201 protein-coding genes, 3 tRNA genes, 1 other RNA gene and 3 pseudogenes (1 of these 208 only partly in view) are annotated in these 209,658 nt (G+C 67.2%); 128 read left to right on the plus strand and 80 right to left on the minus strand.

The window, feature by feature from the left end; translation table 11 throughout:
- The 3 genes in view from lpxB to DID99_RS07115 are tightly spaced (each overlapping or abutting the next) and all read left to right on the plus strand, a layout consistent with a single transcriptional unit that may run on beyond the window.
- Positions 1–683, plus strand: the 3' portion of a protein-coding gene (gene lpxB / locus DID99_RS07105) for a lipid-A-disaccharide synthase (protein WP_124486191.1). Its footprint begins 487 nt before the window's first position; the window shows 683 of its 1,170 coding nt (coding positions 488–1,170); its start codon lies off the left edge, out of view; the stop codon is at positions 681–683.
- On the plus strand, positions 680–1,324 hold the full coding sequence (gene rnhB, locus DID99_RS07110) for a ribonuclease HII (protein WP_044843766.1): 645 nt from the start codon (positions 680–682) through the stop codon (positions 1,322–1,324). Before lpxB ends, rnhB begins: the two co-directional genes overlap by 4 nt.
- Positions 1,321–2,103 carry an RNA methyltransferase gene (locus DID99_RS07115; protein WP_124486192.1) on the plus strand — a complete coding sequence of 261 codons (783 nt, stop codon included), beginning with the start codon at positions 1,321–1,323 and terminating at the stop codon, positions 2,101–2,103. The genes rnhB and DID99_RS07115 overlap by 4 nt, the downstream gene beginning before the upstream one ends.
- Before the next feature lie 121 nt (positions 2,104–2,224).
- Here DID99_RS07115 and DID99_RS07120 read toward each other — a convergent pair whose 3' ends face one another.
- Positions 2,225–3,040, minus strand: a complete 816-nt coding sequence (locus DID99_RS07120; protein WP_044843764.1) for a pyruvate, water dikinase regulatory protein — start codon at positions 3,038–3,040, stop codon at positions 2,225–2,227.
- Between the two features lie 373 nt (positions 3,041–3,413).
- On the opposite strand from DID99_RS07120, the gene ppsA reads away from it, so the two are divergent.
- From ppsA to DID99_RS07140, 3 genes are all read left to right on the plus strand, one after another.
- A complete protein-coding gene (gene ppsA / locus DID99_RS07130) occupies positions 3,414–5,813 on the plus strand; it encodes a phosphoenolpyruvate synthase (protein WP_124486193.1) in 2,400 nt (799 codons plus the stop codon).
- Between the two features lie 210 nt (positions 5,814–6,023).
- A complete protein-coding gene (locus tag DID99_RS07135) occupies positions 6,024–6,458 on the plus strand; it encodes an NfeD family protein (RefSeq protein WP_044843762.1) in 435 nt (144 codons plus the stop codon).
- A 33-nt stretch (positions 6,459–6,491) separates the two neighbouring features.
- Entirely contained in the window at positions 6,492–7,427 is a 936-nt protein-coding gene (locus DID99_RS07140) for an SPFH domain-containing protein (protein ID WP_044843761.1), read from the plus strand.
- 281 nt (positions 7,428–7,708) lie between these two features.
- Here the strand turns inward: DID99_RS07140 and smpB are convergent, their stop codons facing one another.
- Positions 7,709–8,155 carry an SsrA-binding protein SmpB gene (gene smpB / locus DID99_RS07145; RefSeq protein WP_050012888.1) on the minus strand — a complete coding sequence of 149 codons (447 nt, stop codon included), beginning with the start codon at positions 8,153–8,155 and terminating at the stop codon, positions 7,709–7,711.
- Positions 8,156–8,253: 98 nt separating this feature from the next.
- Here smpB and DID99_RS07150 point away from each other — a divergent pair, with 98 nt between their 5' ends.
- Both DID99_RS07150 and DID99_RS07155 read left to right on the plus strand, forming a co-directional pair.
- A complete protein-coding gene (locus tag DID99_RS07150) occupies positions 8,254–8,691 on the plus strand; it encodes a type II toxin-antitoxin system RatA family toxin (RefSeq protein WP_044843759.1) in 438 nt (145 codons plus the stop codon).
- A gap of 4 nt (positions 8,692–8,695) precedes the next feature.
- Positions 8,696–9,019 carry an RnfH family protein gene (locus tag DID99_RS07155; RefSeq protein ID WP_124520012.1) on the plus strand — a complete coding sequence of 108 codons (324 nt, stop codon included), beginning with the start codon at positions 8,696–8,698 and terminating at the stop codon, positions 9,017–9,019.
- A gap of 63 nt (positions 9,020–9,082) precedes the next feature.
- Here DID99_RS07155 and DID99_RS07160 read toward each other — a convergent pair whose 3' ends face one another.
- The 3 genes from DID99_RS07160 to DID99_RS07170 form a co-directional block, all read right to left on the minus strand.
- The gene (locus tag DID99_RS07160) at positions 9,083–10,066 is read right to left on the minus strand and encodes a DMT family transporter (protein WP_124570232.1); all 984 of its coding nucleotides are present in this window, start codon (positions 10,064–10,066) and stop codon (positions 9,083–9,085) included.
- Positions 10,067–10,247: 181 nt separating this feature from the next.
- Positions 10,248–10,931, minus strand: a complete 684-nt coding sequence (locus tag DID99_RS07165; RefSeq protein WP_124570231.1) for a glutamine cyclotransferase — start codon at positions 10,929–10,931, stop codon at positions 10,248–10,250.
- Between the two features lie 30 nt (positions 10,932–10,961).
- Complete coding sequence (locus tag DID99_RS07170; RefSeq protein ID WP_124520213.1) at positions 10,962–12,182, minus strand: helix-turn-helix domain-containing protein; 1,221 nt, start codon at positions 12,180–12,182, stop codon at positions 10,962–10,964.
- Positions 12,183–12,295: 113 nt separating this feature from the next.
- Here DID99_RS07170 and DID99_RS07175 point away from each other — a divergent pair, with 113 nt between their 5' ends.
- The 22 genes from DID99_RS07175 to DID99_RS07275 all read left to right on the plus strand — a co-directional run bounded on the left by DID99_RS07175 (position 12,296) and on the right by DID99_RS07275 (position 27,761).
- Positions 12,296–13,060, plus strand: coding sequence for a DUF899 domain-containing protein (locus tag DID99_RS07175; protein ID WP_124570230.1), 765 nt, complete (start codon positions 12,296–12,298; stop codon positions 13,058–13,060).
- A gap of 30 nt (positions 13,061–13,090) precedes the next feature.
- Positions 13,091–13,918, plus strand: a complete 828-nt coding sequence (locus DID99_RS07180) for a DUF2182 domain-containing protein (protein WP_124570229.1) — start codon at positions 13,091–13,093, stop codon at positions 13,916–13,918.
- A gap of 276 nt (positions 13,919–14,194) precedes the next feature.
- Complete coding sequence (gene guaB, locus DID99_RS07185; protein ID WP_059464274.1) at positions 14,195–15,655, plus strand: IMP dehydrogenase; 1,461 nt, start codon at positions 14,195–14,197, stop codon at positions 15,653–15,655.
- Between the two features lie 6 nt (positions 15,656–15,661).
- On the plus strand, positions 15,662–16,279 hold the full coding sequence (locus tag DID99_RS07190) for a hypothetical protein (RefSeq protein ID WP_044843751.1): 618 nt from the start codon (positions 15,662–15,664) through the stop codon (positions 16,277–16,279).
- Between the two features lie 107 nt (positions 16,280–16,386).
- Positions 16,387–18,006: a glutamine-hydrolyzing GMP synthase gene (gene guaA / locus DID99_RS07195; RefSeq protein WP_044843750.1), complete on the plus strand. Its 1,620-nt coding sequence runs from the start codon at positions 16,387–16,389 to the stop codon at positions 18,004–18,006.
- Positions 18,007–18,146: 140 nt separating this feature from the next.
- Complete coding sequence (locus DID99_RS07200; protein ID WP_124666411.1) at positions 18,147–19,571, plus strand: site-specific integrase; 1,425 nt, start codon at positions 18,147–18,149, stop codon at positions 19,569–19,571.
- A 143-nt stretch (positions 19,572–19,714) separates the two neighbouring features.
- Complete coding sequence (locus DID99_RS07205; RefSeq protein ID WP_260444558.1) at positions 19,715–19,960, plus strand: AlpA family transcriptional regulator; 246 nt, start codon at positions 19,715–19,717, stop codon at positions 19,958–19,960.
- Between the two features lie 19 nt (positions 19,961–19,979).
- Complete coding sequence (locus DID99_RS07210) at positions 19,980–20,291, plus strand: hypothetical protein (protein ID WP_124666412.1); 312 nt, start codon at positions 19,980–19,982, stop codon at positions 20,289–20,291.
- A complete protein-coding gene (locus tag DID99_RS07215) occupies positions 20,288–21,664 on the plus strand; it encodes a VapE domain-containing protein (protein WP_124666413.1) in 1,377 nt (458 codons plus the stop codon). The genes DID99_RS07210 and DID99_RS07215 overlap by 4 nt, the downstream gene beginning before the upstream one ends.
- A 282-nt stretch (positions 21,665–21,946) precedes the next feature.
- Positions 21,947–22,213: a helix-turn-helix domain-containing protein gene (locus DID99_RS07220; protein WP_185733742.1), complete on the plus strand. Its 267-nt coding sequence runs from the start codon at positions 21,947–21,949 to the stop codon at positions 22,211–22,213.
- A gap of 233 nt (positions 22,214–22,446) precedes the next feature.
- Positions 22,447–23,487 (plus strand): hypothetical protein, encoded by a 1,041-nt coding sequence (locus DID99_RS07225; protein WP_124666415.1) that lies wholly within the window; start codon positions 22,447–22,449, stop codon positions 23,485–23,487.
- Positions 23,487–23,846, plus strand: coding sequence for a hypothetical protein (locus DID99_RS07230; RefSeq protein WP_124666416.1), 360 nt, complete (start codon positions 23,487–23,489; stop codon positions 23,844–23,846). The genes DID99_RS07225 and DID99_RS07230 overlap by 1 nt, the downstream gene beginning before the upstream one ends.
- 2 nt (positions 23,847–23,848) lie before the next feature.
- On the plus strand, positions 23,849–24,028 hold the full coding sequence (locus tag DID99_RS07235; RefSeq protein ID WP_111939897.1) for a hypothetical protein: 180 nt from the start codon (positions 23,849–23,851) through the stop codon (positions 24,026–24,028).
- Between the two features lie 144 nt (positions 24,029–24,172).
- Positions 24,173–24,385, plus strand: a complete 213-nt coding sequence (locus DID99_RS07240; RefSeq protein WP_124666417.1) for a hypothetical protein — start codon at positions 24,173–24,175, stop codon at positions 24,383–24,385.
- Positions 24,382–24,606 carry a hypothetical protein gene (locus DID99_RS07245; RefSeq protein ID WP_124666418.1) on the plus strand — a complete coding sequence of 75 codons (225 nt, stop codon included), beginning with the start codon at positions 24,382–24,384 and terminating at the stop codon, positions 24,604–24,606. The genes DID99_RS07240 and DID99_RS07245 overlap by 4 nt, the downstream gene beginning before the upstream one ends.
- A complete protein-coding gene (locus tag DID99_RS07250) occupies positions 24,603–24,824 on the plus strand; it encodes a hypothetical protein (protein ID WP_124666419.1) in 222 nt (73 codons plus the stop codon). Before DID99_RS07245 ends, DID99_RS07250 begins: the two co-directional genes overlap by 4 nt.
- On the plus strand, positions 24,821–25,165 hold the full coding sequence (locus tag DID99_RS07255) for a hypothetical protein (protein WP_260444559.1): 345 nt from the start codon (positions 24,821–24,823) through the stop codon (positions 25,163–25,165). Before DID99_RS07250 ends, DID99_RS07255 begins: the two co-directional genes overlap by 4 nt.
- Positions 25,162–25,353, plus strand: coding sequence for a hypothetical protein (locus tag DID99_RS07260; RefSeq protein WP_124666420.1), 192 nt, complete (start codon positions 25,162–25,164; stop codon positions 25,351–25,353). The genes DID99_RS07255 and DID99_RS07260 overlap by 4 nt, the downstream gene beginning before the upstream one ends.
- A gap of 22 nt (positions 25,354–25,375) precedes the next feature.
- Positions 25,376–25,549 (plus strand): hypothetical protein, encoded by a 174-nt coding sequence (locus tag DID99_RS37155; protein ID WP_185733743.1) that lies wholly within the window; start codon positions 25,376–25,378, stop codon positions 25,547–25,549.
- A gap of 223 nt (positions 25,550–25,772) precedes the next feature.
- Positions 25,773–26,591 carry a ComEC/Rec2 family competence protein gene (locus tag DID99_RS07265; RefSeq protein ID WP_260444560.1) on the plus strand — a complete coding sequence of 273 codons (819 nt, stop codon included), beginning with the start codon at positions 25,773–25,775 and terminating at the stop codon, positions 26,589–26,591.
- Entirely contained in the window at positions 26,588–27,238 is a 651-nt protein-coding gene (locus DID99_RS07270; protein WP_124666422.1) for a hypothetical protein, read from the plus strand. The genes DID99_RS07265 and DID99_RS07270 overlap by 4 nt, the downstream gene beginning before the upstream one ends.
- A 121-nt stretch (positions 27,239–27,359) precedes the next feature.
- Positions 27,360–27,761: a hypothetical protein gene (locus tag DID99_RS07275; protein ID WP_124666423.1), complete on the plus strand. Its 402-nt coding sequence runs from the start codon at positions 27,360–27,362 to the stop codon at positions 27,759–27,761.
- Between the two features lie 67 nt (positions 27,762–27,828).
- On the opposite strand, the gene DID99_RS37160 is transcribed toward DID99_RS07275, so the two are convergent.
- Positions 27,829–28,002, minus strand: coding sequence for a hypothetical protein (locus DID99_RS37160; protein ID WP_185733744.1), 174 nt, complete (start codon positions 28,000–28,002; stop codon positions 27,829–27,831).
- A 67-nt stretch (positions 28,003–28,069) separates the two neighbouring features.
- Positions 28,070–28,723 carry a DJ-1/PfpI family protein gene (locus DID99_RS07280; RefSeq protein ID WP_124486201.1) on the minus strand — a complete coding sequence of 218 codons (654 nt, stop codon included), beginning with the start codon at positions 28,721–28,723 and terminating at the stop codon, positions 28,070–28,072.
- Positions 28,724–28,831: 108 nt separating this feature from the next.
- Here DID99_RS07280 and DID99_RS07285 point away from each other — a divergent pair, with 108 nt between their 5' ends.
- Positions 28,832–29,386, plus strand: coding sequence for a TetR/AcrR family transcriptional regulator (locus DID99_RS07285; RefSeq protein WP_124486202.1), 555 nt, complete (start codon positions 28,832–28,834; stop codon positions 29,384–29,386).
- A 137-nt stretch (positions 29,387–29,523) separates the two neighbouring features.
- Here the strand turns inward: DID99_RS07285 and DID99_RS07290 are convergent.
- The 6 genes and pseudogenes from DID99_RS07290 to DID99_RS07315 all read right to left on the minus strand — a co-directional run.
- Positions 29,524–29,836 (minus strand): annotated as a pseudogene (locus DID99_RS07290) (acetyltransferase); the annotation flags it as partial.
- On the minus strand, positions 29,837–30,178 hold the full coding sequence (locus DID99_RS07295; protein WP_124666424.1) for a gamma-butyrobetaine hydroxylase-like domain-containing protein: 342 nt from the start codon (positions 30,176–30,178) through the stop codon (positions 29,837–29,839).
- Positions 30,175–31,137 carry a HEAT repeat domain-containing protein gene (locus tag DID99_RS07300; protein WP_124666425.1) on the minus strand — a complete coding sequence of 321 codons (963 nt, stop codon included), beginning with the start codon at positions 31,135–31,137 and terminating at the stop codon, positions 30,175–30,177. Before DID99_RS07300 ends, DID99_RS07295 begins: the two co-directional genes overlap by 4 nt.
- Before the next feature lie 38 nt (positions 31,138–31,175).
- Positions 31,176–31,421: a ferredoxin family protein gene (locus tag DID99_RS07305; protein WP_124666426.1), complete on the minus strand. Its 246-nt coding sequence runs from the start codon at positions 31,419–31,421 to the stop codon at positions 31,176–31,178.
- Between the two features lie 17 nt (positions 31,422–31,438).
- A complete protein-coding gene (locus DID99_RS07310) occupies positions 31,439–33,178 on the minus strand; it encodes a fumarate reductase/succinate dehydrogenase flavoprotein subunit (RefSeq protein ID WP_124666427.1) in 1,740 nt (579 codons plus the stop codon).
- Complete coding sequence (locus tag DID99_RS07315; protein ID WP_124666428.1) at positions 33,175–33,945, minus strand: GntR family transcriptional regulator; 771 nt, start codon at positions 33,943–33,945, stop codon at positions 33,175–33,177. Before DID99_RS07315 ends, DID99_RS07310 begins: the two co-directional genes overlap by 4 nt.
- A 335-nt stretch (positions 33,946–34,280) precedes the next feature.
- On the opposite strand from DID99_RS07315, the gene DID99_RS07320 reads away from it, so the two are divergent.
- The 11 genes from DID99_RS07320 to DID99_RS07370 all read left to right on the plus strand — a co-directional run bounded on the left by DID99_RS07320 (position 34,281) and on the right by DID99_RS07370 (position 43,717).
- Entirely contained in the window at positions 34,281–34,682 is a 402-nt protein-coding gene (locus DID99_RS07320; protein WP_044843744.1) for a DnaJ family domain-containing protein, read from the plus strand.
- A complete protein-coding gene (tadA, locus tag DID99_RS07325; protein ID WP_052664610.1) occupies positions 34,679–35,260 on the plus strand; it encodes a tRNA adenosine(34) deaminase TadA in 582 nt (193 codons plus the stop codon). Before DID99_RS07320 ends, tadA begins: the two co-directional genes overlap by 4 nt.
- A 106-nt stretch (positions 35,261–35,366) precedes the next feature.
- Entirely contained in the window at positions 35,367–36,305 is a 939-nt protein-coding gene (ldcA, locus tag DID99_RS07330) for a muramoyltetrapeptide carboxypeptidase (protein WP_124486208.1), read from the plus strand.
- A 308-nt stretch (positions 36,306–36,613) separates the two neighbouring features.
- A complete protein-coding gene (locus tag DID99_RS07335) occupies positions 36,614–37,318 on the plus strand; it encodes a GntR family transcriptional regulator (RefSeq protein ID WP_044843742.1) in 705 nt (234 codons plus the stop codon).
- Between the two features lie 149 nt (positions 37,319–37,467).
- Entirely contained in the window at positions 37,468–38,952 is a 1,485-nt protein-coding gene (locus tag DID99_RS07340; protein ID WP_124486209.1) for an NCS1 family nucleobase:cation symporter-1, read from the plus strand.
- Between the two features lie 10 nt (positions 38,953–38,962).
- Positions 38,963–39,787 (plus strand): aspartate/glutamate racemase family protein, encoded by an 825-nt coding sequence (locus DID99_RS07345; RefSeq protein WP_124666429.1) that lies wholly within the window; start codon positions 38,963–38,965, stop codon positions 39,785–39,787.
- Between the two features lie 150 nt (positions 39,788–39,937).
- Complete coding sequence (gene puuE / locus DID99_RS07350; RefSeq protein WP_044843739.1) at positions 39,938–40,891, plus strand: allantoinase PuuE; 954 nt, start codon at positions 39,938–39,940, stop codon at positions 40,889–40,891.
- Positions 40,888–41,409: a 2-oxo-4-hydroxy-4-carboxy-5-ureidoimidazoline decarboxylase gene (uraD, locus tag DID99_RS07355; RefSeq protein ID WP_044843738.1), complete on the plus strand. Its 522-nt coding sequence runs from the start codon at positions 40,888–40,890 to the stop codon at positions 41,407–41,409. Before puuE ends, uraD begins: the two co-directional genes overlap by 4 nt.
- 62 nt (positions 41,410–41,471) lie before the next feature.
- The gene (gene alc / locus DID99_RS07360; RefSeq protein WP_124486212.1) at positions 41,472–42,485 is read left to right on the plus strand and encodes an allantoicase; all 1,014 of its coding nucleotides are present in this window, start codon (positions 41,472–41,474) and stop codon (positions 42,483–42,485) included.
- Positions 42,482–42,994 (plus strand): ureidoglycolate lyase, encoded by a 513-nt coding sequence (locus DID99_RS07365; protein ID WP_124570220.1) that lies wholly within the window; start codon positions 42,482–42,484, stop codon positions 42,992–42,994. Before alc ends, DID99_RS07365 begins: the two co-directional genes overlap by 4 nt.
- A 312-nt stretch (positions 42,995–43,306) precedes the next feature.
- A complete protein-coding gene (locus DID99_RS07370; RefSeq protein ID WP_124666430.1) occupies positions 43,307–43,717 on the plus strand; it encodes an ACT domain-containing protein in 411 nt (136 codons plus the stop codon).
- A 99-nt stretch (positions 43,718–43,816) separates the two neighbouring features.
- On the opposite strand, the gene DID99_RS07375 is transcribed toward DID99_RS07370, so the two are convergent.
- The gene (locus DID99_RS07375) at positions 43,817–45,010 is read right to left on the minus strand and encodes a urate hydroxylase PuuD (RefSeq protein ID WP_124570218.1); all 1,194 of its coding nucleotides are present in this window, start codon (positions 45,008–45,010) and stop codon (positions 43,817–43,819) included.
- Between the two features lie 53 nt (positions 45,011–45,063).
- Positions 45,064–45,417: a hydroxyisourate hydrolase gene (uraH, locus tag DID99_RS07380; RefSeq protein WP_124666431.1), complete on the minus strand. Its 354-nt coding sequence runs from the start codon at positions 45,415–45,417 to the stop codon at positions 45,064–45,066.
- Between the two features lie 494 nt (positions 45,418–45,911).
- On the opposite strand from uraH, the gene DID99_RS07390 reads away from it, so the two are divergent.
- Positions 45,912–47,330 (plus strand): 8-oxoguanine deaminase, encoded by a 1,419-nt coding sequence (locus tag DID99_RS07390; RefSeq protein ID WP_124666433.1) that lies wholly within the window; start codon positions 45,912–45,914, stop codon positions 47,328–47,330.
- Positions 47,331–47,489: 159 nt separating this feature from the next.
- Here the strand turns inward: DID99_RS07390 and DID99_RS07395 are convergent, their stop codons facing one another.
- The gene (locus tag DID99_RS07395; RefSeq protein WP_006762467.1) at positions 47,490–48,419 is read right to left on the minus strand and encodes a LysR substrate-binding domain-containing protein; all 930 of its coding nucleotides are present in this window, start codon (positions 48,417–48,419) and stop codon (positions 47,490–47,492) included.
- Between the two features lie 245 nt (positions 48,420–48,664).
- Positions 48,665–48,874 (minus strand): dodecin, encoded by a 210-nt coding sequence (locus DID99_RS07400; RefSeq protein WP_006755984.1) that lies wholly within the window; start codon positions 48,872–48,874, stop codon positions 48,665–48,667.
- 137 nt (positions 48,875–49,011) lie between these two features.
- Here DID99_RS07400 and DID99_RS07405 point away from each other — a divergent pair, with 137 nt between their 5' ends.
- Positions 49,012–49,905 carry an NAD(P)-dependent oxidoreductase gene (locus tag DID99_RS07405; RefSeq protein WP_124570284.1) on the plus strand — a complete coding sequence of 298 codons (894 nt, stop codon included), beginning with the start codon at positions 49,012–49,014 and terminating at the stop codon, positions 49,903–49,905.
- Positions 49,906–49,982: 77 nt separating this feature from the next.
- Here DID99_RS07405 and DID99_RS07410 read toward each other — a convergent pair whose 3' ends face one another.
- The 4 genes from DID99_RS07410 to DID99_RS07425 form a co-directional block, all read right to left on the minus strand.
- The gene (locus DID99_RS07410; protein ID WP_185500383.1) at positions 49,983–50,429 is read right to left on the minus strand and encodes a hypothetical protein; all 447 of its coding nucleotides are present in this window, start codon (positions 50,427–50,429) and stop codon (positions 49,983–49,985) included.
- Between the two features lie 349 nt (positions 50,430–50,778).
- On the minus strand, positions 50,779–51,210 hold the full coding sequence (mscL, locus tag DID99_RS07415) for a large conductance mechanosensitive channel protein MscL (RefSeq protein WP_006760677.1): 432 nt from the start codon (positions 51,208–51,210) through the stop codon (positions 50,779–50,781).
- A 232-nt stretch (positions 51,211–51,442) separates the two neighbouring features.
- A complete protein-coding gene (locus DID99_RS07420; RefSeq protein ID WP_124666434.1) occupies positions 51,443–52,642 on the minus strand; it encodes a tetratricopeptide repeat protein in 1,200 nt (399 codons plus the stop codon).
- 82 nt (positions 52,643–52,724) lie between these two features.
- Entirely contained in the window at positions 52,725–53,405 is a 681-nt protein-coding gene (locus tag DID99_RS07425) for a PspA/IM30 family protein (protein WP_044843730.1), read from the minus strand.
- Positions 53,406–53,842: 437 nt separating this feature from the next.
- Here DID99_RS07425 and DID99_RS07430 point away from each other — a divergent pair, with 437 nt between their 5' ends.
- Positions 53,843–56,362: a penicillin-binding protein 1A gene (locus DID99_RS07430; RefSeq protein ID WP_124486218.1), complete on the plus strand. Its 2,520-nt coding sequence runs from the start codon at positions 53,843–53,845 to the stop codon at positions 56,360–56,362.
- Between the two features lie 92 nt (positions 56,363–56,454).
- Here DID99_RS07430 and DID99_RS07435 read toward each other — a convergent pair whose 3' ends face one another.
- The 4 genes from DID99_RS07435 to mfd form a co-directional block, all read right to left on the minus strand.
- Entirely contained in the window at positions 56,455–56,925 is a 471-nt protein-coding gene (locus tag DID99_RS07435; protein ID WP_260444561.1) for a DUF3574 domain-containing protein, read from the minus strand.
- 133 nt (positions 56,926–57,058) lie between these two features.
- A complete protein-coding gene (locus tag DID99_RS07440; protein ID WP_044843727.1) occupies positions 57,059–58,078 on the minus strand; it encodes a threonine/serine dehydratase in 1,020 nt (339 codons plus the stop codon).
- A 60-nt stretch (positions 58,079–58,138) separates the two neighbouring features.
- Positions 58,139–59,359 carry an acetylornithine deacetylase gene (argE, locus tag DID99_RS07445; protein ID WP_124570214.1) on the minus strand — a complete coding sequence of 407 codons (1,221 nt, stop codon included), beginning with the start codon at positions 59,357–59,359 and terminating at the stop codon, positions 58,139–58,141.
- A 96-nt stretch (positions 59,360–59,455) separates the two neighbouring features.
- Positions 59,456–62,926: a transcription-repair coupling factor gene (gene mfd / locus DID99_RS07450; RefSeq protein ID WP_124486220.1), complete on the minus strand. Its 3,471-nt coding sequence runs from the start codon at positions 62,924–62,926 to the stop codon at positions 59,456–59,458.
- 108 nt (positions 62,927–63,034) lie between these two features.
- On the opposite strand from mfd, the gene ispD reads away from it, so the two are divergent.
- Together ispD and ispF are read left to right on the plus strand one after the other, a co-directional pair.
- Positions 63,035–63,745, plus strand: coding sequence for a 2-C-methyl-D-erythritol 4-phosphate cytidylyltransferase (gene ispD / locus DID99_RS07455; RefSeq protein WP_124486221.1), 711 nt, complete (start codon positions 63,035–63,037; stop codon positions 63,743–63,745).
- Positions 63,746–63,774: 29 nt separating this feature from the next.
- On the plus strand, positions 63,775–64,260 hold the full coding sequence (ispF, locus tag DID99_RS07460) for a 2-C-methyl-D-erythritol 2,4-cyclodiphosphate synthase (RefSeq protein WP_044843723.1): 486 nt from the start codon (positions 63,775–63,777) through the stop codon (positions 64,258–64,260).
- Positions 64,261–64,398: 138 nt separating this feature from the next.
- Here ispF and DID99_RS07465 read toward each other — a convergent pair whose 3' ends face one another.
- From DID99_RS07465 to ompR, 4 genes are all read right to left on the minus strand, one after another.
- Entirely contained in the window at positions 64,399–64,926 is a 528-nt protein-coding gene (locus DID99_RS07465; protein ID WP_044843722.1) for a carboxymuconolactone decarboxylase family protein, read from the minus strand.
- A 76-nt stretch (positions 64,927–65,002) separates the two neighbouring features.
- On the minus strand, positions 65,003–65,551 hold the full coding sequence (locus DID99_RS07470) for a peroxiredoxin (RefSeq protein ID WP_006478563.1): 549 nt from the start codon (positions 65,549–65,551) through the stop codon (positions 65,003–65,005).
- A 189-nt stretch (positions 65,552–65,740) separates the two neighbouring features.
- Positions 65,741–67,102: an ATP-binding protein gene (locus tag DID99_RS07475; protein WP_044843721.1), complete on the minus strand. Its 1,362-nt coding sequence runs from the start codon at positions 67,100–67,102 to the stop codon at positions 65,741–65,743.
- Positions 67,103–67,142: 40 nt separating this feature from the next.
- On the minus strand, positions 67,143–67,877 hold the full coding sequence (gene ompR / locus DID99_RS07480; RefSeq protein WP_004192636.1) for a two-component system response regulator OmpR: 735 nt from the start codon (positions 67,875–67,877) through the stop codon (positions 67,143–67,145).
- A gap of 258 nt (positions 67,878–68,135) precedes the next feature.
- Between ompR and DID99_RS07485 the strand changes: the two genes are divergently transcribed.
- The 3 genes from DID99_RS07485 (at position 68,136) to DID99_RS07495 (ending at position 71,337) form a co-directional block, all read left to right on the plus strand.
- Positions 68,136–68,414, plus strand: a complete 279-nt coding sequence (locus tag DID99_RS07485; RefSeq protein WP_124666474.1) for a hypothetical protein — start codon at positions 68,136–68,138, stop codon at positions 68,412–68,414.
- A gap of 120 nt (positions 68,415–68,534) precedes the next feature.
- Entirely contained in the window at positions 68,535–70,040 is a 1,506-nt protein-coding gene (locus tag DID99_RS07490; protein WP_124666435.1) for a DUF1800 family protein, read from the plus strand.
- A 76-nt stretch (positions 70,041–70,116) separates the two neighbouring features.
- Positions 70,117–71,337: a DUF1501 domain-containing protein gene (locus DID99_RS07495; RefSeq protein WP_124486224.1), complete on the plus strand. Its 1,221-nt coding sequence runs from the start codon at positions 70,117–70,119 to the stop codon at positions 71,335–71,337.
- A gap of 24 nt (positions 71,338–71,361) precedes the next feature.
- Here the strand turns inward: DID99_RS07495 and hpnD are convergent, their stop codons facing one another.
- On the minus strand, positions 71,362–72,195 hold the full coding sequence (gene hpnD, locus DID99_RS07500; protein WP_124666436.1) for a presqualene diphosphate synthase HpnD: 834 nt from the start codon (positions 72,193–72,195) through the stop codon (positions 71,362–71,364).
- A 244-nt stretch (positions 72,196–72,439) separates the two neighbouring features.
- On the opposite strand from hpnD, the gene DID99_RS07505 reads away from it, so the two are divergent.
- Both DID99_RS07505 and DID99_RS07510 read left to right on the plus strand, forming a co-directional pair.
- A tRNA-Leu gene (locus DID99_RS07505) sits at positions 72,440–72,526 on the plus strand.
- A 194-nt stretch (positions 72,527–72,720) separates the two neighbouring features.
- Positions 72,721–73,014, plus strand: coding sequence for a hypothetical protein (locus DID99_RS07510; RefSeq protein WP_124486226.1), 294 nt, complete (start codon positions 72,721–72,723; stop codon positions 73,012–73,014).
- 92 nt (positions 73,015–73,106) lie between these two features.
- On the opposite strand, the gene DID99_RS07515 is transcribed toward DID99_RS07510, so the two are convergent.
- The 4 genes from DID99_RS07515 to DID99_RS07530 form a co-directional block, all read right to left on the minus strand.
- Positions 73,107–73,337 carry a hypothetical protein gene (locus tag DID99_RS07515; RefSeq protein WP_044843684.1) on the minus strand — a complete coding sequence of 77 codons (231 nt, stop codon included), beginning with the start codon at positions 73,335–73,337 and terminating at the stop codon, positions 73,107–73,109.
- Between the two features lie 97 nt (positions 73,338–73,434).
- A complete protein-coding gene (locus tag DID99_RS07520) occupies positions 73,435–74,544 on the minus strand; it encodes a class II histone deacetylase (protein ID WP_124666437.1) in 1,110 nt (369 codons plus the stop codon).
- A 16-nt stretch (positions 74,545–74,560) separates the two neighbouring features.
- Entirely contained in the window at positions 74,561–75,781 is a 1,221-nt protein-coding gene (locus tag DID99_RS07525) for an MFS transporter (protein ID WP_124666438.1), read from the minus strand.
- Positions 75,782–75,803: 22 nt separating this feature from the next.
- A complete protein-coding gene (locus DID99_RS07530; protein ID WP_124666439.1) occupies positions 75,804–76,850 on the minus strand; it encodes a porin in 1,047 nt (348 codons plus the stop codon).
- 302 nt (positions 76,851–77,152) lie between these two features.
- On the opposite strand from DID99_RS07530, the gene DID99_RS07535 reads away from it, so the two are divergent.
- Both DID99_RS07535 and DID99_RS07540 read left to right on the plus strand, forming a co-directional pair.
- Positions 77,153–78,307 carry a helix-turn-helix transcriptional regulator gene (locus tag DID99_RS07535; RefSeq protein ID WP_124666440.1) on the plus strand — a complete coding sequence of 385 codons (1,155 nt, stop codon included), beginning with the start codon at positions 77,153–77,155 and terminating at the stop codon, positions 78,305–78,307.
- A 101-nt stretch (positions 78,308–78,408) separates the two neighbouring features.
- Complete coding sequence (locus DID99_RS07540) at positions 78,409–79,407, plus strand: 2-dehydropantoate 2-reductase (protein WP_124666441.1); 999 nt, start codon at positions 78,409–78,411, stop codon at positions 79,405–79,407.
- Between the two features lie 239 nt (positions 79,408–79,646).
- Here DID99_RS07540 and DID99_RS07545 read toward each other — a convergent pair whose 3' ends face one another.
- A complete protein-coding gene (locus DID99_RS07545; protein ID WP_124666442.1) occupies positions 79,647–80,096 on the minus strand; it encodes a MarR family winged helix-turn-helix transcriptional regulator in 450 nt (149 codons plus the stop codon).
- 62 nt (positions 80,097–80,158) lie between these two features.
- Entirely contained in the window at positions 80,159–81,304 is a 1,146-nt protein-coding gene (locus DID99_RS07550; protein WP_124666443.1) for a glycerate kinase, read from the minus strand.
- 387 nt (positions 81,305–81,691) lie between these two features.
- On the opposite strand from DID99_RS07550, the gene tig reads away from it, so the two are divergent.
- The 7 genes from tig to DID99_RS07590 all read left to right on the plus strand — a co-directional run bounded on the left by tig (position 81,692) and on the right by DID99_RS07590 (position 90,525).
- On the plus strand, positions 81,692–83,038 hold the full coding sequence (gene tig, locus DID99_RS07555) for a trigger factor (protein WP_124570164.1): 1,347 nt from the start codon (positions 81,692–81,694) through the stop codon (positions 83,036–83,038).
- Positions 83,039–83,178: 140 nt separating this feature from the next.
- Positions 83,179–83,832, plus strand: a complete 654-nt coding sequence (clpP, locus tag DID99_RS07560; RefSeq protein ID WP_006496351.1) for an ATP-dependent Clp endopeptidase proteolytic subunit ClpP — start codon at positions 83,179–83,181, stop codon at positions 83,830–83,832.
- Between the two features lie 164 nt (positions 83,833–83,996).
- Positions 83,997–85,268: an ATP-dependent Clp protease ATP-binding subunit ClpX gene (gene clpX / locus DID99_RS07565; protein WP_006754177.1), complete on the plus strand. Its 1,272-nt coding sequence runs from the start codon at positions 83,997–83,999 to the stop codon at positions 85,266–85,268.
- Positions 85,269–85,465: 197 nt separating this feature from the next.
- Complete coding sequence (gene lon / locus DID99_RS07570) at positions 85,466–87,889, plus strand: endopeptidase La (protein ID WP_044843675.1); 2,424 nt, start codon at positions 85,466–85,468, stop codon at positions 87,887–87,889.
- A 205-nt stretch (positions 87,890–88,094) separates the two neighbouring features.
- Positions 88,095–88,170: transfer RNA gene (locus DID99_RS07575), tRNA-Val, on the plus strand.
- Between the two features lie 23 nt (positions 88,171–88,193).
- Positions 88,194–88,270, plus strand: a tRNA-Asp gene (locus tag DID99_RS07580).
- Positions 88,271–88,590: 320 nt separating this feature from the next.
- Entirely contained in the window at positions 88,591–90,525 is a 1,935-nt protein-coding gene (locus tag DID99_RS07590; RefSeq protein ID WP_124666444.1) for a SurA N-terminal domain-containing protein, read from the plus strand.
- 112 nt (positions 90,526–90,637) lie between these two features.
- Here DID99_RS07590 and DID99_RS07595 read toward each other — a convergent pair whose 3' ends face one another.
- Complete coding sequence (locus tag DID99_RS07595; protein WP_124666445.1) at positions 90,638–91,312, minus strand: arylesterase; 675 nt, start codon at positions 91,310–91,312, stop codon at positions 90,638–90,640.
- Here DID99_RS07595 and DID99_RS07600 point away from each other — a divergent pair.
- On the plus strand, positions 91,311–92,012 hold the full coding sequence (locus tag DID99_RS07600) for an ABC transporter ATP-binding protein (protein WP_044843672.1): 702 nt from the start codon (positions 91,311–91,313) through the stop codon (positions 92,010–92,012). The two genes, DID99_RS07595 and DID99_RS07600, sit on opposite strands and share 2 nt — an antisense overlap.
- Positions 92,013–92,093: 81 nt before the next feature.
- On the opposite strand, the gene pgi is transcribed toward DID99_RS07600, so the two are convergent.
- The 3 genes from pgi to DID99_RS07615 all read right to left on the minus strand — a co-directional run bounded on the left by pgi (position 92,094) and on the right by DID99_RS07615 (position 96,725).
- The gene (pgi, locus tag DID99_RS07605; protein ID WP_124520066.1) at positions 92,094–93,716 is read right to left on the minus strand and encodes a glucose-6-phosphate isomerase; all 1,623 of its coding nucleotides are present in this window, start codon (positions 93,714–93,716) and stop codon (positions 92,094–92,096) included.
- A 112-nt stretch (positions 93,717–93,828) separates the two neighbouring features.
- Positions 93,829–95,373 carry an NAD(P)H-hydrate dehydratase gene (locus DID99_RS07610; protein WP_124666446.1) on the minus strand — a complete coding sequence of 515 codons (1,545 nt, stop codon included), beginning with the start codon at positions 95,371–95,373 and terminating at the stop codon, positions 93,829–93,831.
- Between the two features lie 50 nt (positions 95,374–95,423).
- Positions 95,424–96,725 (minus strand): FAD-dependent oxidoreductase, encoded by a 1,302-nt coding sequence (locus tag DID99_RS07615; protein WP_044843669.1) that lies wholly within the window; start codon positions 96,723–96,725, stop codon positions 95,424–95,426.
- Positions 96,726–98,091: 1,366 nt separating this feature from the next.
- Between DID99_RS07615 and ltrA the strand changes: the two genes are divergently transcribed.
- From ltrA to DID99_RS07635, 4 genes are all read left to right on the plus strand, one after another.
- Positions 98,092–99,792 (plus strand): group II intron reverse transcriptase/maturase, encoded by a 1,701-nt coding sequence (gene ltrA, locus DID99_RS07620; RefSeq protein ID WP_124666447.1) that lies wholly within the window; start codon positions 98,092–98,094, stop codon positions 99,790–99,792.
- 150 nt (positions 99,793–99,942) lie between these two features.
- On the plus strand, positions 99,943–104,007 hold the full coding sequence (purL, locus tag DID99_RS07625) for a phosphoribosylformylglycinamidine synthase (RefSeq protein ID WP_124520072.1): 4,065 nt from the start codon (positions 99,943–99,945) through the stop codon (positions 104,005–104,007).
- Positions 104,007–104,549, plus strand: a complete 543-nt coding sequence (locus DID99_RS07630; RefSeq protein WP_124666448.1) for a GNAT family N-acetyltransferase — start codon at positions 104,007–104,009, stop codon at positions 104,547–104,549. The genes purL and DID99_RS07630 overlap by 1 nt, the downstream gene beginning before the upstream one ends.
- A gap of 227 nt (positions 104,550–104,776) precedes the next feature.
- Complete coding sequence (locus DID99_RS07635) at positions 104,777–105,946, plus strand: acyltransferase (protein WP_124666449.1); 1,170 nt, start codon at positions 104,777–104,779, stop codon at positions 105,944–105,946.
- A 182-nt stretch (positions 105,947–106,128) separates the two neighbouring features.
- On the opposite strand, the gene DID99_RS07640 is transcribed toward DID99_RS07635, so the two are convergent.
- The 5 genes from DID99_RS07640 to DID99_RS07660 form a co-directional block, all read right to left on the minus strand.
- The gene (locus tag DID99_RS07640; protein WP_044843666.1) at positions 106,129–106,911 is read right to left on the minus strand and encodes a peptidylprolyl isomerase; all 783 of its coding nucleotides are present in this window, start codon (positions 106,909–106,911) and stop codon (positions 106,129–106,131) included.
- A gap of 18 nt (positions 106,912–106,929) precedes the next feature.
- Positions 106,930–107,238: a BolA family transcriptional regulator gene (locus DID99_RS07645; RefSeq protein ID WP_124486242.1), complete on the minus strand. Its 309-nt coding sequence runs from the start codon at positions 107,236–107,238 to the stop codon at positions 106,930–106,932.
- Position 107,239: 1 nt separating this feature from the next.
- The gene (locus DID99_RS07650) at positions 107,240–107,770 is read right to left on the minus strand and encodes a septation protein A (RefSeq protein WP_006753406.1); all 531 of its coding nucleotides are present in this window, start codon (positions 107,768–107,770) and stop codon (positions 107,240–107,242) included.
- 124 nt (positions 107,771–107,894) lie between these two features.
- On the minus strand, positions 107,895–108,326 hold the full coding sequence (gene msrB / locus DID99_RS07655; RefSeq protein WP_059529717.1) for a peptide-methionine (R)-S-oxide reductase MsrB: 432 nt from the start codon (positions 108,324–108,326) through the stop codon (positions 107,895–107,897).
- A gap of 38 nt (positions 108,327–108,364) precedes the next feature.
- On the minus strand, positions 108,365–109,933 hold the full coding sequence (locus DID99_RS07660; protein WP_124520078.1) for a YdiU family protein: 1,569 nt from the start codon (positions 109,931–109,933) through the stop codon (positions 108,365–108,367).
- 164 nt (positions 109,934–110,097) lie between these two features.
- On the opposite strand from DID99_RS07660, the gene DID99_RS07665 reads away from it, so the two are divergent.
- The 5 genes from DID99_RS07665 to DID99_RS07685 all read left to right on the plus strand — a co-directional run bounded on the left by DID99_RS07665 (position 110,098) and on the right by DID99_RS07685 (position 117,632).
- Entirely contained in the window at positions 110,098–111,741 is a 1,644-nt protein-coding gene (locus DID99_RS07665; protein ID WP_124570156.1) for a 3-(methylthio)propionyl-CoA ligase, read from the plus strand.
- Positions 111,742–111,924: 183 nt separating this feature from the next.
- Positions 111,925–114,009 (plus strand): 3-hydroxyacyl-CoA dehydrogenase NAD-binding domain-containing protein, encoded by a 2,085-nt coding sequence (locus DID99_RS07670; RefSeq protein WP_124666450.1) that lies wholly within the window; start codon positions 111,925–111,927, stop codon positions 114,007–114,009.
- Positions 114,010–114,052: 43 nt separating this feature from the next.
- Positions 114,053–114,685, plus strand: coding sequence for a bifunctional nicotinamidase/pyrazinamidase (gene pncA / locus DID99_RS07675; RefSeq protein WP_124666451.1), 633 nt, complete (start codon positions 114,053–114,055; stop codon positions 114,683–114,685).
- Between the two features lie 49 nt (positions 114,686–114,734).
- Positions 114,735–115,913 carry an acetyl-CoA C-acyltransferase gene (locus DID99_RS07680; RefSeq protein WP_124570154.1) on the plus strand — a complete coding sequence of 393 codons (1,179 nt, stop codon included), beginning with the start codon at positions 114,735–114,737 and terminating at the stop codon, positions 115,911–115,913.
- Between the two features lie 318 nt (positions 115,914–116,231).
- Positions 116,232–117,632 (plus strand): sensor domain-containing diguanylate cyclase, encoded by a 1,401-nt coding sequence (locus DID99_RS07685; protein WP_124570153.1) that lies wholly within the window; start codon positions 116,232–116,234, stop codon positions 117,630–117,632.
- A gap of 133 nt (positions 117,633–117,765) precedes the next feature.
- Here the strand turns inward: DID99_RS07685 and DID99_RS07690 are convergent, their stop codons facing one another.
- Positions 117,766–119,925 (minus strand): hypothetical protein, encoded by a 2,160-nt coding sequence (locus tag DID99_RS07690; protein WP_124666475.1) that lies wholly within the window; start codon positions 119,923–119,925, stop codon positions 117,766–117,768.
- Between the two features lie 859 nt (positions 119,926–120,784).
- Here DID99_RS07690 and DID99_RS07695 point away from each other — a divergent pair.
- The 5 genes from DID99_RS07695 (at position 120,785) to DID99_RS07715 (ending at position 124,659) form a co-directional block, all read left to right on the plus strand.
- The gene (locus tag DID99_RS07695; protein ID WP_124570152.1) at positions 120,785–121,906 is read left to right on the plus strand and encodes a sensor histidine kinase; all 1,122 of its coding nucleotides are present in this window, start codon (positions 120,785–120,787) and stop codon (positions 121,904–121,906) included.
- A gap of 402 nt (positions 121,907–122,308) precedes the next feature.
- Positions 122,309–122,623 carry a Dabb family protein gene (locus DID99_RS07700; protein ID WP_121858954.1) on the plus strand — a complete coding sequence of 105 codons (315 nt, stop codon included), beginning with the start codon at positions 122,309–122,311 and terminating at the stop codon, positions 122,621–122,623.
- Positions 122,620–123,099 (plus strand): PaaI family thioesterase, encoded by a 480-nt coding sequence (locus DID99_RS07705; protein ID WP_124570151.1) that lies wholly within the window; start codon positions 122,620–122,622, stop codon positions 123,097–123,099. Before DID99_RS07700 ends, DID99_RS07705 begins: the two co-directional genes overlap by 4 nt.
- A 125-nt stretch (positions 123,100–123,224) precedes the next feature.
- Positions 123,225–124,184 carry an alpha/beta hydrolase gene (locus tag DID99_RS07710; protein ID WP_044843656.1) on the plus strand — a complete coding sequence of 320 codons (960 nt, stop codon included), beginning with the start codon at positions 123,225–123,227 and terminating at the stop codon, positions 124,182–124,184.
- 34 nt (positions 124,185–124,218) lie between these two features.
- Positions 124,219–124,659 (plus strand): GNAT family N-acetyltransferase, encoded by a 441-nt coding sequence (locus DID99_RS07715; protein ID WP_124520187.1) that lies wholly within the window; start codon positions 124,219–124,221, stop codon positions 124,657–124,659.
- Between the two features lie 28 nt (positions 124,660–124,687).
- Here DID99_RS07715 and DID99_RS07720 read toward each other — a convergent pair whose 3' ends face one another.
- Complete coding sequence (locus tag DID99_RS07720) at positions 124,688–125,533, minus strand: NRDE family protein (protein ID WP_124486259.1); 846 nt, start codon at positions 125,531–125,533, stop codon at positions 124,688–124,690.
- Between the two features lie 76 nt (positions 125,534–125,609).
- Positions 125,610–126,644 (minus strand): folate-binding protein YgfZ, encoded by a 1,035-nt coding sequence (locus DID99_RS07725; protein ID WP_124570150.1) that lies wholly within the window; start codon positions 126,642–126,644, stop codon positions 125,610–125,612.
- A 77-nt stretch (positions 126,645–126,721) separates the two neighbouring features.
- Here DID99_RS07725 and mltG point away from each other — a divergent pair, with 77 nt between their 5' ends.
- From mltG to DID99_RS07770, 9 genes are all read left to right on the plus strand, one after another.
- The gene (gene mltG, locus DID99_RS07730; RefSeq protein WP_044843652.1) at positions 126,722–127,741 is read left to right on the plus strand and encodes an endolytic transglycosylase MltG; all 1,020 of its coding nucleotides are present in this window, start codon (positions 126,722–126,724) and stop codon (positions 127,739–127,741) included.
- Positions 127,741–128,361 (plus strand): dTMP kinase, encoded by a 621-nt coding sequence (gene tmk, locus DID99_RS07735; protein ID WP_044843651.1) that lies wholly within the window; start codon positions 127,741–127,743, stop codon positions 128,359–128,361. The genes mltG and tmk overlap by 1 nt, the downstream gene beginning before the upstream one ends.
- An 18-nt stretch (positions 128,362–128,379) precedes the next feature.
- Positions 128,380–129,408, plus strand: coding sequence for a DNA polymerase III subunit delta' (locus tag DID99_RS07740; RefSeq protein ID WP_044843650.1), 1,029 nt, complete (start codon positions 128,380–128,382; stop codon positions 129,406–129,408).
- 79 nt (positions 129,409–129,487) lie between these two features.
- Positions 129,488–130,267: a TatD family hydrolase gene (locus tag DID99_RS07745; RefSeq protein WP_124486262.1), complete on the plus strand. Its 780-nt coding sequence runs from the start codon at positions 129,488–129,490 to the stop codon at positions 130,265–130,267.
- A 43-nt stretch (positions 130,268–130,310) separates the two neighbouring features.
- On the plus strand, positions 130,311–131,021 hold the full coding sequence (locus DID99_RS07750) for an ankyrin repeat domain-containing protein (protein ID WP_124666452.1): 711 nt from the start codon (positions 130,311–130,313) through the stop codon (positions 131,019–131,021).
- 119 nt (positions 131,022–131,140) lie between these two features.
- Positions 131,141–131,497, plus strand: a complete 357-nt coding sequence (locus DID99_RS07755) for a Rap1a/Tai family immunity protein (protein WP_044843647.1) — start codon at positions 131,141–131,143, stop codon at positions 131,495–131,497.
- 94 nt (positions 131,498–131,591) lie between these two features.
- Positions 131,592–132,764, plus strand: coding sequence for a mechanosensitive ion channel family protein (locus tag DID99_RS07760; protein WP_124486264.1), 1,173 nt, complete (start codon positions 131,592–131,594; stop codon positions 132,762–132,764).
- Between the two features lie 30 nt (positions 132,765–132,794).
- On the plus strand, positions 132,795–133,961 hold the full coding sequence (locus DID99_RS07765; protein ID WP_124666453.1) for an AAA family ATPase: 1,167 nt from the start codon (positions 132,795–132,797) through the stop codon (positions 133,959–133,961).
- A gap of 287 nt (positions 133,962–134,248) precedes the next feature.
- Positions 134,249–135,313 (plus strand): glycosyltransferase family 4 protein, encoded by a 1,065-nt coding sequence (locus DID99_RS07770; RefSeq protein ID WP_044843644.1) that lies wholly within the window; start codon positions 134,249–134,251, stop codon positions 135,311–135,313.
- 99 nt (positions 135,314–135,412) lie between these two features.
- On the opposite strand, the gene DID99_RS07775 is transcribed toward DID99_RS07770, so the two are convergent.
- From DID99_RS07775 to DID99_RS07785, 3 genes are all read right to left on the minus strand, one after another.
- Complete coding sequence (locus tag DID99_RS07775; protein ID WP_124570148.1) at positions 135,413–136,000, minus strand: YSC84-related protein; 588 nt, start codon at positions 135,998–136,000, stop codon at positions 135,413–135,415.
- A 231-nt stretch (positions 136,001–136,231) separates the two neighbouring features.
- A complete protein-coding gene (locus DID99_RS07780; protein WP_044843642.1) occupies positions 136,232–136,690 on the minus strand; it encodes a membrane protein in 459 nt (152 codons plus the stop codon).
- Between the two features lie 320 nt (positions 136,691–137,010).
- Complete coding sequence (locus DID99_RS07785; protein WP_044843641.1) at positions 137,011–137,301, minus strand: PsiF family protein; 291 nt, start codon at positions 137,299–137,301, stop codon at positions 137,011–137,013.
- A 263-nt stretch (positions 137,302–137,564) separates the two neighbouring features.
- On the opposite strand from DID99_RS07785, the gene DID99_RS07790 reads away from it, so the two are divergent.
- On the plus strand, positions 137,565–138,587 hold the full coding sequence (locus DID99_RS07790; RefSeq protein ID WP_124666454.1) for an asparaginase: 1,023 nt from the start codon (positions 137,565–137,567) through the stop codon (positions 138,585–138,587).
- A gap of 210 nt (positions 138,588–138,797) precedes the next feature.
- On the opposite strand, the gene lysM is transcribed toward DID99_RS07790, so the two are convergent.
- The 4 genes from lysM to gcl form a co-directional block, all read right to left on the minus strand.
- Positions 138,798–139,268 carry a peptidoglycan-binding protein LysM gene (lysM, locus tag DID99_RS07795; RefSeq protein WP_124570146.1) on the minus strand — a complete coding sequence of 157 codons (471 nt, stop codon included), beginning with the start codon at positions 139,266–139,268 and terminating at the stop codon, positions 138,798–138,800.
- Between the two features lie 460 nt (positions 139,269–139,728).
- Positions 139,729–140,622: a 2-hydroxy-3-oxopropionate reductase gene (locus tag DID99_RS07800; RefSeq protein ID WP_124666455.1), complete on the minus strand. Its 894-nt coding sequence runs from the start codon at positions 140,620–140,622 to the stop codon at positions 139,729–139,731.
- Between the two features lie 39 nt (positions 140,623–140,661).
- Positions 140,662–141,471 (minus strand): hydroxypyruvate isomerase, encoded by an 810-nt coding sequence (hyi, locus tag DID99_RS07805; RefSeq protein ID WP_124520198.1) that lies wholly within the window; start codon positions 141,469–141,471, stop codon positions 140,662–140,664.
- Between the two features lie 44 nt (positions 141,472–141,515).
- Complete coding sequence (gene gcl / locus DID99_RS07810) at positions 141,516–143,291, minus strand: glyoxylate carboligase (RefSeq protein ID WP_044843636.1); 1,776 nt, start codon at positions 143,289–143,291, stop codon at positions 141,516–141,518.
- Positions 143,292–143,462: 171 nt separating this feature from the next.
- Here gcl and DID99_RS07815 point away from each other — a divergent pair, with 171 nt between their 5' ends.
- The 10 genes from DID99_RS07815 (at position 143,463) to DID99_RS07860 (ending at position 151,104) form a co-directional block, all read left to right on the plus strand.
- A complete protein-coding gene (locus DID99_RS07815) occupies positions 143,463–144,374 on the plus strand; it encodes a LysR family transcriptional regulator (protein WP_044843635.1) in 912 nt (303 codons plus the stop codon).
- Between the two features lie 162 nt (positions 144,375–144,536).
- Entirely contained in the window at positions 144,537–145,178 is a 642-nt protein-coding gene (locus DID99_RS07820; RefSeq protein ID WP_124666456.1) for an RNA polymerase sigma factor, read from the plus strand.
- Entirely contained in the window at positions 145,168–146,076 is a 909-nt protein-coding gene (locus tag DID99_RS07825; protein ID WP_124666457.1) for a zf-HC2 domain-containing protein, read from the plus strand. Before DID99_RS07820 ends, DID99_RS07825 begins: the two co-directional genes overlap by 11 nt.
- A gap of 241 nt (positions 146,077–146,317) precedes the next feature.
- Complete coding sequence (gene rpsF, locus DID99_RS07830) at positions 146,318–146,692, plus strand: 30S ribosomal protein S6 (protein ID WP_006755436.1); 375 nt, start codon at positions 146,318–146,320, stop codon at positions 146,690–146,692.
- Between the two features lie 40 nt (positions 146,693–146,732).
- Positions 146,733–147,032, plus strand: coding sequence for a primosomal replication protein N (gene priB, locus DID99_RS07835; RefSeq protein ID WP_031399239.1), 300 nt, complete (start codon positions 146,733–146,735; stop codon positions 147,030–147,032).
- Positions 147,033–147,036: 4 nt separating this feature from the next.
- Positions 147,037–147,312, plus strand: coding sequence for a 30S ribosomal protein S18 (gene rpsR / locus DID99_RS07840; protein WP_004193360.1), 276 nt, complete (start codon positions 147,037–147,039; stop codon positions 147,310–147,312).
- A 27-nt stretch (positions 147,313–147,339) separates the two neighbouring features.
- Positions 147,340–147,792, plus strand: coding sequence for a 50S ribosomal protein L9 (rplI, locus tag DID99_RS07845; RefSeq protein ID WP_059449913.1), 453 nt, complete (start codon positions 147,340–147,342; stop codon positions 147,790–147,792).
- A gap of 135 nt (positions 147,793–147,927) precedes the next feature.
- A complete protein-coding gene (locus DID99_RS07850; protein WP_044847233.1) occupies positions 147,928–149,310 on the plus strand; it encodes a replicative DNA helicase in 1,383 nt (460 codons plus the stop codon).
- A 146-nt stretch (positions 149,311–149,456) separates the two neighbouring features.
- Entirely contained in the window at positions 149,457–150,083 is a 627-nt protein-coding gene (locus tag DID99_RS07855) for a DUF47 domain-containing protein (RefSeq protein ID WP_044847234.1), read from the plus strand.
- Between the two features lie 10 nt (positions 150,084–150,093).
- A complete protein-coding gene (locus DID99_RS07860; RefSeq protein ID WP_044847235.1) occupies positions 150,094–151,104 on the plus strand; it encodes an inorganic phosphate transporter in 1,011 nt (336 codons plus the stop codon).
- Between the two features lie 120 nt (positions 151,105–151,224).
- Here DID99_RS07860 and DID99_RS07865 read toward each other — a convergent pair whose 3' ends face one another.
- Together DID99_RS07865 and DID99_RS07870 are read right to left on the minus strand one after the other, a co-directional pair.
- On the minus strand, positions 151,225–152,298 hold the full coding sequence (locus DID99_RS07865; RefSeq protein WP_124570143.1) for a C40 family peptidase: 1,074 nt from the start codon (positions 152,296–152,298) through the stop codon (positions 151,225–151,227).
- 239 nt (positions 152,299–152,537) lie between these two features.
- Positions 152,538–154,358, minus strand: coding sequence for a PhoH family protein (locus DID99_RS07870; RefSeq protein WP_124570142.1), 1,821 nt, complete (start codon positions 154,356–154,358; stop codon positions 152,538–152,540).
- Between DID99_RS07870 and DID99_RS38340 the strand changes: the two are divergent.
- Positions 154,308–154,501, plus strand: a pseudogene (locus DID99_RS38340) (hypothetical protein). The gene DID99_RS07870 and the pseudogene DID99_RS38340 overlap by 51 nt on opposite strands.
- Positions 154,502–154,694: 193 nt before the next feature.
- On the opposite strand, the gene DID99_RS07880 reads toward DID99_RS38340, so the two are convergent.
- From DID99_RS07880 to DID99_RS07920, 9 genes are all read right to left on the minus strand, one after another.
- Positions 154,695–155,156 carry a peroxiredoxin gene (locus tag DID99_RS07880; RefSeq protein WP_006756046.1) on the minus strand — a complete coding sequence of 154 codons (462 nt, stop codon included), beginning with the start codon at positions 155,154–155,156 and terminating at the stop codon, positions 154,695–154,697.
- Between the two features lie 108 nt (positions 155,157–155,264).
- Positions 155,265–156,161 carry a polysaccharide deacetylase family protein gene (locus tag DID99_RS07885; protein ID WP_059529808.1) on the minus strand — a complete coding sequence of 299 codons (897 nt, stop codon included), beginning with the start codon at positions 156,159–156,161 and terminating at the stop codon, positions 155,265–155,267.
- Positions 156,162–156,173: 12 nt separating this feature from the next.
- Positions 156,174–157,229: a bifunctional UDP-4-keto-pentose/UDP-xylose synthase gene (locus tag DID99_RS07890; RefSeq protein WP_124666458.1), complete on the minus strand. Its 1,056-nt coding sequence runs from the start codon at positions 157,227–157,229 to the stop codon at positions 156,174–156,176.
- A complete protein-coding gene (locus tag DID99_RS07895) occupies positions 157,226–158,173 on the minus strand; it encodes a formyltransferase (protein WP_124570141.1) in 948 nt (315 codons plus the stop codon). Before DID99_RS07895 ends, DID99_RS07890 begins: the two co-directional genes overlap by 4 nt.
- Positions 158,170–159,192, minus strand: coding sequence for a glycosyltransferase (locus DID99_RS07900; protein WP_044847240.1), 1,023 nt, complete (start codon positions 159,190–159,192; stop codon positions 158,170–158,172). Before DID99_RS07900 ends, DID99_RS07895 begins: the two co-directional genes overlap by 4 nt.
- A gap of 6 nt (positions 159,193–159,198) precedes the next feature.
- Positions 159,199–160,350 (minus strand): DegT/DnrJ/EryC1/StrS aminotransferase family protein, encoded by a 1,152-nt coding sequence (locus tag DID99_RS07905; RefSeq protein WP_044847241.1) that lies wholly within the window; start codon positions 160,348–160,350, stop codon positions 159,199–159,201.
- Between the two features lie 139 nt (positions 160,351–160,489).
- Positions 160,490–160,861 carry an EamA family transporter gene (locus tag DID99_RS07910; RefSeq protein WP_044847242.1) on the minus strand — a complete coding sequence of 124 codons (372 nt, stop codon included), beginning with the start codon at positions 160,859–160,861 and terminating at the stop codon, positions 160,490–160,492.
- A 13-nt stretch (positions 160,862–160,874) separates the two neighbouring features.
- Positions 160,875–162,551, minus strand: a complete 1,677-nt coding sequence (locus tag DID99_RS07915) for a glycosyltransferase family 39 protein (RefSeq protein ID WP_124520207.1) — start codon at positions 162,549–162,551, stop codon at positions 160,875–160,877.
- 135 nt (positions 162,552–162,686) lie between these two features.
- Complete coding sequence (locus tag DID99_RS07920; protein WP_006754746.1) at positions 162,687–163,061, minus strand: Mth938-like domain-containing protein; 375 nt, start codon at positions 163,059–163,061, stop codon at positions 162,687–162,689.
- A 314-nt stretch (positions 163,062–163,375) separates the two neighbouring features.
- On the opposite strand from DID99_RS07920, the gene DID99_RS07925 reads away from it, so the two are divergent.
- The 6 genes from DID99_RS07925 (at position 163,376) to DID99_RS07955 (ending at position 169,914) form a co-directional block, all read left to right on the plus strand.
- A complete protein-coding gene (locus DID99_RS07925; protein WP_124486277.1) occupies positions 163,376–164,614 on the plus strand; it encodes a pyridoxal phosphate-dependent aminotransferase in 1,239 nt (412 codons plus the stop codon).
- Positions 164,615–164,668: 54 nt separating this feature from the next.
- Entirely contained in the window at positions 164,669–165,997 is a 1,329-nt protein-coding gene (locus tag DID99_RS07930; RefSeq protein WP_124666459.1) for a homoserine dehydrogenase, read from the plus strand.
- 14 nt (positions 165,998–166,011) lie between these two features.
- On the plus strand, positions 166,012–167,463 hold the full coding sequence (gene thrC, locus DID99_RS07935; RefSeq protein ID WP_044847246.1) for a threonine synthase: 1,452 nt from the start codon (positions 166,012–166,014) through the stop codon (positions 167,461–167,463).
- 292 nt (positions 167,464–167,755) lie between these two features.
- Complete coding sequence (glp, locus tag DID99_RS07940; RefSeq protein WP_124486279.1) at positions 167,756–169,003, plus strand: gephyrin-like molybdotransferase Glp; 1,248 nt, start codon at positions 167,756–167,758, stop codon at positions 169,001–169,003.
- 19 nt (positions 169,004–169,022) lie between these two features.
- On the plus strand, positions 169,023–169,280 hold the full coding sequence (gene moaD / locus DID99_RS07945; protein WP_006758354.1) for a molybdopterin converting factor subunit 1: 258 nt from the start codon (positions 169,023–169,025) through the stop codon (positions 169,278–169,280).
- A 157-nt stretch (positions 169,281–169,437) separates the two neighbouring features.
- Entirely contained in the window at positions 169,438–169,914 is a 477-nt protein-coding gene (locus tag DID99_RS07955; RefSeq protein ID WP_124666460.1) for a molybdenum cofactor biosynthesis protein MoaE, read from the plus strand.
- Positions 169,915–169,983: 69 nt separating this feature from the next.
- On the opposite strand, the gene DID99_RS07960 is transcribed toward DID99_RS07955, so the two are convergent.
- Positions 169,984–170,544 (minus strand): group III truncated hemoglobin, encoded by a 561-nt coding sequence (locus DID99_RS07960; protein WP_124666461.1) that lies wholly within the window; start codon positions 170,542–170,544, stop codon positions 169,984–169,986.
- Positions 170,545–170,809: 265 nt separating this feature from the next.
- On the opposite strand from DID99_RS07960, the gene DID99_RS07965 reads away from it, so the two are divergent.
- Positions 170,810–171,328: an Rrf2 family transcriptional regulator gene (locus DID99_RS07965; RefSeq protein WP_124486281.1), complete on the plus strand. Its 519-nt coding sequence runs from the start codon at positions 170,810–170,812 to the stop codon at positions 171,326–171,328.
- Between the two features lie 156 nt (positions 171,329–171,484).
- Positions 171,485–174,082 carry an ATP-dependent chaperone ClpB gene (clpB, locus tag DID99_RS07970; protein ID WP_044847251.1) on the plus strand — a complete coding sequence of 866 codons (2,598 nt, stop codon included), beginning with the start codon at positions 171,485–171,487 and terminating at the stop codon, positions 174,080–174,082.
- 122 nt (positions 174,083–174,204) lie between these two features.
- Here clpB and DID99_RS07975 read toward each other — a convergent pair whose 3' ends face one another.
- Positions 174,205–174,636: a YidB family protein gene (locus tag DID99_RS07975; protein WP_124486282.1), complete on the minus strand. Its 432-nt coding sequence runs from the start codon at positions 174,634–174,636 to the stop codon at positions 174,205–174,207.
- Between the two features lie 88 nt (positions 174,637–174,724).
- The gene (locus DID99_RS07980; RefSeq protein ID WP_124666462.1) at positions 174,725–175,342 is read right to left on the minus strand and encodes a helix-hairpin-helix domain-containing protein; all 618 of its coding nucleotides are present in this window, start codon (positions 175,340–175,342) and stop codon (positions 174,725–174,727) included.
- Between the two features lie 286 nt (positions 175,343–175,628).
- On the opposite strand from DID99_RS07980, the gene DID99_RS07985 reads away from it, so the two are divergent.
- Complete coding sequence (locus DID99_RS07985; RefSeq protein WP_124520211.1) at positions 175,629–176,090, plus strand: MerR family transcriptional regulator; 462 nt, start codon at positions 175,629–175,631, stop codon at positions 176,088–176,090.
- Positions 176,074–176,508: a carboxymuconolactone decarboxylase family protein gene (locus tag DID99_RS07990; protein WP_124486285.1), complete on the plus strand. Its 435-nt coding sequence runs from the start codon at positions 176,074–176,076 to the stop codon at positions 176,506–176,508. The genes DID99_RS07985 and DID99_RS07990 overlap by 17 nt, the downstream gene beginning before the upstream one ends.
- A gap of 37 nt (positions 176,509–176,545) precedes the next feature.
- On the opposite strand, the gene DID99_RS07995 is transcribed toward DID99_RS07990, so the two are convergent.
- The gene (locus DID99_RS07995) at positions 176,546–178,477 is read right to left on the minus strand and encodes a sigma-54-dependent Fis family transcriptional regulator (protein WP_124570130.1); all 1,932 of its coding nucleotides are present in this window, start codon (positions 178,475–178,477) and stop codon (positions 176,546–176,548) included.
- 523 nt (positions 178,478–179,000) lie between these two features.
- On the opposite strand from DID99_RS07995, the gene DID99_RS08000 reads away from it, so the two are divergent.
- The 6 genes from DID99_RS08000 (at position 179,001) to lipA (ending at position 184,427) form a co-directional block, all read left to right on the plus strand.
- Positions 179,001–180,059, plus strand: coding sequence for an ATP-NAD kinase family protein (locus DID99_RS08000; RefSeq protein ID WP_124570128.1), 1,059 nt, complete (start codon positions 179,001–179,003; stop codon positions 180,057–180,059).
- Complete coding sequence (locus DID99_RS37165) at positions 180,047–180,199, plus strand: hypothetical protein (protein WP_185733746.1); 153 nt, start codon at positions 180,047–180,049, stop codon at positions 180,197–180,199. Before DID99_RS08000 ends, DID99_RS37165 begins: the two co-directional genes overlap by 13 nt.
- Before the next feature lie 81 nt (positions 180,200–180,280).
- On the plus strand, positions 180,281–181,264 hold the full coding sequence (locus DID99_RS08005; RefSeq protein ID WP_044847260.1) for a thiamine pyrophosphate-dependent dehydrogenase E1 component subunit alpha: 984 nt from the start codon (positions 180,281–180,283) through the stop codon (positions 181,262–181,264).
- A 70-nt stretch (positions 181,265–181,334) separates the two neighbouring features.
- Positions 181,335–182,339 carry an alpha-ketoacid dehydrogenase subunit beta gene (locus tag DID99_RS08010; RefSeq protein WP_044847261.1) on the plus strand — a complete coding sequence of 335 codons (1,005 nt, stop codon included), beginning with the start codon at positions 181,335–181,337 and terminating at the stop codon, positions 182,337–182,339.
- A 4-nt stretch (positions 182,340–182,343) separates the two neighbouring features.
- Positions 182,344–183,459, plus strand: a complete 1,116-nt coding sequence (locus DID99_RS08015) for an acetoin dehydrogenase dihydrolipoyllysine-residue acetyltransferase subunit (RefSeq protein WP_124570126.1) — start codon at positions 182,344–182,346, stop codon at positions 183,457–183,459.
- Between the two features lie 2 nt (positions 183,460–183,461).
- Complete coding sequence (gene lipA / locus DID99_RS08020; protein ID WP_124666463.1) at positions 183,462–184,427, plus strand: lipoyl synthase; 966 nt, start codon at positions 183,462–183,464, stop codon at positions 184,425–184,427.
- 15 nt (positions 184,428–184,442) lie between these two features.
- On the opposite strand, the gene DID99_RS08025 is transcribed toward lipA, so the two are convergent.
- The 8 genes from DID99_RS08025 to trxA form a co-directional block, all read right to left on the minus strand.
- Positions 184,443–185,807: an MATE family efflux transporter gene (locus DID99_RS08025; RefSeq protein ID WP_124666464.1), complete on the minus strand. Its 1,365-nt coding sequence runs from the start codon at positions 185,805–185,807 to the stop codon at positions 184,443–184,445.
- 2 nt (positions 185,808–185,809) lie between these two features.
- Complete coding sequence (locus DID99_RS08030) at positions 185,810–187,567, minus strand: glycosyltransferase family 39 protein (RefSeq protein WP_124486291.1); 1,758 nt, start codon at positions 187,565–187,567, stop codon at positions 185,810–185,812.
- Between the two features lie 223 nt (positions 187,568–187,790).
- Entirely contained in the window at positions 187,791–188,051 is a 261-nt protein-coding gene (locus DID99_RS08040; protein ID WP_044847266.1) for a type B 50S ribosomal protein L31, read from the minus strand.
- Between the two features lie 161 nt (positions 188,052–188,212).
- On the minus strand, positions 188,213–189,043 hold the full coding sequence (locus tag DID99_RS08045) for a zinc-dependent peptidase (RefSeq protein ID WP_124486293.1): 831 nt from the start codon (positions 189,041–189,043) through the stop codon (positions 188,213–188,215).
- 38 nt (positions 189,044–189,081) lie between these two features.
- On the minus strand, positions 189,082–190,638 hold the full coding sequence (locus DID99_RS08050; protein ID WP_124573281.1) for an MFS transporter: 1,557 nt from the start codon (positions 190,636–190,638) through the stop codon (positions 189,082–189,084).
- Positions 190,635–191,135: a MerR family transcriptional regulator gene (locus DID99_RS08055; protein WP_124486295.1), complete on the minus strand. Its 501-nt coding sequence runs from the start codon at positions 191,133–191,135 to the stop codon at positions 190,635–190,637. The genes DID99_RS08050 and DID99_RS08055 overlap by 4 nt, the downstream gene beginning before the upstream one ends.
- 133 nt (positions 191,136–191,268) lie before the next feature.
- Positions 191,269–192,531, minus strand: coding sequence for a transcription termination factor Rho (gene rho / locus DID99_RS08060; RefSeq protein WP_006478662.1), 1,263 nt, complete (start codon positions 192,529–192,531; stop codon positions 191,269–191,271).
- 195 nt (positions 192,532–192,726) lie between these two features.
- A complete protein-coding gene (gene trxA, locus DID99_RS08065; protein ID WP_006402348.1) occupies positions 192,727–193,053 on the minus strand; it encodes a thioredoxin TrxA in 327 nt (108 codons plus the stop codon).
- Between the two features lie 415 nt (positions 193,054–193,468).
- On the opposite strand from trxA, the gene ffs reads away from it, so the two are divergent.
- The 10 genes from ffs (at position 193,469) to DID99_RS08115 (ending at position 203,042) form a co-directional block, all read left to right on the plus strand.
- An RNA gene (gene ffs / locus DID99_RS08070) (signal recognition particle sRNA small type) lies at positions 193,469–193,567 on the plus strand.
- Positions 193,568–193,694: 127 nt separating this feature from the next.
- The gene (locus DID99_RS08075) at positions 193,695–196,070 is read left to right on the plus strand and encodes a DNA polymerase III subunit gamma/tau (protein WP_124666465.1); all 2,376 of its coding nucleotides are present in this window, start codon (positions 193,695–193,697) and stop codon (positions 196,068–196,070) included.
- Between the two features lie 94 nt (positions 196,071–196,164).
- Positions 196,165–196,491: a YbaB/EbfC family nucleoid-associated protein gene (locus tag DID99_RS08080; protein WP_006755698.1), complete on the plus strand. Its 327-nt coding sequence runs from the start codon at positions 196,165–196,167 to the stop codon at positions 196,489–196,491.
- Positions 196,492–196,522: 31 nt separating this feature from the next.
- Positions 196,523–197,119: a recombination mediator RecR gene (recR, locus tag DID99_RS08085; protein ID WP_044847271.1), complete on the plus strand. Its 597-nt coding sequence runs from the start codon at positions 196,523–196,525 to the stop codon at positions 197,117–197,119.
- Positions 197,120–197,167: 48 nt separating this feature from the next.
- Positions 197,168–198,373, plus strand: coding sequence for a CaiB/BaiF CoA-transferase family protein (locus DID99_RS08090; RefSeq protein WP_124666466.1), 1,206 nt, complete (start codon positions 197,168–197,170; stop codon positions 198,371–198,373).
- A gap of 217 nt (positions 198,374–198,590) precedes the next feature.
- Entirely contained in the window at positions 198,591–199,352 is a 762-nt protein-coding gene (surE, locus tag DID99_RS08095; protein WP_124486298.1) for a 5'/3'-nucleotidase SurE, read from the plus strand.
- Entirely contained in the window at positions 199,349–200,278 is a 930-nt protein-coding gene (locus tag DID99_RS08100) for a protein-L-isoaspartate(D-aspartate) O-methyltransferase (protein WP_044848975.1), read from the plus strand. The genes surE and DID99_RS08100 overlap by 4 nt, the downstream gene beginning before the upstream one ends.
- A 5-nt stretch (positions 200,279–200,283) precedes the next feature.
- Positions 200,284–201,165: a peptidoglycan DD-metalloendopeptidase family protein gene (locus DID99_RS08105; protein ID WP_044848976.1), complete on the plus strand. Its 882-nt coding sequence runs from the start codon at positions 200,284–200,286 to the stop codon at positions 201,163–201,165.
- An 11-nt stretch (positions 201,166–201,176) separates the two neighbouring features.
- A complete protein-coding gene (gene rpoS, locus DID99_RS08110; protein WP_040144287.1) occupies positions 201,177–202,262 on the plus strand; it encodes an RNA polymerase sigma factor RpoS in 1,086 nt (361 codons plus the stop codon).
- Positions 202,263–202,265: 3 nt separating this feature from the next.
- On the plus strand, positions 202,266–203,042 hold the full coding sequence (locus DID99_RS08115) for a 3'-5' exonuclease (RefSeq protein ID WP_044848977.1): 777 nt from the start codon (positions 202,266–202,268) through the stop codon (positions 203,040–203,042).
- A 27-nt stretch (positions 203,043–203,069) separates the two neighbouring features.
- On the opposite strand, the gene DID99_RS08120 is transcribed toward DID99_RS08115, so the two are convergent.
- The gene (locus tag DID99_RS08120) at positions 203,070–203,930 is read right to left on the minus strand and encodes an endonuclease/exonuclease/phosphatase family protein (protein WP_124666467.1); all 861 of its coding nucleotides are present in this window, start codon (positions 203,928–203,930) and stop codon (positions 203,070–203,072) included.
- 228 nt (positions 203,931–204,158) lie between these two features.
- Between DID99_RS08120 and rlmD the strand changes: the two genes are divergently transcribed.
- The gene (rlmD, locus tag DID99_RS08125) at positions 204,159–205,556 is read left to right on the plus strand and encodes a 23S rRNA (uracil(1939)-C(5))-methyltransferase RlmD (RefSeq protein WP_124666468.1); all 1,398 of its coding nucleotides are present in this window, start codon (positions 204,159–204,161) and stop codon (positions 205,554–205,556) included.
- Positions 205,557–205,617: 61 nt separating this feature from the next.
- On the opposite strand, the gene DID99_RS08130 is transcribed toward rlmD, so the two are convergent.
- Positions 205,618–206,316, minus strand: coding sequence for a Bax inhibitor-1/YccA family protein (locus tag DID99_RS08130; RefSeq protein WP_124666469.1), 699 nt, complete (start codon positions 206,314–206,316; stop codon positions 205,618–205,620).
- Positions 206,317–206,566: 250 nt separating this feature from the next.
- Here DID99_RS08130 and ndk point away from each other — a divergent pair, with 250 nt between their 5' ends.
- From ndk to ispG, 4 genes and pseudogenes are all read left to right on the plus strand, one after another.
- Positions 206,567–206,992: a nucleoside-diphosphate kinase gene (ndk, locus tag DID99_RS08135; protein WP_006478674.1), complete on the plus strand. Its 426-nt coding sequence runs from the start codon at positions 206,567–206,569 to the stop codon at positions 206,990–206,992.
- A gap of 55 nt (positions 206,993–207,047) precedes the next feature.
- Positions 207,048–208,187, plus strand: coding sequence for a 23S rRNA (adenine(2503)-C(2))-methyltransferase RlmN (rlmN, locus tag DID99_RS08140; protein WP_044848980.1), 1,140 nt, complete (start codon positions 207,048–207,050; stop codon positions 208,185–208,187).
- Between the two features lie 163 nt (positions 208,188–208,350).
- A complete protein-coding gene (locus DID99_RS08145) occupies positions 208,351–209,370 on the plus strand; it encodes a helix-turn-helix domain-containing protein (RefSeq protein ID WP_124666470.1) in 1,020 nt (339 codons plus the stop codon).
- Between the two features lie 106 nt (positions 209,371–209,476).
- Positions 209,477–209,658 (plus strand): annotated as a pseudogene (ispG, locus tag DID99_RS08150) (4-hydroxy-3-methylbut-2-en-1-yl diphosphate synthase); the annotation flags it as partial.

A 209,658-nucleotide genomic window follows, 5' to 3' on the forward strand; every position in this document is an offset into this window, starting at 1 on the left:
CGACGTATGTCGGCCACCCGCTGGCCGACGAGATTCCGCTCGAGCCCGACACGCACGGCGCGCGCATCGCGCTCGGCCTGCCGGCCGAGGGCCCCGTGATCGCGGTGCTGCCGGGCAGCCGGCGCTCGGAGATCGGGCTGATCGGCCCGACGTTCTTCGCCGCGATGGCGCTGATGCAGCAGCGCGAGCCCGGCGTGCGGTTCGTGATGCCGGCGGCGACGCCCGCGCTGCGCGAACTGCTGCAGCCGCTCGTCGACGCCCATCCGCAACTCGCGCTGACGATCACCGACGGCCGCTCGCAGGTTGCGATGACGGCCGCCGACGCGATCCTCGTGAAGAGCGGCACCGTCACGCTGGAAGCCGCGCTGCTGAAAAAGCCGATGGTGATCTCGTACAAGGTGCCCTGGCTGACCGGACAGATCATGCGCCGGCAGGGCTATCTGCCGTACGTCGGCTTGCCGAACATCCTGGCGGGGCGCTTCGTCGTGCCCGAGCTGCTGCAGCATTTCGCGACGCCCGAGGCGCTCGCCGATGCGACGCTCACGCAGCTGCGCGACGACGCGAACCGCCGCACGCTGACCGAAGTGTTTACCGAAATGCATCTCTCGCTGCGGCAGAACACGGCCGCGAAGGCGGCCGAAGCGGTCGTGCGCGTACTCGAGCAACGCAAGGGGCGCGCATGACGGCAGCTCGTGCACCACGCCGCCGCGCGTCGACCGACGTGCAGGGCGGCTTCGACTTCAGCCGGCCCGACGAGATCGTCTGCGGCGTCGACGAAGCGGGCCGCGGCCCGCTCGCGGGGCCGGTGGTCGCCGCCGCGGTGATCCTCGATCCCGCGCAGCCGATCGACGGGCTCGACGATTCGAAGGCGCTGTCCGCGAAAAAGCGCGACGCGCTGTACGACCTGATCGTCGCGCGCTCGCGTGCGTATTGCGTCGCGTCGGCCAGCGTCGACGAGATCGACACGCTCAACATCCTGCACGCGACGATGCTCGCGATGAAGCGGGCCGTCGAAGGCCTGTCGGTGCTGCCGACGCTCGCGCAGATCGACGGCAACCGCTGCCCGACGCTGATGGTGCGTGCCGAGGCGATCGTCAGCGGAGACGCGCTCGTGCCGAGCATCTCGGCCGCGTCGATCCTCGCGAAGGTCGCGCGTGACCGCATGCTCGTCGAGCTGCACGAACGCTTCCCGGTGTACGGGTTCAACGTGCATGCGGGCTACGGCACCGAGAAACATCTCGCCGCGCTGCGCGAGCACGGCCCGTGCGAAGCGCATCGGCGCTCGTTCGCACCCGTGCGCGCGGCACTCGACCTGATTCGATGAAAAGCATTACTTCCCGCGACAACCCGCTGTACAAGCGCCTGAAGGCGCTTGCGGGTTCGACGTCCCAGCAGCGCCGCGGCGGCCAGGCGCTGCTCGAAGGTTTTCACCTCGCCAGCGCGTATCTCGATACGGGCGCGATACCCGAGCTGTGCGTCGCCACCGAAGGCGCGCTCGCGCACGACGAAGCGCAGGCGATCATCGCGCGCGTCGACGTGCAGCGGGTCGTCACGCTGCCCGATGCGCTGTTCGGACAACTGTCGAACGTGGTGAGCGGCGTCGGTTTCCTGCTGCTCGTCGATCGTCCCGCGCAGCCGCTGCCGGAGCGTGTCACGCACACGTCGGTCGTGCTCGACGGCGTGCAGGACGCCGGCAACGTCGGCTCGATCCTGCGCAGCGCGGCCGCGGCCGGTGTGCGGCACGTGTTCTGCGCGCCGGGCACCGCCTATGCGTGGTCGTCGAAGGTGCTGCGCTCGGGAATGGGCGCGCACTTCCTGCTGTCGATCCACGAGGATGTCGAGGCCGGCGCGCTCGCCGAACGCCTCGACGTGCCGGTCGCGCTGACCGATTCGCACGGCGCGCAGGCGATCTACGACTGCGACCTGGCCGGTCCCGTCGCATGGGTGTTCGGCAACGAGGGCGCCGGCGTGTCGGCGTTCTGGCGCGACGTGGCCACGCATCGCGTGACGATCCCGCAGCCGGGCGGCATGGAGTCGCTGAATGTGGCGGCTGCGGCGGCGGTGTGCCTGTTCGAGCAGGTGCGGCAGCAGCGTCGCGCATGACTTGATGACGTGACGCGCGGCGTTGGCCGCGCGGTATCCCGCACCACGAAACAAGGCCGCGTTCGACGCGGCCTTGTTGCTTCTGGCGACGGCGGCCCGGCGGCCGCCCGTGCGCCGGTCGTCAGTACGACTGCCGGTCGAGGCGGATTTCCTGCAGGATCGTCGTCGCGATCTCCTCGATCGACTTGTGCGTCGACGACAGCCACTTGATCCCTTCGCGGCGCATCATCGCCTCGGCCTCGTTGATCTCGTAGCGGCAATTCTCGGGCGCCGCGTACTTGCTGCCGGGGCGGCGCTCGTTGCGGATCTCCGACAGGCGCTGCGGATCGATCGACAGCCCGAACAGCTTGTCGCGATGCGGCGACAGCGCCGACGGCAGCTTGCCGCGCTCGAAGTCTTCCGGAATCAGCGGATAGTTGGCGGCCTTCACGCCGTACTGCATCGCGAGATACAGGCTCGTCGGCGTCTTGCCGCTGCGCGACACGCCGACCAGGATCACGTCGGCTTCCGACAGGTTGCGGTTCGACTGGCCGTCGTCGTGCGCGAGCGAGAAGTTGATCGCCTCGATCCGCGTCTTGTATTCCTCGGTGTCGGCGTTCTGGTGGCCGCGGCCCATCGCGTGGCTCGACTTCAGCTCCAGTTCCTGCTCGAGCGGCTCGACGAAGCGCTGGAACATGTCCAGCACGAGCGCGTTCGAGCGCTTGACGATGTCGTTCGACTCGCTGTCGACGAGCGTCGTGAACACGATCGCGCGGCGGCCGTCGTGCACCGCGGCTTCGTTGATCTTCTCGACGGTCGAAAAGGCCTTGTCGAGCGAGTCGACGAACGGCACGCGCACGAGCCGGAATTTCTGGTCGAACTGGGAGAGGATCGAGTGCGCGAAGGTTTCGGCAGTGATCCCGGTGCCGTCGGAGACGATGAAAACGGTAGGCAGCATGAATCTGGGCGTCGAGCGTGAAGGGCGGTTGCGCGGGCGGCTGGAGGTCCGCCTCCAGGCACAGTGACAAGGTCGCGCCACATCCGGCAGCCGGCACGGTAGAATAGCGGCAACCTGTTGGATAAGCAATTGCGGGGGCGGGGTGCGAACGGCACGCCAGACTTGCCGCGAACGTTCCAGAACTCCCGGCAAGTTCGGCGATTCGTCTGAATATATCGCCCTTCTGCCGGGATTTTTGCAAATCGGGTCGGAAGATTTCCGCCTGCGATTGTTTCTCCAACAGGTTGCGCAAGACGCGCCGCGCCTTTTTGCAAGCGCCCGCGTCCGAGCCCACTTGCGCAATCGAGCATTTTTTTCACACTTAGGGGCTTGTATGACTAACGCAGCAAACGTCGCAAAGGACCAGGCGTATGTAATCCCGTTCGAGCAGTTGCGGATGACCGATGTGGAGATCGTGGGCGGCAAGAATGCGTCGCTCGGCGAGATGATCAGCCAGCTTTCCGAAGCAGGCGTTCGCGTACCCACCGGTTTCGCCACGACCGCGCTCGCATTCCGCGATTTCCTCAAGCACAACGATCTGACCGATCGCATCGCCAAGCGTCTCGAGTCGCTCGACATCGACGACGTGAAGGCGCTCGCCGAAGCCGGTGCCGAAATCCGCAAGTGGATCGTCGACGCGCCGCTGCAGGCACGTCTCGAGGAGGAAATCCGCGCACAGTTCGAAATCCTGAAGAACGGCTCGCCGGGCGAGCTGTCGTTCGCCGTGCGTTCGTCCGCGACCGCGGAAGACCTGCCCGACGCCTCGTTCGCCGGCCAGCAGGAGTCGTACCTGAACGTCGTCGGCATCGACGACGTGCTCGACCGCATGAAGCACGTGTTCGCGTCGCTGTACAACGACCGCGCGATCTCGTACCGCGTGCACAAGGGCTTCACGCACGCTGAAGTCGCGCTGTCGGCCGGTGTGCAGCGCATGGTCCGCTCGGACGTCGGCGCGGCCGGCGTGATGTTCACGATCGACACCGAATCGGGCTTCAAGGACGCCGTGTTCATCACGTCGAGCTACGGCCTGGGCGAAACCGTCGTGCAGGGTGCCGTGAACCCGGACGAGTTCTACGTGTTCAAGACGACGCTCGCACAGGACAAGTACCCGATCATCCGCCGCTCGATCGGCTCGAAGCTGATCAAGATGGAATTCACGCAGCCGGGCGAGCCGGGCCGCGTGAAGACGGTCGACGTGCCGCACGAGCAGCGCAACCGCTACTCGATCACCGACGAAGACGTGATCGAGCTCGCGAAGTACGCGGTCATCATCGAGAAGCACTACCAGCGTCCGATGGACATCGAGTGGGGCAAGGACGGCCGCGACGGCAAGATCTTCATCCTGCAGGCGCGTCCGGAAACGGTGAAGAGCCAGGCGAGCGGCAAGGCCGAGCAGCGCTTCAAGCTGAAGGGCCAGTCGCAGGTGCTGGCAACGGGCCGCGCGATCGGCCAGAAGATCGGCGCGGGCCCCGTGCGCGTGATCCAGGACCCGTCGGAAATGGAACGCGTGCAGCCGGGCGACGTGCTGGTGGCGGACATGACCGACCCGAACTGGGAGCCGGTGATGAAGCGTGCGGCGGCGATCGTCACGAACCGTGGCGGCCGCACCTGCCACGCGGCGATCATCGCGCGTGAGCTCGGCGTGCCGGCAGTCGTCGGCTGCGGCGACGCGACCGACGTGCTGAAGGACGGCGCGCTCGTCACGGTGTCGTGCGCGGAAGGCGACGAAGGCAAGATCTACGACGGGCTGCTCGAGACGGAAGTCACGGAAGTGCAGCGCGGCGAACTGCCGGAAATCCCGGTCAAGATCATGATGAACGTCGGCAACCCGCAGCTCGCGTTCGACTTCTCGCAACTGCCGAACGGTGGTGTTGGCCTCGCGCGTCTCGAGTTCATCATCAACAACAACATCGGCGTGCACCCGAAGGCGATCCTCGAGTACCCGAACATCGACCAGGACCTGAAGAAGGCGGTCGAGAGCGTCGCGCGCGGTCACGCGTCGCCGCGCCAGTTCTACGTCGACAAGCTGACGGAAGGCGTCGCGACGATCGCCGCGGCGTTCTATCCGAAGCCCGTGATCGTGCGTCTGTCCGACTTCAAGTCGAACGAGTACAAGAAGCTGATCGGCGGTTCGCGCTACGAGCCGGACGAGGAAAACCCGATGCTGGGCTTCCGCGGCGCGTCGCGTTACATCGCCGAAGACTTCGCGCAGGCGTTCGAGATGGAATGCCGTGCACTGAAGCGCGTGCGCGACGAGATGGGCCTGACCAACGTCGAGATCATGGTGCCGTTCGTGCGTACCGTGAAGCAGGCGGAGCGTGTCGTCGGCCTGCTCGAGAAGTTCGGCCTGAAGCGCGGCGAGAACGGCCTGCGCCTCGTGATGATGTGCGAAGTCCCGACTAACGCGATCCTCGCCGAAGAGTTCCTCGAGCACTTCGACGGTTTCTCGATCGGTTCGAACGACCTCACGCAGCTCACGCTCGGCCTCGACCGTGACTCGGGCATGGAACTGCTGGCCGTCGACTTCGACGAACGCGACCCGGCCGTCAAGTTCCTGCTCAAGCGCGCGATCGATACCTGCCGCAAGATGGGCAAGTACGTCGGTATCTGCGGCCAGGGCCCGTCCGATCACCCGGACTTCGCGCAATGGCTGACCGACGAAGGCATCGTGTCGATCTCGCTGAACCCGGACACGATCATCGATACGTGGCAGGCGCTCGCCAACCGGAAGTAACGGTCGGTAACGCTTATTCGGCGCAAGCGCGGTACGCCGCGCTTGCGTTGAAGGCAAAATGCAAGGTTCGTGTTATAAACACCCCGGTAAGCGCCGGGGTGTTTTTTTTCGTCGGTACGCGCCGCGTTGCGTCATGCGTGTCGACCGCGACCCACGGGCGGGCGCGCAGCGAATATAGTGAGCAGCGGGGACGTTTTTCGGGAGGCCACAATGATGTCGGGGCATCTGTTCTGGTGGGTCGGAGTCGGCGTGCTGGTCGTCGCCGAATTGCTGACCGGCACGTTCTATCTGCTGATGATCGCGCTCGGCTTTCTCGCGGGCGCGCTGCTGCAGCTCGCCGGTTTCGCGCCGCACGTGCAGTTCGGTGCGGCCGCCGTGGTCGCGATCGTCGCGATGATCGTGCTGCGCCGCTCGGGGCTCGGGCGCAAGCAGAAGCGCGACACGTCGACGAATCCGGACGTCAATCTCGATATCGGCGCGACCGTCACGGTCGACGCGTGGCACGACCGCCGCGCGCGTGTGCAGTATCGCGGCGCCGACTGGGACGTCGAACTCGCGGCCGGCGAGCGCGACGATGCACGCGTGTATCAGGTGCGTGCCGTGCGCGGCAACAGTCTCGTCGTCATCGCGAAACCCGCGGGCTGATCGTCCACTGATACAACAAGGAGGGAATATTTCATGGATTCGCTGATCATCTGGGTCGTCCTGCTCGTCATCGCCATCGTGATCGTGTCGAAGACGGTGAAGATCGTGCCGCAGCAGCATGCGTGGGTGCTCGAACGCTTCGGGCGCTATCACGCGACGCTGTCGCCCGGTCTCAATATCGTGCTGCCGTTCGTCGACCGCATCGCCTACCGGCACGTGCTGAAGGAAATTCCGCTCGACGTGCCGAGCCAGGTCTGCATCACGCGCGACAACACGCAGCTGCAGGTCGACGGCGTGCTGTACTTCCAGGTGACCGATCCGATGAAGGCGTCGTACGGGTCGAGCAACTTCGTGCTCGCGATCACGCAGCTCGCGCAGACGACGCTGCGCTCGGTGGTCGGCAAGCTCGAACTCGACAAGACCTTCGAGGAGCGCGACTTCATCAACCACAACATCGTGTCGGCGCTCGACCAGGCCGCCGCGAACTGGGGGGTGAAGGTGCTGCGCTACGAGATCAAGGACCTGACGCCGCCGAAGGAGATCCTCCATGCGATGCAGGCGCAGATCACCGCGGAGCGGGAAAAGCGCGCGCTGATCGCTGCTTCCGAAGGCCGCAAGCAGGAGCAGATCAACCTCGCGTCGGGCGCGCGCGAAGCGGCGATCCAGAAGTCGGAAGGCGAGCGGCAGGCCGCGATCAACCAGGCGCAGGGCGAGGCGGCCGCGATTCTCGCGGTGGCCGAGGCGAACGCGCAGGCGATCCAGAAGATCGCGAACGCGATCCAGTCGCAGGGCGGGATGGATGCCGTGAACCTGAAGGTCGCCGAGCAGTACGTCGGCGCGTTCTCGAACCTCGCGAAACAGGGCAATACGCTGATCGTGCCGGCGAACTTGTCGGATCTCGGCACCGCGATCGCGTCGGCGCTGACGATCGTCAAGAACGCGGCACCGGCGGCGAGCGGGCGGGGCTGAGCGGCACGCGCGGGTTACGCGTGCCGGCGATCGCCGCGAGCGTCGCCGGGTGTGCGCCGCTCGTGTGCCCGGTATGTGCCGGTCATGCGCCCGGCATGCGGCGAATCGTCGCGCGACCTCGGGCGCGATCGCGCCCGCATGTCAGCAGTACAGGCTGCGCAGCGGTTCGTCCCGGAAGGCGAGCGGCGGTCCGGCCGGCGCTCATGCGCTTCGCACCGCACACAGCAACACGGCCCGCTTCGAGCGGGCCGTGTCGTTTGTGAGGCTGGCTTTCCCGAGCGTCAGGTGCCGGCGCGCATGATGCGCGCCTTTTCGCGTTCCCAGTCGCGCTTCTTCTCGGTTTCGCGCTTGTCGTGCAGCTTCTTGCCCTTCGCGAGCGCGATGTCGCATTTCACGCGACCGCCCTTGTAGTGGAAGTTCAGCGGCACGAGCGTGTAGCCACGCTGCTCGACCTTGCCGATCAGTTTCTTGATTTCGTCACGGTGCAGCAGCAGCTTGCGCGTGCGGACCGGATCGGGCTTGATGTGCGTCGAGGCTTCGGGCAGCGGGCTGATGTGGGTGCCGATCAGGAAGATCTCGGCGTTCTTCACCACGACGTAGCCTTCCTTGATCTGGCCGCGCCCGGCGCGCAGCGCCTTGACTTCCCAGCCCTCGAGCACGAGCCCCGCCTCGTAGCGTTCCTCGATGTGATAATCGAAGTGCGCTTTCCTGTTGTCGATGATGCTCATGAAAGGATCGGGCCAACTCGTTTAAAATCACGATTTTAGCAAAGCAGGGCGGGAATCGCCCGGCTTGCGTTCTCACCTCGAGCGATGCCGCGCGATTTATGGCAGATGTCCAGAAAACCGTATTGATCCGTCATTCGGCGGAACAGATGTTCGACCTCGTCACCGACGTGGCCGATTACCCCAATTTCCTGCCCTGGTGCGGTGGCGTCGAGATTCGCCGTCAGGACGACAGCGGGATGGAAGCGCGCATCGACATCAACTTCAAGGGCATCAAGCAGCATTTCGCGACGCGCAACACGCAGCAGCGCCCGACGCGGATCGACATGGAGTTCGCGGACGGCCCGTTCCGGAAGTTCACGGGCTCGTGGCGCTTCATCCCGCTGCGCGCCGATGCATGCAAGATCGAATTCGCGCTGCACTACGAGTTCTCGAGCATCCTGCTCGAGAAGATCATCGGGCCGGTGTTCAGCCATATCGCGAACACGTTCGTCGATTCGTTCGTCAAGCGCGCCGACCAGCGCTACGGGAAGGGGTGACGCGATGCTGTCGATCGAAGTCTGCTACGCGCTGCCGGATCGCCAGACGCTGATTCCGGTGTCGCTGCCCGAAGGCGCGACCGTGCGCGCGGCGATCGACGCGAGCGGCGTGCTCGCGCTGCACCCGGAAATCGACCTCGCGCACACGAAAACCGGCATATTCGGCAAGCTCGCGCCGCTCGACGCGCCGCTCGCCGACCACGACCGCGTCGAGATCTACCGCCCGTTGATCGTCGATCCGAAGCTCGCGCGTCAGCGGCGCGTCGACAAGACCCGCCGCGAGGGCTCCGTCGAGGGCCGCAAGTGGATGCACAAGGACGCGCGCTGACGCGTCGCGTCGGCGTTGCTGCATCTTCTCCGTTCCGATTCGTCAGACCAGGCGCGGCGGCGCTCAGTGCGCCGTGACGTTCGCGTTCACGGCCGCGCTGCCGGGCATGTTGCCGCCCGCATGCGTGTCGTTGTGCCGGCGCACCGACCCGTAGACGCCCGCCAGCAGCAGGGCGAGCGCCACGATCTCGAGTACGCGCGGCATCCGCTGATCGTAGACGAACGCATAGAGCATCGCGAACACGGTTTCGAACACGATCAGCTGGCCGGACAGCGTGAGCGGCAGCCGCTTCGACGCCGCGTTCCACAGTCCGTTGCCGAGCCACGACGCGCCGATCGCAAGCACGAGGTTCAGCAGCCAGAACAGGTGCCAGCGCGATGCCGGAACGGCGGCCTGCACCGTGCCGGCCGGCAGCGCGAGGATCGCGAGCCAGCAGAGGCCGCCGATCAGCCCCGTCACGACACCCCACAGCACCGACCACTCGTTGCCGCCGAAATGAGGGTGGCGCTGCAGGTAGCGCGTGTTCGCGACCGCGTACCAGGTCCAGCTCGCGAGCGCGCCGCTTGCGCACGCGATGCCCGCGAGCTTCTGGCCGAGCGTCGTCGCCTGCGCGGCTTCCGACGTGAAGAGGTCGACGTTGATGCAGACGATGCCGGCGATCACCAGCGCGAGCGGGGCGGCGAGGCGCCGCAGCGGCATCGCGCCGTGGTCGCCGACGCCCGCGAGCGTGACGGTCACGGGCAGCACGCCGACGATCAGCGAGCTGGGTGCGATGCCGATCAGGTGCACGGCACCGGACAGCAGCATGTAGTACGCAACGTTGCCGATCAGCGCGAGCTTCGCGAGCGCGACGAGGTCCTCGCGGGTCAGCCGGGCGAGCAGCGAGCGGGCGGCCGGCAGGGCCGCCGCCAGCGACACGAGGCCGTACATCGCATAGCGGCCCGCGCTCAGCAGCAGCGGCGAGAAGTCGGTCATCAGCCGCGGCACGAGAAAGACCATGCCCCACAACGCGCCCGCGAGGACGCCATACACCACACCGCGCTGCATCGACTGCTCCGAACGAAAGACTGACGAGCGCGCATCTTAACGACGGCGGCGCGACCGCGTCTTGTTCATTCCTGCACTCGGGAGCGGGACGTGGGAAGGATCGGCTGCAAGCGCCGCCGCGACCCGGTCCTGTTTGACCGGGGGCTGCGGTGGGTCGCGTTGCCCTTCGACGATCAACCGATCAGCGCTCGACCGGCTCGGCCGCCGCAGCACTGTCGCCCGCCGCGGCTGCACGCGCGGGGCGGCGCACGGTGCGCAGCTTGCCGCTGTTGCCGCCGCCGCAGTAGAAGAGGTCGCGGCCGTCGGACTCCAGCCCCGACACGCCGACGCCGGGCGGCATGTCGACCTGTTCGAGCACTTGCCCGGTGCGCGGGTCGATCCGCCGCAACGCGCTCTCGTCCGCTTCCCAGGTGCCGTGCCACAGCTCGCCGTCGACCCACGTCACGCCGGTGACGAAGCGGTTCGATTCGATCGTGCGCAGCACGGCGCCCGATTGCGGATCCACCTGATGAATCTTGCGTTCGCGGTACTGGCCGACCCACAGCGTGCCTTCCGCCCAGGCCAGCCCCGAATCGGCGCCGCCGCCGGGCGCGGGGATCGTCGCGAGCACGCGGCCGGAGTCGGGATCGATCTTCTCGATACGGTCCTCGACGATCTGGAACAGGTGGCGCCCGTCGAACGCGGTGCCTGCGTGCGCGGCGACGTCGAGTGCGCGCACGGTCGTGCCGCGTTCCGGGTCGAGCGCGTTCAGCTTGTCGCCGGACGCGAACCACACGTGCCGCCCGTCGAACGTGACGCCGTGTACGCCGTCGACGCCCGGAAACGGGCCGTATTCGCGGAGGATGTCTGCGGTGGAGCGTTTCATGTTTGTCACCTCGTCGTTGGTATCCCCATCCTAGTCGCCCGGCAGCGGCGCGGGGAGTAACAAGGTCGTCGCGAATCCGGGCAGCGGCGGCGTCATCCAGCGGCGCGCGCGACCGCGGCCGACCGCCTGCACCTTGTCCGCTTCGGCGAGCGCATCGAGCGCGCGCTGCACGGTGCGCGGGTTCACGCCGAGTGCGAGCGCCAGCGCGGAGCTCGACCACGCCTCGCCGTCCGCGAGCAGCGCGAGCACGGCCGCGTGGCGGTCGTCGACCGGACGCGCGAGCACGACGGCCTCGTGCGGGCCGAGCGGTTCGAGCGCGAAGCCGCTCGGCGTCGCAGTGATGTTCGCGAGCGGCCGCAGCACCGCGCGCAAGCGGCCGATCTCGACGCGCAGGCGGGCGCGATGCGATTCGTCCGCATGTCTCGCGCGAAACGCCGCGGCGACGAGCGTGTTTCTCGACACGTCGCCGGGCCACGCCTCGCCCAGTGCGCGGGCGAGCACGAACAGCACCGGGCGGCGTGCGAGCGACACGGTCGTGCGCGCGTCGCGCACCGCGTGGCGGCATGCATCGACGACCAGCGCGTTCGATGCCAGCAGCGCCTCGACCTCGTCGAGCAGCACGAGCCGCGACGCACCGCGCGCGATGAGTCGCGCGGCCGGCGTATCGAGCATGCGGGCGGCCGTGTCGACTTCGGCCGTCAGCGCGGCGATGCCGGCGTCCCGTGCGGCCGCGCGCGCACGGGCGAGCGCCAGGCGCGCCGCGTGCGGGCGGATGCGGCGCATCGCGATGCCGGCCGCGATCAGTTCATGAGCTGCGCGCGATGCGGCGGGCAGCGGTGCGGGATCGAGGCTCGCGAGCCGCTGTTCGGCATCCCCGACGTGCCCGATCAGCAGCAGCCGGCGCACGCCGAGATAGCGCGCATGCGCGGCGTTCGTGCGGTCGCCGTGTGCGTCGAGCGTCGCGCAGGCGGCGTCGAGGGCGCGCGACGGCCAGCCGAGGTCGCGTGACGCCAGCGCGATCTCGGCCTCCGCGACGACGCAGCGCGCCCGCGCGACGGCTTCCTTCGCGCCGAACGCGCGAGCCGCGCTGCGCACGAGCGCGCGTGCGCGCTCGAAATCGCCGAGCTGGGCCATCGCGATTCCGCGCAACGCGAGCGCCGGTGCGTCGTCGCGCAACGCGACGCGGTTCAGCGCGCCGAGCGGGTCGCCCGCCGCGAGCGCCCGCGCGGCGGCCGTGATCAGCGAATCCATCCGAATCCCGACACAGTTGTCACTCCCTCCGGTTCGACGCCCGGTCCTAATCTAGCACCACGCACACGGCAGATGTGCCGTGCCCGGATATCCATCGAAAGGAGGAACCCGTAATGACGAACCATCTCACCGGAACGCGCGACGAATGGCTGGCTGCGCGCCGCGCGCTGCTCGATGCGGAAAAGGCGCTGACCCGGCAGGGCGACGAACTCGCGCGGCGGCGCCAGGCGCTGCCGTGGGTGCGCGTCGACAAGGCCTACCGGTTCGACACCGAACGCGGCCCGGCGACGCTCGACGATCTGTTCGGCGGCCGCTCGCAACTGCTCGTCTATCACTTCATGTTCGGCCCCGACTACAAGGCCGGCTGCCCGTCGTGCTCGGCGCTCGCCGACGGCTTCGACGGTTTCGCGGTCCACCTCGCGAACCACGACGTGACGCTCGCGGCGGTGTCGCGCGCGCCGCTTGCGAAGCTGCTGGCATACCGGCAGCGGATGGGCTGGCACTTTCCGTGGGCGTCGTCGGACGGCGGCGAGTTCAACTTTGACTTCAACGTGTCGTTCACCGAAGCGCAGCAGCGCGCCGGCGACGTCGAATACAACTATGCGCGCGCCGCCCACGCGATGGACATGGACCCGCCGCCCGCCGCGCTCGCCCAGTTCGCGGCGACGTGCGGCACCGACGCCGCGACGTACGCGCGCGACCGGCCGGGGATGAGCGCGTTCGTACGCGAGGACGGCATCGTCTATCACACGTATTCGACGTACGCGCGCGGGCTCGACGGGCTGTGGGGGATGTACCAGTGGCTCGATCGCGCGCCGCTCGGGCGCAACGAGACGGGCGTGTGGTGGCGCCGTCATGACGAGTACGCACGCGGTTGAGCGCGGCCCGGCGAGCCGCGGGAGCGGGCGATGAGCACGGCGACGAAACGGGCTGTTGCTGCTGCCGCGGGCGGCGGCCGGCGGGTGTTCGGCGCCGCGCTCGTCGCGGTATGGGCCGCCGCGATCTGGGCGACGCTCGCGCAGCACGCATCGATGGACGCGATGGGCGGCATGCCGATGGCCGGCGGCTGGACGCTGTCGGCCGGGTGGCTCAGGCCGTGCGGATGGCAGGCTGGGCGCGCGTTCGCCGCATTCGCCGGGATGTGGGGCGCGATGACGGTGACGATGATGCTGCCGGTGCTGGCGCCGGTGCTCTGGCGATGTCGGCAACGTCTCGGCGCGGCGGACGACGCGCGTGCGGCATGGTTCGTCGCGGTCGCGGGCACCGCGTATTTCTCCGTGTGGATGGCGCTCGGCGCGCTGGTGTTTCCGGTCGGCACTGCATGGGCGGCGGCCGCCGCGCGGCTGCCCGCGCTCGCCGCCACGGTGCCGTTCGCGGCTGGCGCGATCGTGCTCGGCGCGGGCGTGCTGCAGTTTTCCGGCTGGAAGGCGCGCCGGCTCGCTTGCTGCCGGCATGCGCCGGACGACGCATGCGCGCCGCGGGCGGCAGCCCGGGCTGCGGTCGCGTGGCGGTACGGCGTGCGTACCGCGCTACGGTGCGGTGCCTGCTGCGGGAACCTGATGGCCGTCGCACTGGCGGCCGGCATGATGGACCTGCGCGTGATGGCCGTCGTGACCGTGGCGGTCGCCGCCGAGCGGCTGGCGCCGGCCGGCGTTCGCGTCGCGCGGATCGTCGGCGGGGTCGCGATCGGCGCCGGCGCGGCGATGATCGCGTGGGCCGCGGCCGGGCTGGCCTAGCGGCGCCCGGGGCTGCCGGCGCGCGTCGAACGGGGCCGGCGCAGGCGCCGTCGGCAGGTCCGGCGTCGTGCGGCAACGGCGGGCGATCGGCCCGATTCCGGCCGGCTGCGCGAATGGGCCGATGCGGGGGTGAAACGAAAGGCGATCGAAAACGAACCGAACGGCGATCCGAACGATTCGGCCCCCGGGCGCCTGAAGGCGGCTAACCCGTTGTTCGTGTTGTGAAAATTCGCAGCGCTTCGCGTATAATTCGCTTTTGCGCCCATAGGATTTGCCATGCGTCTGATCCAAAAAGCACTCACTTTCGATGATGTGCTCCTCGTTCCCGCCTTTTCCGACGTTCTCCCGCGCGACACCAGCCTGAAGACCAAGCTGACCCGCAACATCTCCCTGAACATGCCGCTCGTGTCCGCCGCGATGGACACGGTCACCGAAGGTCGCCTCGCGATCGCGATGGCGCAGCAGGGTGGTGTGGGCATCGTCCACAAGAACCTCACGCCGGCCGAGCAGGCTCGCGAAGTCGCGAAGGTCAAGCGTTTCGAATCGGGCGTCGTGCGCGACCCGATCACGGTTCCGCCGCAGATGAAGGTGCGCGACGTGATCGCGCTGTCGCGTCAGCATGGCATCTCGGGCTTCCCGGTCGTCGAAGGCCCGCAGCTCGTCGGCATCGTCACGAACCGCGACCTGCGTTTCGAATCGCGCCTCGACGAACCGGTCAAGTCGATCATGACGCCGCGCGAGCGTCTCGTCACCGTCAAGGAAGGCACGCCGCTCGCCGAAGCGAAGGCGCTGATGCACAGCCACCGCCTCGAGCGCGTGCTGGTCGTCAACGACGCGTTCGAACTGCGCGGCCTGATGACCGTGAAGGACATCACGAAGCAGACCGAACACCCGGATGCGTGCAAGGACGAACACGGCAAGCTGCGCGCAGGCGCGGCGGTCGGCGTCGGCCCGGACAACGAAGAGCGCGTCGAGCTGCTGGTGCAGGCCGGCGTCGACGTGATCGTCGTCGATACCGCGCACGGCCACAGCAAGGGCGTGCTCGAGCGCGTGCGCTGGGTCAAGCAGAACTTCCCGCACGTCGAGGTGATCGGCGGCAACATCGCGACGGCCGCCGCCGCGAAGGCGCTCGTCGAATACGGCGCGGACGCGGTCAAGGTCGGTATCGGCCCGGGCTCGATCTGCACGACGCGGATCGTCGCGGGCGTCGGCGTGCCGCAGATCAGCGCGATCGCGAACGTCGCGGAAGCGCTGAAGGGCACCGGCGTGCCGTGCATCGCCGACGGCGGCGTGCGTTTCTCGGGCGACGTGTCGAAGGCCCTCGCGGCCGGCGCGAACGCGGTGATGATGGGCAGCATGTTCGCGGGTACCGAAGAGGCGCCGGGCGACGTGTTCCTCTACCAGGGCCGCCAGTACAAGTCGTACCGCGGCATGGGTTCGGTCGGCGCGATGAAGGACGGCGCGGCGGACCGCTACTTCCAGGACAACTCGGCGAACATCGACAAGCTCGTGCCGGAAGGCATCGAGGGCCGCGTCGCGTACAAGGGTTCGGTCAACGCGATCCTGTTCCAGCTGGTCGGCGGCGTGCGCGCGAGCATGGGCTACTGCGGTTGCCGCACGATCGACGAACTGCACGACAAGGCCGAATTCGTCCAGATCACCGCGGCGGGCATGCGCGAGTCGCACGTGCACGACGTGCAGATCACGAAGGAAGCACCGAACTACCACGTGGACTGATCGCCGATGAAACCGCTGCTGCGAGCCGTGCTGATCGTCGATGCCGTGCTGCTGCTGGCGTTCGGCGTGCTGTTCGTGCTGACGCCCTGGCAGGCGCTGTTCAACGCGCTGCAGCTGGCGAACATCCAGCCGGCGATGCTCGGCCAGGCGTTCGGCATCGCGCTGCTCGGCCTCGCGTGGCTCGCGTTTCATGCGGCGCTCAACGGTGATCTCACGGCGCCCGTCGCACGTGCGGTCGGCCATGTGAACTGGCTGATCGGCGTGCTGGCGGTCGTGTGGTCGTTCGGCACCGGCAACGGTCCCGCGCTCGCGGCCGCCGGCCGCGTGCTGTCGGCGATGGCCGGGGTCGCGCTGATCTTGCTGGGCCTCGGCGGCGTGCGGCTGGCATCGACCGTGCGGCGGCGCGAGAAGGCGGAAAGGGTGGAACGGGCGCAGGCGCCCGACGCTCGGGACGCGAAGCGCCCGGCCGAACCAGCGGTGGCCTCCGCGCCGCGGCAGCGGGTCGAACCGGTCGTCAGCCGTCCGGCGGCGCCCTCGGCGCCGGCCGCGGCCACCACGTCGGCCGCATCCGACCGCGCGTCAGGCAGCGTCGCATTCGACGCCCGCCCGCCGTTGCAGGATTGACCGGCGATGCGTCGCGCGAGCCGCCTGCCGCCCGACGCCGCTGTCCATGCTTTTGACGCAGCGCTTCGTGCGCTGCTTTTCTTATTCTCTTCATCCCGTCCGCAGCCATGCACGACAAAATCCTGATTCTCGACTTCGGTTCGCAAGTCACCCAACTGATCGCGCGCCGCGTGCGCGAAGCGCACGTCTACTGCGAAATCCACCCGAACGACGTGTCCGACGACTTCGTCCGCGAGTTCGCGCCGAAGGCGGTGATCCTGTCGGGCAGCCACGCGAGCACGTACGAAGACCACCAGCTGCGCGCGCCGCAGGCCGTGTGGGATCTCGGCGTGCCGGTGCTCGGCATTTGCTACGGCATGCAGACGATGGCCGTGCAGCTCGGCGGCAAGGTCGAGTGGAGCGACCATCGCGAATTCGGCTATGCGGAAATGCGCGCGCACGGCCATACGCGCCTGCTCGACGGCATCGAGGATTTCAAGACGGATGAAGGCCACGGGATGCTGAAGGTCTGGATGAGCCACGGCGACAAGGTTGCCGAGCTGCCGCCGGGCTTCGCGCTGATGGCGTCGACGCCGAGCTGCCCGATCGCCGGCATGGCCGACGAGGCGCGCGGCTACTACGCGGTGCAGTTCCACCCGGAAGTCACGCACACGGTGAAGGGCCGCCAGATCATCGAACGCTTCGTGCTGCAGATCGCCGGCGCGAAGCCCGACTGGATCATGAAGAACCACATCGAGGAAGCCGTCGCGAAGATTCGCGAGCAGGTCGGTGACGAGGAAGTGATTCTCGGCCTGTCGGGCGGCGTCGATTCGAGCGTCGCGGCCGCGCTGATCCACCGCGCGATCGGCGACCAGCTGACCTGCGTGTTCGTCGACCACGGTCTGCTGCGCCTGAACGAAGGCCAGATGGTGCTCGACATGTTCGAGGGCCGCTTGCATGCGAAGGTCGTGCACGTCGACGCATCCGAGCAGTTCCTCGGCCACCTGGCCGGCGTGACCGATCCGGAAGCGAAGCGCAAGATCATCGGCCGCGAGTTCGTCGAGGTGTTCCAGGCCGAGGCGAAGAAGCTGTCGAAGGCGAAGTGGCTCGCACAGGGCACGATCTACCCTGACGTGGTCGAATCGGGCGGCACGAAGACCAAGAAGGCGACGACGATCAAGAGCCACCACAACGTCGGCGGCCTGCCGGAAACGCTCGGCCTGAAGCTGCTCGAGCCGCTGCGCGACCTGTTCAAGGACGAAGTGCGCGAACTCGGCGTCGCGCTCGGCCTGCCGCCGGAGATGGTGTACCGCCATCCGTTCCCGGGCCCGGGCCTCGGCGTGCGGATTCTCGGCGAAGTGAAGCGCGAATACGCGGACCTGCTGCGTCGCGCGGATGCGATCTTCATCGAGGAGTTGCGCGGCACGACCGCCACCGCGCAGGACGCGGCAGCGGGCCTGTGCGGCGAGGCCGACGTCGGCAAGACCTGGTACGACCTGACGAGCCAGGCGTTCGCGGTGTTCCTGCCGGTGAAGTCGGTCGGCGTGATGGGCGATGGCCGCACGTACGACTACGTGACGTCGCTGCGCGCGGTGCAGACCACCGACTTCATGACCGCGCACTGGGCGCACCTGCCGTACGCGCTGCTCGGCCGTGCGTCGAACCGGATCATCAACGAGGTGCGCGGGATCAACCGCGTGGTGTACGACATCTCGGGCAAGCCGCCGGCGACGATCGAGTGGGAGTGATTCAAAATCGGCTCACGTCGTCTCAAGCAGTATCAAAAATCGATCGTTAGCCTTTTGCGTCAAGGGTTTGAGTGATTCAGGGGGTGTCATCCTGTATCACTCAATCCCGGTCATTCGGGCGGTACGAATGACGGTACGGCATGAGACGGCTGGAAAAGCCACACGAAGTACCGTCAGACGGTCTGACGGTATCGTGCGGCAAACCAGACCGGAGGCCGATTTTGCTGACAGACCGAGAACTGGGCGCCATCAAGCCCAGGGAAAAAACCTTCAAGGTGACCGACCGCGACGGCATGTATGCCGCCGTCCTGCCCACGGGCACCATTTCCTTCCGCTACGACTACCGTTTAAACGGGCGGCGCGAGACGCTGGCCATTGGCCGATACGACGCCGACCTGGCCCGCGCTCCGACTCGCGAACTGGATGCGCTCGAATACGGCATGGACATGTCACTGCGAGAGGCGCGTTCGCTGCTGGATCGCGCCAGGCGCGACGTGGAGCGGGGCGCATCGCCATCACGCGCCAAAGTCGAGAAGCGCACCGCTGCAGCCGAAGCGCTGACATTCGGCGGATGGGCCGAAAGCTATTTCGCCCACAAGGCAGACCCAAAGAGCGGCGCCGAGCAGCTGGCGGACAGCACCCTGGCGTTTCGCCGTTCCACGTATCGTCGCGTCATCGAACCGGAGTTCGGCAAACTTCGCCTGGACGAAGTGACGCCGCAGCGGCTGAAGCGCCTGTGCGACACCACGAAAGACAAGCGCGGGCCTGCCGTAGCGGTGCACGTGCGGGAAGTCGTGCAGGCGGTGTTTCGACATGCGCAGGGCAGCGGCCAGGCGGTAAGCAATCCGGCAGAAGCCATCCGCGCCAGCACAATCGCCTCATTTGAACCGCGCGACCGCGCATTGTCGCCGGCCGAAATTCGCACGTTCCTGACGGCGCTGGAGCAGGTTGCCACGACGCCAACACTGCGGCTGGCGCTGAAATTCGTTTTGCTGACTGGCGTGCGGAAAGGCGAGTTCATCGACGCCGTGTGGGCCGAAGTCGATTTCGACGCCGAACGCTGGACCATCCCGCCCGAACGCATGAAAGCCGGAAAGGCGCACGTCATCCCGCTGAGTGAACAGGCGCTGGATATCCTGGTGGCGCTACGGTCCTGCTTTGGCGCGAGCAAATACCTGCATCCAGGCCGCTATGACCACGATTTACCCATCAGCAACGCGACGCTGAACCGCGTGATTGACGCAGCGGTGGAGCGTATTCGAAAGGACGATCCGGAATTCCAGACGTTCGGCGTGCACGACCTTCGGCGCACGTTCTCCACCGGCCTGAACCGCGCGAAGTTTGATGAGCGGTGGATTGAAATGTCGCTGGCGCACGCGCCGCGCAACCGGATTGCCGCTGTCTACAACGTGAACCGCTACCTGTCAGAGCGGAAGATCATGCTGCAGTGCTGGGCCGACATGATCGACGCCTGGATGCGCGGCGAGTCTGCGCGCGAGCTGATTGCCGATGCCAAGCGGCGCGCGGCCGAAATCCACGAAGATGACCTGGACGACGACCTGTAAGCGCGCACCGTCTCAGCAGAACCCGGCTTCGGCCGGGTTTTTTTATGCGGCGCTGTCTCAGTGGTGAACGCGCGTGATGGTGGATGATGGTTCGGCAAATCCCACCGGGGGAATTGAGCGGCACGGATCAAGAGAATGGTTCCATGCAATCTCACTTGGAGCCGCACAAAATGCTCAATGCAAAAAAGCTTGGCCTTGAGGTCTTTCTTCGTGAATCGCAACTGCTTGGCGAGCGGTTCGTTCCCTTCACGAAGGCCACACTCTGGCGGAAGGTTCGGGACAAAAGCTTTCCGCAGCCGGTGAAGCTTTCCGCTGGCGTGACCGCCTGGAAGCTGAGTGACATTCAGGAATGGCAGCGCGCGCAATTGGACGCCGCGAGCGCGCAATAAAAATGGAGGACCGCCAAAAATGACAGCCCTCCATCAAAACGAAAAAAATCTGCGTACTGCTAATTATAGCACCAAGAAAATGCTGACCGTCGAAGATTTCAAGTCGTGGCAACGAGTGACAGAAGTTGCGCGCGCAGAACTGGAAGATGATATTCGCAGCCAAGCGGTGGATTCCCTGGTGCGTTACGTGACACGCGAAATGTCGAAGGGCGGCAGCTTGCAACAGGCGGGGGATGCGTTCCTTTCCATCAGCAAGGAATTGTGCTTCCCGTACTCGCACATCGACGCTGCACGTTCCGCCCTGATCGAAATGGGGTGGAAGCACGAATGACCATCCCGACGATTGACGATGTGGTGTCTGGCCTGCGCGGTGAGGCGCCGCGAGCGTTGCCGCCAGCGCGTGGCGGGCAGCCTGGGGGCATCGCGATTGCGAAGCCAGGGCCGGCAAAGCCTGCTACCCATGCGCCCGCGCCGGCCACCAGGGCGCTGACTGATCCCGTAAATCAGTACGGATTCCCTGACCAATCGGACAAGGGCCTGCCGATGAATACGCGCGAAAATCTCGAATACGTGTTGGAGTGCTACGGTATCACCGCCCGGTACAACGTGATCCGCAAGAAAATCGAGGTCCTGATTCCGGGCCATGCCACGTCCGTTGACAACAAGCAAAAGGCGACGCTGGCTGAAATCACTTCCATCTGCGCGCGCAACCGCATGCCAAAAACCGATATCGACCAGTACCTGGTCGCCATCGCGGATCGCAATCAGCACAACCCCGTCAAGAAGTGGATCGAATCGAAGCCGTGGGATGGCGTGAGCCGCTTCGATGCCCTGGCGGCGACTATCGAGCTGGCGGAATGCTACCCCGCTGCCATGCGCGACGCGCTGCTGCGCCGCTGGCTGATTTCGGCCGTGGCTGCCGCATTCATGCCGGAAGGCTTCGAAGCGCACGGCGCGCTAGTGTTCACTGGCCCCCAGGGTGCCGGTAAGACGCGCTGGTTTAAGCGTCTGGCGCCGGCAGAAAGCAACCTGGTGTTGACTGGCGCCATGCTGGACCCGGCGAACAAAGACACGATCATCACGGCCGTGTCGCATTGGATTGTCGAGCTGGGCGAAGTCGATGCGACGTTCAAGAAAGCCGACATTGCACGCCTGAAAGCGTTCATCACGCAGAGCACGGACAAATTCCGGCGCCCGTATGAGCGTGAGGACGACGAACGCGACCGCCGCACTGTTTTCTGCGCGTCAGTGAATGATGCGAACTATCTGGTGGACGACAGCGGGAACCGCCGCTGGTGGACCGTGGCCGTTGATCGGATCGACTATCAGCACACCATCGACATGCAGCAGCTTTGGGCCGAAGTGCTGACGTGGTTCAAGGCCGGCGAACAGTGGCACCTGACGGCCGACGAGAACACGCGCCTGAAGGCGATCAACGACGGGCATGAGCAGAGCGACCCTATCGCTGAATTGATCCTGGCTGCGTTTGACCCATCGGCGCCGGAAGTGAAGCACATGCAGGCTTCGGAAGTGCTGCGCGTTATCGGGTATAGCCAGCCGACCAGCGTTCAGGCTTCCAAGGCTGGAAAAGCCTTGGCGAAGCTGGGATTCCGCAAGTCCAAGAACGAAGGCCGGCAAGGATTCTGGATGCCGCGCAGCCGCAATGAGCGATGGCAGCCAGACGACGACGGACGCCCGTTCTAGCCGACGTGCCAGCAGCCCCGCCATCGAGCGGGGTTTTTTGTTGCCCGCTGCAGCGAGGGTACCCCGCCGGACGCGAATTTTCGCGCCTACCCCGCCGCGAAACCCTTGCCGCATAAGGCTCTGGGCAGGCGGGGTATGACGGGGTACCCAATATAAAGAAAAGGAACGACCTATGTAATGTTGCTTACATAGGTCGATGTACTCTTAGAAAATGCCCACCCCGCCATACCCCGTACCCCGCTGATGCCCCGACGAACGCCATTGCACCATGTCCTAGATGACATGCGCCAGCTATCCATCGCGCTGCTGAGAGAGCGCAGGTTTGCGTCGCGTGCTGGTGATGTGCTGCTGCTGGTTGGTGTGGCCATCGGCGACCTGGAGGCCAGGCCAATGACAGCGTTCAAGCTGGCCCAGTACATCGGCATGCCGCGTCCTACGGTCGTGCGCAAGCTGGCGAGAATGGCGCGTGCTGGGCTGGTGAAGCGTGATGGCAGAGGCAGATACGGCCTGACCGACGAAGGCCGCAGACGAGCTGCCGGCGTGGCCTGATGCGCGCCTGGATGCACCGCGCTGGGGCATCGCGGGTCCTTCCCCCGGCCGCCAGGGTACGGGGGCAAGGCTTCCGCACCTTTCGATATCTGCGTGGCCCCAAACGTCCCATTTCCGTTTCCCATTGTGAAATGCGGTGAACGTTCGTTCGCAAACAGTGGAAATTCCACAGGAGGAATTGCGCATCGAAAAGCGGAACAATGCGGGAAAACTCACCACAAGGATTCCCGAACATGATCGAAAACGAACAACGCCCGCTGTCGCACTTCAGCGACGCAGAGATTAACGCCGCCTTTGAGCGCACCTTCGCCGGCACGCGTGGCCACGTTGAAGGCCGCGCGGTGCGCACGAACCCGCTGCATGGCGCATTCGGTGAAGCCGGCCGCGCTATGCCGCCCGTCTATCAGCAAGGCAGCGGTGAGAGCGCAAGATTCATCCCGGTGGGTGGCGAGGCCGCGACGATGGTGCGGCTCAACCTGGCCGACTTCATCAGCAACACGATCCAGGCCGACAACGTCCACGTAGTGAACGAGAAGCCGGCCGGCGAAACGCATGTTATCGATCCGGTCGCAGAGATTTCGGCCCGCAGCGCGGCCGTGCAAGCAGGCGTGCGCCTGGTGCTGGCGCATCCCCGCGATCAAGCGATCGGCATCAACGGCGAACAGACCAGCGGGTTGTTTGGCCTGTACCGCGACAGCGCGCTGGTGCGCCGTACCCTGCCGGCGAATTTCACGGACGTGGCAGACGGCACCGCAGCAGCAGCGCAGGCGCTGCCGTTCAAGGACAAGGAATATGGCTGGCCCGACGCGCCCAGCGCGGCGTTCTCCACAAACGTGACGCGCAAGATGGACAAGGCAGTCGGCGGCGGCGAAACCCTGTGGTCCTGCATGCTGGACGCCATCCTGGGCGGCCTGGCGCAGTACGTTGACCGCGTTTTCTTCGCGGCCCTGGCGGCGACGAACCCGACCGCGTTCAGCTTCAACAAGGTGGCCGCGCAGTTCCTGCAGGAAAGCGACATTCGAGCCGTCACGAACGGCACGGGCGCGGGCTATCGCGGCGATGGCGTGTTCAGCGTGCAGGGCGTGCCGGCGATGCTGTCGGCGCAGGCTGGTGCCCCGTACATCTTCGCACCGGGCACCTGCGTGGCCGCGCTGTGGCATGACGTTGATATCAAAATTAACCGCCTGAACACGCAAGGCGACGCGCAGGTTACGTGCTTCGCATCTGCACAAGGCATCGTGCCGGATGCGAACGTGGTGTGGACGGCCGCGTAATGCTTGCCCGCCTTCGCGCCATGGTGGGCGGGCGAAAGCCCACCGCAGCGCCAGCCAGCGACGAGCTGCCAGTCGAAGCCGCAACCGTGATCGCTGGCGCTTCCTTTGTGGATCGCGGCGCGGACGACGAAGGAAACCCGCGCCTGCTGGTGATGACAGTGCACGGCACGTTTCGCTACTCGTTCGACGGCGCGCGCGACTGGCTGCGACAAGCATTCCCGGCGCTGAACGAAGCGCAGACTGCCCGCGCCGTGAAGCTGCTGGCCAGCCGCGTCACCGAGTTTAAACACACAGTCAACGCTAGCGCGGCGCACACGCAACGCAGTGCCTGGCGCGACTGGAAGCCATTGGAGTTCTGACGATGGAACAGCAAAAGGTTTCCCTCACACTCCCGCGCGATGTACGCGAGCAAATCGAAGCGCAGCGCCGTGCCATGTCGCAACGTGTCGGAGCAGAACTGAGTTTCAACCAGACGGCCACGGCATTGCTGCGGCGCGCGCTGGGCAACGCGAACGATTTCCAACCGAGCCGCGCGGGTTAATACGCGGACGCGAGCTCACGAGCGCGGTCCATCAGCGTGGGCACGGCCTGACCCCCTCCGTGTTGAGCCTGGGGGTTACCCCTTCGCGCTGGCTACCGACGCCGGAAGTATCGGAAGCAATCCTAAACATATGAGTACAACCACATGAGCACACGAAACACACTCACCGAAGCCGCCAACGCATGCGGCGAAGCGTCCGCGACGCTCGCGCGGTTCCGCGCGTTGCTGGCCGGCGCCGCGAACCTGGATGCTCCTGCTGTCGCACATGCGACGGTCGAGCTTCGGCGCCTAGCGACCCAGCTGGAAGTCACCGCAATTGCACTCGCAAATGCGACGCGCCAGGGGACGGCCGCATGAAAGCGCTGCTGACGAAGCTGTTTAAGCGACACGCCGAGCCTGCGGCGACCCACGAAGTCGCCCCGGCACCGGCGCCATCGCCGACCACGCGCAAGCCTGGCGGCAAGCGGCGATACAGCCAGCGCAAACCGCGCCATCCCGCACCGCATGGTGCGACGAGCATTGATCCGGCCGGCCCGCTGATCGAGCAGGCCCGCCAGGCCAGGGGCATCAAGCAATGAATGGTGTCGATCCGAACAACGTTTTCGCCCTGATTGCCGCAGCCATGGCAACGGCCGACGCGATCAGCCAGGACACGCGCCAGTCGCTGGATAGACGCGACGGTGCCGGCCGATTGCGTGACGCGCTACGCAGCTGGAAAGGCCTGGCATTCGAATATCGCGACTGGACGCCCGCAGCGTCGCGCGTACCCGCAACGACCGGAGCAAACGCACCATGAAAACATACCTGATGACCGCCACCGAACTGGCCGCGATCTTCGAAGTAACGCCGCGCCGTATCGGCCAGTATCGCGACGACCGAATGCTGCCGGCCATCGAGCGCGGCAAGTTCGACGTTTCCTGGCTGCTTTACCTGCGCAAGGGCGAAGAACGCGCCGAAGGACTGCGCAACCGTCCGAACCGCGACACGCTGGTGGCACTGGGCTGGCTCGCTGGCACCAATGACAAGCCGTCCGACGACGACTTGGCCGCGTTCGGCAAGCTGTTCGAACGCAACGGCCTGACGCGCGACGCTGCCCTGCTGGCAGTTGGCCGCGCCCAGCAACTGGTGGCGCGATGAGCGCGGTACGCCTTCCGTTTGCCGCAGAGGATGCCGGCCGCGCAGTTTTCCGCCGCGACAAGGATGCGCCCGACTGGGCAGCCCTGGTGGATCGCATTTTGGGTCCCGTCGTAACCGAAGCGGACCGCGAACGGCGGCGCGCTGATGCACTGGCGTTGTCGGCAGCCGCCATGAAAGCTGCCGAATAAATAAATCACTCGCAAATCGTAGATGAGCATTTCCGTACTCGTATCAAACCTTGCCCGCGCGCACGCCGCGTTCATTCATAACGGCCTGCAGCCGCTGGCGCTTCGCCCCGATGAGCCGGACGACGACCTGGCGCGCGACATTGAGCAGGCCGTCCAGCGGCATGCCGAGCGCCTGGGTGTGCGGCTGCCTTACTAATCCGCTGCAGCGGCGGCGTGCGGACGCGCTGCCGCTTCTTTGCGTGCCGATGGCGAAGGCGGCCGTACCATAGCTGTTGGGAAGTTGCGGGTAGGGGCTGCCGCAACTAGCGGAAGCGCATCCTAAGCATTACATTCCTCCATGTCTTGAAGCCTTGGGGGCGAGGAAAATGCCGGGGGTAATGCGTCTTCGCGTTTGGGACGTGGAGCACGGGGCGTGCGCCATGATTCAGCACGTCACACCGACGCTCGCTGGTGATGTGGGGGCGAGGCTGGCTATGATTGACGCCGGCAACTCCAAAGCGTGGTCACCCAGCACGTTCATTCGCTACGTCCTTGGCAGGACGATGCTCGACTACCTGTTCATTACCAACGCCGACCAGGACCACATGAGCGACCTGCGCGGGCTCGGCCTGGCTGGCGTGACCGTTGACACGCTGATTCGGAACACCTCGTACACCGGCACTACCATGAGGGCCATCAAGCTGGGCGGCGGCCCACTAACCGGCGATGCCGAATGGTATGTCGGGGCCTGCGACAGCTTCAATGTGCCCACAACGAGCCCATTCAATCAGTGCATGAACGGGATAACCTGCGCCACGTTCAGCAATGCGTTCCCGCGATTCATCGACACCAACAATCTCAGCCTGGTGGTGTTCATTCGCTATGGCGGCGTGACGTTTCTGTTTCCCGGAGACATTGAACGCGATGGGTGGCTTGCTTTGCTTGAGCGGCCAGATTTTCGGGCGTGGCTTGGTACGGTGGATGTGCTGATGGCTTCTCACCACGGGCGAGAAAATGGCTTCTGCAAAGAGGTATTCGAAATCTGCAGGCCGCAGGCGGTCGTCATATCCGACAAGGGAATCGTTCACGATACGCAACTGACCGTGCCGGACTATCGGGCCGTGGTGAGGGACGAAGGCGTGATCGTTCGGACCACCATGAAGCGTCGCCATGTGCTGACGACTCGCCGGGATGGCACGATCCAATTCGAAACTGACGACAGCGGGCGATTCTTTATCGATACGGAGTGTCAGGGATGAAAAACCGCTCCCCAGTCCTGAAGGCCGCAAACATGAAGTGGCTGGTATCGCTGGCGGCATTCGATGCGGCCGTGGTGCTGTTGTTCGTGGCGCCAGGCCTGATAGACGCCAGCACGCTGGCGATTCTCCGTGCGGGTTCGACCACGGCCCTTCCGGTGCTTGTTCTGCTGTTGACGGGGCTGCTGTCGCATGCAGCCAAGGCCAGGCTTGTCTACTGGAGGTTCACCAATCCGTTGCCTGGCAGCCAGGCATTCACGAAACACGCGCCAGCCGACGCCCGCATCGACATGAAGGCGTTGGCGAAGAACGTTGGTGCCTTGCCGACTGACCCAGGCGAGCAAAATGCGAAGTGGTACAAGCTATACCGCCAGGTGGGCGACGATCCTGCAGTAAGCGAAGCGCACAAGCTGTACCTGATGTACCGGGACATGGCGGCGATGTCGCTGCTGTTGATTCCATTGGTGCCTGCCGCGCTCTGGTACGCCGGGGCACCGCTGGGCAGCCGATGGCTCGCTGGCGCCTTGTTCGCCGCGCAATACGTGGTGTGCGCTATCGGCGCACGTCATAGCGGCGCGCGGTTCGTGTGCAACGTGCTGGCTGTCCACTCCACCACGAAGGTGAAGGCCGCGCCGGCTGCAAAGGTGTGATGTTCTCGCAAGTGGAAAGTATTCATGAACGTGAATAAGTAGCTGATTTTTAAGGGTTTTTGTTGCTTGTGGGGGAGCTAAGCGGTATCATGCCGTCTCATTAGGACAGTGTGAATCGACCATGCAACTACCGGAAAGCGTGCAAGAGATAGCCGACGTGATCGGGCGTGAACGCGCGTTGTATCTCATTGGGCAACTGCCGCGTTACGTTGGCGGTGTGAGTGGCAAGCAATCGTCGCGGGTCATCCTGTACGTTCCGACGCCGCAGCGCCTGCGTGACGATCATGACCTGGTGCGCGTCCTGGGGCGTGACGACGCTATGAAGCTATGCAATGCGTTTCCCGGCGAGAACCTGAACCCACCGAACTGCAGCCAGATTTACAAGCGATACCGCGACACGCAAATCGCGCGTATGGTGGGTGAGATGGTGGGCGAGGGATTGCCGAACGGGTACGCCGTGGGGCAAGTTGCCGACCTGTTCGGCGTCTCTGGGCGCACTGTGCGGAATGCCTGCGCATTCTGACGGTATCTGCGACGGTATGGCAAAGACGCGACGGGCTAGAAGCCAGTACCCATAAGGGTTTGCGCGTTCAATTGACAATCGAGTGGGAGTGAGCGTCGGCGTCGAGGCGTGCCTCGATGACCGATAGCGGCATCGGATGATGCGCAACGCCCGGCAGGGGAACCTGCCGGGCGTTGTCGTTTGTGCGGTTGGCGGCCGTGATTCGATGGCCGCCGGCGCGCAGTGTTTTCCTTGCCTGCATGCCGGGTCCGGGCACCGAGGTGCGGGACAGCCCGGCCACTACAAGCGACGCGTCTGCATGTCGCGCACTAGGGCAGCCGACGACCGCCGGCATCGATCATCCTGATCGAGCCCGAAGTCTGCCCCTGTCCTTGTCGAATGCTGAATTCGATGATGTCCTCGTAGAGTTCCCGTTGTCCGGCGGGCAGGACCGGCAGCAACGTCTCGCGCCGCTTGTCCGCATCGAACATCGATTCCACGAGCCATCCCGTCAGATAGAGCGCCGCCACGCAGCCGCCCGCCGTCGCAACATTGCCGTGGCACACGAGCGGCTGGTCCGGCACATGCAGCCCGCGATCCGTCAGCCCGTGTCGCGCGTCGGGGTGCGTCGTTGCGCGACGGTCCGGCAAAAGCCCGAGCCGCTCCAGGACGAAGGCGCCCGCGCAGATCGATCCGATGTATTGGCGCGCCGGATCGAGATCGAACGACGGCAGGAAATCCGGGCTCGCGAGCGCGGCCGGGATGCCCAGCCTGCCGCTCGAGAACAGCACGGCGTCGGCGCGATTGGCTTCCTCGAGCGGGCCGTGCACGGGGATGGCCAGACCATGCGCGGAACGCAACAGCGGCTGCGCGCCGAGAATCCGGACACGCCAGTCCGTGGTATTGCGGCCGAGGATGTCCCACATCAGGAACAGGTCGATGTCGGTGAACTGGTCGAATGCGACGAGAGCGATGTCTTTCAACGTGAACTCCGTGAGTCGTGGCGCCTTGCAGGAAGCGGTGGCGGCCGTGATAGAGTTCGCAGCCTATCTGCCCATGCCGCGCCATACACAGCCTGTATGGCGATACCGATGCGCACACTGACTCGAAACGACTGGATCGCCGCGGGCTTCGACGCCCTCGACGGGGAAGGGTATGCGGGGATTTCGGCCGAGCGTCTCGCACGACGGCTGAACGTGACCCGCGGCTCGTTCCATCACCACTTCCGGAATCGGGAGGACTTCGTCAGGACGTTGCTGACCGCGTGGGAGGACGATTACACCGCACGCATGCTCGCCTACGCGGCGGACGGCCGCGGCGCGGCCGACACGCTGACGCGCTACCTGCGCATCGCGGCAGAGAAGCGACCGGGGCGCGAAGTGGCGATCCGCGCGTGGGCATTGCAGGACGCGCTGGTCGCGGAATTCCAGCAGCGCGTCGATGCCACGCGTCTCGCATTCGCGCTCGAGATGTCCCGTCGGTGGGTTCGCATGCCGGGCGAAGCCGAGATCGTCGGGCAGATCGCGCACCTGTGTCTGATCGGCGGCCAGCAGGCCGGACTGCGGCGCGATGCCGAGCGGTTCAACCACTTCATGCAGCGTGCGTTCGCGGTCGCCGAGCGCATCCTGCCACGCCGACGCGCGTAGCGGTGCGATGCCCGTGCTGCACGGATGGCTCGCGTATCGCAGAGTAGAAGGCGGGCGGGTGCTCCGTTGTAGCGTCGGTGGAAAGCGCGGCTTTCGATGCAGCGCAAAGGCGATGTCACGCGCTGTCCCGATCCTGCTCAGTCTTGCCCGCCACTACGATAACGAAGGTGAATCAGCGGATAAGGGCGCCCTTGTCCATCGCGCGCCGATCGTCCGCAGCGCTCGAATCCGAGCCGTTCGTAGAATCCCGCCGCCGCTTCGTTCTGCTCGTTGACGTCTGTCGACAGGTCGGGATGGCGTCGGAGGGCCGCTTCGACCAGCCGCCGCCCGACACCCCGCGCCGTGGTGCGCGGGATCGACGAACAGCGCTTCCATGTGACTGCCGTCGAGCAGCATGAAGCCGACCGGACGATCGTGCTCGTCGACGGCCAGATCGAGCTTCGCCGACGGTCAGTTCGCGGGATGGCCGGATGCGGGCACGTCGGGCGCTGCGACGCCCGCATCCGTCTCGTCTGCGCCGAGTTCCGCCAGAAACGGCCACGGATAGATGCCGCGCGCGTGACCGTCGCCGAACAGCAGGCGGATGCCGTAACCGGCCGCTTCCACGCCGTCCAGCGTCAGGTCGGGTGGCGCGTCGACCTGCCCGCCATCGAGTCGGATCTTCCGGCATGCGGCGCATGGGCAAGCGCTGCGCAAGCGCGCATAGCCGATGTGCTGCGTGTCGGCGTTCGGCCAGCACAGCGTCAATGCGCGGGCCGCATGATCGAGCAGGATCTCGGTCGGCGGCGTCATCGTGCATCTTCCCCGATCTGCGCGATCGCGATCCGCACGGCCTTGCGTACTTCGGGATCGCGATCGTCGAGCGCGTCGTGCAGCGCGGGCAGCGTCGCGGGATCGCGCAGTTCGCCGAGCGCGAGCGCGGCCTCCTTGCGCAGGTTGCTGATCGCGTGCGACAGCAGCGCGGCGACGGCCTGCGCCGCGGCGGCGTCGCGCAATTGCCCGAGTGCGCGCACCGCACGCAAGCGCACTTGCCAGTAATCGTCGTCGAGCGCGGCGACGAGCGGTGCGCGCGCGGCCGCGACACGCAGCTTGCCGAGCGTCGCGGCCGCTTCCTCGCGTACCTGCCATTCGGCGTCGCGCAGCGCCGCCAGCAAGGCGGTGACGACGGCCGTGTCGGCGGACGCCGCGAATCCGACCGCGCCGACCGCGATACGTCGTACGTCCGCATGCGTGTCGGTCGTGGCGATGCGTGCGAGCGGCGCCAGCGCGCGGGCGTCCTTGAGCCAGCCGAGCACGGCGACGGCCTCGGCGCGCACGGCCGACGCCGGCGCGTCGAGTGCGCGCAGCGCCGGCGCGAACGCGTCGGGGTCGCGCAGTTCACGCAGCGCGCGCAGCACGGCGCCGCGCACGAACGGTTCGGCGTGCTCGACCCAGCGGCACAGCGCGGCGCCGGATGCGACGTCCTTCAGTTCGGACAGGCTGTGTGCGGCGGTCGCGCGCACGTCGTCGTCCGGATCGAGCAGCGCGCGGCACAGCGCGTCGACAACGTCGGGCTGCTCCCAGGCGGCGAGCACACGCGCGGCTTCGCCGCGCACGTCGGCGGACGGATCGTCGCGCAGCGCGGCTACGAAGATCGGCACGAGATCGGGATCCTCGAGATCGGCGAGTTCGAGCAGCGCGATCCGGCGCACCGATGCATCGGGTGCGGCAACGCGCGCGACGAGCGCGGCATGGTCGGAAGCAGGTTTCATGTGTCGTGAGTCCGGTAGTGGGGAAGCGGCGCGCCAGGTCAGCGCAGCAGGTACGGGATGTCGACCTTGACCGCACCGGTGGGGCAGTCGCGTTCGCACGGCATGCAGTACCAGCATTCGTCAAACTGCATGTAGGCTTTGTCCTTGGTCACGTCGATTGCGAGCAGGTCGAGCGGGCACACGTCGACGCAGACGGTGCAGCCCTTGTCGGCGATGCAGCGGTCCTCGTCGATCGTCACGGGCGCGCTGCTGCGCAGGAAGATGTCGTGCGGGGTATGGGGCACGGTAAGGCTCCTCGGAGTCAGAGGGCGGCCGCGTGTGCGGCCGGTTCGCGGATGCGCAGGTGCGCGTAGGCGCTGCGTTCGTCGTCGGCGAGCGGCACGACGTAGGGTTCGACCGGTCGTTTCTCGCTGCGCATCGTGCCGTCGGCACCCTTGCGCAGCCACGTGTGGCAGAACCACTCGGCATCGTTGCGATGCGGAAAGTCGACGCGATGGTGGTACAGCCCCCAGCGGCTCTCGGTGCGGAACAGCGACGCGCGCGCGGCCATTTCGGCGCAGTCGCGGATCGCGCGCACTTCGGCCGCGCGCATCAGTTCATGCGGGTGGCCCGCCTTGATTTCTTCGATATCCTCAGTAATGCCGTCAAAACGTTGCAGCCCGATTTCCATCTTGCGCGTCACCTTCGGCGGTTGCAGGTAATCGTTCACCATGCGGCGCAGCTTGTATTCGACCTGCGCCGGCGCGAGGCCGCGCTCGCGCGTGAGCGGCGCAAGCACGCGGGCGCGTTCGGCGGCGACCTGTTCGTCGTCCACCGGCGCGTGAGCGCGGCCGGCCACGTAGTCGGCCGCGTTCTGTCCGGCGAACCAGCCGTAGGTGAATGCGCCGAGCATGTAGTTGTGCGGGACCGCCGCCATGTCGCCGGCCGCGTAGAGCCCCGGCACGGTCGTTTCCGCGCGGGCGTTCACGTAGACGCCGGATGCGCTGTGGCCGCTGCAGAAGCCGATCTCGGAGATGTGCATCTCGACCATCTGGCGCCGGTAGTCGGTGCCGCGCCCCGCGTGAAAGCGGCCGCGGCTCGGCCGCTCGTTGGTGTGCAGGATCTGCTCGATGGTCTGGATCGTTTCCTCCGCGAGATGGTCGAGCTTCAGGAACACCGGGCCGTTGCCGCTTTGCAGTTCCTGGTAGAACTCCCACATCATCTGGCCGCTCCAGTAGTCGCACTCGATGAAGCGCTCGCCCTTGCCGTTCGCGGTGAAGCCGCCGAGCGGGCCCGTCACGTATGCGCAGGCCGGGCCGTTGTAGTCCTTGATCAGCGGATTGATCTGGAAGCACTCGAGGTTCGCGAGCGCCGCGCCCGCGTGGTACGCCATCGCGTAGCCGTCACCCGCATTGGTCGGGTTCTCGTAGGTGCCCATCAGGTAGCCGGACGCCGGCAGGCCGAGCCGGCCGGCCGCGCCGCAGCACAGGATCACGGCCTTCGCGCGGATCACGTGGAACTCGGCCGTGCGGCAGTCGAAGCCGAGCACGCCGCTCGCGCGGCCCTGCGCGTCGGTCAGCACGCGCGTCGCGACGATCCGGTTCGTGATCGCGATGCGTGCGCGCTTCAGCTGCCGGTACAGCACCTTCTTGATGTCGTGGCCTTCCGGCATCGGCAGCACGTACGAACCCATGTGGTGGACCTTCTTCACCGCGTAGTCACCGGTGCCGTCCTTCTCGAACTTCACGCCCCAGCGGTCGAGCTGCTCGATCGTCGCAAAGCTGTGCGTCGCATACGCGTACACGGCTTCCTGATCGACGATCCCGTCGTTGGCGATCGTGATCTCGCGCGTGTACTGCTCGGGTGTCGCGTGGCCCGGGATCACCGCGTTGTTCAGCCCGTCCATCCCCATCGAGATTGCGCCGCTGCGCTTCACGTTGGCCTTCTCCAGCAGCAGCACGCGCAGCGACGGGGCGCGCTCCTTCGCCTTGATCGCCGCCATCGGGCCGGCCGTGCCGCCGCCGACCACGACGATGTCGTATTCGAGTACATGGGTATTCATTGAGGATTCCTTGCAGGTTGGCGGGTCTTCTGCCGGTCGATGCGCAGCCGGTACTGGAAGGCGTCGCCGCGGAAGTACAGGTGTTCGTAGTCGATCGGCGTGCCCGACGCGTCGTGCGTCAGGCGCTCGATCCGCAGCACGGGGCTGCTTTCCTCGACGCGCAGCGCGTCGACGATTTCATCGTCGGCGAGGATCGCGTCGATCGATACGTCGGCGTGGCCGAGCGGCACGCCGCAGTCGTTCTCGAGGATCAGGAAGATGTCGCGGGTCGCGAGATCGGCGCCGGCGAGCCGCTTGCCGAGCGCCTCGGGCACCCACGTCTGCTCGAGCGACACCGGCTCGCGGTTCAGCAGCCGCACGCGGTGAATCTCGACGAGCGGCGCGCCTTCCGGCACGTTCAGCTTCGTCGCGAGGTGCCGATCGGCCTTCACGGTGCGAAAGCTGCGCAGCTGGTTGACGATCTCGTAGCCCATCGACGACATCGCCTCGGCGAAGCCCTGAAGCGACGTCACGTTCTGGAACGCCTTCGGCTTCGACACGAACGTGCCCTTGCCGTGCAGCTTGAACAGCAGGCCTTCCTTCTGCAGGTCGCCGAGTGCCTGGCGCACCGTGATGCGACTTACGTCGAACATCGCGCAGAGTTCGTGCTCGGACGGCATCCGGCTGTGTGGTGCATAGGTGCCGTCGAGGATGCGCGTGCGCAGCGTGTCCTTGATCTGCACGTAGAGCGGCGCCGCCGACAGCGGCACGACGTTGGGTGGGGTCATCGGTCAACTTGTTATGACAAGATGGCTCGAGTGTAGTGAGCGCGCTCGCGCGCCCCAACCAACTATTTCTGATTTCGACTTTCCGATTCCGGAAAAGCGGGGCGGCGGCGACCCGCGCGAAAATAAAAAAACTGGGCGCGACACGGCCCGCGCAAACGGCGCCGAATCCGCGCGGAGCCTGCTGCGGCGCAGCACAGCGGCAAGTCGCGGCGATCGGCACGCATGCGCGCCGATTCGGCCCCTAAAAAACACAATATCGAGCATGCGTTCGAAGGGCCTGTCATACGCACGTCACCCTGCTAGAATTCGGCTGCCGCATTTGTTCCGATTGACTGATGAGATTGCTTGACGCACTGGTCGAACAACGCATTGCCGCCGCCGCCGCGCGGGGCGAGTTCGACGATTTGCCGGGTACCGGCGCGCCGCAGGCGCTGGATGACGACCTGCTCGTACCCGAGGAGGTGCGGGTGGCCAACCGTATCCTGAAGAATGCGGGCTTCGTGCCGCCGGCCGTCGAGCAACTGCGCGCGCTGCGCAACCTGCAGGACGAACTGCAGGCGGTCAGCGACCGCGCCGCGCGCTGCCGGCTGCAGGCGAAGATCCTCGCCCTCGACATGGCGCTCGAATCGCTGCGCGGCGGCCCGATGGTGATGCCGCGCGACTATTGCCGGCGCATCGCGGAACGTCTGTGCGAGCGCGGGCTCGACGACGCGCCCGCCGAAGCGGGGCCGATGTGAGCGCCGACGCGCTGCCCGACGCGGCAGCCGGACCGGCTGTCGTTCCCGATGCTCCCGTTCCCGAAGCCGCGCCGGTGTCGGCGCGCGACCTGCATTTCATGCGGCTCGCGCAGGCTGCCGCCGAAGAGGCGCGCGCGGCCGGCGAAGTGCCGGTCGGCGCGGTGCTCGTGCGCGGCGACGAAGTGATCGCACGCGGCTTCAACCATCCGATCGGCGGGCACGATCCGTCGGCCCACGCGGAAATGGCCGCGCTGCGCATGGCCGCGCAGCATCTGCAGAATTACCGAATGCCCGGCTGCGAGCTGTACGTGACGCTCGAGCCGTGCCTGATGTGCGCGGGCGCGATCATGCACGCGCGCATCGCGCGGGTCGTCTACGGCGCCGCCGACCCGAAGACGGGCGCGTGCGGCAGCGTGATCGACGCGTTCGCGAATCCGCAGCTCAATCACCATACCGACGTGACCGGCGGCGTGCTCGCCGACGAGTGCGGCGCCGCGCTGAAATCGTTCTTCGCGGAGCGCCGTCGCGCGCTGCGGGAAGCACGGCTCGCCCGCGACGCCGCATCCGGCGCGTCATAGCGCGCCCGCCGTGCCTGTCGCGCGGAGCGGGCGGGCCGCGCAGTTCCGTGAACCGGAGACGGTTCGGACCCTCTAAGCAGGTTTGACGATCCCGATATCTTTCGCCATGTCCTTCCAGCCCGCCGCGTCCTACACCATCCGCCTGCTGGCGCCGTCCGGTTATCCGCACGACCCCGATGCGATCAACCGCGCGCTCGAGCGCTTGAGCGGCGCGCAGCAGCGCATCGAGAACATCGAGGCGACGCAGCGTCGCTTTCAGCGCTTCGGCGGCACCGACGGCGAGCGGGCCGGCGACCTGAACCGTCTCGCGGATCCGGAGCGCGCGCTGCCGGATATCGCGCTCGCGGTGCGCGGCGGCTACGGCGCCGCGCGCATCCTGCACGGGCTCGACTATCGCGGGCTCGAGCGTCGGCTGCGCGACCAGCCGATCGCGCTCGTCGGCCACAGCGACTTCACCGCGATCCAGCTCGCGCTGTACGCGAAGGCGCGCATCAAGACCTTCGGCGGCCCGATGCTGTCGGCCGACTTCGGTGCGGAAACGCCGAGCGATTTCACGATGCAGCACTTCTGGCGGACGCTGTCGCAGCCGACCACGACGATCGTCACCGAGGCGCCGCAAGTGCAGACCGTGAACGTGACGGGCACGCTGTGGGGCGGCAACCTCGCGATCCTCACGTCGCTCGTCGGCACGCCGTACATGCCCGACATCGAGGGCGGCATCCTGTTCATCGAGGACGTGAACGAGCAGCCGTTCCGGATCGAACGGATGATCTACCAGCTGCATCTGTCGGGGCTGCTCGCGCGCCAGCAGGCGCTCGTGCTCGGCCAGTTCACGGGCGCGCGGCCGTTCGAGTACGACAACGGCTACGACATGCAGGCGATGATCGACCAGATGCGCGCGGTGATCGGCATTCCGGTCGTCACTGGGCTGCAGTTCGGTCACGTGCCCGACCTGCTGACGCTGCCGTTCGGCGCGCAGGCGCAGCTCGTCGCGAATGCGCACGGTTTCCGGCTCACGCTGTCGGACTATCCGCATCTCGGCTGAGGCCGGCAGGGACCATCGAAAGGCGGGGTTTCCCGCCTTTTTCTTTAAGTAAATGTGCAACTAACGGTCGGAAATTTTCATCGCCGCCGATCGGGTTGGTGTCGTGGCGCGCACCATTTTTGTCAACAAAATGGCCGGGAGGGTATACACCGTGAGCCGCCATGGGCAAACGCGAGAGGCTTGTCGTGCCTGGATATCGGGCACAGCGCATCGCTCTGGCACAGGCCGATGCACACCGATTGTGCGCATTCTCCGAAAAGAATTGTTGACAATCTTTATGTCCGTCCTAGGATGAGGACCATCACACGATGCAGAACATGAACGACTCCGCTACCCATCCGTCCGGCGCCGCCGGTCCCGAAGCGATCGCCGAGCGGATCCGCACCGCGATCCTCGAGCATCGGCTCGCGCCCGGCGCGAAGCTGACGGAGGCGCAGCTCTGCGACGTGTTCGGCGTGAAGCGTGGGACGATCCGCCAGGCACTTTCGCAGCTCGCCGCCGACAAGCTGGTCGATCTCGAGCCGAACCGCGGTGCGTTCGTCGCGAGCCCGACGCTGCAGGATGTGCACGAGGTGTTCGAGATGCGCCGGATCATCGAGCTGGCCGTCGTCGAGCGGCTCGCGACGGGGCCGGGCGCGAAGCGGTTGAAGGGCGTCGCCGCGCTGATCGACAAGGAACGCAAGGCGTTCGAGCGGCACGACTTCGCGGCGTGGATCCGCCTGTCGGGCGAATTCCATACGGCGCTCGCGGCGCTGACGGGCAACGCGACGCTCTGCGAGTGCCTCGACGGGCTCGTCGCACGCTCGACGCTGATGTCGGCGCTGTACGAATCGCACGGGCGCAGCCCGTGCTCGTGCGACGACCATGACGAGATCCTGACCGCGCTGGAAGCGGGCGATTCGAAGCGGGCGGTGACGCTGATGGCGCACCACCTGCAGCATGTCGAACTGAAGATGCTGGACCGGCCCGCGCAAGGGCAGGTCGATTTGCGCGAAGTGTTCGGCGGCGCCTGAGCGGCGACGCGAACCCGGCCGCGCGCCACACGACGAGAGCAATGCAGGCCGGCGGTTCGCGCCGCCGGCCGCCAGTCCGACTCCGGACGACGATCCGGAGCGATATCGATGACGGTGGAGCGGCTGCCAGGCCGCGTCAAGGAGAAGTCATGGCTCAGTTCAGTGTGGCGCACGACAGTGCGTATCCGGCGGAAGAAGGCGGCGAGGGCGGCGGCCCCGTGTTGCCGGACGGTTACAGCGAACGTTTGTACAACGAAGATTTGGCACCACTAAAGAATCAGACGTGGGGCTCATATAACATCTTCGCGTTCTGGATGTCGGACGTGCACAGCGTCGGCGGCTACGTGTTCGCGGGCAGCCTGTTCGCGCTCGGGCTGACGAGCTGGCAGGTGCTGATCGCGCTGATCGTCGGCATCACGATCGTGAACCGGCTGTGCAACCTGATCGCGCGGCCGAGCCAGCAGATCGGCGTGCCGTATCCGGTCGCGTGCCGCGCGACCTTCGGCGTGCTCGGCGCGAACGTGCCGGCCGTGATCCGCGGGCTGATCGCGATCGCGTGGTACGGCATCCAGACCTATCTCGCGTCCAGCGCACTGGTGATCGTCGTGCTGAAGTTCTTTCCGCAATGGCTGCCGTACGCGGACGTCCATCGCTACGGCTTCCTCGGGCTGTCGGCGGTCGGCTGGGCCGGCTTCATGCTGCTGTGGGTGCTGCAGGCGCTCGTGTTCTGGAACGGGATGGAGACGATCAAGAAGTTCATCGACTTCGCGGGCCCGGCCGTCTACGTCGTGATGTTCATCCTGGCCGGCTACATGGTGTGGCGCGCGGGCTGGCGCAACATCGGCCTCAACCTCGGCGGCGTCAAGTATCACGGCGCGGAAGTGATTCCGGTGATGATCACGGCCGTGTCGCTCGTCGTGTCGTACTTCTCCGGGCCGATGCTCAATTTCGGCGACTTCTCGCGCTATTGCCGCTCGTTCGGCGACGTGAAGCGCGGCAACTTCTGGGGGCTGCCGGTCAACTTCCTCGCGTTCTCGCTCGTCACGGTGATCACCACCGCCGCGACGCTGCCGGTGTTCGGCGAACTGATCACCGATCCCGTCGAGACGGTCGGCCGCATCGACCATCCGACCGCGGTGATCCTCGGCGCGCTGACCTTCACGATCGCGACGATCGGCATCAACATCGTCGCGAACTTCGTGTCGCCCGCGTTCGACTTCTCGAACGTCGCGCCGCGGCTGATCAGCTGGCGCGCGGGCGGGATGCTCGCGGCCGTCGCGTCGATCTTCATCACGCCGTGGAACCTGTTCAACAACCCGGCCGTGATCCACTACACGCTCGACGTGCTCGGCGCGTTCATCGGCCCGCTGTACGGCGTGCTGATCGCCGACTTCTACCTCGTCAAGCGCGGCCGGCTCGTGCGCGACGACCTGTACACGATGTCGGAGCGCGGCACCTACTGGTACACCGGCGGCGTGAACCGCCGCGCGCTCGCCGCGCTGCTGCCGGCCGCGGTGATCGCCGTCGTCTGCGTGATGGTGCCGGGCTGGCAGGCCGCCGCGAACTTCTCGTGGTTCATCGGCGCGGGGCTCGGCTTCGTGTTCTACCGGCTGCTCGCGAGCACGAAGGCCTGAGGAGCGCGCGATGAAGATCAAGCTGATCAATCCGAACACGACGCAGCGGATGACCGACGCGATGGGCCGCTGCGCGCGCGAAGTCGCGGCGGCAGGCACCGAGATCGTCGCGGTGAGCCCGCCGATGGGGCCGCCGTCGATCGAAGGCTATTACGACGAAGCGCTCGCGACGCCCGGGCTGCTCGCCGAGATCGCGCAGGGCGAGCGTGACGGCTGCGATGCGTACGTGATCGCGTGTTTCGGCGACCCGGGCCTGTATGCGGCGCGCGAACTCGCGCGCGGGCCGGTGATCGGGATCGCCGAGGCGGCGATGCACGCGGCGAGCGTGCTCGCGCCGGGCTTCTCGGTCGTCACGACGCTCGCGCGCACTTGCGGGATGGCATGGCATCTCGCCGAGCGCTACGGGATGAAGCGGTTCTGCCGCAACGTGCGGGCGACCGACGTCGCGGTGCTCGAGCTCGACCGGCCCGGTTCGGCCGCGCGGCGGATCATCGTCGACGAATGCCGGCGCGCGCTCGACGAGGACGGTGCCGACGCGATCGTCCTCGGCTGTGCCGGGATGGCCGAATTCGCGCACGAGATCGAGCAGCAGATCGGCGCGCCGGTCGTGGAAGGTGTCACGGCAGCCGTCAAGTGGGCCGAGGCGCTCGTCGCGCTGCGCCTCGCGACCGCGAAGCGCGGCGACTATGCGCGGCCGCTGCCGAAGCGCTACGACGGCGAATTCGCCCATTTCAGCCCGCCGGAGGGCGTGCCGGCCGCCGCCACGGCGCGCAGCGGGAGCGCCGCACCGGAACCGGTCCCGGCTTTGCCGCAACCGCACATACACGCCGTCTGACCTGCACTATCTGCGCCGCTGTATGGGCGCGTATTAACCTTTTCGCTACACTGGGCCGTCATCGCATCGGCCCGTGCGGCCGGCCTCCGGCACCCGCGCGGGTCGATGCGAACCCATTATTTCAGCACGCTTTCGCGGCACTTCGAACCCATGTCACTCGATCCCAACTATCCTCGCGACCTGATCGGCTACGGCCGCCATCCCGTGCAGGCGAACTGGCCCGGGCGCGCCCGCGTCGCCGTGCAATTCGTCCTGAACTACGAGGAGGGCGGCGAGAATTGCGTGCTGCACGGCGATCCGGGCTCCGAGCAGTTCCTGTCCGAAATCGTCGGCGCGGCCGCCTATCCGGACCGCCACATGAGCATGGAGTCGATCTACGAGTACGGTTCGCGTGCGGGCGTGTGGCGCATCCTGCGCGAATTCGAGAAGCGCGGGCTGCCGCTGACGGTGTTCGGCGTCGGCATGGCGATCGAGCGTCATCCGGAACTCGCGCGTGCCTTCGTCGAGCTCGGCCATGAGATCGCGTGCCACGGCTGGCGCTGGATCCACTACCAGAGCATGACGCCCGAGCTCGAGGCCGAGCACATGCGCCTCGGGATGGAAGCGATCGAGCGCGTGACGGGCGAGCGTCCGCTCGGCTGGTACACCGGCCGCGACAGCCCGAACACGCACCGCCTCGTCGCGGAATACGGCGGGTTCCTGTACGACTCCGACAACTACGGCGACGACCTGCCGTTCTGGATGGATGTCGAGGTGTCGGGCGGCAGCACGTCGCCGCAGCTGATCGTTCCGTACACGCTCGATACGAACGACATGCGCTTCGCGACGCCGCAGGGCTTCAACACCGGCGACCACTTCTTCGAGTACCTGCGCGACGCGTTCGACGTGCTGTACGCGGAGGGCGACGAGGCGCCGAAGATGCTGTCGATCGGCATGCACTGCCGGCTGCTCGGCCGGCCGGGGCGTTTCCGCGGGCTGCAGCGTTTCCTCGATCACATCGAGAAGCACGATCGCGTATGGGTGACGCGGCGTGTCGATATCGCGCGTCATTGGCGCGAACATCATCCGTACCAGCCCAGTCATCGAAACGAAGGGAAAGCATGAAGGCGATGCGTTACACGTTGGAGCAACTGAACACGATGGCGCCGAGCGCATTCGTCGCGGCGCTGTCGGGGATCTTCGAACATTCGCCGTGGGTGGCCGAGGTCGCGGCGGGCAAGCGGCCGTTCGCGAGCATCGACGCGCTGCACGAGACGATGTCGAACGCGGTGGAGACGGGCGGCGAAGTCCGCCAGCTCGCACTGATCAATGCCCACCCGGAGCTGGCCGGCAAGGCTGCCGTGCGCGGCGAGCTGACGGCCGAGTCGACGCGCGAGCAGAGCGGCGCGGGTCTCGACCAGTGCACGCAGGAAGAGTTCGACAAGCTGCTGACGCTGAACCGCACGTATCGCGAGAAGTTCGGTTTCCCGTTCATCCTCGCGGTGCGCGGCTATGACCGGCACGGCATCATCGCGAACTTCGAGTCGCGCGTGAATCATTCGCGCACCGAGGAACTGCGCGCGAGCCTCGACCAGATCTACCGGATCGCGCGCTTCCGCCTCGACGACCTGATCGACGCCTGACACCTCACGACGGCCTGCTGCGTCGCAGCGGCCTGATCGCATCACTGAAACAAGGAAACATCATGGCTGTTCCGCTTCTCGATCCCGACGCACCCGACTTCACGCGGCGCTACGTGAACCTCGCCGACCCGCGTCTCGGTGCGCAGGCGCTCGAGGCCAGCGACGACTTCTTCGCGCCGAAGGAGCGGATGCTGAACCCCGAGCCGGCCGTTTTCATTCCCGGCAAGTACGACGACCACGGCAAGTGGATGGACGGCTGGGAGACGCGCCGCAAGCGCACGACGGGCTACGACTGGTGCATCGTCAAGCTCGCGCGTCCGGGCGTGATCAAGGGCTTCGACATCGACACGAGCCACTTCACCGGCAACTTCCCGCCGGCCGCGTCGATCGAGGCCGCGTACGTGGCCGACGGCGCGCCGACGCACGCGACCGAATGGGTCGAGATCGTGCCGTCGACGACGCTGCAAGGCAACAGCCACCACTACGTCGCGGCGAGCGACGCGCGCGCGTTCACGCACCTGCGCGTGAACATCTATCCGGACGGCGGCATCGCGCGCCTGCGCGTGTACGGCCAGCCGCAGCTCGACTGGGCCGGCGCCAGCGCGACCGAGCAGTTCGACCTCGCGGCGATGGAGAACGGCGGCTACGTGGTGGCGGCGAACAACCAGCACTTCGGCGTCGCGTCGAACCTGCTGCTGCCGGGCCGCGGCGTGAACATGGGCGACGGCTGGGAAACCCGCCGTCGCCGCGAGCCGGGCAACGACTGGGCGATCATCGCGCTCGCGCAGCCGGGCGTGATCCGCAAGATCGAAGTCGACACCGCGTTCTTCAAGGGCAACTATCCGGATCGCTGCTCGATCCAGGCCGCATACGTGTCGGGCGGCACCGACAGCTCGCTGATCACGCAGTCGATGTTCTGGCCGGTGCTGCTCGGCGAACAGAAGCTGCAGATGGACAAGCAGCACTATTTCGAACCCGAGATCGCATCGCTGGGCCCGGTGACCCACGTGCGCCTGAACATCATTCCGGACGGCGGCGTATCGCGCCTGCGTCTGTGGGGGACGCTCGACAAATGAAGACGCTCGCAATCGAACCGCTGACCAAGGAAGCCTTCGCGGCGTTCGGCGACGTGATCGAAACCGAAGGCGCGAAGCAGATTCCGATCAATCTCGGCACGACGATCCGCTTTCACGATCTTGCGAAGGTCGACGTGAGCGACGAAGAAGGCCGCACGCTCGTCAACCTGTTCCGCGGCCAGCCGCGCACGCTGCCGTTCGAGGTGAAGATGCTCGAGCGCCATCCGCTCGGCAGCCAGGCGTTCGTGCCGTTGAACGACCAGCCGTATCTCGTCGTCGTCGCGCCGGCCGGCGATCTCGATCCGGCGAAGATCCGCGCGTTCGTGACGAGCGGCTGGCAGGGCGTCAATTATGCGAAGGGCGTGTGGCATCACCCGCTGATCGCGCTGGGCGGCGTCAGCGACTTCATCGTCGTCGATCGCGGCGGCGACGGGCTGAACCTGAACGAGCAGGACCTGCTGGAATCGCTGTGGCTCACCGAGGACGCGCTGGACGCAGTGACGGCCTGAGCGGCAGTTCGGCCCCGCCTGTCGAAGCAACCCGCGCGACCTGCGCGGGTTTTTTTATGCGCGCCGCGCGCGTCATGGCGCGACGAGCCGTGCGTGCTCGTACGCACGATGCGGCAGCGCGACGAACGGCGTCGCATCGGGGCGTGTCGCCGAGCCGTGCCGTGCCGTGCATCGTCGCGTCGCGCGGCCCGGCTCGCGGACGACGTCGCGCTGACGCGGATGTGACGTTGCAGGGGCGTCGAGGCGGCCGGTCGCGTGCTATCGTGCCCGCATCGCCACCGCCCGACGTCCGGTTCCGGACGCGTTCCCCCGATGAGCCAACCTGAAAACGACCTCACGATACTGCTGCGCACGCTGCAGCCCGAACTGCATCGCGGTGCGTTCGCATTCGTCGCACTGCCGGCCGCCACGGAAATATCGTTATCCGAAACGATCGCGACCTTTCGCGAAGCGGAAGGCGTGACGGTCGTGGTCGACGAGGCGACGGCCGCGCGTCGCGGCTGGCCCGTGCTGTTCCGCGCCGCATGGATCACGCTGACCGTGCATTCGGATCTCGCCGCGGTCGGCCTGACGGCCGCGTTCGCGCGGGCATTGGGTGAGGCCGGCATCAGCTGCAACGTGATGGCCGCCGCGTATCACGATCACATCTTCGTGCCGTTCGACGACGGCCCGCGCGCGCTCGATGCGCTCGTCGCGCTGCAGCGCGACGCGATGCGCGGCTAGCGTACGACTCGCATTCCGCGCACGCAAAAAAACGGGCCCGTTGCCGGGCCCGCGAACGGAGAGGATTGCGCCGGCAACCGACGGCCGGCGCACGGCGGCTTACTTGGCCGCGCCGCCCTCGAACCAGGCGGCGAGCTTCACGCGCTCGTCGTCGGTCATGTGCGTGACGTTGCCGATCGGCATCGCCTTCAGGCGCACGGCCTGTTCGTAGATGCGTTGCGCGTTCTTCGACACTTCGTCCGGCGTGTCGAACATCACGCCGGCGGGCGCGCTGCCCATCAGCGTCGGCTTGGCCGAGTGGCACTCGACGCAGCGCTGCTGCAGGATCGGCATGATGTCGTTGATCACGATCTTCGGTGCGTTCGCCGCTTGTGCTTCCGGTGCGACCGGCTTCGGCATCGTCCACACCAGCGCGCCCGACAGCAGCGCGACGCCGCCGATCGGCAGGTACCACAGCTGCTTGCCGCGGTGACGCATCACGAAGAACTGACGGATCAGCGCGCCGGCCAGCATGATGAGCACGAGCACGACCCAGTTGAACTTGTTCGTGTACGTCATCGCATAGTGGTTCGACAGCATCGCGAACACGACCGGCAGCGTGAAGTACGTGTTGTGCACCGAGCGCTGCTTGCCGCGCTTGCCGTAGATCGGGTTCGGCTCCTCGCCCTTGAGCATCTTGTCGACCATCTTGCGCTGGCCGGGGATGATCACGAAGAACACGTTCGCCGACATGATCGTCGCGAGCATCGCGCCGACGATCAGGTACGCCGCGCGGCCCGAGAAGATGTGGCACGCGAGGTACGCGGCGACGACGACGTAGAGGCCGACGCAGATGCCCAGCACGCGATCGTTGGTGCCGAGGATGCGGCACAGCGTGTCGTAGACGATCCAGCCGGCCGCGAGGAAGCCGAGCGCGGACGCGACGGCGACCACCGGGCCCATGTCGAGCACGCTCTTGTCGATCAGGTAGGTGTTCGGCGCGAGCAGGTACAGCACGAAGAACAGCGAGAAGCCCGACAGCCAGGTCGTGTACGACGGCCACTTCGACCAGTGCAGGTCATCCGGCATTTCGGGCGGGGCGACCGTGTACTTCTGCATGTTGTAGAAACCGCCGCCGTGGACGTGCCACAGTTCGCCGAACACGCCGCGCTTGCGCTGGTTCGCGTCGGTCGGCGGTTTCAGGCTGTTGTCGAGCGCGACGAAATAGAAGGACTCGCCGATCCACGCAATGGCGACGATGACGTGCAGCCATCGCAGCGCGAGGTTCAGCCAGTCGGTGATGAAGCCTTCCATGAAACTCCTCCAGACTCAGATCGTTGTCTTTGATGCGGGCGCCGATGCGTGTGTCAGCTGCCGCGATAGGTGCTGTACGACCACGGCGACACGAGCAGCGGCACGTGGTAGTGCGATGCGGTGTCGGCGATGCCGAAGCGCAGCACGACGCGGTCGACGAAGCGCGGTTCGGGCACCTTCACGCCGAGCGACGCGAAGTAGTCGCCGGCATGGAACACGAGTTCGTATTCGCCGGTGGCGAGCGCGGCACCTTCGAGCAGGGGTTCGTCGCAGCGGCCGTCGCTATTGGTCAGCACGGTCTTGATCGCGCGGCGCGATTCGCCGTCCAGCGCGTAGAGGTCCACCTTGATGGCGGCGCCGGGACGGCCGTGCGCCGTATCGAGTACGTGGGTAGTGAGCTTTCCCATTCGCAATTGTCCTTGTGTGAATGCGAGGTTCGGCGGCGACTCGATCCATGACTGTGCGGCGGATCGAGGCTCCACGTCACGTGGCTACATACCCGTCGGCGAGATTGAAGCGAGCGCCGTGCAGGCATTGTAAAAAGGTTCCCCGCGCAAATACGGGCGCGATATCAAAGATAATGCGCCGCGCATGAACCGCTGTCGACGGCGGGAAAAAACCCGCCGCGCCGCGCCCGGCGGGCCGCTGCACGGCCCACACGCGTACCATATCGAAACCGTGAAGCGCAGTATTCGGCGTCGCGCATTGTGCGGCGCGCGCGCATCGGCGATCCTCCCGCCGTGCGCGTCGGCCCGGCGGCCGGGGCGCACCCCGAAGACGGCGAGCACGCCGGGTAACCGGGCCAGGGCGTTCGAACGGACGCAGGCACCGGGGCGTGCCGCGAATCAGCGTTCGAACGGCTTTGCGACCGCCCGAAAGGGCTGACCGACGCGGAGAACGCATGAATCCCGAGCAACACCCCGGCGCGCACGCACGCGCGCCGCACCCATCCTCATCCCGCCCGACGACCCTGCTGGTCAAGCACGCCGACGTGCTCGTGACCATGGACGACACGCGCCGCGAACTGCGCGACGCGGGGCTCTATATCGAAGACAACCGGATCGTCGCGGTCGGCCCGAGCGCCGAGTTGCCCGAAACTGCGGACGAAGTGCTCGACCTGCGCGGCCACCTCGTGATCCCGGGGCTCGTGAACACGCACCATCACATGTACCAGAGCCTCACGCGCGCGGTGCCGGCCGCGCAGAACGCGGAGCTGTTCGGCTGGCTCACGAACCTGTACCGGATCTGGGCGCACCTGACGCCCGAGATGATCGAGGTGTCGACGCTGACCGCGATGGCCGAGCTGCTGCAGTCGGGCTGCACGACGTCGAGCGACCATCTGTACATCTATCCGAACGGCAGCCGGCTCGACGACAGCATCGGCGCCGCGCAGCGGATCGGCATGCGCTTTCACGCGAGCCGCGGCGCGATGAGCGTCGGCCAGCGCGACGGCGGGCTGCCGCCCGATTCGGTCGTCGAGCGCGAGCCCGACATCCTGCGCGATGCGCAGCGCCTGATCGAGACCTATCACGACGACGGCCGCTACGCGATGCTGCGGGTGGTCGTCGCGCCGTGCTCGCCGTTCTCGGTGAGCCGCGGCCTGATGCGCGACGCGGCCGTGCTGGCGCGCGACTACGGCGTGTCGCTCCACACGCACCTGGCCGAGAACGTCAACGACATCGCGTACAGCCGCGAGAAGTTCGGGATGACGCCTGCCGAATACGCGGAAGATCTCGGCTGGGTCGGCCACGACGTGTGGCACGCGCACTGCGTGCAGCTCGACGATGCGGGGATCGGCCTGTTCGCGCGCACCGGCACCGGCGTCGCGCACTGTCCGTGCTCGAACATGCGGCTCGCGTCGGGCATCGCGCCGGTGCGGAAGATGCGTCTGGCGGGCGTGCCGGTCGGCCTCGGTGTCGACGGTTCCGCGTCGAACGACGGCGCGCAGATGGTCGCGGAAGTGCGGCAGGCGCTGCTGCTGCAGCGGGTCGGTTTCGGGCCCGATGCGATGACCGCGCGCGAAGCGCTCGAGATCGCGACGCTGGGCGGCGCGAAGGTGCTGAACCGCGACGACATCGGCGCGCTGAAGCCCGGCATGGCCGCGGACTTCGCCGCGTTCGACCTGCGCCAGCCGCTGTTCGCGGGCGCGCTGCACGATCCGGTCGCGGCGCTCGTGTTCTGCGCGCCGTCGCAGACGGCGTACACGGTGGTGAACGGGAAGGTGGTGGTGCGGGAAGGGCGGCTCGCGACGCTCGACCTGCCGCCCGTCATCGAGCGCCACAACGCGCTGGCGCAGGCACTCGTGGAGGCGTCGCGCTGACCGCGTCGACGTGAGGTGAAGGCCGCGCGCCCGCACGCCGCGGATCGGGCGCGCGGCCGTGGCTACGGCTGAGGCTGAAGCTGAAGCCGCCAAGCGCCGCGCCGCGCGTCACCCCGGCCCACCCCGCAACGGCGTGGCCGGCGCGCGCGTCGCATGCGCTTACGCCTCGATCAGCGTGCGGGTCGCTTCGGCGACGAGGCTGCGCAGCCAGCGCACTTCGTCGGAGTAGTGGCAGCGTTCGTGCCACAGCTGGTAATACTGCATCGGCGGGAAGTCGAGCGGTGCCGGCACGACCGACAGCGGCAGGAACTTCGCGTAGTGATCGGCGAACAGGCGCGTCGTCGTGAAGATCAGGTCGGACTTCACCAGCACGTACGGTGCGAGGTTGAAGTACGGCAGCGTGACGACCACGTGACGCTTGAGCCGTTCGCGCGCGAGATGCACGTCGATCGCGCCGCGCTGGCCGACCGAGTACGGCGTCGGCGCGAGATGCGGCGCGTTCAGGTACTGGTCGAGCGTGAGCCCGCCGCGCTTCGCGAACGGGTGCGTGTTGCTCATCAGGCAGACGATTTCGTCGACGAACAGGTTCGACAGGTGCAGTTGCTCGGGCGGCTCGGGCCAGTTGCCGACGACGATGTCGAGCTTGCCGTCTTCCAGCGCGAGCTCGTAATCGAACGCGGGGCCGAGCGAATGGAACTCGAGCGTCGCGTTCGGCGCCGCCTGGCGGAAGCGTTCGACGACGGTCGGCACGAACAGCACGTTCAGGTAGTCGGGGCAGCCGATCCGGTAGCAGCGGATCGACGTGGCCGGGTCGAAATTGTGCTGCTGGAACTTGATGCGCTCGATTTCACGCAGTGCGTTCTGCACCGGCTCGAGCAGGCGCAGCCCGTATTCGGTCGGGACCATGCCGGACTTGCCGCGCACCAGCAGCGGGTCGCCGGTGATGTCGCGCAGGCGCCGCAGCGCGGCGCTGATCGCCGGTTGCGACTGGTTCAGTTTGACGGCCGCGCGCGTGACGCTGCGCTCCATCAACAAGGTGTGCAAGACGCGCAAGAGGTACGTGTCGATCGCCTCGCGTTGCTGACTCATGATTTCTCCGGTTTATATGGCTGGGCTGATCGATGGGGGAGGTGGGTATATGGTTTTTAATATGAACGAAAGTCAGCGTCAAGAGATGGATACCCGCAGACACCCGTCGCCGGGCCTCGCCAAGCGGACTGAAGCGGGCCGAACGGGGAGCGGGTGAAGGGGGCGGAATGCGGGCGTGCGCGGTACCGCGCGGATGCGCATTGCACGCATCCGGTGGTCAGGGCACCGCGCGTGACACGCGTGCGTCAGTCGTCGATGCGCATGCCGACTTTCAGCGTGACCTGCCAGTGGATGACCTGGTCGCCTTCGATGTGGCCGCGCGTTTCGGTCACTTGGAACCAGTGCAGGTTATGCAGCGTCTTGCCGGCTTTCGAGATCGCGTTGCGGATGGCGTCGTCGCACGATTGCCGCGACGAACCGGTCAGTTCGATCAGCTTGTAGACGTGGTCGCTCATGATGCGCTCCCTGGGATGTCGGTGTGTGTGCGGCCGGCGCAAGCGGCGGGCCCGAAGCGGCGCCGCGCGTGTCCGGCTTCTTGAGTGATAGGTATGATGGGCGGCAAGTGCAACCTCAATTGGAGACGAGGAAGATCGTGGAAGTCGGATTTTGCGGACCGGGATTGATGGGCGCGCCGATGATTCGGCATTTGCTGGCGGCGGGCCACCGGGTCAGCGTATGGAACCGCACGCGCGGCAAGGCCGAGGCGCTTGAAAAGGACGGTGCGCAGGTGGTCGACACGCCGCGCGAACTGGCCGAGCGCGTCGACACGGTGTTCGTGTGCGTGCTCGACGGCCGTGCGGTCGGCGACGTCGCGTTCGGCGAGCACGGGCTGTTTGCCGGCGATGCGCATGCACGCCGGCTGAAGCGCATCGTCGATCACTCGAGCATTCCGCCTGCCGCGACGCGCGACTACGCGGCGCGTGCCGCCGCGCTCGGCGTCGGCTGGATCGATGCGCCGGTTTCGGGCGGCGTGCCCGGCGCGCAGGCCGGCACGCTTGCGGTGATGGCGGGCGGCGGCGCCGCCGACCTCGCTGCGGTGCGACCGCTGATCGATACCTACGCGTCGCGCGTCACGCACATGGGCGACGCAGGCGCGGGCCAGACCGCGAAGCTGTGCAACCAGGCGATCGTCACCGCGACGGTGACCGCGATCGCGGAAGCCGTCGGCCTGGCCCAGGCGAGCGGCATCGACGCCGCGCGTCTGGCCGACGCGCTGGCGGGCGGCTGGGCCGATTCGGTGCTGCTGCAGACCTTCGTGCCTCGCATGACGTCAGGCGGTCACCCGCCGATCGGCGCGCTCAGCACGTTCCAGAAGGATGTCGATGCGATCGCCGACGCCGCGCGCGACACGGGCGCGGTGATGCCCGTATCGGCCACGGTGCAGCAGGTGCTGCGCCTGGGCGCCGCGCAGGGGCTTGCCGGCGCCGATTTCGCCGCGTTCATCGACATCGTCCGGCCCGGCAACGGGCGCGGGACGGCGCAGTGAGCGCGCCGCGACGCTGAAGCGGGAAGCCTGAATGGCCGATGGGCCACCCGGAGGCGGCCCATCGTGTCGGTGTCGGTTCAGCCGAGGGAGCGCGGTGTCGTGTCGCCGGCGTTCTGGCGTCCGAGCCCGCCACGCAGGCTCGCTTTCGTGCCTGCACCAAATTCGGGCAGGATACGCGCGCGGGCGCGGCTCGCGAACACGAGGAAGCCGAAGCCGTTCGCCTCGTACCAGTACCCGCCGTTCTCGAGGCCGTCGAGCGGCTGTTCGAGTGCGTTGGCGATCGATTCGAGGCAGCGCTTGCGCAGTTCGGCGATGGCCGGATAGGGCGGCTGTGCGCCGCGCACGCTGCACAGAAGCACGTCGAGGCCGGGTAGCACGTGCGCATAGAGGACGGGTTCGTCCTGCGCACGGGCGCGGGCAATCTTGGTGTCGAGCTGCGCGAACGGTTTCGAATGGCGCAATACCGCGAGGAAGGACTCCTGGCCATCCTGTTGCGCACGTCGACGTTTTTTCGGGAAGGACATAAACACTCGCCTGAAAAACAATTGCAAGAAATGCGGCACTTTCATGCGACCCACTCCCGGCTATGTACGCCGCATGTCGATCCTTTATAGCACACGAAAATGCTGCACTCCGCACTCGTGCGGTACGACGATCAATGTCTCCCGTCGACCCGCATGCCACGATGATCGACACAGCCAGCGTCTTGGCGCCCGTACTGTCGTTTAGTCTCCATCATAGACCTGCTTTTCCCGCGCGTGCATTCGCGCGTCACAAAAAAGTGAGATAGGCGCTCGCACGACGGTGCACGATGCGTGCCCATGAAAAAGGCCCGCACATGGCGGGCCCGGCAGTCGCAGCGTGGCGCGGTGCTCAGCGTTGCTTGAGCGAATCGCGGATCTCGCGCAGCAGCACGATGTCTTCCGGCGTCGCGGCCGGCGCCGCTTCTTCCGGCTTGCGCAGCTTGTTGATGAATTTCACCATCAGGAAGATGATGAACGCGAGGATCACGAAGTTGATCGCCACGGTGATGAACGAGCCGTAGCCGAATGCGGCGACGCCCGCGGCCTGCAGGTCCTTGAACGAATCGGGATTACCCTTGAACGTCGGGGGGATGGTGCCGAGCAGAACGAACTTGTTCGAGAAATCCAGACCGCCCGTCAGCACGCCGATGACCGGCATGATGAGGTCTTTCACGACCGAGTCGACGATCTTCGAGAAAGCGCCGCCGATGATCACGCCGACGGCGAGATCCATCACGTTGCCTTTGACGGCGAACTCCTTGAATTCCTTGATTATGCTCATGAGCGGCTTTCTCCTGGTTGGGCGAGAGGAGGCGTGCCGCGACGCGCAGGGCTGCGAAGCGTCTGATGGGTCGGATCGGGGGCACGCCGATGGCCGCATGATAGCGAACGTGCCCCATTGCCGGTAGCCCATCTTGAAATGATTAACAAATCACCGGGCCGGCGCGAGTGGAAATGAAAGAAAGCGCGGGGGCGGGCGCGGCGCGATGCGTCGACGCCCGCGCGAGCCATGCTCAGGTGTTGTCGTCGGTCCAGCCGTCGTCGTTGCTGCCGAGATCGACGCCGCCGCCGCCATTGCCGTCGCTCCAGTTCGAATCGTCGCCGCGGCCGAGGTCGAAGCCCGGATCGTTGTTCTCCTGGCGCCGGCGCTGGTCGTCGACGATCACGTCGCGTTCGACTACGCGTTCGCGGCCGCCGGACATCGCTTCGCCGAGCAGCACGCCGGTCAGCAGCCCGCCCATTCCGCTGCCGAAACCGCCGCCTTGCTGAACCACGACGGGCGGCTGCTGTTGCGGATACGGTTGCGGCGGATACGGCTGTTGCGGGTACGGTTGCTGCTGATACGGCTGCCCTTGCATGCCGGTCACGCGATCGGCTTCCTGCGCATACACGGAGCCGCTGCCGTTCGCGGGCGCAGCGGGCGGCGCGCTCGGATCGGGGCGGCCTTCGACGCGCGCCTTCACGCTCGCATGCCGCTGTTCGAGTTCGTCGATGCGATACGGCGGCACCGGGTTCTTGCCGTTCGACAGCGCTTCGACGAGCGCGCGTGCATCGGTCTCGATGCCTTCGAGTTCGCTGGTGAGCGCGGCGGCACCGGGCGCCGTCGACAGTTTCGCGTCGAGTTTCAGCGGACGGATGTCGTTCAGCACGTCGGTCGCGCGTTTCAACTGCGCGCGGCGTTCGTCGCCGGTACGGCTGTCGTCGGCCGAGCGTGCGCGCCGCAACGTCCAGCGCAGCACCAGCGCGATGACCGCGACGAGCAGCCCGAGGCCGATCCACATGCTGGTCGACGGACCGTGTTTCGCAACCGGCGCGGCAGGTGCGAGCGACGACTGCAACGAACCGGCCTGCGTGGCCGACGGTGCGTTGCCGCTCGCGCCGCTCACGCGCGCGGCGTCGGCGCGAATGCGCGATTCGGTCTGCGCGAAATGCGACGCGTCGGTGAAGCGCAGTTGCGGATCGAGCGACTTCGCCCGCTGCAGTTGCGCGAGCGCGTCGGACGCGCGGCCTTCGCGGTCCAGCACCTGTGCGTACAGATAGCGCGCATGCGCATTGTTCGGATGGGCGTCGATGACTTGCGACAGCTGCGTGTCGGCGCGCTGCCAGTCACGTTGCGCGATCGACTGCTCGACTTGCTGCAGCGACGGAACCGCAAAGGCGGCGGACGACAGCAGCATCAGCGAGAAGCCGAGTGCGGCGAGAGATTTCTTCATGGTCGAACCGGGCGCGGGCGCCCGTCTCCTGACGATCGGTGCGCGCCGCGCGCCCGGCGGGCCGCGGCGCGGTTGCCTGCCGTTACTGCGCGGGCGTGTCGAGCTGCTTCTTCAGCGCGGCGAGGCGGTCCTCGACCGACGGGCCCTTGTTCAGCGCGGCGAGCTTGTCGTCGAGCGCCTTGCCGCTCGACGTGTCGGCCGAATTCAGGCGGGCGTCCGAACGCGCATTCTGCAGCGCGACCTTGTCCTCGAGCTTCTGGAAGTCCTCGGACAGGTTCTTGCCGCCGATGCCGCCCAACGCGCTTGCCGCGACATCCTTCGCCTGCGCGATTTCCTGCTTGGCCTGCAGGATGTTCGAGCGTGCGTTCAGGTCGTTGCGGCGCTGACGCATGTCGGCGATCTGCCCCTTCAGCTTGTCGACCGACGGCTCGAGCGTCGTCAGTTCGGCCGCGAGCGCATCGCGCTCGGCTTCGGCGTTCGACTGCGCGGCGAGCGCCTCGCGTGCGAGCGCTTCGTCGCCCGCCTGCAGCGCGCGCTTCGCGCCGTCCTCGTACTTCTTCACCTTGTCGTCGGCCGCATCGCGCTTGCTGCGCTGGGTCGCGACTTGTGCCTCGATCTCGATCAGCGAATTCTCGGCACGGCCGATGCTGTCGTCGAGCTCCCGCACGATCTGCCGTGCGTCGCGCGACGGATCCTGTACCGAGTCGGCCGCATCGTTCAGCAGGCCTTTGATCGTGCGCGAAACAGAGTCGAAAAGCGACATGAAATCCTCCGTGGTTGAAAGGTGCCGCGTCGGCGGCAATGCCCGTCGCGAATCGGTTCCGACCCGCGTGAGCCGGCGGATATTACACCGCCGGCCCCTTAAATACGGCTTAAGCGCCGGAGTTCAAGCGCCGTGCGTGTGCAGGTTTCCACCTTTCGCATCTGAAAGAAACGCCGCGGCACGCACCGGGTCGCGAGTCCATGATAGGCGGAGCATGGCGCCAATACGTTCCGCAATTCATGCTTGTGCGGGAATTTTTACAAAAAATCGCGAAGCCGATCGGTCGATTTCATTAAAATGCGCTGTCACGTCGCGGGAACGGATCGCCGCGCGGCGGGGTCTGTCGACGTGACAGTTGCCACGATGCACCCACTCTGATTCATCCGCTTGCATTTTCCGCATGCGTCCGAGGGCGCCACGCCGCCCGCCATTCCGACATGCCAATCATCAAACGACCGTCTTCTCCTTCCGACCGGAACGAACCTCACTACACGTTGCGCCGTTCGCCCTCGGGGGCCTATTACCCCGATGACGACGAGCGCGGCGACGACCGGCGCGCGCAGCGCCGCGGCGGCGGGGACGGCGCGCGCCGCTCGTTCGGCTCGCGCGTCGCGCTGTGGTTCGTCGGCCTGATCGCGACGCTCGCGATCGTCGGTGCGCTGATCGTCGGCTACGCGCTCGTCGTGATGGCGCCGCAACTGCCGTCGCTCGATGCGCTGACCAACTACCAGCCGAAGGTGCCGCTGCGCGTGTTCAGCGCCGATCACGTGCTGATCGGCGAGTTCGGCGAGGAGCGCCGCAGCCTCGTGCGCTTCCAGGACATTCCCGACGTGATGAAGAAGGCGGTGCTCGCGATCGAGGACTACCGCTTCTACGAACACGGCGGCGTGGACTTCCTCGGCATCCTGCGCGCCGGCGTGGCCGACCTGATGCACGGTGGCGCGCGCCAGGGCGCGAGCACGATCACGATGCAGGTCGCGCGCAACTTCTTCCTGTCGAGCGAGAAGACGTATACGCGCAAGATCTACGAGATGCTGCTCGCGTACAAGATCGAGAAGGCGCTGACGAAGGACCAGATCCTCGAGCTGTACATGAACCAGATCTACCTGGGCCAGCGCTCGTACGGTTTCGCGGCCGCCGCGCGCGTGTATTTCGGCAAGGACCTGAAGGACATCACGCTCGCCGAGGCGGCGATGCTCGCGGGGCTGCCGAAGGCGCCGTCCGCGTACAACCCGGTCGTCAATCCGAAGCGCGCGAAGGTGCGCCAGGAGTACATCCTGAAGCGCATGCTCGAGATCGGCTACATCACGCAGCCGCAGTACGACCAGGCGGTGAAGGAAGAGATCCGCGTGCGCACGCCGGGCAACCAGTACGCGGTGCACGGCGAATACGTCGCCGAGATGGTGCGGCAGATGATGTACCAGCAGTACAAGGACGAAACCTATACGCGCGGGCTGACCGTCACGACGACGATCAACTCGGCCGACCAGGAAGCCGCGTACCAGGCCGTGCGCCGCGGCATTCTCGATTACGAGCGCCGTCACGGCTATCGCGGTCCGGAAGGCTCGATCAACCTGCCGGCGGCCGGCGACGATCGCGACGAGGCGATCGACGACGCGCTCGCCGATCACCCGGACAACGGCGACCTGCAGTCGGCGGTGGTGTTGTCGGCGTCGCCGAACGCGGTCGAGGTGCAGTTCGTCGGCGGCGCCACGACGACGATCGGCCCGGCCGGGCTGCGCTTCGTGTCGGCTGCGCTGAGCCCGCGCGCGAACGCGACGCTGCACATCAAGCCGGGCTCGATCGTGCGCGTGCTGAAGGACGGCAAGACGGGCTGGCAGATCGTGCAGCTGCCGCAGGTCGAAGGCGCGCTCGTCGCGATCGCGCCGCAGGACGGTGCGATCCGTTCGCTCGTCGGCGGCTTCGACTTCAACAAGAGCAAGTTCAACCACGTGACGCAGGCGTGGCGTCAGCCGGGTTCGTCGTTCAAGCCGTTCATTTATTCGGCGTCGCTCGACAAGGGCCTCGGGCCGGCGACGATCATCAACGATGCGCCGCTGTACTTCCCGCCGAGCGTGCCGGGCGGCACCGCGTGGGAACCGAAGGACGACGACCAGCCCGACGGCCCGATGTCGATGCGCACCGGCCTGCAGCGTTCGAAGAACCTCGTGTCGATCCGGATCCTCGCGTCGATCGGCACGCAGTACGCGCAGGAGTACGTGACGCAGCGCTTCGGCTTCGATCCGGCGAAGACGCCGCCGTACCTGCCGATGGCGCTCGGCGCCGGCCTCGTGACGCCGCTGCAGCTCGCGACCGGCTATGCGGTCTTCGCGAACGGCGGCTACAAGGTCGATCCGTACCTGATCGCCGAAGTCGACGACGCGCGCGGCCAGCCGCTGCAGAAATCGCAGCCGGTGATCGCCGGCGGCACCGCGCCGCGCACGATCGAAGGCCGCAACGCATACGTGATGAACAGCCTGCTGCACACGGTCGCGACGGCCGGTACGGGCGCGGGCACCAACGCGCTCGGCCGCAGCGACCTGCAGGGCAAGACGGGCACGACGAACGATGCGAAGGACGGCTGGTTCGCCGGGTATCAGCAGTCGCTCGTCGCGGTCGCGTGGATGGGCTTCGACCAGCCGAAGAGCCTCGGTAGCCGCGAATTCGGCGCGCAGCTCGCGTTGCCGATCTGGGTGAACTACATGCGCACCGCGCTGAACGGCGTGCCCGAGCAGCAGATGCCGATGCCGGACGGCCTGACCTCGATCGACGGCGAGCTGTACTACGCCGATCGCACGCCGGGCAACGGCTTCGTCGGCAGCGTGGACATCAACCCGGCCGCGAATGCGATCAGCGCGAACGACGCGCTCGGCTCGGCCGGCTCGGAGGGGCTCGCGCCGCCGCCCGTCACGCAGCAGGAGAAGCAGCAGATCATGGACATGTTCGAGAACAAGTAAGCGATACGCGGATGTGTCGCATGCGGCGGGCGCCTTCGGGCGCCCGTTTTCTTATGTGTCGTCGCGTTCGCGCGTCAGCCGGGAAGGACGAATCAGAACGACGCGCAGGCCGGTACGAGCGTGATGCCGACCGAGTCCTGCCGGAAGCGCTCGCGGTACGCGTGCCGGATCGCCGCGAGCCGCGCGTGCGTATCGGCGGTGTCGTCGGCGACGATACGGACCACGAAACTCGCTTCGCCGATGATCCGGCCGGTGGCGCGGTCGCGCCATTGGCCGCGGGTGTCCCAGACCGTGAAACCGTCCGGAAAGCGCGGCGTGACGACCTCGGCGAGGAAGGCCGCGCGTTCCGTTTCGGTGACGGGGCCGCGTCCCGCGATATCGCGCCCGAACAGCAGGTCGGCCTGCAGCATCCGGTGCATGTCCGGCCGCAGGCAGCCAACGGAAGCGTCGACGACGGGCGAGGGCGGGGCCGCGCAACCGGCAAGCAGCGCGACGGCTGCCGCGCCGATCATCTGCCGCGTACGACGTTGCCACGCCGCGGGCCATGCGTTCGACGGCGCCATCTGCCTATTTCGCGTCCGGCGCGCTTTGCGCGCGTAAAACGCTGCGCGCTCAACCACTTGCGTGCTTGTCCGGCGGGTTATCAACAGGGCTGTCAACATAAACTGGGGATAACCCTGAGTATCGTGCGCGGGTTCAGTGCTGCAGTTTTGCGTGCGCGAGATGCATGCCGAGCGTCGCGGGATCGGTGTTCGTGCCCGACAGCAGCACGCCGACCCGCTTGCCCTGCAGCGTTTCGCGCAGCGGGCCGAGCAGCGCCGCGAGCGCCGCCGCGCACGCCGGTTCGACCGACAGCTTCAATTGCGAGAACAGGAACAACATCGCCGCGCGCAGCGCGTCGTCGGACACCGTGACGATGCGGTCGACGTGGCGCCGGCACAGCTGGTAGCTGTACTCCTCGGTGTGCGGCGCCATCAGCGAGTCGGCGATGGTCTGCATCGCGCTCATCTGGATCGTGTGATTCGCCGCGAAGCTGCGGCTCATCGCGTCGGCGCCTTCCGGCTCGACGCCGTACACGTGCACGCGCGGATTCGCGAGCCGCAGCGCGGTCGCCATGCCGGCCGCGAGCCCGCCGCCGCCGATCGGCACGATCACCGCGTCGAGATCGGGCGTCTGCGTCGCCCATTCGTAGCCGAGCGTCGCGGTGCCGAGAATCGTGTGATAGCCATTGAACGGATGGATGAAGAAGCGACCTTCCTCGGCCTCGATCCGCCGCACGACGTCGAATGCCTGCGACGCGCTGCCGGCGAGCACGACTTCCGCGCGGTACTGCTTGCACTGCGCGATGCGCGCCGGGCTCGCGGTATGGAACATCACGACCTTCGCGCTGCTGCCGAGCCGCATCGCCGCATACGCGACGGCCGCCGCGTGATTGCCGGCCGACACGCACGTGACGCCGGCGTTCTTGCGCGCTTCGTCGAGGGCCAGCAGGTTCGTGAACGCACCGCGCGCCTTGAAGCTGCCGCTCACCTGCAGCAGCTCGAACTTGAAGTTGACGTGCGTGCCCTCGAGGGACGGCAGGTCGGCACGCTCGAACACGGGCGTGCGCGCGACCCACGGCGACAACGCGAAATGCTGCGCGGCGATTTCGTCGAGCGTCGGAATCGGTTCGCCGTCGATCGTCGTATGGGCAGTGCGCTGTTGGTCAGTCGACATGACGTGGCGGGTGGCGGGAGGGGGCCGGCCCGCACACGCAGGCCGGCGTGGCGGGGGCAGTCAGTGTGCGTCGACCGACATGCTGCGGATGAACTTGCGCAGGAACTGCTCGCAGGCGGCGAGCTGCGCGAGCTCGACATACTCGTTCGGCTTGTGCGCCTGTTCGATGTTGCCGGGCCCGCAGACGATGCTCGGGATGCCCGCGCGCTCGAACAGGCCGGCTTCCGTGCCGTAGGCGACCTTGCGCTTGTCCTGGTCGGCCGTCAGCGCGCGCACCAGCTGAGTGATCGCGGCCTGTTCGGTCGCGTCGAGCCCGGGCGCCGCGGCGATCTTCGAGAACTCGATCGCCGCGTTCGGATGCTCGCGAAGCATCTGCGGCAGCAGCGTTTCCCGCGCATACGCTTCGATGCGCGCGAAGATCTGCTCGGGATCGAGCGTCGGCAGGTTGCGGAACTCGAAGTCGAACCGGCATTCGGCCGGGACCGTGTTGATCGCGTTGCCGCCCTGGATCGTGCTCGTCTGCGCGGTCGTGAACGGCACGTCGTACAGCGCGTCGAACGGGCCTTCGGCGCGAAAGCGCTCGGCGATGTCGCGGATGTGGCAGATGAGGCGTGCCGCATATTCGATCGCGTTCAGGCCCTTCGGCGTCAGCGACGAGTGCGCCGCGTGGCCGCGCACGCAGCAGCGGTACGCGTTGATGCCCTTGTGCGCGATGATCGGCCGCATGCTGGTCGGCTCGCCGACGATGCAGCCGGACGGCTTCACGCCGCGCTCGACAAGATCGGCGATCAGCAGCGGGGCGCCCGCGCAGCCGATTTCCTCGTCGTAGGAGAGCGCGAAATGGATCGGCTTCGCGAGCTTCGTCGCCTGCATCTCCGGCAGCAGCGCGAGCGCCGCGCCGATGAAACCCTTCATGTCGCACGTGCCGCGGCCGTACAGGCGGCCGTCGCGCAACTCCGGCTCGAACGGGTTGCTGTCCCACTGCTGGCCGTCGACCGGCACGACGTCGGTGTGCCCCGACAGCACGATGCCGCCGTCGGTCGAGCCGTCGTGCGCGGGCACGGTCGCGAACAGGTTGGCCCAGCCTTCGCGCGGATCGTGCGTGAGCGTCGACTGGATGCCCTTCGCGGCGAGCGCGTCGCGCACCGTTTCGATCAGGCCGAGGTTCGGCACGCGGCTCGTCGTGTCCATCGACACCAGCTGCTTGATCCAGGGCAGGCTGACGAGCGAGGCGTCGCCTTGGGTTGCGGCGGACGGCGCCGGCGCGTCGAGAGTGGACATGGCAAAACTCCGTCTGAGGAATGGGAAAATCATACTCAAAAACGCGCCGGCCCGCCTTCGCCGGCCGCGATGCGGTGCAGCATCGCGGCCGTGCCGTCAGCGTGCCGCGCTCGCCGCGTCGGCGCGCGGGGCGAGCGCGCGCAGCGTTTCCTTGATCGTCGACACGCGGATCGCGAGATCGGGCGAGCGCGTCTCGATGCGCAGCTTGTCCTGGCCCGCGAGCTTGATGTGCCGGTGCTTCTGCACCATCTCGATGATCCGCATCGGATCGATCGGCGGGTTCGGCTCGAACTGCAGCCCGATCGCGGCCTCGCTCGCGTCGATCTTGACGATGCCGAGCGGCTTCGCGGCGAGCCGCAGCCGGTGCGTCTCGACGAGCGCGTGCGCCTGCGGCGGCAGCTTGCCGAAGCGGTCGATCAGCTCTTCCTGGATGCCGTCGATCGCGTCGCCGTGCTCGCAGTTCGCGAGCCGCTTGTACAGCGACAGCCGCTCCTGCACGTCCACGCAGTAGTCGGCCGGCAGGATCGCGGGCGCATGCAGGTTGATTTCCGTCGTCGCGGCGAGCGGGGCCGTGAGGTCGGGCTCCTTGCCGTTCTTCAGCGCCTTCACGGCGTCGTTCAGCATGTCGGTATACAGCTGGAAGCCGATCTCGTGGATCTCGCCCGACTGCTTGTCGCCGAGCACCTCGCCGGTGCCGCGGATCTCGAGGTCGTGCATCGCGAGATAGAAGCCCGAACCGAGTTCCTCCATCTGCTGGATCGCCTCGAGGCGGCGTTGCGCCTGCTTGGTCAGCGACTGCGGGTCGTGGACCAGCAGGTATGCGTACGCCTGGTGGTGCGAACGGCCGACGCGGCCGCGCAGCTGGTGAAGCTGCGCGAGGCCGAACTTGTCGGCGCGGTGCATGATGATCGTGTTCGCGCTCGGCACGTCGATACCGGTCTCGATGATCGTCGTGCACAGCAGCACGTTCGCGCGCTGCGCGACGAAATCGCGCATCACGCGTTCGAGCTCGCGCTCGTGCATCTGGCCGTGCGCGATCACGATCCGCGCTTCGGGCACGAGCTCCTCGAGCATCGCCTTGCGGTTCTCGATCGTCTCGACCTCGTTGTGCAGGAAATACACCTGGCCGCCGCGCTTCAGCTCGCGCAGCATCGCCTCGCGGATCACGCTTTCCTCCTCGCGGCGCACGAAGGTCTTGATCGCGAGCCGCTTCTGCGGCGCGGTCGCGATCACCGAGAAATCGCGCAAGCCCTCGAGCGCCATCCCGAGCGTGCGCGGGATCGGCGTCGCGGTCAGCGTCAGCACGTCGACTTCCGCGCGCAACGCCTTCAGCGCTTCCTTCTGGCGCACGCCGAAGCGGTGTTCCTCGTCGATGATCACGAGGCCGAGGCGCTTGAACTGCACGTCCGACGACAGCAGCTTGTGCGTGCCGATCACGATGTCGACGCTGCCTTCGTTGATCTGCGCGATCGCCGCGTTCACTTCCTTCGCGGTCTTGAAGCGCGACAGCTCGACGATGCGCACCGGCCAGTCGGCGAAGCGGTCGGCGAAGGTCTGCGTGTGCTGCTCGGCGAGCAGCGTGGTCGGCGACAGCAGCGCGACCTGCTTGCCGCCCATCACCGCGATGAATGCGGCGCGCAGCGCGACCTCGGTCTTGCCGAAGCCGACGTCGCCGCACACGAGGCGGTCCATCGGCTTGCCGCTCGTCATGTCGCCGATCACGGCCGCGATCGCCGCGGCCTGGTCGGGCGTTTCCTCGAAGCCGAAGCTTTCCGCGAACTTCACGTAGTCGCGCGGCTCGAGCGCGAACGCATGGCCTTCGCGGGCCGCGCGGCGCGCGTACAGGTTCAGCAGCTCGGCCGCCGTATCGCGGATCTGCTGCGCGGCCTTGCGCTTCGCGCGCTCCCACTGGCCCGAACCGAGCGCGTGCAGCGGCGCGCTGTCGGGATCGGCGCCGCTGTAGCGCGAGATCACGTGCAGCTGCGCGACCGGCACGTAGAGCTTGCTGTCGCCCGCGTATTCGAGATGCAGGAATTCGGTCTCGCCTTCACCGAGATCCATCGACACGAGGCCCATGTAGCGGCCGATGCCGTGCTGCGCATGCACGACCGGATCGCCGACCTTCAGCTCCGACAGGTCGCGCACCATCGCGTCGACGTTGCTCGCCTGTTCCTGGCGGCGGCGCCCGGCGCGGCGGCCGAGCGCGCCGTACAGCTCGGTTTCGGTGACGATCGCGTAGCCTTCGCCCGGCACCGCGAAGCCGCTCGCGAGCGGCGCGACGCCGAGCGCGAAGGGCGCGTCGCTTTCGAGCCAGCCCGCGAAGTGGTCGTTCGACGCCGGACGCAGGCGATGCTCGGCGAGCAGTTGCAGGATCGTCTCGCGGCGGCCGGCCGATTCGACCGTCAGCAGCACGCGCTTGCCCGACGCTTCGACGAAGGTGCGCAGCGCGGCGAGCGGATCGTCCGCGTGGCGGTCGACGGTGAGCTCGGGCAAGGCCGTCGCCCAGCCGCCGGCCGGCTGCGCGGGCAGCACGACGCGCGCGAACGGCTTCGCGAACGCGAAGAAATCCTCGTCGGACAGGAACAGCCGCTGCGGCTCCAGGATTGGCCGCTCGCGGTCGTGCGCGAGGAACGCGTGACGCTGCTTCGTATCGGCCGTGAAGCGGCGGATCGACGCTTCGAGGTCGCCGGCGAACACGAGGTGCGCATCCTGCGGCAGGTAGTGAAACAGCGTGGCCGTCTCGTCGAAGAACAGCGGCAGGTAGTACTCGATGCCGGCCGACGGCACGCCGTTGCCGATGTCCTTGTAGATCGGCGCGCGGCTCGGGTCGCCTTCGAAGGTCTCGCGCCAGCGGCTGCGGAAGGCCGTGCGTGCCGCTTCGTCGAACGGAAACTCGCGGCCGGGCAGGAGGCGCACGTCGCGCACCGGATAGAGGCTGCGCTGCGTATCGGGATCGAATGCGCGGATCGAGTCGACCTGGTCGTCGAACAGGTCGATCCGGTACGGCAGCGGCGAGCCCATCGGGTACAGGTCGATCAGCGAGCCGCGCACGCAGTATTCGCCGGGCCGCACGACCTGGCTCACGTGCTCGTAGCCGGCCAGCGTGAGCTGCGCCTTCAGCTTCGCCTCGTCGAGCCGCTCGCCCTGCGCGAACGCGAACGTGTACGCGGCCATGAACGACGCGGGCGGCATCCGGTACAGCGCGGTGGTCGCGGGCACCAGCAGGATGTCGCAGCGGCCCTCGCCGAGGTCGTGCAGCGTCGCGAGCCGCTCGGAGACGAGATCCTGGTGCGGCGAGAACGTGTCGTACGGCAGCGTTTCCCAGTCCGGCAGCAGGCGCACGCGCGCCTCCGGCGAGAAGTAGCGGAGTTCCTGCGACAGCCGCTGCGCGTCGACCGCGTTCGCGCAGATCACCGCAAGGAGCGGGACCGCGTCGCGGTTGTCGGCGAGATAGCGGGCGATGGCGAGTGCGTCGGCGGAGCCGTGCGCGCCGTCGAAGGCGAACCGCTGGCCCGGCTTGACGCGGGCGACGGGCGAGGCGAACGGGGTGGAAGCGTTGTCTGGCATAGGGACGGCAGGGGTGGCGGGCACGGGCGCGACGCGGCGCGCCGGTCGAGACGAAAGACCTATTATAAAATCCGCTTCTCGATTTCATCTTTCCGGCGTTTCCCCTTCGTGACTCCCCGACTTTTCGCCCTGATTCCTTGCGCCGGCACGGGCAGCCGTTCCGGTTCGGCTGTGCCGAAGCAATACCGCACGCTGGCCGGCCGCGCGCTCCTGCATTACACGCTCGCCGCGTTCGACGCGTGCAGCGAATTCGCGCAGACGCTCGTCGTCCTCGCGCCCGACGACACGCACTTCGATGCGCGCCGCTTCGCGGGCCTGCGCTTCGCGGTGCGCCGCTGCGGCGGCGGCTCGCGGCAGGCGTCGGTGCTCAACGGGCTGCTCGAGCTGGCCGAATTCGGCGCGACCGAGCAGGACTGGGTGCTCGTGCACGACGCCGCGCGCCCTGGCATCACGCCGGCGCTGATCCGCACGCTGGTCGCGACGCTGAAGGACGACCCGGTCGGCGGCATCGTCGCGCTGCCGGTGGCCGATACGCTCAAGCGCGTGCCGGCCGGCGGCGACGCGATCGCGCGCACCGAGTCGCGCGACGCGCTGTGGCAGGCGCAGACGCCGCAGATGTTCCGCATCGGTATGCTGCGCGACGCGATCCTGCGCGCGCAGCGCGAAGGGCACGACCTGACCGACGAGGCCAGCGCGATCGAATGGGCCGGCCATACGCCGCGCGTCGTGCAGGGCAGCCTGCGCAACTTCAAGGTCACGTACCCGGAAGATTTCGCGCTCGCGGAAGCGATCCTCGCGCGCCCCGCGAACGCTTCCTGACTTTCACCTCATCTCAAACCGGATTACGCATGGACTTCAGAATCGGACAAGGCTACGACGTGCACCAGCTCGTCCCGGGGCGCCCCCTCATCATCGGCGGCGTGACGATTCCGTACGAGCGCGGCCTGCTCGGGCATTCGGACGCGGACGTGCTGCTGCACGCGATCACCGACGCGCTGTTCGGCGCGGCGGCGCTCGGCGACATCGGCCGCCATTTCTCCGACACCGACGCGGCGTTCAAGGGCGCGGACAGCCGCGTGCTGCTGCGCGAATGCGTCGCCCGCGTGAAGGCGGCCGGCTTCACGATCCAGAACGTCGACAGCACGGTGATCGCGCAGGCGCCGAAGCTCGCGCCGCACATCGACGGGATGCGCGCGAACCTCGCGGCCGATCTCGGCCTGCCGCTCGAGCGCGTGAACGTGAAGGCGAAGACCAACGAGAAGCTCGGCTACCTCGGCCGCGGCGAGGGCATCGAGGCGCAGGCCGCCGCGCTGCTGGTGAAGCAGGGCGCGTGAGCGCCTGACGCCGGTCCGAAGCGGCGCGCAGGTTGCGCCGCCGGAATGAAAAATGCCACGCGTTTGCGTGGCATTTTCGTTTTGCGGCACGATCCGGCGCGCTTGGCCGCCGTATCGCGCTGCCGCTCGCGTGGCTGCTTATTCGCCTTCGGCGGCGATCACTTGCGCGGCGGCGTTGATCACCGACGCGATGCGGCCGACGTCGCGCAGCTGCGTCGTCGTCATCCCTTGCTCGTTCTTCAGCAGCGCGTAGTGCGACTTCACGCAGAAGTGGCACTTGCCGACGATCGATGCGGCGAGCGCGTACATCTCGAAGCGGCGCTTGTCGACGCCGCCGTGCGACGCATACGCGCCCATCCGCAGCTCGGCGCGCTGCGTCTTCAGGTCGGCATCGTCGGCCATCTCGACATACGGATACCAGGTGTTGTTCATCCCCATCAGCGCGGCCGCCGTCAGCACGGCGTTCGTCTCTTCGGGCGACAGCACGCCGGCTTCGCGGATCGTCTTCACGAGCACGGTACTCTTCGCCGCGACCGCCGCCGCCAGCGCGACGCCGACTGCATCGGTGCCTTCGAGCGACGAGCGCGAGATCGTGCCGTCGAGGTTCAGGCGAATGTCCTTCGCGTAGTCGGGGATACGTGCCTTAATCGAATCGATGAATTCCATTGATATCTCCTATGGGTTGGCCGTTAAAAAAGCCCGCAGGCAGGACGTGCGCCGCGGGCTTCGTGCATCGATGCGCTTACAGCGTTGCGCCGCCGACGGCACGGTTGCACGGGCACAGTTCGTCCGTTTGCAGGCCGTCCAGAATGCGCAGGACTTCTTCCGGGCTACGGCCGACGTTCAGGTTGTTCACCGAAACGTGCTGGATCGTGTTGTCCGGATCGACGATGAACGTTGCACGCAGGGCCACGCCGGCTTCCTTGTCGCGCACGCCGAGCTGGTCGATCAGCTCGCCCTTGACGTCGCCGAACGAGTAGTGGTTCAGCTTGTCGAGGTCCTTGTGCTCACGGCGCCATGCGAGCTTCACGAATTCGTTGTCCGAGCTGCCGCCGAGCAGGACGGCGTCGCGCTCTTCGAACTGCTTCGTCAGCTTCGCGAACTCGACGATTTCCGTCGGGCACACGAACGTGAAATCCTTCGGATAGAAGTAGATGATCTTCCACTTGCCCGGGAACGACGCTTCGGTGACGGTCTCGAACGCCGACTGGCCGTTTTCCTCGTGATTGTTGAAGCCCGGCTTCGCGGCTACGACGGTGAATGCTTCGAGTTTATCGCCCACGGTTTTCATGCGGATACTCCTGTGTGAGTTGGGAAGAAGACTGAGTCAAGCTACCTCGGTGCTGCAACGTTGATGTGACAGCATGGGCACGACTATAACACTATTAATAAGTCGCTTCAATAGTTTTTGGCTAACGATTCCCATAGTTTTTTTCAACCGCGCCGATAGTGTGACGCGCAAGAAGCGTGCGCGAACGCGTCACGCCGTCGCACGCGCCTTGCCGGCGCCGGGGAATTCGAGCGTGACTTCGAGGCCCGCTTCGGGGCTGCGGTTGCGCAGGCGCAGCGCGCCGCGATAGCGGCCGACGAGGCGCAGCACGATCGCCATGCCGAGCCCCGTGCCGTCCGCCTTGGTGCGCGCCGTGTCGACGCGGTAGAACGGCCGCATCACGAGCGGCAGCTGGTCCTCGGGGATGCCCGGGCCCTCGTCGCTCACCGACAGCTCGACGCGCGCGTGCGTCACGCGCGTCTCGAGCGTGATGCGCGACACGCCGTCGTCGCGGCTCTGGCCGTATTTGCGCGCGTTCTCGACGAGGTTGCCGATCACGCGGCGCATGTCGGTCTCGTCGGCTTCGATCACGGCGGTCGGCGCGAGCCGCGTGCGGATCTCGACGCCGTCCTCGCCCGACACGCGCGCGGCGACTTCGTGCGCGATCGACGACAGGTCGACCGGCTCCGGCTTGCGCTGGGTCGGGCGCGCGTAGTCGATGAAGGCCGCGATGATGCGATCCATCTGCTCGATGTCGTCGACCATCGCGTCCTTGGTCGCCTGGTCGGACGGGCTCATCTCGGTCTCGAGCCGCAGCCGCGCGAGCGGCGTGCGCAGGTCGTGCGAGATGCCCGCGAGCATCAGCGCGCGGTCGGCCTCGAGCTGTTCGAGGTCGCGCACCATCTGGTTGAAGCTGCGGTTGGTGTCGGCCGCGACGCCCATCCCGCGCTCGGGCAGCAGCTCGGGCGTCTGGCCCGAGCCGATCTGCCGCGCGGCGAGCGCGAGCCGCGAGAACGGCCGGTTCACGAGGCTCGTGATGAACGCCGAGCCGAACAGCGACAGCGCGAGCGCGAACAGGCCCCAGCCGGCCCACTGCAGGCCCGTGACGCTGTCGAGCTGGTCGCGGTCGAGCGCGACCCAGTAATCGTCGTCGTCGATCTTGAAGCTGATCCACACGCCCGGGATGTCATTGACCGACTGCGCGATCACAGTATCGTCGCCGAGCCGGCTGCGGATGTCGTGTTCGATCAGGCGGTTCAGCGATTCGTCGGGCTGCAGCTTGAACTTGTCGGTCTTTTCGCGCGGGTACACGCGCACGCCCTCGTTGCTCTCGAGATCCTGCAGCAGCGCGCGCCGCAGATCGGGATCGGAATAGAGCAGGGCGGTGCGCGTGAGCTTCACGATCGCGACGAGCTGGAGCGCGACGCGCTGCGCGCGCGGCTCGCGCTCGATCACGCGAAAGCTCTGGAACCACGCGGCGAGACTGACCGAGATCAGCAGCGCGATCAGCAGGAAGGTGCGCCAGAACAGCCCGCCGAACGCGAGCTGCAGGAGGCGCCGGTCGATACGCATGGGACGGGCCGTGGACGGGCGAAACCGGAAAGAGAAAAGATCAGGCGGCGCCGTCCGGAATGAACACGTAGCCGAGGCCCCAGACGGTCTGGATGAAACGCGGGCTGCCCGGATCCGGTTCGATCAGCTTGCGCAGGCGCGAGATCTGCACGTCGAGGCTGCGGTCGAACACTTCGTATTCACGGCCGCGCGCGAGCTCCATCAGCTTTTCGCGCGACAGCGGCTGGCGCGGATGGCGCGCGAACACCTTCAGCACCGAGAATTCGCCGGTCGTCAGCGGAATTTCCTGGCCCGACTTCGTCAGCGTGCGCGTCGCGAGGTTCAGCGAGAACTCGCCGAACTCGAACACCTCGGTGGTTTCCGACGGTGCGCCAGGCAGTTCGGCCGGCGCCTGGCGGCGCAGCACCGCGTGAATGCGCGCGACGAGTTCGCGCGGGTTGAACGGTTTCGGCAGGTAGTCGTCGGCGCCCATCTCGAGGCCGACGATGCGGTCGACGTCCTCGCCCTTCGCGGTGAGCATGATGATCGGCGTGCGGTCGTTGCTGCCGCGCAGGCGGCGGCAGATCGACAGGCCGTCTTCACCCGGCAGCATCAGGTCGAGCACCAGCAGGTCGAAGCGCTCGCGCACCCAGAGCTTGTTCATCGCGGTCGCGTTCTCCGCGACGTACACGTTGAAACCCTGCTCGCCGAGATAGCGGCGCAGCAGATCGCGCAGGCGCGGGTCGTCGTCGACGACGAGAATCTTGGAGGGGTTTTTCGTTTCCATGAGCGGCATCTTATCGCGAATGGGAAATCACGCACGGTCGCGTATTTTCGCGCGTTACAGTCCGTTACAAAATTTACCCGTAGTGTCGCGCGGAGTAAAGGCAGGCTATAGAGATTCCTTTACTCGAAGCTGAAATTCGGTAGATACTCCCCTGCACTCCATCTTTCATCTTTGTACACCCGAATTCCGCAGGGTTTTTCAAGTACCAGAGGTAACCGGTTGCCGCGTGACGAAGGGAACAAATCGACCAAAGAAGCGAGGACGGTCATGCGATCTGCCCGGATTGCACTGATGCTGACGATCGCACTTGCCGGTCCATATGCGTCGAACTTCGCGTATGCGCAGCGCCCCGAGCAGGGCGCCTCGTCGCGCAAGCTGCCGCGCGGCAAAGCGCCGCAGCCCGACCGCGCCGCCGACATGGCGGTCCGTTCCGCCGTGCCTCCCGATCTCGATCAGCACCGTCGCGACGGGCACATGACGCCCGAGGAGCGCCACCTGCTGCGCCAGCACATCGAGGACGCCGTTCGCGAGCTGTACAAGCGCTGACACGCACGCGCGTTCGCACGGCGCGGAAAGATTCCGTAGCAATTTTTCGGTCAACTTTCGGATGCGTGCCGCCGTTGAACCGGCATCCGCACCGCCGGTGCGCTCCGGGAGTCCACGACGATGAAAGCGAACGCTGCCGCCCCGGCGCCGTCGCCTGCCATGCAGTCGCCGCTCGATGCCGACGACGCACTGTTTTTCCTCAGCCGCACCGGGTTCTCTCCCGCGCCCGCCGACGTCGCGCGCGTCGTCGGCATGACGCGCGCGCAGGTCGTGGCCGACACGCTCGACAGCGTGCGGCGCGAGCCCGTGACGACGTGGCCCGACTGGATCGCCGAGCTGCCGCCGACGCGCGCGCAGCGTCAGGCGCTGACGCCCGACATGCGCCGCGACGAGCAGCGCGAGCGCAATGTCCGCTACGATGCGCTGCGCGCCGCCTGGGTCAACGAGATGATCGTCACGCCGTCGCCGCTCACCGAGCGCATGACGCTGTTCTGGCACGGGCACTTCACGTCCGGGCAGGACAAGGTCCCGTATCCGCAGACGATGGCCGCGCAGAATGCATTGTTTCGGCGCGAGGCGCTCGGCAACTTCGGCACGCTGCTGCATGCGGTCGCGAAGGATCCGGCGATGCTCCAGTATCTCGACGGCGCGAGCAACCGCAAGGGCCGCCCGAACGAGAATTTCGCGCGCGAGGTGATGGAGCTGTTCACACTCGGCGAAGGGCATTACTCGCAGCGGGACGTGACCGAAGCCGCGCGCGCGATGACCGGCTGGAGCGTCGATCCCGATACGCTGCGCTTCGAGGTGCGGCCCGACTGGCACGACGCGGGCGACAAGACGATCCTCGGCGAGACCGGCGCGTTCGACGGCGACGGGTTTCTCGACATCCTGTTGAAGCGGCCCGAGACGGCAAGCTTCATCGCCGGCAAGCTGTGGCACGAATTCGTGTCCGATACGCCCGACGCCGGCGCGCTCGATGCCGTGGCCGAGCGGTTTCGCGCCAGCGGCTACGACATACGCGCGGCGCTCGCCGCGCTCTGGTCGACCGACGCGTTCTGGGATCCGCGCAATCGCGGCGTGCTCGTGAAGTCGCCGGCCGAGTTCGTCGTCGGGTCGGTGCGGCTGTTCGACGTCGCGTACGGCGATCCGCAGACGCTCGCGAACACCGTGCGCACGCTCGGGCAGAACCTGTTCTATCCGCCGAACGTGAAGGGCTGGCCGGGCGGCGCGATGTGGATCAACAGCACCACGCTGCTGGCGCGCAAGCAGTTCGTCGAGCAGTTGTTCCGCGCGACCGAGACGGCCGGCATGCGCTCGCCCGCGCATGCGATGGCGCCGCCGTCGCCGAATGCGCGGGCGCAGGCGATACCGGTTGCGGACGCCGCGTCGGTTGCCGGCATGCGCGGCGCGCCGGTCAAACTCGCGCGCGGCGGCCTGCGATTCGACCTCGAACGCTGGCTCGCGCAGTATCGTGCGCGGCCGCAGGCGATTGCGGGATTGTCGACCGAGCTCCAGCTGCAGCATGCGGTGCTGCCGGTGTCGCCGGTCGCGGCGATCGATACGGACTCGACCGGCAGCGCGTATCTCGAGGCGCTGCTGATGGATCCGGCCTATCAACTGAAATGACTGAAACGACCGAAACGACGACGAACAGGCACGCTGCCGCGGTGGCCATGCCGCACGGCGAGCCGAAGGATGCACGATGAACCGACGTGATTTTCTGACGCTGACGGGCGCCGCGGCCGCGGCGGGCGTGTCGTTGTGGCAGCCGCCCGCGCAGGCGGCATCGATGGTCGCGGTCAGGCGCCAGCCGGCGACCGGTTATGCGAACGTGCTGATCCTCGTCGAACTGAAGGGCGGCAACGACGGCCTCAACACGGTGGTGCCCTATGCGGATCCGCTCTACTACCAGTTCCGCCGCAGCATCGGCATCAAGCGCGACCAGGTGCTGCAGCTCGACGCGCAGACGGGGCTGCACCCGTCGCTCGCGCCGTTGATGCCGCTGTGGCGCGACGGACAGGTCGCGATCGTGCAGGGCGTCGGTTATCCGCAGCCGAACCTGTCGCATTTCCGCTCGATCGAGATCTGGGACACCGCGTCGCGCTCGGACCAGTACCTGCACGAAGGCTGGCTCACGCGCACGTTCGCGCAGGCGCCGGTGCCGCCCGGCTTCGCGGCGGACGGCGTCGTGCTCGGCAGTGCGGAGATGGGACCGCTCGCGAACGGCGCGCGCGCGATCGCGCTCGTCAATCCCGCGCAGTTCATCCGCGCGGCGCGGTTGGCCGAACCGTCGTCGCTGCGCGAACGGAACCCGGCGCTCGCGCACATCATCGAGGTCGAGAACGACATCGTGAAGGCGGCCGACCGGCTGCGCCCGCGCGGCGGGATGCGCGAGTTCAGGACGGCCTTTCCGGCCGGTACGTTCGGGACCTCGGTGAAGACCGCGATGCAGGTGCTCGCGGCATGCGAGGCGTCGGGGCCCGGCGCGCAGGACGGCGTCGCGGTGCTGCGGCTCACGCTCAACGGTTTCGATACGCACCAGAACCAGCCGGGGCAGCAGGCGGCGCTGCTCAGGCAGTTCGCGGAAGGGATGAGTGCGATGCGCGGCGCGCTGGTTGAGCTCGGGCGCTGGAACCAGACGCTCGTGATGACGTATGCGGAATTCGGGCGGCGCGTGCGCGAGAACCAGAGCAACGGCACCGATCACGGTACCGCCGCGCCGCATTTCGTGATGGGCGGCCGCGTGGCCGGCGGGCTGTACGGCGCGACGCCGGCACTCGGGCATCTCGACGGCAACGGCAACCTGCCGGTCGCCGTCGATTTCCGCCAGCTCTATGCGACCGTGCTCGGGCCGTGGTGGGGGCTCGATGCGACGCACGTGCTGCAGCAGCGCTTCGAGACGCTGCCGCTGCTGAAGGTGTGAGGCGGTCGTGCGTGACGGGGCGGATCAGCGGCCGCGTGCGGCGCGCCACGCGATCCACAGCTTGCGGATCGGCGTCAGCGCGATACGCTGGTGCAGCACCTGGTAGCCGTCGCGCTCGATTTCGTCGAGCAGCGCGCCGGCCAGTGCGATCTGCGCACGCAGCGTGCGTTGCGCGCGGCGTTCGGACGCGGGGATCGCCGCGTCGGCGGCGGCGAGCGCTTCGCGCGCGCGGGCCGTCTGAAACTGCAGCAGCTCGCTGAAGGCCGGGCTGTAGCGGCGATTCAGCAGGTCGGCCGCGGTCACGTTGTAGCGTTGCAGTTCGTCGATCGGCAGATAGATGCGGCCGTGGCGCGCATCGTTGCCGAGTTCCTGCACGAATTGCGCGAGCATCAGCGCGTGGCCGGCCTGCGCGGCCCACGGTTGCGGTTCGGCCGGATTCGCGGCGCTTGCGCGCGCGACCAGCGACGCGAAGGTGCCGCCGACCTGCGCGATGTAGCGCTGCAGGTTCGCGAAATCCAGGTAACGCGCCTGTTCCAGATCCATCCCGTAACCGTTGACGAGCGTGCGCAGCGCGTCGGTTTCTGCGCCGATCGCCGGGTGGTGCTGCGCGAGCGCCTTCGTGACCGGGTGCGACGGTTCGCCGGCGGCGAGCGCCGCGAGTTCCTTGTGCCACCACGCGAGTTTCGTGTGTCCGACGGTCGGATCGCTGGTTTCCTTGACGGTTTCCTCGAGTTCGCGACGCAGCGCGAACAGGGCCGTCAGGCGCGGTGCGGCGGCGAGCGGCGCCTGGCGCAGCGCGTAGTAGACGCTGGAGCCCGCGGGGGCGGCCTTTTGCTGACAGTAGTCGTCGAAGTTCACGGGTGGGGTCGTGGCGGAGGCGGATTCGGGGGGCGCGTGCCGGCGGGTGGCCGGCACGTCGAGCGCGGCATTCTAGCACCGCTGTCCGACGGGCGCCGGCGGGGCGAGACAATGCTGCGCGGATCGGGTAGAATCTCGCGCTCGCCTGATCGGGCGTGCCGGTTTTCGGGTTTTCGGGCCGGCATGACGCCCGGGCGCGTGGAGCACGCTTCTTGCGTGCCGCGCGGTCAGGCGACAGGAATGCGCGTGAGTGGCGAAATTGGTAGACGCACCAGGTTTAGGTCCTGACGCCCGCAAGGGTGTGCCGGTTCGAGTCCGGCCTCACGCACCATGAAGTCGAACGGGCTCCGCCCAGGACCGTTCAAAAAAAGCGCTGCCGGTCGGCTGACCGGCAGCGCTTTTTTGTTGATGACGATTTTCGCCGATACACGGCTCCTGTCCAGCGCACGGAAATTCAGGTCGCGTAGCGCGTATCATCTCTTCATTACAGTTCCTGTACGCAGCGCTCCCTGCCGAGGACCGTCCATGAAGAAGAACATCGCACACACATCGATTGCCGTACTCACGCTCGCGCTGGCCGTACCGGCATCTGCCACGACGGCCGCCGACAACGTCGCGTGGAGCGCCAGGTCCGTGCAGACCGGCGCAGCCTCCCCGGAGTGTTCGGCCTATTCGGGCCGGCTGATTTCGAGCGGGGTGTCGCTGTCGGGCGAAACCGTCCTGAAATCGGTCGGCACGGCGCTGCTCGGTTCCGCACTGGGTTTCGCCAGCGGGTATCAGGGCGCGGTTCCCAACCCGTGTCGGCACGCGGGCTTGTGAGCGGCCGGGAGCGGACCGCCAATATTGCTACCGCATTTGATGAAAGGCGCCGCGCGTCGACCGACCGCGGCGCTTTGTCGTTCGGCGCGCGCCTAGTCCCAGAAACTCCGCACCGCGACCGCCACGATCACCGGCACCGAAAACACCAGCGGAATCGCGAAATACTGCGCTTCGCGATCGACGATCCAGCTATAGATCAACCACGCGACGCCGATCGCGAACGTGACGAGGCCGACCAGCACCGCGGCGATATTCAGGGCGAGCTTCGAAGGCTGGCGGCGCGCTTTGTCGTTGGTGTCGGGTTCGCGCGGAGACGATTTCATCTGGAGAGGGGCCCGGGCCTGGCAGGTATAAAAGCACAGGAAACCCCATCCGCACCGATCGCGCAAGGGCCGGCCCCATCTCGTTGGTGAGCGCGCGTTACAACCCGAACGACACGGCCAGTTCGTCGAGCAGCTCGCGCTGGAACGTGACGAACCGCTCGCCCGGCTGCTGCGCGATCGCGAGGTCGAGCATCGGATCGGCGACCTCGGTGCGGATGCCGGCCAGTTCCTCGACGATCGCGAGTCCGCAGAACGGCACGTAAGCCTCCGAATAGCCGCCTTCGTGCACGATCACGAGCCGTCCGCCGCAGTGGCGCCGTGCCGCCTCCTTCACCGCCCGCGTCATGCACCGGTAACTGTCGGTATGCAACTGCATGCGCGCGAGCGGGTCGACCGCGCTGGCATCGAGACCGCTCGCGACGACGATCAGCTCCGGCCGGAATCGTTCCAGCGCCGGCAGCACGATCCGCTCGAACGCATGGCGATACGCGTCGTCGCCGCTGCCCGCGAGCAGCGGCACGTTCAGGTTCGCGCCGACGCCCGCGCCTTCGCCGCGCTCGTCGCCGCCGCTGTAGCCGGGCGGAAAGCAGCGGTCCTGGTGCAGCGAGATCGTCAGCGTGTCCGGATCGTCGTAGTAGATCGACTGCGTGCCGTTGCCGTGATGCACGTCCCAGTCGATCACCGCGACGCGCTCGATCGCATGCTTCGCGCGCGCGGCCTCGATCGCGATCGGGATGTTCGCGAGCAGGCAGAAGCCCATCGGGCGATCGCGCAGGCAGTGATGGCCGGGCGGGCGCGACAGCGAGAACGCGTTGGCCGCATGCCCGCCGACGACCGTGTCGACTGCCGCGATCGCGAGGCCGGCGGACAGCGCGGCGATCTCGTAGCTCCCTTTGCCGAACGGCGCGAGATCGCCGAGGTCGCCGCCGTTCGCATCGCTGAGCGCGCGGAACGCGTCGAGATAGCTCGCCGGATGAATCCGCAGCAGATCGCCGGTGGTGGCCGGCGCGGCACCGCGCAGGTCGAGGTGAGCGGCAAGGCCCGACGCCTGCACGAGCGACAGGAAGCGCCGCTTCGAATCGGGCGATTCCGCGTAGCCGGCGCTCGATGGCGGCTGGACCCAGCCGCCGACCGGGAAGAACAGCGCGTGCGTGCCGCCGGTGTGCCAGAACGTGCGTTCGTCGGTGAAGAAGGCAGTGCGATTCATGGATGTGCTTGACCTGTCACGGTTGGAAGGAAACGGCAGCCGCGGCAATCCGCGCGCGGCGATCGATATGGCGCAGCGCGGCGAACGACGCGATCGCGACGGCAGTGGCGGCCGCGAACAGCGCGTGCATCGTGCCGCCGGCATCGAGCAACAGCCCGGCGAGCAGCGGGCCGGCCGCGAGGCCCGCACCGATCACGAAATTGAGCGTCGCGACGAGGCGCCCGGACGTATCGATCTGTGCGACGGTCGCGAGAATGAACGGCAGTACGAACGTCCACGCGAACTTGAACGCGAAGATCGCGGCGCTGTAGCCGCGCGCATGCGGCAGCGCGGCGAGTGCGACGAGCGACGCCGCGAGCAGCGCGTAACCGGTGGCCAGCATCGTGCGCCGCGCAAGCCGGCCGCCCGCGCAGGATGCGAGCGCCGCGCCGGCAATCCCCATCACGCTCGCGATCGCGAGCACGTTGCCGGTCGCTTGCGGATCGAGTCCGGCTTCCGCCGCCGCGCGGCTCGCGAAGGTCCACACGCTGCCGATCGCGAGATAGAACGTCAGCACCGCACCGATCGCGAGCGCGACGAAGCGCTGCGGCGTATTCGTCGCAGCGCCGCGCGCGGCCCGCGCCGACGCGCTCCGCGCACCGAGCGTCGCCGGAAAGCCGCGCGACAGCGGCGCGGCAAGCAGTGCGAGCACGGCCAGCGCGACGTACAGCGCGCGCAGCCCGAACCCGGCGAACACGTGCGGCAGCACGAACAGGCCGATCGCGCCTGCGATCAACTGGCCGACGACCCAGAGGCCGTACACGCGATCGCTGTTCTCGCTCGTGGCCGCACTGGTCATGCAGAGCACCATCAGCGAGCCGCCGCCGAGCGCGGTGACGGCACGCAACGCGAGCAGCGTGACGAAGCCGGGCATCCACAGCGCGGTCAGGAGATTGCCCGCGCCGAACAGCGCGATCGCGCAGGCGGCAACGCGGCGCGCATCGACGCGGCCGAGCCACAGGTACGACGGCACGGTCGCGAGGCTGAACGCACCGAGTTCGACGAAGAAGTAGGTGCCGATCTGCGACGCGGACAGCCCGAGCTGTGTCGCCAACTGGCCGGCGACGGCCGGCGCGACGAGTAGCAGCAGCGGCGTGATGGCCGCGAACACGACGAGGGCGACGAGCGTCGAGCGCGCGAACGGCGACGCGCGGCCGTCGGACGGCAGTGCGGCATCGGTGGAGCAAAGGGTTTTCATGGCGGGATCTCGCTGGACGGAATCAGAACAGGTGGTACATGCCGACCATCGCGCCGAACTGCGATGCGCCGGCGAGCGGCGTCGGGTCGTATTCGTAGACGGTCTGCGAACTCTGGCCGCTGTTGCGCGCATAACCGAGGTTCAGGTAGGCGACGGTGCGTTTCGACAGCGCGTAGGTGGTGCTCGCGATGAACAGCGTCGGGCGGCCGATCGTCGGCGCGTGCGAATCGGTGTGGTAGACGCCCGCGTTCAGCCCGATTCCGCCCGACGTCAGGTAGCGCGCGCCGCCCCAGACGATCGTGCGCGCCGCATCGAGGTCGCCGGTCAGGTGTTCGACGCCCGCGTAGACGGTGAGCGGCAGCGTCGCGAACGCATAACGCGCGGCGAGCGTGCCGAGCTCGCGGCGGCGCGCGGACGCGTCGCCCGCCGCCGACGCGTCGCCGTGCGCCTGATGCAGCACCGCGCTGACCGACAGCCCGTTGCTCGTGTACTGGCCGCCGAGTTCGAGCACGCGCCCGGCGCGCGTATTGCCCGCGACGCCGGCCGTCGCGGCAAGGGCCTCGACATCGAAGCCGGCGAACGCCGGCGACTGGTACTTGATCGAGTGGTCGATGAAGTTCGCGTTTATCGGCACGAGCACACCCTGGCCGCTGTACGACGCGTACCACAGCGGGTCGTAGAACAGCGTCTTGTCGAACAGCACGCTGAACTGCCGGCCGAGCGTGACGGTGCCGACGGGCCCCGCGATGCCGACGTACGCGCCGCGGAAGAACGCGTAGCCGGGAACGGTCGCGGTGCCGTCGTTGATGTTGAGACCCTGTTCGAGCTTGAACAGCGCGCGCCAGCCGCCGCCGAGATCCTCGGTGCCCTTGAGCCCGACCTGCGACGGCAGGATGCCGTAGTTCTGCAACTGCACGGCCGCGTGCCGTCCGTCGGCATGCGTCAGGTACTGCACGCCGGCGTCGAGCGCGCCGTACAGCGTGAGGGTCGATTGCGCGTGTGCGGCGAAGCTGCACGCAGTGAGCACAGCGGCGGCCGTCGCCGTGCGGATGAAGCGGGGTGTCATCACGTGGGGTTCTCCATACCGTCCTGCATCGTTTGTCGCTGGTGTTGTCGCGACGCAGTGTCCGCAGCGGGAAAACCGGCGAACAGTCGTGCAGATGAACGGTATGGAAAACCCGCGGTGCACGGCATGGACGCGCCGCGACGCCGCGGCGCGGCGTGCTGCGCGGCAGCAACGGGCGGCGTCCCGTTCAAATGGATGGGGCTGTCGTGTACTCCGGCGGCGGCGCCCGCCAAAAATGCCGGTCGCTATAATCGGCCGGTCTGCGTTGCGCGCATCAGCGGCCCGATCGGGCAGGGGAGCGGAAGGTGAGGATCACGACGGATATCGGGCAGGATCTCGACGCGTTGCGCGACGTGCCGGCCGCGATCGTGCTCGACGAATCCGCCTGGCCGCCGCTGCCGCCGCGCCGCGCCGATTTCGACGGCGTGACGCGCGGCGACGCGGCGCGGCGCGAACTCGGCCTGATGCTGCTCGATCTGTACGCGCTCGCCGCGCAGTCGGGCATCGGCGAATTCGAGTGCCGCTTCTTTTCGCTGCTGCAGGGGCTCATCCCGTTCGACGCCGCGTGGACCGGCGTCGCGACGCACGTGCCGACCGGCCCCGTGATGCACAACAGTTTCCTGTACCGTCTGCCGCATGCGTTCTTCAGCGACTGGAAACGCGTGCGCGACTGCGATCCGCTCGCGCAGCGCACGCTGCTCGGCGCGCACGGTCGCGCGGTGCGATTGTCGGTCGTCGAGCCCGGGTTCGACGCGCGGTTTCGCGACTGGTGCGTGAAGTACGGGCTGGCGCAACTGATGTGCGTGTGTACGCTCGACCGCCGCTTCGGGCTGACGACGTTCATGTCGATCTACCGCCAGGGCCTGAACCGTCCGTTCAGCGACGACGACGCGAGCCGCTTCGAGGAAGTGATCCCGCATCTGGCGGCCGCGCTGACGATCAATCGCGCGGCGCAGCTCACGCGCGAGCGCGGCGACGCGGTGGCGTCGGCGGCGCCGGCGGCGCGCGCGCTGTGCGACAACTTCGGCGTGCTGCATCACGCCGATCACGGCTTCGACGACGTGCTGCGCACCGAATGGCCGGCGTGGACGGGCCCGCGCGTACCGGAGCCGCTGGTCGCGCACGTGCGGCGCCAGTCGGGCCAGCCGTTCATCGGCGATGCGTTGCGCATCCAGTGCGTGCCCGTCGCGGGACTGTTCCAGATCGAGGCGCGGCCGCGCTCGCTGCTCGACCGGCTGAGTCCGCGCGAGCTGGCGGCGATCCGCTATTACGGTGCCGGCCGTTCGCACAAGGAGGTGGCGCAGCAGATGGCGATTTCGCCGACGACCGTGCGTCACTACCTGCGCTGCGCGTACCGCAAGCTCGGCATGCACGACAAGAGCCAGATCGCCGGCGTGCTCGGCGCGACGGGCGGCCCGACCGACGACGAGCCGGTGGAAGCAGGTGGCGCGGCGCGCTGAATCGCTCGTGCCGGCATCGGCATGCGGGTGCTGGCACGAATGGTTGTATCCGCAACCATTGAGCGTTATGCTCGTCAGCTCCCGGTAGACGGATTTCCATCATGAACGACACGAATTCAGGGTCGGTGCGCGCGGCGGTGGTCGGTGTCGGCGCGATCGGCGGGTTGCTCGCGGCCGCGCTGTCGCGGGCCGGCATGACGGTGAGCGCATTCGCGCGCGGTGCGACGCTCGATGCACTGGACACGCACGGCGTGCGCGTGATCGACGAGGCGGGCGTCATGTCGTCGGTCCCGGTGCGCGCGAGCGACGACGCGGTTGCGCTCGGCGTGCAGGACTACGTGGTGATCGCGCTGAAGGCGCAGGCGCTGCCGGCGCTGGCCGCGCGCATCGCGCCGCTGGTCGGGCCCGGCACGGTGATCGTCGCCGCGATGAACGGGCTGCCGTGGTGGTTCACGCACGGGCTCGCGGGCCCGCTCGACGGCGTGCCGCTCGACGCGGTCGACCCGGCGGGTGCAGTCTCGGCGGCGTTGCCGCCCGCACAGGCGATCGGCTGCGTCGTGCACCTGTCGTCGAGCACCGATGCGCCGGGTGTCGTGCGCCGCGGCCGCGGCAACCGCCTGATCGTCGGCTCGCCCGACCATCGGCTCGCCGCGCCGACCGCGCGGTTCGCGGCGGCGCTTGCCGCGGGCGGCTTCGACGTCGAGTCGACGCCGGCGATCCGCACCGAGATCTGGGCGAAGCTGTGGGGCAACATGAACATGAATCCGTTGAGCGCGCTGACGGGTTCGACCGCCGAGCAGCTGCTCGACGATCCGTTCACGCGGGATCTCGCGTTGCGGATGATGGAGGAGGCGGCCGCGATCGGCGCGCAGCTCGGCCTCGATGCGGGGATGAGCGGGCCGGAGCGGATTGCCGTGACGCGCAAGCTCGGCGCGTTCAAGACATCGATGCTGCAGGATTTCGAGGCCGGGCGGCCGCTGGAAATCGGGCCGATCCTCGGCGTGTTTCCGGAACTGGGGCGCAAGCTCGGCGTGCCGACGCCGTATTGCGACGCGGTGCTGGGGTTGCTGCGTCAGCGTGCGGCGAACAGCGGGCTGTAGCGGAGGGAGAGCGCGGCGGCGATGGCCGGCATGCAGGGAAGAATGACGAAACGGCGACGGGTCGCCCGGGCCGCCGCCGACGCTTGCGCGACTCGGGCGGCCCGCGGGATTCATCCGAGAAAATCCGGGTAAAGCGGCAGGTGCGGGAGCGCGCCTGAAACATGTGCGCGGCCGCAGCGATTGCAGCCCATGCCGCACCTTCGCGATAGGGGCGGCGCCGACTACGCCCGCCAAGCGGTTCAGTTGTCGCGTTCGATCGCGCTCGCGACCACCTTGTCGAGCAGCCGCTCGAACGTCTGGCGCTCGCTGTCGGACAGGCACGCGAGCAAGCCTTCATTCCACTTGCGCACGATCGGCATGATCTTGCGATGCAGCGCGCGGCCGTCGGTGGTCAGCGCGATCAGCACGATCCGGCCATCCTCCTCGCTCGCGCTTCGCTCGAGCAGCCCCTGGCGCAGCAGCGCTTCCGCCGCGCGGCTCGCCTGGCTCTTGTCGAGATTGGTGTGGCGCGCGAGATCCATGATCGAAAACGGACCGAAGGCGCCGACGGCGGCGATCACGCGCGCCTCGGGCAGCGAGATGTCCAGCTTGTGCCGGTACACGTCGGCGATCCCGCGGTCGGATCGCTTCGCGAGCGCATGGAGGCGATAGGTCAGAAACTGGTCGAGCCCGGCTTGTCGGCCTTTCATGTCGAATCCTGAAGAAAAAGGGCGGGCCCGATTGTTCCTGTATCGCGCGCTCGGGTCAACGGTCAGTGTGCGCCGTACTTCAGCCGTGTCAACTGTTCCGCTTCGTTCGCGAGCAGGTTCGCCGCGTCGCGGATCGCGACGTCGAGCGTGATCGGGCCGGGCGCCGGCGAGAAGCAGCCGGAAAAGTGTTCGGACAGGCGCGGCAGCGCGGCCGGGTCGACCGCGCCCGACAGCAGCGACGCGGGCACGCCCGCGACCCGCGCGTGGCGGCACGCGATGAACGGCGCCTTGCCGTGCAGCGTCTGCACGTCGGAGCGGCCTTCGCCGGTGATCAGCCAGTCGGCGCCGGCCAGTGCCGCATCGAGCCCGACCTGCCGCGCGACGACTTCCGCGCCGGCTTCGAACTGCGCGCCGAGCATGTGCAGCGCGAAGCCGAGGCCGCCCGCGGCGCCGGCACCGGCCAGGTCGCGGCAGCGCCGGTCGAGCGCGGTCTCGAGCAGGTCGGCGAAATGGCCGAGCGCGGCGTCGAGGGTCGCGACCTGCGCGGGCGTCACGCCCTTTTGCGGACCGAACACCGCGGTTGCGCCATGCGCGCCCGTCAGTGGGTTGTCGACGTCGGACATGCCGATGAATTCCGCGTCCTGCAGGCGCGGATCGAGCCCCGCCGCGTCGATCTGCGCGATGTCGGCGAGTCGTGCCGGCACGGGTTCGACCGGCTGGCCGGCCGCGTCGAAGCATTGCAGGCCGAGGCCCGCGAGCAACCCTGCGCCCGCGTCGTTGGTGCTGCTGCCGCCGAGCGCGACGAAGAAGCGGCGCACGCCCTCGTCGAGCAGCGTGCGGATCGCCTCGCCCATGCCGCGCGTGCTGCGTGCGTCGACCGGGACGCTCATGCCGACCGCATCGGTAATGCCGACGATCTCGGCCGTCTCGACGATCGCGGTGCGCGCGTCGATCACGCCGACCGCCGCATCGCGTGCGGCGAGCGACGCGCCGGCCACCTGCAGCGTGCGCCGCGTACCGCCGCCCGCCAGCATCGCGTCGAGCGTGCCTTCGCCGCCGTCGGCCATCGGGCAGCAGCGCACGACCGCGTCGGGCCGGGCGCGGCGGATGCCAGTGGCGATCGCGTCCGCGACCTGCTCGGCGGAAAGCGAGCCTTTGAACGAATCGGGCGCGATGACGACGACAGGCGCGGACGGGTGTTGCGGCATGGTGTCTCCGGAAGGCGTGATTGGTGTGAAGAATGGCGGCCGCGGCCGCGGCGCACCTTCAATCGGAGCTTACAGGATGGCGGGCCCGCGGTGGATACGGCGTTCGGCATAGCGGCGATCCGCGCGCATCGCCGCGCGCGGGAGCGGGCGGCACCGCGGGTGCGCACGGTTGTCGTGCCGATCTGGCGGTATGAGGAAGATTGTTTGCTAGAATAGTCGATTCTTCCGGCCAAAGCCGTGCTCCGAGCCGCTTGCGCTAGCCATCCGGCGCGTGCAGGGATGGCGTGGCGCTCCGGCGCGGCGTGTGCGTGAGACGCACCTCATGCCGCAGGCAGGCACGGCAAGGAAAACCCGATTCGCTCGAATAATTTTAGGACGATTGAAGCCATGGCTAACGTTGTTGAGAACCTCGGCAAGCTTGAACGCCGCGTGACGATTTCCCTGCCGAAGGACACCGTGCAGAAGGAAATCGACGCCCGTATCCAGAAACTCGCGAAGAACGTTCGCATGCCGGGTTTCCGCCCGGGCAAGGTGCCGCTGAAGATGGTCGCCCAGCAATACTCGGGTCAGGTCGAGGCGGAAGTGCTGAGCGACAAGATCGGCCAGGAATTCTTCACGATCAGCCGCGCGGAAAACCTGCGCGTCGCCGGCCAGCCGAGCTTCGAGCCGAAGCAGGAACAGGCTGAAGATGCGTACGCGTTCGACGCGACGTTCGAGGTCTACCCGGAAGTGAAGATCGGCGATCTGGCGACGGCTGAAGTCGAGCGCTCGACGACGTCGATCGGCGACGCCGAAATCGACCGCACGCTGGACATCCTGCGCAAGCAGCGCGTGCACTACCACGCTCGCGGCGAAGCCGGCGAGCACGGCGACGGCGGTGCGGACACCGCAGCGAAGAACGGCGACCGCGTGACGGTCGACTTCGTCGGCAAGATCGACGACGTCGCGTTCCAGGGCGGCACGGCCGAAGACTTCCCGTTCGTGCTCGGCGAAGGCCGCATGCTGCCGGAATTCGAAACGGCGGCGCTCGGCCTGAAGGCCGGCGAACAGCGCACGTTCGAGCTGAAGTTCCCGGACGACTACCACGGCAAGGACGTGGCGGGCAAGACGGCGCAATTCACGGTCACGATGAAGAAGATCGAATGGCCGCACCTGCCGGAAATCGACGCCGAATTCGCGAAGTCGCTCGGCATCGAAGACGGCGACCTGACGAAGATGCGCGCCGAAATCAAGGAAAACCTCGAGCGCGAAGCGAAGCGTCGCACGCAAGCCATCGTCAAGAACCAGGTGATGGACGCGCTGCTGAAGATTTCCGAACTCGACGTGCCGAAGGCCCTGATCGAACAAGACCAGCAACGTCTCGTCGAAATGGCTCGCCAGGATCTGGCGCAGCGCGGCGTGCCGAACGCGAAGGACGCACCGATCCCGGCCGAGATGTTCGCCGAGCAGGCGGAGCGTCGCGTGAAGCTGGGCCTCGTGCTGGCCGAGCTCGTGAAGTCGAACGGCCTCGAAGCGAAGCCGGAACAGATCCGCGCGGAAGTCGACGAGTTCGCGAAGAGCTACGAAGACCCGAAGGAAGTGGTCCGCTGGTATTATTCGAACCAGCAGCGCCTCGCCGAGATGGAAGCGTTCGTCGTTGAAAGCAACGTCGTCGACTTCGTGCTGGGCAAGGCAAAGGTGACGGACAAGGAAGTGAGCTTCGAGGCACTCGCGAGCGCATCGGCGCAAGCGTAAGTGTTGCTCTAGCGGCGTGCCGGCTGTCGGAGCGACGGCCCGCACGCCGTTTTTACGTCAAGCGCACGGTTGCCATTAATATGGCGATTGAGCGGGCGGCTTCCCTCCGTTCAATTTTCCATTCGAACAAGGTTCATTGAATGATCACTCGCGCTGAATTGCTGGACATGCTTGCTTCGAACGCGCCGCAGGGTTTCGAGGCGCAAGCGCTGGGGCTGGTGCCGATCGTCGTCGAAACGAGCGGCCGCGGCGAGCGTTCGTACGATATCTATTCGCGTCTCCTGAAGGAGCGCCTGGTGTTCATGGTCGGCGAAGTGAACGACCAGACCGCCAACCTCGTGGTCGCGCAATTGCTGTTCCTCGAGAGCGAGAATCCCGACAAGGACATCAGCCTCTACATCAACAGCCCGGGCGGCTCGGTGTCGGCCGGCATGGCGATCTACGACACGATGCAGTTCATCAAGCCGGACGTGTCGACGCTGTGCATGGGTCTCGCGGCCAGCATGGGCGCATTCCTGCTCGCGTCGGGCGCGAAGGGCAAGCGCTTCGCGCTGCCGAACTCGCGCGTGATGATTCACCAGCCGCTCGGCGGCGCACGCGGCCAGGCGTCCGACATCGAGATCCAGGCACGCGAGATCCTCTACCTGAAGGAACGGCTGAACAACCTGCTCGCGCAGCATACGGGCCAGGACGTGGAGCGCATCGCGCGCGACACCGACCGTGATAACTTCATGTCGAGCGAGGACGCGAAGGCTTACGGGCTGATCGATCAGGTGCTGCTGAAGCGCCCGTGAGCTTAAGTGGGGTGCCGCCCCGATTTGCGCGGCGCCCCTGCAACGTCCCGAGTGCCCTGAGCATCTGCGGCAAGCGCATCCAGCCGACTCCGGTCGCGCCCTAGGCGCGGCGTTCGGAGCATTCGGCGTATCATGTCATCTACCTGTCCGGAGGCTCTACATTCATGGCGGACAAAAAAGGTTCGAACAGCGAGAAGCTGTTGTATTGCTCGTTTTGCGGGAAGAGCCAGCATGAGGTGAAGAAACTCATCGCGGGCCCGTCGGTATTCATCTGCGATGAGTGCATCGACCTCTGCAACGAGATCATTCGCGACGAGGCGGCTGCCGCCGGCGTCGAGGCCAGCCTGTCCCGGTCGGATCTGCCGAGCCCGCAGGAAATTCGCGACATCCTCGATCAGTACGTGATCGGCCAGGAGCGTGCGAAGAAGATCCTCGCGGTGGCCGTGTACAACCACTACAAGCGCCTGAAGCATCTCGACAAGAAGGACGACGTCGAGCTGTCGAAGAGCAACATCCTGCTGATCGGCCCGACGGGCTCCGGCAAGACGCTGCTCGCGCAGACGCTCGCGCGGTTGCTGAACGTGCCGTTCGTGATCGCCGATGCGACGACGCTGACCGAAGCCGGCTACGTCGGCGAGGACGTCGAGAACATCATCCAGAAGCTGTTGCAGAACTGCAACTACGAGGTCGACAAGGCCCAGCGCGGGATCGTCTACATCGACGAAATCGACAAGATCAGCCGCAAGTCGGACAACCCGTCGATCACGCGCGACGTGTCGGGCGAGGGCGTCCAGCAGGCGCTGCTGAAGCTCGTCGAGGGCACGATGGCGTCGGTGCCGCCGCAGGGCGGCCGCAAGCATCCGAACCAGGATTTCATCCAGGTCGATACGACCAACATCCTGTTCATCTGCGGCGGCGCGTTCGACGGTCTCGAGAAGGTGATCACCGATCGTACCGAAAAGACGGGCATCGGCTTCGGCGCGACGGTCAAGAGCAAGCAGGAACGCGACGCGGGCGAAGTGCTGCGCGAAACGGAGCCGGAAGACCTGATCAAATTCGGTCTGATCCCCGAATTGATCGGCCGTCTGCCGGTGGTCGCGACGCTCGGCAAGCTCGATGAAGCCGCGCTGATGAAGATCCTGGTCGAGCCGAAGAACGCGCTCGTCAAGCAGTATCACAAGCTGTTCGCGATGGAGCGCGTCGAGCTGGAAATCCGGCCGGGCGCGTTGCAGGCAGTCGCCCGCAAGGCGATCCGCCGCAAGACCGGCGCACGCGGCTTGCGTTCGATCATCGAACAGGCGCTGCTCGACGTGATGTACGAGCTGCCGGCGATGAAAGGGGTCAGCAAGGTCATCATCGACGAGAACGTGATCGATGGCGACGGCAAACCCCTGCTGATCTATGAGGACACGCCGAAGGTGGCGGGTTCGAACTGACCGGCTTGCCGACGATGTTCTGCGAAAAAGGCCGTTCATGAGATCGTGGGCGGCTTTTTTTCGTTTATCTTGTGGGTAACTCTGACTCGACACGCGGTGGTTACTTTCTTACCGAATATTTCCCGCACTTGAAGGCTTGCAATTCGTTGTGGCGGCCTCAATTACCGAACAATTGATTCCACTCATGGGGAAATGAAATGTCAGGCACCCAACTTCTCCCGCCGGAACGCATCACGCTCCCGCTGCTGCCGCTGCGGGACGTCGTCGTTTTCCCGCACATGGTCATTCCGCTCTTCGTGGGCCGGCCGAAATCGATCAAGGCCCTTGAAGCAGCGATGGAAGGCGGCAAGCACATCATGCTCGTCGCCCAGAAAACCGCGGCCAAGGACGAACCGACCGAAAAGGACATGTACGAGGTCGGCTGTATCGCCAACATCCTGCAGATGCTGAAGCTGCCGGACGGCACCGTGAAGGTGCTCGTCGAGGGCCTGCAGCGCGCGAAGGCGTTGTCGATCGAAGAACAGGAGACGCAGTTCTCCTGCGAAGTGATGCCGCTCGAGCCCGATCACGCCGACAGCGCTGAAACGGAAGCGCTGCGCCGCGCGATCGTGTCGCAGTTCGACCAGTACGTGAAGCTGAACAAGAAGATCCCGCCGGAGATTCTCACGTCGCTGTCCGGCATCGACGAAGCCGGCCGTCTCGCGGACATGATCGCCGAGCGTCTGCCGCTGAAGCTCGACCAGAAGCAGCACATCCTCGAGATGTTCCCGGTCATCGAGCGCCTCGAGCACCTGCTCGCGCAGCTCGAAGCCGAGATCGACATCCTGCAGGTCGAGAAGCGCATCCGCGGGCGCGTGAAGCGCCAGATGGAAAAGAGCCAGCGCGAGTACTACCTGAACGAACAGGTCAAGGCGATCCAGAAGGAACTGGGCGAAGGCGAAGAGGGCGCGGATCTCGAGGAACTCGAGAAGCGCATCAACGCCGCGCGCATGCCGAAGGAAGCGAAGAAGAAGGCCGACGCCGAGCTCAAGAAGCTGAAGCTGATGTCGCCGATGTCGGCGGAAGCGACCGTCGTGCGCAACTACATCGACACGCTGATCGGCCTGCCGTGGCGCAAGAAGAGCAAGGTCAACAACGATCTGTCGAACGCCGAGCAGGTGCTCGACGAGGATCACTTCGGCCTCGAGAAGGTGAAGGAACGCATTCTCGAGTACCTCGCGGTGCAACAGCGCGTGGACAAGGTCAAGGCGCCGATCCTGTGCCTCGTCGGGCCTCCGGGCGTCGGCAAGACCTCGCTCGGCCAGTCGATCGCTCGCGCGACGAACCGCAAGTTCGTCCGGATGGCGCTCGGCGGCGTGCGTGACGAAGCCGAGATCCGCGGTCACCGCCGCACGTACATCGGCTCGATGCCGGGCAAGATCCTGCAGAGCCTCGCGAAGGTCGGCGTGCGCAATCCGCTCTTCCTGCTCGACGAAGTCGACAAGATGGGCATGGATTTCCGCGGCGATCCGTCGTCGGCGCTGCTCGAAGTGCTCGATCCGGAACAGAACCACACGTTCGCCGACCACTACATCGAGGTCGACTTCGACCTGTCGGACGTGATGTTCGTCGCGACGTCGAACTCGCTGAACATCCCGCCGCCGCTGCTCGACCGGATGGAAGTGATTCGTCTGTCGGGCTACACGGAAGACGAGAAGGTCAGCATCGCGCAGCGTTACCTGCTGCCGAAGCAGAAGAAGAACAACGGTCTGAAGGACGGCGAGATCGAGGTCACCGAGCAGGCGATCCGCGACATCATCCGCTACTACACGCGCGAAGCCGGTGTGCGTTCGCTCGAGCGGGAAGTGTCGAAGATCTGCCGCAAGGTCGTGAAGATGCTGCTGCTGAAGAAGGCATCGGGCGCGATCAAGGTCGACGGCGAGAACCTCGATACGTTCCTCGGCGTGCGCAAGTACGACTTCGGCCTCGCGGCGAAGGAAAACCAGGTCGGTCAGGTGACGGGCCTCGCGTGGACGGAAGTCGGCGGCGACCTGCTGACGATCGAAGCCGCGGTGATGCCGGGCAAGGGCAACGTGATTCGCACGGGTTCGCTCGGCGACGTGATGAAGGAGTCGGTCGAGGCCGCACGTTCGGTCGTGCGCTCGCGTTCGCGGCGTCTGGGCATCAAGGACGAAGCGTTCGAGAAGCAGGACATCCACATCCACGTGCCGGAAGGCGCGACGCCGAAGGACGGTCCGTCCGCCGGCGGTGCGATGACGACCGCGCTGGTGTCGGTGCTGACGGGCATTCCCGTGCGTGCCGATGTCGCGATGACGGGCGAGATCACGCTGCGTGGCGAAGTGCTGCCGATCGGCGGGCTGAAGGAAAAGCTGCTGGCTGCGCATCGCGGCGGCATCAAGCTCGTGCTGATCCCGGAAGAGAACGTGAAGGATCTCGCGGACATTCCGGACAACGTGAAGAACGCGATCGAGATCGTGCCGGTCCGCTGGATCGACAAGGTGCTCGAGCTCGCGCTCGAACGTACGCCGACCCCGCTGCCGCCGGAAGAAGAGGCGAAGGCTGCGGCACCGGTCGGCGAGGCGGCCAAGGATGCCGGTTCGACGGAAGTCGTGAAGCACTGAGAACCTGAACGCCGTCGCTGACGGTGGTTCGCGAAACCCGCGGCGAGTCCGCGGGTTTTTTTATGCGCGTCGGGATCGTGTGTAGCGTCGCGCGTTAAAAATTTTTGCGCATGGGCTTGGCAAAATGATCGGGGATGAATTAAACTTGCGGGCTCGCTGGTTGTTGATGCCGAAACGCAGATCGCAGCCAGAACGAATCGGAAACGGGTGCTTAGCTCAGCTGGTAGAGCGGCGCCCTTACAAGGCGTAGGTCGGGGGTTCGAACCCCTCAGCACCCACCAGTTTCACGATTCAGCCAGACCAAGGAGCGGTAGTTCAGTCGGTTAGAATACCGGCCTGTCACGCCGGGGGTCGCGGGTTCGAGTCCCGTCCGCTCCGCCAGAAAATGAAAAAGCCCGCCTCGTGCGGGATTTTTCTTTTGCGTCGTTGATCGCGCCCGCTCGCGGGCCCGTGACTGCGGAGTGGAGGAAGCCGCCTGCGCGGCTTCCGGCGGGACGCGAAGGGCTGCGCTTGCACGCGCAGCCGCGGCCTGCAGGATGTAGGCGAGTCCCGTCCGCTCCGCCAGAAGATGAAGAAGCCCGCCTCGTGCGGGCTTTTTCATTTGCATCGTCGCTCACGCCCGCGCGTTGCGCACCTGCTTTTCTCCCGTGCCACCCCGTATGTTGTAATATCGGACGTTTTGTCCAATTTTCCCGTCACGCATGCTCGATTTCTTCCGTAATCACCAGCGCCTGATGATGGCGCTCCTGCTCCTGATCGTGTTGCCGGGGCTGGGTTTCGTCGGGATCCAAGGTTTCCGCGGCTTCTTCGACGACAGCGCGAACGTCGCGGCGATCAACGGGCACAAGATCACGCGGGTCGAATTCGACGGCGCGTTCCGTCAGCAGGTCGACCAGGCGCGCCAGGCGCTCGGCGGGCAGTTCGACATCAAGGCGTTCGACACGCCCGAACATCGCAAGCAAGTACTCGACGGCCTGATCCAGCAACGCGTGCTGGCCGACGAGACGCAACGCCTGCACCTGACCGCATCCGACAACGCCGTGCGCGATGCGCTGATGAGCGACCCGATGATCGCGTCGCTGAAGAAGCCCGACGGTTCGATCGACGTCGAACGCTACGCGCAGCTGCTGTCGTTCCGGGGGATGACGCCCGAGCAGTATCAGGAGCGCGTGCGCTACAGCCTCGCGCTGCAGCAGATTCCGGCGAGCATCATCGCGAGCGCGTTCACGCCGAAGGGCCCGGCGCAACGCCTGTCGGAGCTGGCCGCGCAGCAGCGCGAAGTGCAGGCGCTGCTGCTGAAGACGAGCGACTACGCGGCGAAGGTACAGCCGACCGACGCACAGCTCGCCGCGTACTACGACGCGCACAAGCAAAGCTTCGCGACGCCGGAAACCGCGACGATCCAGTATCTCGTCTATTCGCCGGCCGCCGCTGCCGCGAGCGCGCAGCCGACCGAGGCGGACATCAAGAAGTTCTATGACGACAACCCGACGCACTTCCGCTCGGAAGCGCAGGTGCGCGTGAGCCACATCTTCATCGCAGCGGCGAGCAGCGCGAGCGCGGCCGACAAGGCAGCCGCGAAGGCGAAGGCCGAGCAGTTGCTGGCGGACGTGAAGGCGCATCCGGACCAGTTCGCGCAGATCGCGCAGAAGAGCTCGCAGGATGCGCCGTCGGCTGCGAAGGGCGGCGATCTCGGCTTCATCACGCGCGGCTCGACGGCGGGCGGCAAGGCGTTCGACGATGCGGCGTTCGCGCTGAAGCAGGGCGACGTGAGCGGTGTCGTGCAATCGGATCTCGGCTTCCACATCCTGAAGGCGACGGAAGTGAAGCCGTCGGTGGTCAAGCCGTTCGCGGACGTGAAGGACCAGATCGCAATCGACCTGAAGCAGCAGTACGCAGCGAAGGCATTCACGGACAACGCGGAAGGCTTCACGTCGACCGTGTATGAAAAGGCGAAGACGCTGCAGCCGGCCGCCGACAAGTACAAGCTGACGATCCAGACGGCCACCGTCACGCCGACGCCGAATCCGCAACTGCCGCCGACGAGCCCGCTGAACAATCCGAAGTTCCTCGCTGCCGTGTTCGCGAACGATTCGGTGAAGAGCCAGAACAACACGCAGGCGATCGACGTGGGCAACAACACGCTGATCTCGGCGCGCGTGACCGACTACAAGCCGGCTGCCGTGCCCGCGCTCGACGCGATCAAGGACGTCGTGCGTCAGAAGGTCGTTGCCGAGCAGGCTGCGGAACTCGCGAAGAAGGACGGTGCGGCGAAGCTGGCCGAGCTGCAGAAGTCGAAGTCGGCCGACGGCTTCGCGGCCGCACAGAAGGTGTCGCGCACGCAGTCGCAGGGCCTGACGCCGGCCGCGCTGAGCGCCGTCTACAAGGTCGATGCGAAGACGCTGCCGGCGTACGTCGGTGTCGACCTCGGTGCGGACGGCTATGCGATCTATCGCGTGAACACGGTGATCGCGGGTACGGCCGTCGATCCGCAACAGCTCGCGGCCGCGCAGCAGCAGATGGCGCAGGTCGAAGCGCAAAGCGAAGGTGAAGCATATCTCGCCGCGCTGCGCGACCGCTCGAAGGTGAAGGTGTACGGCACCACGCAGAGCCAGTCGCAGGACGGCGGCAACTAAGCCACGACCCAGCGCCAACCAAGCGAAGCGCCGTTCACGGTTTCGCATGCAGCAACAAGAAGCCCCGCTCGAAGCGGGGCTTTTTGCATTGCGGCGGTGGCGAGTCGCGAGGTCAGCCGCGCGGCTTGCCGAGCAGCGGTTTCAACGCCGTCCAGACGTTGTCGAGCAGGATGCCCTGCGCCTGCTGCGCGGGATGCATCTGGTCCGGCTGGAACATCTCGGGCTTGTTCTCGATGCCGGCCAGCAGGAACGGCACGAGCGGTACGCCGAGTTCCTTCGACAGGCGCGTATAGACCGCATGGAACTTCTGCGTGTAGTCGGGGCCGTAGTTGGGCGGCACGTACATGCCGACCAGCACGACCTTCGCGCGCGCCTGCCGCGCATCGGCGATGATGTCGCGCAGGTTCTGCTCGGTCGTCGCGAGCGGCACGCCGCGCAGCGCATCGTTCGAGCCGAGCTCGACGACCACGATCGACGGCTTGAGCCGTTGCAGCACCGCGGGCAGCCGTGCGCGGCCGCCGCTCGTGGTGTCGCCGCTGACGCTTGCATTCGCGACGCTATAATCGATTCGCTCGGTCGCGAGCCGTTGCCGCAGCAGCGCAACCCAGCCGGTGTCGCGCGGCAGCCCGTATTCGGCCGACAGGCTGTCGCCGAGCACGACGAGCGCGGGCTGGCCCGAGGTCGGGGCCGCCGCCGTCGCGGCGCGTGCGGGCATGCTTGTTGCGGCCAGGGTTCCCAGCAGTGCGGCGAGTGCCGCGCGCCTTTTCCAGCGGAATGTCGTGTCCATGTTCAAGATTACCGATCCGATCATCGAAGTCCATGACGTGTGCAAGCGGGTTGCCGATGCAACGGGCGAGCTGACGATCCTCGACGGCATCACGCTCGCCGTGCGGCCCGGCAGCAGCCTCGCGATCGTCGGCGCATCGGGGTCGGGCAAATCGACGCTGCTCGGCCTGCTTGCCGGGTTGGACAGCGCGACGAGCGGCACGGTTCGCCTGCTTGGCCGCGCGCTCGACCAGCTTGACGAGGACGAGCGTGCCGCGCTGCGCAACGGCGCGGTCGGGTTCGTGTTCCAGTCGTTCCAGTTGATGCCGCACCTGACGGCGCTCGAGAACGTGATGCTGCCGCTCGAACTGCAGGGCGGCATCAGTGCGCGCGACGCGGCCGATCGTGCCCGCGCGCTGCTCGTGCAGGTCGGTCTCGGCGAGCGTACCGCGCATTATCCGAAACTGCTGTCGGGCGGCGAGCAGCAGCGCGTCGCGCTCGCGCGCGCGTTCGTCACGCATCCGGCGATCCTGTTCGCCGACGAACCGACCGGCAGCCTCGATGCGGCCACGGGCCACGCGGTCATCGACCTGATGTTCGAGCTGAATCGCACGCACGGTGCGACGCTCGTGCTCGTCACGCACGATCCCGAGCTCGCGCGGCGCTGCGCGACGATGGTCACCATCGACGCCGGACGCATCGTCGCACCGCACGCGGCATAGCGCGGGACCGGATTTTTGCCGGCCGCGCCAGGTACCAGGTGGATCGCGCGGTGCGGCCGGCATGCGTTCGACGCCGTCGCGTCAGCGCTTGAGTGCTGCCCGCGCGCGCTCGATCAGCGCGGTCGTCGACGAATCGTGCTTCGCGGGATCGACCGACTCGGCCGACAGGTCCGCTTCGACGACCTTGCCGAGAATCTTGCCGAGCTCCACGCCCCACTGGTCGAACGGATTGATGTCCCACACCGTCGCCTGCACCAGCACCTTGTGCTCGTAGAGCGCGATCAGCGCGCCGAGCGTGCGCGGCGTCAGCGCGTCCACCAGCAGCGTCGTCGTCGGGCGGTTGCCGGGGAACGTCAGGTGCGGCGCGAGCGCTTCCTTGCCGGGGCCGGCGACCTGGCGCGCCTCGTCGAGCGTGCGGCCGAGCATCAGTGCTTCACTTTGCGCGAAGCAGTTCGCGAGCAGCTTCGGATGATGGCTCGCGAGCGGATGCTCGGGCGTCAGCACCGCGATGAAGTCGATCGGCACGATCGTCGGGCCCTGGTGCAGCATCTGGAAAAACGCGTGCTGGCCGTTGGTGCCCGGCTCGCCCCACGTGACGGCCGACGTCGGGTAATCGACGAACGTGCCGTCGAGACGCGCGGACTTGCCGTTGCTTTCCATCTCGAGCTGCTGGAGATACGACGGCAGGTAGTGCAGCGCTTCCGAATACGGCGCGACGAGGTAGCTCTGCGAGCCGAAGAAGTTGCGATACCAGATGCCGATCAGGCCGAGCAGCACCGGCAGGTTGCGCTCGAGCGGCGCTTCACGGAAATGGCGATCCATGTCGTTCGCGCCGGCGAGCAGTTCGTCGAACTGCTCGGGCCCGACCGCGATCATGATCGACAGGCCGACCGCCGACCACAGCGAATAGCGGCCACCGACCCAGTCCCACATTTCGAACACGTTGTCCGCGGCGATGCCGAACTTCACGACTTCGGCCGGGTTCGCCGACACGCCGACGAAGTGCTTCGCGAGCGCGTCCTCGGGGCAGCCGCGCGCGACGAACCAGTCGCGCAGCGAGCGTGCGTTCGTCATCGTCTCGAGCGTCGTGAAGGTCTTCGACACGATGATCGCGAGCGTTTCTTCCGGGTCGACCTGTTCGAGCACGCGCGCGAGATCGGCGCCGTCGACGTTCGACACGAAGTGCGTCGAGATGTCGGGCGTCGCGACATGGTGCAGCGCGTGCACGACCATCTTCGGCCCGAGATCCGAGCCGCCGATGCCGATGTTGATCACGTGGCGGATGCGCTTGCCGGTATAGCCGGTCCACGCGCCGCTGCGCACGGCGCGCGCGAAGGTCGCCATCTTCGCGCGCTCGGCGTTGACCTGCGCATGGAACGGCGCGTGCGGGTCCGTCGCGCGCAGCGCGGTGTGCAATGCGGCGCGGCCTTCGGTCGGATTGACGATCTCGCCGGCGAACATCGCGTCGCGGCGCGCTTCGACGCCCGCTTCGCGGGCCAGCTGCACGAGCAGGCGCAGCGTGTCGTCGTTGATGCGGTTCTTCGAGAAGTCGGCCGCAAGGCCGCCGCCCGGGACCGTGAAGCGTTCGGCGCGGGTGGGCGCGCGGTCGTTTTCCGGCGCGAACCAGTCGCGCAGCCGTGCATGGCGGATTTGTTCGAAGTGGGATTGAAGGGCAGTCCAGGCGGGGAGCGAATTCAGCGTCATGGCGGTTCGAGTGAAGCGTGAATCGGGAGGAATGCCGCGCCGGCGCCTCGGGATCGGAAGGCCGGCGGACGAGCGGGCCCGCCGTGCGGCGGGGGCACTCAGTATAGCGGCGTTACATGTCGGCGCGCGGCGACGGGTAAAAAAGGCGATTGATCAGCGTGCGCACCATCGGCGCGAGTTCGCCCGCGGTGAGGCCGGCCGGCCCGGTGCCGTGCGCGGTCAGCGTATCGGCCGCGAGGCCATGCAGGTAGACGCCCGCGAGTGCGGCTTCGTACGGCGCGACGCGTTGCGCGAGCAACGCGCCGATCAGGCCGCCGAGCACGTCGCCGGTGCCGCCGGTGGCGAGCGCCGCATTGCCGGTCGGGTTGATCGTCAGGCGGCCGTCGGGCGCGGCGATCACCGTGCCCGAACCCTTCAGTACGACGACGCTCGCGTAACGCGTGGCGAGCGCCTGGGCCGCGGCCAGTCGATCGTGCTGCACCGACGCCGTGTCGCTGCCGAGCAGCCGCGCTGCCTCGAGCGGATGCGGTGTCAGCACGCACGCATTGCCGCGTGTGCCGCGGGCGGCCACGGCGGCCGCGAGGTCGGCGTGCGTCGCGACGAGGTTCAGCGCGTCGGCGTCGAGCAGCGTCACGGCATCGTGCGCGAGCACGTCGCGCACGAGGGTGGCTGCGGCCTCGCGCGTGCCGAGGCCGCAGCCTGCCGCGATCGCGGACATCGCGTCGAGGTCGAGGCCGTCCGCGGGATGCAGCATCAGTTCGGGAAACGGCGGGTCGTACGGCGGCGCGCCGGCGCCGAGAAAACCGACATGCACCTTGCCGGCGCCCGCGAACAGCGCGGCGCGCGCGGCGAGGATCGGCGCGCCGCACATGCCCGTGTCGCCGCCGAGCACCGCGAGGCTGCCGAACGTGCCCTTGTGCGACGCGAACGCGCGGGCGGGCAATGCGGCGGCGAATCGTGCCGGTGCATTCAGCACGATGGCCGGCGCGGCGGGTGGGGCGACGTCGAGCGACGCGATGTCGATCTGGCCGGCGAGGTCGCGGCCGTCACCGGTGTAAAGGCCCGGTTTCGCGCCGATGAAGGTGAGCGTGTGGGTCGCGGCGACCGCGACGCCCGCGCCGACGATCCGGCCCGTGTCGCTGTCCAGTCCGCTCGGCACGTCGAGCGCGAGCACGCGGCCGCCGCGTCGGGCATGCGCGGCGATGCGCGCGGCCTGGGTGGCGAACGGACCGTCGAGCGCGCGACCGAGGCCGATGCCGAACAGTCCGTCGACGACCCATGCGTAATCGTCGAGCGAGGCGGGTGGTTCGGTCGACAGCGGCACGCCGGCCGCGCGCGCGAGGCCGAGCGCCCATTGCGCATCGTCCGGCTTGACCGGCACGGGCATCCAGGCCTGCGTCGCGACACCGAGCTGCTGCAGCTGCGCGGCGGCCACCAGCGCGTCGCCGCCGTTGTTGCCGGGGCCGACCGCGAACCAGACCGGGCGATCGTCGCCGGCGACCCGTTCGGACAGCCAGCGCGCGGCGGCGGCGCCCGCGCGGCCCATCAGCGTGTGCGGCGGCAGTTCGGCGGTCGCGGCGGCCTCGGCCGCGCGCAGGTCGGCGACGCGCAGCAGCGCGAGCGGGACGGAATCGGGAAGCGGGCGGGTATTCGTCATCGCGGGGTCATGGCGGCGGGAGGAAGCGCCCCGGGACGGGCCCGCGGCGGTCAGGTCGTGAAGCGCGCGGCGCTGAGCGCGGCGAGCGTGTCGGCGGGCCACTGCTGCGTGTCGCCGGCCAGACAGTCTGTCACCACTTTAGCAGACCCGCACGCGAGGCCCCAACCGGCCGGGCCGTGACCGAAATTGACGAACACGCGCGGATGCGGGGTCGGACCGACGACCGGCAGGCCGTCCGGCGACAGCAGTTGCGTGCCTTGCCACGACAGCGCGGCGGAAATCTTCGCGGCGCCCGGCACCCAGTCGTGGACGGCCTGGCCGAGCAGCGCGAGGGCGGCTTCGGACAGCGGCTCGGGGAGCGGCTTCGCGGTGTCGGCGAGGCTTTGCAGCACGGCGCCGCCGCCGATGCGCAGCCGCTGGTGGGTGCGCGTGATCGAGATCCGCTTGATCGAATCGACGACGCTCAGGTGCGGCGCATGTTCTTCGTACGCGACCGGCGCGGTCAGCGTATGCGCGCGGACCGGGTGCAGCGGCAGCCGCCAGCCGAGCCGCTCCAGCAGCGGCAGGCTGCCGGCGCCGGCAGCGACCACGATCGCGTCGGCCGCCATCACGTCGACCTCGTGCGCCTTCTTCGCGTGCCGGCCGCCGGCCGGTGCGAGCTCGATCGCGGCGCGGCCGGTGTCGACGCGGATCGCCGCGACGTCCGCGCCGAAGCGGAACTGCACGCCGTGCTCGTCGAGCGTCTGCTTGACCAGTTTCGCGAACAGCGGGCAGTTTCCGGTGCGCTCGCTCTCGAGCAGCACGCCGCCGGCGAAGCCGGGCTCGGCCGGCACCGACGGCTCGAGCGCCGCGCATTCGTCGGCGGTGAGCACGCGGTACGGCTGGTCGAGCGCGCGCAGCAAGTCGAGCGCCGGCTGCAGCGCTTCCCAGTCGCGCGGGTCGCGCACGACGTGCAGGATCCCGGCTTTCTGCTCGAATTCGAGCTGGAAGCGCGCCTCGATGTCGGCGAGCGACTCGCGCGATGCGTCGATCAGCGGGCGCAGCCGTGCATACTGCGCGGTGAATGCATCGGGTTCGCGCAGCGCGGCGAGCTGCTTGACGAAGCGGCGCACGCCGCCGTTGAAGCCCGGCTTGTAGACGATGCCGGTGTCGCGCGGCTGGCGCTGGCGCATGAAGGTCGGGCCGAACCAGACGTCGAGCGGGCTCGGCAGCAGCGTGCCGCCGTCGCCGTAGGTCGCGCCCTGCGCGACGGTCGCGTGGCGTTCGACCACGCACACGCGATGGCCGGCCGCGCGCAGCTGGTAGGCGGTGGCGACGCCGCTGATTCCGCCGCCGATGACGATGACATCCATGGATTGCTTCGATGACGGGCGGCGCGCACGCCGCCCGGTGAGAATTCGCTGACGGGCCCCCGGCCCGGTGAACCGGGAATGATAGCGCCAAAATCGCGCGAACCGGTGCCACGCAACCCCATCCGATTCCGCCGTCTTGCGGTCACAGGCCACCGCGGCCGCGCACGCCGGCCCGGCGGCCGGCCGGGCGCCGTGGATGCCGGTGCACCGTCGCGGTGCGTGACGGGTGCCGATCAGGGTGCCGATCAGCCGGTCTGGGATGACCGACTTCCGGGTATAATTACGGCCTTCGTGCGACACGCACGCTCGTGTCCGGGTAGTCCCAACGTAAGGGACATCGACTAGCGGTGTTAAGGAGGCGTCAGTACGAGCCTTACCAGCCGCGAACAGTGCAATGTGGGCCTCATGAAGCCCGGCAGTCTTTGCACTTCTTGTAACGAAGCGAACCCGGTTGGGTACTCCGGGTGTCGCCACAGGCGATGTTCGGTGTGCTGCATTCAGCCGGACATCGCATTGCATTGACCTGATTACCATCAGGCCCCGCCCAGTCAGCGGCTTCACCTCCGCCGATTGGGCGGGGTGGTGTTTGCAATTCCCCCAGACACTTGTGGCTTGGGGTTTCGAAGCTTGAGACGAGCGAAAGCTCGGTGTGTCATTGTTCAATCTCTCAGTGGTCGGGAGATAGTGAACCTGTTGTACGACCAGCAGTAGCCTAGGGAGACATGCGTCGCTGGTAACGGTGGGGTGTGAAGCTCTCCCGACAATGAAGCCCCCGGATGTATCGGGCGCGTGGAGATCGTGAGATCTCCACGTGGAGATTCGGAGCAGCAATCGGATCGAGGAGCTAGGCTGACTGGCAGGGTCAACGTAAGTGAACTGCTGATAAACCTCGTAATAATTGTGGTGCCAAAGCTGCTGTTAGGCATCGACCAAAAGGTGCGCGGTCGGATAACCCGCTGAAGGTTCGGGTTACGTCGTCATCGGACCGCCGGGGAAGAGGCAGGACCTAAACCAGTCGTGTGACACGCCGGGAACGTGGTAAGCCCGTACTGCTGCCAGCGCGTGAGCGCTGGCAGGCGAACCGTGAGGAACGCTGTTGGCCGTGCGGGTATGGGAGGACGGAAAAAGCGAATGCCGGGTTGTAATGGCTCGGATAGGGGTTGAGACATCACCCCACGCGAAAGTGGGCAGACTTCCGTCTGGTCTACCGTCGCAAGACGGCTGACTAACCCTCAAGCTGAATCAGTGAGTGCTGGTGGCTTCTTAGTCATCAGTGTTGTTCTTTTCCCTTGTGGGAGCAAAACGCTCCCGCAAGGGGCGTGTTGCTTTCCGCGAAGGGATTCACTTCTTTGAGCAGGAGAGCAGCATGAAAGTATCTGCCCGTAAGGGTGGGTCTGCGCTTTCCCATGCGCCGGACCATTGGCACGACGTCGATTGGCGTCGCGTGGAACGGAACGTGAGAGGGATGCAGATTCGAATTGCGAAGGCGACGCGGGAAGGTGACTGGCGCAGGGTGAAAGCCTTGCAAAGGATGCTGACCCGCACGTTGTCCGCGAAGTTGTATGCGGTACGACGTGTTACGCAAAACCAAGGTGCGCGAACGGCTGGAGTCGATCGCGAACTGTGGGATACGCCTGAGAGCCGATGGGAAGCTGTCGGCAAGTTGAAGCGGCGTGGATACAAGCCTCTGCCATTACGGAGAGTCTTTATCCCCAAGGCCAATGGAAAGTTACGCCCTCTGGGTATACCGACCATGCGAGACCGGGCGATGCAAGCCTTGTACTTGTTGGCTTTGGAGCCCGTGTCTGAATCGACGAGCGACCCGAACTCATATGGGTTTCGGATCAATCGCTCGACGGCTGATGCGATGTCGCAGTTGTTTGTCTCCTTGGCACAGAAGGCTTCGGCCGAATGGGTCTTGGAGGCAGACATCAAAGGCTGCTTTGACTACATCAATCACGACTGGCTGGTGAACCATGTCCCAATGGACAAGGGAATTCTCCGGAAGTGGTTGAAGGCTGGCCTGATTTACAAGGGGCAGCTACAGGCGACTGAGGCCGGTACGCCGCAGGGAGGCATCATTTCCCCGACGTTGGCCAATGTGACGCTGAATGGGTTGGAGCGAGAACTCGCGGGGCATCTGAACGCCACGTTTGGGATCGTCCGGGCCAAGAGGCTGAAGGTGAGAGTGGTGCGGTACGCAGACGACTTCGTGATCACCGGCACTTCGCAAGAGGTGCTAGAGAGCGATGTCAAACCTTGGGTAGAAGCCTTCCTCGCACAACGAGGACTGCAACTCTCCGAGGAAAAGACGCGGATCGTCCATATCAACGACGGCTTCGATTTCCTGGGGTGGAATTTCCGGAAGTACGCGGGAACGCTACTCATCAAACCGAGCAAGAAGAACGTACAGACGTTCTATCGCAAGGTTGAGGAAACAATCAGCGGTAACAAGGCGGCAAAGCAGGAGAGCATGATCCTTCTGCTGAACCCGATGCTACGAGGATGGGCGCAGTATCACAGCCCCGTAGTTGCCAAGCAGGCGTACACCCGCATGGAGCATCTAGTGATTAAGAGGCTCTGGCGGTGGTCGAAACGGCGGCATCCGAACAAAGGTAAAGACTGGGTGAAGAGGAAGTACTTTCACACGGTTGGAAACCGCAATTGGGTGTTCGCTGCGCCCACAGTGCGCGAAGACGGCAGTAAGGGTCTTCTGGAGATGTACCAACTTAGCGGTACGGAAATCAGGAGACACAAGAAGGTGAGGGGGGACTTCAATCCCTTCGATCCCATGATGGAGCAGTACAGCGAAGAGTTGCGGCAGGAGCGTATGTGGAACTCAATGCGCTACCGGAGGCAATGGGCCTCGCTGTATATGTCACAAAGCGGCTGCTGTGCGCATTGTGGCTGCGCCCTGACGGACGAGACAGGCTGGCACGACCATCATCTGGAATATCGGATGCATGGCGGATCGGACTCTCTCTCCAACCGGGTTTTGCTTCATCCGGACTGTCATCGGCAGGTGCACGCCGGTAAAATTGCAGTAACTAAGCCGGTCTGGCCGTAGGCCAGATTTTGCTCTTGTAGGCTTGAGCCGTATGCGGGGAAACTCGCACGTACGGTTCTTAGGGGGCCCTTCTTCCGCAAGGAAGGGGGGCTACCCTACCTTTCGCCCCACGTCGCCACCTCGCGCGACTCATCGACGTCAGTCCAGCCCATGGCTCACTTCTCGTGTTTTCCCGGCGCTTCGGCCCTCTCCGATTTCCGTCAAACCCGTCTGCTCGACACGCTCAGGCAAATCGACGCCAACATCGTCGCGGTACGCGGCCAGTTCCTGCACTTCGTCAATGCGGCCGAGCCGCTGTCGGCCGACGACAGCGCCCGCATCGACGCGCTGATGCACTACGGCGCGCCGTTCGAGCCGGCGGCCGAGAAGGGCACGACCGAGACCTTCGTCGTGCTGCCGCGCTTCGGCACCGTTTCGCCGTGGGCGAGCAAGGCGACCGACATCGCGCAGCACTGCGGCCTCACGCAGGTGCGCCGCATCGAGCGCGGCGTCGAATTCACGGTCACGCTGAAGTCGGGCCTGCTCGGCGGCAAGAAGGCGCTGTCCGACGACGCGCGCGCCGCGGTGGCAGCCGCGCTGCATGACCGGATGACCGAAAGCGTGGTTGCCGCGCGCGACGACGCGAAGCATCTGTTCGACGAGCTGCCGGCCAAGCCGCTCGCGACCGTCGACGTGCTGGGCGTCGGCCGCGCCGCGCTCGAGCGCGCGAACGTCGAGCTGGGCCTCGCGCTCGCCGACGACGAGATCGACTACCTGGTCGATGCGTTCCGCAAGCTCGAACGCAACCCGACCGACGTCGAGCTGATGATGTTCGCGCAGGCGAACAGCGAGCACTGCCGCCACAAGATCTTCAACGCGAACTGGACGATCGACGGCGAAGCGCAGGACATGTCGCTGTTCGCGATGATCCGCAACACCGAGAAGCTGAGTCCGCAAGGCACGATCGTCGCGTATTCGGACAACTCGTCGATCATGGTCGGCGCCGAAGCCGAGCGCTGGTTCCCGCGCAACGCAGGCGCGGCCGGCGAGCCGGGCGAGCGCTACGGGCGCCACACCGAGCTCACGCACACGCTGATGAAGGTCGAGACGCACAACCACCCGACGGCGATCTCGCCGTTCCCGGGCGCGGCGACCGGCGCGGGCGGCGAGATCCGCGACGAAGGCGCGACGGGCCGCGGTGCGCGTCCGAAGGCCGGCCTCACGGGCTTCACGGTGTCGAACCTCGACCTGCCGGACGCACGCCAGTCGTGGGAGAACGCACGCGACGCGGCGCAGCCGGTCGCCGAGCGCAACCCGAACGAGCAGCACGGCCCGTATGGCCGTCCGGACCGCATCGCGTCGCCGCTGCAGATCATGATCGACGGCCCGCTCGGCGGCGCCGCGTTCAACAACGAATTCGGCCGCCCGAACCTCGGCGGCTATTTCCGCGTGTACGAGCAGAACGTCGGCGGGAAGGTGCACGGCTATCACAAGCCGATCATGATCGCGGGCGGCCTCGGCAACATCGCGGATCAGCACACGCACAAGCACGACGTGCCGGCCGGCTCGCTGCTGATCCAGATCGGCGGCCCCGGCATGCGGATCGGCATGGGCGGCGGCGCGGCGAGCTCGATGGCGACCGGCGCGAACACGGCCGAACTCGACTTCGACTCGGTGCAGCGCGGCAATCCGGAAATCGAGCGGCGCGCGCAGGAAGTGATCAACGGCTGCTGGCAGCTCGGCGCGGAAAACCCGATCCTGAGCATCCACGACGTCGGCGCGGGCGGCCTGTCGAACGCGTTCCCCGAGATCGTCGACGGCGCGGGCAAGGGCGCACGCTTCGAACTGCGCAAGGTCGCGCTCGAGGAATCGGGCCTGTCGCCGCGCGAAATCTGGTCGAACGAGGCGCAGGAGCGCTACGTGCTGGCGATCGCGCCGGCCGACCTGCCGCGCTTCGAGGCGATCTGCGCACGCGAGCGCTGCCCGTTCGCGGTGGTCGGTATCGCGACCGACGAACGCCAGCTGAAGCTCGTCGACGACGAAGCGACGGGCGTCGAGGAATACCCGGTCGACATGCCGATGGAAGTGCTGCTCGGCAAGCCGCCGCGCATGCACCGCGACGTCACGCGTGTCGCGACCGAGCGCGCGCCGGTCGACGTGACGGGCGTCGCGCTGTCGGAAATCGCGGTCGACGTGCTGAAGCACCCGACGGTCGGCAGCAAGTCGTTCCTGATCACGATCGGCGACCGTTCGGTCGGCGGCACGTCGGTGCGCGACCAGATGGTCGGCCCGTGGCAGGTGCCGGTGGCCGACTGCGCGGTGACCGCGCTCGACTACGCGGGCTTCAAGGGCGAGGCGATGACGATGGCCGAGCGCACGCCGCTCGCGGTGATCGACGCGCCGGCCTCGGGCCGCATGGCGGTCGGCGAGGCGATCACGAACATCGCGAGCGCGCCGATCGCGTCGCTCGACAAGCTGAAGCTGTCGGCGAACTGGATGGCCGCGTGCGGCACGGCCGGCGAGGACGCCGCGCTGTTCGACACGGTCAAGGCGATCGGCATGGAGCTGTGCCCGGCGCTCGGGATCGGCATCCCGGTCGGCAAGGACTCGTTGTCGATGAAGACCAAGTGGGACGAGCAGGGCGTCGCGAAGGAAGTCGTGTCGCCGGTGTCGCTGATCATCTCCGCGTTCGCGCCGGTCGAAGACGTGCGCCGTCACCTGACACCGCAACTGCGCCGCATCGCCGACGCAGGCGACAGCGTGCTGATCGCGATCGATCTCGGCCGCGGCAAGAACCGCATGGGCGGCAGCATCTTCGCGCAGGTCACGCAGCAGGTCGGTGACACGACGCCGGACGTGGACGATCCGGAAGACCTGAAGCGCTTCTTCAACGCGATCCAGTCGCTCAACGCGCAAGGCAAGCTGCTCGCGTACCACGACCGCTCGGACGGCGGCCTGTGGGCGACGGTGTGCGAAATGGCGTTCGCGGGTCACGCGGGCGTGTCGCTGAACGTCGACATGCTGACCCTCGACCCGAATCACGAATCCGACTACGGCGACGCGAAGGACTGGGCGAAGCAGACGAGCGGCCGTCGCGAGGATCGCACGCTGCGCGCGCTGTTCTCGGAAGAACTCGGTGCCGTCGTGCAGGTGCGCGCGGCCGATCGCGACGCGGTGCTCGGCGCGCTGCGCGAGTTCGGCCTGTCGGCGTGCTCGCACGTGATCGGCACGGTCAACGATCGCGACGTGATCGAGGTGTACCGCGACGCGAAGAAGGTGTTCGACGCGCCGCGCGCGGAACTCCATCGCGCATGGGGTGAAGTGAGCTGGCGCATCGCGCGCCTGCGCGACAACCCCGCCTGCGCGGACGCCGAATACGACGCGCTGCTCGATGCGGCGGACCCGGGCATCTCGCCGGTGCTCACGTTCGATCCGGCCGACGACATCGCAGCACCCTTCATCGCGACGGGCGCGCGCCCGCGCGTCGCGATCCTGCGCGAGCAGGGCGTGAACTCGCACCTCGAAACGGCATACGCATTCGACCGTGCGGGCTTCGACGCGCACGACGTGCACATGAGCGACCTGCTGGCCGGCCGCGCGACGCTCGCCGATTTCGCGGGCGCGGTGGCATGCGGCGGCTTCTCGTACGGCGACGTGCTGGGCGCGGGCGAAGGCTGGGCGAAGACGATCCGCTTCAACGCGAATCTCGCCGACATGTTCTCGGCTTTCTTCGCGCGCCCCGACACGTTCGCGCTCGGCATCTGCAACGGCTGCCAGATGCTGTCGAGCCTCGCATCGATGATCCCGGGCGCCGAAGCGTGGCCGAAGTTCACGCGCAACAAGTCCGAGCAGTTCGAGGCGCGCTTCTCGTTCGTCGAAGTGGAGAAGTCGCCGTCGATCTTCTTCGCGGGGATGGAAGGCTCGCGGATTCCGGTGGCGGTCGCGCACGGCGAAGGCTATGCGGACTTCTCGCAGCAAGGCGACATCGATCGCGTCGCGGTCGCGATGCGCTACGTCGACCACCGCGGCGAAGCGACCGAGCGTTATCCGTTCAACCCGAACGGGTCGCCGGCCGGCATCACGTCGGTCACGACGGCCGACGGCCGCTTCTCGGTGCTGATGCCGCACATGGAGCGCGTGCACCGCACGGTCACGATGAGCTGGCATCCGGAAGGCTGGGGCGAGGCGAGCCCGTGGATGCGCGTGTTCCGCAACGCACGCCGCTGGATCGGCTGATGTTCGATCCGCACGCGCCGGTCGAGATCGTCACGCTGCGCGATGAGCGCGCGAGCGACGTCGAGGAGATCGGTCGCGTGATCGTGGCCGCGTTCGCGGACGCGCCGCAGCACGGCGCGTTCGAGCGGCGGATCGTCGACGCGTTGCGCGCGGATGGCGCGCTCGGCGTGTCGCTCGTCGCGGAGCGCGACGAGCGTGTGATCGGTCATGTCGCGTTCTCGCCGATCTCGATCGGCGGCGAGCCGGCAGGCAGCCAGCAGTGGTACGGGCTCGCGCCGCTCGCGGTACTGCCCGAATGCCGGCGCCAGAGCATCGGCGCGGGGCTCGTGCGTGCGGGGCTCGACGCGTTGCGCCGGCTCGGCGCGCGCGGCTGCGTCGTGCTCGGTGATCCCGGGTACTACGCGCGTTTCGGTTTCGTGCCGTCCGGCGATCTCGTGTTCGTGGATGCGCCGCCCGAGCATTTCCTCGCATTGGCGTTCGACGACACCGCGCCGCGGCCATCGGGCGACGTCCGCTATCACGACGTGTTCCATCCGGTGTAACGGTTCGGTGCGCTGGCCGTGTGCGATCTCGCCGGACTCGACCGAATGAACTGAAAAGCCGCTTCGACGCGGCTTTTTCTTTGCGTAGCGCCGTTTTCGTCATCCATTCTTCCTGTCCCGCCCGCCGACCGGCGCAATCGCGCCGGCCAATCGCGTTTCAGTGATCCGGCACACGCAGCGGATCGTCCGCCCTTGCTACGGTGTCCGCGTCAACGGGAGTCATCGAAATGAATTCGGACAGCAACAGCGGCCGCGCAGGCGAGGCGCGCGCGCAACTGCACTCGATCCAGATCCTGCGGGCCGTTGCGGCGCTGCTGGTGGCGTTCTGGCATTTCGCCGCCGCGATGCCGCTCTATCACCCTGCGCCCGCATGGATCAACACGCGCAATTTCGCGGCGATCGGCAATGCGGGCGTCGACCTGTTCTTCGTGATCAGCGGCTTCATCATCTTGCATACGCATCGCCGCGATGCGGCCGGATGGGCCGCGGCCGGCCGGTTCCTGAAGCGGCGGGTGCTGCGGATCTATCCGCTGTACTGGATGTGGACCACCGTGCTCGTGGCGATGTGGAGCGCGCATCTCGTGCTGAAGAGTCATCACGCGACGCTCCATTACCTGATCTGCTCGTACCTGTTGTGGCCGGCGGCGAATCAGGACGGTATCTGGCGGCCGTTTCTGGAGCAGGGCTGGACGCTCGGCTACGAGATCTACTTTTATCTCGCATTCGCCATGGCGATCGCGCTCGGCTTGCGCCGCCTGCTGCTGCCGTTTCTCGCGGCCACCTTCCTGACGGTCGGCGTGGCCTGCCACCTGCTCGGTGCGCCGACGTCGGTCACGATGCTGACCGGCGCGCAACTGATCGGCGAATTCCTGCTCGGTATCGTCGCGGCGATGGCGTATGCGGTCGTGCGCGATCGCTGGACGCCCGCCGCGATGCTGGCCGCCGGCCGGATGCTGGTCGTCGCGGGTGTGCTCGGGCTGCTCGGCGCGGCGCTGGCCGGCGCGGACGGTGTCGGCAATCCGCCGATGGAGCTGTTCGTGGGTCATGCGCCGCGTGCGCTCGTCTACGGCGGTCCGGCGTTCCTGCTGGTGCTGGGCGCGGTGCTGATCGACCACGTGCGACCGGTCGCGGACAGCGCGCTGGTGTTGCTGGGCAACGCGTCGTATTCGATCTACCTGACGCACAACTTCGTCGTGGCGGCCGTCGCGACGGCGCTCAAGTACGGCGTGGGGCAGCAGGTCGGTGCGGACTGGATCGTCGCGGGCGGCCTCGCGCTCGTCGTCGTGGTTGGGGCAGGTGCGTATCGGCTGATCGAGCAGCCGGTACTCGGCGTGCTCGCGAGGACGTTCGCAACCGACCGGGCGCGTGCGCAATCGGCGGCGCCGGCGAAGGCGTAGCGCGATGTGCATGCGCTGGCGTTGACGTCGGGATCGGCGCGAGTGCGAGTGCCGGCACGGGCCGGCGATCGCGATACGAGTGACGATGGCGACGCGTTGGTTGCGCTTCGGCGCGCACTGCAAGCGCGCATGAAAAAGGCCGCTCCAGGGAGCGGCCTTCGCGTGGGCGATCGTCGCCGACGTTACTGGATTTTCGCCTGCTGGCGCAGGCCTTCCTCGAACGCCTGCAGCTTCTGCTGCACGAGCTGCTGCGCGATCTGCGCCTTCACCTGGTCGAACGGCGGCGGGGCGATGTCGCGGACGTCGTCGACACGGATGATGTGCCAGCCGAACTGCGTCTTCACCGGCGCGTCGGTCATCTGGCCTTTCTGCAGCTTCTGCGCCGCGGCCGCGAACTCCGGCACGTACGCCTTCGGGTCGGACCAGTCGAGGTCGCCGCCGTTCTTGCCCGAGCCCGGATCCTTCGAGTATTGCTTCGCCAGGTCCTCGAACTTCGCGCCGCCCTTGATCTTCGCGATCAGGTCCTTCGCCTGCTGCTCGCTGTCGACGAGGATGTGGTGCAGGTGATACTCGCGATTGCCGCCGGCACCCTTCACGAGGTCGTCATAACGCGCCTTCACTTCCGCGTCGGTCGGCTGGTTCTTCTTCAGGAAGCTCTCGATCATCGAGCGCAGCACGACCGTCTGCTGCGCGACGGCGACCTGCGCCTTCACGTCCGGGCGGTTCGGGATGCCTTCGCGGATCGCTTCCTGCATCAGGATTTCGCGGTTCACGAGTTCCTGGCGCACGGCCTGCTGCAGTTGCGGGCTGTCGGTCTGGCCTTGCTGGACGAGTTGCGCGACCATCGCATCGGCGCGCGACTTCGGAATCGGCGTGCCGTTGACGACGGCGATGTTCTGGGCGAATGCCGGTGCCGCTGCAAAAGCAGCCGCCGCGACCCACAGGCGGGGGGATTTCAGGATCATCGGGAATTCCTGTTGAGACTAGATTGAAGATTCGTTGAATTCTTCGGGCGTGTAAGCCACGATCGCGAGCGCGTGAATGCCGCGCTGCATCGCATCAGCGAGCGCATCATACACCAGCCGGTGCCGCGCGACGCGCGGCTTGCCCGCGAACGCGGCCGACACGATCGTGACCGTGAAGTGGCCGCCGGCAGCGGCGCCGGCGTGACCCGCGTGCTGCGCGCTGTCGTCGCGCACCGCGAGCGACAGCGGCGCGAGCGCGGCGGTCAGGCGCGCTTCGATCAGCGCGATGCGTTCGTCGGGCGAGGCGTCGAGGAAAGCGTCGGTCATGTCATTCGTCCTTCAGGTACTTCGTGAGCCACAGGCTCTGCAGGATGATGAACACGACCATCGCGCCCGTCGTGCCGAACAGCTTGAAGTTCACCCACTGCGATTCGGTGTAGTTGTGCACCACGTACAGGTTCGCGACGCCGAGCACCGCAAAGAACAGCGCCCATGCGACGTTCAGCTTGTCCCACACGGGGTGCGGCAGCGTCAGCTGCTTGCCCATCATCTTCTCGATCAGGTTGTTGCCGAACGCATAGCGCGCGGCGAGCAGCCCGATCGCAAACAGCCAGTACAGCACAGTCGGTTTCCATTGAATGAATTTCTCGTCATGCAGGACGAGGGTAGCGCCGCCGAACACGACGATCACGCCGAGACTGACCCACAGCATCGTGTCGACCTTCCGGTGCCGGAAGGCGACCCACGCGACCTGGGCCAGCGTCGCGACGATCGCGACGGCGGTGGCGGTGAAGATGCCCCAGACCTTGAAGGCGGCGAAAAACAGGATGATCGGAAACAGATCGAACAGGAATTTCATGGCGCTCGCAGCTGCGTGAAAGGCCGCATCGCGCGGCCTTTCACCGTTGTGGGGACCCGCCGGGCGCCACCGTCCGGGATCGGGGCAGCCGGGCAGGCTGTCCGACCGATCCGTCCGGTGCCGCTCATTCGTTTTCGGGTCGGGACTCGAAGTTTAACGCAGCCGAATTGATGCAGTAGCGCAAACCGGTCTTGTCGCGCGGGCCGTCCTCGAACACATGGCCGAGATGCGCGCCGCAATGGTTGCAGCGGACCTCGACGCGCACCATTCCGTGCGAGCGGTCGATCTTCTCGTCGATCACCTCGCCGTTGAGCGGCTTGAAGTAGCTGGGCCAGCCGCAGCCCGAATGGAACTTGGCGCCGGATTCGAACAGCGGCGTGCTGCAGACGACGCACTTGTAGATGCCGGCGTCCTCGGTGTCGGTGTATTCGCCGGTGAAGGCGCGCTCGGTCGCCGCATGCTGCGTGACCTCGTACTGCATCGGCGTGAGCCGGCGGCGCAGTTCGGCGTCGTCCTTCTGGTACGGGAAGGTCTTGTCGTCGGAATCGTGTGACATGTGGGAGTTCTCCTGATCGGTCGGTCGGGTCGGTCGGGTCACGACGAGCAGCTCACTTCGAGCGACCCGGCCCAGTCGGGCGGCAATGCCGCATAAGCTTCATGTTCCGGTTGTTCGTCGAACGGGCGGCGCAGCACCTGCGCGAGTCGTTCGACTTCGGAAAAATCCTTTTCCTTCGCGCGCCGGATCGCGACTTCGGCCAGATGGTTGCGCAGCACGTATTTCGGGTTCACGCGATTCATCGCGGCCGCGCGGGCCGCGTCGTCGCGCGTTTCCTCGGACAGCCGCGCGCGGTAGAGGTTCGCCCATGCGTCGAACGCGTCGCGATCGATGAACAGGTCGCGCACCGGCGCGTCGCGGCTCGCGTCGTGCTTCGAGATCTGCGCGAGCCGGCGGAACGTCAGCGTGAAGTCCGCATGGCTCGCGTGCATCGTTTCGAGCAGCTTGTTCGCGAGCTCGGCGTCGTTCTCGCGTTCGAGCTCGAGGCCGAGCTTCGCGCGCATCGCGCGCTCGAGAGCCGGGCCGAAGCGTTCCGGAAACTTCGCGAGCACGGCCTGCGCGTCGTCGACCGCGCGCTCGGCGCGCGCATCGTCGTCGGCGATGCCGTGCTGCAGCCCGATCAGCGGCAGCAGCGCCTGCGCGAGGCAGTAGCAGTTCCAGTGCGCGATGCGCGGCTGCATCCGGTACGCGTAGCGGCCGCTCGTGTCGGAGTGGTTGCAGATGTGGTTCGCGTCGAACGCGTCGACGAAGCCGAACGGGCCGTAGTCGATCGTCACGCCGAGGATCGACATGTTGTCGGTGTTCATCACGCCGTGGCAGAAGCCGACGGCCTGCCACTGCGCGACGAGGTCGGCCGTGCGCAGCGTCGCGGCTTCGAGCAGCGCGAGGTACGGATCGTCGGCGTCGCGGCATGCGGGATAGAAGCGCTCGATCACGTGATCGGCGAGCTGGCGCAGCAGGTCCGGGCGATCGTTCGAGAAGAAGTGCTCGAAGTGGCCGAAGCGCACGAAGCTCTCCGACACGCGCGTGACGACGGCCGACGTCTCGATCTCCTCGCGCACCACCGGCTGGTCGGAGCCGATCACCGTGAGCGCGCGGGTGGTCGGAATGCCGAGGTGATGCATCGCTTCCGAGCACAGGAATTCGCGGATCGACGAACGCAGCACCGCGCGGCCGTCGCCCATCCGCGAATACGGCGTGCGGCCGCCGCCCTTGATCTGCAGTTCGTAGCGCTGGCCGTCGCTGCCGGCGAGTTCGCCGATCGTCAGCGCGCGGCCGTCGCCGAGCTGGCCGGCCCATACGCCGAACTGGTGGCCGGAATACACCGACGCGTACGGCATCGCGCTCGCGGGCCAGTCGCGCGTCGGGTTGCCGGCGAACAGCTCGGCGAATCCGGGTTGGGCGGCGAGCGACGCCGGCAAGCCGAGCAGGCGCGCGACTTCGTCGGAAAAGCCGACGACGTACGGCGCGGGCAGGGGTGCTGCCGGCAGCCGCGTATGAAACGCGTCGCCGAGTGCGACGAACGCGCCGACGGCCGGCGCGCCGAGCGTGGCGGCGAGGTCGGGGAGAGTGTCAGCCGTAGCGGCTGCGCTTCGGGAAAACGACATGTTGAGCGCCTCTGGGTAAGCCGATATTGTAAGGCGGCGCCGCGCCGCCCGCATGGCGGCCCGCGCGCCTTGCGCCAGGCCGGTCCGGGCCGTGGACGGGTTGCAGGCTGGCGCATCGCTTCGAGGCTGGTCACCGATTCGCGTCCTTCCGGGAGAACAAGACGATGGGTAAGCCGTTGCTGGGCCAGATGATGGACATGCCGTTGCTGGTGTCGTCGCTGATCGCGCATGCCGCGCGTTATGCGGGCGATACGGAGATCGTGTCGAGGCGCGTGGAAGGCGACCTGCATCGCTACACGTACCGCGACTGCGAGCAGCGCGCGAAGCGCCTCGCGCAGGCGCTCGCACGGCTCGGCGTCGAAGCGGGCGAGCGCGTCGGCACGCTGGCCTGGAACGGCTACCGGCATCTGGAGGCGTACTACGGAATCGGCGGGATGGGCGCCGTGTGCCACACGATCAACCCGCGGCTCTTTCCCGAGCAGATCGCCTACATCGTCAATCACGCGGAAGACCGCTACGTCTTCTTCGACATCAATTTCGCGCCGCTCGTCGACGCGATCGCGCCGCAGTGCCCGAACGTGAAGGGCTGGATCGCGATGACGGATGCCGCGCACCTGCCGTCCGGCGCGACGCCGTACCTGTGCTACGAAACGCTCGTCGACGCCGAGGACGGCCGCTACGACTGGCCGCGCCTCGACGAACTGCAGGCGTCCGGCCTGTGCTACACGTCGGGCACGACCGGCAATCCGAAGGGCGTGCTGTATTCACATCGCTCGACGGTGCTGCACGCCTACGGCGCCGCGCTGCCCGACGCGATGAACCTGTCGGCGCTGGACGCGGTGCTGCCCGTCGTGCCGATGTTCCATGTGAACGCGTGGGGGCTGCCGTACGCGGTGCCGCTCACCGGCGGCAAGCTGGTGCTGCCCGGCAAGGACCTCGACGGCAAGTCGCTGTACGAACTGATGGAGGCCGAACGCGTGACGTTCTCCGCGGGCGTGCCGACCGTGTGGCTCGGGCTGCTGAACTACATGCGCGAGGCCGGCGTGCGCTTCTCGACGCTGAACCGCACGGTGATCGGCGGTTCGGCGTGCCCGCCCGCGATGCTGCGCACGTTCGAGGACGAATACGGCGTGCGCGTGATCCACGCGTGGGGAATGACCGAGCTGTCGCCGCTCGGCACGCTCGCGAAGCTCAACTGGGCGCAGTCGCAGCGGCCGCTCGACGTGCAGCGCCGGTTGCTGGAGAAGCAGGGGCGCGTGATCTGCGGTGTCGACATGCGGATCGTCGGCGACGACGGCCGCGAACTGCCGTGGGACGGCGTCGCGTTCGGCGAGCTGCAGGTGCGCGGGCCCTGGGTGATCGATCACTACTTCAAGGGCGATACGTCGCCGCTATCGGACGGCTGGTTCCCGACCGGCGACGTCGCGACGATCGACCCAGACGGCTTCCTGCAGATCACCGACCGCAGCAAGGACGTGATCAAGTCCGGCGGCGAGTGGATCAGCTCGATCGACATCGAGAACGTCGCGATCGCGCACCCGGGCGTCGCCGAAGCCGCGTGCATCGCGTGCGCGCACCCGAAATGGACCGAGCGTCCGCTGCTCGTCGTGGTGCCGCGGGAGGGGGCGAACCTGACCCGCGACGCGCTGCTCGCGTTCTACGAAGGCAAGGTCGCGAAGTGGTGGGTGCCCGACGACGTCGTGTTCGTCGAATCGCTGCCGCACACCGCGACCGGCAAGCTGCAGAAGCTGAAGCTGCGCGAGACGTTCCGCGACTACGTGCTGCCGACGGCGCGCTGCGCACCGTAAGCCGCGGCCGCCGACGGCCCGCCGCGCGGTCGCCCGATCCGGCCCCCGGATCGGGAACAAATTCAAATTGAACGACCGTGCTTTTGCGTTGTATGCTGCCTCCGTTCGATCCGGACATGCGGCCGTTCGACCGCGCACAATGAAGCGCAGCCACCCCGGCGCGCGATGCATGGAGGCAGGCAGATGGCAGTGGATTACTCGACTCGCGGCGGCGTGGCCGTCATCACGCTCAACAATCCGCCCGTCAACGGGCTCGGCCTGTCGACGCGCCAGGGCGTCATGGACGCGCTCGATCGTGCCGCGCAGGATCCGTCGGTCACGGCGATCGTGCTGACCGGCGCGGGCCGCGCATTCTCGGGCGGCGCCGACATCACCGAATTCAATACCCCGAAGGCCCTGCAGGAGCCGACGCTGCACACCGTGATCCGCGCGGTGGAGGCGAGCGCGAAGCCGGTCGTCGCGGCGCTGCACAGCGTCGTGATGGGCGGCGGCCTGGAGCTCGCGCTCGGCGCGCACTATCGCGTCGCGGCGCCCGGTGCGCAGGTCGCGCTGCCCGAAGTGAAGCTCGGCCTGTTGCCGGGCGCGGGCGGCACGCAGCGCCTGCCGCGTGCGGTGGGCCTCGAAACCGCGCTGAACATGATCGTGTCGGGCGCGCCGGTGCCGTCGGAGCAGCTCGCGAACAGCGGGCTGTTCGACGCGATGGCCGACGGCGACCTGCTCGATGCGGCCGTCGCGTTCGCGCGCAAGGTCGGCGCGCAGCAGGGGCCGCATCCGCGCGTGCGCGATCGCAAGATCGTCCACGAGAATGCCGCGGGCTTCATCCAGTTCGCGCGCAATTCCGCGCGGGCCGCCGCGCCGAATTTCCCCGCGCCGCACAAGTGCATCGACGCGATCGAGGCCGGCGTGCTGAACGGCTTCGACAAGGGCAGCGTCGCCGAACGCGAGGGTTTCGTCGCGCTGATGATGACGCCGGAAAGCCGCGCGCTGCGGCACGCGTTCTTCGGCGAGCGCGCGGCGAGCAAGATTCCCGACGTGCCGGCCGATACGCCGGTGCGCGAGATCCGCCGCGTCGGCGTGATCGGCGCGGGCACGATGGGCGGCGGGATCGCGATGAACTTCGTCAACGCGGGCCTGCCCGTCACGCTGCTCGAGACGAAGCAGGACGCGCTCGACCGCGGCCTCGCCACGATCCGCAAGAACTACGACGCACAGGTGAAGAAGGGCAAGCTCACGCAGCAGAAGCTCGACGCGCGCATGGCGCTGATCACGCCGACGCTGTCCTACGACGACCTGAAGGACGCGGACCTGATCGTCGAGGCCGTGTTCGAGGAGCTCGGCGTGAAGGAGCAGGTGTTCGGCCGGCTCGACACGGTGGCGAAGCCCGGTGCGATCCTCGCGTCGAACACGTCGACGCTCGATGTCGACAAGATCGCCGCGTTCACGAAGCGTCCGCAGGACGTGGTCGGCATGCACTTCTTCAGCCCGGCCAACGTGATGAAGCTGCTCGAGGTCGTGCGCGGCGCGCAGACCGCGAAGGACGTGCTCGCGACCGTGATGGCGGTCGCGAAGAAGATCCGCAAGACGGCGGTGGTGTCGGGCGTGTGCGACGGCTTCATCGGCAACCGGATGATCGAGCAGTACATCCGCCAGGCGCTCTTCATGCTCGAGGAAGGCGCGCTGCCCGCGCAGGTCGATCGCGCGATCGAGAAGTTCGGTTTCGCGATGGGCCCGTTCCGGATGAGCGACCTCGCCGGCAACGACATCGGCTGGGCGATCCGCAAGCGCCGCTACGTCGAGAAACCCGATCTGCACTACTCGAAGATCGCCGACCGCCTGTGCGAGCAGGGCCGTTTCGGCCAGAAGACGGGCGGCGGCTGGTACGACTACGTGCCGGGCGAGCGCAAGGCGAAGCCGTCGGCGCTCGTCGACGAGATGGTTGTCGCGTATTCGAAGGAGCGCGGCGTCGAGCGGCGCAAGATCGGCGACGACGAGATCGTCGAGCGGCTCGTGTTCGCGCTCGTCAACGAAGGCGCGAAGATCCTCGAGGAGAAGATCGCGTCGAAGGCATCCGACATCGACATGGTCTACCTGACCGGTTACGGGTTCCCGCTGTGGCGGGGCGGCCCGATGCTGTATGCGGACATGGTCGGCCTCTACAACGTCGAGCGCGCGATTCGCCGCTATGCGGCCGCACCGAACGGCGACGCGTGGCAGCTCGCGCCGTCGATCGTCGAGCTCGCCAGGGCCGGGCGCGGGTTCAACGGCTGACGGCCCGCGTGACCGCGCGGCCAGGCTTGCAAGGAGAAATGCAATGAAACGCACTGACGACGTGTTGCTCGTGATCGACGTGCAGTACGACTTCATGCCGGGCGGCGCACTCGCGGTGCCGGATGGCGACGCGGTCGTGCCGGTGATCAACGCGCTCGCGCAACGTTTCGACCAGGTCGTGCTGACGCAGGACTGGCACCCGCGCGAACACGTGTCGTTCGCGGCGAACCACCCGGGACGCGAGCCGTTCTCGACGCTCGCGCTGCCGTACGGCGAGCAGGTGCTGTGGCCCGTGCACTGCGTGCAGGACACCGATGGCGCGGCGCTGCATCGCGACCTCGACATTCCGCACGCGCGGCTCGTGATCCGCAAGGGCGGCGACGCCCAGGTCGACAGCTATTCCGCGTTCGTCGAAGCCGATCGCACGACGCGCACGGGGCTCGCCGGCTATCTGCGCGAGCTCGGCGCGAAGCGCGTGTGGTGCTGCGGGCTCGCGACCGACTATTGCGTCGCGTGGTCCGCGCTCGATGCGCGCGCGGCCGGCTTCGAGGCGGCCGTGATCAACGACGCATGCCGTGCGATCGACCTGAACGGGTCGCTCGCGCACGCATGGCAACAGATGCAGGCGGCGGGCGTCGCACATGTGACGTCCGCGGGCGCGCGCCCGACGGCGTAGCGCATTCCTATCCGACGCAGAACATCAAGCAGGACCGAAGGAGACTCGCATGACCGAAGCCGTAATCGTATCGACCGCACGCACGCCGCTCGCGAAATCGTGGCGCGGCGCATTCAACATGACGCACGGCGCGACGCTCGGCGGCCATGTGGTCGCGGCCGCGCTCGAACGCGCGAAGCTGGACCCCGCGCGCATCGAGGACGTGATCATGGGCTGCGCGAACCCCGAAGGCGCGACCGGCGCGAACATCGCGCGGCAGATCGCGCTGCGCGCCGGGCTGCCGGTGAGCGTGCCGGGGATGACGGTGAACCGTTTCTGCTCGTCCGGGCTGCAGACCATCGCGCTCGCCGCACAGCGGATCATCGCGGGCGAGGGCGACGTGTATGTCGCGGGCGGCGTCGAATCGATCTCGTGCGTGCAGAACGAGATGAACCGGCACATGATCCAGGAGGGCTGGCTCGTCGAGCACAAGCCGGAGATCTACTGGAACATGCTCCAGACGGCCGAGAACGTCGCAAAGCGCTACGGGATCGCGAAGGAGCGGCAGGACGAGTACGGCGTGCGCTCGCAACTGCGCGCCGCGGCCGCGCAGGAAGCCGGGCGCTTCAACGATGAGATCGTGCCGATCACCGTGCGGGCCGGTATCGCCGACAAGGCGACGGGCCGGCTGTTCACGCAGGACGTGACGGTGTCGGCCGACGAGGGCATCCGGCCGGACACGACGCTCGAGGGCGTCGCGAAGATCCGTTCGGCCGTGCCGGGCGGCGTGATCACCGCGGGCAACGCGAGCCAGTTCTCGGACGGCGCGTCGGCGTGCGTGGTGATGAACGCGGATGTCGCGCAGCGCGAAGGGCTGCAGCCGCTCGGCGTGTTCCGCGGTTTCGCGGTCGCCGGTTGCGAGCCGGACGAGATGGGCATCGGCCCGGTGTTCGCCGTGCCGAAGCTGCTGAAGCAGGCGGGGCTGAAGGTCGACGACATCGGCCTGTGGGAGCTCAACGAAGCGTTCGCGGTGCAAGTGCTGTACTGCCGCGACACGCTCGGGATTCCTGACGACCGCCTGAACGTGAACGGCGGCGCGATCGCGGTCGGCCATCCGTACGGCGTATCGGGTGCGCGCCTGACCGGCCATGCGCTGATCGAAGGCAAGCGGCGCGGCGTGAAATACGTGGTCGTCACGATGTGCATCGGCGGCGGGCAGGGGGCTGCCGGCCTGTTCGAAATCGTCTGATATTTGTGCGCAGGAGGGGCGGCCGCGGCTTTCGGGGGACCGAAGCCGCGGCCGCGATGCGAATCGGCGAAATCCGTGGGCGATTCGTAAGAAACAGGAAGCAAACGCCATGCATTCGATGCTGCCGTTTCCCCTTACTTGTCAAACGATTTGCCGCACCTATACTTGCTCTGACATTTGCCTTTCGGCGGGATGGGCCAACGCGTGCGTCGTACCGGCGCACGTGACGCGTTTCCGGGAGCCGGCGAAGACGATGCATCGCGCGTTTCCGGCACCGTGGGCGTTCGAACCACGCAGCAGACCGAAACGGGGACCAAATTGAGCACGACCTATGCAGCCGGGGAACCGCCGCGTGTCGTCAGCGCGGCCGCGAGGCTCTACGCGAAATGCCTGCTGGTCGGTTTTGCATTGCTGCCGGCCTATCTGATTGCCTATCTGTGGTTCTTCAGCGACCCGCACGTCGTGTTCGAGAACCACGCATTCCATGAAATCGCGATCACGGCCGCGACCCTCGAAGGCGCGTTCGTCACCTACGTGACGTGGGTGTGCTACCGATCGTCCGGCGAGCCGCTGCTGCGCTGGCTGACGCTCGGCTTTCTCGGCTTCGCGATGATCTACGCGCTGCACGGTCTGTTCACCGGGATGGCGCACCACAACATCTGGCTGTTCCTGCTGTACGGGCCCGCCTCGCGCCTCGTAATGTCGATCCTGCTGCTCAAGGGCCTGCTGTCGTATTCGCAGCCGCCCGATCGGGTGGAGAAGCGTACGCGCGCGCGCACGTGGCTGCCCTGGGTCGGGTTGTTCGTGACCATCAACGTGGCGGTTGCGTACATCGCCTATTCGCCGGTCGCCGGCGCGCCGGGTACGCGGCTGTCGATGGAAGGCGGCGCGCTGGTGTTTTCGCTGCTGAACGTCGGCGTGCTGCTCGCGCGGCGCATCCGCTCGCCGCTGATGGTGATCTACGGCGTGTCGATCATGGCGTTCGCGCTGTCGTCGCTCGCGTTCATCCTCGGCAAGCCGTGGAATCACATGTGGTGGCTCGCGCATGCGATCTTCGCGGGCGGGTTCTTCCTGCTCAGCTACGGCGTCGTGCAGGCGCTGCAGACGACGCGTTCGTTCTCGGCGATCTACAGCCAGGAAGACCTGATGAGCCGGCTGTCGGAATCGATGGCGCGCACCGAGAGTGCGTTGCAGGAACTGCGCCGCACGAACCAGAAACTCGAATACATGGCCGCGACCGATCCGATGACGGGCGCGTCCAACCGTCGCCAGTTCATCGCGCAGGTCGAGCGCGAGATCGTGCGCGCGGAACGCGACGGCACGCCGTTTTGCCTGCTCGCGCTCGATCTCGACAACTTCAAGAACATCAACGACGCATACGGGCACCAGATCGGCGACGAGGTGCTGCGCGGCGTCGTGCGCCAGTGTCTCGAGGCGATACGTCCGGCCGGTGCGCTCGCGCGAGTCGGCGGCGAGGAGTTCATGGCGCTGTTGCCCGAGATGCCGCTCGAGGGCGCTCGCATGACGGCCGAGCGCGTGCGTTCGTCGATCGCGAGTTCGCCGTTCGGGCTGGATTTCAAGCGCGTGCAGGTGACGGTCAGCGTCGGCGTGGCGCAGTATGGGGTCGACGGCGGGACGGTCGATGCGTTGTTGCGCGCGGTCGATGAACGCTTGTATCAGGCGAAGCGGGACGGGCGCAATCGCGTGGTCGCGCACTGACGGACGAGCGCCGCGCATCGGGCGGCGTGGTGTGCGCGGATGCAGCGCAATGGCGGAGCGATGCGATGTCCGCGCGGTTTGCGTCCGGCCTGAATGAAGCCCCGTACGCGAAGATGCGTGCGGGGCATTCGTTTCATTGGTGCATCGTCTGGCGAGCCGCGATGGCCGCCGTCTGCTGTGGCTGCACATCCTTCATCCGCTCCATCGCCTGCCACCAGTACTTGCCGGTCCGCAGTTGCGGATCGCGAATCGCGAGATACGTCGTACTCCACAGCTGCGCCGCATTGGCCTCGGTCGCGTCTGCGCTGCGCGTGCCGAACGCGTCGGTCTGATACCGGCCGTTCACGTACGACCACGTCCACATCTCCGACGTGCGCATGTCGCGCCCGTTCGAGATCACTTGCCAGATCGTCTGCCGTGCCTGCGTCAGCAGCGCGCGCGTCGTGTCCGACAGATCCTGGCGCGCGAGTTGCCGATCGAGCCCGGCGACCCACATCGCCTGCTGCCACGACCAGATCACGGTGCCGTGATACGCGGAACTCGTGAACTTCGGCCACAGTGCCTGGCTCGCATACGCGGGGTTCGCGATCAGCATCCCGACATCGGTGACGAGCCCGGTCGGGAAGGGCCGCGTGACGTCGGCGACGATGCGCTGGAGTTCGTCGTCCGTCGGCGTGCCGAACAGCAGCGCGAAGCCGCCGTCGGAATTCATCACCGGAACCGGCGTGCCCTGCTGGTCGAGCGACAACGCGTAGAACGTGAGCGGCGCGCCCGGCGCGGTGCCGGCCGGTACGCCGGCCGACGGCGCATACGCCGACACGTCGGTCGTCGCCTGTGCGGCCGGCACGCTCACCTGGAACAGCGGCGGCGCCTGCCGTTCCCACGTGGCCGCTTCGGCCGCCGTGTTCGCAAGTGCCGCGCGTTGCCCGGCGTCCAGGTACGGATCGAGCAGGCCGCGCGTGAGGAACGCGTTCGCCGCGCGCAGCGCGGCCGGCACGAGCACCGCGTTCACGTCGTACGGATAGACGCCGCCGCCGAGCCCGTCGGTGCTGTCGCGCCAGTTGCCGACGATCTCGCCGGGCCGCAGGTGGATCAGGTTCGCAACCGACGGCTGCTGCGCGAACGGCTGCGCGGTCGCCGCGACGTGCAGCAGGTTGACGACGAGCCGGCTGCCATTGGTCTGACCGTCGCCGCCGCGTTGCGCGAGATAGGTGGCCGCGCGCGCCTGGCCGCGCGTGTCGTCGATCAGCCACGCCGCCGCGATCGGCGCGAGCAGGTAGTCGCTGTCGATCATCTTGTAGTCGTAGGTCGGCGTCGCATCGTTCGGCCGGCCGTGCTTCGCGTTGTCGACCAGTGCGAATTCGCCGATGCCTTCCTCGTGCGCGACCTTGCCGTCGTTCGACAGGCGGTTCAGTACCGACGTCAGGCCGGCCTCGATCGCCGCCGGTTCGAGCACCGGCATCAGCATGCGCACCGAAATCAGCGTGTCGCGGCCGAAATAGGTGTCGTACTGCCACGAGCCGGCCAGCAGCTTGTCGTGGAAGCTCAGGAATTCGAGCACGTTCTGGCTGACCGGGTCCGGATTCGCGGACGGGGCGAGCAGGTCGGCGCGCGTGATCGGCGACATCGGCGTCTCGCCCGACAGCGCGTCGACATGCAGCTTCAGCGTGCGCGTACCGGCCGCCGCGCGCAGCACCAGCTTGCCGTCCGCGGCCGTCGCGATGCTGCCGCCGTCACGCAGCGTGATGCGCAGTGCGTAGCCGGGGGCGCCGTCGAGCCGGTCGCGCTGCCATTGCGCGGCGCTGCCCTGGATCGTCGGGGCGGTGACGATCTCCGGCGGGATCGTTGCGCCGCCGTTGAAGTCGCGCAGGAAGCGCACGTTGCTGAGCACGCCCTGGCGGATCGTCAGCGTGTCGGTGTCGACCGACACGTCGGCGCCGATGCCGTACAGCGGGCGGCCGTGCGGGTCGGGTGCCGACAGTGCGGAAGGTTGCGTGTCGAGGCTCCAGTTCACCGGCTGCGCGGTGTCGTCGAACCACAGCCCGGTGCCGCTGTTGCCGGCCGGAAACACGACAAGCAGGCGCGGCTTCGTCGACGAGCGCACCAGCAGATGGGCGGCGACCTTGTCCTGCCGGTAGAACGCGTTGATCTGCCCGCCGGCGTCCATGCGGAACGACAGCGCGGCGCTGGAAGAGGGCGGCGTGTCGTTTGAATGGAGGTCGTCGTCGTTGCAGGCGGCGAGCAGGCCGGCGCAGATGAATCCCAGACACAGTGATTTCGTGAAGCGATGCACGTTCATGACGACCCTCCTGACGACTGCGATTTTTTTATCGAAATGCCCGGATGAGCGGGCGGCTCGATCCGCTTCGTTCTGCGTCGCAGGCATTCGGAAAATGCCCGGATTAATCGTGATGTGATGCTTGCGGGGCGAATTGAACCGTTTTTTAATCGGGGGGCGATAAAGGCTGAATATGGAAAACGATAGCCCACACCACCCGTTACGAAACGGGTGAAGTCGATGGAGAGCGCTTTCGGCGGGCGAAGGATGAGGCTCTGCCGGTGCTGGAAAAATCAGATGAAAGATGTTGTAGGGGATTCTAGATTTTCATGAAAGCCAAAGTCAATCAGGTTCGATCAATTTCGATGTGTTTTATTTGATTTTCGTAATTATTACCCGGTGAGCCGGTAAAAGATGCAATTTCGTCGAAATGAATAATGAATCTGGATAACGACCGGTCGATTGATCCGAAATGGCGCTTCAAATCGAAGATTAATCGGCAATGCTGGAACGCATGGCGACTGCAGTGTCGTCCGTCATGACCGTTGTGCGAAGGGATCGGTGGCGGGCGCGGCAATGGCCGATTCGAAAAATCGCGAAGCACAGGTCGTGAAAGTTGCTTTGATGGCCAGGCGTAGCCGCGCCTTTGACGGGTAACCACGAAGTTCGCGTTACCACGAGTTGTTGCACATTAGCGGTTGCGGTTTCGCGCGCTGGCCCGTCTTGGGGCCGAGCAAATCACCATACGATAGAGGGCACCTGACGACGGGTTTGCGCGCGGCTGGCCATGCGAGCGCCTTCGATCGTTGGTATTCGCGTGATCTCGTGCGGTATCACAGGAGCATCCACCGTTCATTTCGTTATGTGGGGCGACATGCGACTAGCTGATTTCATCCTCCGGAACATGGAGTCGATCCTGGTGCAGTGGGAAGCGTTTGCCGCCACGCTGTTACCGGCCGCAAGGGGCATGGACTCGTTCGCGCTACGCGACCATTCACGGCAGATCCTGGAGGCCGTGGCCAAGGACATCGCCACCCCACAAACGCGGGACGAGCAACACGAAAAATCGCTCGGGCGCGCGCCCGAGCCGATGAACGCCACGGAAACCGCCGCGCAGACGCATGCCGTGCTGCGCGCCCGAAGAGGTTTCAACATCAATCAGTTGGCGGCCGAGTATCGGGCGCTGCGTGCCAGTGTGTTGCGCCTGTGGATCGACGAGTGCCAGCCCGGGCTGCCTCACATGGACGACATGATTCGTTTCAATGAGGCGATCGATCAGGCGCTCGCGGAATCAGTCGCTTTCTTTACCGAGCAGGTCGAGCAGGCTCGCAACTTGTTGTTGGGCATGCTGGGTCACGACATGCGCACGCCGCTGCAGACCATTCAGATCACGGCGACTTATCTGGCGGCGCTCAATGCGGGAGAGGAAGTATCGGAGGCCGCGGCCCGGCTGATCAGAAGCGGGGGGCGCATGCAAGGCCTCCTTGACGATCTCTGCGATTTCAATCGAACCCAGCTCGGGCTGGGCATCAACGTTGTTCCGCGCAATGTCGATCTCGCACGTGTGCTCGCCAATGTGGTCGACGAACTGCGGGCGGCTCATCCGGATCGGGAAATCGAGGTCGACGTAAGCGGCGACCTCCGGGGGGACTGGGACGATCAGCGCATGCAGCAATTGCTGAGTAATTTGGTGAGCAACGCGATCAAGTATGGCGCGTCCAAAACGCCGGTACGGGTGACGGCGGTATCGGCTGACAAGGAAGTGCTCATCGAGGTTGGGAATAGAGGGCCGGCGATGGACCGACTCACGCTGGAGCGCATTTTCGACCCCCTTCAGCGCGGAGCCGACCAATCGGCAAGTGCGAGTGACGATGTCGGGTTGGGGCTCGGCTTGTACATCGCCAGCGAAATCGCCAAGGCACATCACGGCCGTATTGACGCGCGGTCCGATCCGACGGAAACAGTATTCGAGGTGCGCCTGCCAAGAGGCGCGTGAACCGTGGTTCGCGATGGCGGCCAGCCATGCGGGGCTTACAACCGGAAGGCGGAGGGCGATTCGCCGATCGCGAGTACGATCCCCTTTCCGGCAATCCCGTATCGATACCGCCAGCGCTTCTAGCAAGATGGGCGCATCTCAAGATGCCGTCCATTCGCGCCGGTGAGTTTGGTACGCTTGTTGCCTGCTTTCGCTAGCGGATCGTGACGTCCGCAAGTGGCACGGTGAAAAAGCGGGTATCGTGGTTGGCGTCTTGAACTTGTACCGGCTTGGATACCCGCTTTTTCACCGTGCCGGGCGCGATTTCGACGAACGCGAGCGAACGATGAACGGGCTGTGTAACGCCCGGCTGACAAGGGTTCTGGGCGAACCGCCGAACCAACACGAACAGGAGCAACGGAAGTGATTAGACATATCGTCATGTGGAAGCTGAAGGAATCGGCCGAAGGCGGCACGCGCGCGCAGAACGCGCTGAAGCTGAAGGAAAAGCTCGAAGGCTGCCGCGACCTCGTGCCGGGCATCCTGCAACTCGACGTCGGCATCGCGACGCCGGGCCTCGAAGCGACGTCCGACGTCGTGCTCGTGTCCGATTTCACGGACCAGGCCGCGCTCGATGCGTATCAGGTGCATCCGGTTCACCAGGAAGTGAAGAAGTTCATCGTGGCGGTGGCCGAATCGCGCCAGTGCGTCGACTACCTGTCCGACAGCGCACGATGAGCGACGCGACATCCCCGGCGGCCGGCCCGTCGATCGAAAGCCCGTTCGTCGACCTGCTCGGCGTGCGGCTCGTGTCCGCGAAGGACGGTGCGAGCGAGATCGTGCTGCCGCTCGACGAGCGGCACATGAACACGTGGAGCATCGCGCACGGCGGCGTGACGATGACGCTGTCGGACATCGCGCTCGCGATGGCCGCGCGCAGCCTGACCGACGACGGCGTCGGCGTCGTCACGGTCGAGATGAAGGTGAACTTCATGCAGCCCGGGCGCGGCGAGTTGCGCGCATACGGACGCGTGATGCATCGTTCGACGACGATGGCGTATTGCGAAGGCGAAGTGCGCGACAGCGACGGCAACTTCGTCGCGAAGGCGCTCGGCACGTTCAAGTACATGCGGCGGCTCGCGGTGGGCCGCGACATCAAGCGGCAACGCACCCGCACCGCGCCGGATGCGCAGCCCGGCCCGAGCGACGCGTAAGCGCCCTCGACGAACGGCCCTGCCTTTTCACCGGCAGGGCCGTTTTGCGTGGCGGCCCGCAACCGCGCGGCGTGGCATCATGTGACGCTTGTCCGCTCACGGCGCCGCCCGCGCCGTCCTCACCGATGCCGCTGAATCCGAAGATTGCCCAGGTGCTCGACATGGTCGAGCGCGCGAAACGTCCGTCCTATCACCACCAGACGGCGCAGCAGGCGCGCGCCGCGTACGAGAAGAGCGCGCCGATCCTCGACGTCGCGCCGGCGCCGATGCATTCGGTCGAGGCCTGCGTCGTGCCGACGCGCGACGGCCGCTCGATCGGCGCGCGGCTGTACCTTCCGGTCGAGCCGAGCCTCGCCGAACCGCTGCCGGCGCTCGTCTATTACCACGGCGGCGGCTTCACGGTCGGCAGCGTCGATACGCACGACGCGCTGTGCCGGATGTTCGCGCGCGACGCGCAATGCGCGGTGCTGTCGGTCGACTACCGGCTTGCGCCCGAACACCGGTTCCCGACCGCGGTGAACGACGCCGACGACGCATTGCGCTGGCTGCATCGCGAGGCCGCCGCATTCGGCATCGATGCGACGCGGCTCGCGGTCGGCGGCGACAGCGCGGGCGGCACGCTCGCGACGGTCTGCGCGGTGCTCGCGCGCGACGCGGGTATCGGGCTTGCGCTGCAACTGCTGATCTATCCGGGCGTGACGGGTCACCAGGACACCGAATCCCACGGACGGCTCGCGAACGGCTACCTGCTGACGCAGGACACGATCCAGTGGTTCTTCACGCAATACTTGCGCGATCGGTCCGACCGCGACGACTGGCGCTTCGCGCCGCTCGACGGCACGCGCGACGCGCCGTCGTTCGCCGGTGTCGCGCCGGCCTGGATCGCGACGGCCGAATACGATCCGCTGAGCGACGAGGGCGCCGCGTACGCGGACAAGCTGCGCGCGGCCGGCAATACGGTTACGCTGGTCTGCTATCCGGGGATGATCCACGAGTTCTTCAAGATGGGCGGCTACGTGCCGGAGGTGCGGGCCGCGCATGCCGACGCGGTGGCGGCGCTCAGGGCCGCATTCGACGACGTTTGACGGCGGCGGCGCCCGGCGCAGCGCGGAGGAAGCGATGACCGACGGCTGGGTGGAAACGGGCGACTGGGCCGTGCTGGGTGGCGATGCCGCACGGATTCGCGATGCGGTGTTCGTGCGCGAGCAGCGGATTCCGCCGGAATGGGAACTGGACGACGAGGATCCGCTGTCGTTGCACGCGGTTGCCTACCGGGTCGATGCGGCGACCGGCTCACGCCGCGCGGTCGCGACGGGACGGTTGCTGCGCACCGGCACGATCGGCCGCGTCGCGGTGCTGGCCGACGCGCGCGGGCAGGGCGCCGGATCGGCCGTGCTGCATGCGTTGCTGGACGCGGCGCGGCATCGCGGCGAGCCGGTCGTGCGGCTTTACGCGCAGGATGCCGCGGTGTCGTTCTACGTGCGGCACGGCTTCGCGGCGATCGGAGAACCGTTCGTCGAAATCGGCGTGCCGCACGTCGAGATGGCGCGCGCGCCGTAGCGCCGCCCCCGCCGCCCCCGCCGCTGGCTCAGCGCGGGGGCGTCGCGTCGATGTCGAACGTGAACGCGCGCTCGAAACTGCCCGGGCGAACGGTGCGGTGCGAGCCGTCGTCGTCGCAGCGTTCCTTGATGTCGACCGTCAAGCGCACGCCTTCCTTCATCGTCACGCGCAGCGCGGTCGTGCCGCGCGTGCCGTATTCGGGTGTCTCGATGAACGCGGCCGACAGCGCACGCTCGCGCTCGATCGGAATGCCGGTGTGCGGCAGCGCGTCGTCGTCCGCGACATGCGGATCGCGCATCAGCTCGATCAGCTCGTCGAGCGACGGGGCCGGGTTGTCGGTCAGCAGCGTGCCGAGTTCCGCGCGCTTGCGCACGACTTTGGGCCAGGGCGTATCGAGCCGGGCATTCGACAGCGCATGAACGCCGGCGCCGATCGCGACCGGCGCGGCGACGCGGGTTTCGCCTTCGGCCGCGCGGTTGCAGAACCACGCGAGCTCGCGCCGCTTCCAGTCGCCGACCAGCAGGTTGAAGCCGTTGTACACGGCCGCGTGCTCGGCCAGCTCGCCGAGATAGTCGAGCGGCGCGACGGACGGGCCGCGGAGGAAATCGGACACGAGTTTGCCGCGGGTCGGCGCGCCCGCGCGAATGTCGAACGGCGCGCGGTAATTGGTCAGCGCCGCGAAGCGGCCGTCGCGCGATACGCCGAGCCACGTGCCGCCCGCTTCGAGATCGCGGCCGGCCAGCACGCCCGGCACATCCTCCCACCACGAAAGCGGCGCACTCGTACGGCGAAAGAATTCATCGCGGTTGGCGGTCAGGGTAAAGACGGGACCGGCGGCGGCATCGGGCTGCCAGTCGAAGGCAATCAGACACATCGGGGGAATCTCTCGCAGGAAACATCGGGCGCCGGCTGCATCGTGCGAGCCGGCGTGCGACCGGGTTGTCAGTGCGTCACGCTTCCGTCGGCCACGCGTACGGCAGCGCGTCGAACGCGAGTGCCGGACCGTCGGCCGAACCGAGGTGCACGGTGCCGCTGTCGAGCGCGGCCAGCTTGATCTCGACCAGCGCGTCGACGCCGCCCGCGGGCGCGGCCGCCGCGTTGACGATCATCCCGCACGGCTGGCCCGGGTCGTCGCTGTGGAACAGCTCGACGCCGGCATGCACGGTGTCGGTCTCGCCGGCGACGTGCGCGAGCGCGGTACGGCGCTTGATCGTGCCGCGGTACTGGCTGCGCGCGACGATTTCCTGGCCCGGGTAGCACCCCTTCCTGAAGTTAACGGCGCCGATCACGTCGAAGTTGACCATTTGCGGCACGAACTGTTCGACGGCAGGCTGCGTGATGCGCGGCTCGCCCGCGCGCACGTCGAGCCAGTCCCATACGGCCGGCGACACGACCGGCAGCCTGCCGGCGAGCGCGGCGAGACGCGCGTCGACTTCCGCGCGCGGCCCGATCCACAGGTAGCGCTTGCGGCCGGCCGCGTCCGGGACGCGGATCAGCGCCCCGGCCGGGCCGTCGACCTTCACGTGCACGCCGTCCGGCAGCGCGTCGAAGATGCCCGACAGCGCTTCGCGCACGTCGCCCGCGAAGCCGACCACCGCGAGCGTGTCGCTCGCGTCCGTCAGTTTCGCCTTCGCGCGCAGCACGAACATCGACAGCCGTTTCTGCACGGCGGCCTGGACGTCCTTCGAGACGAGCAGGCGCACGCCGTGACCGGCGCGCCAGGCGAGGAACGACGCGAGCAGGCGGCCCTTCGCCGAGCAATAGCCGGACAGGCGCGCGCTCGCGGCATCGAGATGCTCGATGTCGTTGGTGAGCTGGCTGTGCAGGAACGTCGCGGCGTCGTCGCCCGCCACGTCGATCACGCCGAACTGCGCAAGCGGCATGCAGGCGCCCGGCGCGTCGAAATCGGCGGTGGACGGGCGGGGGAAAACGGGGAGCGAGACGGGTGCGGGCTGGGCAGCCGGTGAAGCGAATGGTGTGCTCATGGAATGAGGGAACAGTCAACCCTGACTTTGACGGAGGCGAGCAAGTATTATATGGGTCTTACCTGAGTCTCGTTTCCATGTCCCTACTGAAGAAATGCGCCGCGACGGTCGTGGCGCTGGCCGTCGTTGTGGCCGCTGCCGGCGCGGGCGGCGGGTATTACTGGGCGACCCGGCCGCTGCTGCTGGGCGCCGCAACGCTCGACGTCACGATCAAGCCGCGCAGCAGCGTGAAGAGCGTCGCGCTGCAGCTCAAGCACGGCGGCGTGCCGGTCGAGCCGTTCGGCTTCGTCGCGATGACGCGCCTGCTCGGGCTGTCGAGCCGGCTGAAGTCCGGCAACTACGAATTCAAGACCGGCATCACGCCGTACGACGTGCTGCAGAAGATCGCGCGCGGCGACGTGAACGAGTACGTCGCGACGGTGATCGAGGGCTGGACCTTCAAGCGGATGCGCGCGGAACTCGACGGCAATCCCGATCTCGCGCACGCGACGGCCGGCATGAGCGACGCCGAGCTGCTGCGCGCGATCGGCGCCCCCGACAACGCGATCCAGCGCGGCAGCGGCGAGGGGCTGTTCTTCCCCGACACCTACCTGTTCGACAAGGGCACGAGCGACCTGAACATCTACCGGCGTGCCTACCACCTGATGCAGACGCGCCTCGACGAAGCATGGGCCGCGCGCGCGCCGGGGCTGCCGTACAAGACGCCTTACGAAGCGCTGACGATCGCGTCGATCGTCGAAAAGGAAACGGGCCATGCGGCCGACCGCGCGTTCGTCGCGGCGGTGTTCGCGAACCGGCTGCGCATCGGGATGCCGCTGCAGACCGATCCATCGGTGATCTACGGGCTCGGCGACGCGTACGACGGCCGCCTGCGCAAGCGGGACCTGCAGGCCGACACTCCTTACAATACCTATACGCGCCGCGGCCTGCCGCCGACACCGATCGCGCTGCCGGGCGTCGCCTCGCTGCAGGCGGCGATCAATCCGGCGCCGACGAGCGCGCTCTATTTCGTCGCGAAGGGCGATGGCACGAGCGTGTTCTCGGACACGCTCGGCGATCACAACAAGGCCGTGGACAAGTACATACGAGGTCAATAATGCCGAGCGGTAAATTCATCACCTTCGAAGGCATCGACGGGGCGGGGAAGACCACCCACCTGCAATGGTTCTGCGAACGCCTCCAGGCGAGGCTGGCCGCGAGCGGCCGGCAGGTCGTCGTCACCCGCGAGCCGGGCGGCACTCAGCTCGGCGAGAAGCTGCGCGAGATCCTGCTGAACCAGCCGATGGATCTCGAGACGGAGGCGCTGCTGATGTTCGCCGCGCGTCGCGAGCATCTCGCGCTCGTGATCGAGCCGGCGCTCGCGCGCGGCGACTGGGTCGTGTCCGACCGCTTCACCGACGCGACCTTCGCCTACCAGGGCGGCGGCCGCGGGCTGCCGCGCGACAAGCTCGAGACGCTCGAGCGCTGGGTGCAGGGCGGTTTCCAGCCCGACCTGACGGTGCTGTTCGACGTCGCGCCGCAGGTGGCGAGCGAGCGCCGCGGCGCCGCGCGCATGCCCGACAAGTTCGAAAGCGAATCGGACGCGTTTTTCTCGCGTACCCGCGGCGAATACCTGCGGCGCGCGGAAGAGGCGCCGCACCGCTTCGCGATCGTCGACGCGACGCAGACGATTCCCGAGATCCGCCAGCAGCTCGAACGCGTGCTGGCCGCGCTGTAACACGAAGGAACGCACCACATGATCTATCCGTGGCAGACCGACGACTGGAACCGCCTGCAGCAACTGCGCGCGCAGTGGCCGCATGCGCTGCTGCTGCACGGCCAGGCCGGGATCGGCAAGCTGCAGTTCGCGCAGCATCTCGCGCAGGGCTTCCTGTGCGAGGCGCCGCAGCCGAACGGCGAGCCGTGCGGCACCTGCGCGGCCTGCACGTGGTTCGCGCAGGGCAACCATCCGGACTACCGGATCGTGCTGCCCGAGGCGCTCGCGGGCGAAGCGCCGGGCGCCGCCGACGACGCGAAGCCGGCCGACGCGGACGACGGCGGCAAGAAGACGCGCGCGCCGAGCAAGGAAATCAAGATCGAGCAAGTGCGTGCGCTGCTCGACTTCTGCGGGGTCGGTTCGCACCGCGGCGGCGCGCGCGTCGTCGTGCTGTATCCGGCCGAGGCGCTGAACGTCGCCGCGTCGAACGCGCTGCTGAAGACGCTGGAGGAGCCGCCGTCAGGCGTCGTGTTCCTGCTGGTGTCGGCGCGCATCGACCGGCTGCTGCCGACCATCATCAGCCGCTGCCGGCAGTGGCCGATGACCGTGCCGGCGCCCGACGCGGCCGCGGCGTGGCTCGCGGCGCAGGGCGTCGACGATGCGCGCGCGCTGCTCGCCGAAGCCGGCGGCGCGCCGCTCGCCGCGCTGGCGCTCGCGAGCGACGAGAACCGCCCGCTGCGCGATTTCACGCTCGGCCAGCTCGCCGCCGGCGCCGCGTGCGATCCGTTCGCGTGCGGCGAGACGCTGCAGAAGCTGCCGGTGCCGCTGGTGCTCGGCTGGCTGCAGCGCTGGCTGTACGATCTGCTCGCACAGCGGATGGCGGGCGCGCCGCGCTACTTCCCGATGCAGGCGGCCGCGCTCGCGCGTTGCGCGGAAGCCGTCGACGCGAATGCGTTCGCACGCTTCATGAAGGCCGTGACGCGCCAGCGGACGGTCGAGAACCATCCGCTCAACGCCCGGCTCGTCTTCGAGGAACTGTTTCTCGGTTATCGGGAAATGTTCGCGTGAGCGCGTATTGTTTCCTTGAAGAGGGGAAACGGCTGCCGGCGAGCGCATGAGCGCCCGCCTTACGTATTCAGGAAACACGATGTTCGTCGATTCTCACTGCCACATCAATTTCAAGGGTCTCGCCGACCGCCTGCCGGCCGTGCTGGAGAACATGCGCGAGCACGACGTCACGCATGCGCTGTGCGTGTCGGTCGACTTCGAGACGCTGCCCGACGTGCTCGCGATCGCGCAGGCGCACGACAATGTGTACGCATCGGTCGGCGTGCATCCGGATCACGAGGACGCACGGGAGCCGACGCTCGCGGAACTGATCGAGCTGGCCGCGCACCCGAAAGTCGTCGCGATCGGCGAGACGGGCCTCGACTACTACCGCCTCGAAGGCCGCTCGATCGCCGACATGGAATGGCAGCGCGAACGCTTTCGCACGCATATCCGCGCGGCGACCGCGACGATGAAGCCGCTGATCATCCATACGCGCTCGTCGTCGGAAGACACGCTGCGGATCATGGCCGAGGAACGCGCGGACGTGCCGGGCGGCGTGATGCACTGCTTCACCGAGCCTTGGCCCGTCGCCGAGCAGGCGCTCGCGCAGAACTTCCATATCTCGCTGTCGGGGATCGTCACGTTCAAGAACGCGACCGACGTGCAGGACGTCGCGCGGCGGGTGCCGCTCGAGCGGCTGCTGATCGAGACCGACTCGCCGTACCTCGCGCCGGTGCCGTATCGCGGCAAGCCGAATGAACCTGCGTACGTCAGCCATGTCGGACGCTTTATCGCATCCGAGCGCGGCATCCCCGTCGAGGCGCTGGCCGATGCGACGACCCAGAACTTTTTCCGGCTGTTCAAGATCGCCCGCTAACGACGCGCGCCCAGCCGACAACCCAGGGAAGGAGCCCACAACAATGACGAAGCCGACCACATACCTGCCCAAGCGGGCCCTCGTCGCCGCCGCGCTCGTCGCGAGCGGCCTGTTTGCCGCCGCCGGCGCGCATGCCGAGTCGCTCGACGCGGTCGTCAAGGCGGTCAAGTTCGACGACATCGCCGACATCGGCAAGCAGCTCAAGAGCGGCAAGCTCGATCCGAACACGATCGCGCCGAACGGCGACCCGCTGATCGTGATCGCCGCGCGCGAGAAGTCCGACAAGGTCGCCGCGGCGCTCGCCACGACGCCGAACATCGACCTCGAGAAGGAAGACAAGGCCGGCGAGAACGCGCTGATGCTCGCGTCGCTGAACGGCGACGTCGGGCTCGTCAAGCTGCTGATCGACAAGGGTGCGGAAGTCAGCAAGAAGGGCTGGGCGCCGCTGCACTACGCGGCCACCAACGGCCAGGACGAGGTCGTCAAGGTCCTGCTCGACCATGACGCGTATATCGACACCGCGTCGCCGAACGGCACGACGCCGCTGATGATGGCCGCGCGCGGCAACCACGCGTCGACGGTCAACCTGCTGCTCGACCAGGGCGCCGATCCGCAGGTGAAGAACCAGCTCGGCATCACCGCGCTCGAGTTCGCGCAGCACTACAAGGCGCCGGATGCGATCGACATCCTGAGCAAGCGGACGGTGCGCGTCGGTGCATCGGCGCCGGCAGGTGCGCAAAAGAGTGCAAAATGACGGTTTCGGCGCGGTGGCGCAGCGCCCGGCCGGCCGGAATCCGGCCGGCAGCGGGCGTCCGGCCGCCGCGCCGGTCAGCGCAGCAAGCGGCCCGAGGCCGCATTGACATAAGGAACACCATGTTGCGGGCTATGTTTTGTGCCGCGGCGTTTGCCGTGCCGTTGTCGGCGGCGGCTTTCACGGGCGCGGATCTCGACCGGCTGTGCGCGAAGACGGACGTCAAGTCGCGGGCGTCGTGCGCGGCCTACATCGAAGGCGCTGCCGATGGCGTCTACAACACGATCGACGCGATCGGCGGCACCACCGGGCCGCGCGTCGGGCAGTATTTCTGCCTGCCGCCCGACATCCGGGCGCAGCAGATGACCGACGCGGTGCGCAAGTACATTGCGGAGAACCCGAAGCTGGCCGACTACAACGCGAGCACCGCGGTGTCGCTCGGTCTCGGCAAGGCATTCCCGTGCAAGGGCGGCAGTTGATCTGACACCGGGTCCGGGCGCGCGCTGCCCGGACGTCGCCGACGCATCCAGGACGAGGCCGCCGCGCCTCATAACCGAAGCATCCCGGGCGCCGATGATTTCAATCGAGGAACTGCAGCGCATCGCCGATGCGCCGTTGCATTCGTGGTCCGGCACGCTGATCGTGTCGGTCATGGTCGTGCTGGTCGTCGTGATCGTGCACCGTCTCGGCGCACGCATCGTCAAGCGCATCGCGCAGCCGTATCCGCTGATGAGCGTGATCCTGCGCTACATCGACAAACCTTCGCTCGTCACGCTCGCGCTGCTTGCGCTCGAATTCCTGTGGATCCAGACGGACGAAGGCATGTCGTTCGTGGGCGGGATGCGCGCCGCGGCCGCGGTTGGCTCCATCGTATCGCTGACCTGGCTGCTGGTGCGGCTCGCGGCCGGCGTCGGCGACGCGATCATCCAGGCCCATCCGATGGATGCGGCCGACAACCTCCACGCGCGGCGCGTCCACACGCAGGCCAAGGTGCTCGTGCGGACCGTCATGGTGCTGATCGTGATCATCGGCACGGGCGCCGCGCTGATGACGTTCCCGAACGTGCGCCAGGTCGGCGCGAGCCTGCTGGCGTCGGCCGGCGTCGCCGGCCTCGTCGCCGGTATCGCCGCGCGGCCGGTGCTCGGCAACCTGATCGCCGGGCTGCAGATCGCGCTCACGCAGCCGATCCGGCTCGACGACGTCGTCGTGATCCAGGGCGAGTGGGGCCGCATCGAGGAAATCACCGGCTCGTTCGTGTCGGTGCGGCTGTGGGACCAGCGCAGGCTGGTCGTCCCGTTGCAGTGGATCATCGAAAACCCGTTCACGAACTGGACGCGCCACAGCTCGGAGATCATCGGCACGGTCTACCTGTCGGTCGACTACCGCACGCCGCTCGCGCCGCTGCGTGAGGAACTCGCGCGGCTCGTCCATGCGGCGCCCGAGTGGGACGGCCGCGTGCAGGTGCTGCAGGTGACCGATGCCACCGAGCGCACGATGCAGTTGCGCGCGCTCGTCAGCGCGGCCGACTCGTCGGCGTGCTGGGATCTGCGCTGCCGCGTGCGCGAGGGCTTGATCGCGTACCTGCAGGCGCGTTTTCCGCAATGCCTGCCGCGCAGCCGGATGGAACTGTATCCGCACGATTCGGCGCCGGGCGAGCCGAGCCCCGAACGGCCGCACGCGCGGCCGCCCGCCGCCAGCACGGCGGCCAACACCGCGGCCGATCCGAAGGCCGCCGAAGGCCGCTGAACGCGCGCCGGTACCTGCTGCCATCCCCCCATGACCGCGCTGAAGACGCTCGCCATCGCCAACTACCGCTCGCTGCGCGAGCTGATCGTGCCGCTCGCGGCGCTCACCGTCGTCACCGGGCCGAACGGCAGCGGCAAGTCGAGCGTGTACCGCGCGCTGCGGCTGCTTGCCGACACCGCGCAGGGCCGCGTGATTCCGTCGCTCGCGCGCGAAGGCGGGCTGCCGTCGACGCTGTGGGCCGGCCCCGAGCGTTTTTCGCGCGCGATGCTGAGCGGCGACACACCGGTGACCGGCACGGTGCGCAACGGACCGGTGAGCCTCAAGCTCGGTTTCGCCGGCGACGATTTCGGTTACGCGATCGATCTCGGCCTGCCGGTCAAGAACGATGCGTCGATGTTTCGTCTCGATCCGGTCGTGAAGCGCGAATGCATCTGGGGCGGCGCGCTGCTGCGGCCGTCGACGCTGCTGGTCGACCGCCAGGGCGCGCAGATTCGCGCGCGCAGCGGGTCGGGCGACTGGCACACGGTGCCGCAGCCGGTGGCGAGCTTCGACAGCATGATGACCGAGTTCGCCGATCCGGTCGGCGCGCCGGAGATGATCGCGGTGCGCGAGCGGATCCGGTCGTGGCGTTTCTACGATCATTTCCGGACCGATGCGCAGGCGCCGGCCCGGCAGTCGCAGATCGGCACCCACACGCCGGTGCTGGCGGACGACGGCGCCGACCTGGCCGCCGCGCTGCAGACGATCCGCGAAATCGGGGATGCCGCCGCGATCGACGACGCGTTCCCCGGCGCATCGATCGACATCGACAATCCGGGCGGGCGCGGCCGCTTCGACGTGCTAATGTGCCAGCCGGGGCTGCTGCGGCCGCTGTCGGCGGCCGAGCTGTCGGACGGCACGCTGCGCTACCTGCTGCTCGCGGCCGCGCTGCTGACGCCGCGCCCGCCCGCGCTGATGGTGCTGAACGAACCGGAGACGAGCCTGCACCCCGATCTGCTGCCGGCGCTCGGCCGCCTGATCGCGCAGGCTGCGCAGCGTTCGCAGGTGCTGGTCGTGTCGCATGCGGCGCGGCTCATCGCGACGCTCGAACGCGAGGCCGGCTGCGAGTCGCTGGTGCTCGACAAGCAGCTTGGCGCGACCGTGCTCGTCGATGCGGACACGCGCGACCTGCCGCCGTGGAAGTGGCCGTCGCGCTGACGGGCAAAGCGGTGCGCGCGCGGCCGCGTCGGCGGCATGCCACCGGCAGCCCGCCGTCGGGCCCGCGGCGCCGGTCCGGCCGCGCCGATGCAGGACCGGCGGCCTGCGGCGCGAATGTATCCTGTCTGTAACAACACCCATAAAATGAAAGCCCGGTGCTTTCCGGGCATCGGGATCGCGAATAATAATGAGATATCTGGCCGGCGCGATGCCGGCCGTGTGCTGCACGGAGGGGATTGTGCGCCAGCCCCCGTGCCGGCCGACCGAGGACACAGGAGACGTGGACCATGAGAATTGCCCAGATCGCCCCGCTGACCGAATCCGTGCCGCCGAAGCTGTACGGCGGCACGGAGCGCGTCGTGTCCTACATCACCGAGGCGCTCGTCGACCTCGGCCATGACGTGACGCTGTTCGCCAGCGGCGATTCGACGACCCGGGCCAGGCTCGAACCGGTATGGCCGCGCGCGCTGCGGCTCGATGCGTCGATCCGCGACCGCGTCGCACCGCACATGCTGCTGATGGAGACGGTCGCGCGCCGCGCGAAGGACTTCGACGTGCTCCATTTCCACATGGACTACTACTCGTTTTCGGTTTTCAACCGGCAGGACACGCCGTTCGTGACGACGCTGCACGGCCGGCTCGACCTGCCCGAGCAGCAGCCGGTGTTCGACACGTTCAACACCGCGCCGGTGATCTCGATCTCGAATTCGCAGCGCCAGCCGCTGCCGCAGGCGAAATGGCAGACGACCGTGTACCACGGGCTGCCCGACACGCTGTACCTGCCGCAACCCGTCGAGCCGCGCTATCTCGCGTTCCTCGGCCGCATCTCGCCGGAGAAGCGGGTCGACACCGCGATCCGCATCGCGCACCAGTGCGGGCTGCCGATCAGGATCGCCGCGAAGATCGACGCGGCGGACCAGGAGTACTTCGAGCGGGAGATCAAGCCGCTGTTCGCACTGCCGCACGTCGAATACATCGGCGAGATCGCCGACCACGAGAAGGCAGAATTCCTGTCGGGCGCGCATGCGCTGCTGTTTCCGATCGACTGGCCGGAGCCGTTCGGGCTGGTGATGATCGAGGCGATGTCGTGCGGCACGCCGGTGATCGCGTTCAATCGCGGCGCGGTGCCGGAGGTGGTGGACGAGGGCGTGTCGGGCTTTATCGTCGAGGACGAGATCAGCGCGGTGGCCGCCGTGAACCGGCTGCACCTGCTGCCGCGCGCACGCGTGCGGCGGCGCTTCGAGGAGCGCTTCACGTCGCGGCGGATGGCGCAGCAGTACGTCGACGTGTACCAGTCGCTGATTCGTGCGCAAAAGCGCTCGCGCTTCAAGGTGATCGATTCGACGACCTGACGCGCGGCGGGTGCGGATAAAAGAACGGCGATGTCCGCAAGGACATCGCCGTTTGCACATCGCCCGCGCGCGGTGCGCACGGACGAGGACGCCGCGGCGTCAGATCTTCAGCTTCGTGACCTTCGTGCCGTTGATCGACACGTCGCCCATCAGGCCGGCGTTGGTCAGCACGATGACCTGGACCGGCGCGGTAGCCGTGGTCGTGTCGACCGCGCCGTTCGCGCCCATCTTCACGAGCGCGACCGATGCGCCGGCGCCGGCAGCCCAGCCGTCCGAGCCGCGGAATTCGTCGAGCGCTTCCTGCGTCATGAACAGGAACACGATCGCCTTCGACTGCGCACCGGCCTGCAGGCCGACCGACAGCGACGACGTGTTGTAGTAGCCGACGGTGCTGCCGCCGACGCGCAGCGCGCCGTTGCCCGACTGGCCGCCGACGATGAAGCCGGCCTGCAGCACGTCCGGGAACACGAGCACGCCGCGCGACTTCGCGACGAGTTCACGCGAACCCTTGACCGTGGAATACATGCGCGACAGCGTGGCGTCGACGCTGGAATCGATCGCCTGACGCTTCGACGCGTTGGTCGCGGCGTTGTCGGGCTTGTCGGGGGTAGTGGTGCAACCGGTGAGCGCAAGGCTGCCGACGACGAGCGCAGCGGCGGCTTTCAGCACGAGGTTCCGTTTTTGCATCGTTCTTCTCCATCGGATGACGTTCGGAGTGAGTCTCGCTCACGGAGCGGATCACGTCGGCAGTTATATCACAACGGATTACAACCCCATTTCGTGCGCGCATGAAAAGGCGCCGAATCGGTTTGCGGTGTCGCGGCGCACCAACGGACGGACCGGCGCGCGCACGGCGATATGTCGCTACATCGCGCGACGGCCGGGGCGGGCGGGAACGGCGGGGCCGGCAGGTGCAGGTCAGTGCGTGACGGGCGGCGCCGGCGGGGTCGGCGGCTTGATCGGCGGGCGCCGCAACGCGCGGCGGATCAGCGCGATCACGACCCCGCACGCGAACAGGAACGCGGCCGGCACGACCCAGTAGCCGACGAACGCGTGCCACAGATAGCCGGCGAGCGTGTTGCGGCGCACGACGTATTCGTCGCGGGCCGCCTGCTGGCGTGCCGCGTTGGCGGCCAGCACGTCGGCCGGGCAGCCGGCCGCGCGCGCCGCGTCAGGATCGCCGTGGCACTTCGTGGCGGCGCCGGCCGCCTGCTGCGCATCGGTGAGCTGCCAGGTGGTCAGCGCGAGTTGCAGGTCGGCCTTGTTGTACGCCATTTCCTCGCGGATCTCGCGCACGGCGACGATCGCGACGGGCACGGCCCAGAACACGATCACGATCAGCCAGCGGCGGAACCAGCGGTGTTGTCTCCATGCCATCCATGCCTCCGTTCGACGCGGTGTGCGCGTCCGTCTCGAGGGCGGCCCGATGGCGCTTCTTGTACTTGGGTGGGCCGCGTTGCAGCCATCATAGAAGAAATCGCGGCGAATTGCCGCACCATGTGGCGGCATTTGTACGGCGTGCTGGGGAAGCGGGGCGGGCAGGCGGCGCAGCAGGTCGCGACGACGGCAGCGACGGTGCCGCCGGCCGGCGCGGCGACGCATTCGGCGTCATCGCGTGCGTCGATGCGCGTGCAACGAAAACAAAAATGCCGCGCCCGCCGAAGCGGTGCGCGGCATTCGCGCGGGAGCGCCGGAACTCAGGCGGCCGGCTGGCTGCTCAGGCAGCTCTTCATGAACGCCTTGCGGTCGTCGCCCTTCTTGTCGGCGGCCTGCGTGTTGCACGCCTTCATCTTTTCCTGCTGCGACATCTTCTTCGCGGGCTTGGCCGACAGGCAGTCCTTCATGAACGCCTTGCGTTCATCGCCCGTCTTGCCGGCGGCCTGCGTGTTACAGGCCTTCATCTTGTCCTGCTGGCTGTTCGCCGCGAAAGCGGGGGAAGCCAGCATGCCGCCGAGAAGCACTGCGGCTACGAGCGATTGGATTTTCATTTCGACACTCCCATGGGGTGAATTGCGTTTTATATCGACGCCGTCACGAAGCCCGGCGCAACGGGAACAGGGCCACATCACGCCGCGCGCTCCGATTATGGCAAATCAATGTGAAAACACCAAAACGGCATTCCTATAACGCGGCGGGCGACGTGGCCGTTGACGGCGTGCGTCCCGCGGCGATCGGGACTAACCATGATGCGCGGCGGCCGGCGGCGGCCGTATCTACCGGATGCCGGCCGCGAGCCATTACAATCGCGGCCATGAATACTCCGAAACCCGCATCCCCTTCGTCCGCGCCGGCCCTGCCGCGCATCGCCGTACTCGCCACCGGCGGCACGATCGCCGGCGCCGCGCCCGACGCCGCCAGCACGGCCGGCTATCAGGCCGGCGCGCTCGGCGTCAATTTCCTGCTCGACGCGGTGCCGGCGCTCGCGTCGGTCGCACGCATCGATGCCGAGCAGGTCGCCAGCATCGACAGCAAGGATCTCGCGCTGCCGCTGTGGAATACGCTCGCCGCGCGCATCGACGCGCTGATGGCGGATCCGGCGATCGACGGCATCGTGATCACCCACGGCACCGACACGCTCGAGGAAACCGCCTACGCGCTGCATCTGGTCGTGACCGGCGACAAGCCGGTCGTGCTGACGGCCGCGATGCGGCCGGCCACCGCGCTGTCGTCCGACGGCCCGCTGAACCTGCTGAACGCGGTGACCGTCGCCGCTCACCCGGCCGCGCGCGGCCAGGGCGTGCTCGTCGCATTCAACAACCGGATCCACGGCGCGCGCGACGTCGTGAAGACGAGCACCTACGCGGTCGATGCGTTCCAGTCGCCGGAACTGGGCGCGCTCGGCTGGGTGCAGGACGGCCGCGTCGAATTCGCGCGCCGCGTGACGCGCTCGCGCGATGCGCGACTGGCGATCGCCGCGGCGTGGCCGCCGGTCGAAGTCGTCGCGAGCTATGCGGGCGTGACGCGCACGGCCGTCGATGCGCTCGTCGCGGCCGGCGTGCGCGGCCTCGTCGTCGCGGGCACCGGCAACGGGTCGATCCATGCGACGCTGCAGGCGGCGCTCGCCGATGCGGTGAAGGCGGGCGTCGCCGTGGTGCGTGCGTCGCGCGTCGGCTCGGGGCACGTGATGCGCAACGGCGCCGCGAACGACGACGCGCTCGGTTTCGTGAGCGCCGGGTCGCTGAGCCCGTTCAAGGCACGCGTGCTCCTGATGCTCGCGCTCGCGAACGGGATTCACGAGCGCGACGCGCTGCAACGCGCATTCGACACGCTGTGACCGCTGGCCGCCGATCGGGCGGCGCGCGGCGTGGATGAAAAAACAGCGCCTCGTGAACGGTTTGCGCAGCAGATTCGACTGCTCGCCCGCGGCGAGCCTGCAACCCTGATGCCAAAAAGACGAAACCCCACGCTCCGAAAAACGTGGGGTTCGTCAGCAGTCCGGGCAGGCCATTGGCCTGCCTTTTTTGCGTCAGTGCCGCGCGAATGCTCAGGACTGCGGCGGAATCACGAGCTTCTGGCCCGGATAGATCCGGTCCGGGCTCGACAGCATCGGCTTGTTCGCCTCGAAGATCGCCGGGTACTTGTTCGCGTCGCCGTACACTTCCTTGGCGATCGCCGACAGCGTGTCGCCCGGCTTCACGTCGTGGTACTGAACTTCCTGATCGTCCGGCTGCAGGTCGTCGTCGTTGACGCCCGCGACGCCTTGCACGTTGCCGGCCGCGACCTTGACCTTCGCCTTCGTGTCGAGATCGGCGACGCTGCCCGACAGCGTGACGGTGCGCGACGCGCCGTCGAACGCGACGCTCAGGTTCGACGTGTCGAGACCTTGCGTGCTGATGTAGTTCTTGATCGCGTCGGCCGCGGTCTGGTTCGCGGCATTCGGATCTTCCGCTGCTTGCGCATCGGCGTGACCCAGCAGTTTTTCACCCGCCTCTTTGATAAACGAAAGAAGACCCATCGCTGCACTCCCTAGGTGGTTGAAAAGAAAACGCGCCGTGAAGTGGCGAAAAAAACACCGCGCTGGGCGCGCTCACCGGAGCGAGCGCCAAGCGCGGCGGTTTTCTCGAAAGGCGTGGCGAAAGTGTAGGCGTTCAACGCGACGATTGCATGAAAAATCGCACGCGTGAACGTAAAGAAATGTAATACGCGAAATCCGACAGGCGGACACCCGACGACGACGTCTGACCGACCAAGGCTTCCCCGGCGCCGCCGGGTGCCGCTGCGGACCCCACCACGCCGCTCTCAGCCCAGAGCGGCGTTTTTCGCCCCGTCGCGCACGCGTTTCGGCGATACGCGGCGGGGCGCCCCACCGTGATGCGCGCATCGTCGCGCATCGATGCGACCGGCCGTGACCGGATCGCTTGTATTCGTCGCGCGCGTTCCGCCGTTGCAGCGAAACGCGCGTCGTTGCGTCCGCGTTACGCGGCCGGCGTCTGGCCGATCTCGAAGTTCGACATGATCTCGAGCGCACGCACGAGTGCCGAGTGATCCCATGCCTTGCCGCCGTGCGAGGCGCACACGCTGAACAGCTGCTGCGCGCTCGCCGTGTGCGGCAGCGCGAGGCCGAGCTTGCGTGCGCCGTCGAGCGCGAGGTTCAGGTCCTTCTGGTGCAGCTCGATGCGAAAGCCGGGATCGAACGTCCGCTTGGTCATGCGCGCGCCGTGCACTTCGAGGATGCGCGAGGCGGCGAAGCCGCCCATCAGCGCCTGGCGCACGCGCTCCGGATCGGCGCCCGAGCGTGCGGCGAACAGCAGCGCTTCGCCGACCGCCTCGATGTTCAGCGCGACGATGATCTGGTTCGCGACCTTGCAGGTCTGGCCCGCGCCGTTCTCGCCGACGAGCGTGATGTTCTTGCCCATCTTCTCGAACAGCGGCTTCGCGCGTTCGAACGCCTTCTCCGGGCCGCCGACCATGATCGTCAGCGTCGCTTCGCGCGCGCCGACTTCGCCGCCGGACACCGGCGCGTCGAGGTAGTCGCAGCCGAGCGCATTGATCTGCTTTGCGAACTCCTGCGTGTCGAGCGGCGAGATCGAGCTCATGTCGATCACGAGCTTGCAGGCGCTCAGGCCCTTCGCGACGCCGTCGTCGGCGAACAGCACGTTACGCACGTCGGGCGTGTCCGGCACCATCGAGATGATGATGTCGGCGTTCTGCGCGACTTCGGTCGAGTTCGCGACGACCTTCGCGCTCGCGCGCAGGTCGTCGGGAATCGGGAACGCACCGTTCACGACGAGCTGATGATCGCCCTTGAGCAGGTTGCGCGCCATGTGCGCGCCCATGATGCCGAGGCCGATGAAACCGATGGTTGCCATGTGAAAGTCTCCTATAGGGGCGAAAGGGAAGAGCGGATCTCAGGCGGCGCGACGCGCCGAGCCCGGTGCGCAGCCGGCGACGCTTTGCAGCCAGCCGAGCCCTTCCGTCGTGGTGGTGCGGGGCTTGTATTCGCAGCCGACGTAGCCGGCATAGCCGAGCCGGTCGAGCAGCGCGAACAGGAACGCGTAGTTGATCTCGCCCGTGCCCGGCTCGTTGCGGCCCGGGTTATCCGCGAGCTGGACGTGGCCGATCGAGGCGAGGTTGCGTTCGATCGTCGCGGCCAGTTCGCCTTCCATGCGCTGCATGTGATAGATGTCGTACTGCAGGAACAGGTTGTCCGAGCCGACCGCGCGGATCACGTCGAGCCCTTCGGACGAGCGGTTCAGCGCGAAGCCCGGGATGTCGAAGCCGTTGCACGGCTCGACCAGCAGGCGGATGCCTTCGCGCTTCAGCGCATCGGCGGCGAAGCGCAGGTTGTCGACGATCGTGACGAAGGTCTTGTCGCGCGCGGTGCTCGCCGACGGGATGCCGACGAGGCAGTTCAGTTGCGGCACCTTGAGCGCCTTCGCGTACTCGATCGCACGGCCGACACCTTCCTGGAACTCGCCGACACGATCGGGCAGGCACGCGATGCCGCGCTCGCCCTGGTCCCAGTTGCCGGCCGGCAGGTTGTGCAGCACGAGGCGCAGGCGGTGCGTCTCGAGCCGCTCGGCGAGTTCCTCTTTCGCGTACGGGTACGGGAACAGGAACTCGACGGCGTCGAAGCCCGCGTCCGCGGCCGCCTTGAAGCGGTCGAGGAACGGCACTTCGTTGAACAGCATGGTCAGGTTTGCAGCAAACTTCGGCATGAGCTAAGCCTCTTCGGTCGGTCAGTCAAAAAATGGCGTGCGGATCAGTCGAGCATCGAGATCGCGGTCGGCGCGTGCTCGGCCTTCTCGGCGAGTTCCTCGAATTCGTTGATCGCGTCGATTTCGGTGCCCATCGAGATGTTCGTCACGCGCTCGAGGATCACTTCGACGACGACCGGCACGCTGAATTCTTCCGCGAGCGTTTGCGCCTGGCGCAGCGCCGGCTCGATCTCTTCCGGCTTGAACACGCGCAGCGCCTTGCAGCCGAGGCCTTCGGCCACCGCCACGTGATCGACGCCATAGCCGTTCAGCTCCGGTGCGTTGACGTTGTCGAACGCGAGCTGCACGCAGTAGTCCATGTCGAACGCGCGCTGGGCCTGGCGGATCAGGCCGAGGTACGAGTTGTTCACGACGACGTGCACGTACGGCAGCTTGAATTGCGCGCCGGCGGCCAGTTCCTCGATCATGAACTGGAAGTCGTAGTCGCCGGACAGCGCGACGATCGGACGGCGCGGGTCGGCCGCACGCACGCCGAGCGCGGCGGGGATCGTCCAGCCGAGCGGGCCGGCCTGGCCGCAGTTGATCCAGTTGCGTGCCTTGAACACGTGCAGGAACTGCGCGGCGGCGATCTGCGACAGGCCGATCGTGCTGACGTAGCAGGTATCGCGGCCGAACACCTTGTTCATCTCTTCGTACACGCGCTGCGGCTTGACCGGCACGTTGTCGAAATGGGTCTTGCGCTGCAGCGTGCGCTTGCGTTCCTGGCACTCGGACACCCACGCGCTGCGGTCCTTCAGCTTGCCGGCGGCCTTCCATTCCTGCGCGACCGCGACGAACAGCTCGAGTGCGGCCTTCGCGTCGGACACGATGCCGAGATCCGGGCCGAACACGCGGCCGATCTGCGTCGGTTCGATGTCGACGTGCACGAACTTGCGGCCCTTCGTGTAGACCTCGACGCTGCCCGTGTGGCGGTTCGCCCAGCGGTTGCCGATGCCGAGCACGAAGTCGGACGCGAGCATCGTCGCGTTGCCGTAGCGATGCGACGTCTGCAGGCCGACCATGCCGGCCATCAGCGGGTGGTCGTCCGGAATCGCGCCCCACGACATCAGCGTCGGGATCACCGGCACGCCGATCGTTTCGGCGAATTGCACGAGCAGGTCTTCGGCCGCTGCGTTGAGCACGCCGCCGCCCGACACGATCAGCGGCTTGTCCGCGTCGTTGAGCATCGCGAGCGCCTTCTCGATCTGCGCGCGGGTCGCCGCGGGCTTGTAGACCGGCAGCGGTTCGTACGTGTCGATGTCGAACTCGATTTCGGCGAGCTGCACGTCGATCGGCAGGTCGACCAGCACCGGGCCCGGACGGCCCGAGCGCATCAGGTGGAACGCCTGCTGGAACACGCGCGGCACGAGCGCCGGTTCGCGCACGGTGACGGCCCACTTGGTGACGGGCTTCGCGATCGACTCGATGTCGACGGCCTGGAAGTCTTCCTTGTACAGGCGCGCACGCGGTGCCTGGCCCGTGATCGCGAGGATCGGAATCGAGTCGGCCGATGCCGAGTAGAGGCCGGTGATCATGTCGGTGCCGGCGGGGCCCGACGTGCCGATGCACACGCCGATGTTGCCCGGTGCGGCACGCGTGAAGCCTTCGGCCATGTGCGACGCGCCTTCGACGTGGCGCGCCAGCACGTGGCTGATGCCGCCCGACTTGCGCATCGCGGAATAGAACGGGTTGATTGCTGCGCCCGGCACGCCGAACGCGGTCTGGATGCCTTCCTTCTCGAGCACGAGTACGGCTGCGTCGACGGCTCTCATCTTGGCCATGAATGTCTCCTTGGATAGTTGGATCTTGCGAATCGGTCTGTTGGGAACACTTTAGGGACGCAAGAAAGGTTTGATAAGATCAGCCGAAGTCGCTTATTTCGAAACTAAAAGTATGGAATGACGGCCGGACGGGGCTTCCCGCCGGTGTCGGAGCCGGGACGGAGACGGGAAATGGATCGTTTCAAGCAGATCGAGACGTTCGTGCGGGTCGCGGACGCGGGCAGCCTCGCGGCGGCCGCGCTCGAGGAGGGCGTGTCGCCGGTGGTGCTCGGGCGGCGCATCGACGCGCTCGAGAAGCGCCTCGGCGTGAAGCTGATGTATCGCTCGACGCGCCGGCTGGTGGTCAGCGAGGAGGGCGCCGCGTTCCTCGAGCGCTGCCGCGGGCTGCTGTCCGAATGGGACCAGGCCGAGAACGAGCTGGCCGCCGGCCGGCGCGCGGTCAGCGGGCACCTGATCGTGTCCGCGCCGGCCGCGTTCGGCCGCAAGCACGTCGCGCCGCACGCACCCGGTTTCCTCGTCGACAAGCCGGAAATGCAGCTGTCGTTCAACCTGACCGACCGCGTCGTGGATCTCGTGCGCGAAGGCTACGACCTGTCGATCCGGATTGGCGGCTCGGTCGATCCGAACTTCGTCGCGGTGAAGCTCGCGTCGAACCGGCGCGTCGTGTGCGGCACGCCCGCGTATTTCCGCAAGCACGGCCGGCCGAAGTCGCTCGACGACCTGCTGAAGCACAACTGTCTCGCGTTCAACCTGCAGGGCGGCCAGAACCGCGGCTGGTATTTCCAGCGCCACGGCAAGATCGTGACGATGCGGGTGGCCGGCAATCTCGACTGCAACGACGGCGAGCTGCTGCATCGCTGGGTCGCGGAAAGCCTGGGGCTCGGCTGGCGCTCGACCTGGGAAATCGCCGCGCAGCTCGAAACGGGCGAACTCGAAACCGTGCTCGACGAATTCGCGCTGCCGGACTACGACATCCTCGCGGTCTATCCGCAGCAGCGCTACGTGCCCGCGCGCGTGCGCTACTTCATCGACTACCTGCGCGAAGCGTATGCGCGCCCCGGCTACTGGAACAGCACGCCGTAACGGGCGCGGCGGTTTCCGGCATTTTTTTGCGCATCATCGGCTTCGTGCGGGAATAAACTCGACGCAGCGGCGGTAAGGTCATCGAGAGCGCCCGCTGCCGGTCTGTCCGGGCACCGGACGCGGAACGGGCGCGGCTTCGGCCGCCGGGACCAGGGAGGTCATGTGGGGCAAGCCGGACAGGCGGTCGACGAACGGGCGGAGGACGACGCGGTCGCGCGCGGCGAACGGTTTCGCGTGCTCGTGCTGCCGCATCTCGACGCCGCGTACAACCTCGCGCGCTGGCTGAGCGGCAATGCGGGCGACGCGGACGATGTCGTCCAGGACGCGTGCATGCGCGCGCTGCGCTTCGTCGACTCGTGCCGCGGCGACAACGCGCGGCCGTGGCTGCTGACGATCGTGCGCCACACCTGGTACACCGAGTGGCGCCGCCGCGCCCACGCGCACGAGGTCGCGCTGCCCGACACGCTCGACGACACGGAGGTGCCGGACGACTGGCAGCCGGCGACGGAGGATCCGCTCACGCACCTGTTGCGCGGCGAGAACATGCGGCTGGTGAACGCGGCGCTCGCGAAGCTGCCGCCCGAATACCGCGAGGTGCTGGTGCTGCGCGAGATGGAGGATCTGAGCTATCGCGAGATCGCGGCGATCGCCGACGTACCGGTCGGCACCGTGATGTCGCGACTCGCGCGCGGCCGGCGTCGGCTCGCCGCGCTGCTGGCCGGCACGCAGGCGCCGGCACCCGAACCCGCGCCGGGACGTGCGTCGGCAAGCGGAACCGCATCGGAGGCGATCGATGGACTGTAACGAAGCGCGCGCATTGCTGGACGCGGACGTCGACCGCGAGCTGTCGGCGCCCGATGCGTTGCGCGTCCAGCGGCATGTCGAAGGGTGCGACGCGTGCCGCCGCGAACGCGAGCGGATCGTCGCGCTCGGGCGCGCCGTGCGGCAGGCCGATTATCACCGCGCGCCGGAGGCGCTGCGCGCGAGCATCCTCGCGGCGCTGCCGGCGGCGGCCGGCGCGAACGCGCGCGGCCGGGCCCGCGTGGAACCGGCGCCGGACGACGCGGCGGCGCGGCCGCGGGCCCAGCCTCGGCCGACCGGTCGCCGCTGGTTCGCGTGGCTGGGCGGGCGCGGCGTGGCGGCTCGCCCGGCGTCGACCGGACCGGGGGCGGGCGTCGCCGCGCTGCCCGGGCTCGGCTGGGGCGTCGCGCTGCTGGTCGCGCTCGCGGCGGCGGCCGGGATGGCGCTGTCCGCCCGCCACGCCGCAACCGACCAGACGGTCGACGAACTGGTCGCGAGCCACGTGCGCGCCGGCCTGTCGGCGCGCGACATCGACGTGATCTCGACCGACCGGCATACGGTCAAGCCGTGGTTCAACGGCCGGCTCGACTATGCGCCGCCGGTCGAGGACCTGTCGGCGAGCGGCTTCCCGCTCGCGGGCGGCCGGCTCGACTACGTCGGGCGGCGCCGCGTCGCGGTGCTCGTGTACCGCTATCGTCAGCACGTGATCGACGTGTACGTGCAGCCGGCAGGCGTCGGGCGGGAGGCCGCGCCGTACGCGACCGTGTCGCAGGGCTACGCGCTCGACCGCTGGGAGGCGGCCGGGATGACGTGGTGGGCCGTGACCGACGCCGAGCCGTCGGCGCTGGCCGCGTTCAGGACGGCGCTCGACGCGCGGCTGGGCGGGGCGCGCGGCGAGTGACGGCGGGCCGCGTCGCCCGCCCCCAAGCGCGCGCCCGACACTCCGCCCCCATTTCCGAACGGTCGCGCCGACGGCGGCTTCAGCTGCCGGCACCATTCAAGTCGTTGAAAACATGGCCGAATCCGGTCGGAAATCGTCGATCGGTATTGCACGCGCCCCGTATCCGGGTTAGAATCTTCGGCTTCTCACTTGCCACACCGGTTCAGACGCCCGGGTGGCTTTAATCCACAAGGAGTGTGTAATGCGTCATTACGAAATCGTATTCATCGTGCACCCCGATCAGAGCGAGCAAGTGCCCGCGATGATCGAGCGTTACAAGACCACGATCACGACGCACGGCGGCCAGATCCACCGTGTCGAAGACTGGGGCCGTCGCCAGCTGGCCTACATGATCGAGAAACTCGCGAAGGCTCACTACGTCTGCATGAACATCGAGTGCGACCAGACGACGCTCGACGAACTCGAACACGCGTTCAAGTTCAACGACGCCGTGCTGCGCCACCTCATCGTCAAGATGAAGAAGGCCGAGACCGGCCCGTCGCCGATGATGAAGGAAGTTCAGCGCGAAGAAGCCAAGAAGGCGGCTGCAGCTCAGCCGACCGAAGCGCAGGCTTAAGTTCGTCACTCATTAAGCCATCAAGGAGCGCGTCACTCACGTGAACAGGTTGCAATTGACGGCGAGCGTCGTCGAACGCGCACCGGTGCGATATACGCCGGCGGGTGTTCCGATCGCAAGCGCCACGTTGCATCACCGCACGGAAGTCGTCGAAGCAGGCATTCCCCGTCAGGTCGAAATGACGATCGAGGCGGTGGCGGCCGGTGAGGCGAGCGGCAAGCTGGAGCGTCGTGAAATGGGCGTCGAAACGCTGTTCACGGGCTTCCTGGCAAAGAAGAGCCGCAACGCGAGAACCTTGGTGTTTCACATCACTGCATTGCAGGACATAGGAAAGGACTGAAATCATGGCCCGCCCGACTGGTAAGAAATTCGACAAGCGTCGTCAGCAACAAAACCCGCTCTTCAAGCGCAAGAAGTTCTGCCGTTTCACGGCTGCCGGCGTCGAGCAGATCGACTACAAGGACACGGAAACGCTGAAGGACTTCATCGGCGAAAACGGCAAGATCACGCCGGCTCGTCTGACGGGTACGAAGGCGCACTATCAGCGTCAGCTCGACACGGCAATCAAGCGTGCGCGTTTCCTCGCGCTGCTGCCGTACACCGATCAGCACAAGGCGTAACTCGGCGACGCCATAAGGAGAATTCGAATGCAAATCATTCTGTTGGAAAAAGTCGCCAATCTGGGCAACCTCGGCGATATCGTCAAGGTCAAGGACGGTTACGCTCGCAACTTCCTGATCCCGAACCGCAAGGCTCGCCGTGCAACGAAGGAAGCGATCGCCGAATTCGAAGTTCGCCGCGCTGAACTCGAAAAGATCGCCGCTGAAAAGCTGGCAGCATCGCAGGCAGTCGGCGAGAAGCTGAACGGCCAGTCGTTCGAAATCACGCAGAAGTCGGGCGTCGACGGCCGTCTGTTCGGCTCGGTCACGAACGGCGACGTCGCGGAACTGCTGAAGAAGGCAGGTTTCGAAGTCGAGAAGCTGCAAGTTCGCATGCCGGAAGGCCCGCTGAAGATGATCGGCGAGCACGTCGTTCAGATCGCGCTGCACACGGACGTCGTCGTCGACGTCACGATCAACGTGATCGGCGACCACGCGTAAGCGTATGCAAGCTTTCCGGGCGGCTTCCGCCGTCCGGACAAGGGCAGGCGCCCGGGCAACCGGGGCCTGCCTTTTTTATTGCCCGATCGCCGGAGCGGTAGCGCTGCTGCGATCTATTCGCGATAATCCCAACCCATGAACGCGCCGCAAGATCCTCAAATCGAATCGCTGAAAGTCCCGCCGCATTCGGTCGAAGCCGAGCAGTCGGTGCTCGGCGGCCTGTTGCTCGACAACGCGGCATGGGACCGGATTGCCGACTTCCTGTCGCAGGGCGACTTCTATCGCTACGACCACCGGATCATCTACGAGCACATCGGCCGGCTGATCGCGTCGACGCGCCCGGCCGACGTCGTGACTGTGTACGAAGCGCTGACCACGTCCGGCAAGGCCGACGACGTCGGCGGCCTCGCGTACCTGAACGCCCTCGCGCAGAACACGCCGAGCGCCGCGAACATTCGCCGCTACGCGGAAATCGTGCGCGACCGCGCGGTGCTGCGCCGGCTCGTGTCGGTCGCGGACGAAATCTCGGCCGACGCGTTCAATCCGCAGGGCAAGGAAGTTCGCCAGCTGCTCGACGAGGCCGAGTCGAAGGTGTTCTCGATCGCCGAAGAGGGCGCGCGCGGCAACCAGGGCTTCCTCGAGATCGGGCCGCTGCTCACGCAGGTCGTCGAGCGCATCGACACGCTGTATCACACCGCGAACCCGAGTGACGTCACGGGCACGCCGACGGGCTTCGTCGACCTCGACCGGATGACGTCCGGGATGCACGGCGGCGAACTGATCATCGTGGCCGGAAGACCGTCAATGGGGAAAACGGCCTTTTCCATGAACATCGGCGAATACGTCGCCGTCGAGTACGGGCTGCCGGTCGCGGTGTTCTCGATGGAAATGCCGGGCACCCAGCTCGTGATGCGTATGCTCGGCTCGATCGGCCGGCTCGACCAGCACCGGATGCGTACCGGCCGGCTGACGGACGAGGACTGGCCGAAGCTGACGCACGCGGTGCAGAAGATGAGCGAGGCGCAGCTCTTCATCGACGAGACGGGCGGCCTGAACCCGATGGAATTGCGCTCGCGCGCGCGGCGTCTCGCACGTCAGTGCGGCAAGCTCGGCCTGATCATCGTCGACTACCTGCAGCTGATGTCGGGTTCGTCGCAGGGCGAGAACCGTGCGACCGAAATTTCCGAAATCTCGCGATCGCTGAAGAGTCTGGCAAAGGAGCTGGACGTGCCGGTGATCGCGCTGTCACAGCTGAATCGCGGGCTGGAGCAGCGTCCGAACAAGCGTCCGGTGATGTCGGATTTGCGTGAATCGGGCGCAATCGAACAGGATGCGGACGTGATCCTGTTCATCTACCGTGACGAGGTCTACAACCCGGACAGCCCGGACAAGGGCACGGCCGAAATCATCATCGGCAAGCAGCGTAACGGCCCGATCGGACCCGTTCGGCTCACGTTTCTGGGCCAATACACGAAGTTCGACAACTTTGCGGGGGCGCAGAACTTCTACGGCGAGTAACACTTCTACGCCGGTTGTAAACCCTTATTTCGCCAAGCGTTGTATCCAATCCCGGCGCGCGCATATGCGCGCGTCGCGGCGCAACCGAAAACGGTACAATATCGCCCGTTTTCGTGACAGTCGTTTGACAATCTCTCAGGAATCCCATGTTCGGTCGATTCATGCCCACCGAGGGCAAGTTCTTTGAACTCTTCAACGCGCACGCGAAGCACATCGTTTCCGGTGGCCGCGAGCTCGAACTGCTGATCGACAATCTCGCCGACGCCGAGATTCACAAGCAAAACGTGCAGACCGCCGAGAAGGCCGCTGACAAGCTGACGCATGAAGCGATCGATCTGCTGCACAAGACCTTCATCACGCCGCTCGATCGCGACGAGATCCACAAGCTGATCACGACGATGGACGACATCCTCGACCTGATGGAAGACGTCGCGACGGCCGTGTCGCTGTACGACGTGCAGTCCGTCACGTCCGAGGCGAGCCAGCTCGCGCACATCGTCACGCAGTCGGCGCAGCACGTGCAGCAGGCCGTCGGATTGCTGTCCGACATGAAGCAGTCGGCGCAGATCCTCAAGCAGTGCGAGGAGATCGACCGCTGGGAGTCGGAGGCCGATCGCGTGCTGCGCGCGGCGATGTCGAAGCTGTTCCGCGAGGAAGACGACGTGAAGACGCTCATCAAGCTAAAGGCGATCTACGAACTGCTCGAAGAGATCACCGACAAGTGCGAGGACGTCGCGAACATCATCGAAGGCATCGTGCTGGAAAACGCCTGAGCGGACCACGATGCATTCGATACAACTCGCCCTATGGATGGTCGCGACGCTGGTGCTCGTCGCGCTCGTATTCGACTTCATGAACGGCTTCCACGACGCGGCGAACTCGATCGCCACCGTCGTGTCGACCGGGGTGCTGAAGCCCCAGCAAGCCGTGGTGTTCGCGGCCGCGTTCAACGTCATCGCGTATTTCATCTTCCACCTGAAAGTCGCCCAGACTGTCGGTAAAGGCACGATCGATCCCGAGATCGTCGACCACTATGTCGTGTTCGGCGCGCTGGTCGGTGCGATCGGCTGGAACGTGATCACGTGGTACTACGGGATTCCGTCGAGCTCGTCGCACGCGCTGATCGGCGGCCTCGTTGGCGCGGCGCTCGCAAAGTCGGGCTGGAGCTCGCTGAACATCGACGGGCTGCTGAAGACGATCGCGTTCATCTTCATTTCGCCGCTGCTCGGCTTCATCCTCGGCTCGCTGTTCATGCTCGGCGTGTCGTGGCTGTATTTCCGCACCGCACCCAGCAAGGTCGACCGGCGCTTCCGGCGGCTCCAGCTGCTGTCGGCCGGCCTGTACAGCCTGGGCCACGGCGGCAACGACGCACAGAAGACGATCGGCATCATCTGGATGCTGCTGATCGCGTCGGGCTATGCGTCGGCGACGTCCGATGCGCCGCCCGCGTGGGTGATCGGCGCGTGCTACCTGTCGATGGGGCTCGGCACGCTGTTCGGCGGCTGGCGCATCGTGCGCACGATGGGCCAGAAGATCACGAAGCTCAAGCCGGTCGGCGGTTTCTGTGCCGAAAGCGGCGGGGCGATCACGCTGTTCATCGCGTCGTTCCTCGGCATTCCGGTGTCGACCACGCACACGATCACCGGTGCGATCGTCGGTGTCGGCGCCACGCAGAAGCTGTCGGCCGTCCGCTGGGGCGTCGCCGGCAACATCGTCTGGGCGTGGGTGCTGACGCTGCCGGCGGCCGCGCTGTTCGCGGCCGGCGGATGGTGGCTCGGGCACCAGATCTTCTGATATCGACGCTGCCGGATCGATACGCGCAATGCGCCGCACACCGAAAGGTTGCGGCGCATTTTCTTTGCGCGGTCGGGAAAGTGCGACGACGGGCGGCGGCGCTGCGGCGGATGACGCGGATCAGTAACTGCCGTTCGCGAAGCGGGCGATCGGATCGTCGGCGGTGGCGGTGCGCGGGCTGATCGGTGCGGATTGCGTCGACGCCCGCAGCACCTGCACGGGCTCGGTGTCGCGCAGCGACGGCGCGGCGGCCGCGGGCGGCGGTTCCGCGTCGAACGCGGCAGCCTGGGCGGCCGTCAGCGCGGTGGTCGGAATCTGCGTGCCGGTCTCGGTGGGGCCTGCCGGCCCCGGATTCGCCGTCGTAGCGATCATGTCGCCATTCACGGACGTTGCCTGCTGCTGCGCGGTCAGCACGCGCGGCGGCGGTTCGTACGGATCGGCGGCGGGGGCGATTGCCGCGGCCGTCGGGGCAACTGCCGCGGTCGACACGACCGGAGCGGCTTGCGTGACCGGCGCGGGCGACGGCGCGACGCCCGCCTGAGACGCGGCATACGCAGAGGCAGGCCGTCGCGACGCGGCTGCCGCGACGACAGGCGCTGCCGCCGGCACATCGCGCCGCGCCTCGTAGGTCGGCGCATCGAACGGCCCGGGCGCACCGCGCGGCGGCGCGACGCGGCGAATGCCGTCGAAGCGCTTGGCCCAGTACGGGTTCGTCAGGTAGTCGAGCCGCACGGTGCCGCCGGTCGACGGCGCGTTGACGAAACGCAGCTTGCCGACATAGATGCCGACGTGCGAATGCGGGCGGCCGGTCGTATTGAAGAAGATCAGGTCGCCCGGCGCGACCTGGTCGGGGTCGATCGACACGCCGCGGCTGCTCATGTCGGCGGTCGTGCGCGGCAGGTCCACGTCGGCCGCGCGGCCGATCACGTAACGCACCAGGCCGCTGCAGTCGAAGCCGCTCGTCGGCGTGTTGCCGCCCCAGCGGTACGGCACGCCGACGAGGCTCATCGCCTGGATCGAGATCTCTTCCTGGCCGACGCTGTGGTCGACGAATTTCGGGAAATTGGCGGGTGCCGGGAAGGCGCGCGGCGTCGTGATCTTCATGCCGGAGGTGCGCGAGGCCGACTGCGGCGGCACGCTGGAGCAGGCCGCGAGCAGTGAAACGACGGCGACGGGAACCCAGATTCGAAGCATGACAAGGCGGACGAGCGCGGCGCGCTCGCGAATCGTATGACAACAGACAGACCCGATGGTAGACGTTCCGGCGGGGCTTAGGCAACCATTCCTGAGAATTTACTTGAAGTTTCGCGTGTAAGTGAGGTTGTTGCGTAACGAAGCATGACCAACGTTTTCGACCCCAAAAATGAAAACGGCGCTCCGGAAACCGGAGCGCCGCGTGGCGTCGGAGGCCGGCGGGCAGCCGGCGTATCGCGTTACAGGATGTCCGACGCGTAGTCGGCGAGCCGCGAGCGTTCGCCGCGCGCGAGCGTCACGTGGCCGCTGTGGCCCCAGCCCTTGAAGCGGTCGACGACGTAGGTCAGGCCCGAGCTGCCTTCGGTCAGGTAAGGCGTGTCGATCTGCGCGATGTTGCCGAGGCACACGATCTTCGTGCCCGGGCCCGCGCGCGTCACGAGCGTCTTCATCTGCTTCGGCGTCAGGTTCTGCGCTTCGTCGATGATCAGGTACTTGTCGACGAACGTGCGGCCGCGCATGAAGTTCATGCTCTTCACCTTCAGGCGCGAACGGATCAGCTCCTGCGTCGCCGCACGGCCCCATTCGCCGGCTGCGTCGTCGGTCTTCTGCAGCACTTCGAGGTTGTCGTCGAATGCACCCATCCACGGCTGCATCTTCTCTTCCTCGGTGCCGGGCAGGAAACCGATGTCCTCGCCGACGGGCACGGTCGCGCGCGTCACGATGATCTCGTTGTAGCGCTTGTCGTCGAGCACCTGCGCGAGGCCGGCCGCGAGCGCGACGAGCGTCTTGCCGGTGCCGGCCTGGCCGAGCAGCGTGACGAAGTCGATCTCGGGGTTCATCAGCAGGTTCAGCGCGAAGTTCTGCTCGCGGTTGCGCGCGGTGATGCCCCACACGTTGTTCTTGTGGTGGCTGTAGTCGCGCAGCGTCTGCAGCAGCGCCGTCTTGCCGTTCAGCTCGCGCACGATCGCGTGGAACGTCGGCTCGCCGTTCTGCGGCTCGAGATAGACGAACTCGTTGACGAGCATCGACCCGCAGAGCGGGCCCGTCACGCGGTAGTACGTGGTGCCCGTCTTCGTGTCCTGCCAGCTCTCCATCCCCTTCGCGTGTTTCGTCCAGAAGTCCTGCGGCAATTCGCGCACGCCGCTATAGAGGAGATCCTTGTCCTCGAGGACCTGGTCGTTGAAGTAGTCTTCCGCGGGCAGGCCGAGCGCATGCGCCTTGATGCGCATGTTGATGTCTTTCGACACCAGCACGACCTGGCGGTCCGGCCGGTCGCGCTGCAGCGCGCGCACGACGCCGAGGATCTGGTTGTCGGCCTTGCCTGCGGGCAGGCCTTCGACCGGTGCGATGTCCGCGAGCCTGGTCTGGAAGTAGAGGCGGCCGAGCGCCTCGCGGCTGCCGAGACGCGACAGCGGAATGCCGTCGGAGATCGGGCCGCCGTCGGCGACCAGCGCGTCGAGCGTGCGGCTCACCTGGCGCGCGTTGCGCGCGACTTCGGACATCCCCTTCTTGTGGTTGTCGAGTTCCTCGAGCGTCATCATCGGCAGATAGACGTCGTGTTCCTCGAAGCGGAAGAGGCTGCTCGGGTCGTGCATCAGCACGTTCGTGTCGAGCACGAACAGCTTCTGCAATTCGGCCTCGGCCGCCTTGCGGCTGCGCGACTTCGTCGCGGCACCGGCATCGCGTGCGCTCGCGGTGGTCGGCTTGCCGGCCGCGGGCTTGTCGTTGCGTGCGACGACCGGCGCGGCGGGGGCGGCGGGGGCCGCCGGTTCGACCGGCGCCGGCATCGGCTGCAGCAGCGCGGCCGTCTGTCTGGTTTTGCGACCGCGGGCGGGCGTGCCCGCGGCTTCTTGCGTCGACGCCGCGACGGCGCGCAGCGGCGCGGCCGTGTTCGCGGCTTCGGTCATCGGTTGGGCCACGCTGGCCGGGCCATATTCTCCGGCTGTGGAGGCGTCCCCTTCGGCGGATTTCTTCGCGGCTTTCGCGGGCCGCGCTTTCGCCTTGTATTCATCGGGCGGCAGCAGGCTGCCGAGCTTGCTGGGGGCAGTAGGCAAAGGCATGGTGTCCCTCGGGAGGAATCGTGTCGCATGGCGTGCGCCGCTGATCGCATCCTGCGTGACGTGGAAGGTGCATGCAGTTTGCGCGCGGTGGCGCACAGGAAATTCGTCTAGCCGGTTCGCCTAAGTGTCGATCAGCTCCTTGACGGGGTGAGGGGCCGGACCGAGAGCCGGCGCGCAGTCCATAAAAAAAGCCGCTGCCCCGGGGACCGGGACATGCGGCTCGGCTGATACCGTCGTGATGCGCGTCAGGTGCCGGAAAGCATCGCAACGGGCACCGGCGCAGCTACGAGAAATATGGGGCGAACTGGCATTCATTGCGGCCCAATATAACGCGGCTCAAAGCGCTTGTACAGCACTTAGCACGTCGTCCACGTGACCGGGCACCTTGATGCCGCGCCATGCCTGGCGAAGTACGCCGTCGGCGTCGATCAGGAACGTTGAACGCTCGATTCCGCGCACTTCCTTGCCATACATTTTCTTCATCTTGATGACATCGAACAGCGCGCACAGCGCCTCGTCGGCATCGGAAATCAGCGGGAACGGCAGTTCGAGCTTCGCCTTGAAATTGTCATGCGAGCGCAGGCTGTCGCGCGACACGCCGATCACTTCGGCGCCGGCCTTCTTGAACTTCGGATAGAGATCGCGGAACTGCAGGCCTTCGGTGGTGCAGCCCGGCGTGTTGTCCTTCGGATAGAAATACAGGACGAGCTTCTTGCCCTTGAGGTCGGACAGCGAAATGTCGCCGCCCGTCGCCGGTGCGGTGAAATCGGGAACTTGACGGTCAACTTCGACGGACACGAGTTTCTCCTGTTGTTATGGAAAGGCGCCGCTCGGGCGGCGCGGTTCGGCGGGGCGTCGCGGCGGCACGCCGCAAGGGCAGGGCAGGCGGCGCGGGTGCGCGCGAACTCAGTCGGGCTGGACGATCAGCTCGCCGGAGCGGCCGGGAATCTCGCCCCACGTGACAGGGTACGATGGCAGCGAGTCGCGGTCCAGCGTCGCGTGGTAGTCGCCCATCGTCGCAAACGTATGGCCCTGTGCGCGCCAGCCGGCGAGCAGCTGCTCGAATACCGGCGCGAGCTTCTGGCCTTCCAGTTCCGCATGCAGCGTGAACACCTGGTCGTGCGGATTGGTTTCCGTGAACTTCAGGATGTGCGCGGCGACGTTGTGCGTGTCGATGCCGTCGATGCCGAGCACTTCGTCGAGGGTCGGCAGCGTGGTCGGCATCTGCACGTGCGACAGCGTGCGGCCGCCGACCACGGGCAGATACGGCGAATGGCCGCGGCCGTCGGATGCGTAGCGCATCCCCCACGCGTCGATCTGCTCGAACGCCGCGTCGTTCATCTGCCAGCCGGCCGCGCCGTGCGTGACGGGTGGCGCGCCGAAGACGTCGACGAAGCGCGCATGGCTCTTCTGCATTTCACGCGCGGTCCAGTCGCGATCGCGCACGCGCACGTTGTCCTGCCAGTACACGTGATCCCACGTATGGATCCCGCATTCGAAGCCGGCCTCGTGGATCGCGCGCATGTCGGCGATCGCGCGGCGGCCGATGTCGGGGCCCGGCAGCAGCACCCCGTACATCAGCTGCTTCACGCCGTAGTGCTCGACCACCGACGTGCGCGACACCTTCTTCAGGAAGCCAGGGCGGAACACGCGCCGCAGCGCCCAGCCCGTGTGATCGGGCCCGAGGCTGAAGAGGAAGGTCGCGCGCGCGCTGAAGCGGTCGAAGATGCGCGCGAGGTTCGGCACGCCTTCGCGCGTGCCGCGCAGCGTGTCGACGTCGATCTTGAGGACGATACGAGCCAAGCGAGCGTCCCGTCAGTTCTGCTGCTCGACCAGCGCGCGCGCATCGGCGACATGGCCGCGATACGCTTCGAAGATCTTGCGCAGCGCGTCGTCGAACGTCGATTGCGGCGCCCAGGCGAGCTCCTGCATCGTGTTGTCGATCTTCGGCACGCGGTTCTGCACGTCCTGGTAGCCATTGCCGTAGTAGGCGCCCGACGTCGTTTCGACGAGTTGCACCTGCTTCGCGGAGCCGGCGTATTCCGGGTATTCGGCGGCCAGTTCGAGCATCTTGTGCGCGAGTTCGCGAACCGAGAAATTATTCTTCGGATTCCCGATGTTGTAGATCTTGCCCGATGCGACGCTGTTCTTGTTGTCGATGATCTTCATCAGCGCGCTGATGCCGTCGTCGATGTCGGTGAACGCGCGCTTCTGCGAGCCGCCGTCGACGAGGCTGATGTTCTCGCCGCGCACGATGTGGCCGAGGAACTGCGTGACGACGCGCGAGCTGCCTTCCTTCGGCGTGTAGATCGAGTCGAGGCCCGGGCCGATCCAGTTGAACGGACGGAACAGCGTGAAGTTCAGGCCTTCCATCCCGTAGCCCCAGATCACGCGGTCCATCAGCTGCTTCGAGCAGGCGTAGATCCAGCGCGGCTTGTTGATCGGGCCGTACGTGAGCGCCGATGCATCCGGGTCGAACTGCTCGTCCGAGCACATGCCGTAGACCTCGGAGGTCGACGGGAACACGAGGTGCTTGCCGTACTTGACGGCCGAACGCACGATCGGCAGGTTCGCCTCGAAGTCGAGCTCGAACACGCGCAGCGGCTGCTGGACGTAGGTCGCGGGCGTCGCGATCGCGACGAGCGGCAGGATCACGTCGCACTTCTTCACGTGATACTCGACCCACTCCTTGTTGATCGTGATGTCGCCTTCGAAGAAGTGCATCCGCTCGTGGTTGACGAGGTCGCCCAGCCGATCGGTCTGCATGTCCATGCCGAACACTTCCCAATCGGTGGTTTCAAGAATGCGCTTCGACAGGTGATGGCCGATGAAGCCGTTCACACCCAGGATCAGGACTTTTTTTGCTTTCATGAATGACGGGAAGAATGAATGAACTGCGCGAATTCCGCGGGCGTCACGACGGTTTCGCTGCCGTCGCGCTGCTGCCACAGCTCGAGAATGGATAGGGCGCGGCTGTCGCCGCAGACGCCGAATAGCGCATTATCGCTTACGTGCAGGCCGGGCGGCAAATCCGCTGCGGCCGCGGCGGCGGCGCTGCCGGGCGCCGCGAGGCGCGCGCGGGCGATCACGAAACGCGTGCCGGCGACGTCGGTGAACGCGCCCGGATACGGGGGCGCGACCGCGCGTACCAGGTTGTAGACCTGCGCGGCCGGCTTCGACCAGTCGACGCGGCCGTCCTCCGGCTTGCGCCCGCCGTAGTAGCTGCCGTTCGCGAGATCGTTCGGCAGGTGCGGCGCCTCGCCCGCGAGCAGCGCGGGCAGCACGCGCCAGAGCGTCTGCTCGGCGGCGACCGTCACCTTGTCGAACACCTGCGCGGCCGTGTCGTCCGGCAGGATCGGCACGGCGGTCTGGCCGATGATCGCGCCCGCATCGGGCTTCGCGGCCATCTCGTGCAGCGTCGCGCCGGTTTCCGTTTCGCCGTTCAGCACGGCCCAGTTGGTCGGTACCCGACCCCGGTATTTCGGCAGCAGCGAACCGTGCATGTTGTACGCGCCGCGCGGAGCGATCGCGAGCAGGTCCACCGGCAGCATGTGGCGGTAGTAGAACGAGAAGATGAACTCGGGCCGCGCGTCGGATACCGCGCGGCGCAGTGCCGGATCGGCGGGGTCGGCCGGCGTGACGACCGGGATCCCGTGCTCGGCGGCCACCGATGCGACGCTGCCGAACCAGATGTTCTCGTTCGGGTTGTCCTCGTGCGTGACGACGAGCGCGACGTCGACGCCGCGTGCCAGCAGCACCTGCAGGCAGCGCACGCCGACGTTGTGATACGCGAAGACGACGGCGCGCGGCTTCATTGCGACGTCCCCGTGCGGCTCGCGGGGGCCGGCACTGCCGGCATGCCGTCGTGCTGTTCGAGCACGGCCTGGATCAGGTAGCGCGGCCGTGCACGCACCTGCTGGTAGATGCGGCCGACGTATTCGCCGAGCAGGCCGAGCGCGAAGATGATCACGCCGAGCAGGAAGAACGTGATCGCGAACAGCGTGAACACGCCTTGCACTTCCGCGCCGACGATGAAGCGGCGCACGAGCAGCAGCACGAACAGCGCGGCGGAGCCGAGCGACAGGATCACGCCGATGAACGACAGCCACTGCAGCGGCACGACCGAGAAGCCCGTCACGAGGTCGAAGTTCAGCCGGATCAGGCTGTACAGCGAGTACTTCGACTCGCCCGCGAAGCGTTCCTCGTGCGCGACCTCGATTTCGGTCGGTTTCTGCGCGAACGTGTAGGCCAGCGCGGGGATGAACGTGTTGACTTCGCCGCACACGTTGATCGTGTCGATGATGCGGCGGCTGTACGCACGCAGCATGCAGCCCTGGTCGGTCATCTTGATCCGGGTGATGCGCTCGCGCAGCCGGTTCATCATCTGCGACGCCTTGCGGCGCCACAGGCTGTCCTGACGCTGCTTGCGGATCGAGCCGACGTAGTCGTAGCCTTCGCGCATCTTCGCGATCAGCTTGCCGATTTCCTCGGGCGGGTTCTGCAGGTCGGCGTCGAGCGTGATGACGATCTCGCCGCGCGACTGCGCGAAGCCGGCGAGGATCGCCATGTGCTGGCCGTAGTTGCCGTTGAGCAGCACGACACGCGTCGTGTCGGGGCGCACGTGGAACTGGTCCGCCAGCATCGCGGCCGAGCGGTCGCGGCTGCCGTCGTTGATCAGGATCACTTCGTACGACGTGCCGAGTGCGTCGAGTGCCGGGTAGAGCCGCGCGAACAGCGCGGCCAGGCCGTCTTCCTCGTTGTACACGGGGATGATGACCGATACCTCCGGGTTCGCGGCGCCCGGATGCCCGGCGCGTGCTTCAAGGTGATTCATGTACGCTTATTTTCCGTATTGTTCGCAAATCTGGTTGATGGCGTCGGCCACGCGACGCACGTCGTCTTCCGTCATCTGCGTGAAGAGCGGCAGCGTGACGGTCGATGCGCCGTATCGTTCGGCGTGGGGGAACATGCCCTCCTTGAAGCCGCGCGCACGATACAGCGTGAAAAGATGGATGGCCGGATAGTGGACGCCCGTGCCGATGCCGCGCTCCTTCATCTGCGCCATGAAATCGGCGCGCGAGATCGACAGCCGGTCGAGCGGCAGCGTGACCTGGAACATGTGCCAGTTGCTGTTCTCGAAATCGGCGACGGGCAGGCCGAGCCCGAGCTGCACGGCCGCACCGCCGTCGAGCGCGGCGAAATACGCGCGCGCGAGTGCGCGGCGCTGCGCGGTGAAGCGCTCGAGGTGCGGCAGCTGGCCGAGGCCGACGCGCGCGGCGACGTCGGTCAGGTTGTACTTGCCGCCGAGCACGTCGCAGTCCATCCCGTCGAAGCCGGTGCGCGTGATGCCCTGCAGCCGGTACTTCTGCGCGAGCGTCGCCTCGTCCTCGTTGTTCAGCACGAGCGCGCCGCCTTCGATCGTCGTCAGGTTCTTGTTCGCGTGGAAGCTGAACGACACGATGTCGCCGATCGCGCCGATGCGCTTGCCTTGCCACGTCGAGCCGAGCGCCTGCGCGGCGTCCTCGATCACGCGCAGGTTGTGTGCGCGCGCAATCGCGTACAGGCGGTCCATGTCGACCGGCAGGCCGGCCAGGTAGACCGGGATGAGCGCCTTCGTGCGCGGCGTGATCGCCTGCTCGAGCTTGTCGAGGTCGATGTTGCGCGTGACGGGGTCGATGTCGGCGAACACGGGCGTCGCGCCCGTCTCGAGGATCACGTTGCTGGTCGACACCCACGACGCCGGCGTCGTGATCACCTCGTCGCCGGGGCCGACGCCCGCGATGCGCAGGCCGATCTCGAGCGTGCAGGTGCCCGAATTGAACGCGCGGACCGGACGGCCGCCGCAGTACTCGGACAGCGCGGCTTCGAACTTCTGGCTCTGCGGGCCGGTGGTGATCCAGCCCGAGCGCAGCACGTCGACGACGCCCTGGATGGTTTCCTCGTCGATCTCGGGGCGGGTGAACGGCAGGAACGGAGCGGTAGTCTGGCTCATGAACACTTTGCCTGTAATGGCGTGTAATAAAGGGGTCGGGCGATCCGGCCCGAAACCGGCATTAAACACCGGTTGCCGGATTCGTACCGTGATTTTTTGTAGGCGGACGCTTAATGCCCGCCGGGCCGGCGGGGCGCGCTCAACTGCGCGCGAGCACGAGCACGCCGATCAGGATGATGCCGATGCCGACCAGCCGCTGGACCGACAGCACCTCGCCGAACAGGTACCAGGCGGCGAACGCGTTGACCACGTAGCCGAGCGACAGCATCGGGTAGGCGATCGACACGTCGACCCGCGACAGCCCGACAATCCAGACGACGACGCTCAGCACGTAGCAGCCGAGGCCGCCGATGATCGGCAGCTGGGTCGCGATCTTCAGGCCGACCGGCAGGATGTTCGCACGGCTGAATTCGAAGTGTCCAACGGCGTTGACGCCGGCTTTCAGCAGAAGTTGCGCACAGGCGTTGAGCATCACGCCGGTGATGATGCAGACGAACGAAACGGGATTCATGCGGCGGGCGTCCTTACGATTGCGGTTTCTCGACGATCACGCGGCGGTTGTCGCGCGCGATCACGCGCATCGGCACGCCTTGCCTGACCAGCGTGTCGTACTGGCCGGGCGGCATGATCGCGAGCGCATGGGTGTCCTGCTTCCAGCGTTCGATCCATTGGTCGACGGTCGGGATCCACTTGTCCGGCTCGACCGAGATCCCGAATGCGAGCTCGTCCTGGCGCTGGACCATGATCGTCGTGTGGCCCATATAGAACGGGAACGTGTGATCGAGCATCTCGATCGAGTAGAACGGCGTGTCGGGCGGCAGCTTCGCCAGTTCGGCGCGCACGGCGGGCGCGAGCAGCGCGCCCGAGCTGTAGCGGCCGAATTCGTCGTGACCGGTGCCGCCGATCGTGCCGAACGCGAGCCACGCGGCGCCGAACGCGGTGATCGCGGCCGCGACGCCCACGCGGCGGTTCAGCCAGGCGGCCGCGAGCGTCAGCGCGCCCGCGACCGCGAGGCCCGCGTACAGCCACACCTGGAACGCACGATACAGCGCGTTCGGCGTGCGGGCGTCGCCCTGATACGCGAGGAAGATGATCCCGAACGCCGCGACGACGAAGAACACGAGGTAGCCGAGCAGGTGGCGGCGGAACCGGTCGGCGCTCATCAGCGGCAGGTACGCGCCGATGATCAGCGCGAGCGCCGGCGCGACCGGCAGCACGTACGAGATCAGCTTCGAGTGCGACGTGCTGAAGAACAGGAAGATGAACGCGCTCCAGATCAGCAGCACGAGCATCGGCGAGAAGCCGTTCGGCTGGCGCGGCATCCGCAGCGCATGGCGGATGCTCTGCCACGCGACCGACAGCCACGGCAGGAAGCCGACCAGCAGCACCGGCACGAAATAGTAGAACGGGCCCGGGCGGTTCTGTTCCGGGGTCAGGTAACGGCGGAACTGCTGGACAATGAAGAAGAAGTTGAAGAACTCGGGGTTGCGCTGCTGGACGAGCACGAACCACGGCGTGACGATCGCGAAGAAGATCACGAGGCCGCTCACCAGATACAGCCGCTTCCACAGTGCCCAGTCCCGGGCGATCAGCGTGTAGAGCACGAGCACGGCGCCGGGCAGGATCAGGCCGACGAGGCCCTTGGACAGCACGGCGAACGCCATCGCGGCCCAGCACGCCCACATCCAGCCGCGCACCGCGCCCGCCGGCAGCCCGGGCCGCTGCGCGAGCAGCAGCGAGCAGAGCGACAGCGCCATCCAGAACGCGAGCCCCATGTCGAGGGCGTTGAAGTGGCCCATCAGGTTCCAGTACGGCGAGCACGCGAGCACGACGGCCGCGAGCAAGCCGGACAACGGGTTGAACAGGCGCGCGCCCGTGAAGCCGACCAGCAGCACGCCGGCGAAGCTGGCGAGGCCCGTGTACAGGCGCGCCTGCCATTCGCCGATGCCGAACCAGGCGAACGTCAGCGCGTTCAGCCAGGTCTGCAGCGGCGGCTTCTCGAAATACTTGTAGCCGTTGTAGCGCGGCGTGATCCAGTCGCCGGTGACGAACATTTCCCGCGCCATTTCCGCGTAGCGGCCTTCGTCGCTCGGGATCAGGTGGCGCAGCCCGAGCGGCGCGAACCAGACGATCGCGAGCGCGACGAGCAGGAGGACGAGCGTGATGCGATTGAGCGGTAGCCTCGACGGCGTATCGTTCATGAATTTTCAGCCTGTTGGTTGTTGTAAGCGCCGCCGGCGGGTCGCGCCGGCGGCGGCCGGCTTGCCGGTTGCCGATCCGCGTGATGATCCGGGGATCGACCCGGTGTGCCGGCCCGAGTTTTACCGCATCGGGGATTAACGTTCAATTAAGAGCGCGGCGGCCACTTTGCGGCCCTCGGCCATCAGGATGTTGTAGGTCCGGCAGGCGGCCTGGAAATCCATCGTCTCGACGCCGATCCGCTTGGCCGTCAGCGCGGCCACGAGGCGCGGGTGCGGGAAGCGCAGCCGCGCGCCGCTGCCGAAGATCACGAGTTCGGGGGCCGGGTCGAGCAGCATCGCGAAATGCTCGGGCGCAAGCGCGTCGAACGACGACACGGGCCAGTCCCGCACCGGCGCGCCGGGCAGCACGATGACGCTCCCTTCGTGGCGTTGGAGGTTGACGTCGACATAATCGGGGCCGTAGCCGGTGACGGTGTTGAGCGCGCCGCTCGTGTCCTGGTGCAGTTTCAAATCGGTATTCCGCGGTTCCGTGGAGGGAAGGTCTGGCAAGGGCCGCACGGGCCCGGGCGGCCGTTTCGCGACCGGCGCACGCGGGACGCCTGACGGCGCGGGCCCGGAGCGGCCATGGTGCATTGCGAAAGTTGGCCAAAATCCGCTAAATTATAACTTTTTGGTCGCCCCCGGGCGCCACTTGCATCGTGCGTCGCCACAAGCCGCGTCCGACTGCCCGCATTTTCCCCAGTCTAGACAGCGCGCATAGACCAGCCGCTCTCCAGTTTTGATCCCGTCCCCGGCCGCAAGGCCAACCCAGGAACCGTGTCGTCGTGAAACCGATTCAGAAGTCGAACAAGCTGCTCAACGTCTGCTACGACATCCGTGGCCCCGTGCTCGAGCACGCGAAGCGCCTCGAGGAAGAAGGCCACCGGATCATCAAGCTGAACATCGGCAACCTCGCGCCGTTCGGTTTCGACGCGCCGGACGAAATCATCCAGGACATGATCCGCAACCTGCCGGCGTCGTCCGGCTATTCGGATTCGAAGGGCGTGTTCTCGGCCCGCAAGGCCGTGATGCACTACACGCAGCAAAAGGGCGTCGTCGGTGTCGGCCTCGACGACATCTACATCGGCAACGGCGCGTCCGAGCTGATCGTGATGGCGACCCAGGCGCTGCTGAACGACGGCGACGAAGTGCTGCTGCCGGCGCCCGACTACCCGCTGTGGACGGCCGCCGTGAGCCTGTCGGGCGGCACGCCCGTGCACTACGTGTGCGACGAGCAGAACGCGTGGATGCCCGACCTCGACGACATCCGCCGCAAGATCACGCCGAACACCAAGGCGATCGTCGTGATCAACCCGAACAACCCGACCGGCGCGCTTTATTCCGACGAATTGCTGCTCGAATTGCTCGAGATCGCACGTCAGCACGGGCTGATCGTGTTCGCCGACGAGGTCTACGACAAGATCGTCTACGACGGGCTCGAGCACACGGCGCTGGGCTCGCTGTCGGAAGACGTGATCACCGTCACGTTCAACAGCCTGTCGAAAAGCTATCGCTCGTGCGGCTACCGCGCGGGCTGGATGGCCGTGTCGGGCCTCGGCGGCGACAACCGCCGGCGCGCGAAGGATTACCTGGAAGGCCTCGGGATCCTGTCGTCGATGCGCCTGTGCGCGAACGTGCCCGGGCAGTTCGCGATCCAGACCGCGCTCGGCGGCTACCAGAGCATCAACGAGCTGATCGTGCCGAGCGGGCGCCTCTTCAAGCAGCGCGAGCTCGCGTACGACATGCTCACGTCGATTCCCGGCGTGACCTGCGTGAAGCCGCAGGCCGCGCTGTACATGTTCCCGCGCCTCGATCCGAAGCTTTATCCGATCCAGAACGACCAGCAGTTCATCCTCGACCTGTTGCTCGAGGAACGCGTGCTGCTCGTGCAGGGGACGGGCTTCAACTGGGCGGCGCCGGATCACTTCCGCGTGGTCTTCCTGCCGAACCTCGACGACCTGACCGATTCGATCAACCGGATCGCGCGCTTCCTCGACGGCTACCGCAAGCGTCATTCGGTCTGAGCGGACAGCGTCCCCCGGCATTCATTCAATTCTTACTCATCGATCACACGCAGCATGGAACCGATCAAAGTTGGCCTGTTGGGCTTCGGCACCGTCGGCAGCGGCACCTTCACGGTGCTGCACCGCAACCAGGAAGAAATCAAGCGACGCGCGGGGCGCGGCATCGAGATCGCGCGCATTGCCGTGCGCAATCCGGCCAAGGCGCAGGCCGCGCTCGGCGGTAACGCCGGCGCCGCGCAGATCACCGACGATTTCAACGCGGTCGTCGACGATCCGTCGATCTCGATCATCGCCGAGATGATCGGCGGCACGGGCATCGCACGCGAGCTCGTGCTGCGCGCGATCGCGAACGGCAAGCACGTCGTGACGGCGAACAAGGCGCTGCTCGCGGTACACGGCACCGAGATCTTCGAGGCCGCGCGCGAGAAGGGCGTGATGGTCGCGTTCGAGGCGGCCGTCGCCGGCGGCATCCCGATCATCAAGGCGCTGCGCGAAGGCCTGACCGCGAACCGCATCCAGTACATCGCCGGCATCATCAACGGCACGACGAACTACATCCTGTCGGAAATGCGCGACCGCGGCCTCGACTTCGCGACCGCGCTGAAGGCCGCGCAGGAGCTCGGCTATGCGGAAGCCGATCCGACCTTCGACATCGAAGGCGTCGACGCCGCGCACAAGGCGACCATCATGAGCGCGATCGCGTTCGGCGTGCCGGTCCAGTTCGACCGTGCCTACGTCGAAGGCATCAGCAAGCTCGACGCGACCGACATCCGCTACGCGGAAGAGCTCGGCTACCGGATCAAGCTGCTCGGCATCGCGCGCCGCGCCGAAAACGGCATCGAGCTGCGCGTGCACCCGACGCTGATTCCGGAGAAGCGCCTGCTCGCGAACGTCGAGGGCGCGATGAACGCGGTCGTCGTGCACGGCGACGCGGTCGGCACGACGCTGTACTACGGCAAGGGCGCGGGCGCGGAACCGACCGCGTCGGCGGTCGTCGCGGATCTCGTCGACGTCACGCGCCTGCACACGGCCGACCCAGAGCATCGCGTGCCGCATCTCGCGTTCCAGCCGGACAGCCTGTCGAACACGCCGATCCTGCCGATCGAGGAAGTGACGAGCGGCTACTACCTGCGCCTGCGCGTGGCCGACCAGACCGGCGTGCTCGCGGACATCACGCGCATCCTCGCCGCCACGGGCATCTCGATCGACGCGCTGCTGCAGAAGGAATCGGAGCAGGTCGACGACGCGAACGGCGAAACCGACATCATCCTGATCACGCACGAGACGCTCGAGAAGCACGTGAACGCGGCGATCGCGCAGATCGAGCGCCTCGCGACGGTGGTCTCGAAGGTGACGAAGCTGCGCATGGAAGCGCTGAACTGAGGACCAGGAACGACATGAACTACATCTCCACGCGCGGCGCCGGCATCGGCGAGCGCCACACGTTCTCCGACATCCTGCTCGGCGGCCTTGCGAAGGACGGCGGGCTGTACCTGCCGGCCGAATACCCGCAGGTGTCGGCCGACGAACTCGCGCGCTGGCGCACGCTGCCGTACGCGGATCTCGCGTTCGAGATCCTGTCGAAGTTCTGCGACGACGTGCCGGCCGACGACCTGCGCGCGATCACGCGCCGCACCTATACGGCCGCCGTATACAGCAACACGCGCCACGGCGAGAATGCGTCCGACATCACGCCGCTGAAGACGCTCGGCACCGAGAACGGCGCGGCGCTGTCGCTGCTCGAACTGTCGAACGGCCCGACGCTCGCGTTCAAGGACATGGCGATGCAGCTGCTCGGCAACCTGTTCGAGTACACGCTCGCGAAGCACGGCGAAGCGCTGAACATCCTCGGCGCGACGTCGGGCGACACCGGCAGCGCGGCCGAGTACGCGATGCGCGGCAAGGCAGGCGTGCGCGTGTTCATGCTGTCGCCGCACAAGAAGATGAGCGCGTTCCAGACCGCCCAGATGTTCAGCCTGCAGGATCCGAACATCTTCAACCTCGCGGTCGAAGGCGTGTTCGACGACTGCCAGGACATCGTGAAGGCTGTCTCGAACGATCACGCGTTCAAGGCGCAGCAGAAGATCGGCACGGTCAACTCGATCAACTGGGCGCGCGTCGTCGCGCAGGTCGTGTACTACTTCAAGGGCTATTTCGCGGCGACGACGTCGAACGACGAGCGCGTGTCGTTTACGGTGCCGTCGGGTAACTTCGGCAACGTCTGCGCGGGTCACATCGCGCGGATGATGGGCCTGCCCATCGCGAAGCTCGTGGTCGCGACCAACGAGAACGACGTGCTCGACGAGTTCTTCCGCACCGGCGCATACCGCGTGCGCAGCGCGGAAAACACCTATCACACGAGCAGCCCGAGCATGGACATCTCGAAGGCATCGAACTTCGAGCGCTTCGTGTTCGACCTGCTCGGCCGCGATCCGGCCCGCGTGATGCAGCTGTTCCGCGACGTCGAGGAGAAGGGTGGTTTCGATCTCGCGGCGAGCGGCGATTTCGCGCGCGTCGCCGAGTTCGGCTTCGTGTCGGGCCGCAGCAGCCACACGGACCGTATCGCGACGATCCGCGACGTGTTCTCGCGCTACGACACGATGATCGATACGCACACGGCCGACGGCGTGAAGGTCGCGCGCGAGCATCTCGACGCGGGCGTGCCGATGGTCGTGCTCGAGACGGCCCAGCCGATCAAGTTCGGCGAGACGATCCGCGAAGCGCTCGATCGCGAGGCCGAGCGGCCGGCTGCATTCGACGGGCTCGAGGCGCTGCCGCAGCGTTTCGAGGTCGTGAAGGCCGACGCGCAGCAGGTGAAGGACTTCATCGTCGCGCATACGGGCGCATGACGTAGCACCGGGGTAGCACCGTGCCGCGGGGTCGCAAGCCCGGCGGCGCAGCACGGCCGGAATGCCGATTCGTCGCACGGATCGGGGTTCCGGCCGTTTTGTTTGGGTTGGGCGGCGGCCGCGCACGGGCGCGCCGTCCGCCGGCGCGCGAATCGAAACAAGCAAATCGCAACGAGTGCCAGTGCCGCGTGTTCGCGCCGATCACAGTTGCCGCATGTCCGGCATATCGCGCGTGGGCGCGACGGCGTCGCTACAATGACGTATTGACTCCAACGTTTCCCCGATTCCATCGATGTCGAATCCGAATCCCGCGGCGCCGCGCGCGCCGATGCTGTCGACCGCCGAGGCGCTCGCCGCGCTGCTCGAAGCCGCGAAGCCGTTGCCCGGCGCCGAAACCGTCGCCACGCTCGACGCGCTCGGCCGCGTGCTGGCGGCCGACGTGAGTTCGCCGCTCGACGTGCCGCCGATGCATACGAGCGCGATGGACGGCTACGCGGTGCGCGTCGCCGACCTGCTGCACGGCGAGCGGCGCCTGCCGGTGTCGCAGCGGATTCCTGCCGGCCATCCGGCTGCGCCGCTCGCGGCGGGCACGGCCGCGCGGATCTTCACCGGCGCGACGGTGCCGCCCGGCGCCGACGCCGTCGTGATGCAGGAACAGACGTCGGCCGACGGCGATGCGGTCGAGATCCTGCACACGCCGAAGGCCGGTGAATGGATCACCGCGCAGGGCGCGGACATCCGCCAGGGTTCGGTGATCCTGCCGTCCGGCACGCGGCTCACGCCGCAGGCGCTCGGGCTGGCCGCGTCGGTCGGCTGCGCGCAGCTGTCGGTCGCGCGGCGGATTCGCGTCGCGGTGTTCTTCACCGGCGACGAACTGACGATGCCGGGCGAGCCGCTGAAGCCCGGCGCGATCTACAACTCGAACCGCTTCACGCTGCGCGGGCTGCTCGAGCGGCTCGGTTGCCACGTGACCGACTACGGGATCGTGCCCGACTCGCTCGCCGCGACCCGCGACACGCTGCGCGAGGCCGCGCGCGATCACGACGTGATCCTGACGAGCGGCGGCGTATCGGTCGGCGACGAGGATCACGTGAAGCCGGCCGTCGAGGCCGAAGGGCGGCTCGCGCTGTGGCAGATCGCGATGAAGCCGGGCAAGCCGCTCGCGTTCGGCGCGGTGCGCCGCGGCGACGCGCGTCCCGACGCCCATTTCATCGGGCTGCCGGGCAACCCCGTGTCGAGCTTCGTCACGTTTCTGCTGTTCGTGCGGCCGTTCCTGCTGCGCCTGTCCGGCGTGCGCGACGTCGCGCCGCGCGCGCTGTCGCTGCGCGCGGACTTCTCGCAAGGCAAGGGCGACCGGCGCAACGAATTCCTGCGCGCGCGCGTCAACGCGGCCGGCGGCCTCGACCTGTTCCCGAACCAGAGCTCGGCGGTGCTGACGTCGACGGTCTGGGGCGACGGACTGATCGACAATCCGCCGCAGCACGCGATCAGCGCGGGCGAGACCGTGCGTTTCATTCCGTTTTCCGAATTGCTGTCGTAATACGACGGCTTCCCGACTTATGAAGATTCAGCTGAAATTCTTTGCAAGCGTGCGCGAGGCGCTGGGCGTGTCCGACGAGCAGGCCGACGTGCCGGACGGCGTGACGACCGTCGGCGACGTGCGCGCCTGGCTGCGCCTGCGCGGCGGCGCGTGGGCCGAAACGCTCGCCGAAGGGCGCGCGTTGCGCATGGCATGCAATCACGAGATGACCGATCCCGATACGCGGCTCACCGACGGTTGCGAGGTCGCGTTCTTTCCGCCGGTGACGGGCGGTTGAGCTTTGGATGGGACCAGAGTAGGTGCTAAAGCGCTAACTCTGGTCGACCGCGAAGCATGGGACCAGAGTAAGCGCTAAAGCGCCAACTCTGGTCGACCGCAAAGCATGGGACCAGAGTAAGCGCTAAAGCGCCAACTCTGGTCGACAGAGGCAGATGATGGCAACGATACGAATCCAGACCGACGACTTCGACCTGAACACCGAAGTCGCGGCACTGCGCGCGCGCAACCCGAAGATCGGCGCGGTCGCATGCTTCGTCGGCACCGTGCGCGACCTGAACGAAGGCGATTCGGTCGCCGCGATGGAACTCGAGCACTATCCGGGGATGACCGAGAAGGCGCTCGAGAAGATCGCCGCCGAGGCCGGCCGGCGCTGGCCCGGGATCGACGTCGCGATCGTGCACCGCGTCGGCCGGCTGCTGCCGCTCGACCAGATCGTGATGGTCGCGACGGTCGCGTCGCATCGCGGCGACGCGTTCGCGTCGTGCGAATTCGTGATGGACTACCTGAAGACCGAGGCGCCGTTCTGGAAGAAGGAAACAACGCCGGACGGCGAGCGCTGGGTCGATGCCCGCAGCACCGACGATGTGGCGCTCGCGCGCTGGGGCGTCGAATCGGGTAACACGCCGCGTTGAGCGCGGCGTTCGCATTGTGCGGCGATGTGCCGCAGGCGCTCGCGGGTTCGAGCGCCGCGAATCGTCGTGTCAGGCGTCCGGATCCGTGCCGCGTCCGATGATCTTCGTCGGAAACGGTTCGCCGCGGGCACGTGACGGCAGCGCATGCGGATCGTCGCCCGTGTCGCGGCGGCGCGGCGCGATCGCGTCGAGCAGCGCCTGCTGCTCGGGCGGAATCGGGTAATCCCAGCCGAATCGGCTCAGCTGCAGGCTCTGCGCGATCCGCAGCGCGGGCTCCATGAAGCGGATGGCCGCGGGCGGCGTGTAGCGCCCCTCGACGGTCTTCAGGAACAGCGACAGCCAGCGGCTGAAATGCGCGGGCTCGATCCCGTCGAGCGGCTGGTGCGCCTGCTGCACGTTGCCGCGATAGCTCTTGGTGCCGAGCACGAGGCTCGACCAGAAGCTCACCATCTTCGGCAGATGGTCGTCCCAGCGGCCGTCCAGCTTCGCGTCGAACACGGGGCCCAGCAGCGGATCGGCGCGCACGCGGTCGTAGAACGCGTACACGAGGTCGCGGATGTTGTCTTCGGTCGGTTCGGCGTCGCGCGGGCGGGCCGGGGCGGTATCGGGTGTGGCGGGCAGGGCGGTCATGGCAAAAAAGGGCCGGGAAATTCAGGGCATCGGTGACGTGTCGGCGGAACGGCGGCGCGGGCAACGCGCAGGACGCCGACGGAATTTTGACGCAAAATAGCGTCCACCCCTGCCTGAAAAATGCGCAAATTTCATGCATCTTATTGCGCGCAGGCCGTCCCGGCAACCCGGCGTCGTGGGTGGCCTCGACAGCCGCCCCCGCGCGCGTTCCGATCGACCCGCTTCGCCCGAGCGGGGCACGATCGACGATTTTCCGTATCTGCTCATGAGACTCACCGACTACACCGACTACTCGCTGCGCGTCATGTTGTATCTCGCCGTGCGCGGCGAGGGGCTCGCGACGATCCAGGAGATCTCGGACGCCTACGGCATCTCGAAGAACCATCTGATGAAAGTCGTGCAGCAGCTCGGCGAGCTCGGCTGGGTCGACACCGTGCGCGGCCGCAACGGCGGGCTGCGGCTGTTCCCCGAATCGCTGAAGCTGACGGTCGGCCAGGTGGTGCGCGCGACCGAAAACGATTTCGCGCTGGTCGGCTGCTTCGTGGCCGACGGCGACGAGGCGCGCGGCTGCGTGATCGAGCCGCAGTGCCGCCTGAAAGGTGTGCTGGCGGCCGCGCGCGACGCATTCTTCGCCGAGCTCGACCGCCACACGCTCGGCGAGCTGAGCGTGCCCGCGTCGCCGCTCGCCGCGCTGCTGGGCATTCGTCCGATCGCGCGGGTGCGCGCCGAACCGTCCGGGGATGACGCGCCGGCGGCCGCCGAATCGTCGTCGAGGGGCGACTGACACGCCGGCGCCATCCCCGCCGTCCGCGCTGCGGCCCGCCCACAGGCCGGCGGGTCGCCGCTCGGCGATTTTTGCGTTGAATCAACCCGAATTCCGCTTGAAACCCGTATAACCATCCTCATCTTGGTGTTAATCGAAAATTGGAGGTCTCACCAAATGAGAATCGACAAGCTCACCACCAAGTTCCAGGAAGCACTCTCTGACGCGCAAAGCCTCGCGGCAGGCCGCGACAATCAATACATCGAACCCGTTCACGTGCTGGCGGCGCTGGTCGCGCAGCAGGATGGCTCCGCCCGCTCGCTGATGTCGCGCGCGGGCGTTCACGTGCAGGCGCTGCAAGGCGCGCTGAACGAAGCCATTTCGCGCCTGCCGCAAGTGACGGGCACGGGCGGCGACATCCAGATCGGCCGGGAGCTGGCCGGGCTGCTGAACCAGGCCGACAAGGAAGCGCAGAAGCTCAACGACACGTTCATCGCGAGCGAGATGTTCCTGCTCGCCGTGTCCGACGACAAGGGCGAAGCCGGCAAGCTGGCCCGCCAGCACGGCCTCACGCGCAAGGCGCTCGAAGCCGCGATCGCCGCGGTGCGCGGCGGCTCGCAGGTGCACAGCCAGGACGCGGAAAGCCAGCGCGAGGCGCTGAAGAAATACACGGTCGACCTGACCGAGCGCGCCCGCGCGGGCAAGCTCGATCCGGTGATCGGCCGCGACGACGAAATCCGCCGTTCGATCCAGATCCTGCAGCGCCGCACCAAGAACAACCCGGTGCTGATCGGCGAGCCGGGCGTCGGCAAGACCGCGATCGTCGAAGGGCTCGCGCAGCGGATCGTCAACGGCGAAGTGCCGGAGACGCTGAAGGGCAAGCGCGTGCTGTCGCTCGACATGGCCGCGCTGCTCGCCGGCGCGAAGTATCGCGGCGAGTTCGAGGAGCGCCTGAAGGCCGTGCTCAACGACATCGCGAAGGACGAAGGCCAGACGATCGTGTTCATCGACGAGATTCACACGATGGTCGGTGCTGGCAAGGCCGAAGGCGCGATGGACGCGGGCAACATGCTGAAGCCGGCGCTGTCGCGCGGCGAGCTGCACTGCATCGGCGCGACCACGCTCGACGAATACCGCAAGTACATCGAGAAGGATGCCGCGCTCGAGCGCCGCTTCCAGAAGGTGCTCGTCGACGAGCCGAGCGTCGAGGCGACGATCGCGATCCTGCGCGGGCTGCAGGAGAAGTACGAACTGCACCACGGCGTCGACATCACCGACCCGGCGATCGTCGCCGCGGCCGAGCTGTCGCATCGCTACATCACCGATCGTTTCCTGCCGGACAAGGCAATCGACCTGATCGACGAGGCTGCGTCGAAGATCAAGATGGAAATCGATTCGAAGCCCGAAGAGATGGACAAGCTCGATCGCCGGCTGATCCAGCTGAAGATCGAGCGCGAGGCCGTGAAGAAGGAGCAGGACGAAGCGTCGCAGAAGCGCCTGCAGCTGATCGAGGAAGAGATCGAGCGGCTCGGCCGCGAATATGCTGACCTGGAAGAGATCTGGACCGCCGAGAAGGCCGCGGTGCAGGGCAGCGCGCAGCTCAAGGAAGAGATCGAGAAGGTGCGCGCCGACATCGCGCGTCTGCAGCGGGAAGGCAAGCTGGAGAAGGTCGCCGAACTGCAGTACGGCAAGCTGCCGCAACTCGAGTCGCGACTGAAGCAGGTCACGCAGGCCGAAGAGCAGGAGCAGCACAACCCGACGCGTCCGCGGCTGCTCCGCACGCAGGTCGGCGCCGAAGAAATCGCGGAAGTCGTGTCGCGCGCAACCGGGATTCCGGTGTCGCGGATGATGCAGGGCGAACGCGAGAAGCTGCTGCACATCGAGGAGAAGTTGCACGAGCGCGTGGTCGGCCAGGACGAGGCGATCAGCGCGGTCGCGGATGCGATCCGTCGTTCGCGCGCGGGTCTCGCCGATCCGAACCGTCCGTACGGCTCGTTCCTGTTCCTCGGCCCGACGGGGGTCGGCAAGACCGAGCTGTGCAAGGCGCTGGCGTCGTTCCTGTTCGATTCCGAAGAGCACCTGATCCGCATCGACATGAGCGAGTTCATGGAGAAGCACAGCGTCGCGCGGCTGATCGGCGCGCCGCCGGGCTACGTCGGCTACGAGGAAGGCGGCTACCTGACGGAAGCCGTGCGCCGCAAGCCGTACAGCGTGATCCTGCTCGACGAGATCGAGAAGGCGCATCCGGACGTGTTCAACGTGCTGCTGCAGGTGCTCGACGACGGCCGCATGACCGACGGGCAGGGGCGTACGGTCGACTTCAAGAACACGGTGATCGTGATGACGTCGAACCTCGGCTCGCAGGTGATCCAGGCGATGACGGGTTCGCCGCAGGAAGAGATCAAGGACGCCGTGTGGCTCGAAGTGAAGCAGCACTTCCGTCCGGAGTTCCTGAACCGGATCGACGACGTCGTCGTGTTCCACGCGCTCGATCGCAGCAACATCGAGTCGATCGCGAAGATCCAGCTCGCGCGCCTGCACGACCGGCTCGCAAAGCTCGACATGGCGCTCGACGTGTCGCCGGCGGCGCTCGAGCAGATCGCGAAGGTCGGCTACGATCCGGTGTTCGGCGCGCGGCCGCTGAAGCGCGCGATCCAGCAGGAGATCGAGAACCCGGTCGCGAAGCTGATCCTCGCGGGCCGCTTCGGTCCGAAGGACGTGATCCCGGTCGACGTCAACGACGGCCAGTTCGTGTTCGACCGCGTCGTGCACTGATCGCCGGCAATCGGCCGCGTGTCCGGTTCGCGCCGGGCACGCAAAAACAAACACCCCGCTCAGGCGGGGTGTTTGCATATGGGGCGGCCGAAACCGCCGGCGAGGCCGTCAGCCGGCGCGGCTCAGGCCTGCTTGTTGCCGCCGAACATGCCGGCGAGCTGCGTGAGCGTGCCCAGCACGTTCGACGTGTCGATCTGGCCGCCGGCCGGCACTTCGCCGTTCGGCGTCGCGCTGTTGACGACGTGCGGCAGCACCTGCGCGAGGATCGACGAGGCCTGGCCCGGATCGATGCCGATCTTGCTGGCGAGCGAACCGACGACGTCCGAGCCGAGCACGTTCTGCAGCGTGTCGGGCGAGATCGGCTGGTTTTCGCCGGTGCCGACCCACGAGCCGATCACGTCGCCGGCGCCGCCTTTCTGGAACTTCTCGATCAGGCCGTTCAGCCCGCCCGGCTGGTTGTTGATGAATTCGAGCGCGGTCGCGATCAGCGCGCTTTGCGAGTTGCCGCCGGCCTGGCCGCCGAGCAGACCGCCAACGATATCGAGGAGACCCATGGTTCTTCACCTTTACTGAAAAGGGCGCCGTGACGACGGCGCCCGTTGATCGAATGCCGCGCGCACGCCATCGCGCGCGCGGCGCACATCAGGCGCCCGACGCCGCGGCGGCGGAGGCTGCCTTGTCCTTCTTGCTCTTCTTCTTCGAACCCTTCGTCGCCTTCGTGGACGACGCTGCGGCCGGCGCGCTCGCGCTCGCGCCCGCGTCGGCGGAGGCCGCCGCGGCAGCGGCCGCCTTCTCCTTCTTCGAGGCGCGCTTGCCCTTGGCCGGCTTGGTCGCCGCTTCCGGAGCGCTCGCGGCCGGTGCAGGTGCCGCAGCCGTCGTGCCGGCCGTCGCGGTCGTCGACGTCGGAGCGGTGCCTGCCGGCGTCGTGGCCGACGTGGTCGACGAGGTCGTCGCGGCCGGCTTCGACAGCTTCACGCCCTTCGGCGGCGTCGACGAGCCGCCGATCGTCAGGCCGTTTTCCTCCAGATGCCCGACCGACTTCGTGCCGAGACCCTTCACGCGGTTCGCGAGATCGTCCGCGTCCTTGAACGGGCCGTTCTTGGTGCGTTCGTCGATGATCGCCTTCGACTTCACGGGGCCGAGGCCCTTCACCGATTCGAGCGCGGCCTGGTCGGCCGTGTTGACTTCGACGGCCGCGGCGAGGCCGGCGGCAAGCGACAGCGATAGCGCGACGAACAGCATCAGCAGCTTTTTCAGCATGGCAAAGGCTCCCTGGTTCTGACGGATGAATGGCTGTTGCAACGGACGGCGGGGCGAGGCCTGGCCGGGCGTCGCCGTTAAGCATAGGACAAATGCGTGCCCTTTTTGAGACAGGCTGACCGAATCTTGCTGAAGGCTTGCGTCGCTGTAAAGACGGAAAGCCGCGTCGGGTGGCCGTTTTGACCATTCTTTACGGTGTCCGCGGCGGTGATTCCAAATTGTTGTACTTGGCCGTGCGACAACGCTTGACTTAGAGTGAACTCTAACTCCTAACCTTGTTCCTGCCATGTCGAAAACCGTATCCAGATCCTCCACCGCCGGTCCGCTCACGATCGGGCAAGTCGCCGAACTGACCGGCGTGTCGACGCATACGCTGCGGTATTACGAGCAGGCCGGCCTGCTGCGCGCGATTTCGCGCACGGCGGCCGGGCACCGGCTCTACGCGCCGGCCGATCTTGACTGGCTGGGCTTCGTGATGCGCCTGAAGGCGACCGGCATGCCGATCGCGCAGATGCAGCAGTTCGCGGCGCTGCGTGCGCAAGGCGAGTCGACGTTCGGTGCGCGGCGGGACTTGCTGGTCGCGCATCGCGACGCGGTGCGCGCGCATATCGCGGAGTTGCAGGCAAGCCTCGACGCGATCGGCGACAAGATCACGTACTACGAGACGCAGGAACGCGAGACGGAACGACGGGCGAACCCTACTCACTCATTCTCGGAACAGGACGGACACCATGGAACGACTCGTTGAAGATCGCTATGCGCGCGGCTGGAACAAGCTGAAGGAAATCGACGGCGAAGTAGGCGAACGCGTGATCGCGTCGCTTGCGCCGATCGCGCCGGACTTCGGGCGGCTGATCGTCGAATTCGGTTTCGGCGACATCTACAGCCGGCCGCAGCTCGACCTGAAAGCGCGCGAGATCGCGACGATCGCCGCGCTGGCCGCGCTCGGCAACGCGCAGCCGCAACTGAAGGTGCATGTCGAGGCGGCGCTGAACGTCGGCTGCACGCGCGACGAGATCGTCGAGGTGTTCATGCAGATGGCCGTCTACGCGGGTTTTCCGGCCGCCCTCAACGCGTTGTTCGCCGCGCACGAGGTGTTCACGCGGCGCGATGAAGCGGCCGGTCGGGACGCCGGCACGACCGAAGCGGGCGCGCGCGCCGCGTGACGCGACGCGTGCCGACGCATCGCGCGAGCCCAATGCTTCAGAGGCGGTGCGGTGCGACGATCCGGTGTTTCGCGATCCGCCGGTACAACGTCGCGCGCGAGATGCCGAGCGCCTGCGCGGCAGCGTCCGGCCGCCAGCGATGCGCGGTGAGCGCCGCGACGATGCGGCCGCGTTCGTCGTCCGGCAGCGCGCCGGCCGGGCCCGCGCCGAGCTGCGCGGCGAGATCGGCGGGCAGGTCGCGCCGCGTCACGCGTGCGGCGTCGCACACCGCGCACGCATAGCGCAGCACGTTGCGCAGCTGCCGCACGTTGCCGGGCCACGGATACGCGGCGAGCTGCTCGGCGAGCGTCGCGTCGAGCGTGAGCACATGGCCGGTCGCCTGCGCTTCCTCGGCGAACACCGCGGCGATCACGTCGCGCACGTCCGCGCGCTCGCGCAGCGGCGGCAGTTCGAACGTCGCGCCGCTCAGCCGGTAATACAGATCCTCGCGGAACGTGCCGTCGGCCACCATCCGCGCGAGATCGCGGTGCGTCGCGCAGATCACGTCGAGATCGACGCGCACCGGCGTATCGCTGCCGAGCGGGACGACCTCGCCGTCGGCGAGCACGCGCAGCAGGCGCGTCTGCAGCGTGAGCGGCATGTCGCCGATTTCGTCGAGGAACAGCGTGCCGCCGTCGGCGAGCGCGATCTTGCCGCGCGCGCCGTGCTTGCGCGCACCGGTGAACGCACCGGCCGCATAGCCGAACAGCTCGCTTTCGATCAGCGCCTCGGGCAGCGCGCCGCAGTTGACCGCGACGAACGGCCGTGTGCGTCGCGCACCGGCGTCGTGGATCGCGCGGGCGAACACTTCCTTGCCCGCGCCGGTTTCGCCAAGCACGAGAATCGGCAGCCGCTTGCTCACGACACGCAGCGCGAGTTCGGCCTGCTGCGCGACCCGCGCGTCGCTACTGTGCAGGAACGGCGTCAGCGCGCCGACGTGGCGCTGCGCGGTGCCGGGGCGGCGCGATGCCGGGGCGGCTCGTGCCGTGCCGGTTTCGCGGCCGGCGCGCCGTAGCGGCGCGCGCAGCCGTGCGTAGAGCGGGGCGCCCGTCGCGCGCAGCCGCAGCGCGACGATCGCATCGAGCCGCGCGGCGTCGCGCAGCGGCATCTCGGTCGCATCGAAGATCTCGTCGATATGGCGCGGTTCGCGCAGCGCCGGCAGCGCGTCGCGCGCCGTCCGGTTCGCGGCGACGATATTGCCGCATTCGTCGAACGCGATCAGCCATTCGGGTTGCGCCTCGACGTAGTGACGATTCGGATGCCCGAACAATATCCAGTGCTGCGCGGTGCTGTGCACGAAGTAGCCATCCTCGATCAGCGCCGCGCTCTGCCGCACGAGCTGGTACACGAGACGCTGGCTGTCGCGGCCGTCCGGCGACTGGACGGCCGACGCATCGAGCACGCCGATCAGTTCGCCGCCCGGCGCGAAGATCGGGGCCGCGCTGCAGGTGAGCGTGGTGAACGCCGCGCGGAAGTGGTCGGTCTTGTGCACGGTGATCGGCGCGAGATCGGTCAGCACGCTCGCGACGCCGCAGGTGCCTTCCTCGCTTTCCGACCAGCACGAGCCGATGTGCAGCCCCGCATGACGGAAGTCGTTGCGGCGTTCGCGGTCGATCCGGTAATCGATCGTCACGCCGTGCGCGTCGGTCAGCATCACGCAGTAGTCGGCGACGCGAATCATGTCGTGCAGGCGTGTCAGGCACTGGCCCGATGCGCGCAGGAAGGCCTCCTCCTTGTCGCGCACCTCGCGCAGCTCGGCCGCGGTCAGCACGCGCGGGCCGATCGACGACGCCGGGTCGAGCGCGTAGCGCTCGAGCGAGCGCTGCCACGACGACACGAGACGCGCGGAATCGGCCGGCGCGGGCAGGCGTCCGGCGAGCGCGCCGAGCACACGGTCGGCGTGCTGGGCCTGGGGGACTGCGTAGGGCATGATCGGCTCCGGTTCCGTACGGCGGGGAATTCGATGTTCTTGTAGCACATCCGCTTGCGCGGATCACATTGCATCGCAGCACGCGCGCGGCGTGAGACGGTCGTCTCAGCGGTATCTCAGCCGGTCTCGCGCGGCTGAGACGCGCGGGCAGGCCGCGCGCAACGGTGGGCCGGCGCACGGCGGTGCGCGCCGCGCCGCGAGCCGCGTGGCTTGCCGGCGAAATTGCGGTCCGGATGAAGGCGCCGAAACCGGCGCGCCAGGAGATCGACCGCGTGAGACACACGGGCGGTTTCGCAGGGCGTCGGGCGCTCGCGGCAGCAGATGCCGATGCCTGGCGTACCGGCCGAGCCAGTCCACACGCGGGTTTCGCGGTCATTGCACACACGGTGGCACGCCGCTTGCAGATGTCACGGGCAAGCCGGCGCAATCGCGTCGGCGACGACGATCCGCTGCCCTCGATGACGGCGGACGACACATGCAAGGCCGGCGCGCGAGCGCCGGCCCACTGGATGGAGACAAGCCCGTGACGACGCCCGTGACCGTCGGCGTGATCGCGAACCCCGCATCGGGGCGCGACATTCGCCGCCTGACGACGCATGCATCCGTATTCCCGACGGCGGAAAAGGCCAACATGGTCGTGCGCCTGCTCGCCGGCCTCGGTGCGATGGGCGTCGAGCGCGTGCTGACCTTGCGCGACAAGACGGGCATCGCGACGCTGCTGATGCGTGCGCTCGATACGCATCGCGCGGTCGCGCCGCACGAGCGCTGGCCCGACGTCGAATTCGTCGACCTGCCGATCTCGGACACCGTCGCCGACACGCAGGCCGGTGCCGCCTACATGCGACGGATGGAAGTCGCGTTGATCGTCGTGCTCGGCGGCGACGGCACGCATCGCGCGGTCGCCGCGCATTGCGGCGCGACGCCGCTCGTCGCGCTGTCCACCGGCACCAACAATGCGTTTCCCGAACATCGCGAAGCGACCGTCGCGGGCGTCGCGGCAGGACTTGCCGCGACCGGCGCCGTGCCGGCGGAGGTCGCGTTCATGCGCAACAAGCGGCTCGTCGTGCGCTGCGCGGCGGGCGCGAACGCGGGGCGCGAGGAGATCGCGCTCGTCGACGTATGCGCGGCCCGCCAGCGCTTCATCGGTGCGCGCGCGATCTCGGGGCCCGACGACATCGACACGCTCTACCTGACGTTTGCGGAGCCGGACGGCATCGGCCTGTCCGCGCTCGGCGGCGCGTGGGCCCCGCTCGAGCGCAGCGCGCCGCACGGGCTCGCGATGCGCTTCGCCGCCGACGGCAAGACCGCCGGCACGCCGCTCGTCGCGCCGATCGCGCCCGGCCGCGTCGATCGTGTCGTGATGCGCAGCTGCGAGCGGCTCGAGCCGAATGCGTGGCAGACGATCCCGTTCGAGCACGGCACGCTCGCGTTCGACGGCGAGCGCGAGATCGAGGTCGCGCGCGGCGAGCGCTACGAGATCGCGCTCGACTGGCGCGGGCCGTTGACGGTCGATGTCGGCCGCACGCTGCGTTACGCGTCGTCGCGGCAGCTGTTGCGCGATGCCGGCGCGTGGCGCTTCTGATCGCGGCTTCGCGACGACATCTCGATCGGATTCCGAACCTTCTACAAGGAGACTTCGTCATGACAGCCCGTTTCGACGAACCGGTCGCCATCGCGCGCATGCGGGCCGCGCGCGTCGACGGGCGCTTCACGTTTCACTGACGGCCGCAGGGCCGCCATGCAATCCGTCGCCGCAGCATTGCCGCGGCGGCATTCGCAGTCAGACCTATCCAGGAGACACACATGACCGTTTCGACACAGCTCAGCAGGGACACGCTGCTGGACGCCTACCGGCTGATGCGCACGATCCGCGAATTCGAGGAGCGCCTGCACGTCGAGTTCGCGACCGGCGAAATCCCCGGCTTCGTTCACCTGTACGCGGGCGAGGAGGCTTCCGCGGTCGGCACGATGCTGCATCTCGGACTTGCGGACTACGTCGCCACCACGCACCGCGGGCACGGCCACTGCATCGCGAAAGGCGTCGACGTGCACGGGATGATGGCCGAGATCTACGGCAAGAAAACGGGCGTCTGCCACGGCAAGGGCGGCTCGATGCACATCGCCGACCTGGCGATGGGGATGCTCGGCGCGAACGGGATCGTCGGCGCGGGCGGCCCGCTCGTGTGCGGCGCGGCGCTCGCGGCCAAGCACAAGAAGACCGGCGGCGTCGGCGTGTGCTTCTTCGGCGACGGCGCGTCGAACCAGGGCGTGATCTTCGAATCGATGAACCTCGCGTCGGTGTGGCGCCTGCCGGCGATCTTCGTGGCCGAGAACAACGGCTATGCGGAAGCGACGTCGTCGAGCTGGTCGGTCGCGACGGACAACATCGCCGACCGCGCGAACGGCTTCGGGATGCCGGGCGTGATCGTCGACGGCTTCGACTTCTTCGCGGTGCACGAGGCGCTCGGCGAGGCCGTCGCGCGCGCGCGCAACGGCGGCGGCCCGACGCTCGTCGAGGTGAAGTTCACGCGCTACTTCGGCCATTTCGAAGGCGATGCGCAGACCTACCGCGCGCCGGGCGAAGTGCAGAAGCTGCGTGACGAGAAGGACTGCCTGAAGCATTTCGAAGCGCGCGTCGTGCGTGCCGAGGTGCTGACGACCGACGATCTGCGCGCGGTCGATGCGCAGGTGAAGGCGCTGATCGACGATGCGGTCGCGCAGGCGAAGGCCGCGCCGCTGCCCGACGCGGCCGACCTGCTGACCGACGTGTACGTGTCGTACCCGTGAGCGCGCTCTGACACAGCTGCCGGCGGCCGGCGCAGCCGGCACGGCGAACCGAATATCCCAGGAGACAGACATGGCAAGGAAGATCACTTATTCGCAGGCGATCAACGAGGCGCTCGCGCAGGAAATGGCGCGCGACGACAGCGTGATCGTGATGGGCGAGGACAATGCGGGCGGCGCGGGCGCGCCGGGCGAGGACGACGCATGGGGCGGCGTGCTCGGCGTGACGAAGGGGCTGTTTCACAAGTTTCCGGGCCGCGTGCTCGATACGCCGCTGTCGGAAGGCGGCTACATCGGCGCGGCGGTCGGCGCGGCCGCGTGCGGGATGCGGCCCGTCGCGGAGCTGATGTTCATCGATTTCATGGGCGTGTGCTTCGACCAGATCTTCAACCAGGCCGCGAAATTCCGCTATATGTTCGGCGGCAAGGCCGTGACGCCGGTCGTGATCCGCGCGATGTACGGCGCGGGCCTGCGCGCGGCCGCGCAGCATTCGCAGATGCTCACGTCGCTGTTTACGCACATTCCGGGGCTGAAGGTCGTGTGCCCGTCGACGCCTTACGACGCGAAGGGGCTGCTGATCCAGTCGATCCGCGACAACGATCCCGTGATCTTCCTCGAACACAAGCTGCTCTACACGCGCGAAGGCGATGTACCTGAGGAATCCTATGCGATTCCGTTCGGCGAGGCGAACGTCGTGCGCGAAGGCGACGACGCGACGATCGTCACGTACGGCCGGATGGTGCATCTCGCGACCGACGCGGCCGCGAAGCTCGCGAAGGACGGCATTCACGTCGACGTGATCGACCTGCGTACGACGTCGCCGCTCGACGAGGAAACGATCCTCGAAAGCGCGGCGCGCACCGGGCGCGTGGTGGTGGTCGATGAAGCGAACCCGCGCTGCTCGATCGCGACCGACATCGCCGCGCTCGTCGCACAGCGCGCGTTCCGGACGCTCAAGGCGCCGATCGAGCTCGTCACCGCGCCGCATACGCCCGCGCCGTTCGCCGGCGTGCTGGAAGACCTTTACATCCCGTCCGCCGACGCGATCGCGCAGGCGGTACTCAAGACCAGGAGCTGACACGATGTCGATTCACATGATCACGATGCCCAAGTGGGGGCTGTCGATGGAGCAGGGGCAGGTCAACGGCTGGCTGAAGGCGATCGGCGAGCGCGTGACGAAGGGCGACGAAGTGCTCGACGTCGAGACCGACAAGATCTCGTCGGGCGTCGAGTGCGCGTTCGACGGCACGCTGCGCCGGCAGGTCGCGCAGGAGGGCGAGACGCTGCCCGTCGGCGCGCTGCTCGGCGTGGTGGCCGCGGCCGAGGCGAGCGATGCCGACATCGACGCGGCGATCGCCGAATTCCAGCGCGATTTCGTGCCGGCCGCGGCCGCCGACGATGCGGCCGGCCCGCAGCCCGAGAAGGCGCAGATCGGCGGACGCACGGTCCGGTTCCTGAAGCTCGGCGACGGCTCGGGCACGCCCGCCGTGCTGATCCACGGCTTCGGCGGTGACCTCAACAACTGGCTGTTCAACCACGCGGAGCTCGCCGCGCACCGGCCCGTCTGGGCGCTCGATCTGCCGGGGCATGGCGAGTCGGGCAAGGCAGTCGACACCGGCAGCCTCGACGAACTGGCCGATGCGGTGCTCGCGCTGCTCGATGCGCAGCACATCGAGCGCGCGCACCTGATCGGCCATTCGATGGGCGGCGCGGTGGCGATGACGTTGGCCGACAGCGCGCCGGAGCGCGTCGCATCGCTGACGCTGATCGCGAGTGCTGGGCTCGGCGCCGACATCAACCGCGATTACATCGACGGCTTCGTCGCCGGCAACAGCCGCAACACGCTGAAGCCGCACCTCGGCGCGCTGTTCGCGGACCACGCGCTCGTCACGCGGCAACTGGTCGAGGATCTCGTCAAGTACAAGCGGCTCGAAGGCGTGCAGGCCGCGCTGGAGAAGATCGCGAGCGCCGCGTTCGACGGTGCGGCCCAGCGGCGCGTGTTCCGCGACCGCGTCGGGTCGCTCGCGCCGCGCACGCTCGTGATCTGGGGCGAGCGCGACCAGGTCATTCCGGCGCAGCACGCGCAGGGCTTGCCGGACGGCGTGCGTGCCGAGGTGATCGCCGGCAGCGGCCACATGGTGCAGATGGAGGCGGCTGCCGACGTGAACCGCCTGATCGTCGCGTTCCTCGGAGACTGACGATGACCGCCGCGCTCGAACGACCCAGCCTCACCGCGCTCGGCCAGCCGGGCGCACGCAGCCGCGACAAGCTCGCGCGCATTCCGGTGCGCGTCGAGCCCGCGGGCGGCGCGGCGCTGCCGAAGCCGCCGTGGCTGCGGGCGCGGCCGATGATGAGCGGGCCGGTCGCCGACATGGCGGCCGTGCTGCGCGAGCATCGGCTGCATTCCGTCTGCGAGGAGGCGATGTGCCCGAACATCGGCGAATGCTTCGCGCAGCGCACCGCGACCTTCATGATCATGGGCGGGCTGTGCACGCGGCGCTGCCCGTTCTGTGACGTCGCGCACGGCCGTCCCGAGCCGCTCGATGCCGACGAGCCCGCGCGGCTCGCGGCCGCGGTCGCGGCGCTCGGGCTGCGCTACGTCGTGATCACGTCGGTCGATCGCGACGACCTGCGCGACGGCGGCGCCGCGCATTTCGCCGCCTGCATCGCGGCGGTGCGCGCGAGCGTGCCGGGCATCGGCGTCGAGGTGCTGACGCCCGATTTCCGCGGCCGCGTCGCGCGTGCGCTCGATGCGTTGTCGTCGGCGTGGCCGGACGTGTTCAATCACAACATCGAGACGGTGCCGTCGCTGTATCGGGCGGCGCGGCCGGGCGCCGACTATCGCGGCTCGCTCGAACTGCTCGCGCACGCGAAGGCCGCGCGGCCGACGCTCGTGACGAAATCGGGCTTGATGCTCGGGCTCGGCGAGTGCGACGACGAGGTGCGGGACACGCTGCGCGACCTGCGCGCGCACGAGGTCGACGTGCTGACGCTCGGCCAGTATCTCGCGCCGTCCGCGCACCATCTGCCGGTGCGACGCTACGTGAGCCCCGAGGCGTTCGCCGCGTGGCGCGACGAGGGGCTGGCGCTCGGTTTCAGGGAAGTCGTTGCCGGACCGCTCGTGCGGTCCTCGTACCACGCGGCCGACGTGCTGGAGGACGCATAGGCCGCACGCCGTGCGTCATGCGCCGTATGCGCCGACGGCCGGTTGCGCGCGGCTGACGTGGCGCAGGTAGAGCGCGAGGCCCGCGCCCGCCAGCATCAGGCTGATCGTGTTCGCGAACCAGAAGCCGCGCGCGCCGGTCAGCCAGGCGGGGGCGAGGCCGCCGACGTCGAAGCCGAGCACGTAGCCGCCGCCAAGTCCGACGCCCCACAGCGCGACCGCATAGATCACGGTCGGCACGACCGCGACCTTGTACGCGCGCAGCACGAAGGCGGACGTGATCTGCAGCGCGTCGAAGAAGTGGTAGCAGGTGACGATCGCGACCAGCGGCAGCGCGGCGGCGGCCACGGCCGGATTCGGCGTGTAGCCGCTGACGATCAGCGGACGCAGCGTGAACACGAGCACGCCGTACGCGGCCGCGATCCCGCACGCGAGCATCACGCTGTGCCGGCCGAGCAGCCGCGCCTCGTCCGGGCGGCCGGCACCGAGCGCGCGGGCCACCAGCGTCGACGCCGCGACCCCGATCGACAGCGGCGTCATGTACAGCACCGCGCCGATGTTGCCGGCGATCTGGTGGCCGGCGAGCGTCGTCGTGCCGAACTGCGCGATGAAGAGCGCCATGCACGTGTACGACGTGACCTCGATCAGGTACGACAGGCCCATCGGCATGCCGAGCTTCAGGATCGCCTTCTGGCGCGCCCAGACGGGCCAGCAAAAGCGCGAGAAGATCGAAAGCGGCGAGAACACGTCGAGCTTCGCGAGCAGCGTGAAGCCGATCAGCGCGAGCGCCCAGTTGATCAGCGTACTGGCGAGCCCGCAACCGGGGCCGCCGAGGGCCGGCACGCCGAGCCCGCCGAAGATGAACCACACGTTGAGCGGAAACTTGAGCAGCAGCGCGCCGACCTGCAGGATCATCGCGAGGCGCGGCTTGCCGGCCGCGTTGGTCAGCGCGTTGTAGATCCGGAACACGAGGCTCGCCGGCAGGCCGTACGACAGGATTCGCAGGTAATCGACCGTGCGGTCGTGCAACGCGGGCGGCGCGTGGGCGATGTGCAGCAGCGGTTCGGGAAAATGCAGCAGCAGGAAGCCGGGCACCGCGAGCATCAGCGCGAGCCACAGCGCCTGGCGGACTTCCTCGCCGATCTCGGCGTAACGCCGCGCGCCGTACAGCTGCCCGGTGATCGGCTGCAGCGCGGACAGGATGCCCGTCAACCCGATGTAGACCGACACGTAGATCGACGAACCGAGCCCGAGCGCGGCGAGGTCGATGGCAGAGTAGCGGCCGACCATCGCCGTGTCGATCACGCCGAACGCGATGATCGCGAGCTGGCCGACGAGCACCGGCCACGCGAGGCCGACGATCCGGCGGATGTCGGCGAACATCGTCAATCGACCGCCCGGTGGCGTGGGCCACGGCGCTTGACGGGCGCCGCCGGCCGCTCGATGCGCTCGTACAGGCGGAAGCGCTCGTCGCGGTCGGCCACGCGGCGGCCTTCCCATACGAGACGCCACACGTATTGCGACATCGCGCTCGGCTCGCCGAAGTCGGCGCGGTCCTGGCGCAGGATCACGTCGCAGTCGCCCGAGAATTCGAAGTGCATGTCGCCGAAATACGCGAAGGTCGCGATCTGCGCATCGCCGAGCCGCACGGGCGAGATGCACTCATAGTCTTTCGGCAGGTGCGACGCGATCTGTTGCGCGACGTCGCTGTAGGTCCGGCCGTAGTTGACGATCGGCAGCCACAGCGTCATCAGCAGCACCCACATCAGCGTGGTGCCCGCACCCGACAGCACGACGCTGCGCCACAGCACCTTCGGCTGGCGCGAGACGCGCCAGCGCGCGAGCAGGCACCAGCACACGGTGACGATCACCGCGCAGACGAACGACAGGATCTTGAAGTGCGGTTCGTAGCCCGGCACGAGGCGCGCGAGGTTGCGCGCGAGCGGATGCGGGAAGCCGGTGAGCGACGCGAGCCACACGAGCCACACGAAGGTGCCGAGGATCGTGAAGCTCAGCACCGCGAACCAGTCGAACGCGTTGATCGCGCCGCGCTTGAGGGTCGGCAGCGCGAAGGTGGCGAGCACCGCGAGCGGCGGCAGCAACAGCATGTACATGCGGTTCGACTGCTGGCTCTGCAGGATCACGAGCGCGACGAGCGGTACCACGACCGACAGTGGAATCGCGATGTGCGCGCGGCGCCGCATGCCGGCCCAGCTCCACCAGGCCCAGATCGCGAGCGGCCACGCGGGCCACGTGAACAGCGGAAGGTTCTTCGCCGCATAGGCGAGCACCGCGGTCGGCGGGCCCGAGAAGCGCATCAGGCTGCCGTGGATCCACTGGTTGAAGAACCACGCGGCGTCGTCCGGCGCTGCCTGGAAGGCGGCGAGCGGCCACAGCGCGAAGATCGCGGCCGCGAGCGGCAGGCCGATCAGCGGCAGGCGCAGGTTGCGCATCTCCGGCGTGACGAGCCACAGCGCGGCCGTGCCGGCGAGCAGCGCGACGACCAGCACCGGGTTGCCGGACAGTGCGACCAGGCCGATCGCGGCGCCCCACCACAGCGCACCTTGCAGCGGCTTGTCGATGCCGCGCACGATGCCGTACACGAACATCGCGATCCACGCGAACTGCGCGAGTTGCGGCGTCGTTTCGTGGCCGCGCTCCGCGAGCCCGAAGCATGCGACGAGGACCAGCAGCGCGCCGTCGGCGAGCGTGCGGCCGTAGTCGCGCGGCTCCGGCTCGCCGCCGAATGCGTACTTGAACGGCTGGACCTCCGCACGCCGGCCGAGCAGATAGGCCGCGTACCAGACGAACGCGCACGCGACGCAGAACAGGACGCCCGTGTCGACGCGCGACGCGTTGCTCGCGTCGACCCACGGCGCCAGCGCGCGGATCGACAGCGCGCCGAGCCAGTAGGCGAGCGGCCCGTCGGTCGTGATGAACTTGCCGACGAGATTCGGCAGCAGCCAGTCGTGCCAGCCGCCGGTGGCCATCGTCCACATCACGCCGAAGCCCGCCGCGTCCTCGTTCTTCCACGGGTCGCGGCCGAACAGGCCGAACGCCGCGTAGACGAGGCAGAGCGTGAGCAGCAGCCAGCGCGGCAGCGCGCGCGTGGCGGAGGCGGTGAGGCGAACGACAGGCTTCATGCAGATGAGCGATTTGTTATGGGCGGGCGGCCGGTGCGGTCATGCGCCGACGGTGCGGATTCGAGCATCCGGCATTGTAGACGCGCCGGCCGTTGCGCGTCAGACGATTGCCCGGCCCCGGCCGCCGTGCGGCGTTTCCCGGCGAGCGGCGACAAAAAAGGGCAGCCTGGGCTGCCCTTTCGTGCGGTACCGGTGCATTGCAACCACCGGAACGGTGCGAAGCTTACTTCGCCTTGCCGTTGGCGCGAACGCCGAACTTGTTCTTGAACTTCTCGACACGGCCTGCCGTGTCCATGATCTTTTGTTGACCCGTGTAGAACGAGTGCGATTCCGACGACACTTCGATCTTGGCGAGCGGGTAGGTCTTGCCTTCGTGTTCGATGGTTTCACGCGTCTGGATCGTCGAGCGCGTGATGAACTTGAAGCCGTTCGACATGTCTTGGAAGACGACTTCGCGGTAGTCCGGGTGAATGCCAGGTTTCATGATGTTCCTTGGTGAGAGCGGTAGCCAACCCGCCGCTTGCCGTGCCGGACCGCACACATTTGCGCGATTTCAGCCGACGTCAAGCCCGGCGCGAGCCACTTGCCTAAGGTCGAAAAACGGCGATTATGCCAGAAAATCAGACGGTTGACGAATAATTTTCATCACGCGTCGAGGGCGCCCGTGTGGGCCGGATCCTGCCGGTAATAGCGGGCGAGCAGCCGGTAGAGCTCCGGAAATTCGGACTCGAACGCGCGCGGTCGCACGAACAGCGCCTCGCTGCACACCGCGAAGAACTCCGACGGGTGATCGGCCGCATAGGGATCGATCAGCGAGTCGCGCTCGAAGCGCGCCCACGCGCGATCCGGCACCGCATCGACGCGCGCGCAGAACTGGTCGTACGCGTGCTCGAACACGTCGGCCCACGCCTGCGCGTCGAGGTGCGGCGCGTGCCAGCGGCGAAAGAGGGGCGGATAGCCGTCGGCCTCGCCGTTGACCATGTCGATCTTGTGCGCGAACTCGTGGATCACGACGTTGTACGCGTCGCGGCCGTCCGTCATCTGCGCGTCTTCCCACGACAGGATCACCGGCCCGCCTTCCCACGCTTCGCCGCTCGCGTCCTGCTCGACTTCATGGACGACTCCGTCCTCGTCCTGCACGGTCTTGCGGATCACGAATTCGCCCGGATACACGACGACGCCGACCCAGCCGTCGTACAACGACAGATCGAGATTCAGCACGGGCAGGCACGCCTGCGCGGCGATCGCGACGATCATCTCGTCGGTCAGCTCGAGCCCGTGCGCGGTCGAAAACGATTTCTTCGCGATGAACAGGCTCGTCAGCTCGCGCAGGCGGCCCAGGTCGCCGGGCGTCAGCGCATCGAGGAACGGCAGGCGTGCGACGGTGTCCTGCCACAGTGCATCGGGAATCGGGTGGCTGCGCAGCGCGCGGTCGCGGCGGCGGTCGTCGAACCAGCGGGTCAGTTTCGAGAGCATGGAAGCAGCGCGGGGAAATCCAAAGCCTGTCTTTTAACTCAATCGATCTCTTTTTGCCATGCCGCGAACAGGCCGCCGACCAGCGCGACACCCGCGAGGAAATAGAAACCGTCGAGCGACGCGAGGAACGACGCCTGTTGCGCGACCATCCGCGCGATCGATGCGATCGCGAGGGCGTGCGCCTCGTTCAGCGCATGGCCGGCGGCCGCATAACCGCGCGTGAGGGCGTCGACGGTCTGCTGGAACAGCGGATCGAACACGTTCGCGCGCTCGACGAGCCGCGTCTGGTGCAGGGCCAGCCGGTGTTGCTCGACGATGATCACCGACGACGTCGCGAACGAGATCGTCAATTGCCGCACGATGTTCTTCAGCCGGTAGCCGTGCGTGTATTCGTCGATCGCGAAGATGCGGAACGTCAGGTTCGCGACGGGCAGCACGATGAACAGCAGCAACAGCCCGCGCAGCAGCAGCGGGACGATCAGCGCGGCCTCGCCGACCTGGGGCGTCATCCGCGTCATCCACAGCGCGGCCGTGACCGCGATCGCGAACCCCGGCACGACGAACCACTTCTTGTGCGTGACGCGCTTCGCATGGCGCAGGTAGGCGAACAGCGCGGTGGCCGAGATCAGCGACATCGTGCCGACCAGGCGCCCGGCGTTCTCGACCGGATAGCCGAGCCCGCCTTCGAGCAGGCGGGACGTCAGGTAGCTGAAGCCCGTCGACTCGTAGTAATAGAACATGTACAGCAGCAGCCCGACCTGGAACGTGCGCTCGCGAAACGCGTGCAGCCGCACGAGCGGCGTCGGATGGTTCCACTGGTGATGGGCGAACCACGCGAGCGCGCCGAGGCCGGCGATCGTCAGCAGGATCAGCATCGGCGAGCCGCTGTAGAGCTGGTAGTGCACCTGCTGCAGCACGATCTGCAGCGCGCCTTGCGCGAGCGCGAACACGACGTATGGCCAGAAATGCCCGGAGCCGCGTTCGTCGTCGGGCGTCCTGCCGGAGTCGGGGAGCGTGAGCAGCGCGAGGATCGCGAACGCGATGCCCGCGGGCGCGGTGCAGGCGAACAGCGCGCGCCACGTCGAATGCGCGACGAGCAGCCCGCCGGCGATCGGCGCGAGCGCGCTGCCGAGCAGGATCATGATCAGGAACGCGCGCGTGGCGGGCGGCCGCTCCTGCGGCTTGAAGCTGACCTGGATCAGGATCCGGCAGGCACCCATCATCGGGCCGATGAAATAGCCCTGGAAGCCGCGCGCGAACGCGAGTTCGAGCGACGTGTCGGCGAGCGCGGCCGCGATCGCGCCGAACGAGAACATCAGCATGCAGCTGGCGACGTAGCGGCGATGCCCGAGCCGGTCGACCCACCATTGCTGCTGAAGGATGCCGAGCACGGCCGTGACCGCATACGCGCTCGACGACCACACGAGTTCGTCGGGCGATGCGTTGACGCCGCCCGCGATGTAGCTCGCGAAGAACGAGAAGGCCGCGTTGTCGAAATAGTCGATGCCGGTGACGAGCGCGAGCGCCCACGGGAACAGGTCCGCGCGCAGGTTCGCGCGGCTCCATAGCGGCGAGCGACCCGGCGCGACGTTCATTCCCGGTCCTTGCGCGTACGCCGCGCGCCGGCCTCGGCCTGCCGTTGCGCGATCAGCGCGTCGGGGTTTTCGCCGGCGAGGCGCCGTTCGACGTAGTCGATGTCGTGCTGCAGTTCCTTGCGCAGCGCGACCGCTTCCTTCAACTCGCGCTGGACGGCCGCGATCCGCTGGTCGAGCGTGTCGATCTGTTCGGCGAGCCCCGAGCGGATCTCGCGCAACGATGCGTCCGAATAGCGGCGCCGACCATCGCCCGTTTCTTCCAGCGGGCGCTTGAGCATCTCGGTTATGCCGTGCAGCGAAAAGCCGAGCGCGCGCAGCCGCAGGATGCGGGCGAAGCGTTCGAGATCGGCTTCGTCGTACAGGCGATAGCGGCCGCCGCTGCGCGACGGCGTGACGAGTCCGCGCTCTTCGTAGTACTTCAGCGTGCGCGGCGTGACGCCGAGCCGCGACGCGGCGTCGCTCACGGTCAGCAACGAGGGGGAGGCGTCGTTCGGCATCGGGATGGCAGGGGCTTCGGTCGGGACGATGGCGCGATTATAGATCAACCTGTACGTTCACGTACAGGTTGACGCGAAAAAACGGCCGCCGGGCGAAACGCGCGGGCGGCCGTTCGGTGCGGGGCGAGGGCGATCAGCCGCCGCGGCGCATCAGGTCGAAGAACTCGGAATTGCTCTTCGTCTGGCGGATCTTGTCGAGCAGGAACTCCATCGCCTCGACTTCGTCCATGTCGTGGATGAACTTGCGCAGCACCCAGATCTTTTGCAGGATCTCGGGCTTTATCAGCATTTCTTCGCGGCGCGTGCCCGACTTGTTCAGGTTGATCGACGGATAGACGCGCTTTTCCGCGAGACGGCGCTCGAGGTGCACTTCCATGTTGCCGGTGCCCTTGAACTCTTCGTAGATCACGTCGTCCATGCGGCTGCCGGTCTCGATCAGCGCGGTGCCGATGATCGTCAGCGAGCCGCCTTCCTCGATGTTGCGCGCGGCACCGAAGAAGCGCTTCGGGCGCTGCAGCGCGTTCGCGTCGACACCGCCCGTCAGCACCTTGCCCGACGCCGGGATCACGGTGTTGTAGGCGCGGGCGAGACGCGTGATCGAGTCGAGCAGGATCACGACGTCGTGCTTCATTTCGACGAGGCGCTTGGCCTTCTCGATCACCATTTCGGCGACCTGCACGTGACGCGTGGCCGGTTCGTCGAAGGTCGATGCGATCACTTCGCCGGCGACCGAGCGCTGCATTTCGGTCACTTCTTCGGGGCGCTCGTCGATCAGCAGCACGAACAGGATGACGTCCGGATGGTTCTGCTTGATCGCGTGTGCGATGTGCTGGAGCATCACGGTCTTGCCCGACTTCGGCGACGCGACGAGCAGGCCGCGCTGGCCCTTGCCGATCGGCGCGATCATGTCGATGATGCGGCCCGTGACGTTTTCTTCGCCGCGCATTTCGCGTTCGAGCGACAGCGGCTTGTTCGGGTGCAGCGGCGTGAGGTTCTCGAACATGATCTTGTGTTTCGAGGCCTCGGGCGGCTGCCCGTTGACTTTGTCGACCTTCACCAGCGCGAAGTAGCGCTCGCCATCCTTCGGCGTGCGGACTTCACCTTCGATGGTGTCGCCGGTGTGCAGGTTGAAGCGGCGGATCTGCGACGGGCTGATGTAGATGTCGTCGGTGCTCGCGAGGTACGACATTTCCGGCGAGCGCAGGAAGCCGAAGCCGTCCGGCAGCACTTCGAGCGTACCGTCGCCGAAGATCGTCTCTCCCGTCTTGGCGCGCTTTTTGAGAATGGCGAACATCAGCTCCTGCTTGCGCAGGCGGTTCGCGTTTTCGATCTCCAGGCCATTGGCCATTTCGATCAGTTCGGACACGTGCAGAGACTTGAGCTCGGATAAATGCATACGGAGAACCCGCCAGGGAGGAGAAGCGACGAAAAGAAATAAGGGAGGAGGGGCGAGCGGAGGCGCTCTGAGACTTAATGCGTCTTGTAGACGTTTTTTGATTCTAGCATACGCCGATTCGCGCCTGAGCGGCCGATCGGCGGCTTGACGGGGGACGTGTTGTCGGTTGACAACACGTCCGCGGAACGGCCGGTATTACAGGTGGCTGTCCAGGAATGCGGTGAGTTGCGACTTCGACAGCGCACCGACCTTCTGTGCGGCCGCCGCGCCGTTCTTGAACAGGATCAGCGTCGGGATGCCGCGCACGCCGAACTTCGCAGGCGTTGCCTGGTTGTCGTCGACGTTGATCTTCGCGATCTGCAGCTTGTCGCCGTAGTCCTTCGCGACTTCGTCGAGGATCGGGGCGATCATCTTGCACGGGCCGCACCATTCGGCCCAGAAGTCGACGAGCACGGGCTTGTCGGATTTGACGACGTCCTGTTCGAACGATGCGTCGCTGATGTGTTTGATCTGTTCGCTCATTGGGTCAATACCTCTTACGGTTCGGGGACTGCCTGCTTGGCGCGTTGCGGCGCTCCGGCGGCCTGTCGGCTGCCGGCCGCTGCGGCAGGTCACTCCGCTCCCCGGAAGGAGGGGCGTAAGCGCTGCTTGGCGCGGCTCGCGGGTCGTTCGGGCGTCATATTAGCCTAAATTGCTATCTGCTGCGGGCGGCGATAGCAGCCGCTACGCGAGTAGGGGTACGACGCGCCGTTCGACCGTTGTGATCCGAACGTGGAGGCCGCCTCGCAAAATACAAGAGTCACGGTCTCCATCGCGGATTCTGTCCACCTGTTCGCGCCGGATCGACAAGCCCGTACGCGCGCCGGTTCGCTCGATCGTGCGCATTGTTGCGAACAAACGGTCGCATTTGGCCGGAAGCGGTGATAGAATATGCCGTGACGGGCCTCCTCGCATGGTGGGGCGGTGAACCTGGTCAGGTCGGGAACGAAGCAGCCACAATCGTTTTCTGCCAGTGCCGAGGGTCGGGCTCGTCACCTTTCCTCTCGCCCCGTTCGCCGGGCGTTTTTTATTTCTGCGTCATTCTCCGCTTTACCTGCGTCTTGCCCGTTTTCCGCACCGTTTCGCGTGTCGGCGCGACGCAGCGTTACTGATACAATTTCCCGATGACCTATCAAGTTCTCGCACGCAAGTGGCGTCCGAAGGATTTCGCTTCGCTCGTCGGCCAGGAGCACGTCGTCAGGGCGCTCACGCACGCGCTCGACGGCGGGCGTCTCCATCACGCCTATCTGTTTACCGGAACCCGCGGCGTCGGCAAGACGACGCTGTCGCGGATCTTCGCGAAGGCGCTCAACTGTGAAACCGGCGTCACGTCGCAGCCGTGCGGCGTGTGCCGCGCGTGCCGCGAGATCGACGAAGGCCGCTTCGTCGACTACGTCGAAATGGATGCCGCGAGCAACCGCGGCGTCGACGAAATGGCCGCGCTGCTCGAGCGCGCGGTGTACGCGCCCGTCGATGCGCGCTTCAAGGTCTACATGATCGACGAAGTGCACATGCTGACGAACCACGCGTTCAACGCGATGCTGAAGACGCTCGAGGAGCCGCCGCCGCACGTCAAGTTCATCCTCGCGACCACCGATCCGCAAAAGATTCCCGTCACCGTGCTGTCGCGCTGCCTGCAGTTCAACCTGAAGCAGATGCCGGCCGGGCACATCGTGTCGCACCTCGAACGGATCCTCGGCGAAGAGCAGATCTCGTTCGAGCAGCAGGCGCTGCGTCTGCTCGCGCGCGCCGCGCAGGGCAGCATGCGCGATGCGCTGTCGCTGACCGACCAGGCGATCGCGTACTCGGCGAACGAAGTGACCGAATCGGCGGTGTCGGGCATGCTCGGCGCGCTCGACCAGACTTACATGGTGCGCCTGCTCGATGCGCTCGCGGCCGGCGCCGGCCCCGAGATCCTCGCGATCGCCGACGAGATGTCGCTGCGCAGCCTGTCCTTTTCCACCGCGCTGCAGGATCTCGCCAGCCTGCTGCACCGGATCGCCTGGGCGCAGTTCGCGCCGGGGTCGGTGCTCGACGAATGGCCGGAAGCGGCCGATCTGCGCCGCTTCGCGGAGACGCTGAGCCCCGAGCAGGTTCAGCTGTTCTACCAGATCGCGACGGTCGGGCGCGCGGAGCTCGGCCTTGCGCCGGACGAATACGCCGGCTTCACCATGACGTTGCTGCGGATGCTCGCGTTCGAGCCGGCCGTCGGCGCCGGCAGTGCGCCGGGAGGTCAGCCTGCCGTGCCGCGTGCCGTGCCTGCACCAGCATCCGCGCCGCGTGCGGCCGCTGCCGTTGCGTCGGCTGCGGCACCCAAGTCGTCGGCGCCGCAGCCGGCAGCCGTGGCGGCCGCACGTCCGCAAGCGGCTGCGCCCGCTGCGCGTCCGGCAGCGGTCCAGTCCGACGATGCGGCGATTGCGCCGGCAGTGAAGGCTGTTTCGACACCGGCATCTGAATCTGCATCCGCGGCAACATCGGCTGCGACCGCAGCGCCGGCCGCACCGCAGCCGCAAGCGATCCCGGCACCTCAGGCGGTACCGCCGAGCGATGCACCGCCGGCTGTCCGCAACGAACCTGAACCGCCGGTTGCCGCCGCCAAGCGCAACGACGAACCTGCGCTGCCTGCCGAACCGGCGCCGCGTGCTGCGCCAGCCGAACCCGCCGCGCGCCCGTCTGCCCGGGGCGGTGCAGCTGCCGCACTCGACGTGCTGCGCAACGCCGGCATGCGCGTGTCGTCCGACCGCGCGCGTGCGGGCGCCGCGCCCAAGCCGGCGGCGGCCCAGCCGGCCGTCGAAAAGCCGGCGGCATCGCGTCCTGCCGTGCAGGTACCGACGCCGCGCGCGGCGGCCCGCGCGCCGCAGGTTGCCGACACGCGCCAGGCCCCGCCACCGTGGGAAGACATTCCGCCGGACGAATATGTGCCGCTCAGCGCCGACGAGATGTTCGGCGGTGCGGCGGACGACGGCTTCGTGCCGGTGTTCGACAGCGGCCCCGACGACGTGCGCATTGCGCCGAAGGCAGTGGAGGCCCGTCCGTCCGCGCCGGTCGACACGCGCCCGCTGCCGCCCGCGATCGCGCTCGACCCGGTCGGCTTCGACGGCGAATGGCCGGCGCTGGCCGCGCGGTTGCCGCTGAAGGGCGTCGCGTATCAGCTTGCATTCAACAGCGAGCTGACGGCCGTCGACGCGACGACGTTGAAACTATCCGTGCCGGTGCCGCAGTATGCGGACGCCGCTCAGGTCGCGAAACTGAAGGCGGCCCTGGCCGATGCGCTCGGCAAGGCCGTCGAGGTCGCGGTCGAGGTCGGGCCCGCGCGGCGCACCGCGGCGGCACTCGATGCGGCTGCACGTGCGGCACGCCAGCGCGAGGCAGAGCAGGACATCCATGGCGATCCGTTCGTCCAGCAGCTCGTGCGTGACTTCGGCGCGCGTATCGTCGAAGGCTCGGTGCGGCCGCTCGCCGATCCGGCGCCGGACGGCACGCCGCCGACGCTGCATTGAACGAATCGCACTGCGACAGGCACAATCACGCCCGCACACATTGACCGGCACGCGCCGCGTGCCGGTTTTCACACGATCAAGAAGGAGTATTCCCATGTTGAAAGGCAACCTCGCCGGACTGATGAAGCAAGCGCAGCAAATGCAGGAAAACATGAAGAAGATGCAGGAGCAGCTTGCGCAGATCGAAGTCGAAGGGCAGTCGGGTGCCGGCCTCGTCAAGGTGACGATGACCTGCCGCAACGAAGTGCGTCGCGTGGCGATCGACCCGAGCCTGCTCGCGGACGACAAGGACATGCTCGAGGATCTGGTCGCGGCCGCGTTCAACGATGCGGTGCGCAAGGCCGAAGCGACGTCGCAGGAAAAGATGAGCGGCATGACGTCGGGCCTGCCGCTGCCCCCGGGTTTCAAGCTGCCGTTCTGAGCGCAGCCTCCGTTCAGCTTTCAGCCGCCGTATGAAACAGCCGTCCGCCCTGTCCGCGCTCGTCGAAGCGTTGCGCGTATTGCCCGGCGTCGGGCCGAAATCCGCGCAACGCATGGCGTACCACCTGATGCAGCACGATCGGGAGGGCGCGGAACGGCTCGGCCGGTCGTTGCTGTTCGCGACCGAGCACCTGCAGCACTGCGAGAAGTGCAATACCTTCACGGAGGCGCAGATCTGCGAGGTGTGCAGCGACGAGGAGCGTGATCCGACGCTGCTGTGCGTCGTCGAGACGCCGGCCGACCAGATCATGCTCGAGCAGACGATGACGTACCGCGGGCTGTATTTCGTGCTGATGGGGCGGCTGAGCCCGCTCGACGGGATCGGCCCGAAGGAAATCCATTTCGACCGCCTCGTGCGGCGTGCGTCCGACGGTGTCGTCAAGGAGGTCGTGCTCGCGACCAACTTCACGAACGAGGGCGAAGCCACCGCGCACTACCTCGGCCAGACGCTGAAGGCGCGCGGGCTCGCGGTCACGCGCCTCGCGCGCGGCGTGCCGGTGGGCGGCGAACTCGAGTACGTCGACGCGGGCACCATCGCCCGCGCGATGCTCGACCGCCGCACGATGTAAGCCGGGCGCCGCCGGCCGGGGGCGCCGTTCCTCATGCCAGGGAGACAGATGAGCACCAGCCAGGGCCCGCTCGCGGGCGTCAAAGTGCTCGAATTCGGGACGCTGATCGCGGGGCCGTTCGCGTCGCGCCTCTTTGCCGAATTCGGCGCGGAAGTGATCAAGATCGAGGATCCGAACGGCGGCGACCCGTTGCGCAAGTGGCGCAAGCTGCATCCGGAGCAGGGTGGCACGTCGCTGTGGTGGTCGGTCCAGGCACGCAACAAGAAATCGGTCACCCTCAACCTGAAATCCGATGCCGGCAAGACGATCGCGCGGCAACTCGCGCGCGAGGCCGACATCGTGATCGAAAACTTCCGCCCGGGCCTGCTCGAGAAGCTCGGGCTCGGCTACGACGTGCTGTCGGCTGACAACCCCGGGCTCGTGATGGTGCGCCTGTCCGGTTACGGGCAGACCGGCCCGTACCGCGACAGGCCCGGCTTCGGCGCGATCGCCGAATCGATGGGCGGCTTGCGCCACATCACCGGCTATCCCGATTTGCCGCCGCCGCGCATCGGCATCTCGATCGGCGACTCGATCGCCGCGCTGCACGGCGTGATCGGTGCGATGATGGCGCTCCACCACCGCAACGTGAACGGCGGTGCGGGGCAGGTGGTCGACGTTGCGCTGTACGAAGCGGTGTTCAACATGATGGAAAGCGTGGTGCCCGAGTACGGCGTGTACGGGATGGTGCGCGAGCGCACCGGCGCGTCGCTGCCGGGCATCGTGCCGTCGAACACCTACGCGTGCCGCGACGGCAGCATCGTGATCGGCGGCAACAGCGACCCGATCTTCAAGCGGCTGATGAAGGCGATCGAACGCGACGACCTCGCCGACGATCCCGCGCTCGCTCGCAACGACGGCCGCGTGCCGCGCACGCAGGAGATCGACGACGCGATCGCCGCTTGGCTCGCGCCGCGCACGATCGACGACGCGCTGGCGGTGCTCAACGCGGCCGACGTGCCGGCCGGGCGCATCTACAGCGCCGCCGACATGTTCACCGATCCGCAGTTCATCGCGCGGCAGATGATCCAGCGTTTCAAGCTGGCCGACGGCACCGACATTCCGCTGCCGAACATCACGCCGAAGCTGTCCGGCACGCCGGGCGAAACACGCTGGCTCGGGCCGGAACTCGGCGAGCATACGGACGAGGTGCTGCACAGTCTCGGCTACGACGCGCAGGCGATCGCCGCGCTGCGCGAGGTCGGCGCGATCTGAGCGCCGCGCACTCGGCGCTGCGCGTCAGGTTTGCCGAACGGGCATCTCGTCACGGCGGCCCTTCGAGGGGAAAACCCGGGCGGCACCGCGTTTTCCCGAACCTGCAAACGCCGCCGCGCGATGCGACGGCGCACCGCGCGCGCGTCGTGCGTGCGGGCCTGTCCGCACCCGCCGGACTGTCGCTCTCGCGCCATCTTTCCTCGGTTACAATCGCCGGATGCGAATCCTACTCAGCAACGACGACGGCTATCTCGCCCCCGGTCTCGCCGCGCTCAGCGACGCGCTGCAGCCGCTTGCCGACCTCACGGTGATCGCGCCCGAGCAGAATTGCAGCGGCGCGTCGAATTCCCTGACGCTGTCGCGGCCGCTGTCGGTGCAGCGCGCGACGAATACGGGTTTCTTCTACGTGAACGGCACACCGACCGATTCGGTGCACGTCGCGCTGACCGGGATGGCCGACGCGCGGCCCGACCTCGTCGTGTCCGGGATCAACAACGGCCAGAACATGGGCGAAGACACGCTCTATTCAGGGACAGTTGCGGCCGCCACCGAAGGCATCATGTTCGGCGTGCCGGCCATCGCGTTTTCGCTGGCCGACAAGGGCTGGGCGCATCTGGCGGATGCGGCGCGCGTCGCCGCGGAAATCGTCGAGCACTTTCTCGCGCATCCGCTGCCCGGTCAGCCGCTGCTGAACGTCAATATTCCGAATCTGCCGTACGACGAACTGAAAGGCTGGCAAGTCACGCGCCTCGGCAAGCGTCACCCGTCCCAGCCGGTGATTCGCCAGACCGACCCGCGCGGCGAGCCGGTCTACTGGATCGGCGCCGCGGGTGCGGCGCTGGACGCGAGCGAAGGCACCGATTTCCACGCCGTCGCAAACGGTTTCGTCTCGATCACGCCGCTGCAGCTCGATCTCACGCATACGCAAATGCTGCCTGCAACGCGCGAATGGGCGCGCGCAGGAGGGCGGGCTTCATGAGCGGCGAGCGCGCGAAGCGGTTCCCGCTCGCGCTCGAAGATCTCAAGCGAGCGCCACGCAAATCGGAGGGCCGGGCCGGTGAACGCCATGCGGCGAGCGCGGTGCCGAAGGCCGTCGACAAGCCCGCTGCCGTGCTGAAGCCGGTGGCGGTGAAGGCGGGCGTCGCCCGCACGGTGCCCGGTGCGGCCGCCGCGAAGCCGGCGAGCGCACCGAAGCCGACCGCGCTGAAGCCCGCGATGCCGAAGCCGGCGGCGCCGAGCGTCGCGCCGGCCGGTGCATTCGCGCTGACGTCGGAACGTGTGCGCGAGCGCATGGTCGAACGCCTGCGCGCGAACGGCGTGACCGACGCGCGCGTGCTGGATGCGATGGCCGCGGTGCCGCGCCACCTGTTCGTGGATCCCGGGCTCGCGACGCAGGCGTACGAGGATGCCGCGTTGCCGATCGGCCACCAGCAAACGATTTCAAAGCCGTCGGTCGTCGCGCGCATGATCGAGCTCGCGATGGCCGGCCGCACGCTCGAGCGCGTCCTCGAGATCGGCACCGGTTGCGGCTACCAGGCCGCGGTGCTGAGTCACGTGGCACGCGACGTGTATTCGATTGAACGCATCAAGCCGCTCTACGAGCGCGCGAAGCTGAACCTGCGGCCGCTGCGCGTGCCGAACATCCGTCTGCATTACGGCGACGGGCGTGTCGGCCTGCCGTCCGCGGGCCCGTTCGACGCGATCGTGATCGCGGCGGCGGGGCTCGACGTGCCGCAGGCGCTGCTCGAGCAGCTCGCGATCGGCGGGCGGCTCGTCGCGCCGGTCGGCGCGCAGAGCGGGCAGCCCCAGGTGCTCACGCTCGTCGAGCGCGTCGCGCACGCGCAATGGCGGGAGTCCCGGCTTGATCGCGTTTTCTTTGTCCCTTTAAAATCCGGAGTGATTTGAAACCGATGAGTATGTTGCGCGCGATGCAAAACAACCGAACCAGGGAACCGCTCACGTTCGCCCAGCGCGCGATCTGTGTGGCTGCGTTCTCCACGCTGCTGGCCGCCTGTGCGACGCGGCTCGACAACGCGCCCGTCGTCGACCGCTCCGGATCGCTCGGCACGACCGCCGCCGCGCAGCCGGCAGTGCCGCTCGGCCCGCCGCCGCCCGGCTTCTACCGTGTGAAACCGGGCGATACGCTGTACCGGATCGCGCTCGAGAACGGGCAGAACTATCGCGACATCGCCACCTGGAACAACCTGGCGAACCCGAATCAGATCGAAGTCGACCAGTTGCTGCGTGTCGCGCCGCCGGGCGGTGCCGCGCTTGCCGGCTCGCCGGCTGCCGCACCGATCACCGGCGCCGCCGTCGCGACCGCGCCGCTCAGCAGCGGTCCCGCGACGCCGGCCGCGGGCTCGTCGTCCGCGAGCACGCCGCCGGCTGCCGCCGCATCGAGCGACACGGCAGCCGCGCCGAGCGGCCCCGTGACGTTCGCATGGCCCGTGCGCGGTCCGGTGCTGAACGGTTTCGACGACGCGAAGAACAAGGGCGTCAATATCGGCGGCACGTCCGGCGAGGCCGTGAAGGCGGCGGCCGACGGCCGCGTCGTCTACTCGGGCAACGGCCTGCGTGGCTATGGCAACCTCATTATCATCAAACACGATGCAACTTACCTCACGGCGTATGCACACAATCGCGCTTTGATGGTAAAAGAGGGGGACGCGGTAACGAAGGGGCAGAAGATCGCCGAGATGGGTAATAGCGATGCCGACCGCGTGATGCTGCATTTCGAGGTTCGCCGGCAGGGTAAACCTGTCGATCCGCTGAAGTATTTGCCGCCTCAATAACCGAGACGACCATGCCGAAATCGAAGCGCCACGAGCCGCAAGCCGAATCTGAGAAGATCAGTCGTGCCACGCAAGCATCGGTGGAGCGAGCTGGCGCTTCGACGGACGACGAAGACGACGTCGCGGAAAACGAACGTGATCTCGAGGCACGCGACGCCGAAGCGGACGGCGACGACGAGCACGAAGGCCGGGCGGAAGCCGCGCCCGACGTCGACGATTTCCGCGCATTGCTGCAGGCCGAACTCACGGCCGACACGATCCAGCATTACCTGAACCGTATCAGCGTGAAGCCGCTCCTGACCGTCGAGGAGGAGCAGCGCTATTCGCGTCTTGCGAAGGCCGGCGAATTCGAGGCGCGGCAGGTGATGATCGAGCGCAACCTGCGTCTCGTCGTCAGTATCGCGAAGGGTTACCTGAACCGCGGCGTGCCGCTGCTCGACCTGATCGAGGAGGGCAACCTCGGCTTGATGCACGCGATCGAGAAATTCGATCCGACGCGTGGCTTTCGGTTCTCGACCTACGCGACGTGGTGGATCCGGCAGAGCATCGAACGGGCGATCATGAACCAGGCTCGCACCGTGCGTCTGCCCGTGCACGTGATCCGCGAACTGAACCAGGTGCTGCGCGCGAAGCGCCACCTCGAAAAGAATTCGATGTCGACGGGCGAGGCGGCCGAGCGCCGTGAAGCCAGCATCGACGACATCGCCTATCTCACCGGCAAGACCGCCGAGGAAGTCACCGACATCCTCGCGCTCAACGAGCACACCGCGTCGCTCGACGCGCCGCTCGATCTCGATCCCGCGAGCAGCCTGCTCGATCTGCTGCCCGACGACCAGAGCCAGTCGCCCGACGCGGAGGTGCAGCACCGCGAACTCGAGACGCTCACGCGCGCATGGCTGTCGCGGCTGTCCGACAAGCATCGGCACGTGATCGAGCGCCGCTTCGGCCTGAATCACATCGAACCGGCCACGCTCGAGGAACTGGCCGACGAGATGGGGCTCACGCGCGAGCGCGTGCGGCAGATCCAGCAGGAAGCGCTGGTGCGCCTCAAGCGGTTCTTTGCCTCCAATGGCGTGCGCAAGGACGCCGTTCTGTAACTGATGACACCGATTCTCGTTTTTGACATCGAGACCATTCCCGATGTCGACGGCATTCGCCGTCTTGAAGACCTGCCCGCGACGCTGGACGATGCCGCGGTGGCCGAACATGCGTTCGCCGCGCGCCGCGAGAAGACCGGCAGCGATTTCCTGCCGCATCACCTGCAGCGCATCGCGGCGATCTCCTGCGTGTTCCGCGACAACAACGGTTTCCGCGTTCGGTCGTTGGGCACGCCGCAGGACAATGAGGCGACGCTGGTCCAGTCGTTCTATCGCGTGATCGAGAAATACACGCCGCAGCTCGTGTCGTGGAACGGCGGCGGCTTCGATCTGCCGGTGCTCCATTACCGAGCGCTCGTACACGGGATCCCCGCGACGCGCTACTGGGATCTGGGCGAGGACGACCGCGAGTTCAAGTGGAACAACTACATCTCGCGTTATCACTCGCGGCACACCGACCTGATGGACGTGCTCGCGATGTATCAGGCGCGCGCGAATGCGCCGCTCGACGCGCTCGCGAAGCTGTGCGGCTTCCCTGGCAAGCTCGGAATGGACGGCAGCCAGGTGTGGCCGGCGTTCCAGGATGGCCGGATCGAGGAAATCCGCAACTATTGCGAAACCGACGTCGTCAATACCTACCTGCTGTATTGCCGGTTCCAGCTGATGCGCGGCGGCCTGACGCCGAGCGAATATGCGGACGAGATCCTGCTCGTGAAGAATTCGCTCGCGCAGGAGCCCGCGTCGCACTGGGCCGAATACCTGGCCGGTTTCGACGCGTGACGCGGGCGGCCCGCATGGCGGCCGTGATCAATTTCGATCGAGTTCGAGCACGACCGGCTGGTGATCCGATTCGCGCGCGTCGCCGTCGATTTCGCAGCGCGTGACGTGCGGCAGCAGCGTATCGGTCACGAACACGAAGTCGCATGCGAGCGGCCCGTCGGACCATTGCGCAGTGTCGTAGACGCCGGCGGTCGGCGGCGGCGTGCGGCCCGGGTGCCGGGCGATCCACGCATCGACGAACGACGGTGCGTCGGCGATCGGCTCGAGCATGCGCCGGTACGCGTCGCTGCCGAACGCGCTGTTGAAGTCGCCGCAGAGGATGGCATCGCGCGGTTGGCCGGTCTCGCTGAACGGCCCCGTGGCATTTTCGGCCGGCGCAGGCTGGTCGGCATGCGCACACGCTTCGCGGTGCCGGGCGCGCAATGCGTCGACCTGCGCGAGTCGCTGGCGCGCCGAATAGAATTCCAGATGCGTCGTGACGACCCGCAGCCGACCCGACGGTAACACCAGTTCGACGTCGAGCGCGACGCGCGGCATGGAAGGCGCGTCGGCGTCTGCCGGCCACCGCAGCAATTGGCGCAGCACGCGCCCGATCGGCAGCCGGGTCGCGACCGCATTGCCGAACTGGCGGCGCGGTGCGCCGGGTTCGAGCGGCGGCAGGTCGGCGCCGACCGCTTCGACGATCGTATAACCGGGCAGCAACGCCGCCAGTTCGGCGAACTGGTCGGGGCCGGGCTGGCCGGGCAGCGCGCCGAAACCGCGCGTGACTTCCTGCAGGCACAGCACGTCGAAGTCGCCGAGCCGGCGAGCGGCGGCGATCGTGCGCGGCAGGTCGACGACGCCGTCCGCGTCCCGACCCCATTGGATGTTCCAGTCGATCAGTCGCATGGTCGATTCTCCCGAGTCTCCTGAGTCTGTTGTGAGCAGAACGTGTGCCGCCGGCCGAGCTCGCGAGAGGCCGCGCATGCGGGCCGGCGGCGGGCGGCCTGCAGGTCGTTCCCGCATGACGTGGCGCGGCAGAGGCGTCAGTATTGACGCTTGCGCCACGAAAGCGGGCGACGCGGGCTTTCGTCGTCTACAATCTCGCCTTCTTCAACGTTTTGTCAGGAAAAGCTGGTGTCCGAAGCCGTCCCCACTTCTGCGCGCAAATCGAAAAATGCGCCCGTCGCGCCCGGGCCTGCCCCGGTTCTCGAGATTGAATCGCTCGACATGGAAGCGCGCGGTGTCGGCCGCACGGCGACCGAGGACGGCACGCCGGGCAAGGTGATCTTCGTCGAGGGTGCGCTGCCCGGCGAGCGCGTGACCTATTCGAGCTACCGTCGCAAGCCGAGCTACGAGCAGGCGACCGTTGTCGACATTCTGCGCCCGAGCGTGCTGCGCACGGAGCCGAAATGCAAATTCTTCGGCACCTGCGGCGGCTGCTCGATGCAGCACCTCGACATGCGCGCGCAGGTCGCGATCAAGCAGCGCGTGCTCGAGGACAACCTGTGGCACCTGTCGAAGCTGCGCGCCGAGACGATGTTCGCGCCGATCCACGGCCCGTCGTGGGGCTACCGGTACCGTGCGCGCCTGACCGTGCGCAACGTCGCGAAGAAGGGCGGCGTGCTGGTCGGGTTCCATGAAAGGAAGAGCAGCTATGTCGCCGACATGACGAGCTGCGAAGTGCTGCCGCCGCACGTGTCGGCGATGCTCGTGCCGCTGCGCCGGCTGGTCGAGGGGCTGTCGATCCGTGACCGGATGCCGCAGATCGAGCTCGCGGTCGGTTCGCAAGTCACGGCACTGGTGCTGCGCGTGCTGGAGCCGATCAATGCGGACGACGAGGCGCTGCTGCGCGCGTTCGCCGACGAGCACAAGGTGCAGTTCTGGCTGCAGCCGAAGGGCCCGGACACGGTGACGCCGTTCTATCCGCTCGACGTGCCGCTCGACTATACGCTGCCGGAGTTCGGCATCCGCATGCCGTTCAAGCCGACCGACTTCACGCAGGTCAACCATCAGATCAACCGCGTGCTGGTGGGTCGCGCGCTGCGCCTGCTCGCGCCGTCGCGCGACGATCGCGTGCTCGACCTGTTCTGCGGGATCGGCAACTTCACGCTGCCGCTCGCGCGGCTGTCGCGCGAGGTGATGGGCATCGAAGGCAGCGAGACGTTGACGACTCGCGCGCTCGCGAATGCGCGCGAGAACGGCGTCGACGGCCATACGACGTTCGCGTGCCGGAACCTGTTCGAGGTGACGGGCGACGACCTGCGTGCGCTCGGCGCCTTCGACAAGTTCCTGATCGACCCGCCGCGCGAAGGCGCGCTCGCGGTGTCGAAGGCGCTGGCCGAAATCGCGCAGAGCGGCGAAGGCCCGCTGCCGAAGCGCATCGTCTACGTGTCGTGCAACCCGTCGACGCTCGCGCGCGACGCAGGCCTGCTCGTGCACGAGGCCGCCTACCGGCTGAAGGGCGCCGGCGTCGTGAACATGTTCCCGAATACGTCGCACGTCGAATCGATCGCGCTGTTCGAGCGCGACTGAGCGGCGGCGGACGTAAAAAAACCGGCCCGAGGGCCGGTTTTTTCATCGGGTACGGCGAACGTCAGTTGCGGTTGCCGCCGAAGATGCCGAGCAGCGCGAGCAGGTTCGTGAACACGTTGTACAGGTCGAGGTAGATCGCGAGCGTGGCCGAGATGTAGTTCGTCTCGCCGCCGTTCACGACACGCTGGACGTCGAACAGCATGTAGGCCGAGAAGATCGCGATCGCGAGCACCGACACGGTGAGCATCAGCGCCGGCAGTTGCAGGAAGATGTTCGCGACCGACGCCAGCAGGATCACGATCACGCCCATGAACAGCCATTTGCCGAGCCCGGAGAAGTCGCGCCTGCTGACCGTGGCGATCGTCGCCATCGCGGCGAAGATGATGCCGGTGCCGCCGAACGCGAGCATGATCAGCGACGGGCCGTTCGAGAAGCCGAGGATGAAGCTCAGCAGGCGCGACAGCATCAGGCCCATGAAGAACGTGAAGCCGAGCAGCACGAACACGCCGGCCGCGCTGTTTTTCGTCCGCTCGATCGCGAACATGAAGCCGAACGCGATTGCGAAGAACGCGAGCAGGCTCATCATCGGGCTCGTGGCCGCGAACAGCGAGAATCCCGTCGCGACGCCGACCCATGCCCCCAGCACCGTCGGCACCATCGACAGCGCGAGCAGCCAGTACGTGTTCCGCAGCACGCGATTGCGAACCTCCGCGGTGCTGACGGAGCCGCCGCGGCCGAAATTGTACGGATAGTCGTTCATGGTTTCTCCTAACATTGAACGCATGGGCGTCCGGGGCCGGTTCGGCGCGCGCGGTGTGCGGCGCAGCAAACCGGAGCAGCTATGGCTAAGATACGTTCCGTGCCGCGAGGTTTCAATGCCGGGCGGCGCAAAAAACATATGGATTTGGAACCTTTCACTCGTGTAAGGGTTCAATCGCAATGATACACGGGATCGTGCTACAATAGCGGATTCATTTGAACCTGTAACTTCTTAATTTCTTGGAGTTTTTATGGCAATCGAGCGCACCCTGTCGATCATCAAGCCGGATGCGGTGGCAAAGAACGTGATCGGCCAGATCTACAGCCGTTTCGAAGGCGCCGGCCTGAAGATCGTCGCATCGCGCATGGCACACCTGTCGCGTGCGGACGCAGAGAAGTTCTACGCAGTTCACGCAGCACGTCCGTTCTTCAAGGACCTCGTCGATTTCATGATCTCGGGCCCGGTGATGATCCAGGTTCTGGAAGGTGAAGGCGCGATCCTGAAGAACCGCGACCTGATGGGCGCGACGGATCCGAAGAAGGCGGAAAAGGGCACGATCCGCGCCGACTTCGCCGACAGCATCGACGCGAACGCCGTGCACGGCTCGGACGCTGCCGAAACGGCCGCGGTCGAAATCGCGTTCTTCTTCCCGGAAATGAACGTCTACTCGCGCTAAGCCCTGGCTGGCAACAAGTAGGCAGGATTCAGCGCACGCGGCAAGGCAGCACATCATGACGAGCGAAACTTCCGTCAATCTTCTCGACTTCGATGCCGAGGGTCTTGTCGCGTACTGCGGCAGCCTCGGCGAGAAGCCGTTCCGCGCCAAGCAGTTGCAGCGCTGGATCCATCAGTACAACGCCGGCGATTTCGACGGCATGACCGATCTCGCGAAGTCCCTGAGAGAAAAGCTCAAGGGCCGCGCGTCGATCGTGATGCCCGATATCGTCAGCGATCACGTTTCCACCGACGGCACGCGCAAGTGGCTGATCGACGTCGGAAACGGCAATGCGGTCGAAACCGTTTTCATCCCGGAAGAGACGCGCGGCACGCTGTGCGTGTCGTCGCAGGCCGGGTGCGCGGTCAACTGCCGCTTCTGCTCGACGGGCAAGCAGGGCTTCTCCCGCAACCTGTCGACAGCCGAAATCATCGGTCAGCTCCGGATGGCCGAGTTTGCACTGCGTGCGTCGCTGGGTCGCGCACCCGGTCCGAACGGCAAGGCCGAACGGGTCGTCACCAACGTGGTGATGATGGGCATGGGCGAGCCGCTGCTGAATTACAGCGCGGTCGTGCCCGCGATGCGGCTGATGCTCGACGACAACGCGTACGGCCTGTCGCGCCGCCGCGTCACGTTGTCGACGTCCGGCGTGGTGCCGATGATGGACCGCCTCGGCGCCGAATTGCCGGTCGCGCTCGCCGTTTCGCTGCACGCGCCGAACGATGCGCTGCGCGACGAACTGGTGCCGCTCAACAAGAAGCATCCGCTTCGCGAGCTGATGGCCGCGTGCCAGCGCTATCTGAAAGTCGCACCGCGCGACTTCATTACTTTCGAATACTGCATGCTCGACGGCGTCAACGACACCGAAGCGCATGCGCGCGAACTGCTGGCCGTCACGCGTGACGTGCCCTGCAAGTTCAACCTGATCCCGTTCAATCCGTTTCCGGAATCGGGCCTCATCCGCTCGAAGCCGGAGCAGATCAAGCGCTTTGCACAGGTCCTCATCGACGCGGGTGTCGTCACGACCGTGCGCAAGACGCGCGGCGACGACATCGACGCCGCGTGCGGCCAGCTGGCCGGCGCCGTGAAGGACCGCACGCGCCTGGCGGAGCGAACGGGCGCAGCAGCAAAAATCATCGAAGTTCGGGCGATCTGACGGGGACGCCTGGTCGGGGCCGCATGGGTGCGGATGCCTGGACTTCTTGCGGTACAACACGCGAATAGCGATCGGTCGCGGCGCCTCGGCGCCGCGCATGATGTGGACAGTTGCGGGAGCCGGCGGCGCCCGCCAGTGAAGAAGAATCGACGCGAGGACAAGGATGAGTGAGCCGCAGCCGACCAACGGCGCAGAGACGAATGCCGCGAAGCCGGCACCGGCGGGGCTTGAAACGCTGGCGGCCGTCGGCAGCCGGCTGGCGCAGCTCCGGGAGGCGAAGGGCTGGACGGTCGACGACGTGTCGGCGCGGCTCAAGGTCGCTCCGCAGAAGCTGCGTGCGCTCGAGGCTGGCGACATCAGCCATTTGCCCGGCGTGACGTTCGCGCTCGGCGTCGTGCGCAGCTACGCGAAGATGCTCGGCGTCGATCCGGAGCCGTTCGCCCACGCATTGCGCCGCGAGCGTGGCGTGCAGGAAGTCGATCTGTCGATGCCCGCGTCGTCGGGGACGGATCTGCCGCGCGGCCGCGTGTCGATTCCGCTTGGCGGGTCGTCGCACCATCATCCGTGGCTGTGGGGGACGGCGATCGTCGTCGTCGCGGTGATCGCGGTACTCATGTGGCACACTGGCGGCGATTCGTCGAGCTGGCTCGCGCGCTTCAAGGGCGGCGGTGCCGAACACGCGTCGGCGGCCAGCGCGCCGGCGGCGTCTTCCGTCGAAGCGGCAGCCGCGGGCGGCGCATCGGCAGCAGCCGTCAACGAAGCCCCGGCGCAGGTTGCGGCATCCGCCGTGGCGCCGCAGGCCGTTGCGTCGGCTGCTCCGGCTCCGGCCTCGGCCGCGACGGCCGCCGCGCCCGCGTCGCAGCCGGTCGTCGCGACGGCCGCGGCGAGCAGCGCGGCCGTGCCGGCCCAGCCCGCGAGCGTCGTGGTCGCGGCAGGCCAGTCGATGGTCGAACTGAAGGTCAAGCAGGATTGCTGGTTCAGCGTGCGCGACAAGAGCGGCAAGGAACTGTTCTCGGCGCTGGTGCGGGCCGGCGAGACGAAGCAGGTCGCCGGCGACGGTCCGTTCAAGGTCACGATCGGCAACAAGGCAGGCCTTGATACGGTCGCGTTCGACGGAAAGCCGGTCGATCCGGCAAAATATTCGGCAGCGCGGGGTAACGTGGCGCGGTTCACGCTGCCCTGACGTCAAGCGCCGTGGCGCAGGCCTGTCCTGGACAGGCCGCGAGGGCACGGCGCTTTTTCAATTCATGCGCCGCCTCGCGGCGCATTCCGCGTAAATGGATCTATCGATGCAATCCGAAGCTCAATCCCCACGCAGCAGTCAGATTTGTTCAACCGAGCCGGTGTTCGGCGGGCATCAGCCGCGTCGCGTGTCGCATGCGGTGGATGTTCGTTGGGGCGGGCAGCTCGTGACGATCGGCGGTGATGCGCCGGTGCGCGTGCAGTCGATGACGAATACCGACACGGCCGA

It is taken from the genome of Burkholderia sp. Bp8986 (assembly GCF_003854225.1).
Lineage (GTDB): Bacteria > Pseudomonadota > Gammaproteobacteria > Burkholderiales > Burkholderiaceae > Burkholderia.

Coding starts and splice junctions, on each gene's coding strand:
- rnhB (WP_044843766.1), top strand. CDS start 680: ATGACGGCAGCTCGTGCACCACGCCGCCGCGCGTCGACCGACGTGCAG.
- DID99_RS07115 (WP_124486192.1), top strand. CDS start 1,321: ATGAAAAGCATTACTTCCCGCGACAACCCGCTGTACAAGCGCCTGAAG.
- DID99_RS07120 (WP_044843764.1), bottom strand. CDS start 3,040: ATGCTGCCTACCGTTTTCATCGTCTCCGACGGCACCGGGATCACTGCC.
- ppsA (WP_124486193.1), top strand. CDS start 3,414: ATGACTAACGCAGCAAACGTCGCAAAGGACCAGGCGTATGTAATCCCG.
- DID99_RS07135 (WP_044843762.1), top strand. CDS start 6,024: ATGATGTCGGGGCATCTGTTCTGGTGGGTCGGAGTCGGCGTGCTGGTC.
- DID99_RS07140 (WP_044843761.1), top strand. CDS start 6,492: ATGGATTCGCTGATCATCTGGGTCGTCCTGCTCGTCATCGCCATCGTG.
- smpB (WP_050012888.1), bottom strand. CDS start 8,155: ATGAGCATCATCGACAACAGGAAAGCGCACTTCGATTATCACATCGAG.
- DID99_RS07150 (WP_044843759.1), top strand. CDS start 8,254: ATGGCAGATGTCCAGAAAACCGTATTGATCCGTCATTCGGCGGAACAG.
- DID99_RS07155 (WP_124520012.1), top strand. CDS start 8,696: ATGCTGTCGATCGAAGTCTGCTACGCGCTGCCGGATCGCCAGACGCTG.
- DID99_RS07160 (WP_124570232.1), bottom strand. CDS start 10,066: ATGCAGCGCGGTGTGGTGTATGGCGTCCTCGCGGGCGCGTTGTGGGGC.
- DID99_RS07165 (WP_124570231.1), bottom strand. CDS start 10,931: ATGAAACGCTCCACCGCAGACATCCTCCGCGAATACGGCCCGTTTCCG.
- DID99_RS07170 (WP_124520213.1), bottom strand. CDS start 12,182: ATGGATTCGCTGATCACGGCCGCCGCGCGGGCGCTCGCGGCGGGCGAC.
- DID99_RS07175 (WP_124570230.1), top strand. CDS start 12,296: ATGACGAACCATCTCACCGGAACGCGCGACGAATGGCTGGCTGCGCGC.
- DID99_RS07180 (WP_124570229.1), top strand. CDS start 13,091: ATGAGCACGGCGACGAAACGGGCTGTTGCTGCTGCCGCGGGCGGCGGC.
- guaB (WP_059464274.1), top strand. CDS start 14,195: ATGCGTCTGATCCAAAAAGCACTCACTTTCGATGATGTGCTCCTCGTT.
- DID99_RS07190 (WP_044843751.1), top strand. CDS start 15,662: ATGAAACCGCTGCTGCGAGCCGTGCTGATCGTCGATGCCGTGCTGCTG.
- guaA (WP_044843750.1), top strand. CDS start 16,387: ATGCACGACAAAATCCTGATTCTCGACTTCGGTTCGCAAGTCACCCAA.
- DID99_RS07200 (WP_124666411.1), top strand. CDS start 18,147: ATGAGACGGCTGGAAAAGCCACACGAAGTACCGTCAGACGGTCTGACG.
- DID99_RS07205 (WP_260444558.1), top strand. CDS start 19,715: ATGCAATCTCACTTGGAGCCGCACAAAATGCTCAATGCAAAAAAGCTT.
- DID99_RS07210 (WP_124666412.1), top strand. CDS start 19,980: ATGACAGCCCTCCATCAAAACGAAAAAAATCTGCGTACTGCTAATTAT.
- DID99_RS07215 (WP_124666413.1), top strand. CDS start 20,288: ATGACCATCCCGACGATTGACGATGTGGTGTCTGGCCTGCGCGGTGAG.
- DID99_RS07220 (WP_185733742.1), top strand. CDS start 21,947: ATGCGCCAGCTATCCATCGCGCTGCTGAGAGAGCGCAGGTTTGCGTCG.
- DID99_RS07225 (WP_124666415.1), top strand. CDS start 22,447: ATGATCGAAAACGAACAACGCCCGCTGTCGCACTTCAGCGACGCAGAG.
- DID99_RS07230 (WP_124666416.1), top strand. CDS start 23,487: ATGCTTGCCCGCCTTCGCGCCATGGTGGGCGGGCGAAAGCCCACCGCA.
- DID99_RS07235 (WP_111939897.1), top strand. CDS start 23,849: ATGGAACAGCAAAAGGTTTCCCTCACACTCCCGCGCGATGTACGCGAG.
- DID99_RS07240 (WP_124666417.1), top strand. CDS start 24,173: ATGAGCACACGAAACACACTCACCGAAGCCGCCAACGCATGCGGCGAA.
- DID99_RS07245 (WP_124666418.1), top strand. CDS start 24,382: ATGAAAGCGCTGCTGACGAAGCTGTTTAAGCGACACGCCGAGCCTGCG.
- DID99_RS07250 (WP_124666419.1), top strand. CDS start 24,603: ATGAATGGTGTCGATCCGAACAACGTTTTCGCCCTGATTGCCGCAGCC.
- DID99_RS07255 (WP_260444559.1), top strand. CDS start 24,821: ATGAAAACATACCTGATGACCGCCACCGAACTGGCCGCGATCTTCGAA.
- DID99_RS07260 (WP_124666420.1), top strand. CDS start 25,162: ATGAGCGCGGTACGCCTTCCGTTTGCCGCAGAGGATGCCGGCCGCGCA.
- DID99_RS37155 (WP_185733743.1), top strand. CDS start 25,376: ATGAGCATTTCCGTACTCGTATCAAACCTTGCCCGCGCGCACGCCGCG.
- DID99_RS07265 (WP_260444560.1), top strand. CDS start 25,773: ATGATTCAGCACGTCACACCGACGCTCGCTGGTGATGTGGGGGCGAGG.
- DID99_RS07270 (WP_124666422.1), top strand. CDS start 26,588: ATGAAAAACCGCTCCCCAGTCCTGAAGGCCGCAAACATGAAGTGGCTG.
- DID99_RS07275 (WP_124666423.1), top strand. CDS start 27,360: ATGCAACTACCGGAAAGCGTGCAAGAGATAGCCGACGTGATCGGGCGT.
- DID99_RS37160 (WP_185733744.1), bottom strand. CDS start 28,002: ATGCAGGCAAGGAAAACACTGCGCGCCGGCGGCCATCGAATCACGGCC.
- DID99_RS07285 (WP_124486202.1), top strand. CDS start 28,832: ATGCGCACACTGACTCGAAACGACTGGATCGCCGCGGGCTTCGACGCC.
- DID99_RS07295 (WP_124666424.1), bottom strand. CDS start 30,178: ATGACGCCGCCGACCGAGATCCTGCTCGATCATGCGGCCCGCGCATTG.
- DID99_RS07300 (WP_124666425.1), bottom strand. CDS start 31,137: ATGAAACCTGCTTCCGACCATGCCGCGCTCGTCGCGCGCGTTGCCGCA.
- DID99_RS07310 (WP_124666427.1), bottom strand. CDS start 33,178: ATGAATACCCATGTACTCGAATACGACATCGTCGTGGTCGGCGGCGGC.
- DID99_RS07315 (WP_124666428.1), bottom strand. CDS start 33,945: ATGACCCCACCCAACGTCGTGCCGCTGTCGGCGGCGCCGCTCTACGTG.
- DID99_RS07320 (WP_044843744.1), top strand. CDS start 34,281: ATGAGATTGCTTGACGCACTGGTCGAACAACGCATTGCCGCCGCCGCC.
- ldcA (WP_124486208.1), top strand. CDS start 35,367: ATGTCCTTCCAGCCCGCCGCGTCCTACACCATCCGCCTGCTGGCGCCG.
- DID99_RS07335 (WP_044843742.1), top strand. CDS start 36,614: ATGCAGAACATGAACGACTCCGCTACCCATCCGTCCGGCGCCGCCGGT.
- DID99_RS07340 (WP_124486209.1), top strand. CDS start 37,468: ATGGCTCAGTTCAGTGTGGCGCACGACAGTGCGTATCCGGCGGAAGAA.
- DID99_RS07345 (WP_124666429.1), top strand. CDS start 38,963: ATGAAGATCAAGCTGATCAATCCGAACACGACGCAGCGGATGACCGAC.
- puuE (WP_044843739.1), top strand. CDS start 39,938: ATGTCACTCGATCCCAACTATCCTCGCGACCTGATCGGCTACGGCCGC.
- uraD (WP_044843738.1), top strand. CDS start 40,888: ATGAAGGCGATGCGTTACACGTTGGAGCAACTGAACACGATGGCGCCG.
- alc (WP_124486212.1), top strand. CDS start 41,472: ATGGCTGTTCCGCTTCTCGATCCCGACGCACCCGACTTCACGCGGCGC.
- DID99_RS07365 (WP_124570220.1), top strand. CDS start 42,482: ATGAAGACGCTCGCAATCGAACCGCTGACCAAGGAAGCCTTCGCGGCG.
- DID99_RS07370 (WP_124666430.1), top strand. CDS start 43,307: ATGAGCCAACCTGAAAACGACCTCACGATACTGCTGCGCACGCTGCAG.
- DID99_RS07375 (WP_124570218.1), bottom strand. CDS start 45,010: ATGGAAGGCTTCATCACCGACTGGCTGAACCTCGCGCTGCGATGGCTG.
- uraH (WP_124666431.1), bottom strand. CDS start 45,417: ATGGGAAAGCTCACTACCCACGTACTCGATACGGCGCACGGCCGTCCC.
- DID99_RS07390 (WP_124666433.1), top strand. CDS start 45,912: ATGAATCCCGAGCAACACCCCGGCGCGCACGCACGCGCGCCGCACCCA.
- DID99_RS07395 (WP_006762467.1), bottom strand. CDS start 48,419: ATGAGTCAGCAACGCGAGGCGATCGACACGTACCTCTTGCGCGTCTTG.
- DID99_RS07400 (WP_006755984.1), bottom strand. CDS start 48,874: ATGAGCGACCACGTCTACAAGCTGATCGAACTGACCGGTTCGTCGCGG.
- DID99_RS07410 (WP_185500383.1), bottom strand. CDS start 50,429: ATGTCCTTCCCGAAAAAACGTCGACGTGCGCAACAGGATGGCCAGGAG.
- mscL (WP_006760677.1), bottom strand. CDS start 51,210: ATGAGCATAATCAAGGAATTCAAGGAGTTCGCCGTCAAAGGCAACGTG.
- DID99_RS07420 (WP_124666434.1), bottom strand. CDS start 52,642: ATGAAGAAATCTCTCGCCGCACTCGGCTTCTCGCTGATGCTGCTGTCG.
- DID99_RS07425 (WP_044843730.1), bottom strand. CDS start 53,405: ATGTCGCTTTTCGACTCTGTTTCGCGCACGATCAAAGGCCTGCTGAAC.
- DID99_RS07430 (WP_124486218.1), top strand. CDS start 53,843: ATGCCAATCATCAAACGACCGTCTTCTCCTTCCGACCGGAACGAACCT.
- DID99_RS07435 (WP_260444561.1), bottom strand. CDS start 56,925: ATGGCGCCGTCGAACGCATGGCCCGCGGCGTGGCAACGTCGTACGCGG.
- DID99_RS07440 (WP_044843727.1), bottom strand. CDS start 58,078: ATGTCGACTGACCAACAGCGCACTGCCCATACGACGATCGACGGCGAA.
- argE (WP_124570214.1), bottom strand. CDS start 59,359: ATGTCCACTCTCGACGCGCCGGCGCCGTCCGCCGCAACCCAAGGCGAC.
- mfd (WP_124486220.1), bottom strand. CDS start 62,926: ATGCCAGACAACGCTTCCACCCCGTTCGCCTCGCCCGTCGCCCGCGTC.
- ispF (WP_044843723.1), top strand. CDS start 63,775: ATGGACTTCAGAATCGGACAAGGCTACGACGTGCACCAGCTCGTCCCG.
- DID99_RS07465 (WP_044843722.1), bottom strand. CDS start 64,926: ATGGAATTCATCGATTCGATTAAGGCACGTATCCCCGACTACGCGAAG.
- DID99_RS07470 (WP_006478563.1), bottom strand. CDS start 65,551: ATGAAAACCGTGGGCGATAAACTCGAAGCATTCACCGTCGTAGCCGCG.
- DID99_RS07475 (WP_044843721.1), bottom strand. CDS start 67,102: ATGCGTATCGACCGGCGCCTCCTGCAGCTCGCGTTCGGCGGGCTGTTC.
- ompR (WP_004192636.1), bottom strand. CDS start 67,877: ATGCCGCTCATGGAAACGAAAAACCCCTCCAAGATTCTCGTCGTCGAC.
- DID99_RS07485 (WP_124666474.1), top strand. CDS start 68,136: ATGCGATCTGCCCGGATTGCACTGATGCTGACGATCGCACTTGCCGGT.
- DID99_RS07490 (WP_124666435.1), top strand. CDS start 68,535: ATGAAAGCGAACGCTGCCGCCCCGGCGCCGTCGCCTGCCATGCAGTCG.
- DID99_RS07495 (WP_124486224.1), top strand. CDS start 70,117: ATGAACCGACGTGATTTTCTGACGCTGACGGGCGCCGCGGCCGCGGCG.
- DID99_RS07510 (WP_124486226.1), top strand. CDS start 72,721: ATGAAGAAGAACATCGCACACACATCGATTGCCGTACTCACGCTCGCG.
- DID99_RS07515 (WP_044843684.1), bottom strand. CDS start 73,337: ATGAAATCGTCTCCGCGCGAACCCGACACCAACGACAAAGCGCGCCGC.
- DID99_RS07520 (WP_124666437.1), bottom strand. CDS start 74,544: ATGAATCGCACTGCCTTCTTCACCGACGAACGCACGTTCTGGCACACC.
- DID99_RS07525 (WP_124666438.1), bottom strand. CDS start 75,781: ATGAAAACCCTTTGCTCCACCGATGCCGCACTGCCGTCCGACGGCCGC.
- DID99_RS07540 (WP_124666441.1), top strand. CDS start 78,409: ATGAACGACACGAATTCAGGGTCGGTGCGCGCGGCGGTGGTCGGTGTC.
- DID99_RS07545 (WP_124666442.1), bottom strand. CDS start 80,096: ATGAAAGGCCGACAAGCCGGGCTCGACCAGTTTCTGACCTATCGCCTC.
- DID99_RS07550 (WP_124666443.1), bottom strand. CDS start 81,304: ATGCCGCAACACCCGTCCGCGCCTGTCGTCGTCATCGCGCCCGATTCG.
- tig (WP_124570164.1), top strand. CDS start 81,692: ATGGCTAACGTTGTTGAGAACCTCGGCAAGCTTGAACGCCGCGTGACG.
- clpP (WP_006496351.1), top strand. CDS start 83,179: ATGATCACTCGCGCTGAATTGCTGGACATGCTTGCTTCGAACGCGCCG.
- clpX (WP_006754177.1), top strand. CDS start 83,997: ATGGCGGACAAAAAAGGTTCGAACAGCGAGAAGCTGTTGTATTGCTCG.
- lon (WP_044843675.1), top strand. CDS start 85,466: ATGTCAGGCACCCAACTTCTCCCGCCGGAACGCATCACGCTCCCGCTG.
- DID99_RS07590 (WP_124666444.1), top strand. CDS start 88,591: ATGCTCGATTTCTTCCGTAATCACCAGCGCCTGATGATGGCGCTCCTG.
- DID99_RS07600 (WP_044843672.1), top strand. CDS start 91,311: ATGTTCAAGATTACCGATCCGATCATCGAAGTCCATGACGTGTGCAAG.
- DID99_RS07595 (WP_124666445.1), bottom strand. CDS start 91,312: ATGGACACGACATTCCGCTGGAAAAGGCGCGCGGCACTCGCCGCACTG.
- pgi (WP_124520066.1), bottom strand. CDS start 93,716: ATGACGCTGAATTCGCTCCCCGCCTGGACTGCCCTTCAATCCCACTTC.
- DID99_RS07610 (WP_124666446.1), bottom strand. CDS start 95,373: ATGACGAATACCCGCCCGCTTCCCGATTCCGTCCCGCTCGCGCTGCTG.
- DID99_RS07615 (WP_044843669.1), bottom strand. CDS start 96,725: ATGGATGTCATCGTCATCGGCGGCGGAATCAGCGGCGTCGCCACCGCC.
- ltrA (WP_124666447.1), top strand. CDS start 98,092: ATGAAAGTATCTGCCCGTAAGGGTGGGTCTGCGCTTTCCCATGCGCCG.
- purL (WP_124520072.1), top strand. CDS start 99,943: ATGGCTCACTTCTCGTGTTTTCCCGGCGCTTCGGCCCTCTCCGATTTC.
- DID99_RS07630 (WP_124666448.1), top strand. CDS start 104,007: ATGTTCGATCCGCACGCGCCGGTCGAGATCGTCACGCTGCGCGATGAG.
- DID99_RS07635 (WP_124666449.1), top strand. CDS start 104,777: ATGAATTCGGACAGCAACAGCGGCCGCGCAGGCGAGGCGCGCGCGCAA.
- DID99_RS07640 (WP_044843666.1), bottom strand. CDS start 106,911: ATGATCCTGAAATCCCCCCGCCTGTGGGTCGCGGCGGCTGCTTTTGCA.
- DID99_RS07645 (WP_124486242.1), bottom strand. CDS start 107,238: ATGACCGACGCTTTCCTCGACGCCTCGCCCGACGAACGCATCGCGCTG.
- DID99_RS07650 (WP_006753406.1), bottom strand. CDS start 107,770: ATGAAATTCCTGTTCGATCTGTTTCCGATCATCCTGTTTTTCGCCGCC.
- msrB (WP_059529717.1), bottom strand. CDS start 108,326: ATGTCACACGATTCCGACGACAAGACCTTCCCGTACCAGAAGGACGAC.
- DID99_RS07660 (WP_124520078.1), bottom strand. CDS start 109,933: ATGTCGTTTTCCCGAAGCGCAGCCGCTACGGCTGACACTCTCCCCGAC.
- DID99_RS07665 (WP_124570156.1), top strand. CDS start 110,098: ATGGGTAAGCCGTTGCTGGGCCAGATGATGGACATGCCGTTGCTGGTG.
- DID99_RS07670 (WP_124666450.1), top strand. CDS start 111,925: ATGGCAGTGGATTACTCGACTCGCGGCGGCGTGGCCGTCATCACGCTC.
- pncA (WP_124666451.1), top strand. CDS start 114,053: ATGAAACGCACTGACGACGTGTTGCTCGTGATCGACGTGCAGTACGAC.
- DID99_RS07680 (WP_124570154.1), top strand. CDS start 114,735: ATGACCGAAGCCGTAATCGTATCGACCGCACGCACGCCGCTCGCGAAA.
- DID99_RS07695 (WP_124570152.1), top strand. CDS start 120,785: ATGCGACTAGCTGATTTCATCCTCCGGAACATGGAGTCGATCCTGGTG.
- DID99_RS07705 (WP_124570151.1), top strand. CDS start 122,620: ATGAGCGACGCGACATCCCCGGCGGCCGGCCCGTCGATCGAAAGCCCG.
- DID99_RS07710 (WP_044843656.1), top strand. CDS start 123,225: ATGCCGCTGAATCCGAAGATTGCCCAGGTGCTCGACATGGTCGAGCGC.
- DID99_RS07715 (WP_124520187.1), top strand. CDS start 124,219: ATGACCGACGGCTGGGTGGAAACGGGCGACTGGGCCGTGCTGGGTGGC.
- DID99_RS07720 (WP_124486259.1), bottom strand. CDS start 125,533: ATGTGTCTGATTGCCTTCGACTGGCAGCCCGATGCCGCCGCCGGTCCC.
- DID99_RS07725 (WP_124570150.1), bottom strand. CDS start 126,644: ATGAGCACACCATTCGCTTCACCGGCTGCCCAGCCCGCACCCGTCTCG.
- mltG (WP_044843652.1), top strand. CDS start 126,722: ATGTCCCTACTGAAGAAATGCGCCGCGACGGTCGTGGCGCTGGCCGTC.
- tmk (WP_044843651.1), top strand. CDS start 127,741: ATGCCGAGCGGTAAATTCATCACCTTCGAAGGCATCGACGGGGCGGGG.
- DID99_RS07740 (WP_044843650.1), top strand. CDS start 128,380: ATGATCTATCCGTGGCAGACCGACGACTGGAACCGCCTGCAGCAACTG.
- DID99_RS07745 (WP_124486262.1), top strand. CDS start 129,488: ATGTTCGTCGATTCTCACTGCCACATCAATTTCAAGGGTCTCGCCGAC.
- DID99_RS07750 (WP_124666452.1), top strand. CDS start 130,311: ATGACGAAGCCGACCACATACCTGCCCAAGCGGGCCCTCGTCGCCGCC.
- DID99_RS07755 (WP_044843647.1), top strand. CDS start 131,141: ATGTTGCGGGCTATGTTTTGTGCCGCGGCGTTTGCCGTGCCGTTGTCG.
- DID99_RS07760 (WP_124486264.1), top strand. CDS start 131,592: ATGATTTCAATCGAGGAACTGCAGCGCATCGCCGATGCGCCGTTGCAT.
- DID99_RS07765 (WP_124666453.1), top strand. CDS start 132,795: ATGACCGCGCTGAAGACGCTCGCCATCGCCAACTACCGCTCGCTGCGC.
- DID99_RS07770 (WP_044843644.1), top strand. CDS start 134,249: ATGAGAATTGCCCAGATCGCCCCGCTGACCGAATCCGTGCCGCCGAAG.
- DID99_RS07775 (WP_124570148.1), bottom strand. CDS start 136,000: ATGCAAAAACGGAACCTCGTGCTGAAAGCCGCCGCTGCGCTCGTCGTC.
- DID99_RS07780 (WP_044843642.1), bottom strand. CDS start 136,690: ATGGCATGGAGACAACACCGCTGGTTCCGCCGCTGGCTGATCGTGATC.
- DID99_RS07785 (WP_044843641.1), bottom strand. CDS start 137,301: ATGAAAATCCAATCGCTCGTAGCCGCAGTGCTTCTCGGCGGCATGCTG.
- DID99_RS07790 (WP_124666454.1), top strand. CDS start 137,565: ATGAATACTCCGAAACCCGCATCCCCTTCGTCCGCGCCGGCCCTGCCG.
- lysM (WP_124570146.1), bottom strand. CDS start 139,268: ATGGGTCTTCTTTCGTTTATCAAAGAGGCGGGTGAAAAACTGCTGGGT.
- DID99_RS07800 (WP_124666455.1), bottom strand. CDS start 140,622: ATGGCAACCATCGGTTTCATCGGCCTCGGCATCATGGGCGCGCACATG.
- hyi (WP_124520198.1), bottom strand. CDS start 141,471: ATGCCGAAGTTTGCTGCAAACCTGACCATGCTGTTCAACGAAGTGCCG.
- gcl (WP_044843636.1), bottom strand. CDS start 143,291: ATGGCCAAGATGAGAGCCGTCGACGCAGCCGTACTCGTGCTCGAGAAG.
- DID99_RS07815 (WP_044843635.1), top strand. CDS start 143,463: ATGGATCGTTTCAAGCAGATCGAGACGTTCGTGCGGGTCGCGGACGCG.
- DID99_RS07825 (WP_124666457.1), top strand. CDS start 145,168: ATGGACTGTAACGAAGCGCGCGCATTGCTGGACGCGGACGTCGACCGC.
- rpsF (WP_006755436.1), top strand. CDS start 146,318: ATGCGTCATTACGAAATCGTATTCATCGTGCACCCCGATCAGAGCGAG.
- rpsR (WP_004193360.1), top strand. CDS start 147,037: ATGGCCCGCCCGACTGGTAAGAAATTCGACAAGCGTCGTCAGCAACAA.
- rplI (WP_059449913.1), top strand. CDS start 147,340: ATGCAAATCATTCTGTTGGAAAAAGTCGCCAATCTGGGCAACCTCGGC.
- DID99_RS07850 (WP_044847233.1), top strand. CDS start 147,928: ATGAACGCGCCGCAAGATCCTCAAATCGAATCGCTGAAAGTCCCGCCG.
- DID99_RS07855 (WP_044847234.1), top strand. CDS start 149,457: ATGTTCGGTCGATTCATGCCCACCGAGGGCAAGTTCTTTGAACTCTTC.
- DID99_RS07860 (WP_044847235.1), top strand. CDS start 150,094: ATGCATTCGATACAACTCGCCCTATGGATGGTCGCGACGCTGGTGCTC.
- DID99_RS07865 (WP_124570143.1), bottom strand. CDS start 152,298: ATGCTTCGAATCTGGGTTCCCGTCGCCGTCGTTTCACTGCTCGCGGCC.
- DID99_RS07870 (WP_124570142.1), bottom strand. CDS start 154,358: ATGCCTTTGCCTACTGCCCCCAGCAAGCTCGGCAGCCTGCTGCCGCCC.
- DID99_RS07890 (WP_124666458.1), bottom strand. CDS start 157,229: ATGAAAGCAAAAAAAGTCCTGATCCTGGGTGTGAACGGCTTCATCGGC.
- DID99_RS07895 (WP_124570141.1), bottom strand. CDS start 158,173: ATGAAGCCGCGCGCCGTCGTCTTCGCGTATCACAACGTCGGCGTGCGC.
- DID99_RS07900 (WP_044847240.1), bottom strand. CDS start 159,192: ATGAATCACCTTGAAGCACGCGCCGGGCATCCGGGCGCCGCGAACCCG.
- DID99_RS07905 (WP_044847241.1), bottom strand. CDS start 160,350: ATGAGCCAGACTACCGCTCCGTTCCTGCCGTTCACCCGCCCCGAGATC.
- DID99_RS07910 (WP_044847242.1), bottom strand. CDS start 160,861: ATGAATCCCGTTTCGTTCGTCTGCATCATCACCGGCGTGATGCTCAAC.
- DID99_RS07915 (WP_124520207.1), bottom strand. CDS start 162,551: ATGAACGATACGCCGTCGAGGCTACCGCTCAATCGCATCACGCTCGTC.
- DID99_RS07930 (WP_124666459.1), top strand. CDS start 164,669: ATGGAACCGATCAAAGTTGGCCTGTTGGGCTTCGGCACCGTCGGCAGC.
- thrC (WP_044847246.1), top strand. CDS start 166,012: ATGAACTACATCTCCACGCGCGGCGCCGGCATCGGCGAGCGCCACACG.
- glp (WP_124486279.1), top strand. CDS start 167,756: ATGTCGAATCCGAATCCCGCGGCGCCGCGCGCGCCGATGCTGTCGACC.
- moaD (WP_006758354.1), top strand. CDS start 169,023: ATGAAGATTCAGCTGAAATTCTTTGCAAGCGTGCGCGAGGCGCTGGGC.
- DID99_RS07955 (WP_124666460.1), top strand. CDS start 169,438: ATGGCAACGATACGAATCCAGACCGACGACTTCGACCTGAACACCGAA.
- DID99_RS07960 (WP_124666461.1), bottom strand. CDS start 170,544: ATGACCGCCCTGCCCGCCACACCCGATACCGCCCCGGCCCGCCCGCGC.
- DID99_RS07965 (WP_124486281.1), top strand. CDS start 170,810: ATGAGACTCACCGACTACACCGACTACTCGCTGCGCGTCATGTTGTAT.
- clpB (WP_044847251.1), top strand. CDS start 171,485: ATGAGAATCGACAAGCTCACCACCAAGTTCCAGGAAGCACTCTCTGAC.
- DID99_RS07975 (WP_124486282.1), bottom strand. CDS start 174,636: ATGGGTCTCCTCGATATCGTTGGCGGTCTGCTCGGCGGCCAGGCCGGC.
- DID99_RS07980 (WP_124666462.1), bottom strand. CDS start 175,342: ATGCTGAAAAAGCTGCTGATGCTGTTCGTCGCGCTATCGCTGTCGCTT.
- DID99_RS07985 (WP_124520211.1), top strand. CDS start 175,629: ATGTCGAAAACCGTATCCAGATCCTCCACCGCCGGTCCGCTCACGATC.
- DID99_RS07990 (WP_124486285.1), top strand. CDS start 176,074: ATGGAACGACTCGTTGAAGATCGCTATGCGCGCGGCTGGAACAAGCTG.
- DID99_RS07995 (WP_124570130.1), bottom strand. CDS start 178,477: ATGCCCTACGCAGTCCCCCAGGCCCAGCACGCCGACCGTGTGCTCGGC.
- DID99_RS08005 (WP_044847260.1), top strand. CDS start 180,281: ATGACCGTTTCGACACAGCTCAGCAGGGACACGCTGCTGGACGCCTAC.
- DID99_RS08010 (WP_044847261.1), top strand. CDS start 181,335: ATGGCAAGGAAGATCACTTATTCGCAGGCGATCAACGAGGCGCTCGCG.
- DID99_RS08015 (WP_124570126.1), top strand. CDS start 182,344: ATGTCGATTCACATGATCACGATGCCCAAGTGGGGGCTGTCGATGGAG.
- lipA (WP_124666463.1), top strand. CDS start 183,462: ATGACCGCCGCGCTCGAACGACCCAGCCTCACCGCGCTCGGCCAGCCG.
- DID99_RS08025 (WP_124666464.1), bottom strand. CDS start 185,807: ATGTTCGCCGACATCCGCCGGATCGTCGGCCTCGCGTGGCCGGTGCTC.
- DID99_RS08030 (WP_124486291.1), bottom strand. CDS start 187,567: ATGAAGCCTGTCGTTCGCCTCACCGCCTCCGCCACGCGCGCGCTGCCG.
- DID99_RS08040 (WP_044847266.1), bottom strand. CDS start 188,051: ATGAAACCTGGCATTCACCCGGACTACCGCGAAGTCGTCTTCCAAGAC.
- DID99_RS08045 (WP_124486293.1), bottom strand. CDS start 189,043: ATGCTCTCGAAACTGACCCGCTGGTTCGACGACCGCCGCCGCGACCGC.
- DID99_RS08050 (WP_124573281.1), bottom strand. CDS start 190,638: ATGAACGTCGCGCCGGGTCGCTCGCCGCTATGGAGCCGCGCGAACCTG.
- DID99_RS08055 (WP_124486295.1), bottom strand. CDS start 191,135: ATGCCGAACGACGCCTCCCCCTCGTTGCTGACCGTGAGCGACGCCGCG.
- rho (WP_006478662.1), bottom strand. CDS start 192,531: ATGCATTTATCCGAGCTCAAGTCTCTGCACGTGTCCGAACTGATCGAA.
- trxA (WP_006402348.1), bottom strand. CDS start 193,053: ATGAGCGAACAGATCAAACACATCAGCGACGCATCGTTCGAACAGGAC.
- DID99_RS08075 (WP_124666465.1), top strand. CDS start 193,695: ATGACCTATCAAGTTCTCGCACGCAAGTGGCGTCCGAAGGATTTCGCT.
- DID99_RS08080 (WP_006755698.1), top strand. CDS start 196,165: ATGTTGAAAGGCAACCTCGCCGGACTGATGAAGCAAGCGCAGCAAATG.
- recR (WP_044847271.1), top strand. CDS start 196,523: ATGAAACAGCCGTCCGCCCTGTCCGCGCTCGTCGAAGCGTTGCGCGTA.
- DID99_RS08090 (WP_124666466.1), top strand. CDS start 197,168: ATGAGCACCAGCCAGGGCCCGCTCGCGGGCGTCAAAGTGCTCGAATTC.
- surE (WP_124486298.1), top strand. CDS start 198,591: ATGCGAATCCTACTCAGCAACGACGACGGCTATCTCGCCCCCGGTCTC.
- DID99_RS08100 (WP_044848975.1), top strand. CDS start 199,349: ATGAGCGGCGAGCGCGCGAAGCGGTTCCCGCTCGCGCTCGAAGATCTC.
- DID99_RS08105 (WP_044848976.1), top strand. CDS start 200,284: ATGAGTATGTTGCGCGCGATGCAAAACAACCGAACCAGGGAACCGCTC.
- rpoS (WP_040144287.1), top strand. CDS start 201,177: ATGCCGAAATCGAAGCGCCACGAGCCGCAAGCCGAATCTGAGAAGATC.
- DID99_RS08115 (WP_044848977.1), top strand. CDS start 202,266: ATGACACCGATTCTCGTTTTTGACATCGAGACCATTCCCGATGTCGAC.
- DID99_RS08120 (WP_124666467.1), bottom strand. CDS start 203,930: ATGCGACTGATCGACTGGAACATCCAATGGGGTCGGGACGCGGACGGC.
- DID99_RS08130 (WP_124666469.1), bottom strand. CDS start 206,316: ATGAACGACTATCCGTACAATTTCGGCCGCGGCGGCTCCGTCAGCACC.
- ndk (WP_006478674.1), top strand. CDS start 206,567: ATGGCAATCGAGCGCACCCTGTCGATCATCAAGCCGGATGCGGTGGCA.
- rlmN (WP_044848980.1), top strand. CDS start 207,048: ATGACGAGCGAAACTTCCGTCAATCTTCTCGACTTCGATGCCGAGGGT.
- DID99_RS08145 (WP_124666470.1), top strand. CDS start 208,351: ATGAGTGAGCCGCAGCCGACCAACGGCGCAGAGACGAATGCCGCGAAG.